Annotated in this window: 219 protein-coding genes (1 of these 219 only partly in view); 125 read left to right on the top strand and 94 right to left on the bottom strand. The window is 59.7% G+C overall.

Annotated elements, in window-relative coordinates:
- The first annotated feature begins 30 nt into the window (after positions 1 to 30).
- Together J9788_RS11690 and J9788_RS11685 are read left to right on the top strand one after the other, a co-directional pair.
- Positions 31 to 936, top strand: coding sequence for an EamA family transporter (locus J9788_RS11690; RefSeq protein ID WP_182264915.1), 906 nt, complete (start codon positions 31 to 33; stop codon positions 934 to 936).
- Positions 937 to 1,018: 82 nt separating this feature from the next.
- On the top strand, positions 1,019 to 1,612 hold the full coding sequence (locus J9788_RS11685) for a LysE family translocator (RefSeq protein WP_033642301.1): 594 nt from the start codon (positions 1,019 to 1,021) through the stop codon (positions 1,610 to 1,612).
- On the opposite strand, the gene J9788_RS11680 is transcribed toward J9788_RS11685, so the two are convergent.
- Entirely contained in the window at positions 1,588 to 2,415 is an 828-nt protein-coding gene (locus J9788_RS11680) for an AraC family transcriptional regulator (RefSeq protein WP_182264914.1), read from the bottom strand. The two genes, J9788_RS11685 and J9788_RS11680, sit on opposite strands and share 25 nt — an antisense overlap.
- A gap of 69 nt (positions 2,416 to 2,484) precedes the next feature.
- Here J9788_RS11680 and J9788_RS11675 point away from each other — a divergent pair, with 69 nt between their 5' ends.
- Positions 2,485 to 2,703 (top strand): hypothetical protein, encoded by a 219-nt coding sequence (locus J9788_RS11675; protein WP_033642303.1) that lies wholly within the window; start codon positions 2,485 to 2,487, stop codon positions 2,701 to 2,703.
- Between the two features lie 8 nt (positions 2,704 to 2,711).
- On the opposite strand, the gene J9788_RS11670 is transcribed toward J9788_RS11675, so the two are convergent.
- The 5 genes from J9788_RS11670 to J9788_RS11650 form a co-directional block, all read right to left on the bottom strand.
- A complete protein-coding gene (locus tag J9788_RS11670) occupies positions 2,712 to 3,560 on the bottom strand; it encodes a PA4780 family RIO1-like protein kinase (RefSeq protein ID WP_033642304.1) in 849 nt (282 codons plus the stop codon).
- Between the two features lie 120 nt (positions 3,561 to 3,680).
- Positions 3,681 to 5,171, bottom strand: coding sequence for an alpha-amylase (gene amyA / locus J9788_RS11665; protein ID WP_046896867.1), 1,491 nt, complete (start codon positions 5,169 to 5,171; stop codon positions 3,681 to 3,683).
- Between the two features lie 112 nt (positions 5,172 to 5,283).
- Complete coding sequence (locus J9788_RS11660; protein ID WP_046896868.1) at positions 5,284 to 5,940, bottom strand: DUF799 domain-containing protein; 657 nt, start codon at positions 5,938 to 5,940, stop codon at positions 5,284 to 5,286.
- Positions 5,937 to 6,293: a DUF4810 domain-containing protein gene (locus tag J9788_RS11655; protein WP_046896869.1), complete on the bottom strand. Its 357-nt coding sequence runs from the start codon at positions 6,291 to 6,293 to the stop codon at positions 5,937 to 5,939. Before J9788_RS11655 ends, J9788_RS11660 begins: the two co-directional genes overlap by 4 nt.
- Positions 6,294 to 6,311: 18 nt before the next feature.
- Positions 6,312 to 6,983, bottom strand: coding sequence for a CsgG/HfaB family protein (locus J9788_RS11650; RefSeq protein WP_046896870.1), 672 nt, complete (start codon positions 6,981 to 6,983; stop codon positions 6,312 to 6,314).
- A gap of 481 nt (positions 6,984 to 7,464) precedes the next feature.
- Here J9788_RS11650 and J9788_RS11645 point away from each other — a divergent pair, with 481 nt between their 5' ends.
- The gene (locus J9788_RS11645; RefSeq protein WP_080350167.1) at positions 7,465 to 8,370 is read left to right on the top strand and encodes a helix-turn-helix domain-containing GNAT family N-acetyltransferase; all 906 of its coding nucleotides are present in this window, start codon (positions 7,465 to 7,467) and stop codon (positions 8,368 to 8,370) included.
- Positions 8,371 to 8,455: 85 nt separating this feature from the next.
- Positions 8,456 to 9,754, top strand: a complete 1,299-nt coding sequence (locus J9788_RS11640; RefSeq protein WP_182074543.1) for an SLC13 family permease — start codon at positions 8,456 to 8,458, stop codon at positions 9,752 to 9,754.
- Here the strand turns inward: J9788_RS11640 and dapF are convergent.
- The 3 genes from dapF to J9788_RS11625 form a co-directional block, all read right to left on the bottom strand.
- Positions 9,729 to 10,604, bottom strand: a complete 876-nt coding sequence (gene dapF / locus J9788_RS11635) for a diaminopimelate epimerase (RefSeq protein WP_069100137.1) — start codon at positions 10,602 to 10,604, stop codon at positions 9,729 to 9,731. The two genes, J9788_RS11640 and dapF, sit on opposite strands and share 26 nt — an antisense overlap.
- Before the next feature lie 113 nt (positions 10,605 to 10,717).
- Entirely contained in the window at positions 10,718 to 10,975 is a 258-nt protein-coding gene (locus tag J9788_RS11630) for a YdgH/BhsA/McbA-like domain containing protein (RefSeq protein ID WP_046896874.1), read from the bottom strand.
- 194 nt (positions 10,976 to 11,169) lie between these two features.
- Complete coding sequence (locus J9788_RS11625) at positions 11,170 to 11,427, bottom strand: DUF1471 domain-containing protein (RefSeq protein ID WP_033642312.1); 258 nt, start codon at positions 11,425 to 11,427, stop codon at positions 11,170 to 11,172.
- A 175-nt stretch (positions 11,428 to 11,602) separates the two neighbouring features.
- On the opposite strand from J9788_RS11625, the gene J9788_RS11620 reads away from it, so the two are divergent.
- A complete protein-coding gene (locus J9788_RS11620) occupies positions 11,603 to 12,247 on the top strand; it encodes a TetR/AcrR family transcriptional regulator (RefSeq protein WP_033642313.1) in 645 nt (214 codons plus the stop codon).
- 737 nt (positions 12,248 to 12,984) lie between these two features.
- Here J9788_RS11620 and J9788_RS11615 read toward each other — a convergent pair.
- From J9788_RS11615 to J9788_RS11600, 4 genes are all read right to left on the bottom strand, one after another.
- Complete coding sequence (locus J9788_RS11615; RefSeq protein ID WP_033652662.1) at positions 12,985 to 13,803, bottom strand: MetQ/NlpA family ABC transporter substrate-binding protein; 819 nt, start codon at positions 13,801 to 13,803, stop codon at positions 12,985 to 12,987.
- 19 nt (positions 13,804 to 13,822) lie between these two features.
- A complete protein-coding gene (locus J9788_RS11610) occupies positions 13,823 to 14,491 on the bottom strand; it encodes a methionine ABC transporter permease (RefSeq protein WP_033642316.1) in 669 nt (222 codons plus the stop codon).
- A complete protein-coding gene (locus tag J9788_RS11605; protein WP_033642317.1) occupies positions 14,484 to 15,509 on the bottom strand; it encodes a methionine ABC transporter ATP-binding protein in 1,026 nt (341 codons plus the stop codon). Before J9788_RS11605 ends, J9788_RS11610 begins: the two co-directional genes overlap by 8 nt.
- A 265-nt stretch (positions 15,510 to 15,774) precedes the next feature.
- Complete coding sequence (locus J9788_RS11600; RefSeq protein ID WP_033642318.1) at positions 15,775 to 16,218, bottom strand: acetyltransferase; 444 nt, start codon at positions 16,216 to 16,218, stop codon at positions 15,775 to 15,777.
- 242 nt (positions 16,219 to 16,460) lie between these two features.
- On the opposite strand from J9788_RS11600, the gene J9788_RS11595 reads away from it, so the two are divergent.
- The 3 genes from J9788_RS11595 to J9788_RS11585 all read left to right on the top strand — a co-directional run bounded on the left by J9788_RS11595 (position 16,461) and on the right by J9788_RS11585 (position 19,157).
- The gene (locus J9788_RS11595) at positions 16,461 to 17,333 is read left to right on the top strand and encodes an oxygenase MpaB family protein (protein WP_182264913.1); all 873 of its coding nucleotides are present in this window, start codon (positions 16,461 to 16,463) and stop codon (positions 17,331 to 17,333) included.
- A gap of 163 nt (positions 17,334 to 17,496) precedes the next feature.
- Positions 17,497 to 18,600 carry a suppressor of fused domain protein gene (locus J9788_RS11590; RefSeq protein WP_033652667.1) on the top strand — a complete coding sequence of 368 codons (1,104 nt, stop codon included), beginning with the start codon at positions 17,497 to 17,499 and terminating at the stop codon, positions 18,598 to 18,600.
- Between the two features lie 29 nt (positions 18,601 to 18,629).
- A complete protein-coding gene (locus J9788_RS11585; RefSeq protein ID WP_182264912.1) occupies positions 18,630 to 19,157 on the top strand; it encodes a cysteine hydrolase family protein in 528 nt (175 codons plus the stop codon).
- Between the two features lie 32 nt (positions 19,158 to 19,189).
- Here J9788_RS11585 and J9788_RS11580 read toward each other — a convergent pair whose 3' ends face one another.
- Entirely contained in the window at positions 19,190 to 20,065 is an 876-nt protein-coding gene (locus J9788_RS11580; RefSeq protein WP_046896878.1) for an NAD(P)-dependent oxidoreductase, read from the bottom strand.
- Between the two features lie 290 nt (positions 20,066 to 20,355).
- Between J9788_RS11580 and trpS the strand changes: the two genes are divergently transcribed.
- From trpS to urtE, 15 genes are all read left to right on the top strand, one after another.
- Positions 20,356 to 21,363 (top strand): tryptophan--tRNA ligase, encoded by a 1,008-nt coding sequence (gene trpS, locus J9788_RS11575; protein WP_182264911.1) that lies wholly within the window; start codon positions 20,356 to 20,358, stop codon positions 21,361 to 21,363.
- A gap of 117 nt (positions 21,364 to 21,480) precedes the next feature.
- Positions 21,481 to 22,314 carry a phosphonate ABC transporter ATP-binding protein gene (phnC, locus tag J9788_RS11570; protein WP_019454697.1) on the top strand — a complete coding sequence of 278 codons (834 nt, stop codon included), beginning with the start codon at positions 21,481 to 21,483 and terminating at the stop codon, positions 22,312 to 22,314.
- Between the two features lie 41 nt (positions 22,315 to 22,355).
- Entirely contained in the window at positions 22,356 to 23,288 is a 933-nt protein-coding gene (phnD, locus tag J9788_RS11565) for a phosphonate ABC transporter substrate-binding protein (protein ID WP_004939482.1), read from the top strand.
- Between the two features lie 79 nt (positions 23,289 to 23,367).
- A complete protein-coding gene (gene phnE, locus J9788_RS11560; RefSeq protein ID WP_016928590.1) occupies positions 23,368 to 24,231 on the top strand; it encodes a phosphonate ABC transporter, permease protein PhnE in 864 nt (287 codons plus the stop codon).
- A complete protein-coding gene (gene phnE, locus J9788_RS11555) occupies positions 24,228 to 25,127 on the top strand; it encodes a phosphonate ABC transporter, permease protein PhnE (RefSeq protein ID WP_046896879.1) in 900 nt (299 codons plus the stop codon). Before phnE (J9788_RS11560) ends, phnE (J9788_RS11555) begins: the two co-directional genes overlap by 4 nt.
- A 108-nt stretch (positions 25,128 to 25,235) precedes the next feature.
- On the top strand, positions 25,236 to 25,700 hold the full coding sequence (locus tag J9788_RS11550; protein WP_016928588.1) for a DUF1456 family protein: 465 nt from the start codon (positions 25,236 to 25,238) through the stop codon (positions 25,698 to 25,700).
- 193 nt (positions 25,701 to 25,893) lie between these two features.
- Positions 25,894 to 29,037, top strand: a complete 3,144-nt coding sequence (locus tag J9788_RS11545) for a right-handed parallel beta-helix repeat-containing protein (RefSeq protein ID WP_182264910.1) — start codon at positions 25,894 to 25,896, stop codon at positions 29,035 to 29,037.
- A gap of 254 nt (positions 29,038 to 29,291) precedes the next feature.
- Positions 29,292 to 31,121: an allophanate hydrolase gene (gene atzF, locus J9788_RS11540; protein WP_182264909.1), complete on the top strand. Its 1,830-nt coding sequence runs from the start codon at positions 29,292 to 29,294 to the stop codon at positions 31,119 to 31,121.
- A gap of 2 nt (positions 31,122 to 31,123) precedes the next feature.
- Positions 31,124 to 34,744: an urea carboxylase gene (gene uca / locus J9788_RS11535; RefSeq protein ID WP_182264908.1), complete on the top strand. Its 3,621-nt coding sequence runs from the start codon at positions 31,124 to 31,126 to the stop codon at positions 34,742 to 34,744.
- Positions 34,745 to 34,758: 14 nt separating this feature from the next.
- Entirely contained in the window at positions 34,759 to 35,469 is a 711-nt protein-coding gene (locus J9788_RS11530; RefSeq protein ID WP_046897112.1) for a GntR family transcriptional regulator, read from the top strand.
- 35 nt (positions 35,470 to 35,504) lie between these two features.
- Positions 35,505 to 36,773, top strand: coding sequence for an urea ABC transporter substrate-binding protein (gene urtA, locus J9788_RS11525; protein WP_025302020.1), 1,269 nt, complete (start codon positions 35,505 to 35,507; stop codon positions 36,771 to 36,773).
- 56 nt (positions 36,774 to 36,829) lie between these two features.
- Positions 36,830 to 38,410: an urea ABC transporter permease subunit UrtB gene (urtB, locus tag J9788_RS11520; RefSeq protein WP_182264907.1), complete on the top strand. Its 1,581-nt coding sequence runs from the start codon at positions 36,830 to 36,832 to the stop codon at positions 38,408 to 38,410.
- Complete coding sequence (urtC, locus tag J9788_RS11515; RefSeq protein ID WP_046896883.1) at positions 38,410 to 39,486, top strand: urea ABC transporter permease subunit UrtC; 1,077 nt, start codon at positions 38,410 to 38,412, stop codon at positions 39,484 to 39,486. Before urtB ends, urtC begins: the two co-directional genes overlap by 1 nt.
- On the top strand, positions 39,483 to 40,289 hold the full coding sequence (gene urtD, locus J9788_RS11510; RefSeq protein WP_015377102.1) for an urea ABC transporter ATP-binding protein UrtD: 807 nt from the start codon (positions 39,483 to 39,485) through the stop codon (positions 40,287 to 40,289). Before urtC ends, urtD begins: the two co-directional genes overlap by 4 nt.
- A 12-nt stretch (positions 40,290 to 40,301) precedes the next feature.
- Complete coding sequence (urtE, locus tag J9788_RS11505; protein WP_182264906.1) at positions 40,302 to 41,000, top strand: urea ABC transporter ATP-binding subunit UrtE; 699 nt, start codon at positions 40,302 to 40,304, stop codon at positions 40,998 to 41,000.
- A gap of 7 nt (positions 41,001 to 41,007) precedes the next feature.
- Here urtE and J9788_RS11500 read toward each other — a convergent pair whose 3' ends face one another.
- Positions 41,008 to 41,307, bottom strand: coding sequence for a type II toxin-antitoxin system RelE/ParE family toxin (locus J9788_RS11500; protein ID WP_182264905.1), 300 nt, complete (start codon positions 41,305 to 41,307; stop codon positions 41,008 to 41,010).
- Positions 41,292 to 41,555 (bottom strand): type II toxin-antitoxin system ParD family antitoxin, encoded by a 264-nt coding sequence (locus J9788_RS11495; protein ID WP_004939442.1) that lies wholly within the window; start codon positions 41,553 to 41,555, stop codon positions 41,292 to 41,294. The genes J9788_RS11500 and J9788_RS11495 overlap by 16 nt, the downstream gene beginning before the upstream one ends.
- 134 nt (positions 41,556 to 41,689) lie before the next feature.
- On the opposite strand from J9788_RS11495, the gene J9788_RS11490 reads away from it, so the two are divergent.
- Positions 41,690 to 42,202, top strand: coding sequence for a DUF2165 family protein (locus J9788_RS11490; protein ID WP_046896886.1), 513 nt, complete (start codon positions 41,690 to 41,692; stop codon positions 42,200 to 42,202).
- Between the two features lie 20 nt (positions 42,203 to 42,222).
- Here the strand turns inward: J9788_RS11490 and J9788_RS11485 are convergent, their stop codons facing one another.
- The 4 genes from J9788_RS11485 to J9788_RS11470 all read right to left on the bottom strand — a co-directional run bounded on the left by J9788_RS11485 (position 42,223) and on the right by J9788_RS11470 (position 44,631).
- Positions 42,223 to 42,735, bottom strand: a complete 513-nt coding sequence (locus J9788_RS11485) for a GNAT family N-acetyltransferase (RefSeq protein WP_046896887.1) — start codon at positions 42,733 to 42,735, stop codon at positions 42,223 to 42,225.
- A gap of 24 nt (positions 42,736 to 42,759) precedes the next feature.
- Positions 42,760 to 43,080, bottom strand: a complete 321-nt coding sequence (locus tag J9788_RS11480; RefSeq protein ID WP_227414552.1) for a type II toxin-antitoxin system RelE/ParE family toxin — start codon at positions 43,078 to 43,080, stop codon at positions 42,760 to 42,762.
- Complete coding sequence (locus J9788_RS11475; protein WP_046896889.1) at positions 43,067 to 43,327, bottom strand: type II toxin-antitoxin system Phd/YefM family antitoxin; 261 nt, start codon at positions 43,325 to 43,327, stop codon at positions 43,067 to 43,069. The genes J9788_RS11480 and J9788_RS11475 overlap by 14 nt, the downstream gene beginning before the upstream one ends.
- A gap of 68 nt (positions 43,328 to 43,395) precedes the next feature.
- The gene (locus J9788_RS11470) at positions 43,396 to 44,631 is read right to left on the bottom strand and encodes an FAD-dependent oxidoreductase (protein WP_046896890.1); all 1,236 of its coding nucleotides are present in this window, start codon (positions 44,629 to 44,631) and stop codon (positions 43,396 to 43,398) included.
- 280 nt (positions 44,632 to 44,911) lie between these two features.
- On the opposite strand from J9788_RS11470, the gene J9788_RS11465 reads away from it, so the two are divergent.
- Complete coding sequence (locus J9788_RS11465) at positions 44,912 to 45,781, top strand: LysR substrate-binding domain-containing protein (RefSeq protein ID WP_182264903.1); 870 nt, start codon at positions 44,912 to 44,914, stop codon at positions 45,779 to 45,781.
- Here the strand turns inward: J9788_RS11465 and sseA are convergent.
- Positions 45,778 to 46,623 (bottom strand): 3-mercaptopyruvate sulfurtransferase, encoded by an 846-nt coding sequence (gene sseA / locus J9788_RS11460; protein WP_046897113.1) that lies wholly within the window; start codon positions 46,621 to 46,623, stop codon positions 45,778 to 45,780. The genes J9788_RS11465 and sseA overlap by 4 nt on opposite strands.
- Positions 46,624 to 46,729: 106 nt before the next feature.
- Here sseA and J9788_RS11455 point away from each other — a divergent pair, with 106 nt between their 5' ends.
- On the top strand, positions 46,730 to 47,152 hold the full coding sequence (locus J9788_RS11455) for an NUDIX hydrolase (protein ID WP_046896892.1): 423 nt from the start codon (positions 46,730 to 46,732) through the stop codon (positions 47,150 to 47,152).
- A gap of 9 nt (positions 47,153 to 47,161) precedes the next feature.
- Here J9788_RS11455 and J9788_RS11450 read toward each other — a convergent pair whose 3' ends face one another.
- From J9788_RS11450 to J9788_RS11435, 4 genes are all read right to left on the bottom strand, one after another.
- Entirely contained in the window at positions 47,162 to 47,827 is a 666-nt protein-coding gene (locus J9788_RS11450) for an epimerase (RefSeq protein WP_182264902.1), read from the bottom strand.
- Complete coding sequence (locus J9788_RS11445) at positions 47,824 to 48,849, bottom strand: AraC family transcriptional regulator (protein ID WP_182264901.1); 1,026 nt, start codon at positions 48,847 to 48,849, stop codon at positions 47,824 to 47,826. Before J9788_RS11445 ends, J9788_RS11450 begins: the two co-directional genes overlap by 4 nt.
- A gap of 10 nt (positions 48,850 to 48,859) precedes the next feature.
- The gene (locus J9788_RS11440) at positions 48,860 to 49,747 is read right to left on the bottom strand and encodes an oxidoreductase (protein WP_227414551.1); all 888 of its coding nucleotides are present in this window, start codon (positions 49,745 to 49,747) and stop codon (positions 48,860 to 48,862) included.
- A gap of 78 nt (positions 49,748 to 49,825) precedes the next feature.
- Positions 49,826 to 51,262: a PLP-dependent aminotransferase family protein gene (locus J9788_RS11435; RefSeq protein ID WP_182264900.1), complete on the bottom strand. Its 1,437-nt coding sequence runs from the start codon at positions 51,260 to 51,262 to the stop codon at positions 49,826 to 49,828.
- 180 nt (positions 51,263 to 51,442) lie between these two features.
- Between J9788_RS11435 and J9788_RS11430 the strand changes: the two genes are divergently transcribed.
- From J9788_RS11430 to J9788_RS11420, 3 genes are all read left to right on the top strand, one after another.
- Positions 51,443 to 51,625, top strand: coding sequence for a DUF1127 domain-containing protein (locus J9788_RS11430; RefSeq protein WP_072056013.1), 183 nt, complete (start codon positions 51,443 to 51,445; stop codon positions 51,623 to 51,625).
- A gap of 9 nt (positions 51,626 to 51,634) precedes the next feature.
- Positions 51,635 to 52,258 (top strand): glutathione S-transferase family protein, encoded by a 624-nt coding sequence (locus tag J9788_RS11425; protein WP_046896897.1) that lies wholly within the window; start codon positions 51,635 to 51,637, stop codon positions 52,256 to 52,258.
- 228 nt (positions 52,259 to 52,486) lie between these two features.
- Positions 52,487 to 53,617 carry a Gfo/Idh/MocA family protein gene (locus J9788_RS11420; protein ID WP_182264899.1) on the top strand — a complete coding sequence of 377 codons (1,131 nt, stop codon included), beginning with the start codon at positions 52,487 to 52,489 and terminating at the stop codon, positions 53,615 to 53,617.
- Positions 53,618 to 53,718: 101 nt separating this feature from the next.
- On the opposite strand, the gene J9788_RS11415 is transcribed toward J9788_RS11420, so the two are convergent.
- Genes J9788_RS11415 through J9788_RS11405 form a run of 3 tightly spaced genes read right to left on the bottom strand, consistent with a single transcriptional unit; the run spans position 53,719 to position 56,850 of the window.
- Positions 53,719 to 55,590 carry an amidohydrolase gene (locus J9788_RS11415; RefSeq protein ID WP_046896898.1) on the bottom strand — a complete coding sequence of 624 codons (1,872 nt, stop codon included), beginning with the start codon at positions 55,588 to 55,590 and terminating at the stop codon, positions 53,719 to 53,721.
- 21 nt (positions 55,591 to 55,611) lie between these two features.
- Complete coding sequence (locus tag J9788_RS11410; protein ID WP_046896899.1) at positions 55,612 to 56,157, bottom strand: antibiotic biosynthesis monooxygenase; 546 nt, start codon at positions 56,155 to 56,157, stop codon at positions 55,612 to 55,614.
- 48 nt (positions 56,158 to 56,205) lie between these two features.
- Positions 56,206 to 56,850, bottom strand: coding sequence for a hydrolase (locus J9788_RS11405; protein WP_004939390.1), 645 nt, complete (start codon positions 56,848 to 56,850; stop codon positions 56,206 to 56,208).
- 140 nt (positions 56,851 to 56,990) lie between these two features.
- Here J9788_RS11405 and J9788_RS11400 point away from each other — a divergent pair, with 140 nt between their 5' ends.
- From J9788_RS11400 to J9788_RS11360, 9 genes are all read left to right on the top strand, one after another.
- Positions 56,991 to 57,902 carry a LysR substrate-binding domain-containing protein gene (locus J9788_RS11400; protein WP_042783950.1) on the top strand — a complete coding sequence of 304 codons (912 nt, stop codon included), beginning with the start codon at positions 56,991 to 56,993 and terminating at the stop codon, positions 57,900 to 57,902.
- 41 nt (positions 57,903 to 57,943) lie between these two features.
- Positions 57,944 to 58,318, top strand: a complete 375-nt coding sequence (locus J9788_RS11395) for a cell envelope integrity TolA C-terminal domain-containing protein (protein WP_046896901.1) — start codon at positions 57,944 to 57,946, stop codon at positions 58,316 to 58,318.
- A gap of 140 nt (positions 58,319 to 58,458) precedes the next feature.
- Positions 58,459 to 58,935, top strand: coding sequence for an OsmC family protein (locus tag J9788_RS11390; RefSeq protein WP_182264898.1), 477 nt, complete (start codon positions 58,459 to 58,461; stop codon positions 58,933 to 58,935).
- An 89-nt stretch (positions 58,936 to 59,024) separates the two neighbouring features.
- Positions 59,025 to 60,083: a fatty acid desaturase gene (locus J9788_RS11385; protein ID WP_046896903.1), complete on the top strand. Its 1,059-nt coding sequence runs from the start codon at positions 59,025 to 59,027 to the stop codon at positions 60,081 to 60,083.
- A gap of 13 nt (positions 60,084 to 60,096) precedes the next feature.
- Positions 60,097 to 61,026: an ABC transporter substrate-binding protein gene (locus J9788_RS11380; RefSeq protein ID WP_089196769.1), complete on the top strand. Its 930-nt coding sequence runs from the start codon at positions 60,097 to 60,099 to the stop codon at positions 61,024 to 61,026.
- 61 nt (positions 61,027 to 61,087) lie between these two features.
- Positions 61,088 to 62,248, top strand: a complete 1,161-nt coding sequence (locus J9788_RS11375; RefSeq protein ID WP_072628081.1) for an ABC transporter permease — start codon at positions 61,088 to 61,090, stop codon at positions 62,246 to 62,248.
- On the top strand, positions 62,245 to 63,180 hold the full coding sequence (locus J9788_RS11370; protein ID WP_046896906.1) for an ABC transporter ATP-binding protein: 936 nt from the start codon (positions 62,245 to 62,247) through the stop codon (positions 63,178 to 63,180). The genes J9788_RS11375 and J9788_RS11370 overlap by 4 nt, the downstream gene beginning before the upstream one ends.
- Complete coding sequence (locus tag J9788_RS11365) at positions 63,177 to 63,950, top strand: ABC transporter permease (protein ID WP_046896907.1); 774 nt, start codon at positions 63,177 to 63,179, stop codon at positions 63,948 to 63,950. Before J9788_RS11370 ends, J9788_RS11365 begins: the two co-directional genes overlap by 4 nt.
- A gap of 28 nt (positions 63,951 to 63,978) precedes the next feature.
- Complete coding sequence (locus J9788_RS11360) at positions 63,979 to 64,740, top strand: phosphate/phosphite/phosphonate ABC transporter substrate-binding protein (protein WP_182265125.1); 762 nt, start codon at positions 63,979 to 63,981, stop codon at positions 64,738 to 64,740.
- A gap of 6 nt (positions 64,741 to 64,746) precedes the next feature.
- On the opposite strand, the gene J9788_RS11355 is transcribed toward J9788_RS11360, so the two are convergent.
- On the bottom strand, positions 64,747 to 65,466 hold the full coding sequence (locus J9788_RS11355) for an SDR family oxidoreductase (RefSeq protein ID WP_182264897.1): 720 nt from the start codon (positions 65,464 to 65,466) through the stop codon (positions 64,747 to 64,749).
- 134 nt (positions 65,467 to 65,600) lie between these two features.
- Here J9788_RS11355 and J9788_RS11350 point away from each other — a divergent pair, with 134 nt between their 5' ends.
- Positions 65,601 to 66,512, top strand: coding sequence for a LysR family transcriptional regulator (locus J9788_RS11350; RefSeq protein ID WP_033637627.1), 912 nt, complete (start codon positions 65,601 to 65,603; stop codon positions 66,510 to 66,512).
- Here J9788_RS11350 and J9788_RS11345 read toward each other — a convergent pair.
- The 4 genes from J9788_RS11345 to J9788_RS11330 form a co-directional block, all read right to left on the bottom strand.
- Positions 66,500 to 66,676, bottom strand: a complete 177-nt coding sequence (locus J9788_RS11345) for a hypothetical protein (protein WP_004939348.1) — start codon at positions 66,674 to 66,676, stop codon at positions 66,500 to 66,502. The two genes, J9788_RS11350 and J9788_RS11345, sit on opposite strands and share 13 nt — an antisense overlap.
- Positions 66,677 to 66,779: 103 nt before the next feature.
- Positions 66,780 to 67,703 (bottom strand): drug/metabolite exporter YedA, encoded by a 924-nt coding sequence (yedA, locus tag J9788_RS11340; RefSeq protein WP_182264896.1) that lies wholly within the window; start codon positions 67,701 to 67,703, stop codon positions 66,780 to 66,782.
- 108 nt (positions 67,704 to 67,811) lie between these two features.
- Positions 67,812 to 68,306 carry a DUF2878 domain-containing protein gene (locus tag J9788_RS11335; RefSeq protein WP_046896911.1) on the bottom strand — a complete coding sequence of 165 codons (495 nt, stop codon included), beginning with the start codon at positions 68,304 to 68,306 and terminating at the stop codon, positions 67,812 to 67,814.
- Between the two features lie 179 nt (positions 68,307 to 68,485).
- Positions 68,486 to 69,139, bottom strand: coding sequence for a metalloregulator ArsR/SmtB family transcription factor (locus J9788_RS11330; protein ID WP_046896912.1), 654 nt, complete (start codon positions 69,137 to 69,139; stop codon positions 68,486 to 68,488).
- A 103-nt stretch (positions 69,140 to 69,242) separates the two neighbouring features.
- Here J9788_RS11330 and J9788_RS11325 point away from each other — a divergent pair, with 103 nt between their 5' ends.
- From J9788_RS11325 to J9788_RS11315, 3 genes are all read left to right on the top strand, one after another.
- Positions 69,243 to 70,697: an MFS transporter gene (locus J9788_RS11325; protein ID WP_182264895.1), complete on the top strand. Its 1,455-nt coding sequence runs from the start codon at positions 69,243 to 69,245 to the stop codon at positions 70,695 to 70,697.
- 134 nt (positions 70,698 to 70,831) lie between these two features.
- On the top strand, positions 70,832 to 71,401 hold the full coding sequence (locus J9788_RS11320; protein ID WP_182264894.1) for a helix-turn-helix domain-containing protein: 570 nt from the start codon (positions 70,832 to 70,834) through the stop codon (positions 71,399 to 71,401).
- A 2-nt stretch (positions 71,402 to 71,403) separates the two neighbouring features.
- Positions 71,404 to 71,922, top strand: coding sequence for a GNAT family N-acetyltransferase (locus J9788_RS11315; protein WP_182264893.1), 519 nt, complete (start codon positions 71,404 to 71,406; stop codon positions 71,920 to 71,922).
- Between the two features lie 3 nt (positions 71,923 to 71,925).
- Here J9788_RS11315 and J9788_RS11310 read toward each other — a convergent pair whose 3' ends face one another.
- The 3 genes from J9788_RS11310 to ompC form a co-directional block, all read right to left on the bottom strand.
- Entirely contained in the window at positions 71,926 to 72,756 is an 831-nt protein-coding gene (locus J9788_RS11310) for a 5'-nucleotidase, lipoprotein e(P4) family (RefSeq protein WP_182264892.1), read from the bottom strand.
- 15 nt (positions 72,757 to 72,771) lie between these two features.
- Positions 72,772 to 73,620 (bottom strand): GNAT family N-acetyltransferase, encoded by an 849-nt coding sequence (locus J9788_RS11305; RefSeq protein ID WP_046896917.1) that lies wholly within the window; start codon positions 73,618 to 73,620, stop codon positions 72,772 to 72,774.
- Between the two features lie 179 nt (positions 73,621 to 73,799).
- Positions 73,800 to 74,897 (bottom strand): porin OmpC, encoded by a 1,098-nt coding sequence (gene ompC, locus J9788_RS11300; RefSeq protein ID WP_046896918.1) that lies wholly within the window; start codon positions 74,895 to 74,897, stop codon positions 73,800 to 73,802.
- A gap of 240 nt (positions 74,898 to 75,137) precedes the next feature.
- Between ompC and J9788_RS11295 the strand changes: the two genes are divergently transcribed.
- From J9788_RS11295 to dinG, 4 genes are all read left to right on the top strand, one after another.
- Positions 75,138 to 75,794 carry a glutathione S-transferase family protein gene (locus J9788_RS11295; RefSeq protein WP_182264891.1) on the top strand — a complete coding sequence of 219 codons (657 nt, stop codon included), beginning with the start codon at positions 75,138 to 75,140 and terminating at the stop codon, positions 75,792 to 75,794.
- Between the two features lie 123 nt (positions 75,795 to 75,917).
- Entirely contained in the window at positions 75,918 to 76,250 is a 333-nt protein-coding gene (locus J9788_RS11290; RefSeq protein WP_182264890.1) for a carboxymuconolactone decarboxylase family protein, read from the top strand.
- Positions 76,240 to 76,632, top strand: coding sequence for a tautomerase family protein (locus J9788_RS11285; RefSeq protein ID WP_046896921.1), 393 nt, complete (start codon positions 76,240 to 76,242; stop codon positions 76,630 to 76,632). The genes J9788_RS11290 and J9788_RS11285 overlap by 11 nt, the downstream gene beginning before the upstream one ends.
- 66 nt (positions 76,633 to 76,698) lie before the next feature.
- Positions 76,699 to 78,897: an ATP-dependent DNA helicase DinG gene (gene dinG, locus J9788_RS11280; protein ID WP_046896922.1), complete on the top strand. Its 2,199-nt coding sequence runs from the start codon at positions 76,699 to 76,701 to the stop codon at positions 78,895 to 78,897.
- Here dinG and J9788_RS11275 read toward each other — a convergent pair whose 3' ends face one another.
- Positions 78,898 to 79,332, bottom strand: coding sequence for an Lrp/AsnC family transcriptional regulator (locus J9788_RS11275; RefSeq protein ID WP_042783967.1), 435 nt, complete (start codon positions 79,330 to 79,332; stop codon positions 78,898 to 78,900).
- A 136-nt stretch (positions 79,333 to 79,468) separates the two neighbouring features.
- Here J9788_RS11275 and J9788_RS11270 point away from each other — a divergent pair, with 136 nt between their 5' ends.
- The gene (locus J9788_RS11270; protein WP_046896923.1) at positions 79,469 to 80,377 is read left to right on the top strand and encodes a DMT family transporter; all 909 of its coding nucleotides are present in this window, start codon (positions 79,469 to 79,471) and stop codon (positions 80,375 to 80,377) included.
- A gap of 3 nt (positions 80,378 to 80,380) precedes the next feature.
- Here the strand turns inward: J9788_RS11270 and prpR are convergent, their stop codons facing one another.
- On the bottom strand, positions 80,381 to 81,982 hold the full coding sequence (prpR, locus tag J9788_RS11265; RefSeq protein WP_182264889.1) for a propionate catabolism operon regulatory protein PrpR: 1,602 nt from the start codon (positions 81,980 to 81,982) through the stop codon (positions 80,381 to 80,383).
- A 244-nt stretch (positions 81,983 to 82,226) separates the two neighbouring features.
- Here prpR and prpB point away from each other — a divergent pair, with 244 nt between their 5' ends.
- The 4 genes from prpB (at position 82,227) to J9788_RS11245 (ending at position 86,525) form a co-directional block, all read left to right on the top strand.
- Entirely contained in the window at positions 82,227 to 83,117 is an 891-nt protein-coding gene (gene prpB, locus J9788_RS11260; protein WP_182264888.1) for a methylisocitrate lyase, read from the top strand.
- A gap of 33 nt (positions 83,118 to 83,150) precedes the next feature.
- Complete coding sequence (prpC, locus tag J9788_RS11255) at positions 83,151 to 84,314, top strand: 2-methylcitrate synthase (RefSeq protein ID WP_015377141.1); 1,164 nt, start codon at positions 83,151 to 83,153, stop codon at positions 84,312 to 84,314.
- A 50-nt stretch (positions 84,315 to 84,364) separates the two neighbouring features.
- Entirely contained in the window at positions 84,365 to 85,816 is a 1,452-nt protein-coding gene (locus tag J9788_RS11250) for a bifunctional 2-methylcitrate dehydratase/aconitate hydratase (RefSeq protein WP_182265124.1), read from the top strand.
- Positions 85,817 to 85,895: 79 nt separating this feature from the next.
- Positions 85,896 to 86,525 (top strand): LysE family translocator, encoded by a 630-nt coding sequence (locus tag J9788_RS11245; RefSeq protein WP_046896927.1) that lies wholly within the window; start codon positions 85,896 to 85,898, stop codon positions 86,523 to 86,525.
- Here the strand turns inward: J9788_RS11245 and J9788_RS11240 are convergent.
- Positions 86,522 to 87,361, bottom strand: a complete 840-nt coding sequence (locus tag J9788_RS11240; protein WP_046896928.1) for a helix-turn-helix transcriptional regulator — start codon at positions 87,359 to 87,361, stop codon at positions 86,522 to 86,524. The two genes, J9788_RS11245 and J9788_RS11240, sit on opposite strands and share 4 nt — an antisense overlap.
- A 99-nt stretch (positions 87,362 to 87,460) precedes the next feature.
- Between J9788_RS11240 and J9788_RS11235 the strand changes: the two genes are divergently transcribed.
- From J9788_RS11235 to J9788_RS11220, 4 genes are read left to right on the top strand one after another with little or no spacing between them, the layout of a single operon-like run.
- Complete coding sequence (locus J9788_RS11235; protein WP_182264887.1) at positions 87,461 to 88,885, top strand: MFS transporter; 1,425 nt, start codon at positions 87,461 to 87,463, stop codon at positions 88,883 to 88,885.
- Between the two features lie 56 nt (positions 88,886 to 88,941).
- Positions 88,942 to 89,571, top strand: coding sequence for an FMN-binding negative transcriptional regulator (locus J9788_RS11230; protein ID WP_182264886.1), 630 nt, complete (start codon positions 88,942 to 88,944; stop codon positions 89,569 to 89,571).
- Positions 89,572 to 89,608: 37 nt separating this feature from the next.
- Positions 89,609 to 90,568, top strand: a complete 960-nt coding sequence (gene ybiB / locus J9788_RS11225; RefSeq protein WP_182264885.1) for a DNA-binding protein YbiB — start codon at positions 89,609 to 89,611, stop codon at positions 90,566 to 90,568.
- A 46-nt stretch (positions 90,569 to 90,614) separates the two neighbouring features.
- Positions 90,615 to 92,471, top strand: coding sequence for a M3 family metallopeptidase (locus J9788_RS11220; RefSeq protein ID WP_182264884.1), 1,857 nt, complete (start codon positions 90,615 to 90,617; stop codon positions 92,469 to 92,471).
- A gap of 62 nt (positions 92,472 to 92,533) precedes the next feature.
- On the opposite strand, the gene J9788_RS11215 is transcribed toward J9788_RS11220, so the two are convergent.
- From J9788_RS11215 to J9788_RS11205, 3 genes are all read right to left on the bottom strand, one after another.
- Positions 92,534 to 93,169: a carbonic anhydrase gene (locus tag J9788_RS11215; RefSeq protein WP_033633764.1), complete on the bottom strand. Its 636-nt coding sequence runs from the start codon at positions 93,167 to 93,169 to the stop codon at positions 92,534 to 92,536.
- A gap of 276 nt (positions 93,170 to 93,445) precedes the next feature.
- Entirely contained in the window at positions 93,446 to 93,706 is a 261-nt protein-coding gene (locus tag J9788_RS11210; protein WP_015377148.1) for a YdgH/BhsA/McbA-like domain containing protein, read from the bottom strand.
- Between the two features lie 167 nt (positions 93,707 to 93,873).
- Positions 93,874 to 94,503, bottom strand: a complete 630-nt coding sequence (locus J9788_RS11205) for a flavin reductase family protein (RefSeq protein ID WP_033633763.1) — start codon at positions 94,501 to 94,503, stop codon at positions 93,874 to 93,876.
- Positions 94,504 to 94,621: 118 nt separating this feature from the next.
- Here J9788_RS11205 and rlmF point away from each other — a divergent pair, with 118 nt between their 5' ends.
- From rlmF to J9788_RS11180, 5 genes are all read left to right on the top strand, one after another.
- A complete protein-coding gene (gene rlmF, locus J9788_RS11200) occupies positions 94,622 to 95,587 on the top strand; it encodes a 23S rRNA (adenine(1618)-N(6))-methyltransferase RlmF (protein ID WP_167333741.1) in 966 nt (321 codons plus the stop codon).
- 295 nt (positions 95,588 to 95,882) lie between these two features.
- A complete protein-coding gene (locus J9788_RS11195) occupies positions 95,883 to 97,187 on the top strand; it encodes a PAS domain-containing methyl-accepting chemotaxis protein (protein WP_033633761.1) in 1,305 nt (434 codons plus the stop codon).
- Between the two features lie 177 nt (positions 97,188 to 97,364).
- Positions 97,365 to 97,934: a TetR/AcrR family transcriptional regulator gene (locus tag J9788_RS11190; RefSeq protein WP_033633760.1), complete on the top strand. Its 570-nt coding sequence runs from the start codon at positions 97,365 to 97,367 to the stop codon at positions 97,932 to 97,934.
- A gap of 11 nt (positions 97,935 to 97,945) precedes the next feature.
- Positions 97,946 to 98,584, top strand: coding sequence for an N-acetyltransferase (locus J9788_RS11185; protein WP_033633759.1), 639 nt, complete (start codon positions 97,946 to 97,948; stop codon positions 98,582 to 98,584).
- Positions 98,572 to 99,582: a S9 family peptidase gene (locus J9788_RS11180; RefSeq protein ID WP_182264883.1), complete on the top strand. Its 1,011-nt coding sequence runs from the start codon at positions 98,572 to 98,574 to the stop codon at positions 99,580 to 99,582. The genes J9788_RS11185 and J9788_RS11180 overlap by 13 nt, the downstream gene beginning before the upstream one ends.
- 2 nt (positions 99,583 to 99,584) lie before the next feature.
- On the opposite strand, the gene ybiO is transcribed toward J9788_RS11180, so the two are convergent.
- The 6 genes from ybiO to dps form a co-directional block, all read right to left on the bottom strand.
- Complete coding sequence (gene ybiO, locus J9788_RS11175) at positions 99,585 to 101,804, bottom strand: mechanosensitive channel protein (RefSeq protein WP_182264882.1); 2,220 nt, start codon at positions 101,802 to 101,804, stop codon at positions 99,585 to 99,587.
- A 154-nt stretch (positions 101,805 to 101,958) separates the two neighbouring features.
- Positions 101,959 to 102,681, bottom strand: a complete 723-nt coding sequence (gene glnQ, locus J9788_RS11170; RefSeq protein ID WP_004939230.1) for a glutamine ABC transporter ATP-binding protein GlnQ — start codon at positions 102,679 to 102,681, stop codon at positions 101,959 to 101,961.
- Positions 102,678 to 103,337 carry a glutamine ABC transporter permease GlnP gene (gene glnP, locus J9788_RS11165; protein WP_182264881.1) on the bottom strand — a complete coding sequence of 220 codons (660 nt, stop codon included), beginning with the start codon at positions 103,335 to 103,337 and terminating at the stop codon, positions 102,678 to 102,680. The genes glnQ and glnP overlap by 4 nt, the downstream gene beginning before the upstream one ends.
- Positions 103,338 to 103,440: 103 nt before the next feature.
- Positions 103,441 to 104,184, bottom strand: a complete 744-nt coding sequence (gene glnH / locus J9788_RS11160; protein WP_016928516.1) for a glutamine ABC transporter substrate-binding protein GlnH — start codon at positions 104,182 to 104,184, stop codon at positions 103,441 to 103,443.
- 341 nt (positions 104,185 to 104,525) lie between these two features.
- The gene (locus tag J9788_RS11155; protein ID WP_033633755.1) at positions 104,526 to 104,792 is read right to left on the bottom strand and encodes a DksA/TraR family C4-type zinc finger protein; all 267 of its coding nucleotides are present in this window, start codon (positions 104,790 to 104,792) and stop codon (positions 104,526 to 104,528) included.
- Positions 104,793 to 104,934: 142 nt separating this feature from the next.
- Complete coding sequence (gene dps, locus J9788_RS11150) at positions 104,935 to 105,438, bottom strand: DNA starvation/stationary phase protection protein Dps (RefSeq protein WP_016928514.1); 504 nt, start codon at positions 105,436 to 105,438, stop codon at positions 104,935 to 104,937.
- 358 nt (positions 105,439 to 105,796) lie between these two features.
- On the opposite strand from dps, the gene J9788_RS11145 reads away from it, so the two are divergent.
- Positions 105,797 to 106,348 carry a shikimate kinase gene (locus J9788_RS11145; protein ID WP_033633754.1) on the top strand — a complete coding sequence of 184 codons (552 nt, stop codon included), beginning with the start codon at positions 105,797 to 105,799 and terminating at the stop codon, positions 106,346 to 106,348.
- On the opposite strand, the gene nanQ is transcribed toward J9788_RS11145, so the two are convergent.
- Together nanQ and rhtA are read right to left on the bottom strand one after the other, a co-directional pair.
- Complete coding sequence (nanQ, locus tag J9788_RS11140; protein WP_033633753.1) at positions 106,330 to 106,797, bottom strand: N-acetylneuraminate anomerase; 468 nt, start codon at positions 106,795 to 106,797, stop codon at positions 106,330 to 106,332. The genes J9788_RS11145 and nanQ overlap by 19 nt on opposite strands.
- Before the next feature lie 132 nt (positions 106,798 to 106,929).
- Positions 106,930 to 107,817 carry a threonine/homoserine exporter RhtA gene (gene rhtA, locus J9788_RS11135; RefSeq protein WP_046896937.1) on the bottom strand — a complete coding sequence of 296 codons (888 nt, stop codon included), beginning with the start codon at positions 107,815 to 107,817 and terminating at the stop codon, positions 106,930 to 106,932.
- A gap of 400 nt (positions 107,818 to 108,217) precedes the next feature.
- On the opposite strand from rhtA, the gene ompX reads away from it, so the two are divergent.
- On the top strand, positions 108,218 to 108,736 hold the full coding sequence (gene ompX, locus J9788_RS11130; protein ID WP_019454480.1) for an outer membrane protein OmpX: 519 nt from the start codon (positions 108,218 to 108,220) through the stop codon (positions 108,734 to 108,736).
- Between the two features lie 86 nt (positions 108,737 to 108,822).
- Here the strand turns inward: ompX and J9788_RS11125 are convergent, their stop codons facing one another.
- The gene (locus J9788_RS11125; protein ID WP_094144128.1) at positions 108,823 to 109,806 is read right to left on the bottom strand and encodes a nitrilase family protein; all 984 of its coding nucleotides are present in this window, start codon (positions 109,804 to 109,806) and stop codon (positions 108,823 to 108,825) included.
- 91 nt (positions 109,807 to 109,897) lie between these two features.
- On the opposite strand from J9788_RS11125, the gene J9788_RS11120 reads away from it, so the two are divergent.
- A complete protein-coding gene (locus J9788_RS11120; protein ID WP_182264880.1) occupies positions 109,898 to 110,770 on the top strand; it encodes a LysR family transcriptional regulator in 873 nt (290 codons plus the stop codon).
- A gap of 4 nt (positions 110,771 to 110,774) precedes the next feature.
- On the opposite strand, the gene J9788_RS11115 is transcribed toward J9788_RS11120, so the two are convergent.
- The 6 genes from J9788_RS11115 to ltnD form a co-directional block, all read right to left on the bottom strand.
- Complete coding sequence (locus tag J9788_RS11115; protein WP_182264879.1) at positions 110,775 to 111,305, bottom strand: GNAT family N-acetyltransferase; 531 nt, start codon at positions 111,303 to 111,305, stop codon at positions 110,775 to 110,777.
- Positions 111,306 to 111,368: 63 nt separating this feature from the next.
- Entirely contained in the window at positions 111,369 to 112,739 is a 1,371-nt protein-coding gene (locus tag J9788_RS11110) for a GntP family transporter (protein ID WP_046896941.1), read from the bottom strand.
- A 106-nt stretch (positions 112,740 to 112,845) separates the two neighbouring features.
- Positions 112,846 to 113,622, bottom strand: coding sequence for a 2-oxo-tetronate isomerase (otnI, locus tag J9788_RS11105; protein ID WP_182264878.1), 777 nt, complete (start codon positions 113,620 to 113,622; stop codon positions 112,846 to 112,848).
- Between the two features lie 3 nt (positions 113,623 to 113,625).
- Positions 113,626 to 114,258 (bottom strand): aldolase, encoded by a 633-nt coding sequence (locus tag J9788_RS11100; RefSeq protein WP_089191378.1) that lies wholly within the window; start codon positions 114,256 to 114,258, stop codon positions 113,626 to 113,628.
- On the bottom strand, positions 114,255 to 115,514 hold the full coding sequence (gene otnK, locus J9788_RS11095; protein ID WP_288443557.1) for a 3-oxo-tetronate kinase: 1,260 nt from the start codon (positions 115,512 to 115,514) through the stop codon (positions 114,255 to 114,257). The genes J9788_RS11100 and otnK overlap by 4 nt, the downstream gene beginning before the upstream one ends.
- The gene (ltnD, locus tag J9788_RS11090; protein WP_046896944.1) at positions 115,514 to 116,428 is read right to left on the bottom strand and encodes an L-threonate dehydrogenase; all 915 of its coding nucleotides are present in this window, start codon (positions 116,426 to 116,428) and stop codon (positions 115,514 to 115,516) included. Before ltnD ends, otnK begins: the two co-directional genes overlap by 1 nt.
- A 283-nt stretch (positions 116,429 to 116,711) precedes the next feature.
- Between ltnD and ygbI the strand changes: the two genes are divergently transcribed.
- On the top strand, positions 116,712 to 117,482 hold the full coding sequence (ygbI, locus tag J9788_RS11085; RefSeq protein ID WP_182264877.1) for a DNA-binding transcriptional repressor YgbI: 771 nt from the start codon (positions 116,712 to 116,714) through the stop codon (positions 117,480 to 117,482).
- Between the two features lie 149 nt (positions 117,483 to 117,631).
- Here the strand turns inward: ygbI and J9788_RS11080 are convergent, their stop codons facing one another.
- The 4 genes from J9788_RS11080 to J9788_RS11065 form a co-directional block, all read right to left on the bottom strand.
- Positions 117,632 to 118,159 carry a hypothetical protein gene (locus J9788_RS11080; RefSeq protein ID WP_046896946.1) on the bottom strand — a complete coding sequence of 176 codons (528 nt, stop codon included), beginning with the start codon at positions 118,157 to 118,159 and terminating at the stop codon, positions 117,632 to 117,634.
- A gap of 122 nt (positions 118,160 to 118,281) precedes the next feature.
- A complete protein-coding gene (locus J9788_RS11075; protein WP_033650565.1) occupies positions 118,282 to 119,049 on the bottom strand; it encodes a molybdopterin-dependent oxidoreductase in 768 nt (255 codons plus the stop codon).
- A complete protein-coding gene (locus tag J9788_RS11070; protein WP_033650566.1) occupies positions 119,042 to 119,647 on the bottom strand; it encodes a cytochrome b/b6 domain-containing protein in 606 nt (201 codons plus the stop codon). The genes J9788_RS11075 and J9788_RS11070 overlap by 8 nt, the downstream gene beginning before the upstream one ends.
- Before the next feature lie 13 nt (positions 119,648 to 119,660).
- Entirely contained in the window at positions 119,661 to 120,287 is a 627-nt protein-coding gene (locus J9788_RS11065) for a hypothetical protein (protein ID WP_046896948.1), read from the bottom strand.
- 140 nt (positions 120,288 to 120,427) lie between these two features.
- On the opposite strand from J9788_RS11065, the gene J9788_RS11060 reads away from it, so the two are divergent.
- The 9 genes from J9788_RS11060 (at position 120,428) to J9788_RS11020 (ending at position 131,345) form a co-directional block, all read left to right on the top strand.
- Complete coding sequence (locus J9788_RS11060; RefSeq protein ID WP_033650568.1) at positions 120,428 to 121,099, top strand: heavy metal response regulator transcription factor; 672 nt, start codon at positions 120,428 to 120,430, stop codon at positions 121,097 to 121,099.
- Complete coding sequence (locus J9788_RS11055; RefSeq protein WP_046896949.1) at positions 121,096 to 122,517, top strand: heavy metal sensor histidine kinase; 1,422 nt, start codon at positions 121,096 to 121,098, stop codon at positions 122,515 to 122,517. Before J9788_RS11060 ends, J9788_RS11055 begins: the two co-directional genes overlap by 4 nt.
- A gap of 527 nt (positions 122,518 to 123,044) precedes the next feature.
- Complete coding sequence (locus J9788_RS11050) at positions 123,045 to 123,884, top strand: winged helix-turn-helix domain-containing protein (RefSeq protein ID WP_046897116.1); 840 nt, start codon at positions 123,045 to 123,047, stop codon at positions 123,882 to 123,884.
- 187 nt (positions 123,885 to 124,071) lie between these two features.
- A complete protein-coding gene (locus tag J9788_RS11045; RefSeq protein WP_046896950.1) occupies positions 124,072 to 124,701 on the top strand; it encodes a LuxR C-terminal-related transcriptional regulator in 630 nt (209 codons plus the stop codon).
- A 436-nt stretch (positions 124,702 to 125,137) separates the two neighbouring features.
- Positions 125,138 to 125,725 (top strand): common pilus major fimbrillin subunit EcpA, encoded by a 588-nt coding sequence (locus J9788_RS11040; RefSeq protein ID WP_004939148.1) that lies wholly within the window; start codon positions 125,138 to 125,140, stop codon positions 125,723 to 125,725.
- Between the two features lie 76 nt (positions 125,726 to 125,801).
- The gene (locus J9788_RS11035; RefSeq protein ID WP_063919028.1) at positions 125,802 to 126,470 is read left to right on the top strand and encodes a hypothetical protein; all 669 of its coding nucleotides are present in this window, start codon (positions 125,802 to 125,804) and stop codon (positions 126,468 to 126,470) included.
- 50 nt (positions 126,471 to 126,520) lie between these two features.
- On the top strand, positions 126,521 to 129,040 hold the full coding sequence (locus J9788_RS11030) for a CS1-pili formation C-terminal domain-containing protein (protein WP_046896952.1): 2,520 nt from the start codon (positions 126,521 to 126,523) through the stop codon (positions 129,038 to 129,040).
- Positions 129,030 to 130,667: a hypothetical protein gene (locus J9788_RS11025; protein WP_046896953.1), complete on the top strand. Its 1,638-nt coding sequence runs from the start codon at positions 129,030 to 129,032 to the stop codon at positions 130,665 to 130,667. The genes J9788_RS11030 and J9788_RS11025 overlap by 11 nt, the downstream gene beginning before the upstream one ends.
- Before the next feature lie 24 nt (positions 130,668 to 130,691).
- Positions 130,692 to 131,345, top strand: coding sequence for a fimbria/pilus periplasmic chaperone (locus J9788_RS11020; protein ID WP_182265122.1), 654 nt, complete (start codon positions 130,692 to 130,694; stop codon positions 131,343 to 131,345).
- Here J9788_RS11020 and J9788_RS11015 read toward each other — a convergent pair.
- Both J9788_RS11015 and J9788_RS11010 read right to left on the bottom strand, forming a co-directional pair.
- Positions 131,342 to 132,808: an ATP-binding protein gene (locus J9788_RS11015; RefSeq protein WP_046896955.1), complete on the bottom strand. Its 1,467-nt coding sequence runs from the start codon at positions 132,806 to 132,808 to the stop codon at positions 131,342 to 131,344. The genes J9788_RS11020 and J9788_RS11015 overlap by 4 nt on opposite strands.
- Before the next feature lie 3 nt (positions 132,809 to 132,811).
- Positions 132,812 to 133,525, bottom strand: coding sequence for a response regulator transcription factor (locus J9788_RS11010; protein ID WP_016928494.1), 714 nt, complete (start codon positions 133,523 to 133,525; stop codon positions 132,812 to 132,814).
- Between the two features lie 151 nt (positions 133,526 to 133,676).
- Here J9788_RS11010 and J9788_RS11005 point away from each other — a divergent pair, with 151 nt between their 5' ends.
- The 4 genes from J9788_RS11005 to J9788_RS10990 all read left to right on the top strand — a co-directional run bounded on the left by J9788_RS11005 (position 133,677) and on the right by J9788_RS10990 (position 135,960).
- A complete protein-coding gene (locus J9788_RS11005; protein ID WP_046896957.1) occupies positions 133,677 to 134,288 on the top strand; it encodes a cytochrome b/b6 domain-containing protein in 612 nt (203 codons plus the stop codon).
- A 10-nt stretch (positions 134,289 to 134,298) separates the two neighbouring features.
- Positions 134,299 to 135,075 carry a molybdopterin-dependent oxidoreductase gene (locus J9788_RS11000; RefSeq protein WP_046896958.1) on the top strand — a complete coding sequence of 259 codons (777 nt, stop codon included), beginning with the start codon at positions 134,299 to 134,301 and terminating at the stop codon, positions 135,073 to 135,075.
- Positions 135,076 to 135,134: 59 nt separating this feature from the next.
- Positions 135,135 to 135,425 carry a pentapeptide MXKDX repeat protein gene (locus J9788_RS10995; protein WP_046896959.1) on the top strand — a complete coding sequence of 97 codons (291 nt, stop codon included), beginning with the start codon at positions 135,135 to 135,137 and terminating at the stop codon, positions 135,423 to 135,425.
- 64 nt (positions 135,426 to 135,489) lie between these two features.
- Positions 135,490 to 135,960 carry a YkgB family protein gene (locus tag J9788_RS10990; protein WP_004939115.1) on the top strand — a complete coding sequence of 157 codons (471 nt, stop codon included), beginning with the start codon at positions 135,490 to 135,492 and terminating at the stop codon, positions 135,958 to 135,960.
- Positions 135,961 to 136,004: 44 nt separating this feature from the next.
- On the opposite strand, the gene J9788_RS10985 is transcribed toward J9788_RS10990, so the two are convergent.
- On the bottom strand, positions 136,005 to 138,044 hold the full coding sequence (locus J9788_RS10985) for a choline transporter (protein WP_004939112.1): 2,040 nt from the start codon (positions 138,042 to 138,044) through the stop codon (positions 136,005 to 136,007).
- A 400-nt stretch (positions 138,045 to 138,444) separates the two neighbouring features.
- Here J9788_RS10985 and betI point away from each other — a divergent pair, with 400 nt between their 5' ends.
- The 3 genes from betI (at position 138,445) to betA (ending at position 142,339) form a co-directional block, all read left to right on the top strand.
- Positions 138,445 to 139,047: a transcriptional regulator BetI gene (betI, locus tag J9788_RS10980; protein ID WP_033642409.1), complete on the top strand. Its 603-nt coding sequence runs from the start codon at positions 138,445 to 138,447 to the stop codon at positions 139,045 to 139,047.
- Positions 139,048 to 139,061: 14 nt separating this feature from the next.
- A complete protein-coding gene (betB, locus tag J9788_RS10975) occupies positions 139,062 to 140,534 on the top strand; it encodes a betaine-aldehyde dehydrogenase (RefSeq protein WP_046896960.1) in 1,473 nt (490 codons plus the stop codon).
- A 137-nt stretch (positions 140,535 to 140,671) separates the two neighbouring features.
- On the top strand, positions 140,672 to 142,339 hold the full coding sequence (betA, locus tag J9788_RS10970) for a choline dehydrogenase (RefSeq protein WP_046896961.1): 1,668 nt from the start codon (positions 140,672 to 140,674) through the stop codon (positions 142,337 to 142,339).
- Between the two features lie 109 nt (positions 142,340 to 142,448).
- Here the strand turns inward: betA and J9788_RS10965 are convergent, their stop codons facing one another.
- The 3 genes from J9788_RS10965 to J9788_RS10955 form a co-directional block, all read right to left on the bottom strand.
- Entirely contained in the window at positions 142,449 to 144,074 is a 1,626-nt protein-coding gene (locus tag J9788_RS10965) for an FMN-binding glutamate synthase family protein (protein WP_182264876.1), read from the bottom strand.
- A 182-nt stretch (positions 144,075 to 144,256) separates the two neighbouring features.
- A complete protein-coding gene (locus J9788_RS10960; protein ID WP_004939094.1) occupies positions 144,257 to 144,847 on the bottom strand; it encodes a LuxR family transcriptional regulator in 591 nt (196 codons plus the stop codon).
- A gap of 21 nt (positions 144,848 to 144,868) precedes the next feature.
- Positions 144,869 to 145,585 carry an EAL domain-containing protein gene (locus J9788_RS10955; protein ID WP_016928483.1) on the bottom strand — a complete coding sequence of 239 codons (717 nt, stop codon included), beginning with the start codon at positions 145,583 to 145,585 and terminating at the stop codon, positions 144,869 to 144,871.
- 514 nt (positions 145,586 to 146,099) lie between these two features.
- Here J9788_RS10955 and J9788_RS10950 point away from each other — a divergent pair.
- From J9788_RS10950 to J9788_RS10935, 4 genes are read left to right on the top strand one after another with little or no spacing between them, the layout of a single operon-like run.
- Positions 146,100 to 146,642 (top strand): fimbrial protein, encoded by a 543-nt coding sequence (locus tag J9788_RS10950; protein WP_033647475.1) that lies wholly within the window; start codon positions 146,100 to 146,102, stop codon positions 146,640 to 146,642.
- A gap of 48 nt (positions 146,643 to 146,690) precedes the next feature.
- Positions 146,691 to 147,377 carry a molecular chaperone gene (locus J9788_RS10945; protein WP_033650575.1) on the top strand — a complete coding sequence of 229 codons (687 nt, stop codon included), beginning with the start codon at positions 146,691 to 146,693 and terminating at the stop codon, positions 147,375 to 147,377.
- 12 nt (positions 147,378 to 147,389) lie between these two features.
- The gene (locus J9788_RS10940) at positions 147,390 to 149,984 is read left to right on the top strand and encodes a fimbria/pilus outer membrane usher protein (protein WP_043137171.1); all 2,595 of its coding nucleotides are present in this window, start codon (positions 147,390 to 147,392) and stop codon (positions 149,982 to 149,984) included.
- A 14-nt stretch (positions 149,985 to 149,998) separates the two neighbouring features.
- Positions 149,999 to 151,066, top strand: coding sequence for a fimbrial protein (locus tag J9788_RS10935; protein WP_370571162.1), 1,068 nt, complete (start codon positions 149,999 to 150,001; stop codon positions 151,064 to 151,066).
- Positions 151,067 to 151,141: 75 nt separating this feature from the next.
- On the opposite strand, the gene J9788_RS10930 is transcribed toward J9788_RS10935, so the two are convergent.
- The 5 genes from J9788_RS10930 to J9788_RS10910 form a co-directional block, all read right to left on the bottom strand.
- Complete coding sequence (locus J9788_RS10930; RefSeq protein ID WP_046896967.1) at positions 151,142 to 151,591, bottom strand: helix-turn-helix domain-containing protein; 450 nt, start codon at positions 151,589 to 151,591, stop codon at positions 151,142 to 151,144.
- A gap of 205 nt (positions 151,592 to 151,796) precedes the next feature.
- Positions 151,797 to 153,377 (bottom strand): malate dehydrogenase (quinone), encoded by a 1,581-nt coding sequence (gene mqo / locus J9788_RS10925; protein WP_046896968.1) that lies wholly within the window; start codon positions 153,375 to 153,377, stop codon positions 151,797 to 151,799.
- A gap of 460 nt (positions 153,378 to 153,837) precedes the next feature.
- Positions 153,838 to 155,265, bottom strand: coding sequence for an alkaline phosphatase (gene phoA / locus J9788_RS10920; RefSeq protein ID WP_182264875.1), 1,428 nt, complete (start codon positions 155,263 to 155,265; stop codon positions 153,838 to 153,840).
- Between the two features lie 131 nt (positions 155,266 to 155,396).
- Positions 155,397 to 156,104, bottom strand: a complete 708-nt coding sequence (locus tag J9788_RS10915) for a glutathione S-transferase N-terminal domain-containing protein (RefSeq protein WP_033642416.1) — start codon at positions 156,102 to 156,104, stop codon at positions 155,397 to 155,399.
- Between the two features lie 74 nt (positions 156,105 to 156,178).
- A complete protein-coding gene (locus J9788_RS10910; RefSeq protein ID WP_182264874.1) occupies positions 156,179 to 156,862 on the bottom strand; it encodes a helix-turn-helix transcriptional regulator in 684 nt (227 codons plus the stop codon).
- 175 nt (positions 156,863 to 157,037) lie between these two features.
- Here J9788_RS10910 and J9788_RS10905 point away from each other — a divergent pair, with 175 nt between their 5' ends.
- Positions 157,038 to 157,409: an antibiotic biosynthesis monooxygenase gene (locus J9788_RS10905; protein WP_182264873.1), complete on the top strand. Its 372-nt coding sequence runs from the start codon at positions 157,038 to 157,040 to the stop codon at positions 157,407 to 157,409.
- Positions 157,410 to 157,577: 168 nt separating this feature from the next.
- Positions 157,578 to 158,075: an ATP-binding protein gene (locus tag J9788_RS10900; RefSeq protein WP_182264872.1), complete on the top strand. Its 498-nt coding sequence runs from the start codon at positions 157,578 to 157,580 to the stop codon at positions 158,073 to 158,075.
- Between the two features lie 32 nt (positions 158,076 to 158,107).
- Here J9788_RS10900 and J9788_RS10895 read toward each other — a convergent pair whose 3' ends face one another.
- From J9788_RS10895 to J9788_RS10880, 4 genes are all read right to left on the bottom strand, one after another.
- Entirely contained in the window at positions 158,108 to 158,614 is a 507-nt protein-coding gene (locus J9788_RS10895; RefSeq protein ID WP_046896973.1) for a GNAT family N-acetyltransferase, read from the bottom strand.
- A gap of 62 nt (positions 158,615 to 158,676) precedes the next feature.
- Complete coding sequence (locus J9788_RS10890; RefSeq protein WP_004939031.1) at positions 158,677 to 158,934, bottom strand: YjhX family toxin; 258 nt, start codon at positions 158,932 to 158,934, stop codon at positions 158,677 to 158,679.
- A gap of 233 nt (positions 158,935 to 159,167) precedes the next feature.
- Complete coding sequence (gene cynS / locus J9788_RS10885; RefSeq protein ID WP_182264871.1) at positions 159,168 to 159,638, bottom strand: cyanase; 471 nt, start codon at positions 159,636 to 159,638, stop codon at positions 159,168 to 159,170.
- A gap of 19 nt (positions 159,639 to 159,657) precedes the next feature.
- Positions 159,658 to 160,311, bottom strand: a complete 654-nt coding sequence (locus J9788_RS10880) for a carbonic anhydrase (RefSeq protein WP_044031615.1) — start codon at positions 160,309 to 160,311, stop codon at positions 159,658 to 159,660.
- A 110-nt stretch (positions 160,312 to 160,421) separates the two neighbouring features.
- On the opposite strand from J9788_RS10880, the gene cynR reads away from it, so the two are divergent.
- Entirely contained in the window at positions 160,422 to 161,372 is a 951-nt protein-coding gene (gene cynR, locus J9788_RS10875) for a transcriptional regulator CynR (RefSeq protein ID WP_182264870.1), read from the top strand.
- Here the strand turns inward: cynR and J9788_RS10870 are convergent.
- Both J9788_RS10870 and J9788_RS10865 read right to left on the bottom strand, forming a co-directional pair.
- Positions 161,296 to 161,727, bottom strand: coding sequence for a hypothetical protein (locus J9788_RS10870; protein WP_033640893.1), 432 nt, complete (start codon positions 161,725 to 161,727; stop codon positions 161,296 to 161,298). The two genes, cynR and J9788_RS10870, sit on opposite strands and share 77 nt — an antisense overlap.
- A gap of 58 nt (positions 161,728 to 161,785) precedes the next feature.
- Positions 161,786 to 162,253 carry a helix-turn-helix domain-containing protein gene (locus tag J9788_RS10865; protein ID WP_182264869.1) on the bottom strand — a complete coding sequence of 156 codons (468 nt, stop codon included), beginning with the start codon at positions 162,251 to 162,253 and terminating at the stop codon, positions 161,786 to 161,788.
- A 63-nt stretch (positions 162,254 to 162,316) separates the two neighbouring features.
- On the opposite strand from J9788_RS10865, the gene J9788_RS10860 reads away from it, so the two are divergent.
- Both J9788_RS10860 and J9788_RS10855 read left to right on the top strand, forming a co-directional pair.
- The gene (locus J9788_RS10860; protein WP_182264868.1) at positions 162,317 to 162,544 is read left to right on the top strand and encodes a tautomerase family protein; all 228 of its coding nucleotides are present in this window, start codon (positions 162,317 to 162,319) and stop codon (positions 162,542 to 162,544) included.
- Positions 162,545 to 162,683: 139 nt separating this feature from the next.
- Positions 162,684 to 164,276, top strand: a complete 1,593-nt coding sequence (locus J9788_RS10855) for an ABC-F family ATPase (RefSeq protein WP_004939011.1) — start codon at positions 162,684 to 162,686, stop codon at positions 164,274 to 164,276.
- Between the two features lie 51 nt (positions 164,277 to 164,327).
- Here J9788_RS10855 and moeB read toward each other — a convergent pair whose 3' ends face one another.
- On the bottom strand, positions 164,328 to 165,083 hold the full coding sequence (moeB, locus tag J9788_RS10850) for a molybdopterin-synthase adenylyltransferase MoeB (RefSeq protein ID WP_046896975.1): 756 nt from the start codon (positions 165,081 to 165,083) through the stop codon (positions 164,328 to 164,330).
- Between the two features lie 2 nt (positions 165,084 to 165,085).
- Positions 165,086 to 166,324 (bottom strand): molybdopterin molybdotransferase MoeA, encoded by a 1,239-nt coding sequence (gene moeA, locus J9788_RS10845; RefSeq protein WP_182264867.1) that lies wholly within the window; start codon positions 166,322 to 166,324, stop codon positions 165,086 to 165,088.
- A 157-nt stretch (positions 166,325 to 166,481) separates the two neighbouring features.
- Between moeA and J9788_RS10840 the strand changes: the two genes are divergently transcribed.
- From J9788_RS10840 to J9788_RS10805, 8 genes are all read left to right on the top strand, one after another.
- On the top strand, positions 166,482 to 167,018 hold the full coding sequence (locus J9788_RS10840) for a DUF924 family protein (protein ID WP_033650589.1): 537 nt from the start codon (positions 166,482 to 166,484) through the stop codon (positions 167,016 to 167,018).
- Positions 167,019 to 167,376: 358 nt separating this feature from the next.
- Positions 167,377 to 168,333 carry an isoaspartyl peptidase/L-asparaginase family protein gene (locus J9788_RS10835; RefSeq protein WP_033633719.1) on the top strand — a complete coding sequence of 319 codons (957 nt, stop codon included), beginning with the start codon at positions 167,377 to 167,379 and terminating at the stop codon, positions 168,331 to 168,333.
- Between the two features lie 19 nt (positions 168,334 to 168,352).
- On the top strand, positions 168,353 to 170,227 hold the full coding sequence (locus tag J9788_RS10830) for a dipeptide ABC transporter ATP-binding protein (RefSeq protein WP_182264866.1): 1,875 nt from the start codon (positions 168,353 to 168,355) through the stop codon (positions 170,225 to 170,227).
- Positions 170,228 to 170,250: 23 nt separating this feature from the next.
- Complete coding sequence (gene gsiB / locus J9788_RS10825; protein ID WP_182264865.1) at positions 170,251 to 171,786, top strand: glutathione ABC transporter substrate-binding protein GsiB; 1,536 nt, start codon at positions 170,251 to 170,253, stop codon at positions 171,784 to 171,786.
- Positions 171,787 to 171,838: 52 nt separating this feature from the next.
- Positions 171,839 to 172,759 (top strand): glutathione ABC transporter permease GsiC, encoded by a 921-nt coding sequence (gene gsiC / locus J9788_RS10820; protein ID WP_046896979.1) that lies wholly within the window; start codon positions 171,839 to 171,841, stop codon positions 172,757 to 172,759.
- Positions 172,760 to 172,768: 9 nt separating this feature from the next.
- A complete protein-coding gene (gene gsiD / locus J9788_RS10815) occupies positions 172,769 to 173,677 on the top strand; it encodes a glutathione ABC transporter permease GsiD (RefSeq protein ID WP_182264864.1) in 909 nt (302 codons plus the stop codon).
- Between the two features lie 107 nt (positions 173,678 to 173,784).
- Entirely contained in the window at positions 173,785 to 174,021 is a 237-nt protein-coding gene (locus tag J9788_RS10810; RefSeq protein ID WP_029988820.1) for a type II toxin-antitoxin system CcdA family antitoxin, read from the top strand.
- Between the two features lie 2 nt (positions 174,022 to 174,023).
- Positions 174,024 to 174,338: a CcdB family protein gene (locus tag J9788_RS10805; protein ID WP_046896980.1), complete on the top strand. Its 315-nt coding sequence runs from the start codon at positions 174,024 to 174,026 to the stop codon at positions 174,336 to 174,338.
- 36 nt (positions 174,339 to 174,374) lie between these two features.
- Here J9788_RS10805 and fghA read toward each other — a convergent pair whose 3' ends face one another.
- Genes fghA through J9788_RS10790 form a run of 3 tightly spaced genes read right to left on the bottom strand, consistent with a single transcriptional unit; the run spans position 174,375 to position 177,307 of the window.
- Entirely contained in the window at positions 174,375 to 175,217 is an 843-nt protein-coding gene (gene fghA, locus J9788_RS10800; RefSeq protein WP_182264863.1) for an S-formylglutathione hydrolase, read from the bottom strand.
- 14 nt (positions 175,218 to 175,231) lie between these two features.
- The gene (locus J9788_RS10795; protein ID WP_160880177.1) at positions 175,232 to 176,356 is read right to left on the bottom strand and encodes an S-(hydroxymethyl)glutathione dehydrogenase/class III alcohol dehydrogenase; all 1,125 of its coding nucleotides are present in this window, start codon (positions 176,354 to 176,356) and stop codon (positions 175,232 to 175,234) included.
- A 30-nt stretch (positions 176,357 to 176,386) separates the two neighbouring features.
- The gene (locus J9788_RS10790; protein ID WP_046896982.1) at positions 176,387 to 177,307 is read right to left on the bottom strand and encodes a LysR family transcriptional regulator; all 921 of its coding nucleotides are present in this window, start codon (positions 177,305 to 177,307) and stop codon (positions 176,387 to 176,389) included.
- 105 nt (positions 177,308 to 177,412) lie between these two features.
- On the opposite strand from J9788_RS10790, the gene J9788_RS10785 reads away from it, so the two are divergent.
- From J9788_RS10785 to mglC, 7 genes are all read left to right on the top strand, one after another.
- Positions 177,413 to 178,570 carry a YbfB/YjiJ family MFS transporter gene (locus J9788_RS10785; RefSeq protein ID WP_182264862.1) on the top strand — a complete coding sequence of 386 codons (1,158 nt, stop codon included), beginning with the start codon at positions 177,413 to 177,415 and terminating at the stop codon, positions 178,568 to 178,570.
- A gap of 244 nt (positions 178,571 to 178,814) precedes the next feature.
- Positions 178,815 to 179,480 (top strand): GTP cyclohydrolase I FolE, encoded by a 666-nt coding sequence (gene folE / locus J9788_RS10780; RefSeq protein ID WP_004938969.1) that lies wholly within the window; start codon positions 178,815 to 178,817, stop codon positions 179,478 to 179,480.
- A 79-nt stretch (positions 179,481 to 179,559) separates the two neighbouring features.
- Positions 179,560 to 180,732 (top strand): DUF418 domain-containing protein YeiB, encoded by a 1,173-nt coding sequence (gene yeiB / locus J9788_RS10775; protein ID WP_304621813.1) that lies wholly within the window; start codon positions 179,560 to 179,562, stop codon positions 180,730 to 180,732.
- 127 nt (positions 180,733 to 180,859) lie between these two features.
- Complete coding sequence (gene galS, locus J9788_RS10770; RefSeq protein ID WP_182264861.1) at positions 180,860 to 181,897, top strand: HTH-type transcriptional regulator GalS; 1,038 nt, start codon at positions 180,860 to 180,862, stop codon at positions 181,895 to 181,897.
- A gap of 265 nt (positions 181,898 to 182,162) precedes the next feature.
- Complete coding sequence (gene mglB, locus J9788_RS10765; protein ID WP_033650594.1) at positions 182,163 to 183,155, top strand: galactose/glucose ABC transporter substrate-binding protein MglB; 993 nt, start codon at positions 182,163 to 182,165, stop codon at positions 183,153 to 183,155.
- A 99-nt stretch (positions 183,156 to 183,254) separates the two neighbouring features.
- A complete protein-coding gene (mglA, locus tag J9788_RS10760) occupies positions 183,255 to 184,763 on the top strand; it encodes a galactose/methyl galactoside ABC transporter ATP-binding protein MglA (protein ID WP_182264860.1) in 1,509 nt (502 codons plus the stop codon).
- A gap of 11 nt (positions 184,764 to 184,774) precedes the next feature.
- Positions 184,775 to 185,785, top strand: coding sequence for a galactose/methyl galactoside ABC transporter permease MglC (gene mglC / locus J9788_RS10755; protein WP_182264859.1), 1,011 nt, complete (start codon positions 184,775 to 184,777; stop codon positions 185,783 to 185,785).
- A gap of 850 nt (positions 185,786 to 186,635) precedes the next feature.
- Here mglC and sanA read toward each other — a convergent pair.
- The 8 genes from sanA to metG all read right to left on the bottom strand — a co-directional run bounded on the left by sanA (position 186,636) and on the right by metG (position 196,390).
- Positions 186,636 to 187,379, bottom strand: a complete 744-nt coding sequence (gene sanA, locus J9788_RS10750) for an outer membrane permeability protein SanA (RefSeq protein WP_004938948.1) — start codon at positions 187,377 to 187,379, stop codon at positions 186,636 to 186,638.
- A gap of 169 nt (positions 187,380 to 187,548) precedes the next feature.
- The gene (locus J9788_RS10745) at positions 187,549 to 189,246 is read right to left on the bottom strand and encodes an NAD-dependent malic enzyme (RefSeq protein WP_182264858.1); all 1,698 of its coding nucleotides are present in this window, start codon (positions 189,244 to 189,246) and stop codon (positions 187,549 to 187,551) included.
- Between the two features lie 221 nt (positions 189,247 to 189,467).
- The gene (gene cdd, locus J9788_RS10740; RefSeq protein ID WP_182264857.1) at positions 189,468 to 190,352 is read right to left on the bottom strand and encodes a cytidine deaminase; all 885 of its coding nucleotides are present in this window, start codon (positions 190,350 to 190,352) and stop codon (positions 189,468 to 189,470) included.
- A gap of 137 nt (positions 190,353 to 190,489) precedes the next feature.
- Positions 190,490 to 191,185: a CidB/LrgB family autolysis modulator gene (locus tag J9788_RS10735; RefSeq protein WP_033642447.1), complete on the bottom strand. Its 696-nt coding sequence runs from the start codon at positions 191,183 to 191,185 to the stop codon at positions 190,490 to 190,492.
- Positions 191,182 to 191,589, bottom strand: a complete 408-nt coding sequence (locus tag J9788_RS10730) for a CidA/LrgA family protein (RefSeq protein ID WP_033642448.1) — start codon at positions 191,587 to 191,589, stop codon at positions 191,182 to 191,184. The genes J9788_RS10735 and J9788_RS10730 overlap by 4 nt, the downstream gene beginning before the upstream one ends.
- Before the next feature lie 138 nt (positions 191,590 to 191,727).
- Positions 191,728 to 192,939, bottom strand: a complete 1,212-nt coding sequence (locus J9788_RS10725) for an MFS transporter (protein WP_182264856.1) — start codon at positions 192,937 to 192,939, stop codon at positions 191,728 to 191,730.
- 131 nt (positions 192,940 to 193,070) lie between these two features.
- Positions 193,071 to 194,138 carry a sugar ABC transporter substrate-binding protein gene (locus J9788_RS10720; RefSeq protein WP_182264855.1) on the bottom strand — a complete coding sequence of 356 codons (1,068 nt, stop codon included), beginning with the start codon at positions 194,136 to 194,138 and terminating at the stop codon, positions 193,071 to 193,073.
- Between the two features lie 224 nt (positions 194,139 to 194,362).
- A complete protein-coding gene (metG, locus tag J9788_RS10715) occupies positions 194,363 to 196,390 on the bottom strand; it encodes a methionine--tRNA ligase (protein WP_046896990.1) in 2,028 nt (675 codons plus the stop codon).
- Between the two features lie 159 nt (positions 196,391 to 196,549).
- Between metG and apbC the strand changes: the two genes are divergently transcribed.
- The gene (gene apbC, locus J9788_RS10710; protein WP_033650602.1) at positions 196,550 to 197,662 is read left to right on the top strand and encodes an iron-sulfur cluster carrier protein ApbC; all 1,113 of its coding nucleotides are present in this window, start codon (positions 196,550 to 196,552) and stop codon (positions 197,660 to 197,662) included.
- A gap of 45 nt (positions 197,663 to 197,707) precedes the next feature.
- Here the strand turns inward: apbC and J9788_RS10705 are convergent, their stop codons facing one another.
- On the bottom strand, positions 197,708 to 198,337 hold the full coding sequence (locus J9788_RS10705; RefSeq protein ID WP_182264854.1) for a phosphatase PAP2 family protein: 630 nt from the start codon (positions 198,335 to 198,337) through the stop codon (positions 197,708 to 197,710).
- 232 nt (positions 198,338 to 198,569) lie between these two features.
- On the opposite strand from J9788_RS10705, the gene udk reads away from it, so the two are divergent.
- The 3 genes from udk to asmA all read left to right on the top strand — a co-directional run bounded on the left by udk (position 198,570) and on the right by asmA (position 201,795).
- The gene (udk, locus tag J9788_RS10700; protein ID WP_033642454.1) at positions 198,570 to 199,211 is read left to right on the top strand and encodes a uridine kinase; all 642 of its coding nucleotides are present in this window, start codon (positions 198,570 to 198,572) and stop codon (positions 199,209 to 199,211) included.
- A gap of 125 nt (positions 199,212 to 199,336) precedes the next feature.
- Positions 199,337 to 199,918: a dCTP deaminase gene (dcd, locus tag J9788_RS10695; RefSeq protein ID WP_019454407.1), complete on the top strand. Its 582-nt coding sequence runs from the start codon at positions 199,337 to 199,339 to the stop codon at positions 199,916 to 199,918.
- A gap of 44 nt (positions 199,919 to 199,962) precedes the next feature.
- The gene (asmA, locus tag J9788_RS10690; RefSeq protein ID WP_182264853.1) at positions 199,963 to 201,795 is read left to right on the top strand and encodes an outer membrane assembly protein AsmA; all 1,833 of its coding nucleotides are present in this window, start codon (positions 199,963 to 199,965) and stop codon (positions 201,793 to 201,795) included.
- A gap of 45 nt (positions 201,796 to 201,840) precedes the next feature.
- Here asmA and J9788_RS10685 read toward each other — a convergent pair whose 3' ends face one another.
- Positions 201,841 to 203,634 carry a hypothetical protein gene (locus J9788_RS10685; protein WP_182264852.1) on the bottom strand — a complete coding sequence of 598 codons (1,794 nt, stop codon included), beginning with the start codon at positions 203,632 to 203,634 and terminating at the stop codon, positions 201,841 to 201,843.
- 277 nt (positions 203,635 to 203,911) lie between these two features.
- Here J9788_RS10685 and dcuC point away from each other — a divergent pair, with 277 nt between their 5' ends.
- Entirely contained in the window at positions 203,912 to 205,264 is a 1,353-nt protein-coding gene (dcuC, locus tag J9788_RS10680) for an anaerobic C4-dicarboxylate transporter DcuC (protein ID WP_182264851.1), read from the top strand.
- Positions 205,265 to 205,295: 31 nt separating this feature from the next.
- Here the strand turns inward: dcuC and J9788_RS10675 are convergent, their stop codons facing one another.
- Positions 205,296 to 206,879: a TerC family protein gene (locus J9788_RS10675; RefSeq protein ID WP_033642457.1), complete on the bottom strand. Its 1,584-nt coding sequence runs from the start codon at positions 206,877 to 206,879 to the stop codon at positions 205,296 to 205,298.
- 618 nt (positions 206,880 to 207,497) lie between these two features.
- Between J9788_RS10675 and galU (J9788_RS10670) the strand changes: the two genes are divergently transcribed.
- The 15 genes from galU (J9788_RS10670) to J9788_RS10600 all read left to right on the top strand — a co-directional run.
- The gene (gene galU, locus J9788_RS10670) at positions 207,498 to 208,394 is read left to right on the top strand and encodes a UTP--glucose-1-phosphate uridylyltransferase GalU (protein WP_182265120.1); all 897 of its coding nucleotides are present in this window, start codon (positions 207,498 to 207,500) and stop codon (positions 208,392 to 208,394) included.
- A gap of 53 nt (positions 208,395 to 208,447) precedes the next feature.
- Complete coding sequence (gene galU / locus J9788_RS10665) at positions 208,448 to 209,341, top strand: UTP--glucose-1-phosphate uridylyltransferase GalU (protein ID WP_182264850.1); 894 nt, start codon at positions 208,448 to 208,450, stop codon at positions 209,339 to 209,341.
- A gap of 436 nt (positions 209,342 to 209,777) precedes the next feature.
- On the top strand, positions 209,778 to 210,914 hold the full coding sequence (locus J9788_RS10660) for a polysaccharide export protein (protein ID WP_182265119.1): 1,137 nt from the start codon (positions 209,778 to 209,780) through the stop codon (positions 210,912 to 210,914).
- 10 nt (positions 210,915 to 210,924) lie between these two features.
- Positions 210,925 to 211,359, top strand: a complete 435-nt coding sequence (locus J9788_RS10655; RefSeq protein ID WP_182264849.1) for a protein tyrosine phosphatase — start codon at positions 210,925 to 210,927, stop codon at positions 211,357 to 211,359.
- Between the two features lie 12 nt (positions 211,360 to 211,371).
- Positions 211,372 to 213,549, top strand: coding sequence for a tyrosine-protein kinase Wzc (gene wzc / locus J9788_RS10650; RefSeq protein WP_182264848.1), 2,178 nt, complete (start codon positions 211,372 to 211,374; stop codon positions 213,547 to 213,549).
- A gap of 104 nt (positions 213,550 to 213,653) precedes the next feature.
- Entirely contained in the window at positions 213,654 to 214,790 is a 1,137-nt protein-coding gene (locus J9788_RS10645) for a glycosyltransferase family 4 protein (RefSeq protein ID WP_182264847.1), read from the top strand.
- Between the two features lies 1 nt (position 214,791).
- Positions 214,792 to 216,114, top strand: a complete 1,323-nt coding sequence (locus J9788_RS10640) for a hypothetical protein (RefSeq protein WP_182264846.1) — start codon at positions 214,792 to 214,794, stop codon at positions 216,112 to 216,114.
- A gap of 37 nt (positions 216,115 to 216,151) precedes the next feature.
- Positions 216,152 to 217,216, top strand: a complete 1,065-nt coding sequence (locus tag J9788_RS10635; protein WP_182264845.1) for a glycosyltransferase family 1 protein — start codon at positions 216,152 to 216,154, stop codon at positions 217,214 to 217,216.
- A gap of 173 nt (positions 217,217 to 217,389) precedes the next feature.
- Entirely contained in the window at positions 217,390 to 218,550 is a 1,161-nt protein-coding gene (locus J9788_RS10630) for a glycosyltransferase family 4 protein (RefSeq protein WP_033650610.1), read from the top strand.
- A 15-nt stretch (positions 218,551 to 218,565) separates the two neighbouring features.
- Positions 218,566 to 219,981, top strand: coding sequence for a mannose-1-phosphate guanylyltransferase/mannose-6-phosphate isomerase (locus tag J9788_RS10625; protein ID WP_182264844.1), 1,416 nt, complete (start codon positions 218,566 to 218,568; stop codon positions 219,979 to 219,981).
- A 58-nt stretch (positions 219,982 to 220,039) separates the two neighbouring features.
- Positions 220,040 to 221,413 carry a phosphomannomutase CpsG gene (gene cpsG, locus J9788_RS10620; RefSeq protein WP_033650612.1) on the top strand — a complete coding sequence of 458 codons (1,374 nt, stop codon included), beginning with the start codon at positions 220,040 to 220,042 and terminating at the stop codon, positions 221,411 to 221,413.
- 119 nt (positions 221,414 to 221,532) lie between these two features.
- On the top strand, positions 221,533 to 222,927 hold the full coding sequence (gene wcaJ / locus J9788_RS10615; protein ID WP_033650763.1) for an undecaprenyl-phosphate glucose phosphotransferase: 1,395 nt from the start codon (positions 221,533 to 221,535) through the stop codon (positions 222,925 to 222,927).
- 71 nt (positions 222,928 to 222,998) lie between these two features.
- Positions 222,999 to 224,345 (top strand): cellulase family glycosylhydrolase, encoded by a 1,347-nt coding sequence (locus tag J9788_RS10610; protein WP_227414548.1) that lies wholly within the window; start codon positions 222,999 to 223,001, stop codon positions 224,343 to 224,345.
- A 79-nt stretch (positions 224,346 to 224,424) separates the two neighbouring features.
- On the top strand, positions 224,425 to 225,495 hold the full coding sequence (locus J9788_RS10605; RefSeq protein WP_182264842.1) for an acyltransferase: 1,071 nt from the start codon (positions 224,425 to 224,427) through the stop codon (positions 225,493 to 225,495).
- Positions 225,496 to 226,142: 647 nt separating this feature from the next.
- Positions 226,143 to 227,270, top strand: partial view of a DUF4214 domain-containing protein gene (locus J9788_RS10600; protein WP_182264841.1) — the start only. Its footprint extends 1,866 nt past the window's final position; 1,128 of the gene's 2,994 nt are visible here — the first part of the coding sequence; its start codon is at positions 226,143 to 226,145; the stop codon falls past the right edge of the window.

The following is a 227,270-nucleotide window of genomic DNA, read 5'->3' as shown; positions in this document are numbered from 1 at the left end:
CGAATTTTCAATGGGATAAGCGGGGCGAGGATGACATTGCGCGATCGGCTGTTGGCGCTGTTGGTGGTGGTGATCTGGGGCGTGAATTTCGTGGTAATCAAGTTCGGCCTGCAGGGGATGCCGCCGTTCCTGTTGGCCGGGATGCGTTTTTTACTGGTGGCGTTGCCGGCGATCTTCTTTATCCCGCGCCCGACCATCCCGTGGAAATGGCTGTTGCTCTACGGCATGACCATGAGCTTCGCGCAGTTTGCCTTTCTGTTTGTCGCCATCAAGGTGGGCATGCCGGCGGGGTTGGCCTCGCTGGTGTTGCAGGCGCAGGTGTTCTTCACCCTGCTGTTGGGTGTCGTGCTGATGGGCGAAAAGCTGCGCGTCAATCATTTCGTCGGCATCGCTATCGCCAGCGGCGGCATGCTGGCGCTGGCGCAGGCCAGCTTGCATAAGCCGGGCAGCGGCGCGGTCCCCCTGGCGGGCCTGCTGCTGACCCTGGCGGCGGCGTTCTCCTGGGCGCTGGGCAACCTGACCAACAAGAAGATCCTGGTCGGTTTCCCGCAGCGCAACATTTTGTCGCTGGTGGTGTGGAGCGCGCCGATCCCGGTACTGCCGTTCCTGATTTGCAGCTGGCTGTTCGACGGCCCGCAGGCGGTGCTGGCCAGCCTGAGCCATGTGCAGGTCGGCACCTGGCTGGCGGTTGCCTATCTGGCGTTCGCCGCCACGCTGTTCGGTTATTCGGTGTGGGGCAGCCTGCTGGGGCGCTACGAAACCTGGCGCGTCGCGCCGCTGACGCTGCTGGTGCCGCTGGTCGGGCTGTTCGCCGCCTGGCTGCTGCTGGACGAAGCGCTGTCACCGGCGCAGTTCGGCGGCGCGTTGCTGGTGCTGGCCGGTATGGCGGTCAATACCTTCGGGTTGCCGCGCCGACGGGCCGTCGCGGTGCGCTAAACCTAACAGGGCAATTCTGTTCAATACGTTGTCGGCGTGGCCCGGCATTCTGGCGCTTGTGAATTTTTCCTCAGGTGCCCTCATGAATAATATCTACCTTTCCATGGCCGCATTTGCGCTGGCGGCCTCCATCACGCCCGGCCCGGTCAACATCGTTGCATTGAGCGCCGGGGCGCAGTTCGGCTTTGGCGCGACCCAGCGTCACGTGTTCGGCGCCACGCTGGGGTTTACCCTGTTGCTGGTGCTGCTGGGTTTGGGTATGCACCAACTGCTGATCCTGTGGCCGGCGTTGACCCGCTTGATCCAATGGGCCGGCGTGGCCTTCCTGCTGTTTATGGCCTACCGGCTGGCGTTTGACGACGGCAGGCTGGGCAACGGCGAGGCGCAGGCGCCTTCCTGTTGGTACGGCGCGCTGATGCAATGGCTGAACCCCAAGGCGTGGCTGGCGTCGGTGGCCAGCCTCGGGGCGTTTGTCGGCGACGGCGACATCCGGCTGCTGTGGCAGTTCGCCGGGCTCTACTTCGTGATTTGCTATGCTTCGGTGGCCTGCTGGGCTTACGTTGGCGCGATGTTGCGCGGCCTGCTCAGGCAGGCGCGCAACGTACAGCGTTTCAATCGTGCGATGGCGGCGTTGCTGGCGGCCAGCGCCTGCTATCTGTTGGCGGAGGGTTTTTGATACTGGCCGGGCGTGGCGGCCAGCAGCTGTTTGAAGGTGCGCTGGAAGTGCGCCTGATCGGCAAAGCCGCTTTCGCTGGCAGCCGCGGCGATCGGCAGACCGCTTTTCAACAGCCGATGGCCGTGCTGCACGCGGCGATTGACCAGATAGGCGTGCGGCGTCATGCCGTAGCGCTGGCGGAAGGCGCGGATCAGGTAGGAGGGCGAGAGCGCGGCGGCGCGGCAAATGTCTTCCAGCGTCAGCGACTGAGTGCAGTGCGCGTCGATAAACGCCGCCGCCGCTTCCAGTCGGGGGTGCGGCGGCGTCTCCGGCTGGCTGCCGCTGCCCAGCGCGAGCTGCAGGGCGCTGAAATACTCCACCAGGGCGATCTGTTTTTCCAGCGCGCCGCACTGCGCGTTCGTCAGCAGCGCATACAGTTGGTTCAGCCCGTTGAACAGCGCCGGATCGCGGCTGAGCGGCCGGCTGAAGGGGACAAAGCGGTCGCCGTCGCCGCCCATCATTTCCTGCTGCAGCGCGCCGAGCCAGGCGAGATCGAGATAGAACATGATGTATGACCAACGGCGGTCGGCGATCGGGTTGCAGGCATGCGCCTGCTGCGGATTGATGACAACCACATCGCCGGCGCCGACCTGCATGCGCCGCTCGCCGTTGATATAGGTGCTGACGCCGCCGGTGATGGCGCCGATGGAAAAGAATTCGTGGCTGTGCAGGCTGTAGCACACTTTGCGGCCATCATTGATGGCGCGCGCTTCGACAAAAGGCAACTGCGGGTCGCGCCAGAACTGGGGCGTTTTTTCACTCATGCGCTTTCCTTTTCACTGCGGCGGCATCACAGTGTTATAGCCTGAAAGCGACGAAAAGGGGAATGGCGGATGATGATTTTTAACGTGTTCGGCCGCCTGGTAGGCGTGAAGCGTATCGGGGACGAATGGCGGCTGTTCCGCGTGACGCTGCCGGAGCGCAAATATGCCCCCAGCTACGATATCGTGTTGCCGGCGGATCTGCGCGAAGAGGAGATCGCCGGCTATCTGGGGGATATCTATCACGAAGCCGCGACCCCGCAGCGGCCGGACGTGTTTCGCGTCGAGTAGCGCGGGCGTTACTCTTCCGCGTTGCGCGCCATGAGGCGGCGCTGATGTTCCTCGCTGGCGGCCTGGATCTCTTCCAGCACCGAGCCGACGTCGGCGCGCTTCTGAATTTCGCTGAATCGGCCGCTGAGGACGCTGTCCGGCGTCAGCGTGCCTTCCTGATACAGCGCCCAGATCTCTTTGGCATATTGGCTGTCGCGCAGCTCCGGGGCAAATTGGCCGTAATATTCCGCCAGATTGTCGATATCGCGCTCGAACATGCTTTTGGCGTGGTTGTTGGCGGCGGCGTCCACCACCTGCGGCAGATCGATGATCACCGGCCCGTCTTTATCCATCAGCACGTTGAATTCCGACAGATCGCCGTGCACCAAGCCGGCGCACAGCATGCGCACCGCGTAGTTCATCATCAAAGCATGATCGGCGCGCGCCTGTTCCGGCGTCAGGATGACATCGCTCAGACGCGGCGCCACCAGGCCTTCCTCGTCGGTGATCAGCTCCATCAGCAGCACGCCGTCCAGGCAGATGTCCGGCTGCGGCACCCGCACCCCGGCCCTGGCCAGCAGATACAGCGCGTCCACTTCGGTGTTCTGCCAGGCTTCTTCCTGTTGCTGACGGCCGAATTTGGAGCCTTTGCTCATGGCGCGCGCGTCGCGGCTGTTGCGCACCTTGCGCCCTTCCTGGTAGTGCACGGCCTGCTTGAAGTTGCGCTTCTCGGCTTCTTTGTACACTTTGGCGCAGCGGATCTCATCGCCGCAGCGCACGATAAACACGTCGGCTTCTTTGCCGCTTTTCAAACGGCGGATGACTTCGTCGATTAACCCGTCATCCACCAGCGGCTGGAGTCGTTTTGGAATTTTCATGCAGCCTTGTACCCTATTTAGGCTCCGGTGTGAATGGCTTGCGCAGTTGATAGCGTAAGTTAGACCCGAAAGGCAAACATTAGTTTTGCCGCCGCGGCATCATTGCGCGGCGGCGGGCGTTCACAGGCTGCCTGTCGGCACCCAGACGCTGACGCTGCCGGCGTTGACCGGGAAATGGGCGCTGCCCTGGTCGTCGGTGGTGATTTCCTCCTGGCGGTTACCGAGGAAATCGCGCCAGGCGGTGCGCGCCAGATCGGCGCCGAGCGCGACCGTCTTGCCGCTTTCGCCGCCGTTGGTCAACACCACCACGCAGCCGGGGGCGTCGGCGGTGCCGGCGCGGCTGAAGGCCACGCAGTGGCTGTCGTCGAAGTAGTCGGTTTGCGGGCCGTTGGCGAAGCGCTGGCGGGCGGCGATCAGCTTCTCCAGCTCCGGGATCGCCGGCATGTCGATCGGGTATTCGCCGCCGTCGCGCCCTTTATCGCGGTAACTGGCGCCATAAAGGTCGGGGTAAAACACGCAGGGCACGCCCTGTTCACGCAGCAGGATCAGCGCGTAGGCCAGCGGTTTGAACCAGGGTTCCACCGGCGCCTCCAGCGATTGCAGCGGCTGGGTATCGTGGTTGGCCACCAGCGTCACCGCGTGGGCCGGATCGGCGGCGGTCAGGGTATCGGTGAAGATCTGCGCCATGTCGAAGCCGTCGCCCTGTTTCGACGCCTGATGAAACTTCAGGTGCAGCGCCACGTCGAACAGCATCACTTTGCCGTCCACCAACTCGATGTATTGTTGCAGCGCGCTGAGATCGTGCGACCAGTATTCGGCGACGATAAACAGATCGCGCTGCGCGCTGTCGCGCACGTGATCCGCCCACTCTTTGAAAAACCAGGCGGGAATGTGTTTGGCGGCGTCCAGGCGGAAGCCGTCGCACGGCAGCGTGTCCAGCAGCCAGCGCGCCCAGTATTTGAGCTCCTCCGTCACGGCAGCGTTGCGGAACTCCACGTCGGCGCCCATCAGGTAGTCGTAGTTGCCTTTCTCGTCGTCGACCTGATCGTTCCAGCCGTCGTCGCCGTAGTCGTTGGCGATTTTAAACACCCCTTTATCGTCCGGCTGCTCAACGTAATCGACGCCGCTGAAGCATTTGTAATCCCAGATAAACTCGGAATGCGCGCCCTGGCGGCCGGGGAAGGTGAAGCGGGTATAGGCCAGCGCGTCGAAGCCCTGGTCGTCAATGTCGTTGCGGTTGTTGGCGTCCACTTTGAACACGTGTACCCGTTCTTTTTCGTCCGCGCCGAGCTTGTGGTTGAACACCACGTCGTAAATCACCCCCACGCCGTGTTCGCGCAGCGCAGTGGCGGCGTGTTCGAGCGCCGCCTTGTCGCCGTATTTGGTGGCCACGCTGCCTTTCTGGTCAAACTCGCCCAGATCGAACAGATCGTAGGTGTCGTAACCGACGGAGTAACCGCCGGAAGCGCCTTTGTAGGCGGGCGGTAGCCACAGATCGGTAATGCCCAGTTCGGCGAGGTGCGGGGCGCGTTCTGCGGCCTCCTGCCACAGTTTGCCGCCGTCGGGGTAGTACCAGTGGAAGAATTGCAGCAGGGTGGTTTTTTTCGTCATGAGCCAGCGTCCCGGTTAGCCAGAAGGAAAGGAGCAGTTAAAGCATGGGCTACTTTTGGCAAAAGGGACAAGTTTGGCATAGGCGGCCCGAGAAGGCCGCCCGAGAGACTGCTTAACGCTGGCTGGCGTAATGAGGCGAGCGCGGGCCATAAAGAATGGCGCCGTTCTGACCTGTTGCCGACAGGAGGCGAGTGTTGGCGATGGCGCCAATGTCGAACCCTTTGTCGCTGATGGTATCCGCGATTTGTGAAATCGCGGCGCTGATCACCATGCCCAGCAGGCCACCGGAATTGTTGTTGCCTTCGTTGCTGGATGCGGTGGCGGTGCCGGCCCACAGCTGTTTGCCGTTGCGCAGGTCAACCAGGCGAGCGGCTACGGTAACGCGAGTTTCGCTGCTGATCACCATGTAGCTGGTACCGTATTGCGTGACATCCAGGTACAGCACGGTGTCGGCGCCGAAAATCTGGTGCAGTTTTTTCGGACTGACGGCGCGGATGTCGTTGGCGTTGGTTAGACCGTTTTGCAGGAAGGTTTCCTCCACTACAGCGACCGGCAGCACATAGTAACCGGCCTCGGCCAGCGGTAAGGTTGTACTGGCGAGCACGCTGTGGCTGGCTTTGACATCCGGCGACTGATTAACCGGCGGCAAGACCAGGATCGACTTCGGCTTGCTCTCATGGAATGCCGCATAGTCATAAGGCGTTTGCTTGGCACAGCCGCTCAGCAACAGGATGGCGGTAACGCTGAGGAAAGTGAGTACACGCTTCATTTAAAGCTCCCCTTATCCTTGGCCATCAGGAAATTCATAAACGGTGCCGATTCCGGGAACAGCGTTTTTTCCGTGTTGAATTCATTCATGGCTTGTCCGTCGTTGCCGGTTTTGCTGTACAGCAGACCCAGTTGCGCATGCAGCCCCGGCGGTACGGCTTTATCCTTGGCGCGGGATTTCTCGACGATCTCTTTCAGCGTAGCGATCTGCTGCTCAGGGCTTTGCCCATCCTGCTGGTAGTATTGATAAAGAGAAGTTTGGTAGCCATCCCAATTGTAAAGCGTTTTCGGCGCGGCGCAGCCGGCCAACAGGGTCGCTGCAAACAGCGCCCCGCCCATTTTTTTAGTTATCATCTTTCTGCTTCTAGTCCGTTAGTGAGCAGGGCGCCATGCGCCGTTTTCGATACCGGTAACCAGGTTATTGACGGCTTCACGCACGGCCAGATCCAGCACCTTGCCGTTAAGGGTGGAGTCGTAGCTGGCGGTGCCCCCGAAACCGATGATTTCGCGATTGGACAGTTCGTATTCACCGGCGCCCTGAGAGGAATAGACGACTTCTGAGGTCTGTACGTTCACGACGTTCAGATTAACTTTGGCGTAAGCGACCTGTGATTTACCACGGCCCAAAATGCCCCACAGCTGATGATCGCCGACTTCTTTGCGGCCGAATTCGGTGACATCGCCGGTAATCACATAGTTGGCGCCTTTCAGCGTTTGTGCTTTCCCTTTAATGCCGGCTTCAGTTTTCAACTCTTCCATGTTGGCGCGATCCAGCACGTTGAAACGGCCAGTCTGCTGCAAATGCGTGATCAGGATAGTCTTGGACTGATTGCCCAGCCGATCGACGCCATCGGAGAAGATGCCATTCATGTAGCTGGAGCGGTTGTCGAATTTGCCGACGGCGATAGGGCTGCGTGGGCCCTGATAAGAGGTGTTGTAGGAAGCCACTTTCGGCACTTCCAAAGAGCGGGAGGATTCGGTCGCGCAGCCCGCCAGTAAAGTGACGGAAAGGGCGACGGAACAGACGGCGAGTGATTTTTTCATTGGCATGCGATCTCTCCATGAGCATAAAACGGCGCGGGAGCAACCCGCGCCCGATGTTTCCATCACGAGCGTTGTCGCCGTTATGGAAGCGTCGCGATCCTGCCATGAATATGTAACAAATTACAACAAGATATCGGCATTAATGCCGCTATTAACATTATTGTAACCTATTGTAATGCAATGGATTGATATCGATTTCTGCTCTTATTCGCAGATTCTTTCACGATTGTATGGTTTTTAACTGGTTTATTGTTTTATCAAAACTAAATTAATGAATTTTTATTCTGATTTTTTTGAATTAATTAGTTTAATATATTGGGTGATGTAACGTTTTGCATCAGCTCCTCTGTTATACCGGGGTTCATGGCGGTTTGATGATCCGTTAAGGTATTGAGAATTAGGTAACACTATCAACTAAATCTCATTTTTTATCGGTAGCTGATTGGGGATATCAATTGTGAACATCAGGGATTTCAGAGCATTGGCGCGCAATTTGGTCAGAGAATTCGGCATGTTGAACAAGCAGAGCAACGGCTCGCGCTTTTCGCCGCTGCAGATCCATCTGATGATCGAAGTTAGCGAGCAGCCGCTGGGCGTCACCGAGCTGGCGGCCCGGCTGTGCATCGACAAGGCCAGCGCCAGCCGGGCGCTGCGCAGCCTGGTGGCCGCCGGCGTGATAGAAACGGTGGATCATCCGGATGACAGGCGGCACAACCTGCATCGGCTGAGTAAACAGGGCGGCAAGACGCTGGCCGGCATCGAGAACGACGCCGACGGCTTTATGCAGGCGGCGCTGGCGCAGTTGGATGACGATGAGCTGGCGAGCACCACTGCGGCGATGAAAAAGATGACCGCGGCGCTGCGCAGCGCGCGCAAACAGCGCGACGCCAATCTGCGGGTGCGGCCGATCGCCGCGCGCGACGATGCGGCGATGGCGGCGATCATTCGCGAGGTGTTTCGCGAGTACGGCATGGACAAGATGGAAGGGGTCAGCCTGCACGATCCGGATCTCGATCGGCTGACCGGCCTGTATCATGACAACGGCGGCCGCTACTGGGTGCTGGAGCGGGACGGGCAGGTGGTGGGGGGCGTCGGCATGGCGCCGCTGGCCGGCGAAGAGCCCGGCTATTGCGAACTACAAAAACTGTTCTTCAAACCCGGTGCGCGCGGGCTGGGCATGGCGCGCTATATGGTGGTGCAGGCGCTGAAGGCGGCGCGGGCGGCGGGGTACCGCTACTGCTACCTGGAAACCACCGAACAGTTGAAAGAGGCGATCGGGTTGTATTACGCGCTGGGTTTCACGCTGCTGACGGAACGGCGCGGCAATACCGGCCACCACGGCTGCAATGTGTGCATGCTGAAAAATCTGCAGAACGACGATATGTGAGCGGTTTCAAGGTTAACGCCCGCGCCTTGTGTCACCCTGTTAACCGTTTGATAACAATCACAACGTTTTATCAGGGAGGAGAATTATGTTGGGGGATCCGATGGCGCTGTCCGCGCTGGTCACGCTGGTGGTCATCGCGCTATGGGCCAGCGCCCGTTTGCCGGAGTATTTGGTCGCGCTGCTGTTCTTTGCGGCGGTGATGGTATTGCAGCTGGCACCCGCCGCGGTGACCTTTTCCGGTTTCGCGTCTTCCGCATTCTGGTTGGTGCTCAGCGGTTTCGTGTTGGGCACCGCCATCCGCAGCACCGGCTTGGCGGATCGCCTTGCCAACCGACTCTTGCCGCATCTGGCCGGTTCCTGGCCGCGCCTGGTGGGCGGCGTGGTGGCGATAAGCTACGCGTTGGCGTTTGTCATGCCCTCCAATATGGGGCGCATTACGCTGCTGATGCCGATCGTCATGGCGTTGGCCGAGCGCGCCGGCCTGGCGGAAGGCTCGCGCGGCCGCATCGGTTTGGCGCTGGCGGTGGGGTTCGGCACCTTCCAGCTTTCCGCCAGCATCCTGCCGGCCAACGTGCCTAACCTGGTGATGAGCGGTGCGGCGGAAAGCGCCTACGGCAGCCACTTCGCTTATCTCTCTTATCTGCTGTTGCACGCTCCGGTGCTCGGGTTGGCCAAAGGCGCGCTGCTGACGCTGTGCATCTGCGGCCTGTTCCGTGCCCGGCCGCAGCCAGTGGCGGCCGAGGCGGGGCAAACGCCGCTCAGCGCCGCCGAGTGGCGACTGATCGCGCTGTTGGGCATTACGGTGCTGCTGTGGATGACCGACAGCTGGCACGGCATCGCCCCCGCCTGGATCGGGTTGGCGGCGGCCTGCTTCTGCCTGTTGCCGCGCATCGGTTTTCTCAACGGCGAGCAGTTCGCCGCCGGGGTCAACGTGCGCACCTGTATTTACGTGGCAGGGATCCTGGGGCTGACCGCATTGGTCAGCCACTCGGGGCTCGGCGATCGGTTGGGTGGCGCGCTGCTGGCGATGATGCCGGATCTGCACGGCAAGCCGTTTACCGCATTCGGTTCGCTGGTGGGGATCACCGCGCTGTTGAATTTCGTGGTGACCGCCAACGGCGTGCCGGCGCTGTTTACCCCGCTGGCGCAGGCGTTGTCCGCAGGCAGCGGCTTGCCGCTGCTGACGGTGCTGATGACCCAGGTGATCGGTTACGCCACGCCGCTGTTGCCGTATCAGGCCTCACCGATCGTGGTGGCGATGGGGATGGGCAAAGTGCCGGCGCGCGAAGGGCTAAAGCTGTGCCTGCTGTTGGCCGCGCTCAGCTTCGCACTGCTGGTGCCGTTGGACTATCTGTGGTTCAGGCTGCTGGGGTGGATCCCGTAAACAGCCCCGCGCCGCCGGCAAAGCAGTCTTCGTCCAGCGTCAGGGTGGCGATTTTATGCACCGGTCCGCGCATGCTGACCTGAAAATCGCCGCTGAAGGCGATCTGCAGTTCGCCGCCCGGCATCCGCACACTAACCCGATCGCCGACTCGTCCCAACTTGCGCATCACGCTGGCGGCGGCGCAGCTGCTGCTGCCGGAGGCGAGGGTAAAACCGGCGCCGCGCTCCCAGATGCCGATACGCAGCGTCTGGCGATCGACCACTTCCACCAGTTGTACATTGGTGCGTTTCGGGAACAGCGGATGGCGCTCAATCTGCGGTCCGAGCCGATGCACCTGCGCCAGATCCAGTTTTTCCACCGGCACCACGCAGTGCGGGTTGCCCATCGACACCAGCGAAACGCTTAACGTCTCCTCCTTCAGGGGCAGCGGATAGTTCAGCGCCTCCGGCAGATCGATCAAGGCCGGCAGCGCCGCCGGGCTGAAATTGGCGCGCCCCATCTCCACGGTTATCTGATGCGCGTCTTCCGCCACCTGGCAACGCACGTCGCCGCCGGCGGTGTGCACCAGAAATGGCTGATGCGCCACGCGCTTGCTGTCGAACAGATACCGCGCGTAGATACGCAAGCCGTTGCCGCTTTTCTCCGCTTCGGAGCCGTCCGGGTTGATGATGCGCAGGGTGGGATTGACGGCGTCGCCGCTGTCGATCAGCAGGCCGTCGGAACCGATGCCGTAATGCGGGTGGCACAGCAGGCGGATCTGTTCCTGGCTCAGGCGATCGGCGACCGAACGATGGCATACCAGGTAGTCGTTGCCCAGACCGTGATATTTGTGAAACAGCAGGGGAGTCATGACGTTGCTCGGCTCAGCGGGAAGAGGTCGCTACAGCTTACAACAGAACGTTGGCGTTAAAGCAAACAAAAGGCGGCCTGAGCCGCCCTTTTGCACGATTGCCGATCCGGCCATTAATTGTAGATGATCGCGGTGCCGTGCAGTTTGTTGTCACCGGTAGTGGCGATGATCTGGAAGGATTTGGCGCCCGCCGCGTCGGCTTTGGCCGCCAGTTTGTTTTCCAGGCTGCTCAGGTCGGACGCGCCGCTGACGGTAACGACGCCGGCTTTTTGCAGGTCGGCGGGTTGCGCGTTCACCAGTTCGGCGGCGAAGCTGCCGAAGGAGGCGGAAGTCAGTGCGATGGCTGCGATGGTCATTTTCAGGTTTTTCATGGTCTTATTTCCTATCAGTGTTCTTTACGATGTTTGTTTTGTAAGGTCGTTAAATTAATTAACGATCGATAATTTAATGCTAGATGCCGGTTTGACGGATTGCAAGTATTTTTTTAATGCTCGTTAATTAATTTTTTTTTACGCCCTGGCATTGTGAGCAATAAGGGTATGCAGTCCACAGGCTTAATGCTTTGTTATTGATAGATTTCTGCAGTGCCATGCAGCTGGTTGTTGCCGCCGGCGCTGGTGATGCGGAAGGATTTGGCGCCGGCCTGATCGGCTTTGGCGGCCAGGCTGTTTTCCAGCGAGGTCAAATCGGACGCGCCGCTGACGGTGATGACGCCCACTTTTTGCTGGTCGGCCGGTTGGCTAGTGACCAAATCGGCGGCGAAGCTGCCGAAGGAAACGCTGGCCAGAGTGAGGGCGGCTAAGGTTAGTTTTAAGCTTTTCATGATGTTAATTCCTTTTCGATAACGGTCAATAGAGGGTTTAATCCGGTTCGCTAATTTTTATTAACGATCGATAACTAAATGCTAATCGGTTCTCGACGAGGGCGCAATATTTTTTTATAATGATCGTTAAGTTATTTGTGCTAAGCCTGCTGTGGAGCGGGATAGGAGAGGAACGATGAGCATCAATGAAGCGGTTTGCGGCAAGAAAAGCCGTGGCAGACCCAAACAATTTGATCGCGACCGGGCGTTGGAAAGCGCACTCGATCTGTTCTGGCGGCACGGGTATGAAGCCACCTCGCTGGCCGATCTGGTGGAAGTGACCGGCGCCAAGGCGCCGACGCTGTATGCCGAGTTCGGCAACAAAGAGGGGATGTTCCGCGCGGCGGTGGAGCGCTATCTGCAGAAATACACCACCTGCACCAACCAGCTGTTGGAACAGGATGTGCCGGTGGCCGAGATCGTCGAGGCTTACGTGCGTTCTTCGGTTCAGGTCTTCACCGATCCTGATACCCCCTCCGGCTGCTTTATGGTGTGCGCCTCCGCTGCGCTGTCGTCCGCGTCCGACGACGTCGCCCAGATGCTGCGCAAAAAGCATCATGCGCAGGAAGCGGCGCTGAAGGCCTGCTTCGATCGCAAGGTGCAGCAGGGCGAGCTGCTGGCGAAAACCGATACCGCGCTGCTGGCGAAATACGTGATTTGCACCATTGAAGGCATGTCGGTGCAGGCGCGAGAAGGGGCAAGCCGGGACGATCTGTTGCGGTTGCTGGAGGCGCTGATGCTGGTGTGGCCGCGTCTCAGCCAGATTGGCAATAAGGTGTAGAAACAGGCCCGGCTTTTACCGCAATGCTGATCAGTTAGCGTTTTTCTGCAGGCGTTCGTGACATTTTCGGTCGATAAAAGTGAGATGCCCCATGTGGCTCACGCACCTCGACCGAGCCAGGGGCCGAAGGCGCGGCCCCTGGCAACCCGCGCCTTTGCCCTATCAGACGGTTGGCTTTGCCAACTGCCCTCTCTCCGCCATAGCGCATTGAGGCCGGTTGCGACAGGCGTCCCTGCCTGTCTCACCTGAAACCGCCGTCCATGGCGGTTTCGCCTAATGCGCTATGCCTGCGTTCGGCGTCTTCAAGGGCGCCCAACACCGCGCTCATCTCCAACTTCTCTACCAGAACCTCATAAGCGACAGATTTCCCGGTAGCAGCCAGCTCAGGTGTTGACCTTGGGCGCGCATCACCGGCTGCCGAGCAAGACGGCGTTGTCAGGGTCAATCGGCCAGGGAAGGCCGGTTGAGGCGAGACTAACAGGGACGTTTGTCGCAGCCGACCCGCCCGACAACGCTGACGCGGCGAGGGTATCCGCGTAGCGGACAGATGGTGTTAAGCGAAGGCGCGGGTGGAGGGGCCGCGCCATCGGCCCCTCCAATTGCCGTTCATATTGGCCACAGAGAAATGCGGACATTTACGGCAATTCCCCTGCACAGAACGCCCAGAGGCTGGATAAAAAAATGCCACTCAGGCTTAAGTGAGCGGCATTGCGGCTTTTACCGGGCCGTTTAACCCATTACTGATTGACCGGGATCACCGCGCCCTGGTACTTCTCGCGGATAAAGTCTTGAATCGGCTTGGAGTGCAACACTTTCACCAGCGCCACGATCTCCGGCTTGTTCACGTCGGCTTTGTGCACGGTGATGATGTTGGCGTACGGGTTGTTTTCGCCGCTTTCGACCGCGATTGGATCCTTGGTCGGATTCAGCCCGGCGTCGATGGCGTAGTTGGCGTTGATCACCACGGCGTCACCTTCGTTGTTGTTGTACATCTGCGGCAGCAGCGCGCCTTCAACGTTAGCCTGGAACTTCAGGTGTTTCGGGTTTTCCACCACGTCGGCGATGCGCGCATCCACCTTGCTCACCCCTGGCTTCAGCTTGATCACGCCTTCCCGTTCAAAGATTGACAGAATGCGGCCTTCTTCCGCCACCGCGTCGCGCATGATGATTTTGCCGTTTTCCGGCAGATCTTTCAGGCTCTTGTACTTCTTCGAGTAGATGCCGATAGGCTCAATATGGATCGCGCCGGCGCTGACGAAGTCGTAGCTCTTGTCGTCGGCGTGGTCTTTCAGCACCGAGTTCAGGTAAGGCACGTGCTGGAAGTAGTTGGCGTCGATGTCGTGGCTGGCCAGCGCGGTGTTCGGCAGGATGTAGTCCTGGAAGCGCTTGATCTGCAGATCGATGCCTTCCTTCGCCAGTATCGGTTTGGCCTGTTCGAGGATCTCGGCGTGCGGCACGTTGGAGGCGCCAACCACCAGCTTGGTCGCCGCGGCGGCGCCGTAAGAGGCGAGGGTGGCGACAGAGGCGAAAGCCAACATCAGTAGGTGCTTTTTCATCATCGTTTTCCTTGGTTAATTAACGTTTATCGAGCGTTCTTGTCAGGGTGTCGCCAATGAACTGAATGACGAAAACGATCAGCAGGATCGTCAGCGTTGCCACCAGCGTCACGTCACTGTGGTTGCGTTGGAAGCCTTCCAGATAGGCCAGGTTGCCCAGGCCGCCGGCGCCGATCACTCCGGCCATCGCGGTGTAGCTCACCAGCGCGATCAGGGTGACGGTGATGCCGGAAACCAGCGCCGGCGAGCTCTCCGGCAGCAAGACGCGGAAAATCAGGGTGCGGTTTTTGGCGCCCATCGAGCGCGCCGCTTCGATTACCCCTTTGTCGACCTCGCGCAGCGCGATCTCCACCAGTCGGGCGTAGAACGGCGCGGCGCCGACGATCAGCGCCGGCAGGGCGGCGTCCGCGCCGAGAATGGTGCCGATCAGCGACTTGGTGAACGGGATCAGCAGCACGATCAGAATGATGAACGGAATGGAGCGGAAGACGTTGACCAGCACGGAGATCAGGGTGTAGACCGTGCGGTTTTGCAGCAACTGCCCCTTCGAGGTTAAAAACAGCAGCACGCCGAGCACGATGCCCAGCACCAGCGTGGCCAAACCGGCGATGCCGGTCATGTACAGCGTTTCCCAGGTGGCGTCCCACAGTTGGTCCAGACGCAGGTGGGGGAACAGGGATTCAATCATGTTGGATAACCTCGACGGCGATGTCTCTTTCGTTCAGCAGGCTGAGCATGTCGGCGACGTGTTGTTCGTTGCCTTCGGCGTGGATGTACAGTTCGCCGAACGAACCGTTGAGGGTGTGGCTGATCTTGCCGTGCAGAATGTTGACGGTGAGCGGGTAGCGCCGAATCACCTCGGCGATCACCGCCTGATGCGTTTGTTCGCCGACGAAGGTCAGCTTGAAGATCGCCCCCGGCAGGTGGGCGGTGAGCTGCGGGTTGAAGCTCTCAGCCGTGTCCGCATACTGCGACACCTGTTTGACGAACTGCCGGGTGATCGGCTGCTGTGGCCGGGTGAACACCTCGAGCACTGGCCCCTCTTCGACGATGCGGCCGTTTTCCATTACCGCCACGCGGTGGCAGATTTTGCGCACCACGTGCATTTCGTGGGTGATCAGCACGATGGTCAATTTCAGCTGGCGATTGATGGCCAGCAGCAGGTCGAGAATGGCGTCGGTGGTTTGCGGATCGAGCGCTGAGGTGGCCTCGTCGCACAGCAGCACGCTCGGGTTATTGGCCAGCGCGCGGGCGATGCCGACGCGCTGTTTCTGGCCGCCGCTGAGCTGCGACGGGTAGGCGTTTTCGCGCCCCTGCAGGCCAACCAGCGCGATCAGTTCTGCCACGCGCGGGGCAATCTGCGCCTTGGGGACGCCGGCTATCTGCATGGAAAAAGCGATGTTTTGGCTGACGGTGCGCGACCACAGCAGGTTGAAGTGTTGGAACACCATGCTGATTTTCAGCCGCGCCTGGCGCAGGTGGCTGCCTTTGGCGCGGGCGATATCGAATCCGCCCACGTCAATGCGGCCGCTGGTGGGCTTTTCCAGGCCGTTGAGCAGGCGGATCAGCGTGCTTTTGCCGGCGCCGCTGTAGCCGATGATGCCGTAAATTTGCCCGGCTTCTATCGCCAGGCTGACGTCGTCAACCGCCACGACGCGGCCCTGTGCGCTGTCAAAAGTTTTGCAAACGTTCGAAAGAACGATCATAGCGAAGCGGATCCTTATCGATACATCACAGCATTCCGTCCGGGGCGCGTCGCGCCGGACAAGGATCGTTCGGCTTTTCGGCGGGGCACAACCCGGCGGGAAGTGACGGACGGAACCTCTGTTGCGGGTGAATACCGGGCAATCCTACCGAGGGTTTATAGTGACAGGAAGAATGTAAAATCTATTACTTATTCTGATTTGATATATTAGCGGCGAGCGAGATAAGGGGGAGAAAACCGGCCGCAGGGCGGCCGGCGGAGGCGGACTAGCGTTTTTCCAGCTTCATGTGCAGCAGCGGGAACGGGTTGCCCTGGCCGTCGAGCGGTGAGCGGCCGGTGATGACAAAACCGTAGTGGCGGTAGAAGCCGCTGGCCTGCGGATTTTGCTCGTTCACGTCCAGCTGCAGCTCATCGTGCAGCGTTTCCGCGTGGGTCAGCAGCGCTTTGCCCACGCCTTTGCCGCGCTGATCGGCATCGATAAACAGCATCTCCACCTTGTTGCCGTTCAGACCGATAAAGCCGCAGGGATGCCCCGGCTGCTCTTCGGCCACCCAAACGTTGACCGCCGGCAGGTAGTCGTTCAGCACCAGCGGGAACAGCTGTGCGATGTTGTCTTCGGTTAAAAAGTGGTGAGTGGCGCGCACCGAACGCAGCCAGATATCTGCCAATTGCGCGTTGTCTTCCGCCGCGCGTGCTCTGATGGTAATCATCGAACTCTCTGCTATCTAAGTTGAAGGAAAAGAAACTAGATAGAGGTTTTGTGGGGTTAGTGCCGAATTAACGTGGGTTAACGCCCTGCAAAGCGCCTCTGCAGTGGATCGAATAGGCCCGCCTGGTTGCAAGCGGTATAACAACTGTAATTCAGTAAGTTAAAGCTTTCAACCGCCGCAGGGCGCAATGAGGCGCTCGCCGCGTGATACACTGGCCGCTGAATGAGCAAGAGGGCGGCAGGATGGAAGCGGTACGCGCAGCGATAGAAAAACAGGTGCTCAGCCTGACCGGGCTGGCGCTCGGCGGCGTCGATTTTGAGAATCCGCCCGGCGATCCGGGGCTGTTCGGCCCGCAGTCGGTCATCTGGCAGGTACATCGCGACTTCACCCCGATGCTGTGCGGCGGCGTCAGCGCCTTGTTGTTGCAAATGCTGCACCCGTTGGCGCTGGCCGGCGTATGGGATCACTCCAACTTCCGCGACGATATGATCGGCCGCCTGCGCCGCACTAGCCAGTTCGTGTCGGTCACCACCTTCGGCCCGACCGCCGAGGCGGAGCGGCTGATCGCCAAAGTCAAAGCCATCCACCTGCGAGTGGCCGGCGTCGGCAGCGACGGCACGCCCTATGCCGCCAGCGATCCGGCGCTGCTGACCTGGGTGCACGTGGCGGAGAGCAGCCGTTTTCTGGCCAGCCACCTGCGCTACCGCAACCCGCATCTTTCCCGCGATTTGCAGGATCAATACTATCGCGAAGCGGCGCGCGTGGCCGCCGCGCTGGGGGCGACCACCATCCCTCAGTCCTGCGCGGAAGTAGACGACTATCTGCAGGCGATGCGGCCGCAGCTGGTGTGCGATGAACGCACGCAAGAGGTGGCGCGCATTCTGCTGAAGGCGCCGGCGCCGAGCGCATTGGCGCGCCCCCTCGGCGGGGTGGTGATGCAGGCGGGCATCGATCTGTTACCCGATTGGGCGCAGCGGCAGTTCGGTTTTCATCCGGGCGCGCTGCGGCGGCGGCTGGTGCGAACGGGCGCCGCCGGTTTGGGCAAGGTGCTGGGCGCGTCGATGCGCAACGGTTCCTATCAGCGTGCGGTGCGGCGCATCACTCAGCCGTCATGAGCCGCAGCCGCTATAATTAGCCTTTGTTTATCTTCGTTTACGGCCGTTTTTGAGACTTTTACGGGTGATCCGGCCAGTAATGCGTTTTACACTTGGGGGCAAAGCCACATTCCATTTTTTGCGCGCAGCCGATTCTGCCGCGCCCTGACCCTATTGAGGTGATATGAACGAGTCATACGTACTTGCTGAAGTCAGCAATGAGAACCAGACGCTGGTCGCGGTGGTTCAGCAAGGGAGCAGGGCAGCCTATTTTTACATTTATCCCGCCGAAGCCTACAGCGATCGCTATCAGGTGCGCGCCTGCTGGCTGCGCAATCTGGCCGCCGCGCCGCTGCAGGAAGATCGCGCCGCGCTGGAGCAGGGGCAACCGCCGATGCTGGCGGCGGAATTTTGCCGCAACCTGGAAGGGGAAGCGCCGCTGAACCCGGAAGGGCTGATGGTGGTGTGGAGCGAAAGCGACGACGGCGCGGCCCTGTGGTATTACGGCCAACTGCTGGCGGTGATCCCCGGCTGGAGCCTGTATATCGACCATTCGGTGTGCTATTCCGCCAGCTGCATCAAGGAGAGCCCGTTGGCCTATCCGCTCGGTTCGGCCTCAACCAACACGCAATATGCGCAGGCGGAGAGCACCCGCCAATTCTGGCGCAGCTGGCAGCGTGAAGAGGGCAATCCGTGGCCGAAGATGCAGCGCGATTTTCAGGCGCGCTATGAGCAGCATTTCGGCCCTTCGGTAAAATACTACGCCATCGATCAGGGCAAGTGGCCTCCGATGGCCATCACCCAGCATGAACGCGACGGCATCTATTACTTCCTCACCATGGGCGTTAGCATTCGGCCGATGCCGTGGGTGGAGATCCTGTTCAACGATGAGGCTTCGCGCTATCGCCGCATGGAGATGGCGATCGCCATCGACAGCCAATACATGACCGAAGACAACGCGGTGCAGATGGCCAGCGCGCTGGCCGGTTTCGCTCACGCGCCTTGGGCGCGGCTGACCTGGATCGGCGAAGGGCATACGCTGGAGTCCGACGTGGCGCCGTTGGGCTATGAAGGCTATATTTTATCGTCGTCCTTCTACCCGCATCACGCGCACCTGACGTTGCCGCAGCAGTACGGCGATCCGGTGAACCTGTTCTGGGCCAGCCCGGTGTTTACCGCCGAGCGCCAGCTGGCGCACGCCACGCCGAACGGCGGGCACGATCTGGTGCACAGGCTGCGCGAGCAGGGCGTCGACCATATTTTCCGCCCGCGCCAGCCGGTGTGCTGACGCGACTTGTCTTCTCTTCGGGAGCCGCCATGACCAGCGCGCTGTTGATTATCGATGTGCAGGAAGGGTTGTTTACGCCGCCGCCGGCGGATGCCGCGGGCACCGTTGCGCGCATCAACCAACTGAGCGAGCGCGCCCGCCGGGCGGGCGTGCCGGTTGTCGTGATTCAGCACCATACGCCGGACGACGAACTGCCGCATGGCAGCGCCGCCTGGCAACTGCTTGCGGCGCTGAAGGTGGCGCCGGGCGACCATCGGGTGGATAAAACCACGCCGGACTCGTTCCTGCGCACTTCGCTCGGCGCGTTACTGATCGCCAACGGCGTATCGCAGCTGGTGGTTTGCGGCTACTCCACGCCGTTTTGCATCGATACCACGGTGCGCAGCGCGGCGGCGCACGGCTATCCGGTGACGCTGGCGGCGGATGCCCACACCTGCCACGACAAATCCTATGCCGACGGTTTGCTGATCCGTACCCACCATAACGAGACGCTGTCGAACATCGACAGCTTCGGCGTGCCGATCCGCGCCATACCCGCGGCGGACATCGTGTTCTGAGTATGGAAAACGGGGGCCAACGCCCCCGTTCGTTATTTCAGGCCCGCTCGTCGCGCCGCCACCTTGGCCAGCGCCGCCCAGTCCAGATCCGCATCCCCCTGCGCCATCGCGTCGAGGAAATTGTCTTTCAGCACCCCGGCGAACGGCATCGGCGTATGGCTGTCGGCGCCGGCGGCCAGCGCAAGCCCGACGTCCTTCAGCCCCAGCGCCAGCCGGAATCCGGCGGGGGAATACTTCTCGGCGGCGATCAGCGCGCCATAGCCCTGATAGGCCGGGGCGGCGAAGACGGTGCCGCTCAGCATCTGCAGATAGTCGGCGCCGGAAACGCCGTAGTTGCGCACCAGCGCGCTGCCTTCCGCCATCGCTTCAATGGCGCTGGCCAGCGTAAAGTTGGTGGCGATTTTGACCACGTTGGCCTGCGCCGGATCGGCGCCGAAGTGCCAGGTTTTCTGGCCGAGGGCATCGAACAGCGGCTGCGCTTGCTTCAGCCGCTCGCTATCGCCGGCCGCCAGAATATTCAGCTTGCCGGCGGCGGCCACGTCGACCCGGCCCAGCACCGGCGCGGCGATATAGCCGATGCCGTGTTCCGCATGCAGCGTCGTCAGGCGTTTGGCGAGTTCGACCGAGATAGTCGCCATATTGATATGCAGCGCGCCCGGTTTCATCCGCTGCAGCAATCCGCTGTCCACCACCACCTGTTGCGTCGCGGCATCGTCGGCCAGCATGGTGATCAGCACGTCGGCATCGGCCAACTGTTCCGGCCGTTCGGCCTGCCGCGCGCCGGCGCTCACCAGCGGCTGCGCCGCCTGCGGCGAACGGTTCCATACCGTCAACGCAAATCCCGCCTTCACCAGGTTAGCCGCCATGGCGCTGCCCATCCCACCCAGTCCGGCAAATCCGATCTTCATCATGCGCTCCTTTTTCAGGTTGAAGGTTTTACCCTAGCGCGCCGGGCCAGGAACGCAAATGCCGGAGTGTAACGCCGTCTTACGCGCCGGCGGCGGGCTATTGACGCATTGCCGCTGCGGGTATACCTTGATGGCATGAATATATCGATGCACTCCACCCACAATCAGTCATGGTGGCGCCTCTTCTGAGGCGGCACGAGTATTCACATCTCTTTTTAATGCCGCCGGTTTGGCGGCATTATCTTTTGTGGCGTTGATCCGGCGGTCTACAGACCTTCAGGAGCACTGTCATGAGTTACACCATTCTTACCGGCGATCGCGCCACCGGCCCACTGCATTTAGGTCACTTCGTCGGCTCGCTGCGCCAGCGCGTCGAACTGCAGCACCAGCATAACCAAACGGTGATGGTGGCGGATTTGCAGGGCCTGACCGACAACGGCAACAACCCGCAAAAAATCAGTGCCAACGTGCTCAACGTGGTGGCCGACTATCTGGCGGTCGGCATCGCTCCGCACAAGACCACCATTTGCCTGCAGTCGGCGCTGCCGGCGTTGGCCGAGCTGACGATGTACTACCTCAACCTGGTCAGCGTGGCGCGGCTGGAACGCAACCCGACGGTGAAAAGCGAAATCGCCGAGAAGGATTTCGCCCGCAGCCTGCCGGCCGGTTTTCTGATCTATCCGGTCAGCCAGGCGGCGGACATCACCGCCTTCGGCGCCACCCACGTGCCGGTCGGCGAGGATCAGCTGCCGATGCTGGAGCAAACCAACGAGATCGTTCGGCGCTTCAACCACATCGTCGGCCAACCGGTACTGACGGAGTGCCAGCCGCTGCTGAGCAACGTCGGGCGTCTGCCGGGGCTGGACGGGCAGGGCAAAATGTCGAAATCGCGCGGCAACGCCATCCCGCTTGGCGCCGGCGCCGACGAGGTGCACAAGGCGGTGATGAGCATGTTCACCGACCCCGGCCATCTCAACGTCAGCGATCCCGGCCGGGTGGAGGGTAACATGGTGTTCACCTATCTGGACGCCTTCTGCGAAGACGCCGCGCTGGTGGCGGAGCTGAAGGCGCACTACCGGCGCGGCGGGTTGGGGGACGTGAAAATCAAACGGCTGCTGGAGGATTGCCTGCAGAGCCTGCTCGAACCGATCCGTACCCGCCGCGCCGAATTCATCGCCGATAAAGGCGAGCTGACGCGCATCCTGCAGCACGGCACCCGCCGCGCGCATCAGGTCAGCCAGCAGACGCTGCAGCAAGTCAAGGCGGCGCTGGGGCTGGACTTCTTTAGCCTGGAATGATGCGCACGCCGGGGCGTCACGCGTCACGCCCCGGCCATAAAACCATCATCCCACTGTCATAAACTTATCCGTTAATAGGTGCCCATAATGATTAGCCACTGAAACCAGAGAAATCATATGGCTCAGGCACTGTTAAAATTGGCGCAGCACGACTTTCCAGGGCAGCACGCCGCCGCATCCCGCAAAGTGTTATCGGTAAAGGGGCTCGGCAAGGCCTACAAAGCGCAGCAGCGCGTGCTGGATGACATCAATTTCGATCTGCACGCCGGCGAATTCGTGGCGGTGATCGGCCGCTCCGGCGCAGGCAAGTCCACGCTGCTGCATACCCTCAACGGCACCATTCCTTCCAGCTGCGGCGAGATGCTGCACTTCGAAGACGATGGCGTGGCGCAGGATATCGCCCAGCTTGCCGGCCGCCAGATGCGCCAATGGCGCGCGCGCTGCGGCATGATCTTCCAGGACTTCTGCCTGGTGCCGCGGCTGGACGTGATGACCAACGTGCTGCTGGGGCGCCTGAGCCACACCTCCACTCTGAAATCCTTCTTCAAACTGTTCGATGACGCCGACCGCGCTCGCGCCATCGAGCTGTTGCAGTGGCTCAACATGCTGCCGCACGCGCTGCAGCGCGCCGAGCACCTCTCCGGCGGCCAGATGCAGCGCGTCGCCATCTGCCGCGCGCTGATGCAAAACCCGCAAATCCTGCTGGCCGATGAGCCGGTGGCGTCGCTCGATCCGAAAAACACCCGCCGCATCATGGACGCGCTGCAGAAAATCAGCGAAGACGGCATCGCGGTGATGGTGAACCTGCACTCGGTCGAACTGGTGAAAGAGTATTGCTCGCGGGTGATCGGCATCGCCCACGGGAAGATCGTGTTTGACGGGCATCCTTCGCAACTGAACGAACGGATCCTGCACCAACTGTATGGCGAGGAAGCCAATCAGATCCATTGAAGCACTTTTGACCTTTACCCTTTACACACAAGGCACACCTAATGAAAAAAGTATTGAGTCTGACCACCCTGATGGCCGGCGCGATGATGGTATTTAATGCTGCCGCAGCGGATGCGCCGAAAGAGCTGAACCTGGGCATTCTCGGCGGCCAGAACGCCACCCAGCAGATCGGCGATAACCAGTGCGTGAAGCAGTTCCTGGATAAAGAGTTGAACGTCGATACCAAGCTGCGCAATTCGTCCGACTATTCCGGCGTGATCCAGGGCCTGCTGGGCGGCAAGATTGACCTGGTGCTCAGCATGTCGCCGTCGTCGTTCGCTTCGGTTTACATCAAGGATCCGAAAGCGGTGGACATCGTCGGCATCGCGGTTGACGACGTCGACCAGTCGCGCGGCTACCACTCGGTGGTGGTAGTGAAGGCCGGCAGCCCGTACCAGAAACTGGAAGACCTGAAGGGCAAGGCCATCGGCTTCGCCGATCCGGATTCCACCTCCGGCTTCCTGATCCCGAACCAGGCGTTTAAAAAGCTGTTCGGCGGCACGGTCGACAACAAATACAACAACACCTTCTCCAGCGTCACCTTCTCCGGCGGCCACGAGCAGGACATCCTCGGCGTGCTGAACGGCCAGTTCGAAGGCGCAGTGACCTGGGCGTCGATGATCGGCGACTACAACACCGGCTATACCAGCGGCGCGTTCACCCGCATGATCCGCATGGATCATCCGGACCTGATGAAACAGATCCGCATCATCTGGCAGTCGCCGCTGATCCCGAACGGCCCGATCCTGGTGAGCAACTCGCTGCCGGCCGACTTCAAGGCCAAAGTGGTCACCGCCATCAAGAAGCTGGATAAAGACGATCACGCGTGCTTTATCAAAGCGATGGGCGGCAAACAGCACATCGGCGACACCACCCTGGCGGAATACCAGACCATCATCGATATGAAGCGCGAGCTGACCAAAGGCGACCGTTGATTCCCGGCTGCCTCGGCCGCCCGAATGAAGGGGGTTCAGCATGCTGAACCCCTTGTTCCATAACGATGGAAGACCTGTTTTGAATACCGATTTCGCACACTATTACCAACGGATCCGCAGCAAGCAAAAGCGCGAAGCGCTGCTGTGGTCGCTCGGGCTGGTGGTGCTGTACCTGGGCGCCGGCAACCTCGCCGAGTTCAACCTGCACACCGTCTGGGTGTCTATTCCGCACTTCTTCGACTATCTGGCCGAAACCGTGCCGACGCTGCACTGGAACCTGCTGTTCGCCGATGGGCGTACCGAAGGCTCGCTGGCCTACTGGGGCTATCGCCTGAACATTCAGCTGCCGCTGATCTGGGAGACCCTGCAGCTGGCGCTGGCGGCGACCATATTCTCGGTGCTGGTGGCGACCGTGCTGGCGTTTCTGGCGGCCGGCAATACCTATACTCCGGCCTCGGTGCGGCTGGCGATCCGCACGCTGGTGGCGTTTCTGCGCACCATGCCGGAGCTGGCGTGGGCGGTGATGTTCGTGATGGCGTTCGGCATCGGCGCCATTCCCGGCTTCCTGGCGCTGGCGCTGCACACCATAGGCAGCCTGACCAAGCTGTTCTACGAATCGATCGAAACCGCCTCCAACAAACCGGTACGCGGGCTGGCGGCCTGCGGCGCCACGCCGCTGCAGCGCATGCGCTTTGGCCTGTGGCCGCAGGTGAAGCCGGTGTTTCTCTCCTACAGCTTCATGCGGCTGGAGATCAACTTTCGCCAGTCGACCATTTTGGGGCTGGTGGGGGCGGGCGGCATCGGCCAGGAGCTGATGACCAACATTAAACTCGACCGTTACGATCAGGTCAGCATGACGCTGCTGCTGATCATCGTGGTGGTTTCCGTGCTCGACTACGTGTCGGGCGAGCTGCGCAAGCGCGTGGTGGAGGGGGCAAAATGACAGCGGGCACTCCGGCATCGGCGGAAACGCTACGCCAGTTGAAACAGCAGCATCCGGCGATCTTCGCGCAGCAGGGGCGTTACCTGCGCACCGTCGGCCTGATCGCCTTGGCGATCGTGCTGTACTACGTGTTCTTCTTCCTGGTCTTCGGCATTAGCTGGCCGCAGTTTATCAACGGCTGCCAGCAGCTGGGGCGCTATTTCCTGCGCATGTTCGTCTGGCATGACTTCGCCAACTGGCCGTTCATGTACTACTTCCAGCAGATCGGCATCACCATCGCCATCGTGTTCGCCGGCACCATCACCGCGTCGCTGATCGCGCTGCCGCTGTCGTTCTTCGCCGCGCGCAACGTGATGTCGACGCCGCTGCTGCGGCCAGTTTCGGTGCTGGTGCGCCGCTTGCTGGACGTGCTGCGCGGCATCGACATGGCGATCTGGGGGCTGATCTTCGTGCGCGCCGTCGGCATGGGGCCGCTGGCCGGGGTGTTGGCTATCGTGATGCAGGATGTCGGGCTGCTGGGCAAACTGTACGCCGAAGGGCACGAGGCGGTGGACAAGTCCCCGAGCCGCGGCCTGACGGCGGTAGGCGCCAACGGGTTGCAGAAGCACCGCTACGGCATCTTCACCCAGTCGTTCCCCACCTTCCTGGCGCTCAGCCTGTACCAGATCGAATCCAACACCCGCTCTGCGGCGGTGCTGGGCTTCGTCGGCGCCGGCGGCATCGGCCTGGTGTACGCGGAGAACATGCGGCTGTGGAACTGGGACGTGGTGATGTTCATCACCCTGATCCTGGTGGTGGTGGTGATGATCATGGACAAGGTCTCGTCGCTGCTGCGCAACAAGTACATCATCGGTGAAGACATCCCGCTGTATCAGCAAAAAAGCCAAATCGATTGAGAAACCCCTTGCCGATCCCTATACTGCCGCACATTCAAGGTGTGTGGCAGTCATTTCGTTTCGCAATGTGCGCACGTCCCCGTTAGACAAATAAGGCAATGCAATCCCATGATGAACAACGACGTGCTGCGCAGCGTGCGCTATATGCTGAGCATTAACAACGCCAAAATGGTCGAGATTATCAAACTGGACGATTTCGAGGTGGCGGTGTCGGCGATGGACGCTTACGTGATCAAAGAAGGCGAGCCGGGCTACGAGAAGTGCCCGGACGAAGTGATGGCGCACTTCCTCAACGGCCTGGTGTTCTTCAAACGCGGCAAGGACGACAAGTTCCCGGCGCCGGCGGTTGAGCTGCCAATCACCAACAACCTGGTGCTGAAAAAGCTGCGCGTGGCGTTCGAGCTGAAAGACACCGACATGCACCAGATTTTCACCGCGGTGGATTTCCGCATCTCCAAGCCGGAGCTGAGCGCGCTGTTCCGCAAAGAGGGCACCAAGAACTACCGCCCGTGCGGCGATCAGATGCTGCGCTACTTCCTCAAAGGGCTGGCGCAGCGCATTCGCGGCGAGTAACGCGCAGCGTTCACCGAACATCAGGCGCAATCGCAAGGTTGCGCCTTTTTTATTGCCGCTCTCCCCCCCGCCGTTGTTGTACAGGCCCTCAGCCATCCGTCATCGATGGAGGGCGTGCCGCCTATCCGGTTACTTTTTTAGGGTTCGTTCAATTCAATGTCGATTGAAACGTAAAATCCAGAGGAGTAATTCAATGGCTCAAATGTCAAAAGAAGATCTGCTGTTCAACGCAAAAAATGCCGCCGCTGAGACCAATGACGGCGGTGAATTTGCTGAATATACCCCCGAACAGTTCGGCGCCGTGGGCGATGGCCTGGCCGATGATCGAGAGGCTGTCAGCGCCATGTTCGCCAAAGTGGCTATTGATGCCGCTAAATCGATAAAAAAACGCCAGGTCAGAATGGCGAATGTCTATCGGTTGACGTTGGGTCCGGCTTGGCAACCTCTGCAGATCCCCAGCAACTGCCATATTTATGGCGGTGGCGAAATTCATCTGGATGACGATACGCCTCAAATCAACATTTTTAATACCGTTGAACAGTCGAATTTCCTCGTGGAGGATCTCAGGATTACGAGAAAGGCGACACAGAAAGATGCCGATCCTATTTGGTGGTATGCCACTCGCGCGTGTACCGGCATGGCTTTCACCCGTTGTGAAAACTTCACCGTGAGAAATTGCGTCATCAGCATGCATACCGATGCTTTGGGCCTTTCTGACTGTACGTCCGTTACTCTTGAGAACAATTTGCTTAAGGATCTGGGAGAAGAACCTATCGCCGTTCGTGGCGGACGCCATATTACGATCCAGAATAACGAACTGACGAATCACCAGGGTGACGGGATCCTGCTGAAAACGGGCGTGAACAGAGAGGCTTATGACATCTTAATCGTGAACAATCATATTCACGATGGGCACAAGCCTGAGAAACCGGCAGGGGCCGGGCATACGCAAAGAGGGGGCGGGGTGACATTGAATAATGAAGTGACCGGTACGCCTCATTCATTCACTAACCTGACCGTTGCCAATAACCATATTGTTAATACCAGCTATGGCATCTCGCTGGGTGGAATCAGTGACATTAATATCTCTAATAACTACATCAAAACGATCGAAAGGTTCGGCATTCAGATCGACTATTCCTTAGTAAATAACCCCACTAAAATCCCTACGAATAATTCCCGAATTATCGGGAATCACGTTGAGGATACCGTTGAAAATGGCATCGATTATCACGGTAACAACGATATTTCTGTCGCTGAGTCTGTTATCGCAGATAACTTTTTAAACTTCTGTGGTACTTCCACGGCATCGGCCTTCAATGGCATTGCCGCAACGGAGGCGACCCTTTCAGGCAATATTATCAATAACTGCAAGGTTGCCCTGTTCGCTAATAGCTGCGTGATGACCGGCAATAAGATAACCAACTCCGGATGGGGCGCCAGTCAGGTATGGATCAAGCTGTATGGCGACCGTACTGTGTTTTCCGGCAATCGGGTGACGGACGCTGGGTTTGGTTATATCCGTTTCTTGAATGGGAAAAACGCCATTATTGAAGGGAATGTGATTAAACTTGCTTCTCCCGCTCGGGCGCTGGAGTTAGGCGGGGAATTTGACGAAACGACCCTCATTGGCAAGAACGCCTGGGATTGCGCTTTTAAACCTATTCTCTCTACGATTGCTGGGGTGACGGGCAATCAACTTATTCAGTATTCCTTCCCGAATGAAGGCGTGGCCCACATTACCCCGCAGATGTTCGGCGCGAAGGGCGATTGGAATGATACCGCTGGCGTTGGTACGGATGATACGCAGGCGTTTAAACAGGCTATCGCTTATGCGATTAGCCAAGGTTGCAAGAAGCTCTATGTGCCTGCCGGCAACTATTACATTACGGATACGTTAAATTTAGGGGGGGAAAACTACACCGGAGATAAAGGCATTGCGATAGAGGGTGAAAATTGGATTAGTACGAAATTCTTCTTTAAGCCGACGTCTAATGATCATGCGTGTTTTGAGTCGAAAGGCGGTTCCGGGATCCATACCAACAAATATATCAGCGACGTGACGATTACGCCGGCCAAGGGCGCGTTATATACGGGCACCGGCTATCGGATTAATGGTTCCTGCTTCATGCGGCATGAAAGATTGCTGATTATGAAGTTTTTTGTGAACCTACATCTGTTGAACGGCTATGCCGGTGCGTTTACAGAGTTCGTCAGTTTTCACTCTTGCCGGTTCCACCGTGGCTTGTCGAACATCTTGATGGAAAGCAATGGTGGAGATAGCTCCTTCCACGGCGTGGGGTTCCATGAAATTCAATGTCAGATCAAAGTTTCCGGCAATCCGGGCGATGGCGGCACAAATATGGATGCCGGCGTGGGGCTGGAGCTGAGAGGAAACGCCAACAGAGCAACCTGGTACAACGGTTTCTGCTACATCCACCTGTTCGGCGGCGTCGGCGCAACGGCGATCAAACTCACCCGGACCAACACCGATAACATCCTGGGGCAGTTTACTTGCGAAGGTGAAACCATTCTTCAGAGTGATGGAAGCACTTTTGAATGTCGAGGCGGTTTCTATAACGTGAGTACTACCACTTACAATGTGGCGGCAGAGCCGGTAAACGGCATTGCGGCGGCATTTGTGTTTGATAACATGATGAGCAATACGACAAGATTCGCCAACGCGGCAATCGCTGATATGACCCCGAGGCAGCTTCCGTGGTCCTTGGCGGACAGGGCCAGTAATGGCGCTTATCCGGCGATTTTCCATGGCATCAAGGGCGACTCCGATAACCTGTTCTATGCCGCCAAAGGGGGAAGTACCAACTATCATTACTTTGGCGGTATTTCTCCAGGCAATAACCTTCAGGGGTTTGAACCGGGCGTCAGGTTGGCTCAGGACGGGGCTTCTTTAATTAGTTTTTCACCTAAGTTTACGCTTGGCGCTAATAACAATACGACCAGCAGCGGCGTATCCATCTCCCCGGCGGATTTTTCGCCGCAGAAGGATATCGCGACCGCCTTAGGGCAACCTTCATTCAAATGGAGCGGGTTGTACACCAAGCAGTTAACGGTTGCGGATAATGGCATCTATCCGGCCGGTAACGGCGCTTATCCTATTGGTGGGCCGAATAACCAATTCTCCTCCGGCCACATAAAAGTGTTGAATATTTATGATTCAGCGAACGTGAACGGAGATCCTGTAGGTGTCAGAGTTGCTGTCCCCGCTTCGGCCGTTGCGCCCGGTAAAATAGGCCAATGGTCGGCAGACTCCGCATTCTTTTATGTTTGCACGGCGGCCAATACCTGGAGAAGGGTGGCGCTCACCACATGGTAGGTACTGAACTTGCGGCTGATGGCTGACCTATCCATATCATCCTTCCGGGGCGGCGAGTGTCGCCGCCCCGTTTTTTCCTCTGCGTCATCCCGCCATTGCACTCTTTTTGTTCTCCCGCTGCGCGCCGCTGGTGCAGCCCGTTTGCTGCCATCGTCATAAGTTTTAATTATAATTTATTGAAATCATGAGATTAAAAATTGGCACGCCGGTTGCTCTGTTGGATCCCATCTTGTGTACCAGATGGAATTCAGTCGATGAGCGAATCTGTTGTAGCGTGCGGTTTTACCCTCAGTGAATGGCAGCACCATTATCAAACCCGTCCGGCGGGCGAGCGCCTCGCCTGCGTCAGTGCGACGATCGAAACGCTGGTCGCCGGGCTGAACCCAGACGATAACGCCTGGCTGTATCTCGCTACGCCGGCGCAGCGCGAGCAGCAGTATCGGCAGCTGGCGCAGAGGCTCGAGGTGGTCGCAGGCGATCTCAGCCGCCTGCCGCTGTTCGGCGTGCCCTTCGCCATCAAAGACAATATCGACGTCGGCGGCTGGCCGACCAGCGCCGCCTGCCCGGCGTTCACTTATCAGGCCGCGGCGGACGCCACCGTGGTCGCCCACCTGCGCGCCGCCGGGGCGATCGCCCTCGGTAAAACCAACCTCGACCAGTTCGCTACCGGGTTGGTGGGCACCCGCTCACCTTACGGCGCGGTGGTCAACAGCTTCGACAGCCGCTACGTCAGCGGCGGTTCCAGCTCCGGCTCCGCTTCGGTGGTGGCGCGCGGCCTGGTGCCGTTCGCGCTCGGCACCGATACCGCCGGTTCGGGGCGCGTGCCCGCCGGGTTCAACAACATCGTCGGGCTGAAGCCGACCAAAGGGCGATTGTCCAACCGCGGCGTGGTGCCGGCCTGCCGGTTGAACGATACGGTGTCGGTCTTCGCGTTGACGGTGGCCGATGCCGCGCAGGTGGCGGAGCTGGCGAGCGGCTTTGACGCGGCAGACCCGTATTCCCGCCCCGATCTGTATACCGCGCCGGCGGATATCCCCGCCGCGCCGCGTTTCGCCGTTCCCGCCCAGCTGGAGTTTTTCGGCGACGTGCAGGCCGAGCGGGCGTTTCACCGAGCGCTGGCGCAGCTGCAGGCGGGCGGCGCCACGCTGGAACCCCTCGATTTCGCGCCGTTTCGCACTCTGGCGGAACAGCTGTATTACGGCCCCTGGGTAGCGGAGCGCACGGTAGCGATTGAGCAGGTGCTGGAAGCGAACCCGCAGGCTATCGATCCGGTGGTGCGCGGCATCGTTGGTAACGGCCTGGGCTACAGCGCCTGCGACGCCTACAAAGCAGAATACCTGCGCGCCGAATTGGCGCGGCAGATCGCCCAGCGGCTGGCGCCGTTCGACGCGCTGGTGGTGCCGACCGCGCCCACTATCCGCACCCTGGCGGAGATGGCGCAAGAGCCGGTGCTGTTCAATTCGCAATTCGGCACTTACACCAATTTCACCAACCTGGCCGATCTGAGCGCGCTGGCGCTGCCGGGGCCGCTGCGCGAAGACGGGCTGCCGGCGGGCATCACCCTGATTGCGCCCGCCTGGCATGACCGGGCGCTGGCGGCGTTTGGCCTGCGTTGGCAACGGCAAAGCGCCTTGCCGCTCGGGGCCATCGGCCGGGCATTGCCGCCGCAGCCTGCGCCGGCGCCGTCCAAAGGGCACGTGCGTCTGGCGGTAGTGGGCGCTCACCTTAGCGGTATGCCGCTCAACGTCCAGCTGACGCAGCGTGACGCGGTGCAGGTGGAGCAAACCGTCACCGCCCCCTGTTATCGCCTCTACGCGCTGGCCGATACCGATCCGCCGAAGCCAGGGTTGGCGCGCGTGGCGCAGGGCGCGGCGATCCGCGTTGAGCTGTGGGACATCCCGCTGGCGCGTTTCGGCGAGTTTGTGGCGGAAATTCCGGCGCCATTGGGCATCGGCACGCTGCTGCTGGCGGACGGCCGGCGGGTGAAGGGGTTTATCTGCGAAGCCTGGGCGCTGGAAGACGCGACGGATATCACTGAGTTTGGCGGCTGGCGCGACTATCTCGCCAGCGTTAAGGGGGCATGAACATGTTTACTACCGTACTTATCGCTAACCGCGGCGAAATCGCCTGCCGCGCCATTCGCACCCTGAAACGCCTGGGCGTCACCAGCGTGGCGGTCTACTCCGACGCCGACCGCAATGCGCCGCACGTCACCGAGGCCGACAGGGCGGTGGCGCTCGGCGGCGACAAGGCCGCCGACAGTTACCTGCGCATCGACAAGATCCTCGCGGCCGCAGCGGCCACCGGCGCGCAGGCGATCTACCCCGGCTACGGCTTTTTGTCCGAGAGCGCCGAGTTTGCCGACGCCTGCGAGGCGGCGGGCATCGCCTTTATCGGCCCGACGGCGGCGCAGATGCGCGAGTTCGGCCTCAAGCACCGGGCGCGCGAGCTGGCGGCGTTGGCCGGGGTGCCGATGACGCCGGGCACCGGCTTGCTGGAGAGCGTTGAGCAGGCGGTTGCCGCCGCCGCGCGCATCGGCTACCCGGTGATGCTGAAAAGCACCGCCGGCGGCGGCGGCATCGGCCTGACGCGCTGTGACGACGAGGCGGCGCTGCGCGACGCGTACGACAGCGTCAAACGGCTGGGAGAGCAGTTCTTCCGCGACGCCGGCGCCTTTATCGAACGCTTCGTCGATCGGGCGCGCCACGTCGAGGTGCAGATTTTCGGCGACGGCCAGGGGCGGGTGGCGGCGCTCGGCGAGCGCGACTGTTCGCTGCAGCGGCGTAACCAAAAGGTGGTGGAGGAAACCCCGGCGCCGCATCTGCCGGCGGCGACCCGCCAGGCGCTGCACCGGGCGGCGGTGGCGCTGGGCGAGTCGGTGAATTACCGCAGCGCCGGCACCGTAGAGTTTATCTATGACGCCGCGCGCGACGAGTTTTATTTCCTGGAAGTGAACACCCGCTTACAGGTCGAGCACCCGGTCACCGAAATGGTCACCGGCCTGGATCTGATCGCATGCATGCTGCAGGTGGCGGCGGGCGACGCGCTGGATTGGGCGACGTTGCAACGCGCGCCGCAGGGCGCGGCGATCGAAGTGCGCCTCTACGCCGAAGATCCGCTGAAAAACTTCCAGCCCAGCCCCGGCGTACTGACCGAGGTGCATTTCCCTGACGACGTGCGCCTCGACGGTTGGGTGGCGACCGGCAGCGAAGTGTCGGCGTTTTACGATCCGATGATCGCCAAGCTGATCGTGCACGGCGCCGATCGGGCGCAGGCGCTGGAAAAATTGCGCGCGGCGCTGGCGGCGACCCGTTTGCACGGCATCGCCACCAACCTCGACTATCTGCGGCAGGTGATCGCCACGCCGCAATTTCAGCGCGGCGACGTCTGGACGCGCCTGCTGGACGATGTGCGTTTCCAGTCGCACTGCCTCGAAGTGCTGCAACCCGGCACCTACAGCAGCGTGCAGGATTATCCCGGCCGCCTCGGCTATTGGGACATCGGCGTGCCGCCGTCCGGCCCGATGGACGACTTCGCGTTTCGGCTGGCCAACCGCATCGTCGGCAACCACCCGGCGGCGGCCGGGCTGGAGTTTACCCTGCAGGGGCCGACGCTGCGCTTTCACTGCGACGCCACCATCGCGCTGACGGGCGCCAGCTGCCCGGCCGATCTGGACGGCGAGGCGGTTGCGTATTGGCGGCCGATCGCGGTGCGGGCCGGGCAGGTATTGACGCTGGGCCGTGCTACGCAAGGTTGCCGCACCTATCTGGCGGTACGTAACGGCTTCGACGTGCCGGTATATCTCGGCAGCCGCTCCACCTTCGCGCTGGGCCAGTTCGGCGGCCACGCCGGGCGCACCTTGCGGGTGGCGGACATGTTGGCGATCGCCCAACCGGCGCTGGCGGCCAGCACCACCCCGGCGCCGATCGCCGCGCCGCAGGCGATGGACGACAGCCTGATCCCGCACTACGGCGACCAGTGGCACATCGGCGTGCTGTACGGGCCGCACGGCGCGCCGGACTTTTTCACCGCTGAATCGATAGAGGCCTTTTTCGCCACCGACTGGCAGGTGCATTACAACTCCAACCGCCTCGGGGTGCGCCTGGCGGGGCCGAAGCCCGAGTGGGCGCGGGAGGACGGCGGCGAGGCCGGTTTGCATCCTTCCAACGTGCACGATTGCGAGTACGCCATCGGCGCCATCAACTTCACCGGCGACTTCCCGGTGATCCTGACCCGCGACGGGCCGAGCCTCGGCGGCTTCGTCTGTCCGGTGACCATCGCCAAGGCCGAACTGTGGAAAGTGGGGCAGGTGAAGCCGGGCGACCGCATCCGTTTCCATCCGATCGGCTTCCGGCAGGCGCAGTCGCTGGAGCAGGCGCAGCTCGGCAGCATCGAAGCGCTGGCGGCGGTGAAGGCCATCACCCTGCCGCCGCCGGATCTGGCCCCGGCGGAGACCGTTTCCGCCGCGGTGCTGGCGGCGCTGCCGGCGGCGGAAGGGCGCCCGGCGGTGGCGTATCGCCAGGCGGGGGACGGCTACATCCTGATGGAGTACGGCGACAACGTGCTCGATCTGGCGCTGCGGCTGCGCATTCATCTGCTGATGCAGTCGCTGCGTGAGGAGGCGATACCGGGCGTGGCGGAGCTGGCGCCGGGCGTGCGTTCGCTGCAGATCCGCTACGACAGCCGGCAGATTGGCCAGGCCGACCTGCTGCAGCGCCTGCTGGCGCGCGAACGGGCGCTGGGGGACGTCAGCCGCCTGAAGGTGCCGACGCGCACCGTGTGGCTGCCGATGGCGTTTGAGGATTCGGCCACGCTGGGGGCGGTGGATCGCTATCAACAGACGGTGCGCGCCTCGGCGCCCTGGCTGCCGAACAACGTCGATTTCATTCAGCGCATCAATGGCCTGAGCCGACGCGAGCAGGTGCGCGACATTCTGTTCGACGCCAGCTACCTGATCCTCGGGCTGGGCGACGTCTACCTCGGCGCGCCCTGCGCGGTGCCGCTCGATCCGCGCCATCGCCTGCTGAGCTCCAAATACAACCCGGCGCGCACCCATACCGCCGAAGGGACGGTCGGCATCGGCGGCATGTACATGTGCATCTACGGCATGGACTCGCCGGGCGGTTACCAGCTGGTGGGGCGCACGCTGCCGATCTGGAACAAGTTTCTCAAAAACCCGCAGTTCACCGCCGGTGAGCCCTGGCTGCTGCGCTTCTTCGATCAGGTGCGCTTCTACCCGGTCAGCGAGCAAGAGTTGGACGAGCAGCGCGAAGCGTTCCGTGAAGGGCGCATGCAGGTGCGCATCGAAGAGAGCGAGTTCGACTTCGCCGCCTACACCCGTTTCCTGGCCGACAACGCCGAGGCGATCGCCGACTTCCAGCATCGCCAGCAGCAGGCGTTCAGCGCCGAAGTGGCGCGCTGGCGCAGCGATGACGACGAGGCCGAGGCGCAGCTGTTGCCGCCGGAGGAAGAAGACGCCATCGACGGCGATCTGGTCAGCGCCGATCTGAACGGCAGCGTGTGGAAGATCCTGGTGGAACCGGGGCAGGCGGTGGCGGCCGGGCAGCCGCTGATCGTGGTCGAGGCGATGAAAATGGAGCTGGCGGTCACCGCGCCGCGCGCCGGGATCGTTAAACGCATCAGCTGCCGGCAGGGGCGGCCGGTCGGGCCGGGCGACGCCCTGCTGTGGCTGGAAAAGGCGGTCTGAACGGAGGAGCGATGATGCAAATCACCAACGGAGAGCACAAGGCGCGCCCGGAGGGGCTGGCGGAGCGCATTTATCTGCAGCTCAAGGCCGACATCTTCGAGTTTCGCCTGCTGCCGGGCGATCGCTTCAGCGAAAGCGACGTGGCGCAGCGCATGGCGGCCAGCCGCACGCCGGTGCGTCAGGCGCTGTTTCGGCTGGAGCGCGAAGGCTATGTCGAGGTGCTGTTTCGCAGCGGCTGGCAGGTGCGGCCGTTCGATTTCGCCTACTTCGAGGAGCTGTACGACCTGCGCATCGTGCTGGAACAAGAGGCGGTGAAACGGCTGTGCGAACGCCCGGCCGGGAAAACGCCGGACGCGCTGGCGGCGCTGAGCCGTTTTTGGACCGAAGCGCCGCGTCTGGCGGACGGCAAGGCGGTGTCGCAGCACGATGAGCAGTTTCATCAGGCGTTGGTGGCCGCGGCGGGCAACGGCGAAATGGCGCGCATTCACCGTGAGCTGACCGAAAAGATCCGCATCATTCGCCGGCTGGATTTCACCCAGCAGGCGCGGGTGGACGCCACCTACCGTGAGCACGCCGCCATTTTGCAGGCGATCCTGCGGCGGCAAAGCGGGGCGGCGCAAACGCTGCTTAGCGAGCATATCGCCGTCAGCAAGGCAGAGGTACGAAAAATAACGCTGCACATGTTGCACCAGGCGCGGGCTCAGCAGCCTGCGCGCTCGGCGTAACGATTTTGATTTCACACACATCAGGAGTTTGAACTATGCAACGTCGTCGTTTTATCAAAGCTTTTGCGCTGTCCGCCGCCGCTGTCGGCCTGGGCCTGGCCTGGAGCGCGCAGGCCGCCGACACCATCAAGGTCGGCATTCTGAGTTCGCTCTCCGGCACCATGGCGATTTCCGAGACGCCGCTGAAGGATGTGGCGCTGATGACCATCGACGAGATCAACGCCAAAGGTGGGGTGCTCGGCAAAAAGCTGGAGCCGGTGGTGGTGGATCCGGCCTCCAACTGGCCGCTGTTCGCCGAAAAGGCGCGCCAGCTGCTGAGCCAGGACAAGGTGGCGGCGGTGTTTGGCTGCTGGACTTCGGTGTCGCGCAAGTCGGTGCTGCCGGTGTTTGAGGAGCTGAACGGACTGTTGTTCTATCCGGTGCAATACGAAGGCGAAGAGATGTCGCCGAACGTGTTCTACACCGGCGCGGCGCCGAACCAGCAGGCGATCCCGGCGGTGGAATACCTGCTGAGCGAGGACGGTGGCGGCGCTAAGCGCTTCTTCCTGTTGGGCACCGATTACGTCTATCCGCGCACCACCAACAAGATCCTGCGCGCCTTCCTGCACAGCAAAGGCGTGCAGGACAAGGATATCGAAGAAGTCTATACGCCGTTCGGCTATAGCGATTACCAGACCATCGTCGCCAACATCAAGAAGTTCGCCGCCGGCGGCAACACCGCGGTGATCTCCACCATCAACGGCGATTCCAACGTGCCGTTCTACAAAGAACTCGCCAACCAGGGCGTCAAGGCCACCGACGTGCCGGTGATCGCCTTCTCGGTCGGCGAGGAGGAGCTGCGCGGCATCGACACCAAGCCGCTGGTGGGCAATCTGGCGGCCTGGAACTACTTCGAATCGCTGGATAACCCGACCAACAAACAGTTTGTCAGTCAGTGGAAGGCCTACGCCAAGGCGCATAATCTGCCGAATTACGCCACTGCGGTCACCAACGATCCCATGGAGGCCACCTACGTCGGCCTCCACATGTGGGCGCAGGCGGTGGAAAAGGCCGGCACCACTGACGTCGATAAGGTGCGCGCGGCGATGGCCGGGCAAACCTTCGCCGCGCCGTCGGGCTTCACGCTGACCATGGACAAGACCAATCACCACCTGCACAAGCCGGTGATGATCGGCGAGATCGAGGGCAACGGCCAGTTCAACGTAGTGTGGCAGACCGAGGCGCCGGTGCGCGCGCAGCCGTGGAGTCCGTATATCGCCGGCAACGACAAAAAACCGGATTACCCGGTGAAAGGCGGCAAGTAACGTCACTCAGCGCCGGCGCGGCTCGACGCGCGCCGGCCCAACAGAAGAGGCAGCTGATGCAATCTCCGTTTTTATCCTCTCTGCGCGCCGGGCTGTGGCTGTTGTGCGCCTGGCCCTTGCTGGCGCAGGCCGGGCCGGCCGATGAGTTCGCGGCGGCCACTCGCGCGCAGCAGGCCAAACTGCTGCAGGCGTGGGCGGCCGAGCCGGATCCTGCGCGTCTGCCGTTGCTGCAGGGGCTGCAGCAGGAAACCGTGGCGATCGACGAGGCGAAACGCGCCTTTATCCGCCAGGGTGACCGCTATCTGCCGCTTGAAGGTGAGGCGGCCCCGGTTGGCGAGCCGAAGAAGGTGTGGCTGAACAACCGGCTGCGCATTCTAATCGCCAACGCGTTGTCGGCGCAGCGGTTGGTCAGTGCGGACGCGGCGGTGCGGCTGCAGGCGGCGACCGCGCTGCAGCGCGAGGCGCAGGGCGAGCAGTTGCCGCTGTTGACCCGGCGGCTGGCGCAGGAGAAAGACCCGCAGGTACGCGACGCGCTGAGCATTGCGCTGGCGAACCTGCAATTGACCGACGCCAGCCCGCAGGTGCGCTTCAATGCGGTGCGGCTGCTGGGGGAATCGGGCGAGCCGGAAACCCGCGCGCGGCTGCAAGCCTTGATCGACGCGGCCAATGAGCCGGACGCCGCGGTGCGCGCCGAGGCGCAGCGCAGCCTGCAGCGCGTGCAGCACCGCCTGATGATCGGCGATCTGCTCGGCCAGGCGTTCAGCGGCCTGTCACTCGGCTCGATCTTGCTGCTGGCGGCGCTTGGCCTGGCGATCACCTACGGCCTGCTCGGCGTCATCAATATGGCGCACGGAGAAATGCTGATGCTCGGCGCCTATTCCGCCTATCTGGTGCAGGGGCTGTTTCAACAGTTTGCGCCGCAGTGGCTGGCGCTATATCCGCTGGCGGCGCTGCCGGTGGCGTTCGCCATCACCGCCGGGATTGGCATGACGCTTGAGCGTACGGTGATCCGCCACCTGTACGGCCGGCCGCTGGAAACCCTGCTGGCCACCTGGGGCATCAGCCTGGTGCTGATCCAACTGGTGCGGGTGCTGTTCGGCGCGCAGAACGTCGAGGTCGCCAACCCGGCGTGGCTGTCGGGTGGCGTGCAGCTGTTGCCGAATCTGGTGTTGCCGTGGAACCGCATCGCGGTGATCGCGTTCGTGCTGCTGGTGCTGGCGTTGACCTGGCTGTTGCTGAACAAGACCCGGCTCGGCATGAACGTGCGCGCGGTGACGCAAAACCGCGCGATGGCCGCCTGCTGCGGCGTGCCCACCGGCCGGGTGGACATGCTGGCCTTCGGGCTGGGATCCGGCATCGCCGGGCTCGGCGGGGTGGCGCTGTCGCAGTTGGGCAACGTCGGGCCGGAGCTGGGGCAAGGTTACATTATCGACTCGTTCCTGGTGGTGGTGCTCGGCGGCGTCGGCCAGCTGGCGGGGACGGTGGCGGCGGCCTTTGGCCTCGGCATCGTCAATAAGATCCTCGAGCCGCAGATCGGCGCCGTGCTGGGCAAGATCCTGATCCTGGTGCTGATCGTTCTGTTTATTCAAAAGCGTCCGCAGGGGCTGTTCGCCCTCAAGGGCAGGGTGATTGACTGATGAGCCAACCATTGACCGTAACCGGCGTGCAGAAAGCGCCCCGGCTGGCGTTGAGCATCGGCGCGCTGGCGTTGCTGGCGCTGTTGGTGATGCCGTTCTTGACGCTGTTGCCGGCGGATCATCCGCTGGCGGTGTCCACCTATACCCTGACGCTGGCGGGCAAGATCCTGTGCTACGCGGTGGTGGCGGTGGCGCTCGATCTGGTGTGGGGCTATGCCGGGCTGCTGTCGCTCGGCCACGGGCTATTCTTCGCGCTTGGCGGCTACGCCATGGGCATGTACCTGATGCGGCAGGCGGCGGGCGACGGGCTGCCGGCATTTATGGCGTTCCTCTCCTGGAATGAGCTGCCGTGGTTCTGGAGCGGCACCCAGCATTTCGCCTGGGCGCTGTGCCTGATCGTGCTGGTGCCGGGCCTGCTGGCCTTCCTGTTCGGCTACTTCGCCTTTCGCTCGAAAATCAAAGGGGTGTACTTCTCGATCATGACCCAGGCGCTGACCTATGCCGGCATGCTGCTGTTCTTTCGCAACGAGACCGGTTTCGGCGGCAATAACGGCTTTACCGGTTTCACCACGCTGCTCGGCTTTCCCATCACCGCCGCCGGCACGCGGGTGGCGCTGTTCCTGGCGACGGTGCTGCTGCTGGCCGCCAGCCTGGCCATCGGCTTTGCGCTGGCGCGCAGCAAATTCGGCCGGGTGCTGACCGCGGTGCGCGATGCGGAAAACCGCCTGACCTTCTGCGGCTACGATCCGAAAGGCTTCAAGCTGTTCGTCTGGACGCTGTCGGCGGTGCTGTGCGGGCTGGCCGGCGCGCTCTATGTGCCGCAGGTCGGCATCATCAACCCCGGCGAAATGTCGCCGACCAACTCGATCGAGGCCGCCATTTGGGTCGCCCTCGGCGGGCGCGGCACGCTGGTGGGGCCGCTGCTCGGCGCCGGCATCGTCAACGGCGCCAAGAGCTGGTTCACCATGGCCATTCCCGAATACTGGCAGTTTTTCCTCGGCCTGATGTTTATTGTCGTCACGCTGTTTCTCCCGAAAGGAGTGATTGGCCTGCTGCGCCGGAGGAAAAACTCATGAAGGCGATGCAAGTGACCGACGAACTGTTTACCCATCCGCTGCCGGCGGACAAATACCGGCAGCAAACCGATCCGGTGCTGCAGCTCGACAATGTCAACGTCAGCTTCGACGGTTTTCGTGCGCTGACCGATCTGTCGCTGCGCATTGGCGTCGGCGAACTGCGCTGCGTGATCGGCCCCAACGGCGCCGGCAAGACCACGCTGATGGATGTGATCACCGGCAAAACCCGGCCGGACAGCGGCAGGGTGTTTTACGACCAGACCGTCGATCTGACCCGGCTGGCGCCGATGCAGATCGCCCATGCCGGCATCGGCCGCAAGTTTCAAAAACCGACGGTGTTCGAGGCGCTGACGGTGTTCGAAAATCTGGAGATCGCCCAGAAAACCCGCAAGTCGGTATGGGCCTGCCTGCGCGCCCGTTTAAGCAGCGAACAGCGCGACCGCATCGACGAGATGCTGAAGACCCTGCGGCTGGGGCATGAGCGCCACCGGCCCGCCGGGCTGCTGTCCCACGGGCAGAAACAGTTTCTCGAGATCGGCATGCTGCTGGTGCAGGAACCGCATCTGCTGCTGCTCGACGAGCCGGCGGCCGGCATGACCGACGCTGAAACCGACTACACCGCCGAACTGTTCCGCGAGCTGGCGGGCAAGCATTCGCTGATGGTGGTGGAGCACGACATGGGGTTTGTGGAAACCATCGCCGATCGCGTGACGGTGCTGCATCAGGGGCAGGTGCTGGCGGAAGGATCGCTGGCGCAGGTGCAGGCCGATGAACGGGTGATTGAGGTATATCTGGGGCGCTGAGGAGGCGTAATCATGCTGCAGGTAGAAGAATTGAATCAGTATTACGGCGGCAGCCACATTTTGCGCGGCCTGTCGTTCGAGGCGCGCATCGGCGAAGTGACCTGCCTGCTGGGGCGCAACGGCGTGGGCAAGACCACGCTGCTGAAATGCCTGATGGGGCTGATCCCGGCACGCAGCGGCAGCGTTTGTTGGCGGGGCGAAACCATTACCGGCAAAAAGCCGCATCAGCGGGTGCAGGCGGGCATCGCCTATGTGCCGCAGGGGCGGGAGATTTTTCCGCGCCTGACGGTGGAGGAAAATCTGCTGATGGGGCTGGCGCGTTTTTCCGGCGCCGACGCGCGCGCGGTGCCGGATCCGATCTATGACCTGTTTCCGGTGCTGCGGCAAATGAAGGATCGGCGCGGCGGCGATCTTTCCGGCGGGCAGCAACAGCAGCTGGCGATCGGCCGGGCGCTGGCCTGCCGACCGCAGCTGTTGATCCTCGACGAACCGACGGAAGGGATCCAACCTTCGGTGATCAAGGAGATCGGCGCGGTGATCAAACAGCTGGCGGCGCGGGGCGATATGGCAATCCTGCTGGTGGAGCAGTTCTATGATTTTGCCGCCGATCTGGCGGACAGCTATCTGGTGATGTCGCGCGGCAGCATCGTGCAGCGCGGCGCCGGCAGCGCTATGGAACAGGACGGCGTCCGCGCGCTGGTGGCGATTTAACGTTGGGTCAGCTGAAAAAGGATTGGCTGAGTGGATCGCGGGAATGATGCAGCACTCTGATGATATTCACCTCCCGCTTGTGCTGTCGAAAATAAATCAGGTGGTCGGTGACGGGCAATACCCATAGGCCGGGGCCGATTGCATCGATGTTTTTGCCGAGTTGGTGGTGGCCAAGGTTATCGAAAGCCTGATGCAGGCGGCGCAGATAATCTTCCGCCACCTGCAAGCCAAAGTGCGCCAACTCGTAAAAATAGATCTCTTCCATATCGTCCAACGCTTTTGGACGAACGGTTACTCTCCTGCGCATCCTTTTGCTTTGCTCCGTATTCTTTCCATGAACACATCACGATCCCATTCGACGGCTTCGCCGCTGTTCTCTCCTTCGGCGATCAAGCGCCTAAGCTCTTCCAGTTTTGAGGCGGCGGTACGTTCGCGCAAAGTGCGCACGGATTCGCGGATGACTTCGCTGGGCGTGCGGTAATCGCCGCTGGCCACCAGGTCTTCGACGAAGCTACGCAGTTCGTCACCCAGATCTACCGTTAGTGTTCTGCCCATTGTTCCTCCTCACTTTCGGCTATGCTGCGTCATTGTAAGATTAGTTCTTACATTGTGCACGTCAAACTATCAGGATCTCAATAGCGGTCCCGTCATGAGGACGGGAGCCACCCGTTTATTCATTAAGGATAACCATGAACGAAATCACTGTGTCACGCCTCGGTTGTATCGTCCTGTCCCTGTTTCCGGCCCTGTGGGGGCTGTTTAGCCTGTTGAACAATACGGCGGATTTCGCCGGCACCGCGCGCAATGCGGTGGGGCCGCTGCTCGCCATGCAGGATACTTATCAAACGCCGGGGCTGATGTGGCGCGCGATCAGCGCCGACTGGGCCTGCATGTTGGGGTTGGCGGTCATCACCGCGCTGGAAACGCTGGCCGGCCTATTCGCGGCGGCGGGCGTGGCGCTGATGATCGGGCGATTGAAAGGCCCTTACGCCGCCTTCGCCAAGGGCAAAGCCTGGGCGATGCTGGGGGCGCTTTGCGCGATAACGGTGTGGGGCGTCGGCTTTATGGTGGTCGCCGGCGACTGGTTTATGGCCTGGCAGGCCAAAGAGAACCCGCTGGCGGTGCAGCTGGGGGCGCTGATCTACCTGGTGCCCAATGCGTTTGCCTTGCTGTTTCTGATGCTGCAGCGGGAGCCGCGCTAACGACGGCGAGTGGGGCGCGGTTACAGCGCCTTGCTCATATACCAGATGCCTATCGAGCCCTGGGCGCTGGTGTAGCAGGTCTCGCCACACATGCTCAATCCTTGACGCTGATAAAAACGTTGGGCGCGGGTGTTGCGTTGCAGCACTTCCAGCCACAGCGTTTTTTGCCGACGGTCGATAGCCCGCTGCTGCACCTGTTCGAACAGGCGCTGGCCATAGCCGTTGCCGGCATGGCCCGGCAGGAAATAGATTTTCTGCAGCTCTGCGCCGATTTGTTCGGTTGGTGCCAGCAGGCTGTCGAAGTTCACCCGCGCATAGCCGACGAGGGCGTCATCCTCATGGGCCAACAGCCAGCATACGTCGGGATCGCGCAGCGTCCGTTCCAGCGCGGAGACGGAAAAATCCTCCGCCAGAAAGGCCTCCAGCTCGTGCGGGTAGCGCCACAGCTCACCGAAGTGGGCGCGATAGGTGCGGATGCCGATATCGCGCACCTGGGTTAAATCTTCTACCAATGCCTGACGGACGGTGAACATCTGTGCCCCTTTGAGTAAGAAGAATTACAGCCGTTGTTCCAGATGCCGGTGGGGCACCATCGCCTGATGCAGAATGGCGAGAACGGTGATGCCGGCAGGGCGGCTGCGGTAGTAGATCCTATGGCTGGCGTAAGGAAAACTGCGTATCGCTTCGCCCAGATCGTGGAAGTGAGCTTTACCCGCTTCCGGCATATCTGCCAAATGATGCATGACCTCTCTCAACTGCTCAAGATAGCGGCGAGATTGCGCTTGGCCCCAGTGTTCGATGGTGAAATGACGAATAGCCAGCAGATCTTGTTGGGCCTGCGGGGTGAGGCGAAACGCGGGCATCTCAGTCTGTTTCATCGGTGAGCATACGGTTGAAGAAGGCATCGCCGTCTACCGCCTTACCGGCGTCTTCCTCGGCGGTGGCCTGCGCGATTTTTTGCTGCAGTGCGCGTAATTTGAGATCTTCCAGCGCCTGGTAATCTTCTACCGACATGACGACGGCGACCGGTTTGCCGTTGCGATTGATTTGCACCGGTTCACGCTGCGCCTTGAGCAGCAAATCGCCGAATTGGGTTTTGGCCTCGTTCGCGCTGAGTGCGTACATTTAATCGCTCCAGTTAATTAAATCGTTCGATTTAATCATTATACGGCGCGATGAAAAAATCACCAATGTTATTCCGGCGGGCAGGTTTCGTTGGACAGATGCCGCGGCGTTTCACGGCGAAAACCCAGGCCGATGATGCGGCCGAACAGGCGCGGCAGCCAGCGGCTGTTGCCGACGCGGGCGATCAGGCGCGAACCGCCAGCGGCGCGGCGCTGACCCGGCTTGCGCTGGCTCATTTTGATCTGCAAAAACTGGATGGCGCGAGTGGGGAATTCGCGCCGGCGCTGCACGCTCAGCAGATGCTTCAGCTGCAGCCGATGCTGGCGCAGCGGCGGGATCAGGGCGTTGGCGGCGGCCACCGCGTCCTGAATCGCCAGGTTGACGCCCACGCCGCCGATCGGCGACATGGCGTGCGCGGCGTCGCCGATGCACAGCACCCCCGGTTTGGCCCAGCGATCCAGACGATCGATGCGAATGCTCAGCAGTTTTACCTGATCCCACTCGACGATCTCCTGCAGGCGATCGTCCTGGAACGGCGCCACCTCGGCGAGGTGCAGCAAAAATTTCTCCAGCCCGCTGCGGCGGATCGCATCGAAGCTGCCTTTGTCGATCGAGTAACCGCACTGCCAGTAGTCGCCGCGATCGATCATGATGAAGTTCTGTTTCGGCCCGGTATGGCCCATCGACCAGGCCGGATCGCCCGGCTGCTTGCTGAGCTTCATCCACAATACGTCGCGCGGCGCGCCGAAGGAGCGGCTGCTGAGCGCCGCCTGTTCGCGCACCACCGAGTTGCGGCCGTCGGTGCCGATCACCAACTGGCTGCGCACGCGGATCGGGCCTTCCGGCGTGTCGGCCAGCACGCCGCACACCTGGCCGCGGTCGTACAGCAGCTGGTGAACCTGCGTTGAGGTCAGCAGCCTGAAGTTGGGGAAGCCGGCGGCCTGCTGGGCCAAAAAGTTGAGGAACTCCCACTGCGGCATAAAGGCGATAAATTTGCAGCGCGTCGGCAGGCGGGTGAAATCCGCTAGCTTGATGTCGCGCCCGGCGACTTCGGCATGCAGAGATTCCGCGCGCTGATGCGGCAGCGTCAGCAGTTCGTCGAGCAGGCCCAGTTGATGCATGACTTCCAGCGTCGACGGGTGAATGGTGTCACCGCGAAAATCGCGCAGGAAATCGGCGTGCTTCTCCAGCACCGTCACGTCGATCCCCGCCCGCGCCAGCAGATAGCCGAGCATCAGCCCGGCGGGGCCGCCTCCCACGATGCAGCAGGTGGTGGCGTAAGGTGTGATTGGTGATGACGACATGACGGTTGACCCCGGAGACCGGCCCGCATCCCGCGAGCCGCAAATGAATATGCAATATTGATAATGATTATCAATATCACATTGAGCTGTCAACCCGCGGCGCAGTGTGGTCAAAGGGAGCGGACAGAGGGGCGGAACCGGCGGGCAGGGTAGAACGGTATTGCATCGCGAGTATAAGGATTCTCCGGAAAGACATTGACCCTGAGCGCGTGACACGCCATCTTTATCAGTAAAATCGGTATTATTTTGATTGATGGTTCAGAAAATCAGGATGGTCAGCATGGGGCGAATAACGTTCGATCTCGAGGATTTGCGCAGCTTCGTCACCGGCGTCGAGTTGGGCAGCTTCGCCAAGGCGGCTGAACGGCTGGGGCGTTCGACGTCGGCGGTCAGCGCCCACCTGAAAAAGCTGGAACAGCAGGTTGGCGCGCCGATCCTGCGCAAGGCCGGGCGCGGCATGGTGATGACCGAGACGGGGGAGACCATGCTCGGTTACGCGCGCCGCCTGCTGGAGCTGAATGACGAAGCCGCCGCCGCGGTGCGCGGGCTGGATCTGCAGGGCACGGTGCGGCTGGGGCTGCAGGAGGATTTCGGCGAGACGTTTCTGCCGCAGGTGTTGGGCAGCTTCGCGCGCGCCAATCCAAAGGTGAGGATCGAGGCGCGCATCGCGCGTAATGCCGAGCTGATCGACTGGGTGCTGAAAGGCCAGCTGGATCTGTCGCTGGCGTGGGATGGCGGTCTGAGCACGCCGTTTCATCAGGCGCTGGGGCAGCGGCAGTTGCACTGGATTGCGTCGCCCGGCTTCGCGCTGGCGCCCTGGCGAGAAGGGGATGAGCCGCTGCCGTTGGTGATGTTCGACGCGCCCTGTCTGATGCGCAGCGCGGCGACGCAGGCGCTGGATCGCGCCGGCATACCCTGGCGCATCGCCTTTAGCAGCCGCAGCCTGAACGGCGTGTGGGCGGCGGTGAGCGCCGGGTTGGGCGTTACGGTGCGCACGGCGGCGGGCTTGCCGCCCGGCCTGTCGCCGCTGGCCCCCGATCTGCTGCCCGCTCTCGGCCAACTCGGCGTGGTGCTGCACCGCGCCGAGGATCAGCCTTCGGCCGCCGTGCAGCGGCTGGCGCAGATCGTGGTCGAGCGGATCGAAACTTAATCTTGGGCGATAGGCTGCTTGCCGCTCAGCTGGCCCCATTCGCTCCAGGCGCCGTCATACAACTTGACCTGCGGCGCGCCGAGCGACAGCAGGCCAAACGCCAGCACCGCCGCCGTCACGCCGGAGCCGCAGCTGGTGATGATTGGGCCGTTGATGTCCACCCCCTTGTCGCTGAAGGTTTGGCGCAGCGCTTCCAACGATTTGAAGCGGCCGTTTTCCAGCAGCTCGCCGTACGGAATGTTGATGCTGCCGGGAATATGGCCGCGGTGCAGGCCGGGGCGCGGCTCTGGCGCTTCGGCATAAAAGCGCGGCGCGGCGCGCGCGTCGAGAATTTGCACCGGCGTGCCTAACGCTTGCTCCACTTGCCGCATATCCACCACCGCGTCGGCGTTGAACCGGGCGTTAAACGTCTGCGGGGCAGGCTGCGCCGGGCCGGTTTCCAGCGCTTGCCCCAGCGCGGTCCAGCCGTTCAGCCCTTCATCCAGCACATAAACGCGCTCGGCGCCGAAATTGCGGAAAGTCCACCAGCCGCGCGGTGCGGAGAACTGGTTGCCCTCATCGTAAATCACCAGGGTATCGCGCTCGCTGATGCCCAATTGGCCCGCCGCCGCGGCGAATTCCGCCGCCGTCGGCAACATGTGCGGCAGCGCGGTGTTTTTGTCCGCCACGTCGTCGATGTCAAAATAGACCGCGCCGGGGATATGGCCGCGTTCGAACTCGGCAAGCATGTCTTTTTTCGGCGTCAGCCCGACCGGCGACATCCGCACGTCGAGAACGACCAGATTTTCATCGTTGATATGTTGCGCAAGCCATTGGGGAGTCACCAGAAACGGAGAGTTCATCGTCATTGTTCGCCTGTTGTGAAAACGGATTTTCACTATACACCAGGCCGCGCGGGGATGAAGTATGATGTTCAGTCAAAGGCGATGGGCCGGGAGCGGAGAAATCATGACGGACGAGGCGTTTGGCGGGGCCAAGATCGCGCTGCTGTGCGACGGTCTCTTGCTGGTTTACCAACGGGACGACAAGCCGGGCATTCCGTGGCCCGGTCAGTGGGATCTGCCCGGCGGCGGGCGGGAAAACGGCGAAACGCCGCTGCAGTGCGTGCAGCGGGAAACGCGGGAAGAGTTCGGCGTGGCGATCGCCGAACGTCAGGTTGTCTGGCGGCGGCGCTACGCCGGCATTTTGCCCGGCTATCCGCCGACCTGGTTCATGGCCGGGATGATCACTCCGGCGCAGATCGCCGCCATACGTTTCGGCGACGAGGGGCAGCGTTGGCGGATGATGCCGGTGGAGCAGTTTATTCACCATCCGCAGGGTATCGAACACCTGCGCCGCCGGGTGGCGGAGTATTGGCGGCAGGGCGGTTAACTCTGTTGTTCAGGATGCCGCCAGCCGGTTGATCTGCGCCGGTTCGATGATGCGCAGCGCGCTTTCCCGTCGCGCCACCGCCAGCATCGCCCGCCCGATTCGTTCGGTGCTGCTTACCCGGGCGGGAAACAGCCGCAATGCGCCGAGCCACAGCGGCTTGAACAGCCGATAGGCCAGATCGTAGAGGCGGGTTTTGGAGCGAATGCCGTGCAGCGGCACAATGGCGCCGGGACGGAACATCACCGCGTGGAACGGCAGCGCCAGCAAGGCGTTCTCGGTGGCGCCCTTGACCCTGGCCCACATGCTGCGGCCGCGTTCGCTGCTGTCGGTGCCGAGGCCGGAGACGTAGACGAAGACCATCGACGGATTCAGCGTCGCCAACGGGCGGGCGGCGGCCAGCGTCAGATCGTAAGTCACCGCGCGATATTCAGCTTCACTCAGGCCGGAGGACGAAATCCCCAGGCAGAAGAAGCAGGCGTCGTAGCCGGCGAGCTGCGGCTCCAGCGCCGACAGATCACGCAGATCGGGCACAGAAAGCTGGCGCAGTTTGGCGTGGTTCTGGGCCAACGGGTTTCGGCCGATGCTGAGCACTTCGCTGACGCGCGGATCGTGCAGGCATTCCCGCAACGCGCCCTGACCCACCATGCCGCTGGCGCCGAAAATAATCACTTTCATGCTCTGTTCTCCCACTGGCCGGCGGCGCGCTGCGTGCGCCAGCGGCTGGGCGTCAGCGTTTCCCACTGAATAAAGGCGCGGCTGAACGAATTCAGCTCTTCGAATCCCAGCACAAAGGCGATTTCGCCTGGCTCAAGATCGGTGTCCGCCAACAAGCGGCAGGCGGTGCGGTGGCGGGTTTTGTCCAACAATTGCTGGTAGCTGTAGCCGTGCTGTTGCAAGCGGCGCTGCAGCGTGCGCGGGCTGAGATAGAGTTCAGCGGCCACGCTGTTGACGCTGGGGCGCTGGCCGCGCATGCTGCGGCTGAGGATCGCCATCACCTGCGTGGGCAGATCGTGCGCCGACTGAGATTTGGCCAGCTCCGCCTCCAGCCCCGGCAGCAATACGGCCAGCATGTCCTGATTGTAAGTGATGAACGGTTGGTCTATCAGCGCGCGGTCAAACACCAGCACGTCCTGCGGGGCGCGGAATTTCACCGGGCAGCCGAAATAGCGCGCCAGCGGCGAGGCGGCGTCCGGCCGCCGGGTCAATTCGATCGCCTGCGGCTGCAGGGGCAAGCCGGTGCCGCGCCGACACAGGGCCGTGATGGCGGCGAACATGGCGTCGATCAGCAGCGCCGGCGCAGGGGCTTCGCTCATGGTCCAGCGCGTATGCAAGCGGATGCTGTCGCCGTCTTCTTCCAGCATCAGCTCTTCCGGGCAAACCAGCCGTTTATAGCGCGCCACTTTTTGCAACGCTTCGCCCAGCGTGGCGGAATGCAACGCGGCGACCAACGCAATGTCATAGTGTTCCGGCGGGACCTCGCCGCCCAGGCGCAGGCCGAAGGCGGGATCGTCAGTCAGCTGTGGCAGACTGCGCCAAAGAGAGAAGAATTGTTGCGTGGTGAGTTTAATCTTGTCGCGCCGCGCGCCGAACAGGCTGGCAGGTAGCCCGGCCAGGTGGCCGAGCTGCTCGATATCGACGCCCTGCGCCGCCAGGTGTACCGCCAGCGCGCCGGAAACCGGGATTTGATCGCTGCTCAATGCGGGCTCCTTAGGGTTTTCCCGTCACGACTGCCGCGATGGCGGCGTGATCCGGCGAGCTGTCGTCGTGGTCGGTGCTGAGACTGAGGGCGCGAAACGCGGCGTCCTCCGCCTGGCGTTCTGCCAACACCTGCGCCGCCATATGCACCGCGTCGCTGCCGAGCAGCAGGCGTAGCGGAGGGGCTTCCAGCGCCGCCAACTGCAGGATCGCCTGCGCCGCCTTGGCCGGATCGCCGGTTTGGCTGCCGTTATGCTGCTGCAGGAAGGCCAGCATCGGCCCCAGCGTCGGCTGATAGGCTTCGCCGATCGGCGCAATGGTCATTGAAGAACCGGCCCAGTCGGTGCGGAAGCCGCCGGGTTCGACCATCGTCACCTTGACGCCGAAGGGGGCCATCTCTTTGGCCAATGATTCGGAGAACCCTTCGACCGCCCACTTGGCGGTATGGTAGGCGCTGAGGCCGGCAATGCCGAGGCGAGCGCCGATGGTGGCGATCTGGATGATATGGCCGCTGCCCTGCCGGCGTAATATCGGCAGCGCCGCGCGGGTGACGTTGAACACGCCGAAGAAGTTGGTTTCGAGCTGCGCGCGAAAATCGGCTTCATCGGCTTCCTCCACCGGCGCGATATTGCCGTAGCCGGCGTTGTTGACCAGCACGTCCAGCCGACCAAAGCGTTCAATCGCCGTGCGCACCGCGCGTTCGGCGGCGGCGGCGTCGGTGACGTCGAGCGCGATCGTGGCGACCCGATCGCCGTAGCGTTCCACCAGCGGCTGCAGCTGTTGCGGCTGACGGGCGGTGGCGACCAGACGGTGCCCGGCGGCCAACACCGCCTGCGCCAGCTGTTGGCCCAGGCCGCGGGAACTGCCGGTGATTAACCATACCTGTGACTGAGACATCATGACCTTCCTGATTGCGAGTGGGTGTGATGCCACTTTAGAGCGACGGGCAGCGCAGCGATAATCCGATCGCGTCAAGATTTAATCCGATTGCGCCAAACTGTCGGCCGGCATCAGCCGCTGGATGGTGGCGCCGACCCGCTGTACCGCCTGCTCGATCTCCGGCGTCAGCGCCGGCGCATAGTTGATGCGCAGGCAGTTGCGGTATTTGCCGGCGGCGGAAAAGATGCTGCCGACGGCGATCTGCACGCCCTGCTGCTCGAGATGACGGTTGAGGCGCAGGGTGTCGAACGCTTCATCCAGCTCTATCCACAGCATAAAACCGCCGCGCGGCCGGCTGACGCGGGTGCCTGCCGGGAAGTATTTCAGGATCAGATCGGTCATGCGGTCGCGGTTTTGCTGGTAGCGGGCGCGCATGCGCCGCAGGTGCTTCAGATAGTGCCCGCCGCGAATGAATTCGGCGATCGCCAGCTGCGGCTGGGTGGCGGTGGCGCCGGAGCCGATGAACTTCATGTGCAGCACCCGCTCCAGATAGCGGCCGGGCGCGATCCAGCCCACGCGCAGCCCCGGCGCCAGCGTTTTAGAAAACGAGCTGCACAGCAGCACGCGGCCATCTTCGTCGAACGATTTGATGGTGCGAGGCCGCGGGTAGTGGTAGGCGATGTCGCCGTAAACATCGTCTTCGATGATCGCCGCATCATGGCGCTGCGCCAGCGTCAGCAGCCGCTGTTTATGGGCGTCGGGCATGATGTAGCCCAGCGGGTTGTTGCAGTTGGGCGTCAGCAGGACGGCCTTGACCGGCCACTGTTCCAGCGCCATCTCCAGCGCCGCCAGGCTCACGCCGGTCAGCGGAACGGTGGGGATTTCCAGCGCTTTGATGCCCAATCCCTTCAGCGTTTGCATGGTGCCGTGGAAGCAGGGGGAATCGACCGCCACGATATCGCCGGGTTGGCAAACGGCGCGCAGCCCGGCGGAGATCGCTTCCTGACAGCCGGTGGTGATCAGCAACTGATCGGCGCCGATTTGGCAGCCGGAATCCAGCAGCAGGCGCGCGACCTGTTCGCGCAGCGCCGCCACGCCCTGAATGCTGTCGTAATACAGGCTGCGCAAATCGCCGTGGCGGGCGGCGTTTCTCAAGGCGACGATCAGCGGTTTCATCGTCGGCTCGGCGATGTTTGGCATGCCGCGCCCCAGTTGGATCAGGCCCTCGCGCGGCCGGCTGCGCACCAGTTCCAGCACCTGTTCCCATTGCGAAATGTCCACCGGCCGCTGCACCGGCGCCGTCATGGCGGGCAGCTCGGCCTGCGTGCGCTGCGCATGCACGAAGTAGCCCGATTTCGGCCGCGCTTCCACCAGGCGCTGTTCTTCCAGCAGGCGGTAGGCTTGTTGCACCGTGCTGATGCTGACGCCGTGTTCCAGGCTCAGCGCACGCACCGAAGGCAAGCGGTCGCCGGCCGGATACAGTCCTTGCTGGATGCGCTGGCTAAGAATGGCGGCCAGGGCGGCATAGCGTGTCATACAGATGCCTCTCGTTGAGTTGAATGCCGTAAAAACCGGTACAGATGCCTCAAAAGTAAACCATTCAGCGCATTTTGGTATGCAGCTGTATGAAAAAAATAGCGCTAACGTGCATCTGTATTGTTTTTTGCCCGGCGCGCATCATCACAACAAGGCGAAAACATCAGGGGGAATAATAAGATGGCTCTGTTTGATGGCATGACGACGTGGCGACGGATAGGCTGGTCACGCTGGCGTTGGTATTTGTTGCGTCGCAGAACGCGCAGAGAATTACTGCTGCTGAACGACAGGCAACTGGCGGATATCGGCCTGACGCGAGCGGATGCGCGCCGCGAAGGGGATAAGCCTTTCTGGAGAGGGTGAGGAAAGCGAATGCTGAAATTATTGGGTAAGGCTTCATCGATCAACGTGCGCAAGGTGTTGTGGACCTGCCATGAGCTGGCGCTGCCGCTGGAACGGGAGGACTGGGGCAGCGGCTTTCGCTCCACGCAGGTACCCGAGTTTTTGGCGCTCAATCCCAACGGCCTGGTGCCGGTGCTGATCGACGGCGCGCGGGTGCTGTGGGAGTCGAACACCATTTGCCGCTATCTGGCGGGGCGGGAAGGGCGGCAAGATCTGCTGCCGCAGGCGCCCGGCGCGCGGGCGGCGGTAGAGATGTGGATGGACTGGCAGGCCACCGATCTGAACGGCGCCTGGCGCTATGTATTCATGTCGCGGGTGCGCGGGCATGCGGATTATCAGGATGCCGCCAGCCTGGCCGCCGCCGAGCGCGAATGGAACCGGCTGATGGGCTTGTTGGACGCACATCTGGCGCAGCGCGGCCCTTACGCCGCCGGCGCTGCCTTCACGCTGGCGGACGTGGTGCTGGGGTTGTCGCTGAACCGTTGGTTGATGACGCCGTTCGAGCGGCCGCATTATGCGGCGCTGGCGGACTATCAGCAGCGCCTGCTGCAACGTCCCGGCTACGTGCGGCACGGCGCCAACGGTTTACCGTGATATGAAATAAATGGTTCATTTTATCTCGTCCGGATACGACCCGCCGTGTCCGGGATTTCTTCGTTGCATCATCCCGTCAAGGTTTCATGAACGACATCACGAATCCGAACTTTCTTTTTCCGTGCGCTTGTTATTGAAATTTATATTCCATATAAACCCGTTATCAACCGGGGCGTTTCATTGAGTGGCGCCTGGTTCTACGCAGGATTTCGGTCACGGGAGAGAATGATGAAACAGGTACGCGTTGGGTTAATCGGCACCGGCTATATCGGGCGTTGTCACGCTATCGCCTATGCGCAGGCCGCCACGGTATTCCCCCTCAAGGGGGAACTGGTGCTGGAGATGCTGGCGGAGGTGACGCCCGAGCTAGCGGCGCAGCGCGCCGCCGAATTCGGTTTTGCGCGCTCGACCGGCGACTGGCGGCAGCTGGTGGCCGATCCGGCGATCGACGTGGTGGACATCTGCGCCCCCAATTTCTTGCACAAAGAGATGGCGCTGGCGGCGATCCGCCACGGCAAGCACGTGTATTCGGAAAAGCCGCTGGCGCTGGATGCCGCCGACGCGGCGGAGATGGTGCAGGCCGCACGCGCCAAGGGGGTGAAAACGCTGGTCGGTTTTAACTACATGAAAAACCCCACCAGCCAACTGGCGCGTGAAATTATCGCCAACGGCGAAATCGGCGAGGTGGTGCATTTTTACGGCACCCACAATGAGGATTATCTGGCCGATCCGCGCACGCCGATCGACTGGCACTGCCGCCGCGCCAGCGCCGGGTTAGGCGCGCTCGGGGATCTGGCGGCACACATCGTCAATATGGCGCACTACCTGGTGGGCGATATCGTGGCGGTTTCCGGCGATATGCAGACCGTGATCAAACAGCGGCCGGATCCGCAAGACCCGTCGCGTATGCATCCGGTGGAAAACGAAGATCAGGCCAGTGCGCTGCTGCGTTTCGCCGGCGGGGCGATGGGCACTATCGAAACGTCGCGCATCGCCTGCGGGCGCAAGATGGGGCTGACCTATGTGGTTACCGGCACCAAAGGTACGTTGAGCTATACCCAGGAGCGGATGGCGGAGCTGAAGCTGTATCGGCACGATGAACCGGCGGAGCGGCAGGGGTTCAAGACGCTGCTGGTGGGGCCGAGGCACCCGGACTACGCGGCGTTTTGCATCAGCGCCGGGCACGGCATCGGTTTTAACGATCAGAAGACGGTGGAGATCCGCGATCTGGTCAACGGCATCGCCGCAGGCGACCGCATGTGGCCGGACTTTGAAGAGGGCTGGAAGGTGTCGTGCGTGCTGGATGCGATAGCCGCCTCCGCCGAACAGCGGCGCTGGCTGGAGATCAACCGCGATTGAAAAGGAAATGGCGCTCTCCGCGGACAGCGCCATTAATTTATTATGTTGCTAGCTTAATACCTTATTAAGTTAATTTTATAATAAGTCATTGGCTTGATAACTTAGAACGAGAAGCACGAACAGCCGAACGCGCCCCAGAAGGCATTCTCGTCCGACACCGGGATGCTGGAGCGGCGCGCGATGTCATGCTGGTGCGCATGCACGCCGCACGGGCCGCAGCATTGGTGCGCCTGGCTCACTACCCCGACGCGGGTCGCCGCCGACGGCGGCGCGGAGCGGTAATGGCCCGGCACCTGGGTGACCGGCGACCACTCTGGCAACACCGGCAGCGGCGGCGGCGCCAGCGGTGAGAAGCTGCCGGCGGCGTAGACCACTTTGCCGTCCACCACCGTCATCACCGACTCGATGCCTTTGATCTGCTCTTCCGGCACGCTGAAGTAGTCCTGCGACAGCACCGCCAAATCCGCCAGTTGGCCGACCTTGATCTGGCCTTTCTTGCCCTGCTCGGTGGAGAACCAGGCGCTGCCCTGGGTCCACAGCATCAGCGCCGTTTCGCGATCCAGCCGGGCGCTGTCGTCGTACATCGCCATGCCGCCGACGGTGCGGCCGGAGACCAGCCAGTACAGCGCCGTCCACGGGTTGTAGCTGGCGACGCGGGTGGCGTCGGTGCCCAGCCCGACCGGCAGCTCGGCCGCCAGCATTTTCGCCACCGGCGGCGTATGTTTGGTGGCTTCGATGCCGTAGCGGTCGGCGAAATATTCCCCCTGGAACGCCATGCGGTGCTGCACCGCAATGCCGCCGCCCAGCGCCTTGACCCGCTCGATATTGCGTTCGGTAATGGTCTCGGCGTGATCGAACAGCCAGTGCAGGCCGTTGAACGGAATATCGCGGTTCACCTTCTCGAACACGTCCAGCATGCGGCTGATGGATTCGTCATAGGTGGCGTGCAGGCGGAACGGCCAGCGGTGCTCGACCAGATGACGCACCACCCGCTCCAGCTCGTCTTCGGTGCCCGGCGGCAGATCCGGGCGCGGCTGCAGGAAGTCTTCGAAGTCGGCGGCGGAAAACACCAGCATCTCGCCGGCGCCGTTGTGGCGATAGAAGTCGGTGCCCTGGCCCGGTTTGAGCATGTCGGTCCACAGCTCGAAGTCTTCCAGCTCCTGTTTAGGCCGCTGGGTGAACAGGTTATAGGCGATGCGGATGGTCAGCTGCTTTTTCTCGTGCAGCTCGGCGATCACCTGATAATCCTCCGGGTAGTTCTGGAAGCCGCCGCCGGCGTCGATGGCGCTGGTGAGGCCGAGACGGTTCAGCTCACGCATGAACTGGCGGGTGGAGTTGACCTGCTGCTCCAGCGGCAGCTTCGGCCCTTTCGCCAGCGTGGCGTACAGGATCATGGCGTTGGGTTTGGCGATCAGCATGCCGGTCGGATTGCCGTTGGCGTCGCGTTGGATCTCGCCGCCCGGCGGGTTCGGCGTGTCTTTGGTGTAGCCGACCACCTTCAGCGCCGCGCGGTTGAGCAGCGCGCGATCGTATAAATGCAGAATAAATACCGGCGTGTCCGGCGCCGCCTGGTTGATTTCGTCCAGCGTCGGCATGCGGCGTTCGGCGAACTGGAATTCGGTCCAGCCGCCGACCACCCGCACCCATTGCGGGCTCGGGGTGCGCAGCGCCTGTTCTTTCAACATGCGCAGCGCGTCGGCCAGCGAGGGCACGCCTTCCCAGCGCAGCTCCAGGTTATAGTTCAGGCCGCCGCGGATCAGGTGCAGGTGCGAGTCGTTCAGGCCAGGAATGGCGGTGTGGCCGTGCAGATCGATCACCTGGGTTTCCGGCCCGGCGTGCTGCATGACTTCGCTTTCGCTGCCGACCGCCAGAAACTTGCCGTCGCGGATGGCGACCGCCTGTGCGGTAGGATTTTGGCGATCGACGGTGTGAAACTTGCCGTTGGTGATGATCAATGAAGCGTGGTGGTTCATAACATTCTCCCGGTGAACCGCCTAGCGGCGGATCAGCCATTGATGAAAAACGCGAGTCACGATGGGCATCCACAGGTACACCACCAGGGCGACCACGGTGGCGTCATTGAGAAAATGGCCGAGCAGCGTGCCGTTCAACTGCGGCAGCGCCAGCCCCCAAAACCAGGGCACCAGATTGGTGGAAGGGAAGATCACCAGCAGGGTGATGATGAACTGCTTCCACTGGGGCGGCTGGCGCACGCTGGGGTTGGGCGGGGTAAACCAGAACTCCGCGCCGGGGCGGATCTCGATATGGTCGTTCTCCAGCAACAGCGGAGTGACTTCTTCGATGTATTGCTTGCGCAGCGGCGAGTTGAGCCAGCGGTAGAGATTATCGACATTGTCGAAGCGGACCAGCACCGTATAGGCCTGTTCGCTGTCGGATGGGCGGATGACGTTGACGCCCAGATGGCCGGTGAAGCCCGCGGCGTCGGGCATGATGCGGTTCAGCCAGGCCTCATAGGCCTGCTCGTTCCCCGGCGCCAAACGGTGGGTGATCACCAGCGTGACATGCTGCGGATGGGCCATAAAACCGACTCCTGAAAATACCCCGGCGCGGGGCCGGGGCAGGGGGAATTATTTCACCGTGCGGGCCGGTGCGTGGTGCACCATGGTGTAAGCGTAGTCGACGCCCATGCCGTACGCGCCGCTGTGTTCGCGCACCAGCGCCATCACCGCGTCGTAGGTGTCTTTGCGCGCCCAGTCGCGTTGGTACTCCAGCAGCACCTGCTGCCAGGTCACCGGTACGGCGCCGGCCTGCACCATGCGATCGATAGAGCGCTCGTGCGCATCGACGGAGGTGCCGCCGGAGGTGTCGGTCACCACATACACTTCATAGCCGGCTTCCAGCGCCATCAGCGCCGGGAAAGTCAGGCACACCTCGGTCCACAGCGCGGAGATCACCAGCTTTTTACGGCCGGTGGCTTCCACGGCTTTAACGAAGGCCGCGTCTTCCCAGGAGTTCATCGAGGTGCGTTCAATCGGGGTGATTTCAGGGTGTACCGCCAGCAGTTCCGGCCAGATATAGCCGCTGAAGCTTTCGGTTTCGACCGAGGTGAAAAGGGTGGGAACGTTGAAAATCTTGCCTGCCTTCGCCAAACCAACAACGTTGTTTTTCAGTTGCTGACGATCAATATTAGCCACGCCGAAGGCCATTTGCGGTTGATGATCGATAAAAATCAGTGCGGAGTTGTCTTTATCAAGCAGTTGAAACTTGGACATAATTTACCTTCCCAGTGATATTTCGGTTGAACATCTGATGAGTGTAACGCCGATAAAACCCATGGTAGGCAGAGGGCGATTTCAAAGATACCGCAGAATTTTTGCCGACTTGTTGAGTTTTTTTATACACGGGAGAAAACATGAGATTAAACCTGGAAGCGCTGCTGATTTTGGACGCGCTGGACCGGCACGGATCTTTCGCCGCCGCGGCCGCCGCACTGTTTAAAACCCCTTCGGCACTGAGCTATATGGTGCAAAAGCTCGAGAACGATCTCGATATCACTCTGCTCGATCGCTCCGGCCACCGGGCGAAGTTCACCGATACCGGCAAGCTGATGCTGGAAAAGGGGCGGGTGCTGCTGCGCGCGGCGCAGGATCTGGAACAGCAGGCGCGTTATGTCGAAAACGGCTGGGAAAGCGAGATCACGCTCGGGATTGACGCCTCTTTCCCGTTTGCCCGCCTGTTGCCGCTGATAGAAGAGTTCTACCGGCAGCATCACCATACCCGGCTGCGCTTCAGCCACGAGGTGCTGGCCGGCTCCTGGGAGTCGCTGGTTTACGGCTGTGCCGACATTATCATCGGCGCCATCTGCGAACCGCCGTCGCGGGTGGGTTATGCGTTCAGCCGCCTGGGGCAGCTGGACTACGTGTTCGCCGTCGCGCCGCAGCATCCGCTGGCGGCATTGCCGGAACCGTTGCCGAAGGATGAGATCCGTCAGCACCGGGCGGTGGTGGTGCGCGATACCTCGCGCGTCAACGCGCCGCAGAGCCTGAATCTGCTGGAAGAGCAAGACACGCTGACGGTCTTCGGCTTCGACGCCAAGCTGCAGGCGCAGCTGGCCGGGCTGGGCTGTGGCTATCTGCCGCGCGCCTTGGCGGAACCTTACCTGAACAGCGGCGAACTGGTGGCGAAACGCGTCGAATCGGAACGTTGCAGCGACATCGCCTACTTCGGCTGGCGGGAAAGCGCCAGCGGCCTGGCGGCCAAGTGGTGGCGCGAGCGGCTGCAGCGTTACGCGGATGACGGTGAGGCTTACCCAGCGGCGCAGTAAGGGCGCTCGATAAAGATTAATCCCCAATAAGGACATAGGGAATGAAAAAGACACTAAGCCTGTTGGCGCTGTTACTGTTGAACGGCTGCGGCGCGGGCGCCGGGCGTCAGGCCGGCACCCCCTTGCCGTCGCCGCAGGCCGAGGCGCCGGTAGCGGCGCCGCTCAGCTATCCGGTGCGGGTGCATAACGCGGTGAGCCGCGAGCTGCGTTTGCCGGAGCACGCGCGCGGCCAACGCTGCACCATCAGCATCCGTCTGCGGCCGGACGGGAAACTGGCGAGCAGCAAGATCGTAAGAGGCGATGCGCCCCTGTGCGCGGCGGCCAACGCGGCGGTGCAGCGCGCGCAGTTTCCGCCGATGGCCAGCGCCACTGAATACGCATTGTTCAACGCCGTGGTGCTCGATTTCGTTCCCTGAAGGGATATGACCGACGGGCCGTCTGCGCGGCCCGTTTTTTCTCGTTTCGCCGTTTGCGTATTCACGCTTTTCCGCCAATAGTGTTCTGCAGGCATGCACCCAGACAATTTTTCATTGGCCGGGCAACGGGAGCAAAAGACATGAAAGGCGGGCATCATTATCAGGTCTCGGTGACCTGGCAGGGGAATCTGGGCGCAGGCACGGAAGATTATCGCGCTTATGGACGCGATCACCTGATCGGCGCCGTGGGCAAGGCAGACATCGCCGGCTCAGCCGATCCGGCCTTTCGCGGTGACGCGACGCGCTGGAATCCGGAGGATTTGCTGGTGGCATCGCTCAGCGCTTGTCACAAATTATGGTACCTGCATCTGTGCGCCACCTCGGGGATTTCGGTGCTGGCCTATCAGGACGATGCCGTGGGCGTGATGCGCGAAGACGCCGCGCGCGGCGGCTTTTTCACCTCGGTGACGCTGCGGCCGCAGGTCACGGTGCGCGACGGCGACGATCTGCAACTGGCGCAACAGCTGCATGAGAAGGCGCATCACCTGTGCTTTATCGCCAATTCGGTGAATTTCCCGGTGGCGTGCGAACCGCAGGCCGCGCACGCAACCCGCTGAATTTTCACTTAGCTTTGCCATTTTCGTTATTTTGAACGTCACTGCGGCTCACGGATACTGGGAGAAAATCCCCAACCGCGAGCCGCAGCATGTCCTACGCCCACTATTTGCACCCCGAACAACGCGACCGCATCCGGCGGCTTCATCGGCGCTGGCACTGGCGGCTGGAACTGCCCACCTGGGGGATCATGGCGGCGGTGTACGGCGGCTGGTTTGGCGTGGCGCATTATTGGCAGGCGCTGGGCCCGTGGCTTGGCGCGCCGCTGCTGATCCTGCTGACCACCGGGTATATGTCGCTGCAGCATGAGCTGATCCACGGCCATCCGACGCGCCGGCCGCGCGTCAATCAGCTGTTCGGCCTGTTGCCGCTGGCGGTGTGGTATCCCTATGGACTGTATCGCGATTCGCATCTGCGCCACCATCGCAATGAACACCTGACCGATCCGCACGAAGATCCCGAAAGCTACTACTTCAGCGCCGCGCAGTGGCGGCGTTATCCCCGCCTGTTGCCGCGGCTGGCCGCGGTGCGCAATACGCTGATCGGCCGGGTGCTCCTCGGCCCGGCGCTGGATATCGTCGCCACGCTGTTCGGCGCCGTGAAGACGCTTGCGGCGGGCGATCTGCGCGCCTGGGCGATGTGGCTGACGCATCTGTCGCTGTTGGCGGCGCTGCTGCACTGGCTGCAGGCGCAGGGTATCGGTACGGCGTTTTACCTGTTGGCCATCAGCTATCCGGCGCTGGCGCTGACCAAGGTAAGATCGTTTTTTGAGCATCGCGCCGTGGACGCACCGCAGGCACGTTCTATTATTAATGAGGCGGGCTGGCCGTGGCGGCTGTTGTTTCTCAATTTGAACTACCATTTAGTGCATCACGATCTGCCCGGCCTGCCCTGGTATGGCCTGCGCGAAGTCTATCTGGCGGAGCGCGAGGCGTATCAGCGCCGCAGCCAGGGATTTGTCGCGCAAGGCTACGGCGAGTGGCTGCGCGATTACGCGCTGACGCCGATCGACGTCGGCGTGCATCCGCTGAGCGCCGGCGAACGGCGGGAGGAACGCGGTGCCCGGCCGAAGAAAAACTTTATTGCGCGCTGGAAGCGCGTTTCTCAGGATTTTCCAACCGAACTGGCCCATGAGCCGGAAAACATATAACCAGAGGAAAAGTATGGCAATCACCTTATCACGCGGACGTTCCTTTGCCGTCGCGCTGGCCCTGCTGGCCACCGGCGGCCTGGCGCAGGCGGCCGACTCGGTACGCGTCGGCTCCAAGATCGATACCGAAGGTTCGCTGCTCGGCAACATCATCGTGCAGGTGCTGGAAGCCAACGGCATCAAGACCACCAACAAGCTGCAGCTCGGCACCACCAAGGTGTTGCGCGGCGCCATCACCTCCGGCGAGATCGACATTTACCCGGAGTACACCGGCAACGGCGCGTTTTTCTTCTCCGATGAGAAAGATCCGGCATGGAAGAACGCCCAGGCCGGTTTCGAGAAGGTGAAGCAGCTCGACTACGACAAAAACAAAATCGTCTGGTTGGACGCGGCGCCGGCCAACAATACCTGGACTATCGCCATTCGGCAGGACGTGGCGGACGCCAACCATCTCAAAACGCTGGCGGATCTCGGCAAGTGGATCAACGGCGGCGGCAAGTTCAAGCTGGCGGCCTCGGCGGAGTTTATCGAGCGGCCGGATGCGCTGCCGGCGTTCCAGAACGCCTACGGTTTCAAGCTGAATCAGGATCAACTGCTGTCTCTGGCCGGCGGCGACACGGCGGTGACCATCAAGGCCGCAGCGGAGCAGACCTCCGGCGTCAACGCGGCGATGGCCTACGGCACCGATGGCCCGGTGGCGGCGCTGGGGCTGCAGACGCTGGCGGACCCGAAAGGCGTACAGCCCATCTACGCGCCGGCGCCGATCGTGCGCGAAGCGGCGCTGAAAGCGCACGCCAATCTGCCTGAACTGCTGAAACCGGTGTTCGCCTCGCTGGATGGGCCGACGCTGCAAAAGCTCAACGCGCAGATCGCCGTGGAAGGCCAGGACGCCAAACAGGTGGCGGCCGCTTACCTGAAAGAGAAAGGATTTGTTAAGGGATAACGCCGAGGTGCCCCCTCTTGTTACGGGAGAGGGGGAAAACCGATGGCGCCGGAGAGTTTCTTTGACTATTGCCGTAAAACATCGCGTGTTGTTAACGCTGTTCGTGTTGTTGCTGCTGGCCGCCTTCGGCCTGCCGTTCCTCAGTTATGCCCCCAATCGTCTGCTGTCGGGTAAAAGCCTGTCTTTATTCTCCCTGCTGCACGGCCCGGCGCTGTGGCTGCTGTTGCCGCTGGCGGCGTTGGCGATCCTCAGCCTGTTGCCGCCGACGCGGGGGCGTGCGCTGTTGACGGCGCTGGCCGCCTGCGGGGTGCTGACGCTGGTCTTTTGGATCGGCGGACAGGCCGCCGAACGCCTGGCGCAGGAGGGATCGCGCCTGGCACGCACCTCTTGGGGCAGCGGTGCCTGGCTGACGATGGCGCTGAGCCTGCTGATCGCCGCCGACGCCATGACGCGCCTCACCGCGTCGCACCTGCGGCGGATGCTCGGCAACGCGCTGGTGCTGGTGCCGCCGGCGCTGCTGCTGTTCGGCCATCAGCTCGATCAGCTGTCGCTGCTGAAGGAGTACCACAATCGGCAGGAGGTGTTTGACGCCGCGCTGCTGCAGCACCTGACCATTCTGCTGGCGACGATGGCGCCGGCGCTGGCGATCGGCGTGCCGCTCGGGGTGCTGTGTTTTCGCTCCGAGCGCTGGCAGCGGCCGATCTTCTCCGCGCTGAACATTATCCAGACCGTGCCTTCCATCGCGCTGTTCGGCCTGCTGATCGCGCCGCTGGCGGGGCTGGCGGCGGCAGTGCCCTGGCTGGCGGAACACGGCGTCAGCGGTATCGGCATGGCGCCGGCGATCGTGGCGCTGGTGCTGTACGCGCTGTTGCCGCTGGTGCGCAGCGTGGTGGCGGGGCTGCAAAGCGTGCCGGCCGGCGTGATTGAGTCCGCTACCGGCATGGGGCTGACGCGCGGGCAGATCTTCCTGCGCGTGCAACTGCCGTTGGCGCTGCCGCTGTTCCTGACCGGTGTGCGTATTCTGGCGGTGCAAACCGTCGGCATGGCGGTGGTGGCGGCGCTGATCGGCGCCGGCGGCTTTGGCGCCATCGTGTTTCAGGGGCTGCTCAGCAGCGCGCTGGATCTGGTTCTGCTGGGGGTGATCCCGGTGGTCATGATGGCGGTCATCGTCGATTCGCTGTTTAAATTTTGGGTTTCAATCCTGGACGTATCGCGCCGATGATTCACTTTGAGCAAGTCAGCAAAATTTTTCAGGGCAAGCCGGCGGTGGACGATCTCACGCTGCACATCGCCGAGGGCGAATTCACCGTGTTGATCGGCACCTCGGGTTCCGGCAAGTCCACGACATTAAAAATGATCAACCGCCTGATCGAACACGATCGGGGCAAGATTCTCTTTGCCGGCGAAGAGATCCAGTCGTTTAAACCGCAGGATCTGCGGCGGCGCATGGGTTATGCGATCCAATCGATCGGCCTGTTTCCACATTGGACGGTGGAGGAGAACATCGCCACCGTGCCGCAGCTGCTGAAATGGCCGCGCGCGCGCATTCGCGATCGGGTTACCGAGTTGCTGGAGCTGCTGCACCTGGAACCGGATCTGTTTCGTCGCCGCTACCCGCACCAGCTTTCCGGCGGGCAGCAGCAGCGGGTTGGCGTGGCGCGCGCGCTCGCCGCCGATCCCGAGGTGTTGTTGATGGACGAACCGTTCGGCGCGTTGGATCCGGTCACCCGCACGGCGCTGCAGGCGGAGATCGCCCGCATTCATCAGATCTCGGGCCGCACCATTGTGCTGGTGACGCACGACATCGACGAGGCGTTGGGCCTGGCGGATCGCCTGGTACTGCTCGATCAGGGGCGGGTGGTGCAACAGGGCACGCCGCTGACGCTGTTGACCGCCCCGGCCAACGACTTCGTGCGTGACTTCTTCGGGCGCAGCGATCGCGGCATCAAGCTGCTGTCGCTGGGGACGGTGGCGGAGCGGGTGCGGCCCGGTGTTGCCGGGGGCGAACCGATCGCCGCCGCCATGAGCCTGCGCGAGGCGCTGTCGGTGTTCGTGGCGCGCGGCAGCGACTGCCTGCCGGTGGTGGATGAACGGGGCGAAGCGTTGGGGGTTCTGCACTTCCACGATCTGATCGCCGGGCAGGCGCTGTCATGAGCGGGCGTCTCTGGCGCCTGCTGCGCGATCCGCTGCCCTGGACGCTGGCGCTGCTGTTGGCGCTGGTGTTCGGCATGGATCATCTGCGCGGCCTGTTCGCCGCCTGGTTCCCCGATCTGGACCGGCCCATTTATCAGCAGGACAGCTTTATCGCGCTGGTGGGGGCGCACCTGTCGTTGGTGGCGATCTCCAGCCTGATTGCGGTGGCTCTCGGCGTGGCGGCGGGCGTCGCCGTGACCCGACGTGGCGGCCGGGAGTTTCGTTCGCTGCTGGAAACGGTGGTGGCGGTGGGGCAGACCTTCCCGCCGGTGGCGGTGTTGGCGGTGGCGGTGCCGGTGATGGGGTTCAGCGAGCAGCCGGCGATCATCGCGCTGGTGCTGTACGGCTTGCTGCCGATCCTGCAGGGCACGCTGGCGGGCATCGAATCGGTGCCGCCCGCCACGCGCGAGATCGCCCGCGGCGTGGGGATGAGCGCCTGGCAAATACTGTGGCGGGTTGAACTGCCGCTGGCGGCGCCGGTGATTGTCGCCGGGATCCGCACGTCGGTGATCATTAACATCGGCACGGCGGCCATCGCTTCCACCGTCGGTACCAAAACGCTCGGTTCGCCGATCATCATCGGCCTGACCGGGTTTAACACCGCCTATGTGATCCAGGGCGCGGCGGTTGTGGCGTTGTTGGCTATTATCACCGATATGCTGTTCGAACGTTGGGTGCGTTATCTCACCGCCTGGCGTCAGCAGACGCTGGCGGCCACTCCGGCGGGGTAAGGGGGAAATGATGCAGGTGTCTCTACCGATGTACGGCGTTGGCCGGGAGCAGGCCGACGCTTTCTGGCAGGTCTTGCGCGGCAAGCTGCTGCGGCTGGGGCTGCCGGCGGCGCCGGAACGGCTCAGCTGGCCGGACGATTTGGCGCGGCATTGGCGGCGCGAGGATCTCTTGCTCAGCCAAACCTGTGGTTATCCGTTGGTCAGCAGCCTGCCGCAGGTGCAGCTGATTGGAACCTATCATTATCGGGTGGAAGGGTGCGACGGGCCTAATTACCGCAGCTGGCTGGTGGTGCGCGCAGGCGACTCCGGGGAACGGCTGGCGGATTTTCGCGGCCGGACGGTGGCGTATAACAGCACCGATTCCCAGTCCGGCTACAACGGCTTGCGCGCGCTGATCGCACCGCTGGCGCAGGACGGGAAATTCTTCGGTGCGGCTATCGCCTCCGGGGCGCATTATCAGTCGCTGAAACTGATCCGCAGCGGGCAGGCGGATATCGCCGCCATCGATTCCATCAGCATGGAACTGCTGCGCCGCGCGCAGCCGCAGGCGCTGGAGGGGCTGAAAATCATCGGCCGCACGGCGGCGGTGCCGGGTTTGCCGCTGATCACCGCAGCCGGCACGCCGCCGGAACAGGTGGACATCCTGCGCGCCGGCGCCCGAGCGATGCTGGATGAGGCGGTCAGCGACCGCCTGCTAATCGGCGATTTCAGCCTGGTGCCGCGCTCGGCCTACCAGATTATCACCGTGCTGGAGCAGCAGGCCGCCGCACAGGGCGTAACAGCGCTCTAGCCGCCGTTACAGCAGGCCGCCGCCATCGATGTCGATCACGCTGCCGGTGACGAAACCGTTCTCCATCGCCAGCAGGTAACCCGCTGCGACGTCGGCCGTCTGGCCGATCCGGCCGACCGGTAGACTGACGCTCACGCGCTCGAACAGCGCCTGACGCTGCGCGGCGCCCATGCCGTCGTAGGCTTCGGTGGCGGTGATGCCGGGGCTGACCACGTTCACCCGCCGCGGCGCCAGTTCCTTCGCCAGCTGTTTGCCGACCGCTTCCAGCGCGGCGTTGATGCCGGTTTTGATCAACTGACCGCCGAGGTATTTGCGCGACAGCTGGCCGGAGGTCAGGGTGATGGAGCCCTGCGGTGCCAGCGTCGGCAGCGCGGCCTGCACCGCGCGCAAGCTGCCCCAGAATTTGACGTTGAAGTCGGCCTGCGCCTGCTCAAAATCAGTCTCCGCCAGCGGTTTCGCCTGCACCAGCGGCCCGGCGGTGATCACCAGATGGTCGAAAGCGCCGACGGCGGCAAACAGCGCATGCAGCGACGCTTCATCGGTCAGATCGGCCTGCATCAGATGCAGCGCGTCGTTTTTCTCCCCGGCGTGGGGAAGGCGGCGCGAAGCCAGCACCACTTCAGCGCCGCGCGCCGCCGCTGCGTAGGCCACCGCGGCGCCAATGCCGCTGGTGCCGCCCAGGATCACCAGCTTTTGTCGTTTCAGGGGGGAGTCAGGAATCGTCATGTTAAGGCCTCTTTTTAGGTAAGTTTCAACGGGATCTATCTTTCCTGATTGAAAATGAGGAAAAAAGCCCGCCTAATAGCAAACACTTGTAAATTAATATTAATAATTGATTGGGCTAAAAAGAGGGGGAGCAGATGACCTCATTTGTCGATCTCGAGGTGTTTGTCCGCACGGTGGACGGTGGCAGTTTTTCCGCCGCGGCGCGCGCGCTGGACATGACGCCGGCGGCGGCCAGCATTGCGGTGAAAAGGCTGGAGCAGCAGTTGGGCGCGCGGCTGCTGGTGCGTTCCACCCGCAGCCTGAGGTTAACGGAGGAGGGGGCTCGCTATCTCGACAGCGCGCGCCTGGCGCTGGGCGCGTTAGCCGAAGGAGAGCAGGCGATCCGCGAGAAGCATCAGGGGCTGTCCGGGGTGCTGCAGATTTCCGCGCCGTCGGATTTTGGCCGCAATTTGCTGCTCTGCTGGCTGGATGAGTTCCGCCTGCAGCATCCGCATATTCAGCTGCAGCTTCTGATCAACGATCGGCAGGCCGACCTGTTCCGCGAACCGGTGGACGTGGCGTTGCGCTTCGGGCCGCTGGCCGACTCTTCGCTGGTGGCGCTGCCGATCTTGCCGCAGCATCGGCGGTTGATCTGCGCCAGCCCGGATTACCTGCGGCGTCACGGCGCGCCGCAAACGCCGGCCGATCTGGCCCGGCACAGCATTCTGGTGTATCAGCCCAGCGGCAAACGGCAGGTGGAATGGCGGCTGTGGCGCGGTGAGGAGGGGGTCGAAGTGCCGCTGAACGGCAGCTATTTTACCGATGACGGCGAGGTGGCGCGGCGCTGGGCGCTGGCGGGGCACGGCGTGGTGCGCAAGTCGGCGATCGACGTGGCGGCCGACATTCACGCCGGGCGGCTGGTGCAACTGTTGCCGGAATGGCGCAGCGACGCGGTGCCGATCAATCTGGTCTGCCCGCATCGTTCGCAGGTGTCGGAGCGCGTCAGGCAACTGCAGCGCTTTTTACAGCAGCGCTGCCAGCGCTGGATGGACGATCACTTGGCCTGAAGGGTTTCGGTTTGCGCCGGCGTAGCGGCGGTATCACCGGCAGGCGCGCTTTCTTCGTGCGGGGTGGTGGAACGGGTGTAGATGTTCAGCCCGGCGAGGAATACGCCGCCCAGAGAACCGAAGGCGCACAGGGCGATGACGATGACGAACGCTTTTTTCAGCATAGGAATAATTTCGCAGGTTGCTTGGAACAGCGGGAATTATAGCCCCTTCGCCGGGTGAAACAAGAATCGTTTTTAACGGCGGCCCGCAGACCGCCCTTTGTGATCATCGCCGTTCGCAGTCGATGGCCTGTACGTTGGCCGGGCGGGCGAACAGGTATTTTCCCAGCGTCACCAGCACCACCGCCGCCACGATGATCACCAGCGCCAGCCACTCGCGCGGCGCCAGCGATTCACCGGCAAAACCGATGCCGAGCAGCACCGCCACCACCGGGTTGACGTAGGCATAGCTGGTGGCGACCGCCGGGCGCACGTTCTTCAACAAGAACATATAGGCGCTGATCGCCAGCATCGAACCGAAGACGATCAGATAGCCCAGCGCCAGAAAGCCGGCGGTGCTCGGCATCTGAACGAGGCGCTCGCCGCTCAGCTGGCTGGCTGCCAATAACACCACGCCGGCGACCAGCATCTCCGCCGCGCCGGCCATCGGCCCGGCCGGCAGCGAGATGCGCGATCCCAACACCGATCCGAAGGCCCAGCTGGCCGACGCCAGCAAAATCAGCAGCGCGCCGGTCGGATTGCCCACCAGGTTGTTGCCGGTATTAAGCAGCACGATGCCCACCAACCCGAGCGCGATGCCGGCCCATTCCAGCTTGGTGTTGCGCATGCCCCACAGCAGGCTGAAGCAGAGGGTGAACAGCGGCACCGTCGCCACCATCACCGCGGCAATGCCGGAGGGCACATGTTGGTGTTCCGCCACCGTCACCAGGCCGTTGCCCACCGCCAGCAGCAGAATGCCGATGGCGCCGGCGGCCAGCCACTGCTTCGGCGTCGGCAGCGCGTGGCCGCGCCAGGCCAGGAAACTGAACAGCACGATGCCGGCTAGCAGAAAGCGAATCCCGGCCATCATCAGCGGCGGCCACTGTTCGACGCCCAGACGAATGACGAAATAGGTGGAACCCCAAACGATATATAACGTGAACAACGCCCCGATCAACGGCAGGACGCTACGGCTTTGTTGGCTAAGCATAGGATTGTATTTTGCGGGAATGATTATTATTAGAACGCTCAGTAAACCCGATCGGGCAACCGATAAGCAATGGCCTGCGGCATTATTTTTCCGGCGGCCGAAAGCCGTTCAATGGCCTTGCTGTTTCCACTGCAGCCAACTGACGGCCGGCAGATAAATCGACCAGCCGATGGCCAGCAGCAGCAGCATGAACTCCGGCGGCACGCCGGGCAGCAGGGCGTCCAGTTTCCAGGAGACGGCGTAGGCGAAAGGGCCGAGGGCGGCGCCCAATACCGCCAGCGGCCAGGGCGCCGCTCTGACCACGTCCAACAGCCAATACCACCAGCAGCCGAAGCCGATCCACAGCGCGATGGTCCAGAGCGGCAGGCCGTGTTGCCCGCTGTAATGCAGCACGCCGCTGTAGCTCCACAGACCATCCATGCCGATGCCGCCCAAGGCGGCCAGGGCGGCGCCCTTGCGGCGGGCGGCGGGGGTAAAGATCAGCGCCAGCGCCGCACCGGCCAGCAGTATGCCGTTGAGCCGATCGCGAGTCAGCAGCGCCAGCAGCCAGCAGACGCCCAGCCCCAGCGTCGCCAGCCAGAATCCGGCATGCGGCTTCTTCATCGTTCAACTCCCGTGGGGTTACTCTGCCGCCGCGCGCGCAGCGCGCCGACGGAGGTGTCAGAACGGGCGCGGGGCCCGTTGTTTGCCTGAATATTCGATAATTCAACCTTAGAAGGGAAGGTGCGGGGTGCACAAGCAGAATAATCTGTACCGGTTGAAAACGCGGGCAAAAACCGGTGTTACAAGAGAGAAATCCGGTAGGCGCAGCGGCGTGAGCCGGCCAGAATGTGTTCGGCGCGCTCCACCTGCGCCTGCAGCACTTCGGTGAAGATGCTCAGCTCAGCGCGGCAGAAGCCCTGGCAGACGGTGGCGGCGGCGCAGATCGGGCAGTGGTTTTCCACCAGCAGATAGGCGCCGTCTTCCTCCTGACGCCATTCGGCCATATACCCTTCGCGGCAGCGGATCTCGGTGAGGCGCGCCACGCGTTCGCGCAGATCGGTGGCGCCGATCATCGCCTGCTTGTAGTTGATGCGGTTTTCCTGCTCACGGGTCTCGATCAGCAGGTCGATCGCCTGTTCACCCAGTTTGTCACGCACGGTGCGCAGCAGCTGCACCGTCAGATCCGCATGGGTGTCAGGAAAGCGTGCGTTACCGGCGGCAGTCAAATGCCACAGCTGCACCGGGCGGCCCACGCCGCGCGTTTCCGCTACCGCTTCGACCAGCCCCTCTTTCGCCAGCTTGACGAACTGCTGCCGGGCCGCTTCACCGGTGGTGCCGAGCACTTTTCCTGCGTCTGAGGCTTGCTGCGGGCCGCGGGTCTTCAATAGCGTCAGCAAGCGGTCACTGACCGATTGTGCGGTGCTGCCGCCATTTTCCAAGTTTATTCTTGACATATTTCTCCGCCTCGCCCTAACTTATTCCAAGATAACCCTTGTTAAATTTAACGCAATCTCATGACCAACTCAATGCCATTCCTCTGAAAACAGGACAACAACCGTGATAACCCATGATGATAGCCGCTGGAGTGACCTTTTCTCCGGCAAAAATGCGGCCAGTGCGATCGCGCTCTCGCTTGGCGTGGCGCTGCATGCCATCAATATTCTGGTCGCCACCACCATTCTGCCCTCGGTGGTGCAGGATATCGGCGGTCTGGATCTCTATGCCTGGAACACCACCCTGTTCGTGGTGGCGTCGATCCTCGGCTCCGCGCTGTCGGCCCGCTTGCTCAGTGGCTACGGCGCGCGCAGCGCCTATCTGGTCGCTTCGCTGTTCTTCCTCGCCGGGGCGGCGCTGTGCGCGCTGGCGCCGAGCATGCCGGTGATGCTGATCGGCCGCACGGTGCAGGGGTTCGGCGGCGGGCTGATCTTTGCGCTCTCCTACGCGATGATCAATCTGGTGTTCGAGCAGCGATTGTGGCCGCGCGCCATGGCGCTTATCTCGGCGATGTGGGGCATCGCCACGCTGGTCGGCCCGGCGGTAGGCGGCATTTTTGCCGAGTTGCACGCCTGGCGTTGGGCTTTCGGCATTCTGCTGCCGATCATGGCGCTGTACGCCGCGTTTACCTTCCTCATCCTGCCCAAGGGCCAGACGCAGCAGGCGGCCGCGCCGCTGCCGACCGCGCAGCTGCTGTTGCTGACCGTGGCGGTGCTGGTGGTATCCGCCGGCAGCCTGGCGCACAGCGTCTGGATCAACCTGGCGGGCATCGCGCTTTCGCTGGCGCTGATGGCCTGGCTGATGAAGCGCGAGGCGCGCGCGCGCGCGCGCCTGTTGCCGCACGGCGCGCTGCGGCGCGGCTCATCGCTGGCGGCGCTCTATATTACGGTGTCGTTGCTAGTGATCGGCATGACCAGCGAAATCTTCGTGCCCTATTTCCTGCAGTTGCTGCACGGCCAGTCGCCGCTGATCTCCGGCTATATCGCCGCGACCATGGCCGCCGGCTGGACGTTGTCCGAAATCCTCAGCTCCGGCTGGCGCGGGGCGGGCATTCGCCGGGCGATCGTCAGCGGGCCGCTGTTCGTGCTGGTGGGCCTGCTGGCGCTGGCGATCCTGATGCCGACGCCCTCCGGCGGTCACTGGCAGGCGCTGACCCCGATCGTCATCGCGTTGTCGCTGGTGGGTTTCGGCATCGGCTTCGGCTGGCCGCATCTGCTGACGCGCATTTTGCAGGTGGCGCCTGAAGCGGACAAAGACATCGCCGGCGCCTCGATCACCACGGTGCAGCTGTTCGCCACCGCATTCGGCGCGGCGCTGGCGGGGATGACCGCCAACCTGGCGGGGCTGAACGATCCGGGCGGCGCGGCGGGCGCGACATCGGCGGCGCGTTGGCTGTTCCTGGCGTTCGCGCTGGCGCCGCTGCTGGCGGTATTCAGCGCCTGGCGCTGCGCCGCGATCGCGCCGCCGGCCGCCGAGACGGGCAATTTTGTACCCAACCCGTCCTCGCGCGAGTGCTAGAACGCTTCTCCTCATTCGGCGATGTTTGCGGTGATCCTGGCGTTATTCCTGCGCGACATTGTTAAAATCCGCTTGCTATATCTCTAATTTGAGATTATTTCTCTTATATGGGATTTTCAAGCGGAGTGTGAGCGATGGATAACGGTCTGGACAATGCCGACCTGAGGTTGGCGCAGCGGCTGGCGGATTTGCGCCGGCAACGGGCGTGGTCGCTGGAGGAGCTGGCGCAGTGCACCGATCTTAGCCGGGCGACGCTCTCGCGGGTGGAGCGCGCCGAGACCAGCCCGACGGCGTCGTTGCTGAACCGGCTGTGCGCCGCCTATGGGTTGACCATGTCGCGCCTGCTGAGCGAGATCGAAGACGAGCCGCCGGAGCTGTTGCGGCCGCAGCAGCAACCGGTGTGGGTCGATCGCGCCAGCGGTTTTCACCGTCGCTCCGTTTCTCCCCCTGCTGCGTTGTATAAGGCCGAATTTATCGAAGCCCGGCTCGATGCCGGCGCGCAGATCGATTACGACCTGCCGTCGATTCCGGCGCTGGAGCACCATCTCTGGCTGCTGTCCGGGCAGCTGGAGTTGACGCTGGAAGGGCGCGTTTTCCGGTTATCATCCGGCGACTGCCTGCGCTACCGCCTGTTCGGCGCCTCCCGTTTCCATGTCCCCGGCGATGAGCCGGCCCATTACACCCTCGTTATTTGCAGGCCATAGCCATGATCGAATTGCAACAGTGGGACGCCGGCGCGGCGCAAAGCGCCATTGCCGAATTGGCCGAAATGCTGCACGCCAGCGTGGCGCACGGCGCCAGCATCGGTTTTGTCATGCCCTTTACGCTGACGCAGGCGCAGGCGTTTTGGCAGGGGTTGCTGCCGGCCATCGCGCGGGGAGAGCGTGCGATGCTGGTGGCGCTCGCGAACGGCCGGCCGGTCGGCACCGTGCAGCTGTTACTGGCGATGCCGGACAACGGCCGCCACCGGGCGGAAGTGGTCAAGCTGATGGTGCACCCGCAGGCTCGGCGGCAGGGCGTCGCCCGGCTGCTGATGCAGGAAGTGCAGGCGCTGGCGGCGCGTCATCAGCGCAGCCTGTTGGTGCTGGATACCCTGAGCGGCAGCGCGGCGCAGGAGCTGTACCGTCAATTGGGGTTCGAGTCGGCGGGCGATATCCCGCAATACGCCCGCGCCAGCGACGGCGGGGCGTTGGAGGCCACCTGCTATATGTATAAACTGCTGTGAGGGTTAGCGCCCGCGCCAGGCGTTGATCGCCTGCTGGCGAACCTGCAGCTTTTGCTGCGGCGTCAGCTTGTTGTAGTCGCGGGCCAGGCCGCTTTCCCAATCGCCGTACATCGGGTTGGGCAGCACGATGAATTCGGTGCCGAACTTAGCCTGGTTGTCGCTGACGAACGCCCGGCGCTGCGCATTATCCTGGTGATAAGTCGCGGCGCCGAAGTCGTTCAGGTTGTCGCCCGCGTACACCACGATGTCATAACCGGCTTGTTTGATGGCGTCGAAGCGCGCCTGCTTATTGGCGGTGTCGGTGCTGAGCAGCACGGTTTTTTCCGACAGGCCGGTGAAACCGAGCTTCTGCATGTTGGCCACCGTGGCGGCGTAGTCGCTCTGTTTGCGGTTCGATACGTAGAACATCGTCCCCTGATGGCCGTTGACGTAGCGGGCGAACGCCACTGCGCCCGGCACTGCGGCGGCCTGTTCGGCCTGCGTCCATTTGGCCCAAGTCGCGCCGTCGTACGGTCGGCCTTGCTGCGCCTGCCAGCCGGAGTAGGCGCTGTTATCCAGCATGGTTTCATCCAGATCGACCACCACCGCCTTTTTACGGCCTGGCGCGGCCCTGGCCTGATCGAAGGCGCGCTGCGCGCTGTTGAACGCCTGATGCGCCAGCGCCTGGTATTCGCCGGACTGTTGGAACCAGTTGACCGCCAGCACCGATTGATCCGCCAGCCGCTGCTGGGCCTGCGCATCGGTGTGCGGCGGCTGCGCGCAACCGGTCAAGGTCAGCAGCGCGACGCCCATCGCCGCGCCGAGGGTGAGTGTGCGTACCTGTTTTCCTGCCATTGTTATCTCTCTTTTTTATTGTGGGCTGTCCAGCAGCATATCCATCTCGAACTGACGCAGGGGATCCTGCCGCCAGCCAAGATGCGTAAAGAAGGGGGCGGCCACCTCGGGCACAAAGACGTTGGCGGTCAGCGGCAAAGGGGCGAACTGCGCTTGCAGCGCGGCCAGCAAGGCGCGGGCATGCCCCTGGCCGCGGTGCTGCGGCGGCACGTAGATCAGACGCAGCCAGCAATGCTCGGCACCGGGCATCACCACGGCGTAAACCTGACGATTGAGCGTATAGGCTTGCGGTTTGCCCGGCAGCTTGAACAACGATTCAGGGGCGATCAGCCAGGGCAGGTCGGTGGCGCCTTCCGCCGTCAGGCGATGGCTGACGGTCAGCGGGTCGACCGCCTGCAGCACCGCCTTGCCTGGCGGCACGGCCGCCGGCGCCTGATGGCCGGTCAGGGTGCGCACGATACGCAGCCCGGCGCGGTGGTACAGCGCCAGCGCGGCGTCGTTGCCTTCGATCACTTCCAGCGACAGCCGATGGTCGCCGCGCTGACGGGCATCCGCCACCACGCGCTGCATCAGCGCCTTGCCCAGCCCCTGGCCGCGCATCTCCGGGCGCACGGAAAAGGCCGCCACCCGGCTGTGCCGGCCGCGGCGAGCGATCAGCACCACCGCCACCGGTTCATTGCGATGGGTGACGATCAGGCTGTCGTTCAGGCTGAGATCTTCGGCGCCGAAGCGGGCGGCGAAGGTCGGCCCGTCGAGGACGAAACGCACGATGTAGTTTTCAAAACAGTGGTTGAGGATGTTCGCCAGTTCGTCGCTGCTGTAGCGCACGGCGTTGTGATAGTTAAACCGACCGTCGTTATGCATGGCTGATTCCGCTCGGAGGAAAGCTATACATGTAGACCCGTTTGTTTGGCAAGGCAAGCGGGGGCATTCGCCGGCGGGGAAAATAAAAACAAAAAAGCCGGACGCAGCCGCCCGGCGAAATAAAACTCTGGGTATCAAGTGACGCTAAAGTTTGCAGTGGTGGTTATTCATTCATCACATCAGAACTGATAGGTCAGGGCGACGGCAATCACGTTGTCGTCTTTCAGACCCAGCTTGTTATTGCTGTCGAGCTGGTTGATTTTATAATCCACATAGGTCGACATGTTCTTGTTGAAATAGTAGTACGCGCCGACGTCGATATATTTCACCAGGTCGGCATCGCCGATGCCTTCAATATCTTTGCCCTTCTGCTGAACGTAGCCCAGCGATGGACGCAGACCGAAGTCGAACTGATATTGCGCAACCAGTTCCAGGCCTTCGGCTTTATTGGCGAAGCCGCTGACGGAAGTGGAGCGGTTATTGATGGTGGCGGTGCCGGAAATTGGCGCGATGTTGCGGCTTTCCGAGTAGGTCGCGGCCAGGTAGACATCGTTGTTGTCATACTTCAGACCGGCGGCCCAGATATCGGCCTTGTCGCCTTTACCGAAGGTGCCCGCTTTCTGACTGGCGGTGCGGTTGGAAGAGGCATAGGCGGCGCCCACGCTCAGGCCGTCGATGATTTCATAGCTGGAGGAAAGACCCCAGCCGTCGCCGTTCGCCTTGCTGGCGGAGCGGCTGTCGTTTTCGTTCTTGCCCTGATACTGGACGGCGAATTTCAGGCCGTCGACCAGACCGAAGAAGTTGTTGTTACGGTAGGTAGCGACGCCGTTGGTGCGGCCGTTCATGAAGTTGTCGGTTTTGACGTACGCGTCGTCGCCGAATTCAGGCAGCATATCCGTCCAGGCGCCGACGTCGTAAATAATGCCGTAATTGCGACCGTAGTCGAAAGAACCGAGGTCTTTATATTTCAGGCCGGCGAAGCCCAGACGCGTTTTAGTGTCTTTGGTGCCGTCGGATTCAGAATGGTTAGCGGCGATCTGATATTCCCACTGGCCGTAACCGGTCAGCATGTCATTAATCTGGGTGGCGCCTTTAAAGCCGATACGGACGTAGGTTTTATCGCCATCGTTGCCGGCATCATCGGAGAAATAATGCAGGGCTTTCACACGACCGTAAAAATCGAGTTTGTTGCCGTCTTTATTGTAGATTTCTGCTGCCTGTGCCGCTTGCGCAAGTAAAAGTGCCGGAATAATAACGGCCAGAAGATTACGTTTCATGGGTTACCCTGCTTTATTCGATTAAAAGACGCTATCATCAGTTGCATTGCTGCTTTACTGTGCCGTCCGGTTGTTGGCGGCGGAGAATTTTTACCGTAGTAATGTGATCTATTTATGACAAAAAATTCATTTTCATGTCGAACGATTAAAAAAGTCGCGCAAAGGGTGAATTTTTTCTGCAACCGACGGTCGGCGGCTGGTCTACAGTTACCGATAGCCTGATCGGTTTCCGGAGGAATCATGCACGATACTTATACATTGTTCGGTACGCAGGGGTGTGGCTCGACCATCGTGGCCGCCGCGTTGGTGCTGACCGCGTTCCCCTGGGGCTACGAGGAAGTGGATTACACTCAGGACGGCCCGGAGCGGGATCGCCTGTTGGCGTTGAACCCGCTCGGCCAGGTCCCCACTCTGGTGCTGCCTGATGACGAAGTGATGACGGAGAGCGCGGCGATTATCCTGCTGCTGCACGATCGCGCGCCGCACGCTGAATTGGCGCCGCCCGGCGGCTCGCCGCTGTTGCCGCGCTTTTTACGCTGGCTGTTGTTCATCAACGCGGAGATTTATCCCACTTTCACCTACGCCGACCATCCGCAGCGCTGGCAGCCGAAAACGGAAGGGGCGGAACAGCTGAAAAACGCAGTGATGAGCTATCGCGAGCGTTTATTGCGGCAGTTGAACGCCGCCGCCGGCGCCGCCGGCCCGTGGTTTCTCGGCAAGAGCTTCAGCGCGCTGGATCTGTACGTGGCGGTGATGTGCAACTGGCGGCCGGGGCGCGCGTGGTTCCGGCAACACTGCCCGCGGCTTTACGCCATCGCCGCACGGGTGGAGCAGCGGCCGGAGCTGAATGCGCTGCTGAGCGCCCATTTCGACGGCGTTGCGCCGCTGGAATCGTGACATCTCCCCGCCGTCGGCGGGGAACCCTCCCGTTTTTCTGAACCGAGACTGCCGAAAATCCCGATTTTCACTCGCCTCGTCGGCGGGTAGCGTAAGGCTATCCGCAACTGACAGGAGAGTGTGATGCCATCAGAATCCCGGGCCGGACAACAGGCGTTCGGCGATATCGCCCCCAAGCTGGCGCAGCTCAGCGACAGCGTGTTGTTTGACGATGTCTGGCAGCGGCCAGAGCTGAGCCCGCGCGAGCGCAGCCTGATCACCGTCGCCGCGCTGGTGGCGCTCAACCGCCTGGAGCAACTGCCGTTTCATCTGCAGCTGGCGCAGCGCAACGGCGTCGATCGCCCGCAATTGGTGGAGCTCATCACCCACCTGGCGTTTTACGCCGGCTGGCCCGCGGCGGCGTCGGCCGTGGCGCGCTTGCGCGAGCTTGAACCGGAGGCGCCCCATGCCGTTTAGCCGCATCTCCCTGCATCAGGGCAAATCCGCCGACTATCTGCAAACCTTGTCCGACAGCCTGCATCAGGCGCTGGTAGAGGCGTTCGAGGTGCCGCCGGCGGACAAATTTCAGGTGATCGATCAATACCGCCCCGGTGAGCTTATCTACGATCGCGACTATCTCGGCGGGCCGCGCAGTGCGGATTTCGTGCTGTTCTACATCACCGCCGGGCGGCCGCGCGACAGCGACACCAAGCGGCGTTTTTACCGGCGGTTGGCGACGCTGCTGGCGGAAAACCTGCGGCTGAACCCCGAGGATGTGATGGTGGTGATCGCCACCACCCGGTTGGACGAATGGTCGTTCGGCGCCGGGCGCGCCTCGATGATCGATCCGCAGACGTAACTCGGGCTGACGCCGCCGGCGGTCTGTGGGACAATAGCGCCATCATTTCGTTTAGATAAGAGTTGAATGGCGCTCTCCTCCGCAGTTAAAGATCAGATTGGCCAGTGGTACAAAGCCCTGCAGCAGCAAATACCGGATTTCATTTCCCGCGCGCCCCAGCGTCAGATGATCGCCGAGGTGGCGAAGACGCTGGCCGGCGACTACCCGCGCCATCTGGCGATTGAGGCGCCGACCGGCGTCGGCAAAACGCTGTCTTACCTGATACCGGGCATCGCCGTCGGGCGGGCGGAGAGCAAACCGCTGGTGGTCAGCACCGCCAACGTGGCGCTGCAGGATCAGATCTACAGCAAGGATTTGCCGCTGCTGAAGAAGATTATTCCCGATCTGAAATTTACCGGTGCCTTTGGCCGCGGGCGTTACGTCTGCCCGCGCAACCTGGCGGCGATGAGCACCGACGTTAGCCAACAGGGCGATCTGACGCTGTTTCTCGACGACGAGCTGGCACCGTCCAGCGGTGAAGAGCAGGCGCTGTGTCAGAAGCTGACCAAGGCGCTGGCCCGCTTTGAGTGGGACGGGCTGCGCGATCACTATCAGCAGAGCATCGACGATCCGCTGTGGGCCAAGCTGAGCACCGACAAGGCCAACTGTCTGGGGCGCAACTGTCACTACATTCGCGAATGCCCGTTCTATATCGCCCGCAAAGAGATCGAGAGCGCCGACGTGGTGGTGGCCAACCACGCGCTGGTGATGGCGGCGCTGGAGACGGAATCGGTGCTGCCGAACCCGAAAGAGCTGCTGCTGGTGCTGGACGAAGGCCACCATTTGCCGGAGGTGGCGCGCGACGCGCTGGAGATCGACGGGGAAATCACCGCGCTGTCGACCAACCTGCAGCTGGACATGATCGTGCGCCAGGTCGAGCAGTGCATGACGCAGTACCGGCCGAAGAATCCGCCGGGGCTGGCCAACAGCGAACGGCTGAAAAACCATTGCGAGGAGCTGCGCGAGCTGGTGCAGATCTTCGAGCATCAGGTCAGCGCCTATCTGCCCGGCGATAGCGTGGCGGCCGAGCACCGTTTTGAAATGGGCGAGCTGCCCGCGGAGATGGTGGAGAGCTGCGCACGGCTGTTCAAACTGACCGATGCGCTGCGCGGGCTGGCGGAGTTCGTGCTTAACGATCTGACCGAACAGACCGGCAAGCACGACATCATGCGTCTGCACCGCTCGATCATTCAGATGAGCCGCACGCTGGGCTATCTGGAGGCGATGAGCAAGCTGTGGCGGCTGGCGGCGCTCGACAAGTCGTCCAACGCGCCGATCTCCAAATGGGTCACGCGCGAACTGCGCGATAACGTCACCCATCTGTATTTGCACTGCGTCGGCATTCGCGTCAGCGATCAGCTGGAAAAGCTGCTGTGGCGCAAGGTGCCGCACGTGGTGGTCACCTCGGCCACGCTGCGTTCACTGAACAGCTTCGCGCGTTTGCAAGAGATGAGCGGGCTGAGCGAGAAGGCCGGCGATCGCTTCGAAACGCTCTCATCGCCGTTCAATCACGTCGAACAGGGCAAGATTGTCATTCCGCAGATGCGCTATGAACCGGCGCTAGCCAACGAGGCGGAGCACCTTGAGGAAATGGCGCGGTTTTTCCGCGCCGAGCAGGCGAGCGGCAAGCACAAAGGCATGCTGATCCTGTTCAGCAGCCACCGGGCGATGCAGACTTTCCTCAGCTACGTGACCGATCTGCGGCTGATGCTGCTGGTGCAGGGCGACCAGCCGCGCTACCGGCTGGTGGAAGAGCACCGCAAGCGGGTGGAGAAGGGCGTCGCCAGCGTGCTGGTGGGGCTGCAATCGTTCGCCGAAGGGCTGGATCTGAAAGGCGAACTGCTGACCCAGGTGCATATTCACAAAATCGCGTTCCCGCCGATCGACAGCCCGGTGATCATCACCGAAGGCGAGTGGCTGAAATCGCTGAAGCGTTATCCGTTCGAAGTGCAGAGCCTGCCGAGCGCCTCGTTCAACCTGATCCAGCAGGTCGGCCGCCTGATCCGCAGCAACCAATGTTATGGCGAGATCGTGATCTACGATCGCCGGCTGTTGACCAAAAACTACGGTTCGCGGCTGTTGGCGTCGTTGCCGGTGTTCCCGATTGAGCAGCGCGCGGTGCCGGAGGCCGACAAGGCGCATCTGGCGGCGCTGAAATCCGCCGCCGACGCGACTAAAAAAGAGAAGAAGCGCGGCAACCCGTTCGCCCGCAAACGGCGGCGTTGATCAGAGCAGCGGCGGCAGGCGGCGCTTGACCGGCGTGGTTTTCACGATCGAGGTGTTGCTCTGCGCGTGCTCGGCCAGCCGATCCAGGGTGTGGTCGAGCTGTTCCATCGAGTGCGCCACCAGCCGCACGATAAAGCAGTCTTCACCGGTCACCTTATCGCATTCGACCACTTCCGGGATCGCCTGAATCAGCTGTTCGACCTTCTTCAGCATGCCCGGCAGCGGCTTGATGCGCACCAGCGACTGAAAGGCGTAACCCACCGCCTGCAGATTGACGTTCAGGGTATAGCCCTGGATCACGCCGCTTTCCTCCAGCCGCCGCAGTCTTTCCGACGTGCTCGGCGACGACAGGCCCACCTGCGCGCTCAGCGTTTTCAACGATGCGCGCGCATCTTCCGCCAGAATGGTCAGGATTTGGCGATCGATATCATCCATAACGCCTCCGTTAGGTGTTTTCTTGATTGTAGCTGCGAGAAAAAGGCAGTTAAGCATATCTGCCTTTTTTATGCTATGGAAAGCCGCCCTGCGAAGCCGCAAGCTATGTCTCTGGGCAAGCTTTGAGGAACGCAGAATGAATACAGAGATAAAATGCGGCTCGCTGGAGATGGCGGCGGCGATGCTGATTTCCGGCTCCATCGGCTGGTTTGTGCTGATGTCCGGCCAGCCGGTGGTCAACGTGGTGTTTTGGCGCTGCGCGGTGGGGGCGCTGGTGCTGCTGGCGGTGTGCGGCGCGCTGGGCCAGCTGCGCCGCGATGCGCTGACGCGCGCCACGCTGCTGCTGGCGATCGCCGGCGGCGTCGCGCTGGTGATCAACTGGCTGCTGCTGTTCGCCGCCTATTCCTATGCCTCTATCTCCATCGCCACCGCGGTGTACAACACCCAGCCATTTATGCTGGTGGGGCTGGGGGCGCTGTTTTTGGGGGAACGGCTGACCGCCCGCAAGCTGCTGTGGCTGGGGCTGGCGTTCGGCGGCATGATGCTGGTGGTGCTGGCGCAGCCGCGGCAGGCGGGGGAGCAGAGCCATTATCTGGCGGGCATCGCGCTGGCGCTCGGCGCGGCTTTTTTTTACGCCCTGATGGCGCTGGCGGCCAAGCGGCTTAAAGGCACGCCGCCGCATCTTATTGCGCTGATTCAGGTGACGGTGGGGGCGGTGATGCTGCTGCCGCTGGTGGATTTTCATGCGTCGGCCAGCGTTGGCCAGTGGGGGATGCTGGCGACGCTCGGCGTGTTGCATACCGGCCTGATGTACGTGCTGATGTACGGCGCGTTGCAGAAGCTGCCGACCCACCTGATCGGCTCGCTGTCGTTCATCTACCCGATCGCCGCCATGCTGGTGGATCGCCTGGCGTTTGGCCATCGGCTGTCGGCATGGCAACTGCTGGGGACGGCGATCATCCTGCTGGCGGCGGCGGGCATGAACCTGCTGGGCGATCGGCGAGCGCGACTGCTGCCGGCCTCGGACGGCCGGCGCGCCGGCTGATGCTCAGTTCGGTTTTTTCAGCCGACGCCATAAAGTGGTGCGACTGATCCCGAGCAACCGGGCGGCGGCGGCGTGGTCGCCTCCACACCGCGCCAGGGCTTCGTGGGCGGAGACGGGCGCCGCCTGCGTCTCGGGCGGCGAGACCGTCGCCAGCTCCGGCAGCAGCCACTGCAGGGTCTCGCCGCTCGGCGCGACGCCGGTGCTCAGCATCAGCGCCACCCGCTCCATCATGTTGCGCAGCTCGCGCAGGTTGCCGGGCCAGGCGTAATGACCCAGCGCGGCGTAACACCCGGCCAGGGCGGCGCGCAGCGGCTCCGTCAGCGGCACGTCGAGCGCCGCCAGCGACTGTTTCAGAAAGTGTTCCGCCAGCATCGCGATATCGTCGCCGCGCGCCCGCAATGGCGGCAGCTGCAGCCGCAGGGCGCTCAGGCGGTAAAACAGATCGGCGCGAAAATCGCCCTGTTGAATCGCTTGCTCCAGGCGGGTGTGGGTGGCGCTGATAACGCGAAAATCGACCGCCACCGGCTGTTGCCCGCCGACCCGGGTGATGGTTTTCTCTTCCAGCGCCCGCAGCAGCCGGGTTTGCAGGTGCAGCGGCATTTCGCCGATCTCATCCAGAAACAGGGTGCCGCCGTTGGCGGTTTCCAGCAGCCCGCGTCGGCCGCCGCGCCGTGAACCGGTGAAGGCGCCTTCTTCATAGCCGAACAGCTCCGCCTCCAGCAGCGATTCGGCGATGGCGCCGCAGTTGATGGCGACGAACGGCGGCGTCGCGCCCCTGGACGGCGCGCCGCGCCGGGAAAAGTATTCGCGGTGGATCGCCTGCGCCGCCAGCTCTTTGCCGGTGCCGGTTTCGCCTTCGATCAACACCGCCGCCGGCGAGCGGGCGTACAGCATGATGGTGCGCCGGGTCTGCTCCATCTGCGGGGAGTCGCCCTGCAAATCGCCCAGCCCATAGCGTGGCTGCAGGGTATCGCGCGCGGCGTAATCGCCGCCGCGCTTGGCGCCGCCCAGCATCAGGCGCGTTACGTCCAGCGCATCGCTGAAAGCGGCGCGCAGGGTGGCGGCGGAATAGAGAAAAATGGCGGTGAGCCCGGCTTCTTCCGCCAGATCGCTGATGAGGCCTGCGCCGACCACGGCCTGAATACCGGCGGCTTTCAGCTCGGCGATCTGTCCGCGCGCGTCCTCTTCGGTGACGTAACTGCGCTGCTCCAGCGGCAGATCGAAGGTTTGCTGGAACTCCATCAGCGCGGGCAGGGGCGTTTTATAGGTGATGACGCCGATCCGGTCGGCGGTTCTGCGCGCCTGGCTCAGCGCCTGCAGCAGGTCGAAGCCGCCGGGCTTGACCAAAATGACCGGCACCGACAGGCGGCTTTTCAGGTAGGCACCGTTGGAGCCGGCGGCGATGATGGCGTCGCAAGGCTCAGTCGCCAGGCGATCGCGAATATGCTGCACCGCCTCTTCGAAGCCGAGACGGATCGGGGTGATGGTCGCCAGATGGTCGAACTCGAGACTGATATCTCGGAACAAATCGAACAGGCGGGTGATGGAGACGGTCCAGATCACCGGTTTGTCAGGCGTGCGGGACGGCGTGATGTGATCGCTCATGGTAGGTTACCGAATGAAAGTGGCTGCATTAGGTGTAGCCCGGTTTCAACCTTGTTTCAAATGAGCTGTGTGAAACATCGATTGAAACGTTAACTGAAACGTTTTTTATCCCTTAGCCTGGCGATAGGCGCAGCAGTTTTTGTAACATCTTTATTTTTATCGCTTTTAATTTTTTCCTCGCCAAAGTGCAACCTGGCCCGCCTCTTGCTATGTCTGTTTCATCTAGCTAATCGGAGAGAACGTCATGACGCTGCGCTCACCCGGGCTCGCCTTTCGTCAGGCCCTGAGTAAAGAGAAACCCCTGCAAATCGCCGGCGCGATCAACGCCAACCATGCCCTGCTGGCCCAGCAGGCGGGGTTCCAGGCCATCTATCTTTCCGGCGGCGGCGTGGCGGCCGGTTCGCTGGGGCTGCCGGACCTGGGCATTTCGACGCTGGACGATGTGTTGACCGATATTCGCCGCATCACCGATGTCTGCCCGCTGCCGCTGCTGGTGGATGTCGACAGCGGTTTCGGCGCATCGGCGTTCAACGTCGCCCGCACGGTGCGCTCGGTGAGCAAGGCCGGGGCGGCGGCGCTGCATATCGAAGATCAGGTCGGCGCCAAGCGCTGCGGCCATCGGCCCAATAAGGCCATCGTCTCCACCGAAGAGATGGTGGATCGCATCAAGGCGGCGGTAGATGCGCGCAGCGATCCGGACTTCGTGATCATGGCGCGCACCGATGCGCTGGCGGTGGAGGGGCTGGAGGCGGCCATCGAGCGCGCTCAGGCTTACGTGGCGGCCGGGGCCGACATGCTGTTTCCGGAGGCGATCACCGAGCTGGGCATGTACCGCCGCTTCGCCGAAGCGACGCAGGTGCCGATCCTCGCCAACATCACCGAATTCGGCGCGACGCCGCTGTTCACTACCGAGGAGCTGCGCAGCGCCCGGGTGGATATGGCGCTGTATCCGCTGTCGGCCTTCCGGGCGATGAATCGGGCGGCGGAGCGGGTGTACCGCGCCCTGCGCGAAGAGGGCACGCAGAAAAACGTCATCGACACCATGCAGACCCGCAACGAGCTGTATGAAAGCATCAACTACTATTTGTTCGAAGAGAAACTCGACGCTCTGTTCGCTCGCCAACGCGACGAATAAGCGCCATTCACGCAGAAGCCAAATGAGGACAGTATGAGCCAAGCGATCCCCCCGCAAAGCCCGACTGGCGTTAAGCCGAAAAAATCCGTGGCGTTATCCGGCGTGCCCGCCGGGAATACCGCGCTGTGTTCCGTAGGGCGCAGCGGCAACGATCTGCACTACCGCGGTTACGACATTCTCGACCTCGCGCGCCACTGCGAGTTTGAAGAGGTCGCCCATCTGCTTATCCACGGCAAGTTGCCCAACCGCGACGAACTTCATGCCTACAAGCAGCGGCTCAAGGCGCTGCGCGGCCTACCCGCCAGCGTGCGCACGGTGCTGGAGGCGCTGCCGGCGGCATCTCACCCGATGGACGTGATGCGCACCGGCGTTTCGGCCCTCGGCTGCACGCTGCCGGAAAAAGAGCAGCACGGCGCGGCCGGCGCGCGCGACATCGCCGACCGCCTGCTGGCGTCGTTGGGATCGATGCTGCTCTACTGGTATCACTACAGCCACAACGGCGAGCGCATTCAGCCGGAGACCGACGACGATTCCATCGGCGGCCACTTCCTGCACCTGCTGCACGGCGCAGCGCCTTCCGCCAGCTGGGAGCAGGCGATGCACGCGTCATTGATCCTGTACGCCGAGCATGAATTCAACGCCTCGACCTTCGCCGGCCGGGTGATCGCCGGCACCGGATCCGATGTCTATTCGGCGATCGTCGGCGCCATTGGCGCGCTGCGCGGGCCGAAGCACGGCGGCGCCAACGAGGTGTCGCTGGAGATCCAGCAACGCTATGAAACGCCGGACGAAGCGGAAGCCGACATTCGCCGCCGCATCGACAACAAAGAGGTGGTGATCGGCTTTGGGCACCCGGTGTATACCGTCTCCGATCCGCGCCATCAGGTGATCAAAGAGATCGCGCTGCGCCTGTCGCAGGAAGCGGGCGCGATGAAGCTGTATGACATCGCTGACCGGCTGGAAAGCGTGATGCGCGACACCAAAAACATGTTCCCCAACCTCGACTGGTTCTCGGCGGTGTCTTACCACCAGCTGGGGGTGCCCACCGAAATGTTCACGCCGCTGTTCGTCATGGCACGGGTGAGCGGCTGGTCGGCGCACATCATCGAGCAACGGCAGGACAACAAAATCATTCGCCCGTCCGCCAACTATACCGGGCCGGAAGCGCGAGCCTTCGTACCGCTGGATCAGCGCTGAGCGCCGATCGTTATCGTGTCGTTTTCACTCTGGAGCCTTTGGGAATCATGATGCTTGAGTCTGCCAACACCGGCCGTCCGCCGTTCGATCGCGAAATGGTCGATATCGTCGATTATGTGATGAAAGAGGCCGTCGATACCCCGGCGGCGTACCGCACCGCCCATTATTGCCTGCTCGATACCCTCGGCTGCGGGCTGGAGGCGCTGAGCTACCCGGCCTGCAAGAAACTGATGGGGCCGGTGGTGCCGGGCGCCGAGGTGCTGAACGGCAGCCGGGTGCCCGGCACCCGTTTCCAGCTGGATCCGGTGCAGGCGGCGTTCAATATCGGCGCCATGATCCGCTGGCTCGACTTTAACGACACCTGGCTGGCGGCGGAGTGGGGCCACCCGTCGGACAACCTGGGCGGGATCCTGGCGGTGGCCGATTGGCTCTCTCGCCAGGCGGTGGCGGCGGGCAAAGCGCCGCTAACCATGCGGCAGGTGCTGATCGCCATGATCAAGGCGCATGAGATCCAGGGCTGCCTGGCGCTGGAAAACGCCTTCAACCGGGTAGGGTTGGATCACGTGCTGCTGGTGAAGGTGGCGTCCACCGCGGTGGTGGCGCAGCTGCTCGGCCTGAGCCGCGAGGCGATCCTGAACGCGGTGTCGCTGGCGTGGGTGGACGGGCAGTCGCTGCGCACCTACCGCCACGCGCCTAACGCCGGCACCCGCAAATCCTGGGCGGCGGGGGATGCGACCGCCCGCGCGGTGAGGCTGGCGCTGATGGCCGCCACCGGTGAGATGGGCTATCCCTCGGCGCTCACGGCGCCGACCTGGGGATTCTACGACGTCTCGTTCAACGGCAAACCTTTCCGCTTCCAGCGGCCGTACGGCGCGTATGTGATGGAGAACGTGCTGTTTAAAATTTCGTTCCCGGCGGAGTTCCATGCCCAGACCGCCGTGGAGGCGGCCATGACGCTGCATCGTCAGATGCAGGCCGCCGGAAAAACCGCCGCCGACATCGCCGCAGTGAGCATCCGCACTCATGAGGCCTGCCTGCGCATTATCGACAAGCAGGGGCCGCTGGATAACCCGGCGGATCGCGATCACTGCATTCAGTATATGGTGGCGATCCCGCTGCTGTTCGGCCGGCTGACGGCGGCGGATTACGAGGACCGGGTGGCCGAAGATCCGCGCATCGACGCATTGCGTAGCAAGATCCGCTGCCATGAAGATCCCGCCTTCACGCGCGATTATCACGATCCGGAAAAACGCTCGATCGCCAATGCGCTGACGGTGGAGTTCGCCGACGGCAGCCGTTTGGATGAGGTGGCGGTGGAGTATCCTATCGGCCATGCGCGGCGGCGCGAAGAGGGCATCCCGCTGCTGATCGAGAAGTTCAAAATCAACCTGGCGCGCCAGTTCCCGGCCCTGCAGCAGCAGCGCATTCTCGAGGTGTCGCTGGATCGGCAGCGGCTGGCGCAGATGCCGGTCAACGAGTATCTCGATTTGTGGGTGATCTGATGTGAGCGGCGCTGACAAGCCACGTCGGCGTCGCTATGATGGACGCTCCATCCCCGTCCGTCTTCTTATCAGGTGATTCATGATTGATGCCGCAACGCTGTTGTTGTTTTCCGGCGCCTGCGTGGCGCTGGCGCTGACTCCCGGCCCGGATATGCTGCTGATCGCTTCGCGCAGCGTCAGCCAGGGGCGGCGGGCCGGTTTCGCTTCGCTGGCGGGCATTCAGCTCGGCACTTACTGCCATGCGCTGGCGGCGGCGCTGGGGTTGTCGCAACTGTTCGTCGCGGTGCCGCTGGCTTACGACGCGGTGAGAATGTTGGGCGCGGCCTATCTGCTCTATTTGGCGTGGAAAACGCTGCGATCAGGCAGCAGTCTGCAGGCTTCTGCCGGGTTGCAGGCGGTGCCGACGGCGCGCATTTTCCGTCAGGGGCTGCTGACCAACATCCTCAACCCGAAAATGGCGCTGTTCGTGCTGGCGCTGTTCCCGCAGTTTATCGATCCGCGCGCCGGCTCGGTGGTGGTGCAGATGCTGGCGCTGGCGACGGTGCTGAATCTGGTCGGCTTGCTGATTAACGGCGGGGTGATCCTGGCGGTCAGCGGCATGAAAAGCCGTTTCGCCGGCCGCCGTTTCAGCGCCCGCTGGCCGAACTACCTGCTGAGCGGCGTATTCGCCGGGCTGGCCTGCAAACTCATTTTCGACAGCCGTCGTTAATCCTCGCGCAGCAGCGCTTCAAACGCCGCGCTGGCCGGTTCGTTCGGCAGCGCGCTGTACATCACCAGCCGCAGATGGTTCTCTTCGTCGACGATGAAAGAGGCGTGGTCAAAGGTGACCGGGCCGATCTCCGGGACGACGAAGCTGCGCCGCCCCTGACAGCGTCCGTGAATGTCATGCTGCCGCCAGAGCCGGCGGAACGGCGGCGACACCCGCTCCAGCGCCTGCACCCGTTGGCGCATCACCTCATCCTCCGGCGCGCGGGCGTAGTCGCGGCGGAAGCTGGCCAGGATTTGCGGCGCCTGCGCCTGCCACTCCAGCAGGCGCTCATTGAGCTGCGGATCGGCAAACAGCATCCACAACATGTTGCGCTCTTGCGCCGGGCGCTCGCCGATGGCGAACAGCCGCTGCGCCGCCGGATTCCAGGCGATGATGTCCCAACTCAGGTTCATGACGTAGGCCGGCCGCAGCGCTAAATCGTCCAGCAGACGCCGCACCAACGGCGAAACCTGGCACCACTGATGCCCAACCGGCACCGGCGGGCGCTGATGCGCCAATAAGAACAGGTGGTAGCGGCCAGCGGCGTCGAGCTGCAGCACCCGCGCCAGATTTTCCAAAAACGTCACCGATGCATTGATTTCCCTGCCTTGCTCCAGCCAGGTGTACCAGGTGAGGCCGACGCCGGCCAGCGCCGCCACCTCCTCGCGCCGCAAGCCCGGCGTGCGGCGGCGGCTGCCGCTCGGCAAGCCGACCGCCTCTGGTGACAGTTGTTCTCGCTTTTGCCGCAGAAAATCTCCCAGTTCGTGGCGGGTGCGTTCGAGGGTGCGTGGGGGCATGTCGGCCGTCCTGTTGCTGTCAGTAATAGTATAAGTGGCTATATAGTAACAGTTTAAACCTTGTTCCATACTGCGGCCATCATAATCTCTGGAGGTGGTATGGAACATTCATTATCTCGTGAGCGGCGAGGGCTGCCCGGCCTGCCGGTGCTGCTGTTGGGCGGTTTTGTCACGGTGTTCGATCTGTTCGTGGTCAACGTGGCGGCGCCGGTGATCCAGCGGCAGTTCGCCGCCGATTTCGCCGGGGTCGGTTTGATCGTCGCCGGTTACGAGCTGGCGTTTGGGGTGCTGTTGATCGCCGGTGGGCGTCTGGGCGATCGCTTCGGGCGTCGGCGTCTGTTCAGCCTCGGCATGCTGGGATTCACGTTGAGCTCCCTGCTGTGCGGGCTGGCGGGATCGCTCAGCCTGCTGATCGCCGCGCGTATTCTGCAGGGGGCGACGGCGGCGCTGTTGTTCCCGCAAATTTACGCCTTGATGCGGGTGCTGTACGCGCCGCAACAGCGGCGGCGCGCCTTCGCCTGGCTGGGCATGACGTTGGGGTTGGCGGCGATATTCGGCCAGATCCTCGGCGGATTTATCATCGAGGCCAACCTGTTCGGCAGCGGTTGGCGCATGATCTTTTTGATCAATTTGCCGATCGGCGCACTGGCGCTGTGGGCGGCGCGGCGCATTCCCGAATCACGGGTGGCGCAGGCGCAGCGGCTGGACGGCGTTGGTCTGTGGCTGGCGGCGACCGGCCTGTCGCTGTTGCTGCTGCCGCTGCTGGAGGGGCCGGCGCGCGGCTGTCCGTGGTGGATAGCGCCTATGTTGGCGTTGGCGATGCTGACGTTGTGGGGCTTCCTGCGTTGGGAGCGCCGTCTGGCGCAGCGCGGTGACGATGCGGTGCTCGATCCGGCGCTGTTCCGCCAGGCGGGTTTCGCGCCGGGTATGGCGGTGGTGCTGGCGATTTATGCCACCGCCTCCTCGTTTTTCTTGTGTTTCGCGCTGCTGCTGCAGGCGGGGGCGGGGCTGACGCCTTTTCAGGCGGGCAGCCTGTTCGCCCCGGCCAGCGCGGCCTTTATGTTGGCCTCGATGCTGGCGCCCCGGCTGGCGCAGCGCTGGGGCAACGGTGTGCTGAGCGTGGGCGTGGCGATTTACGCCGCCGGGTTGGCGCTATTGATGGCGCAGGTGCTGTGGGGTGAGGCGCTGACGCATCCGCTGCGGCTGCTGCCGGGGTTGGTGGTGCTGGGGTTCGGTCAGGCGCTGAGCATGACGCCGCTGCTGAATCTGGTGCTGGGTTTGGCGCAGGAGCGGCAGGCGGGGATGGCGGCGGGTCTGGTCGCCACCGTGCAGCAGGTGGGAGGCGCGTTGGGCATCGTGGTCAGCGGCGTCGGTTTTGTGCCGCTGTTGGCGAGCGGCGGCACGGCGGAGCGCTATGCCCAGGCCTTTGCCGGTGCCATGGTATTTAATCTGTTGGCGATGGGCGTGGCCCTGCTGTTGTTAAACCGGATCACTCGAAATAGCCAGAAAGCGGATCTTAAGTAGGCCGCCGGCGGGTGCTTTACTGTCGTCATCATGAGAGAGCGATAAGGAGCCCACTGATGTTTCAACCCGCCGCATTTCGCGAAGACGATCTCGATACCCAACTGGCGCTGGTGCGCGCCCATCCGCTCGGGCTGCTGGTCAGCCACGGCGAACAGGGATTGACGGCCGATCCGCTGCCGTTTGTGGCCGATGTCGAGCAAGGGCAGCTCCGGCTGCGGGGGCACCTGTCGCGCGCCAACGAACACTGGCGGCGGTTGCAACAGGTGGCCGAATGTCTGGTGATCTTTCAGGGCGTGGAGGGCTATGTGTCGCCCGGCTGGTACCCGAGCAAGCGCCAGAGCGGCAAGGTGGTGCCGACCTGGAACTACAGCGTCGTGCAGCTGTATGGCGTGCCGACGGTGACGGACGATCCGGCCTGGCTGCGCCGCCAACTGATCGATCTGACCGCGCAGCAGGAAGGGCGGCGTCCTGAACCCTGGCGACTCGACGATGCGCCGGCCAACTACATCGCCGCGCAGCTTAAAGGCATCGTCGGCATCGAGATCGCCGTCACCCGGCGCGAAGGCAAATGGAAGATGAGCCAAAACCGCAGCGCCGACGACGCCGGCGGGGTCATCGCCGGGCTGCGCGAGGGCGATGACGCGCAGCTGCGGCTGGCGGCGGAGGTTGAGCGGCGGCGCGGATAGGGTATGCTAACTGAAGGGCAGCCAGGGGAACCTTCGGATGGATTACACCAAAATTATCAAAGAAATAGGCCGCGGCAAAAACCATGCGCGCGACCTGGATCAACAGACCGCTTTTCAGCTGTATCAGGCGATGCTGGCCGGGGAGGTCCCCGAACTTGAGCTGGGCGGCATTCTGATCGCGCTGCGCATCAAGGGCGAAGCCGAAGAGGAGATGCTGGGGTTCTATCAGGCGATGCAGCAGCAGGTATTGTCGCTGCAGGCGCCGCAAGGGCGCCCGCTGCCGGTAGTGCTGCCGAGCTACAACGGCGCGCGCAAGCAGGCCAACCTGACGCCGCTGCTGGCGCTGCTGCTGGCGAAAGTGGGCCTGCCGGTGGTGGTGCACGGTGTGCTGGACGACAGCACCCGCGTGACCAGCGCCGAGATTTTCCGCGCGCTTGGGCTGCCGTGGTCGGAACAGGCTGCTCACGCCCAGCGGCGTCTCGATAACGGCGAGGCGGTATTCATGCCGGTTTCCACGCTGTCGGCACCGTTGGCGCGGCAGCTCGGATTGCGTTGGCGCATGGGGGTGCGCAACAGCGCTCATACGCTGGCCAAGCTGGCGACGCCGTTTGGCGAGCAGGATGCGTTGCGTCTCGCCAGCGTCTCACATCCGGAGTATGTTGGCCGGGTGGCGTCGTTTTTCCGCCAGATTGGCGCCCGCGGGTTGCTGATGCACGGCACGGAAGGCGAGGCCTATGCCAACCCGCTGCGCTGTCCGCAGATTCACCACATCGTCGGCGGCGAACAGCAGGTGCTGCTGGAGCGTACCTTGCCGGATGAAACGCCGGCATTGCCGGCGGCGAAAGACGCGGCAACCACCGCACGCTGGACTGAACGCTGTCTGGCGGGCGAGGTGGCGATACCGCAGGCCATCCAGCGGCAGGTCGCCTGTTGCCTGGTGGCCGCCGGCGAGAGCGAGACGCTGGAGCAGGGGCTGCAGCGCCTGCGTCAGGCCTAAGCGCGACTATACTGGGATATTTCCTCATCGGCTGAGAAGGACGGTTATGCAACAGGCTCTCGATTACTTCAATCAATTGAACCAGGATTACCTCGACGTTCACCGCGCCAAAGAAGAGCTGTTCTGGCAAAACTACATGGGCACCGGCGATGAAGACGTCTCGGCGCGCTTTTCCGCCGCGGAAAGCGCCTATAAGCGCTTCCTCGCCGAACCGCGCCGGCTGGCCGAGATCCGCAGCCTGCTTGCCGGGCTGGAAGTGTTGCCGCAGGAGGCGCAGCGCGATGCGCTGATCCATGGTCTGCAAGGTTGGCTGCGTTTCTTCGACTGCAACGCCATTGAAGACTCGCAGGCGCAGGCGCTGTTGGAGCAAATCATCCACGCCGAGTCCGATCTCTACTCGCGCCGCAAGGGCTATCAGGTTACGCACCTGAACGCCGACGGGCGGCCGGTGGCGGCCTCGCTCGGCGAGCTGCTGACCAACCAGGCGACCAACCCGAACGAAGACTCTCGCCGCAGCTCGCAGCAGGCGCTGCGCGATCTGGAGCAATGGCTGCTGCATAACGGCCTGCCGGAGCTGATCGGCCTGCGCAACCGCTTTGCGCGCCAGATGGGCTATCGCAACTACTTCGATTACAAGGTGAACAAAACCGAGCGCATGACGCCGGAGCAGCTGTTCGCCATTCTGGATCGCTTCGAGCGGGAAACCCGCACGGCCAACGCGCGCAGTCTGCGGCAGTTGGCGGCCGACAAGGGCGACCAGGCGCTGGAGCCGTGGAACGTACGCTTCGCCAGCGCCGGCGACGTTACCCGTCAACTGGATCCTTACTTCCCGTTTTCTCGTTCGCTGGAACGCTGGGTCGACAGCTTCAAACGCCTGCACATCGGTTTTGGCGGCGCCGAGATGAATCTCGATCTGCTGGTGCGCAAAGGCAAGTTTGAGAACGGCTTCATGCACGGCCCGGTGCCGCCGTTTGTGCGCCAGGGGGAATGGGTGCCGGCGCGCATCAACTTCACCAGCCTGGCGCAGCCGGGGCAGGTGGGCAGTGGCGCTTACGGGCTCAACACTCTGTTCCACGAGGGCGGCCATGCGGCGCACTTCGCCAACATCCGCCAGAACGCGCCGTGCTTCTCGCAGGAGTTCCCGCCGACCTCGATGGCCTATGCCGAAACCCAGTCGATGTTCTGCGACAGCCTGCTGGACGATGCCGACTGGTTGAAGCGCTATGCGAAAAACGCCGCCGGCGAAGCGGTGCCCGATGCGCTGATTGAGGCCGGCATCGCGGCGCGCCAGCCGATGCGCGCGTTCAACGAACGCCATATCCTGCTGGTGCCGTACTTCGAGTGGGCGTTGTATCAGTGGGATGACGAGCAGCGCACGCCGGAAGCCATCACCGCGCTGGCGCGTGAGATCGAGCAAAAGATCCTCGGCATCAGCGGCAGCCCGCGCCCGACGTTGGCGATCCCGCACCTGCTGTCGCTGGAGTCCGCTTGTTCCTACCAGGGCTATCTGCTGGCGATGATGGCGGTGGAGCAAACCCGTCACTTCTTCCTGCAGCGCGACGGTTACCTGACGGACAACCCGGCCATCGGCCCGGATCTGGCGCAACACTACTGGCTGCCGGGCAACAGCGTCAGCCATGACGATACGCTGCGCAGCCTGACCGGCGAAGGGTTTAATCCTGACTATCTGGCGCAGGCCTGCAACCAGACGGTGGCGCAGGCGTGGCACGAGGCGCAGCAGACGATGGCCGCCGCGGCCAAGCGTCCGCAGCCGCCGGCAGATTTCGATTTGCAGGCGCACATCCGGGTGGTGGATGGCGAGACGGTATTGGCGGACAACGCCGAGGGTGACGAACGGATGTGCCGCGACTTCGCTGCGGCGATAGAGGCGCGCCTGGCTTAAGGCGGATAATAAAATCCACGCCGCGGCGTGGATTTTATTTAATGGCTAAACCGGGCGCTATTTTATTCGAAATAGACGTCGGGATTATCCGCCAAAGACACGAAGCTCTTGGTGTTTCTATCCAGCGTGCGAATTTCGCCGCTTTCGATGTCGTACACCCAGCCGTGCAGGCGCAGCCCGCTGTTGCGCAGACCCACCGCCACAGAAGGGTGGGTTTTGATATTATTTAGCTGAGCTATAACGTTCTCTTCCACCATAGCGTTAACTTTGTCTGTTTCGCTATGCCACGTTTTCTTCTCGACCACCGCTTTTGCCGCATCGGCATAGTGCAGCCAGTGAGCTACCGCAGGCATGGGGTCGAGGCACTGGCAGGACGCGATAGCCTTCATGGCGCCGCAGTTCGAGTGGCCACAAATCACGATATCGGTAACTCCCAACGCCACCACTGCATACTCGATGGTGGCAGAGACGCCGCCCGGCTCCGGGCCGAAGGAAGGGACGATGTTGCCGGCGTTACGGATAACGAAAAGCTGCCCAGGTTCTTGCTGTGTGACCAGCTCGGGCACTAAACGGCTGTCAGAGCATGAGATAAACAGCGCTTTGGGATTTTGGCTGGAGGCAAGGCTGCGGAACAGTTCCTTGCGCTGCGGGAAAATCTCTTTCTGGAAACTGAGGAAACCTTCAATGATATGTTGCATACAACGCTCTCTGCATCTGTAGTCTGCGTAACATGATAATCATCCTCTCCCGTTAGTCCAGCTATGGGCAGGTAAAAAAATGTGTGTGCAAACCCCACTGAATACAGGGGTTCTGCCTGTTGGTGACAGAATTTTCCGGCTCGTTTACGCGTGGGGTGCGGACAAAGCGGACGGCAAAAAACTCGCTGTCGTACCCATTCAGCGCTGACGCACGCGAACATAAAAAAAGCCCGCCGGGGTGATAGCCGGCGGGCTTTTTGACGTCTGGGGCGGCGATTATTTGTAGATAACCGCGGTGGCGTGCATCAGGTTATTGCCGCTGGTGGAGGTGATGGTGAAAGCCTTGGCGCCCGCCGCATCGGCTTTGGCGGCCAACTGGGATTTCAAGCTGCTCAGGTCGGTCGCGCCGCTGGCGACGATCACGCCGGCTTTTTCGAATTGGGCGGCATCCTGCGCGCTGACGTGTTCAGCGGCGAAAGTGGTGAAAGAAACGGTAGCTAGGGCGATAGCGGCAGCAAAAGTTTTGATGGTTTTCATGTTGGTCATTCCTGTCAAAGTGAATTAGGGAGAAAGGGTGTTGCCTTTCGATGGGAAGATTATTGCGCAGTGACAGGCGGGATGAAATCGGAGAGTGTTGATAGTTTTGTTCAGATTTTTTGATTGTTAATCCCCCGTTTACATCCGAGATAAACGGGGGGAGACGATCAGCGCGTCGGGCGCGTCAGGTCGAACCGGTGCTGTTCCGAAATGCCGTAGTAGGCGCTCGGGCCGCCGGCGCGCAGGATCGGTTCGGCGGCGGCGGTCTGGTAAACGCCGTGTTCATCCAGCAGCGCCGGATCGAGATGCACCGCCACCACTTCGCCCAACACTAGCCAGGTCTCCACCTGTTCCCCTGCGGCGGTTTGCAGCTGAATGCATTGGGTCAGGCGGCATTCGAAGTTCACCGGGCTTTCGGCCACGCGCTCGGCTTTGACCCGGCGCCCGGGCAGCGGCGTGACGCCGGCGAAGGCGAATTCGTCCTCACCGCGCGGCAGGTTGATGGAACTGTTGTTCATCGCTTCCGCCAACGGGCGCGTCGCCAGGTTCCAGACGAACTCGCCGGTTTCCACGATATTCGCCACGCTGTCTTTCCAGCCGGTGCTGGCGAAACCGATGATTGGCGGGCGGTAGTTGAAGCAGTTGAAAAAGCTGTAGGGCGCCAGATTACGCAAGCCGGCGGTGCTGCGGGAAGAGATCCAGCCGATGGGGCGCGGGCCGACGATGGCGTTCAGCGGATCGTGCGGCAGGCCGTGGCCGGCGGCGGGTTCATAATAATAACGAGATTCACGGCTCATGGGGGCCCCTGTGGCAATCGATGAAGCTTTCATTGTGCCGGGTTTCCCGCCGCTGCGCCATTCCGGGCCGGATGTGTTATCTTACGCGCCGGAAATACCTTCAAGAGAGCCCGTCACGGTGGAAAAAAAGAAAACCTTCCCGCAGCAGAAAAGCGGCCTGCATCCGCGCAACCGTCATCGTTCGCGCTACGACTTCCCGGCGCTGATCGCCAGCTGCCCGGCGTTGGCGCCGTTCGTAAAACCGAACGCCTGGGGCGATGTCTCGGTGGACTTCGCCGATCCGGCGGCGGTGAAAATGCTCAACCGTGCGTTGCTGCAACACTTTTACGGCATCGAACACTGGGATATTCCGGCTGATTACCTGTGCCCGCCGATCCCCGGCCGCGCCGACTATCTGCACCACCTGGCGGATCTGCTGGCGACCAGCAACGGCGGCGAGATCCCGCGCGGCAAGGGCGTGGCGATCCTCGACGTCGGCGTCGGCGCCAACTGCATTTACCCGATCGTCGGCCTGCGCGAATACGGCTGGCGTTTCACCGGCTCCGAAATCGATCCGGTGTCGCTCAACGCAGCCAAAATGATCGTCGAGATGAACCCGACGCTGCGCAACAGCGTGCGTCTGCGGCTGCAAAAACAGCCTGAGCTGATTTTTAGCGGCATCATCGGCGCGGCCGAGAAATTCGACGCCACCTTGTGCAACCCGCCGTTCCACGCGTCCGAGCAGGAAGCGCGCGCCAGCACCCGCCGCAAGCTGCATAAACTGGGCAAAGGGGAAGTGGCCGACAAGCCGGTGCAAAACTTCGGCGGCAAGAACAACGAGCTGTGGTGCGAAGGCGGCGAAGAAGCCTTTGTGCGCAAGATGGTGGAAGAGAGTGTCAGCAAGGCCAACAACTGCCTGTGGTTCACCTCGCTCATCTCGAAAAATACCACGTTGCCGGCCATCTACCATGCGCTGAAAGTGGCGGGGGCGGCCGAGGTGCGCACCGTCGAGATGGCGCAAGGGCAGAAGATCAGCCGCTTCGTCGCCTGGACCTTCCATGACGCCGAGCAACAGGCCGCCTGGGCGGCCGAACGCTGGCGTTAATCTTCCCGGCGCCGGTTATCCTGCCGGCGCCGACAAAAATCCGCATTTTACCTTTCAATTTTCATCACTTACGTTATTCTCAATACAGTTATTCATAATAAAAATCTTAGGTTGTTGGTTTATTTAAATTCGAATAATTACTTTACTGAATAAATAAATTTAATCCGGTTAAGAGCAATAACCAGAAGGCGCGGCGCTGCCCGCGCCTTCCGCGATGGCACGTCTGCGTGTGGGCGCGGCATGTGGCCAGACAAAATAAGAAAAGCGCCATCATCTGCCACAAGGACTACACCCTATGCTGTTACGATTCAGTCAGTTAACTACCCACAAAGGCGCCGAACTGAGCGCGATAGAACACGCCGTTCCCATGATTGTATTCTCGCCCGACGGCACGGTATTGCGCGCCAACGATCTCTTTCTCAGCACGCTCGGATTTCAACGCGATGACGTGATAGGCCGGCATCACCGTATTTTCTGCGATCCTAATTATGTCGCCAGCCCGTTATATCGCGAACATTGGGAGACGCTGAATAAAGGGCAACCCATCACGGACACGATAAAGCGCATCGCGAAAAACGGCGAGGCGGTGTGGCTGCAGGGCACCTATGCGCCGGTGCTGAATAAACAGGGTAAGGTGGTGGAAATCGTCAAGATCGCCAGCGAAGTGACCGAGCGAGTGACCCAGGCGCAGGAACACCGCAGCCTGCTGGCGGCGCTGAATCGCTCGATGGCGATGATTTCTTTCACGCCGCAGGGCGACATTGTCAGCGCCAACGACAATATGCTGGCGCTGATGGGCTATCGGCTGGATGAGGCGTGCGGGCAGTCGCATGCGGTGCTGTGCCCGCCGGCGTTCGCCGCTTCCGACGACTATCGGCGGCACTGGCAGCGCCTGGCGCGCGGCGAGTTCATCACCGGGCGTTTTGAGCGCGTCAACCGGCGCGGCGAACGGGTCTGGCTGGAGGCCAGCTATAACCCGATCCTCGACAACGACGGCCAGGTGGTGAAAGTGGTGAAGATCGCCCAGGACATCACCCGGTTGATGCAACAGCAGCAGCACGAAGAAGAGATGGTGCGCAACGCGCATCATCTGTCGCTCGATACCGACCGGCAGGCGGCGCAGGGCGCGGTCATCGTGCAGCAGGCGGTGAAGGGCATGCAGCAGGTCGAAGCGGCGGCGCGCGAAACGTCGGACGTGGTCACCGAGCTTGGCAAGTGCTCTCAGCAGATCGGCACCATCGTCGAAGCCATTCGTAAAATTGCCTCGCAAACCAATCTGCTGGCGATTAACGCCTCCATTGAAGCCGCCCATGCCGGTGAGCACGGGCGCGGTTTTGCGGTGGTGGCCAACGAGGTGCGCACGCTGGCGGAACAGTCGCGCAAGGCGGCGACCGAGATCGAACGCATGACCAAGTCTATCCAGCAAGGCGTGGCGGCGGCGATCGCCGGTATGGCGACCTGCGTGGAACAGGCCGGCGGCGGTGTGGCATTGACCCATGACGCCGGAGAAGTGATCAACCAGGTCAACATCGGCATGCATGACGTCGTGAAACTGATGCAGGCGTTTACGTCGGTGAAGCAGGGCGACGCGCTGCACTGAGTTTGCCGGGCACCGCCCCTGAAAGCGGGGCGGCGTTTGTCTCTTCCCACCGATCTCTGCGCCGTTGAGCCGCGGTTCAATTTTACCGGCCTATGCTATTCTTAAATATGAACGAACGTTCGTTCATATTTATTCGATGGCGCCAGGCGCCCCCCTTCACCGTTTCGGGAGCTGCCGATGGGAAACCGAGAAAAGATTGTCGACGCTGCGCTGCACAGCTTTACCCATAAGGGATTTCACCAGACCAGCATGCGGGATATCGCCCAGGCGGCGGGCGTCAGCGTGGGCAACCTCTATAACCATTTTTCCGGCAAGGAGGCGCTGATCGGCGAGATCGCGCTGCTGGAAAACGGCGTATTCGCCGAGTTCGCCGCCGCATTGCTGGCCGAGAAAAAGCGGCCGAAACAGGCGCTGTCGGCTTTTTTCACCGCCTATCACGCTTTTGTCGCCGAACCGGACAATGTGCAACTGTCGGCGGAAATTGTGGCTGAAGTGGCGCGCAACCCGGCATTGGCCGAGCCGTTCAGCGCCAACCAGCGGCAGTTGATTGAGGCGCTGGCGACGACGATCGCCGAGGCTCAGCAAATCGGCGAGATCGCGCCGGCGATAGCGCCCTTGCCGCTCGCGCAGCTGGTGCTGGACGTGATCGAAAGCCAGGCCTGGCGGCAGGCTATCTTCGCGTCGCCTTCGCCGGAGGCGATCACGCCGGTGCGGCTGTTGGAGCAACTGCTCTACCGCCAACTCTAGTCGAGGTTGATATGTTGCACATTGAGCCTTATCGCGACGCTGACCGTCTGCAAACGGCGGCGTTGATCTACGCCGCGTTCTGCGACAAATTCCAGCGCGCGCGCCATCTGAGCGCCCGCCTTCAGTGGCGTCTGTTCTATCGGCTGTGGAGTTGGAAGCAAAGCGGCAGCCGGGAGCGCAGCTTCGTGGTGAAACAGGATGAACAGGTGGTGGCGGCCTTTGCCCTGAATGCCATCGATGGCGAGAACCGCGCCGGGCTGCGTCCGCGCGCCTTGCCGATTTGGCGGCTGTGTCGCCGCTATGGCTGGCTGAACGTTTGGCGCATGTATCTGCAAATTGCGGTGTTGCAGCACACCCCGGCGGCCGATGAGCTGTATCTTTCCTACCTGGCGGTGGCCGAGAGTCAGCGCGGCAAAGGGGTGGGCAGGCGACTGCTGCAGTGGATGAATGACTACGCCGCCGAACAAGGCGCAGGCCGGCGCCTGAGCCTGCACGTCAGCCGGCGCAACGTCGATGCGCAGCGTCTGTATCAGCGCTGCGGTTTTCAGGTGCGGCGCGAAGAACATTACGCCTCGCTGGGCTTGCTGTTCGGCCAGGCCGACTGGGTGTTGATGGAGAAACGCAGCGGGGAGGCGACGTGCGCAGAATAGGGCTGTTCATCGTGGCGCTGCTCCTGCCGGCGCTCGGCTGGGTGATTTACGTCAACGACTTTCGCTTTGTCACCGAACCGGTGGTGGTGACCGCCGGCGGCAATCGGCTGACCGGCACGCTGGTGCTGCCGGAGCATGCGCCGGTGAAGCCCGGCGTGGTGGTGTTCGTGCACGGCGATGGGCCGGCCAACGCCAGCCGCGACGAAGGCTATTACGGCATTTGGGAGACGATGGCGCAGCAGGGCTATGCGGTTTTAGCCTTCGATAAGCCGGGCGTGGGCGGCTCCGGCGGCAACTGGCTGCATCAGACCATGGCGGATCGCGCGCGGGAAACCGCCGATATCATCGACTGGGCCCGGCAGGACGGGCGCTTCGATGCGCGCTGCGTGGGGCTGTGGGGCACCAGCCAGGCGGGGTGGGTGATGCCGGAGGTGGCGCGTTTGCGCCCCGACATCGCGTTTACGCTGGCGGTGGCGCCGGCGATCAACTGGCTGCGGCAGGGGCGCTACAACACCCGGGCGGCGATGGCGGCGGCAGGGGACGATGAAGCGTCGATCGCCGCGCGCGAGGCGCACTGGCGCCACATCCAAACGCTGCTCGAACAGCCGGACGGCTACGAACAGTACCGCCGTGAGTTTGGCGCCGCCGCTGCATTGAGCGCCGACCGCTGGCGCTTTATTCGCGCCAACATGGCCAGCGACGCGACGGCGGGATTGCGGTATTTCGTCACGCCGGTACACCTGATCCTGGGTGGGCGCGACGTCAACGTGGACGCGGACGAAACCGAGCGCGTGTATCGGCAAACGATCCCGGCCTCGCTGCTGACGGTGACGCGCATCGACGAGGCCGATCATGTGATGGTCAAGCCGCTGTACGCGCGCCATCCGTGGCTGATCAACGTGGTGGGCCTGTTTGCCCCGCGCTCGGTGCAATACGATGCCTACCGGCAGGACGTGGCGGCCTTCCTGGCCGCTCAGCCCTGCGGGCGCGGGCGCTAACCTCAGATCGCCGCGGGCGGCGCCTGCTCGTCATGCGACTGCGGCGCGCGGGAAATCTGCATCGCCTGCTGCGGCATGCCGATGCCGGCCCGATCGAAATGGATTTTCACCAGCCGGTCGAGGGCGTATTGCACCACCCACTGTTTCAGCGCCTGCGTGCGCACCGTCACGCGGGTGGTGAACGAGCGATCGCCCAGCGCCACCACGCCGTTGAAGACCGGCTCGCCAATCAGGAAATGCTTCACCTGTTCATCCTGCTTCAGCGCCTCGATGGCCTGATGCAGCACCTCATTGACCCGATCGATGTCCTCGTCGCGGCTGACGGTGTAATTGGCGCGGTATACCCCGAACTCACGCGCATAGTTGGCCAGCGTGGTGATCGAAGAGTACGGCACGATGTGATAGACGCCGTAGTCGTCGCGCAGGCCGATCGAGCGGATGGTCATGCGCTCCACGGTGCCGGTAATGCCGCTGACGGTCACGTATTCGCCAGTGTTCATGCCGTTTTCAAACTGGATGAACACGCCGGTGATCACGTCTTTCACCAGCGTCTGGGCACCGAAGCTGATGGCCAGCCCCAGCGCGCCGGCGCCCGCCAGCAGCGGCGCGATGTTCAGCCCGACCTGCGACAGCACGATCATCACGGTGATGGTGCTGATAACGATAGCCAACACGTTGCGAAACAGCGTCAGCAGCGTGCGTTCGCGCGCGCTCGGCCGCACGCCGTTGCTCAGCTCCAGCGCCAGGCGGTGCTCGATGATGCTGGCCATCAGCGTCCAGCTGAACACGGCGATCAACAGGATCAGCAGAATATGCACCAGCCCGCCGAGCGTCCGCTGGCCATTTTCGCTGCCCGCCCATTGATACAGGTTGATCAGATGCCAGGCATCGAGCAGAAACAGGGTCACTGCCAGCACCACCATTACCCGCAGTATCTTCAACCCGTTGGGGATGTAGGAGTTGATGCGCCGTTCAAGCATCGGATAGCGCAGATTGACGTCGGTCGGCAGCGAAATGCGACGGAAAATCCAGCGGGTCAGCATGCCGGACAGCAGAGCGCCGACACCGACCACCAGCAGGCTTTTTACCGTGGCGCTCATCATAAAGCGCAGGCTGTTGCCGATGTCGAACTGGGACAGCACGAACAACACCAGAAAATAGGCGATCGCCAACAGATGCCAGACATGCCCCAGCCCGCGCAGGATCACGCTGAAAAACGCCATCGACCGTTCGGCCAGCAGGTTGATCTGTTGCTGTATCGGTTTGCGGTTGTGCAGGATCAGCCAAATGGCGTACAGCGTCAGCGCCAGCATCACCACCAGGTTGACGGCGGCGGCGGCCGAATAGCTGATCTGGACCGCCACCACCGGCACCACCACCATCAGGCCATAGCCGATCAGGCCGCTGAGCCAGGCGAGGCGGGTGTTCCAATAGCGCGCGCTCCGATCGCTGAAGGGGAATGGGCGCAGATAGTCGAAGCGGGGGGCGAAAATCAGCCGCAGCACCGCCTTGAAAAATTCAATCACCGCGAAGGCGCTGAGAAACAGGGTCTGCAGCCGCAGGATGGTGGCGCTGTCGGCGTGGACGTGGCGGGCAAACAGGTTGCCTGCCGCCAGCGCCAGCAGCAGCACTAGCAGATCGATGGCGAAAGCGCCGAGAATGGCGGCGGGGCGCTTATACCACGGGCCGCGCTGCAGCCTGGCGTTGTGCCCCCAACTGCCCATGCGCTTGTACAGCGGCGCGATCAGCCGCCGGATCAGGTGGAACAGCGCAAAGGTGACCGCCACCGTCAGCAGAAAGTAGCCCAGCGCGCGGAAAAAGCCGGCGGGATTGAAAACGCGCTTCGGGCCGGAATCGATCAGCTTTTGCAGCGCGCCGAGCTTCTGGTTAAAGGTGCCGATGCCTTCCTGCGCCAGCGAGTTCAGGCTGTCGCTCAGCGTAGCGGGCGTCGATGCCTCCGGCGTTGCCGGCGCGGCGGCGGGGGCGTCGCCGGCGGTCTGTTTCAGGTGGTTAATGAGTTCCGCGCGCGCTTTGTCGTCTTGCAGCAGCTCAGCCAGCGCGGCGTAGGCGGCTTTCTGCTGCTCGCTCTTGTCGGCGGGCGCGGGCGGCGCATTTTGCGCCAGCGCCGGTGGTGCGAAGACGTTCAGGGTCAACAGCAGCAGCAGGAAAAGCAGGTGTTCTCGCAGATGAGAACCTCGTCGGGAGTCTGCGTTTGGCGGCATGGTTCCTCTCTTTGGCGTTCTGTGATCGGCGGATGTAAAAGCAATACGATGAAAAACAATCAATATAGTAGGAAAGGTGGCGCGACGGGGCGTGGGAGAGCGTGCGGAATGAAAGCGGCGGGCGCGTGGTGCGCCCGCCGTTAAACCGCCAGGATCAGGACACGTGCTGCAGGAACTCCTGCAGACGCGGGCTTGGCGGATGGTTGATCAGATCGTGCGGGTTGCCGTCTTCGGCAATCCGGCCCTTATCGATAAAGATCAGGCGCGACGCCACTTTTTCGGCAAAGCCGACTTCATGGGTAACGATGACCATCGTCATGCCTTCCTCGGCCAGATCTTGCATCACCTTAAGCACTTCGTGGCGCAGCTCCGGATCGAGCGCGGAGGTCGGCTCGTCGAACAGCATCATTTTCGGCTTCACCGCCAGCGCGCGCGCAATGGCCACGCGCTGCTGCTGGCCACCCGACAGTTCGGACGGATAGTGGTGGGCACGTTCCGCCAGACCGACCTTGGCCAGCAGCTCGCGCGCCAGCTTTTCCGCATCGGACTTCTTCGCGCCGCGCACGCGGATCGGGCCGAAGGCGACGTTTTCCAGCGCCGTCAGGTGCGGGAACAGGTAGAACTGCTGGAATACCATACCGGCTTCCTGGCGGATCAACCGATCGTCCACTTTCGGATCGTTGGCTTTCAGGCCATCGACGATCAGATCGCCGCTGGTCACCTCTTCCAGCTTGTTGATGCAGCGCAGCAGGGTGGATTTGCCGGAGCCGGACGGCCCGATGATCACCACCACTTCGCCTTTGTCGATCTTCAAATCGATGTTGTGCAGCACCTGGGTTTGGCCAAAATGCTTGGAGACGTTTTTAAATTCAATCACAGGATTTTCATCCTTCTTTCCAGACGACGCAGCACGAAGCTCAGCACCAGAGTAATAATCAGGTAGATAACCGCCACGGCGCTCCAGATTTCCAGCGCGCGGAAGTTACCGGCAATAATTTCCTGACCCTGACGGGTCAGCTCCGCCACGCCGATCACGATGAACAGCGAGGTATCTTTGATGCTGATGATCCACTGGTTGCCCAGCGGCGGCAGCATGCGGCGCAGCGCCAGCGGCATAATGACGTAGCGGATGGTTTCGCGGCGCGACAGGCCGAGCGCCAGCCCGGCTTCGCGGAAACCGTTATGGATAGACAGCACCGCGCCGCGGGTGATTTCCGCGATGTAGGCGCCGGAGTTGATCATGATGGTCACCACCGCCGCGGTGAACGGATCGATGCGCAAATCGGTGAACGCCATCGGCAGGGCGAAGTAGATGAACATCACCTGCACCACGATCGGCGTGCCGCGGATCACTTCGATAAACACCAACGCGATGTGGTTGGCGATCCATCCGCCGTAGGTGCGGGCAAAGCCGGCGACGAGGCCGATGATCAGGCCGCCAATCAGACCGAGGACCGAAATCAACAGGGTCATTTTGGCGCCCTCTAACAAGATAGGAATGGCGGGCCAGATGGCGCTCCAGTCGAACTGCATGATATTTCTCCCGGTGATCCCAAACGTGGGTATCAGATACAACGAAGCGCAGGGGGTTAAGCGACCCCCTGTGCTTAAGTTAATAGCGTGCCAAGTTCACCGCTTACTTAGGTTCGGTGCCGAACCACTTCTTGTAGATTTCGTTATAGGTGCCGTTCTCGCGCAGGGTTTTCAGCGCGCCGTTCACCTTCTCGCGCAGCGCATCGCTGCCTTTAGGGAAGGCGATGCCATACTGCTGCGCTTCCAGCGAATCGCCGACGGTTTTGAACTTGCCGGCGCCGGCCGTCTTGATGAAGTATAAGATGTTTGGCGTGTCGTGCAGCACCGCGTCGGCGCGCTTGGTGCCCAGTTCCATATAAGCGTTGTCAATGTTCGGGAACTGACGCAGATCCTTGGTTTTGATGTGCTGCTTGGCGTAATCCACCGAGCCGGTGCCGCTCTTCACCGCCACCACTTTACCATTCAGATCGTCGATGCCTTTCACGCTGTTGTTGTCGGCATTGACCATGACCAGCAGGCCGCTCTTGTAGTAACCGTCCGAGAAGTCGATGGCTTTCTTGCGCTCATCGGTGATGGTTATGCCGGCCAGCGCCAGATCGACGTTTTTGGTCTGCAGCGCCGGAATGATGCCGCCGAAGTCCATCGGTTTCAGGGTGTAGTCCAGCTTCAGTTCTTTGGCGACGGCGGCCCACAGGTCGATGTCGAAGCCGACATATTTGTCGCCTTGCTTGAACTCAAAAGGAACGAAAGCGGTGTCGGTGGCGACCACCAGTTTGTCTGCTGCGTGGGAACTTACGGCAAAGGCCAGGGAGAGTGCGGCCAGGGAGACTTTAAAAATCGACTTCATGAGAGGAATTCCTGTACAGGTTGCGGATTACCCATTTTTTATATTGCAGTTGGTGCCATGAAAAAATCGTGCCATGTTTTCAACTACTATAAAAACAAAGAGTTACTGTGTGATGTTGTGCCGTGACGGCGAATAGTTATGGTTGTGCACCACAATGAGGCACCGAAATGGTGCGTAAGAATTATCTTGGTGCACGAGGCTATCATTAACCAAATTTTGGCTGTGAAACAACCGTTCTTTAACGTTTTTGCTTCAATATTGATAACTAACTCTAACTTTCATGATGCACTGACGGTGCAAGCGTGACTGCGAGAGGGGAAAAAGGGGAGCAGATGATAATGCTAGCGCAACTGGCTGTCTTTGCTGCCGCGCCGGTTGTACAGGCTGGTGGCCGCGTGTTTTTTGTCTTGTTCGGCCTGGCAGGCGACGCAAAAACGCACCCCCTTCAGCGCCTGGCGGCGCGCCTCGGGGATCGGTTCTCCGCATTCCTGGCAATAGCGTTCGCTCTCGCCATGCCCGAGCGCATCACGCGCGCGCTGCACCGCATCGTCGACGGTGGAATCAATTTGATCTTGTACGGCGCCGTCCGCCGCCCAGCCGCTGGCCATCATCACCTCCTGACAAGGGAAACCTACCGTTTAATATGGGCCGTTTTTTGCACAATTCAACGGCCGCACAAAAGAAAACAGGCCGGGCGAAGCCCAGCCTGTTCTGCCCGGCACGACGGGCGGTCTGCAACGCGTTGCGGCGTTATTCGATGTTGGATTCGATGAACCACAGGAACTTGTCCAGATCGCGCGAGGCGGCGGTGAACATATCGGCGGTGTCTTCGTCTTCCACTTCGGTAATGGCTTTACGGATGTCGTTCGCTACCGCGCCATAGCGATCGGCCAGCGCTTTCAGGTGTTCTTGCACGCTGTGGATATTGGTCGGATAGCTTTTCAGCGGCGTGCGATCGTTCACCACCTGTACGGTGCCCAGCGCCACGCCGCCCAGCTGCACCACGCGCTCGGCGAAGGTGTCCTGGTGCTCGATGATGGCGGTGCGGAAGCCGTCCAGCATTTCATGAACCGCGATAAAGTTCGCGCCACGCATGTTCCAGTGCGCCTGTTTGGTGATCAACGAAAGATCGATGAATTGCACGACCTGGTGGTTCAGCGCCTTGATGGCGGCCAGTTTGATTTTTTCGTCCAGATCGTTACGGGTATACAGCAGATCAGAAGATTTCGTTTTCACCAGTTTAGCGGTACTCATATCAGATATCCTCTTGATTAGTCGTTGTCCTATTTCGTTACGGGATCAATTATAGCAGGGCTGTTTATTTTTGCCGGACGAAAATGGCTATTGTACAAATAGGGTTAGCCTACGGATAATGGGTCTGGTTGAATTTTTATTTAATGCAATAGCATGAAAAATATAATTATTTGTCATTTACTGATTTGTTATTTATGGCTGTGAAAATTTACCTTGGTTATTTTATTTTTTCGCCTGCGGGTTTCGGCTAAATATCCGCTTTGTTATCGTGGTGTTAATTTCTCATCCATTCATATTGATAGCGGTAATTGATGCCGCTACAGTAGGGTAATTATCCTCTCTCTTTATAGGGCGAATAATGAAAATTAACGTCGTCGGCACCAGCGGCAGCGGTAAAAGCACCCTGGCGCGTCAACTGGCGGAACGGCTTGGCGTGCCCTATATCGAGATGGACAGGCTGTATTGGCGGCCTGAATGGCAGGGAACGCCCGATGATGAGTTCCTGGCGCGGCTTGAACAGACGCTGGCCGAAGCGGGGGATGGCTGGGTGCTGGACGGCAATTACAGCCGCACGCAGCCGGTCAAGTGGCGCGAGGTCGATTATATTCTGTGGCTGGACTATGGTTTCGGCCGCACGTTGTGGCAGGCCGTGCGCCGCGCGTGCCGACGCGCGGCCGGCAAAAGCGAGCTGTGGCCGGGCACCGGCAATCGGGAAAGCTTCCGCCGTTCTTTCTTCAGCCGCGAGTCGATCGTGCTTTGGACGATCCGCACTTACTCGAAGAACCGGCGAAAATACCTGGCGGAGATGGCTCGTCCCGACGCCGGGCGCCGTTTCGTGCGCCTGCGTTCACCCCGCCAGGCCGCCGATTTTCTACGGGCGCTGCTGCAGGTTCACAGCAGCAGACGGTGATGGATCCTCACCACCGCTTTCTTGATGTGCTGCGGCCGCTGCCACACGCAGCCGGTCTTGTGCGGTTCCATCTGGAAAAAGAGGGCGAACATGCCGTGCGTCATGTGCAGCGTTTGCGGGTGGCGTTTGATGTCCAGCAGCAGCAGATCGCTATTCTCCGTGTGGGGTTGTTCGCGATGCCCATTGCCCGCCAGGCCGTATTCGATGCGCTCTTCACCGCTGATCAGCAGATGCAGCGCGATGTATTCCTGATGCATTTCGGCGCGCTTTTCCGCCGCCGGCGCGGTGGTCAGCGTCATCACGTCCATAAAGATGTTGTCGCCGTCGATCGGGTGATGCCCCAGCGCCAGTTCTGGCAGGTCGCATCGGCGCAATTCGGTCAGGGTTGAAACCAGCGCCGGCGCGAGTCCGCGGCCGAAGCGTGGGTTGAACAGGCTGTTGTGAATCACTGTTATTCTCCATGTGAGCGAAAGTCCAAAGAGCCTGCGATACAGGCTAAGGGGAAGTATGCCGACTTGTCACGAGGAAAACAGTTAACCCGCCTGCATTCCGACGTTGCGGTCTGCAGGCGAGTCGGGTCATCAGGAAAGGCTTTCGAGGCGAGGTTTGGGGCGAATGGTGAGGGCGGAGCCCATGGAGGCGGCGATGATCGCCGCCAGCGCCAGCCATTGCACGCCGCTCAGGTGTTCGCCGAGGAACAGCATGCCGGATAACGCCGCCATCGCCGGTTCCAGGCTCATCAAGGTGCCGAAGGTGCGCGCCGGAATTTTGGGCAGCGCGATGATCTCCAGCGAATAAGGCAGCGCGGTGGAGAGGATCGCCACCGCCAGCGCTATCGGCAGAATCTCAACGTTGAACAGCACGCTGCCGGTTTGCCAGGCGCCGATCGGGCAGAACACCAACGCGGCGATCAGCGAGCCGAGCGCCACCGTGCCGGGGCCGTGATCGCCGCCGGCCTTCTGGCCGAAGATGATATACACCGCCCAGCAGGCGCCGGCGCCGAGTGCGCAGGCGGCACCCAACGGGTCGATTCCGCCTACGTCGTGACCAAGCGGCAGCAGGAACCACAGCCCGGCGATCGCCAACGCCACCCAAAGGAAGTCAATCGGCCGCCGCGACGAGAACATGGCCACCGCCAGCGGGCCGGTAAACTCCAGCGCCACGGCGATGCCGAGCGGCACGGTGCGCAACGACAGGTAGAACAGGTAGTTCATCGCGCCGAGCGACAGGCCGTAAATCAACAGCGGCAAGCGGCTGCCGGCGGCGATGCGCATGCGCCACGGGCGGAAGATGATGAACAGAATCAGGGTGCCGATGAAAAGACGCAGCGTCGTGATGCCTTCCGCGCCCACGATCGGGAACAGGCTTTTGGCCAACGAAGCGCCGCTCTGGATCGACACCATGGCGATGATTAACAGACAAATGGGCAGCAGCGCGGAGGGCGCTCTGCCGGCAGTAGATAACGACATCCTTAATGGGCCTTTTATGCGCCGTTCTTCAGCCTTGAGAAAACGGTCAAAACAGGGATGCGAGCAGTGTAAATGAAATGACGAAAATCTGTCTGAGAAAAGCGCGCATCGCGGTGAAATCCGCCGATCCTCGGATGAGATGTGGCGGATTTGGTCAAAAAATGCGCTTTTTCTTAAGAATTATCTGGATATTAAATAGGTGATTTTTGTCACAGAAAGTCGTAGAATACGGCCGAAAATAGAGCGAAAAGAAGAAGATACACTGTTCTTGAAATCTTCTGTTACACGATATAAAGCATTAGACACTCATTTCAAGGCAGAGTTTCACGCTAATTTTTGTTATATTTTCAAAGCATGAACAAATGGATGTACTTAATAATAAAACGCGTTTGAGGTGGTTATGAAAAAAATTGCATGTCTTTCCGCAGTAGCAGCTTGCGTATTAGCAGTTAGCGCAGGTACCGCATTCGCTGGTCAGAGCACCGTATCCGCTGGCTATGCGCAGGGTGATTTCCAAGGCGTTGCTAACAAAGCCGACGGTTTCAACCTGAAATACCGTTACGAGTTCGACAACAACCCACTGGGCGTAATCGGTTCCTTTACCCACCTGGAAAAGGACGGTTCTCAGGACGGTTTCTATAACAAAGCTCAGTACAACTCTATCTCTGCCGGTCCAGCATACCGCATCAATGACTGGGCGAGCATCTACGGTCTGGTTGGCCTGGGTTACGGTAAATTCACTACCAACGCTCAGAACGGCACTTCTCGTCACGACACCGCTGACTACGGCTTCACCTACGGCGCCGGTCTGCAGTTCAACCCAATCGAGAACGTTGCCCTGGATGTCGGTTACGAGCAGAACCGCATTCGCAGCGTTGACGTTGGCACCTGGAACGTTGGCGTAGGCTACCGCTTCTAAGTGTGTTCGTGCCTGCGGGCATGAACCTGCGGCCTTGTTTGCCGCACCCATAAAAAATCCGCCTCCGGGCGGATTTTTTTTATCTGTCATTCACCGCCGCGCCCCGTCGGCTGCGTCGAAAAGCGCGCGCTGCGGGCATCGCGCTCATAGCCTTGCGGCTCGGTCAACAACCCGTACAGCTCGGGGCGCCGCCCGTAGATCCAGCGGCGACCGGTGCTGAGCGGGATCAGCGTCAGATCGAGCTCGGCGCTGACCATCCGGTCTTCCGCCGCCCAGGTCTCCGCCACGATCCGGCCGTAAGGATCGAGGATCATCGCGTTGCCGGTGCGTATTTCATCGTCATCTCGGCCCACGCCGTTGCTGAACAGCAAGAACAGCCCGTTGTCGTGAGCGCGCGACGGCAGCCAGCGCATCAGCCAGCCGCGGCCGTGTTCGCCGCGAAAGGCGGCTTCTATCGCCTGCGGATCTTCCGCGCGCCGCTGCCACAGCGCCTGCGGGATCGGCTTCATGCCGTGCGGGCTGCGCGAATGGGTGCCGCCGGTCTGGTGCGGGGCGATCAGCACCTCCGCGCCCAGCAGCGCCGTTGCGCGCACATTCTCCACCAGATTATTGTCCCAGCAGATCAAGACGCCCACGCGTACGCCCCAGGGGGTATCGAACACCGTATAGCGGTCGCCGCTGGCGATAGCCGGGTGCTCGAAGGCGTGCAGTTTGCGGTGCACATGCAGTTCGCCGTCCGGCAGACAAACGGCATAGGCGTTGTAACATCGGCCGTCATCGCCCAGCTCGATCAGCCCGACGCCAATCGCCATGTTGTAACGCTCAGCCAGCGGGCGAATGCGCGCCAGCGAAGGGCTGCTCACGATCGGCTCCGCCAGCGCCCGCACTTCGGCGTCGGACAGATGGCGCACGTGCCAATAGCCGGTAACGCACATTTCCGGGAAGGCCAACAGTTGTATCTGTTGTTCGGCCGCTTCCGCGATAAAGCGTTCCATGGTCGACAGGTTGTAATTCTTGTCATTGGCGCGATGCTGAAATTGCACCGTGGCGGCGCGTAATGAGGTGGTCATGGGATTTCTCCGGTTGGGGTCTGCATTGATTACAGCAGGCGAATTGATTACTGTATAATCAATTAAATTCCTTATTTGATAACCTAACGGAATGGATATAAAACAACTGCGCGCCCTGGTGGCGCTGGCGGAGCAGGGCAACTATCGGCAGGCGGCGAGCCTGCTGTGCATCAGCCAACCGGCGCTGAGCAAGCAAATTCAGGCGCTGGAAGCCCAGCTTGACGTTCGGCTGTTCGAGCGCGGCCGACAAGGGGCGGTGCTCACTGCCGGCGGGCGGCGGCTTTACCCGGAGGCGCAGGCGCTGGTGGAGCAGTATCAGCAGTTTCAGCGGCGCGCGCGGCGGGTGGCGCTCGGGGAAGCGGGGCGGCTGGCGCTGGGGTTTGGCCTGTCCAGTTTTCATCTGGCGCCGCAGTTGGTGGCCGCCTTTCGCCAACGGTTTCCCGAGGTGGCGATTGGTCTCGAAGATCTGCCGTCGGAGCGGCAGTATCAGCTGTTGCTGCAGGGAGAGTTGCAGGCGGGGTTCGTGCGCTTGCCGGTCAATACGCCACTGTGCGGCGTCGCGTTGTTGAGCGATCGGTTGGTGCTGGCTGCGCCGGGCGCGCTGGCGCTGCGCGCCGACGATTTGATGACGCGTTTCAATCAGTTGCCGCTGTTGCAATTGACCCCTAAACGCGGGCGCGGGCTGAGCGATCAGTCGCTGCGGTTTATCGCCGCTCACCGGTTGACGCCGAACGTAGTGCAGCAGGCCGGCGACATCCAGACGCTGTTGGCGCTGGTCGCCGCCGGCGTCGGCGTCGCGCTGTTGCCGCACAGCATCACGCATATCGCGCCGGCCGGCATCGACATTTTACCGCTGAGCGGCGAGGAGACGGAGTGGCAGGTCGGTATCGCCTGGGCTCCGCAGCGCGCCGACGCGCTGCGGGACAACTTCATTCAGACGGCGTTGGCGGTGCAACGCGCTTAGGCATTCAAAGCGGGCAGTGCATCACCACGATCGGGTTTTGATGGTACTCGCTGCGGTGGCTTTCGCTGAAGCCGACCTTTTTCGCCAACGCCAGCGAAGCCTGGTTTTCAGGCGAGATGATGCAGATGGTTTTTTCCCCCGGCAGGTGCGTTTTCCCCCAGGCCAGCGCCGCCCGCAGCGCCTCGGTGGCATAGCCTTTGCCGTGCGCCGAACTCACCAGCGTCCAGCCCATCTCCGGCGCATCGAGCGGCGGGGTGATGTCGCGCAGGAAGTTGGAGAAGCCGATGCTGCCGAGATACTCGCCGCTCTGCTTGTCACGCACCGCCCAATACCCGTATCCCAACAGCGCCCAGTGGCCAACGTAGCGCATCAGGCGTCCCCAGGAGTCTTCCCGGTCGCGCGGGGTGCCGCCGATATAGCGCACCACCAGCGGGTCGGCCCACAGCGCGGCCAGCGAGTCGAAGTCGTCCAGCGTGTGCGCGTCCAGCCGCAGGCGTTCGGTGATAAGCGTTGGCGCGGTGTTGATTACGGTCATGTTGCTGCTCCTGCACAGGGGGAAAGGCGATGAAAAACAACGGCGTTCAGTATGCCAGAGAAATCACGCCGCCAGCCACAACAGCCAGGTGAACAGGAAGCCGCTCAGGCCGAGCAGGGTGGTCAGCACCGTCCAGGTCTTCAGGCCATCGGCCACCGACAGCCCCAGATAGCGCGTGACGATCCAAAAACCGGAGTCGTTGACGTGCGAAAGCCCGAGCCCGCCGAAACAGGTCGCCAGCGTTACCAGCACCAGCTGCAGCTGGTTCAAGCCGCTGACCGCTTCCGACAACAGGCCGCCGGTGGTCAGGATCGCCACGGTGGCGGAACCCTGCGAGGCGCGCAGCGCCAGCGAAATGATAAAGGCGGCGGGCACCAGCGGCAGGCCGATGGTCGTCAGCACCTCCGCCAGCGCCTTGCCGACGCCGGATTCCACCAGCACCTTGCCGAACACGCCGCCCGCGCCGGTCACCAGGATCACCACCGCGGCGGTCGGCAGCGCTGCCCCCATCACGTCGCCGGCATGCTGCAGGCTCCAGCCGCGGCGCAGCGCCAGGAAGTAGAAGGCCAGCAGCAGGGCGATCATCAGCGCCACCGCCGGCGAGCCCAGCAGCGACAGCGCATCGCGCAGCGCCGAGCCGGCCGGCAGCAGGGTGGCGGAGACGGTGCCGAGCATGATGATGGCGATCGGGATGACGATCAGCGCCGCCACCAGGCCAGCGCCGGGCGGGTTGATGCGATCGCTGAGCGGCGCGTGATCTTCCGGACGCGGTTCCGGCGCCGCCAGCTGCAGCTGTTCCAGCACCTCTATCGATAACGGATAGGTTTTGCGGTTGAGGTAGTTGGCGGCGAAATAGCCGATAACGCCGACCGGAATACAGATCGCGAGGCCGATAATGGTCAGCCAGCCGATGTCGGCGTTGAGCAAGCCGGCGGCGGCGACCGGGCCGGGGTGCGGCGGCAGCGCGACGTGTACCGTCAACATCACGCCGGCCATCGGCAGGCCGAACTTGAGCGGCGACACTTTGGCGACCTTGGCGAAGCCATAGATAATCGGCGCCAGAATGATAAAGCCGACGTCGAAGAACACCGGAATGCCGAGAATAAACGCGGCGAGGGTCAGCGCCGCGACGGTATGTTTCGGCCCCAGACCCTGGCTGAAACGCTGCGCCAGCGACTCGGCGCCGCCCGATTGTTCGATCATGCGACCGAGCATCGCCCCCAGACCGATGATGATGGTCACCGAGCCGAGCACGCCGCCCATTCCGGCGGTCATCACTTTCATCACTTCACCGGTCGGAATGCCGCTGGCCAGCGCCACCAGCAAACTGACCACCAACAGCGCGACGAAGGGCTGCACCTTCGCCTTAATCACCATCAATAACAGCAGCACCACGCCGAGTACGGCAATCAGCAACAGCAGAGAGGTAGACATGAAAAAAGCCTTTCGTTGGGTAAGCGTTGGGCACCGCGATCGCCGCGTGGCGATACGGGTGCGTTTCATTGTTATAAAATCGATTTCCTGGTGTCGGCGTGCGGCTTTAGCGGTAAGGCTTCAGCCAGCCGAGCCCGGCGGCGGTGTCGCCGCGCGGGCGGTATTCGCAACCGATCCAGCCCTGATAGCCGAGCGCATCCAGCTTGTCGAACAGCCACGGATAATTCAGTTCGCCCTCGTCGGGCTCATGGCGATCCGGCACCGAGGCTATCTGGATATGCGCGTAGCGCCCGGCCAGCGTCTCCAGCAGCCCGCTGATATTGCCGTCCACCAACTGCGCGTGGAAAAAATCGAACTGGATGAACACGTTCGGTCTCTCGATCGCCGCCACCGCTTCCGCCGCCTGATGCTGACTGGCGAACAGGTAGTCGGGTTTGACCGGCGGGCTGAGCGCCTCGATCAGCACCTTGACGCCGTGCGGCGCAAAAGCGTCGGCGGCATAGCGCGCATTGGCGATAAAGGTGTCGAGATAACGCCGTCGATCCGCGCCCGCGGGCAGCACGCCGGCCATCAGGTGCACGCAGGGGCAGGAAAGGGCGATGGCGTAGGCCAGCGCGCGATCGATATCGGCGCGCGCATCCCGCTCGCGGCCCGGCAGCGCCGCCAGCCCCCATTCGCCGGCGGCGGCATCGCCGGGCGCGGTGTTGAACAGTACCTGTTGCAGGCCATTTTCGCGCAGTTTTTCGGCCAACAGATCGGCGGGATACTCGTAAGGGAACAGGAATTCCACCGCGCTGAAGCCCTGTGCGGCAGCGGCGGCAAAGCGATCGAGGAACGGCACCTCGGTAAACATCATCGACAAATTGGCGGCAAATTTAGGCATGGTTCAGCTCCGTAATTCGGCAATTTCATCAGCGGTCAAATAGCGGATCGGACGATCGCCGAGGGTGAAGATCAGCCGCGCCGCATCTTCCATCTCTTCGGTATTGTCCGCTGCCGCTCGCAGGTCTTTACCCGTCACCACCGGGCCGTGGTTGGCCAGTAAAAAGGCGCGGTGGGTCGGCGCCAGGCGGGCCAGATCCTGCGCCAGCCTTTCGTCGCCGGGGCGATAGTAGGGCACCACCGGCACCTTGCCGACGCGCATCACCACATAGGGGGTGAACGGTTTGATGGCGTTGTCGGCGTCCAGCCCTTGCAGGCAAGAGAGCGCCGTGAGGTAGGTGCAATGCAAGTGCACTACCGCTTTGCATTCCGGGTTGTTCAGATAGAGCGCCCGATGAAAGCTGATCTCTTTCGACGGTTTGTCGCCGGAGAGCCAGTCGCCGTTCAGGCTCACTTTAGACAGGCGATCGGCCTGCAGCTCGCCGAGACAGGAGCCGGTCGGCGTCGCCAGCAGCGCGCCGTCCGGCAGCAACAGCGAGAGGTTGCCGGCGGAGCCGGTGGCGTAGCCGCGTTGGAAAAACGAGGCGCCCAGGCGCACCATTTCTTCACGCGCTTGCTGTTCAATCGTCATGCTCATACCGGGAACTCCGTTTGCGCGCGCACGAAGAAGGCTTCATCGCCAAAATTGCCCGATTTCAGCGCCAGGGAAATCGCCCGATCGCTGGCGCGCACCCAGGGAACGCCGGGGGAAATGCTGGGGCCGATATGGAAGCCGCGAATGCCCAGCGCCTGTGTGACCACGCCGGAGGTTTCGCCGCCGGCGACGATAAAGCGATTGAACCCCAACTGATGCAGTTGCATCACCAGTTCGGCGAACAAGGCTTCCACCGCTTCGCTGGCGGCGGCGCCATGCCGTTGTTGCGTTTGCTGCAACGACTCCGGCGATGCAGTGGCGTAGATCAGCGGGGCTAGCGCTTCTCTTGCATGGCGCTGCGCCCAGTGCGCCAACTCGACGGCGTAGGCGGCGCGCGTCTGGGGATCGAAGCAACGGTCGATATCGATGGCCTGCGCCGCCGCGCGTTCGCGATAGTGCGCCACCTGCCGGTTAGTCATGACGGAGCAGGAGCCAGACAGTACCGCCGCCTTTTCCCCCTGCGGCGCGCCGGCCGCTTCTGCCGTGCGATCGCCGTTCTGCGCCCATTGCCGCGCCAGGCCGATCGCCAGGCCCGAACCGCCGGTCACCAGCTTCATCGTTTTCAACGCTTCACCCTGGGTAAGCAGATGCCGTTCGTTGAGCGTGTCCAGCACCGCGTAGCGCACGCCTTCCTGCGCCAATTGCTGCAGTTTCTCGCTGACTGCCTCGGCGCCGCGATCCATTTCCGCCGCCGTCACCAGCCCACAGCGCCCGGCGGCCTGGGACTCCATCAGGCGAAGCAGGTTGCTGTCGGTCATTGGCGTGACCGGGTGATGACGCATGCCGGACTCAGACAGCAGCTGCTCCCCGACGAACAGGTAGCCCTGATAGACCGTGCGGCCGTTTACCGGAAGCGCCGGGGAAACAACCGTGAAATTTTCCCCCAGGGCGGCGAGCAGGGCGTCGGTCACCGGGCCGATATTGCCTTGTGCGGTGCTGTCGAAGGTGGAGCAGTATTTGAAGTAGAACTGGCGGCAGCCCTGTTTTTGCAGCCAGGCCAGCGCTTGCAACGCCTGTTCGACCGCCTGCTCTGCCGGGCAGGAGCGCGATTTCAGGCTGATGACGACCGCCTGAGCACCGACCGGCGTTTCGTCTTGCGGCACGCCGTTCAACTGCACCGTCGGCAGGCCGTTTTGCACCAAAAAACTGGCGATGTCGGTCGCGCCGGTAAAATCATCCGCGATTACGCCGAGCTGCATCAGAGCGTCTCCTTTTTCTGCGGCAGATCGATGCCGGCAAAGATTTTGATTACCGCGCTGTCATCTTCTTTACCGTAGCCGGCGTTGCTGGCGGCGGTAAACATGGTGAAGGCGGTGGAGGCCAGCGGCAGCGGGAAATGCAGCGCCTTGGCGGTATCCGCCACCAGCCCCAGATCCTTGACGAAGATATCCACCGCCGATTTGGGCGTATAGTCGCCGTCGACCACGTGGCGCATGCGATTTTCGAACATCCAGGAGTTGCCGGCGGCGTGGGTGACGACGTCATACATGACGTCCAGCGGGATGTTGGCGCGGGCGGCCAGCGCCATGGCTTCCGCCCCGGCGGCGATGTGCACCCCGGCCAACAGCTGGTGGATGATTTTTACCGTCGCGCCCAGGCCGATGGTTTCGCCGATGCGGTAAACCTTGCCGGCGATGGCGTCCAGCACGGGTTGCAGGCGCGTGAAGGTGGCGTCGGCGCCGGCGGCCATCACCGTCATCTGGCCTTCTTCCGCCTTGGCCGCCCCGCCGGAAACCGGCGCATCCAGCATCGCCAGGCCGTAGTCCAGCAGCCGTTGCTCGATCTGTTTGGCGTCATCGGCGGAAATGGTCGAAGACACCATCACCGCCGTGCCCGGCTTGAGCTGCGGCGCCAGGCCTTGCTCGCCGAACAGGATTTGCTTCACCTGTGCGGCGTTCACCACCAGCAGCAACACGGCGTCCAGCTCGGCGGCGAAGTCGCAGGCGCTGGGGGCCGTTTGTTTCGCGCCGGCCTGTTGCAGCGCCGCCAGCGCCTGCGGATTGAGATCGGCGCCGTAGGTGGTCAATCCGGCGCGGAGGCATGAACGCGCGGCGCCCATGCCCATCGCCCCCAGCCCGATGACGCAAACGGCATAATTCCCTGGGTGTGTCATACTGCACTCCTGTTAATTTTAGTGATAATTTGTTTTGTTGTGTTAAATGTAAGCGCTTGTCGGCCGATTATCCGCGATCGTTATCACAATAATTAACAATGTGTGAAACGGATTTTTCGTGCGATTTCTGGCCTGAAGCAACATTACTATTATGTTTTTAAATAAGTTTATGTTTTGCCAGCCTAACTGCGCTCGCCGTCACGCCGCGAGAAATTAGGGCTATCGGCGAACGAAAATTGACGTAAAATCACAATTATTATCACCGCAGCAACGAGAGGGAACCGTGATACCTGTAGAACGCCATCAACAAATTCTTGCGCTGGTATCCGAACGCGGCGTCGTCAGCATCGCCGAGCTGACCGAACGGCTGGGGGTGTCGCATATGACGATCCGCCGTGACGTGCAAAAACTGGAAGAACAGGGGGCGGTGCAGTCGGTCTCGGGCGGCGTGCAGGCGCCGGAACGGGTGGCGAGCGAACCTTCTCACCAGACCAAAGAGGGGATGTTCGGCCGGCAGAAAATCGCCATCGGCCGGCTGGCGGCGCGGCAAATTCCCGCCAATAGCTGTATCTATCTGGATGCCGGCACCACCACGCTGGCGCTGGCGAAACAGATCGGAGAACGTGACGATTTGACGGTGGTGACCAACGACTTTGTCATCGCCGGGTTCCTGATAGAGCATAGCCAGTGCCGAATCATCCACACCGGCGGCACTGTGTGCCGGGAAAACCGTTCCTGCGTCGGCGAGGCGGCGGCGCAGGCGCTGCGCGGTCTGTTTATCGATCTGGCGTTCATCTCCGCCTCTTCGTGGAGCATGCGCGGCCTGTCGACGCCGAACGAAGATAAGGTGATGGTGAAGAAGGCCATCGTCGAGGCCAGCCGCCGCCGCATTCTGCTCAGCGATACGTCCAAATACGGCAAAGTCGCCACCTATCTGGCGCTGCCGATCGCCGCCTTTGACGCCATCATTACCGATGAGGGGTTGCCCGCCGCCGCGCGGGAGGCCATTGAGCAAGCGGGGATTGCATTGCTGACGGCGGAAGAAGAAGAATAAGAACGAACCGGAATCAGGATGGAAGTTCGGTATCGATGCTACGTGCGGGCGGTTCACTGGTTTCAACGCCGCCGCGTTCACGCCATTCGCGGCGCCTTTGTTCCCACCACTCTTCGTGGAAGGCTTGCATCTCTTTCAGGCGCTGTTCCTTAACGTGCTGTTGGTAAGTATGGGATGCTATGGGGGCTACGTGGGATTTCGATGACATAGAGGCCGTCCTTTATAAACTCTATTTTGTATAAATAATGCCCTTTGTGCGCGTATTTTTTCAACAAAAAATCATAAATTTTAGCTAATGCTGGCCTTAACGGTGCACTTAAGATGATCCTGGCATGATACTGATAGGCAAACTTGAGAAGAGTTTCCCCGATGCCAACAACGAATAAGCGTTCGCGTTGGAGAAGGGTATAATGCATTGCGGTATAGGTATCGAAAGCTGAGCGCCGATGCCTGTTTACGTCGCTCAACGCCTTAACATCATAAAACTCCAGAGAGAAAGCATTATTGAGGAGAGCAGTGTCCACATACACTGGGGCAAACCAATGGTGCATGTTTTGCCCAATTCTCTTGAAATCCAAATGATAGATGGCCGATTTACCATCACCTTTTCTGACAGCAATCTGATATCTGTATGTGTCTGCTATTCCAGTGTGTGACTCCCTCACATCAATATCCATGATAAAATCCTTTTTACTATTATTTTTCCTATAGTTATCCCCTTTGTGACGAACAGATTATTAACCGCGGCGGAGACGATCCTCCAGCCGCCGATGAAGGTTGTGCGCAGCGCCGCGCAAAACTAAATGCCGCTGAACCAGTTGTAGCCCTGATCTTCCCAATACCCGCCTGGATTGACGTCGCTGACGAAGATGGCGGCGATATGTTTGGCATTTTTGAACCCCAGCTTGGTCGGCACGCGCAGCCGCAGCGGGTAGCCGTAGTCCGCCGGCAGCGCCTTGCCGCCGAAATCCAGCGCCAGGATGGTCTGCGGGTGCAGCGCGGTGGCCATGTCGAGGCTGGCGTAGTAACGATCGGCGCATTTGAAGCCGACGTAACCGGCATTCAGATCCGCGCCGACGTGCTGCAGAAAGGTGCGCAGCGGCACGCCGCCCCATTGGCCAATGGCGCTCCAGCCCTCAATACAGATCAGGCGCGTGATCTGGCTTTGCTGTGGCAGCCGCTGCAGCTGTTCCAGCGTCCAGGGCGCTTTTTTCTCCACTTTCCCCGCGACCTCAAGCCGGTAGCCGGCGAGATCGATCTCGGGGACGTTGTATTCCGGGTAAAATGCGTTAAAGGGGAAAGGGTGGGTGATCTGATCCGGCCGGTAAGTTTGCGCCAACCGCTGGCCGCTGAACAGCCAGGCCTGCACCCGGTCGTTCCAGCGCGACATGGCCCACAGCACCTTATCCACCCGATCGCCGTCTTGCAGATTACACCCGGTCAGCATGGCGATGCCGCCCAGCGTCAGCCCGGAGCGCAACATCAGCCGGCGTTGCAGATTGACCAGCTGCTTTTTTTGGTCCGGTTCCAGCGTCGGCGCGGTTGCCCGCTGTTTTTTCTCATTCATGTTTGCCACCCGTTATCATCGCCCACAGGGTTTTGGGCACGACAGCCACCATAAAGACGTGGATCGCCACAAACAGGCCGATGCCGGCCATGGCGAAGAAATGCACGTAGCGCGCGAAGTCGAAGCCGCCAAACAGCGCGACCAATCCCTGCAGCTGAACCGGTTTCCAAATCGCCAGGCCGGAGAGCACCAGTAATAGGCCGAGCGCCAGTACGCCGAGGTACATCAGTTTCTGAATGGCGTTGTAGCGGCCATGCCGGTGGCGCAGGCGCAGCGTCATCGCCAGCCAGATATCCTGCCGCAGCGCGTCGGCGCGAAGCGGCAACAGATCGCGGCGAAAATGGCCGCTGAACAGGCTCCACAGCAGATAGCAGACGGCGTTGAGCGCCAATAGCCACATCACCGCCAAATGCCAACCAATCGCGCCGCCCAGCCACCCGCCCAGCGTCATCTGCGGCGGAAAGCGGAAGTCGAACAGCGGCGAGGCGTTGTAGATTTCCCAACCGCTCATGAACATGCACACCATGGCGAACAGGTTGATCCAATGAGTGATGCGAACCGGCCAGCGATGCACCGGCGGCGACGCGTTGGTCTTCATGGCATTCCTCCGGTTACATCGGCGGCACGGTGCCGTCTTTGCCGGCGGAAATGCGCGTGGCGACGCGCTGACCCTTATCGTCGGCGGCGGAGAACAGCACGATGTGCACGCCCGGTTTAAGCAGGCTCAGATCGCCCGGATCCAGCGTCACGATCGGCACGTCTTCCGGCACGACGACGGTTTTCTGCTGGTTACCGTAAGTAACGGTCAGGGTGCGGCCGTTGGATTTCACCAGTTTGCCGACGGTGCCGTTGGTCATGGTGTCTACTTTGCCGTCGGCGGATTCCCAGGCCGAATGTCCTTCGCCTGTGCCGCGCAGGCTGGCGGCGAACACGTGCACTTCCAGTGCCTTGAGCGTGCCGTCCGGCTGCGGCACGGCGGCGGTGCCGATAAAGCTGTCCGGTTTGATATCGTCCAGCGTGGCTTTGGAAACGCTGAGCACTTTAGTTTGATCGTTCAGCTTGACGCTGAGTGTCTCGCCCTTGCGGTCGGTCAGCTGCAGATTGCCGTCGGCAACCTGCGTGATGGTGCCGCGCAGCGGCGCAATCACCTTGCCCGGCGGTTGGGCGGCGGCGGCCAATCCGCTGGAAAGCAGTAACGTGGACAACAGTAAACCGGCTATACGATGACGGGTAATCATAACGTTCTCCTGAAATGAGTTTGCCGGTTAAGCATGGTTGACCTACTGGGTCAGCGCCATGGCCGTTTGATGACATTAATGTCATCAAGTTTGTCCGCCGAAGCTGCTAGTATTTTTGCAGACGTAACGAGGTGGCGAGCATGCGAATACTGGTAGTTGAAGACGATATCGGCACAGGGGATTACCTGAAGAAAGGGCTGGGGGAAGCGGGCTATGGCGTCGATTTGGCGCGCAACGGCACCGACGGGCTGTTTCGCGCGTTGGAGCAGGACTACGATGCGATCGTGCTCGATGTCATGCTGCCGGGGCTGGATGGCTGGCAGATCATCGAGGTATTGCGCAAGAAAAGCGACGTGCCGATCCTGTTTCTCACCGCCCGCGATGGCGTGCAGGATCGCATCCACGGTCTGGAGCTGGGCGCGGACGACTATCTTATCAAACCGTTTTCCTTTACCGAGTTGGTGCTGCGTTTGCGCACCTTGCTGCGCCGCGGGCCGGCGCGCGAAGCCGATCATTACGCCATCGCCGATCTGCAGTTGGACGTGTTGCGCCGCCGGGCGGTGCGCCAGGATCAGGTGATCCCGTTGACCAATAAAGAATTCATGCTGCTGCATCTGCTGGTGCGGCGTGAAGGCGAAGTGCTGTCGCGCACGCAGATAGCCTCTCAGGTGTGGGACATGAATTTCGACAGCGACACCAATGTGGTTGACGTGGCCATCAAACGCCTGCGCGCCAAAATCGACCGGCCGTTCGACGTCAAGCTGATCCACAGCGTGCGCGGCATCGGCTATGTTTGCGAGCCGCGCTCGTGAACGCCCGCGCTTCACGTCGGCCGGTGTCGCTGACGCTGCGTACCGCCATGCTGTTCGCGCTGGTGGCCGCCTGCGTGGTGAGCGGGGCGGGCTGGTATCTGTTCGGCGCGATGCGCCAGGAAATGACGCTCCGCAGCGACCTGCAGGTGACCGGGCGCGTAGAGTATTTCCGCCATTTACTGGGGCAGCGCTTTCCTTTGGCGCGCCTGACCGCCAATAACGGCCTGTTCGAAAACATGCTGGGCAATGAACAGGACGTGCTGATTTTCCAAATGCCGGGGCAAAAACCGCTCATCAATGTGAATCCGGCCAGGGTGGCCCTGCCGCCAATCGCGCCGACGCCGCCCGAACAGGCGCAGACGCTGGCCGCCGTGCGCGGCGGGGAAACGGCGCAGGGGGTGCCGCTGCGCGCGGCATCGGCGATGGTGCGTCTGGAAGACGGCAGTTTGCTGCAGATCTCCGCTGCGCACGTCATGGTCAACGAGCAGAAGATGCTGGCGCGTTACCTGTGGCGCATTGTCGCGGCGGTCATTGTGGCTTTCCTGCTGATTGCGCTGCTGGGCTATGGGGTCATGCGCCGGGGATTGAAGCCGCTATGGCGCATGGCGGCGCAGGCGTCGCAGATTGCGCCCAATACATTGTCCACTCGCCTCAGCGAACAGGGGGCGCCGAAGGAGTTGCAGCAGCTGACCCGGTCGTTCAATGCGATGCTCGATCGGTTGAATGAAGGCTATCAGCGGCTGACGCAGTTTTCCGCCGATCTGGCCCATGAGATCCGCACGCCGGTGGGCGCGTTGATGGGCCAGTGTCAGGTGGCGCTGTATCAACCCCGCAGCGTGGAGGAGTACGAAATCCTATTGTCGAACAATATGGATGAGCTGGAGCGTATTTCGCGCATGGTGGAAAACATCCTGTTTCTGGCGCGCGCCGGTGAGGCGCAGTCTGCGCTGAACTACAGTCATCTGGAGGTGGCGACCGAGCTGCGGCGGGTGGCGGATTACTTCGAAGGGCTGGCGGAAGAACGCGGCATCGCGCTGAGCTGCGAAGGGGAAGGCGAGCTGAAGGCGGACGCGATGTTGTTCCAGCGGGCGCTGAGCAACCTGGTAGCCAACGCGGTGCGCTATGCTGATGAAAACAGCCTGATCGCGTTGCGCGCTGAGCGGCGCGCCGATGCCTGGTGGGTGCAGGTCATCAATCAGGGGCCGCCGATCGCGCCGGCGCATCTGGAAAAGCTGTTCGATCGTTTCTACCGCGCCGATCCCGCGCGCAGCGCCGGCAGCCACGCCAGCGGCCTCGGGCTGTCCATCGTGCGCGCCATCATGACGTTGCACGGTGGTGAGGTGCGCGCGCAGTGTACCGATGATGGTCGTACGGCTTGTTTGACCTTTAGTCTGATATTCCCGTCATCAGCTCAGTGAGCCGCAGCGAATGCATTCGCTCACTGCGGATAACGCGATAGGCGTCATTTGTAATTTTTTCCTTTCATTCCTATTTCCCATCACCTTAGCCAGATCTAAATTTTAACATTTACATTGCTGTAAGCGCCTTAATTCATCCGGCTAATGCTGTTGCTGGCGGTATGTGATTATGCTCAACATTCACGTTTTATTATCTTGTTATTAAAATTTAGTCTGATGACCTTTTATTAGGCCGATTTCCCTTAAAGTTGATAATTTGCGATATAAAAAACTAACTTTATGGTTTTTGGTGTGTCAATGTATCAATGAGTGTGGTGATTGGTTAACCTTTGGTTATGGTTTACTAGAAAAATCCTATATAAACGATGGTGAGGTGAAAAAGCGTATTTCGTGGCGTTAATTGAGAGGTTTTTCTTGCCTGTGCTTAGGTTTTTTTGCTAATTAACCTGATTAAATATTTTTTAATATTTCATTAACATTTAACGCCAAACTATAAATTATCGCTATAGTGAAAACATGTGAATAAAATGAAATATAGATTTAATGACCATATTCTCTTTGACGCAGACACCAGAACCCTTAGTCCAATAGATTTTTCTGACGATCCTATATCCATATCCAGTCCTTCTAAACGGCTGTTGCTGCTGTTGATTGCCCATCACGGTGAGGCTGTGGGGCGTGAATTGATATTCAAGAAAGTCTGGGACGATTACGGCATGGTTTCCAGCAATAATAATCTTAATCAGTGCGTCAGCAAATTACGCCGGGTGATTAAAAATCTTGGCGTCGAGGATGAGGTCATTGCTACGGTTCCTAAAGTAGGTTTTATGCTGCGTGATGAGATTACTATCGAGTGTTGTGAGGACGTGGAAGATATTCCCGACGAAGAACCTGCCAGCCCCTTGCCGAAGCCTGCATCTGAAGAGAGCGCAAATCCGCTGTCGGACAGCGTCATCTACGGAGCCACTGCTCGCCTCGGTTATTTCCGCCGCTGGTGGCTGAAAATCAGCGCGTTGGTTTTGGGGGGGATCCTCATGGCTACTGCTATCACCGCCTATTTTAGCGGTTCAGGGGCCCGGCAAGAGAGCTACCTGGGCAAGTCGGGCAATTGCAAGGTTTTCATGTCGCTACCTGATGGCTCCGCTTCGGTCAACGCCAGTTTGAATCGGGACATTTTGGCTTACGCGGCTCACCAAACGGGAGAGTGCAGTGGCGATGAGTTTTTGCTGGTGGTGCGCAGCAATCAGGTGCGGGCTTACATTTCCGGCATTTCCCGCTTATTCCTGTTGCGTTGCAAGATCTTGCGCGAGCATAAAATGGAGATTTGTTCAGGTTTGGAAAGCGATAGTGCTGAGTTTATCAATTAATATTGAAAACCTCCTTTTTAAGGTGATTGAGAACGGAAATCGGACGGAAATATTAGGGTTTTGAGGTTGGCTGCATGGTTTTAATTTGGCGGGTTGTCGTATGGCGATTATTTATGAATGGCCTTTGTAGGCAATGAGAGGCATTCTCCTTTCTGCGCCATTTCCGATATAATTATGGTGAGTGTGTATGGTTAACGCTGATTTTGGCGATGCGCTGCTATTCTTTGAGCCCAGCTTTTGGGTGAGAAAGGGAATGGATGCGTTTCTCATTACCAGGTCAAATCGAAGATATTCTATCGATACGCTGCGGGGATTAGAGGCGGTGTTGAAAGAGGGGAATCCTCAAGCGGTCGTTATGGAGTTATATCATCAGGGCGAATATTTGTATGATGTATTACGGTTCGTTACAAGGGCGAAAAATGTCTGGCCAGAAACGCCATTGGTGATTTTCACTGCCATCGAACATCCCGGAATATTAGCGTTGCTGGCGATGAATGCGCGTATAGCGATAGTGGCGAAGGATGACCCTTTGCATTGTCTGAAAGATGCTATTGCCGCCGCAGGTGACTTTTCCGGCTATCGTTCGCCGCATATTCGCGCCCGGTTGGCGCATTCGCCAGCCGCCTTATCCGACAGTGAATGGCGAATCCTGAGTATGATGGTTGCCGGTGCGTCTCCACGAAGCATTGCCAACATGACCCGACGAAGTTACAAAACCATAAGCTCCCATAAACTTAACATTATGCGCAAATTGGGCCTCAACCAGGCCGGTTTTCTGCGGCTTATTCTAGCCCTGAAAACACGATTTCCCTCTTGAAACGTGGCGATGAGCCACATTCCTCTCCACAGCGGCCGATCTTAATTGGCCGCTGCTCCGATGTGTAAATCAAACCCAATATCGCGCCCTAAATAGTCACGCTGACGCTGAAATTCTGAATGGGTATGAAGGCAAGAAAACGGCTGCTTCGTGGCCACGTAATCACCGCTTTGATGAGCTTAAAAGCCAATGAGATTGTGCTTTTATCAAAGGCTTGATTAGATTTTTAATGTTACTTTCAGAGGTTAAAAATATTAATTTTGAAATTTAAAACTAAACATTTGAACTTTGGTGGTTAATGATTCTTTTTTGATTGTTCGGGGATATTGTAGTGGCGTCAAGCAGACTGGCTAAACGCAATGATGCAAAAGGCAGGCTGAGAATGGACGAAATAAAGAGAACATATTTAACAATGAAGAATGAAGGGAGTTATACCATGAAGAAAATGACACTGGCTCTGGCGATCGTTTCCGCCTTTGCAGCGGTCAGCACTGCACAAGCCGCCGACGTTACCGCTCAGGCGCTGGCAACCTGGTCTGCAACCGCCAAGAAAGATACCACCAGCAAACTGGTCGTGACGCCGATTGGCAGTCTGGCCTTCAACTATGCAGAAGGCATTAAGGGTTTCAACAGCCAGAAAGGCCTGTTTGACGTCACCGTGGAAGGCGATACCACGGCAACCGCTTTCAAACTGACCTCAAAACTGGTCTCCAATACCCTGACTCAGCTGGATACTTCCGGTTCTACTTTGGAAGTCGGGGTGAACTATAACGGTGCGGTGGTCGGGAAAACGGCTGAAACCACCATGATCGACACCACCGCCGGTATTTTGGGCGGCAATCTGAGCGCCTTGTCCAACGCCTACAACCAGGCCGGCCGCACCAGCGCGCAGGATCAGTTCACCTTCAGCATCATCGGCGCGACGTCAAACGGCACCACCGCCGTCACGGATTTCAGTACGCTGCCGGAAGGTATCTGGAGCGGCGATGTCAGCGTCGAATTCAACGCGACCTGGACTTCTTAACCCTCGAACACTCTTTATCTGGCAGGGGGGAGACCTCCTGCTATTTATCGCCCATCAACGCCAGTGGAATACCGCAATGACACGCTTTTCTCTCGCCGTCACCCTGATGTTAATGCTGCTGCAGCCGGCTTTGGCTCTCGATGTGGGTGAGATCAGCTCCTTCATGCCGGGCGACAGCGCGCGTCTGAGTAAGGAAATCAAAAACACCACCGACAGCGGCCGGCTGGTCAACGTCAGCATCGAACGCATTTCCAGCCCCCTGGCCTCCGGTACGGTGATCCCGATGAGCAGCCGGGATGAAATGCTGCTGTCGCCCGCCAGCCTGATCTTGCCGGCCAACGCCAGCGATGTGATCCGCTTTTACTACAAAGGGCCGAATGACGCTCAGGAGCGCTACTACCGCATCGTTTGGTTTGATCAGGCGCTGAGCGAGGCGGGGCAAAATTCGGCTCGGCGCAATGCCGTGGCCACCACGTCGGCGCGCATCGGCACCATTTTGGTGGTGGCGCCCCGGCAGGATCGCTTCGCCTATCAGTTCGCCAATGGGCGGATCAAAAACACCGGCAATGCCACGTTCAAAGTGGTGGCCTACGGCAATTGCAGGAACAAGCAGGACGGCAGCGACTGCAAGGAAAACTATTTCGTGATGCCGGGGAAGGATCGCGCCTTCAGCAAGGTTGACGTCAACGATAAAAAAGGGCGTGTCGCGCTGTGGCACGGCGAACAGTTTATCCCGGTGAAGTAATGCGCGCGTTATCCACGATGGAAGCAAAACAATCACGCAAGGAGTGGCAAGTGAACGCTGTGCTGTTGAAAACGCTTTTGGCTGCCGGTGCGCTGGCGCTTCCGACGCTGTTGCCCGGCCGTATGGCGGTGGCGGCCGGTTTGACGCAGATTAACGGCGTGCTGATCCCGCAAACCTTTAGCCTGGCGTTGCGTGAGGGGATGAGTATTCCGCTGTTGTTGCATTATGAAAAGAGCGATGGCGTCAAAGATGACAGCCGCATCGGCCATGCCTTTCTCTATTTGGATCGGGACAGGCTAAAGATTCGTCGGGTGACGCTGGAAGATAACGATGACGGCGCTCGGTTGACGGCGGCGATTGCCGGCCAGTTGCAAGCTTTACAGGATGCTCAATTCGATCGTCGGCAGCAAATCCGGTTAGCGGACGACGCCTGGCTGGCGTTGGATTTCAGGCAGCTCAACCTGCAGTTGGTGGTGAAGGAATCCGCCTTGGGAACGGTACTGCGCAGCCGCTCCAGCGATATCGGCGCGTCTAGCGTGGATGCCGTAAGCAGCACGCTGGATTATAACCTGGGGGTCTACGACAACCGAACCCGCGCCAGCGAAGGCAATACCTCCAGTTATTTATCGCTCAACAGCGTCACGGCGTTGCGTGAACACCACGTGGAGTTGAACGGTTCAGTCTACGGTATCGGCAGCGGCGATGAGAACGCCACGCTGTACAAAGCGATGTACGAACGCGATTTCGCCGGCCGTCGTTTCGCCGCCGGCATGCTGGACAGCTGGAACCTGCAGTCACTGGGGCCGGTCACGACCATCAACTCGAGCAAGATTTACGGTCTGTCATACGGCAACCGCGCCAATTCGACGGTGTTCGATAATACCCAAGCACTGACGCCGATCGTGGTGTTTTTTCCCTCGGCCGGTGAGGTGCACCTGTCGCGTGATGGGCGTCTGCTCAGCGTACAAAATTTCGCGATGGGCAACCATGAAGTGGACACCACCAGTCTGCCCTACGGCATGTATGACGTAGAGGTGGAGGTCGTGGTCAACGGCAAAGTCGTGGATAAACGCATGCAGCGAGTGAATAAACTGTTCAGCCCCAATCGCGGCGCCAATGCGCCGCTGGCCTGGCAATTCTGGGGCGGGATGCTGCGCATGGACGACTGGCGCGGCGAGCGAGAGCGCCACCGTCCGGCAAAGGATTCTTATTTGCTTGGCGCTTCGGCTACCGGCAATCTGCAAACGCTCAATTGGGCGCTGTCCGGCTATACGTTTGACGGCAATGCGGTCGGTGAGAGCCGCCTCAGTCTGCCTGTGACCGAGTCGATTCAGTTCAACCTGCAAAATATGGCGGCCTCCGATCGTTCCTGGAGCTTGATCAACAGCGTTAGCGCCGCGTTGCCCGGCGGCTTCAGCAGTCTGTGGGTCAATCAGGAGAAAACGCAGATTGGCGAGCGCCTGTTGCAGAATGATGCCTATAACCGCGCCGTTGGCGGCAGCCTTAATCTGGGCGCGCTGTGGTCCCCGCTGGGCACTCTGAGCGTCAGCTATAACGACGATAAAAAGAACGACAGTCACTATTACAATGCCGATTATTACCAGAACATCTTTACCGGCCGTTTCGGCACGCTGGGCGTACGTGCGGGCGTGCAACGCTATAACAACGGCAGCAGCAGCGCCAATACCGGCAAGTATATCGCGCTCGATTTTTCACTGCCGATGGGCAATTGGCTCAGCGCAGGCGTTTCCAACCAAAACGGCTACACCACCGCCAACCTGGCGGCGCGCAAAGATATCAAGGATGGCCCAATCCGCACATTGGGCGCCAACCTGTCGCGGGCAATCGCCGGTGATACCCGTGGCGACAACCGCTTCAACGGTGGCGGCTATGCGCGCTTCGACACCAAATATTCCGCCGGCACGCTCAATGTCAGCAGCTCCGCCGACGGCTACGTCAACAGCAGCCTGACCGCGAGCGGCAGCGTAGGCTGGCAAGGGCGTGATATCGCCATCAGCGGCCGCAACGAAGGCAACGCCGGGATCATCTTCAACACCGGCATCGAAAATGACGGTCTGCTGACCGCGCGGGTTGACGGCCGGATGGTGAAACTGAGCGGCAATAAGAACTACCTGCCGTTGTCGCCTTACGGCCAGTACGACGTTGAGCTGATGAACAACAAAAATTCGGCGGAGAGCTTCGACATCGTGACCAAACGCAAGAGCAAGCTCACCTTGTATCCGGGCAACGTGGCGGTGATCTCGCCGGAGATCAAACAGATGGTGACGGTATTCGGCCGCATCAAGGCGGAGGACGGCACGCTGCTGGCCAACGCCTATATCAAGAACCATATCGGCCGCACCCGCACCGATGAGAAAGGCGAATTTATCATGGACGTCGACAAGAAATTCCCGGTTATCGATTTTACCCACAGCGGCAATCAGACATGCGAAGTGGATTTGGATCTGAGCAAGGCGCAAGGCGCAGTGTGGGTCGGTGATGTGATCTGCACCGGGCTGAAAACCTATGCGGGCACTGTTTCATCCGGGGAGTTTGACCATGAGAGCTAACGTTGCGCTGTTGTTATTGCTGGCGCTGATGGCCCCTGCGCTGCAGGCTGCGGTCAGCCAGACCAACTGGCCGGATGCGGCGGTAATGAAATTTGTCTTCGTGGAAAACAACGCCGACGACAACTTTTTCGTCACGCCAGCCGGCGGCCTGGATCCGCGTATGACCGGTGCCAATAAGTGGACCGGGCTGAAATACGGCGGTTCCGGCACTATCTATCAGCAAAGCCTGGGGTACGTGGATAATGGCTACAACACGGGGTTGAATGCCAACTGGCGCTATGACATGTGGGTGGAAAATGCGCCGATAAAGAACCCATTTCTTGGCTTGCGCTGCATCAACTGGTATGCCGGGTGTAATATGGACACCAGTCTGATTCTGCCGCAGACCACCGACGAGAAGGGATTTTACGGCGCCGTGGTCACGCCCGGCGGCGCAAAATGGATGCACGGCATGATGTCGCCGAGTTTCTATCAGTATCTGAAGCAGATGGCGACGGGCGAAGCTTTCAGCATGCAGATCAACGGCTGCCAAACGTCGGTAGCTTATGACGCTTCAGCCGGTGGCCGCTGTCGGGATCAGGCCAGCGGCAGTTGGTACAAGCGCACCGTCACGCACAGCAAGGCGGCGCACCTGCGTTTTATCAATACCAATGCCGTATCGGAGGTGTTCGTCAACAGCGATGGGGTGCCGATCATCGGCGAGGGCAATGCCGATTGCAAAAACCAAACTATCGGCGCCCGCTCAGGCATCATGTGCAAGATGGTCAGCTACGATTTGCAGACCGACGGCAGCGTCAGCAATACTTCGATTCATATTTTCCCGGCGATTAACCATGCGGCGCTGTCTTCAGCGGTGAATGCCGCCGATCTGCAGTTCAGTCTGAACGGCAATACCTGGAAAAACACGTCGGGCACCGGCAGCTACTATACCTTTAACGAGCTGAAGAGCAGCAATGCCGTCTATGTGTTCTTCTCCAGTAACTTCTTCAAGCAGATGGTTGCGCTGGGGATTTCCGACAGCGGCACCCGTGATCTGATCAATTTCCGTTTTCAGAACACCACTTCGCCGGAGTCGGGATGGTATGAATTTTCCACCTCAAACCAGCTGATTATCAAGCCGCGCGATTTCAGCATCAGCATTATTTCCGATGATTACGACAACAGCCCGCACCGTGAAGGGTATGTCGGCCCGACAGAGCCGGCGCTGGAGTTCGGCTACATCGTGACCACCAGCGGTAAAACCGCCGCTGATGAGGTGAGGGTGATGGCGACCGGGCCCACCCGGGCGATCAACGGGGTGAACTACTGTCTCTTTTCCTCTGCGGATAACAGTACCCAGGTGCCGTTCCCCGCCATCCTCAGCATCACCACCAGCACCAACGGTCAGCAGAGCTTCGCCGCCGGCTGTGACGGACAGTGGCACGACATGACGAACGCGCTTTGGAGCAGCACCCCGTGGAATGATATCTCCGGCGAAGTGGGTGTCCTGAACAAGACCCGCGTGACCTTTAGCATTCCGATGAATAACCCGATATCGCTGAGAACCGTCGACGGCAACGGTTGGTATGGCGACGTCAGCGCCGCCGGTGAAATTCATGTCGAAGCCACCTGGCGCAACATCAATTGAGGAACGGCCGTGAAACGTGTGCTGATGGGGTTGCTATGTTTGTCCTTCACGTTGACAGCCGCCGCGATCAATGTCGGCACCCTGACGTTTGCCATGGATCAGGACAGCGCACTCACCGCCAAGCGGGTGTTGAATAACAACCGCAGTGCGCGTCTGTATCAGGTGAGCATTCGCGCCATCGATCGGCCGGGAGAGCGTGAGGTGCGCAGCCGGCCGGCGGATGGCGAACTGCTGTTCGCACCGCGCCAGTTGATGCTGCAGGCCGGGCAGGCGGAGTACTACAAATTTTTCTATCATGGGCCGCAGGATAATCGTGAGCGTTATTACCGGGTGTCATTTCGCGAAGTGCCGACCCGATTGTTCGAGCCGGGGCTGCGTCAGGGCGCCGGCGTCAATCTGGAGCCGATTGTGGTGATGGACACCATATTGGTGGTGCGTCCACGCCAGGTAAACTTTGCCTATCGGCTCGATGCACAACGGGGAACGCTCACCAACACCGGCAATACCTACTTCAAGTTCTTGCTCAAGCCGGGCTGCAACAGCACGGATGAAGAGGGCGTTACCGAGTACCTGCGCCCCGGTGATACGCTGACTCACGCCGGCATTCGGCTTAAGGGGCAAAAATTCATTATCTATAACGACAAATTTATCAGCGTCGATCGCAGCTGCCTCGATTAACGCGGCGGAATGGCAAAGCGGAAGCAGGCGCCGCTTTGCGGTTGTTCGATCAGCTGAATGTCGCTGTCGTGCAGCTGCAGAATGCGCCGCACGATCATTAACCCCAGCCCGCCGGCGGGGCGTCGAGCGCCGCTCAGGACAGACGGCCGCACGAACAGATCGGCGCGCAGCGTCTGCGGAATGCCGGGGCCGCTGTCGCTGACCTGCACCATCACCTGGTCTTCCTGCCGCCACAGCCGCACGCCGATGTCGCCGCCGGGCGGCGTATGGCGAATGGCGTTGTCCAGCAGATTGGTCAGCACCCGCTCAATCATGCTGAGATCGGCGAACACCGGCGGCACGCCGGGGGCGATGTCGGCGTGCAGCCGCTGGTTGCGCGCCTCCGCCGCCAGCTCGAACTTCTGGAACACGTCCTGCAGCAGTTCGCTGAGGGAGAAGGGCTCTTTTTGTGGTTTCACCACGCCATATTCCAGCCGCGCCAGCTCGAACAGCTCCTGCGCCAGCTTGCCCACCTTGCGGCTCTGCGCCAGCGCGATCTCCAGATAGCGCCGCCGATCGGTGTCGCTCAGGGTGGCGGCCTTGACCGACAGCGTTTCCAGATAGCCGTGCAGCGAGGTGAGCGGGGTGCGCAGATCGTGCGAGACGTTGGCGATGAATTCGCGCCGCAGCCGATCCTGCTGCGCCAGCGTTTGCCACTGTTCGGCGAGGCGCTGCGCCATGCGGTGGAAGGCCTGTTGCAGCTGGCTCACCTCGTCGCGCCCGGCCGGCACCGCCGGTAGCGCCGCGTAGGCCTGCACCGCCTCAATGCCGCCGCTGTCCAGCGCATTGACCTGACGGGTCAGGCGCCGGATGGGGCGAGTGACCCAGTAGAACGCGAAACCGCCGGCCAGCAGGCTGAACAGCACCATCATCCCGGAGGTCCACAGCGCCATGCTGACCGCCGAGTTGAACTGGGCGTTGCTGGCCAGCGCCGTGTACTCTTCACCGAGCAAGACCACATACAGATAGCCCTCGACCCGGCCGTCGACCTTCAGCGGCGCAACGCTGAACACCTTGCGCCCGTCCGCGCTGCGCGGATCGTCGCCGTACACCGGCATCTGCGCGCCATCGAGCAGCGCCTGCAGCGGCGCCAGCGCGACCCGCTGCCGCTTCAGATGCCCGGCCGGCGCGGCGTTGCCAATGATTGCGCCCTGTTTGTCGAGCAGATAAACCTCAACGCTGGGGTTCACCGCCATCAGCTGGTCGAACAGGGTATGCACCGCCTGCGGATCCGGCCCGTTCACCCCCAGCAGCGGATTGCTGTCGGCGATATGCTGCGCCAGGTTGCCGGACAGGCGCTGGATCACCGCCTGGCTGTACTGGGTATTGCTGCGCACCTGCATCCAGCCGGAAAAGGCGCAGCCGATGACGATCAGCAGCGCGAAGATAATCGTGAGGCGTTGCGCTAACGTAAGGTTTTTCATGGCTCACTCTTGCGGCGCGGCCGCGAATTTATAGCCCATGCCCCACACCGTGAGGATGCGCTCGGGTTCCGCCGGGTTGCGCTCGATCTTGATGCGCAGCCGGTTGATATGGGTGTTGACGGTGTGCTCATACCCCTCGTGCTGATAGCCCCAGACCTGATTCAACAGGCTGAGGCGCGAGAACACCTGGCCCGGGTGGCGGGCGAAAAAGTACAGCAGGTCGAATTCGCGCGGCGTCAGCTCGATCGGCTGTTGGTGCAGGCGCACTTCGCGGGCGATGGGATCGATGGTCAGATCGTTGAAGCTGAGCGCGCCGGCGTCCATGCGCAGGTTGCGGCTCATCGCCTCCTGGCGGCGAAACAGCGCCTTGACCCGCGCCACCAGCTCCAGCATGGAAAAGGGTTTGGCCAGATAGTCGTCGGCGCCCAGCTCCAGCCCCAGCACGCGGTGCACCTCGCTGGAGCGCGCGCTGGTGATGATGATCGGCGTGTAGCGCGTCATGGTGCGCGCCCGGCGGCAAATCTCCAATCCGTCTACGCCCGGCAGCATCAGATCGAGGATCAAGGCGTCCCAGCCGCCCTGTTCCAGCATCGCCATGCCCTGATTGCCGTCGGCGGCGTGGCTGATGGCGTAACCCTCGTCACGCAGATGCAACTGCAGCAGCTCGGCGATGTCGCCGTCGTCCTCGACGATCAAAATTCGTTTTGGCTTGTCCATTCTCATTACCGCTGATTAGCCCGATTCTCTCTGAAGTCTACACAACCGCCACCGGCGGAGTTATCACATTTTATTTAACTTTGCGTGAGGTCTTGGGGAACAAATCCGGGGAATACTCGGTTCATCGCATCGTTAGCTGGCAGGAATCGTTATGAGCCTCACTCTCACCCCGGAACAACGACAGACCGTACATCCGCTGTGGCTGCGGTTAACGCATTGGCTGAATGCGCTGGCGATGCTGATCATGGTGACCAGCGGCTGGCGTATCTACAACGCTTCGCCGCTGTTCAACTTCAGCTTCTTCAACGAGCTGACGCTCGGCGGCTGGCTGGGCGGCGCGCTGCAGTGGCACTTCGCCGGCATGTGGCTGTTTGGCGTCAACGGGCTGTGTTACCTGCTGTTGAACCTCGCCAGCGGGCGCTTCAAACGCAAATATTGGCCGCTCAGCCCGAAGCAGTTTCTCGCCGATGTCGGCGCGGCGCTGCGCGGCAGGCTGCAGCACGCCGACCTGCGCCACTACAACATGGTGCAGCGCGTGGCCTATCTGTCGGTGATGCTCCTCGGCGTGATAAGCGCGCTGTCCGGACTGGTGCTGTGGAAATCGGTGCAGTTTCCGCTGCTGCGCACGCTGCTCGGCGGCTATGAGGCGGCGCGCTATATCCACTTTTTCGCCATGTCGGCGCTGGTGGCCTTCGTCGCGATCCATTTGGTGATGGTGGCGCTGGTGCCCCGCACGCTGCTGGCCATGCTGCGCGGACGTTAAGGAGTTCACGATGAAAAAGGATAAACCGATCATGACGATCGTTGAAGGGCAGGCGATCGTCAAAGAAGCGCAGCGCTTGTTGACCGCGTCGTCCCGCCGCCGCTTTCTGCGCAACGGCCTGACGCTGGGCGGTATCGCTATGCTTACCGGCTGCGATCTCAGCGGCAACGCCAACGTCGAGCAGGCGCTGAGCCGCATTTCGCGCCTCAACGATCGGGTGCAGGGCTGGCTGTTCAACGGCGATCGCCTGGCACCGGTCTACCCGGAGTCGATGATCACCCGGCCATTCCCGTTCAACGCCTTTTACGCCGAGGAGGAGGCGCCCGACATCAACGGCGACGACTATCGGCTGGAAGTGGCGGGGTTGGTGCAGGACAAGCGCGCCTGGAGCCTGCCGCAGCTGCATCGGATGGCGCAGGTTAGCCAGGTGACGCGTCATATTTGCGTCGAGGGTTGGAGCGCCATCGGCAAGTGGGGCGGCGTGCCGTTTGCCAACTTTCTAAAGGTAATCGGCGCGGATCTGAGCGCCCGCTACGTCAGCTTCAAATGCGCCGACGACTACTACACCAGTATCGACATGGCCACCGCGCTGCATCCGCAGACGATTATCGCGCTGACCTACGACGGCCAGATCTTGCCGCGCAAGTACGGCTATCCGATGAAGCTGCGCATGCCGACCAAGCTGGGCTACAAGAATCCGAAGCACATTCAGGTGATCGAGGTCACCAACCGCTTCCCGGGCGGTTACTGGGAAGACCAGGGTTACAACTGGTTTGGCGGCAGCTGAGGCGGCCGCCGACCATTCTCCGGCACTCCGGTGCCTTTGACATGACGGAAGGAAATACCATGAAAAAGTTATTCGCAATGATGATGTGCAGCGCGCTGATGCTGGGCGTAGCCGGCGCCAACGCCGCGGACGGCATGGGCAAAGACGCGATGAAAAAGGACGGCATGAGCCAGATGTCGCACGACGGCATGGCGAAAGACGGCATGAAAAAAGAGTGCATGGGCAAGGACTGCATGAAGAAAGACAAAATGGGCAAAGACGCCATGAAAAAGGATGGCATGGCGAAAGACAGTATGGCCAAAGACGGCATGAAGAAAGACGAGATGAAAAAGGACGCGATGGGGCACTAAGCCGCCTCACCCCGCGGCCGCAAGCGGCAAACCGCGGCGGCTGCGGGCAACATAAGGAGAGAGGATGATGTTGGCGACATGGCTGCGGCGCTTTCGGCGCTCGAACGGGGACGTTATCTTTATGCGCGCGGCGCTGGTGGTGATCTTTGCCGCCTTCGGTTACGCCAAATGGTTTGATTACGAGGCGCAGGGGCTGGTGCCGCTGATCGGCAACAGCCCGCTGCTGAGCTGGATGCATCAGGCGTTCGGCATTCGCGGCGCCAGTTATGCATTGGGCGTCGCCGAATGGAGCTTCGGTTTGCTGCTGCTGGCGGGGTTCTGGTCGCGGCGTCTGGGTTTGCTGGGGGCGATCGGATCGACGGTGACCTACCTGACCACGTTGACGCTGATCTTTTCCACGCCGGGCGCCTGGGAGCCATCCGCCGGCGGTTTTCCCGCCATGGCCGGCGCCACCAGCTTTTTAATCAAGGATCTGGTGTTGCTGGCCGGCTCCCTGGTGCTGCTGAAGGCCGATTTGCCGGCCGAGCAGGCATAAAAAAGGGCGTAGCCTGGCTACGCCCTCTGGTTATTTCTCGGCCGTCACATATCCGGGAAGGTCAGGGTGCCCCCCGGCGCTTCGCGATGAATGTGCAGGAAGTTCAGGTGCTTCTCGTACTGGTCGAGAATATCGCCAATCACCTGTTCCTTGCTGTAGTCCATCAGGTCGTTGCCCTGGGTGCCTTCCATCAGGAAGGTTTCCAGCCGGTAGTAGTGCGACTTGCCGGAGCGGGCGCGGTAGGTGAAGCCCGGCACCGAGTAGCGCATCGGCCAGATCTGATAGATGAAGTTCTGTTCCTCGCCCAGGTGCACCAGCAGCTCCAGGTGGTTCAGGCGTTCGTCCTCGGTCGGCGGCACTTCGCTGAACTCCACCTTCGCGCCGCGCAACTCCAGCTCGCGCGCCACGTCCTGCATCGCCGGGCGGCAAACCTTATCCAACATTTTCTGCGTGTACTGCGTGCCCGGGTAGTTCATCACCCGCGACAGACGCTGTTTCCAGTTGAGCACGTCGTGGCTGGAGACTGGCACCGGCGCCAGGGTGCTGAGCGCGCTGGCCTTGCGGTAGTCCTCCACCCGCAGCGATTTGTACAGCCCGGCCATCACGAAGAAGATCACGAAGCTGAACGGCAGGCCCATGATCACCGTGGTTTTCTGCAACGCCGGCACGCCGTCGGTCATCAGCATGCCGATGGTCAGCAGGCCGATGGCCACCGACCAGAAAATCCGCAGCCAGTTCGGCGCATCATTATTGATGTCGGCCAGGCGCGAGGTGAAGTTACCCAGCACCAGCGAGCCGGAGTCCGCCGAGGTGACGTAGAACAGCAGGCCGGTGATGGTGGCCACCGAGGCGCTGAAGGTGAAGCCGGGGTATTGCGCCAGCAGGCTGTAGAAGCCGCGCTCCGGGAACTGCATCACTTCCTGCGCGAATTCCGCGTTGCCGTGAATGATCTGATACAGCGCGCTGTTGCCGAAGATAGACAGCCACAGCAGGGTGAACACGAACGGAATGATCAGCGTGCCGACCACGAACTGGCGAATGGTGCGCCCGCGCGAGATGCGCGCCAGGAACAGACCGACGAACGGCGACCACGCCACCCACCAGGCCCAGAAGAACAGCGTCCAGTTGTTCATCCACTCCACCGGCCGATCGAACGCGAAGCTGTTGAGCGTCATGCCCATAAAGCGGTTGACGTAATCGCCGACGTTAAGCACCAGCGCGTTGAGCAGGAACTCGGTGTCGCCGAAGAACAGCACGAACAGGATCAGGCCCAGCGCCAGCAGCACGTTCAGCTCGGACAGGATGCGGATGCCCTTGTTGACCCCCGAGGTGACCGAGATGGTGGCCATGATCACCGACAGCAGGATCAGCGAGCCCTGCACCGTCAGGTTTTCCGGGATCTCGAACAGCACCTTGAGGCCGTAGTTGAGCTGCACCACACCAATGCCCAGCGTGGTGGCGATGCCGAAGATGGTGCCGAGCACCGCGGCGATGTCCACGCTGTGGCCGATCGGGCCGTTGATGCGTTTACCGAAGATCGGGTACAGCGCCGAGCGGATGGTCAGCGGCAGATTGTAGCGATAGCTGAAGTAGCCGAGGGCGATGCCCATCAGCGCGTACATCGACCAGCCGGTCAGGCCGTAGTGGAACAGTGTCCAGACCATCGCCTGGCGGGCGGCCTCCAGCGTTTGCGCGTCGCCTTCCGGCGGCATCATGTACTGGGTCACCGGCTCGGCGACCGAGAAGAACATCAAATCGATGCCGATGCCGGCGGCGAACAGCATCGCCGCCCAACTCATCAGGCTGAACTCCGGTTTGGACTGTTCCGGCCCGAGCTTGATGGAACCGAAGCGCGAGGCGGCGATAAACACCACGAACACGATGTACAGCGTCGCCGCCAGCAGGTAGTACCAACCGAAGGTGGTCGACACCCAATTCAGCGTGCGGGTGATCCACTGCCCGGAGAAGTCGGTAAAAAAGATGGTCATCAGCGAGAAGGCCAGGATCAGCCCCGCCGAGGTGAAGAAAACCACAGGGTTGAGGCGGTCCTGCTGCGGTTTGGAGGAGGTTTCGCGTGTTGTCATCGTCATCCTCTGAACTGAGTAAAATCGTGCCGCTCCGCATTCTGGGGCGCGTTGGCGCATCCGGAAAACGGGCGAATGAAGGCGGCGGCCATCCCCACGGGAATGGCCTGAACGATGCCGCTTTCGCCTGCTTATGAAGCACCGGAGCGCTTCGCGGCGGGAACCGCTTACAGCCACTGATTTTGGTCAGATTCGTTAATTACCTCACAAAAATCAGCCAGTTCCACAACCAGAAAATACATTTTTTTAACCAGGCGGCAATAAAATATATGCAATTTTTATTGAACGTTCAATCAAAAAAAAGTTTAATAGTCCTCATGATGACCTGAATCACGGGCGAAACGGCAGTGAAATTTGCCCGCTGAGATAAGGCCGAAGTCGGTTTTGTGAGAGTCGAAATATGCCAAAGGTAGGAATGCAGCCAATCAGAAGGCAGCAGTTGATTGATGCCACGCTCGCCGCGGTAAACGAAGTGGGAATGCATGACGCCACCATCGCGCAGATTGCGCGGCGGGCCGGCGTTTCCAACGGCATCATCAGCCATTATTTCAAGGATAAGAACGGCCTGCTGGAAGCCACGATGCGCTATCTAATCAGCCATCTGGGCGAGGCGGTGAAGCTGCGGCTGCAGGCGCTGACCGACAACAGCCCGGCGGCGCGGCTGCAGGCGATCGTCGCCGGCAACTTCGACGACAGCCAGATCAACAGCGCGGCGATGAAGACCTGGCTGGCCTTTTGGGCCAGCAGTCTGTACCAGCCGCAGCTCAACCGCTTGCAACAGGTGAACGGCCGTCGGCTCTATTCCAACCTGTGCGCCGAGTTTCGCCGCGTTATGCCGCAGCCGCAGGCGCGGTTGGCGGCCAAGGGGCTGGCGGCGCTGATCGATGGGCTGTGGCTGCGCAGCGCGCTGCGCGGCTCCGCGTTCAATCAGGCGCAGGCGCTGGCGCTCACGACCGAATACATCACGTTCCAACTCCGGGGGCAAACGCCGCCCGGAGGATAACTCAAGGAGATCCTATGTCCCGTTTTGGCTTGCAGAAGCTCTATATTCATGGCGCCTATGTAGACAGCACCGCTGGAAAAACCTTCAACGCCATTAACCCGGCGAACGGCGAGGTTCTGGCTGAAGTCCAGTCCGCCGGCGCTGAAGACGTCGATCGTGCGGTGGCCAGTGCGGCCAGCGGGCAGAAGGTGTGGGCGGCGATGACGGCGATGGCGCGCTCGCGCATCCTGCGTCGCGCGGTGGATATTCTGCGCGAGCGCAACGATGAACTGGCGGCGCTGGAAACGCTGGATACCGGCAAAGCGATGTCGGAAACCACCGCGGTGGATATCGTCACCGGCGCTGACGTGCTGGAGTACTACGCCGGCCTGATCCCGGCCATTGAAGGCGAGCAGATCCCGCTGCGCGATACCTCGTTCGTCTACACCCGCCGCGAGCCGCTGGGCGTGGTGGCCGGCATCGGCGCCTGGAACTACCCGATTCAAATCGCGCTGTGGAAGTCCGCGCCGGCGCTGGCGGCGGGCAACGCGATGATCTTCAAGCCGAGTGAAGTCACGTCATTGACGGCGCTGAAGCTGGCGGAAATCTACACCGAAGCCGGCCTGCCGGACGGCGTGTTCAACGTGGTGACAGGCAGCGGGGCGGAAGTGGGGCAGTACCTGACCGACCATCCGGGCATCGCCAAAGTGTCCTTCACCGGCGGGGTGAAAACCGGCAAGAAGGTGATGGCCAACGCGTCGGGTTCGACGCTGAAGGAAGTCACCATGGAGTTGGGCGGCAAATCGCCGCTGATTATCTTCGACGACGCCGATCTGGATCGCGCCGCCGATATCGCCATGATGGCCAACTTCTACAGTTCCGGCCAGGTGTGCACCAACGGCACCCGCGTCTTCGTGCCGGCGGCGCTGCAGGCGCAGTTTGAGGCGAAAATCCTCGAGCGCGTGAAGCGCATTCGCCTCGGTGACCCGACCGATCCGCAAACCAACTTCGGGCCGCTGGTCAGCTTCGCGCACATGGAGTCGGTGCTGCGCTTTATCGAGAGCGGCAAAAACAGCGGCGCGCGCCTGCTGTGCGGCGGCGAACGCGTCACCCATGGCGAATTCGGCAAGGGCGCTTATGTGGCGCCGACGGTGTTCAGCGACTGCCGTGACGATATGGAAATCGTGCGCGAGGAGATCTTCGGGCCGGTGATGAGCATCCTTAGCTACCAGAACGAAGAGGAAGTGGTGCGCCGCGCCAACGACACCACCTTCGGCCTGGCCGCGGGCGTGGTGACCAACGATCTGGCCCGCGCGCACCGCGTGATCCACCAGCTGGAAGCCGGCATTTGCTGGATCAACACCTGGGGCGAGTCGGCGGCGGAAATGCCGGTCGGCGGCTACAAGCAGTCCGGCGTTGGCCGCGAGAACGGCCTGACGACGCTGGAACACTACACCCAGATCAAATCGGTGCAGGTCGAGCTGGGCGAATACGCCTCGGTATTCTGATCTTCCCGTCGTCTTTCGAGCCGCAGCCGCGTTGGCTGCGGCCGACAATCTCTAGAGCGCCCAAATACACAGCCTGTTGCCGAGCCGCGCTTCGCGTCTTTGCCTGACCAGGCCTCTATAAAGTAAGGAGATAATGAATGGAATTTGACTACATCATTATCGGTGCCGGTTCAGCCGGCAACGTGTTAGCCACCCGATTGACCGAGGACGCCGACGTCAGCGTCCTGCTGCTGGAAGCCGGCGGCCCGGATTACCGGATGGATTTCCGTACCCAGATGCCGGCCGCGCTGGCGTTTCCGCTGCAGGGCCGCCGCTATAACTGGGCGTATGAAACCGATCCTGAGCCGCACATGAATAACCGCCGGATGGAATGCGGCCGCGGCAAAGGGCTGGGCGGTTCGTCCCTGATCAACGGCATGTGTTACATTCGCGGCAACGCGATGGACTTCGACAACTGGGCCAAGGCGCCGGGTCTGGAAGACTGGACCTATCTGGACTGTCTGCCGTATTTCCGCAAGGCGGAAACGCGCGATATCGGCCCGAACGATTACCACGGCGGCGATGGCCCGGTGAGCGTCACCACGCCGAAGGCCGGTAACAACGAACTTTTCCACGCCATGGTGGAAGCCGGCGTGCAGGCGGGCTATCCGCGCACCGACGATCTGAACGGCTATCAGCAGGAAGGGTTCGGCCCGATGGACCGCACCGTGACGCCGAAAGGGCGCCGCGCCAGCACCGCCCGTGGTTATCTGGATCAGGCCCGTTCGCGGCCGAACCTGACGATCGTCACCCATGCGCTGACCGACCACATCGTGTTCGACGGCAAGCGTGCAGTGGGCGTTAACTATCTGCAGGGCGACAGCAATCAGCTGACCCATGCCAAAGCGCGCCGCGAAGTGCTGCTGTGCGCCGGCGCCATCGCCTCGCCGCAAATTCTGCAGCGTTCGGGCGTCGGCCCGGCGGCGCTGCTGAAAAGTCTGGACATCAACGTGGTGCACGATCTGCCGGGCGTCGGAGAGAACCTGCAGGACCACCTGGAGATGTATCTGCAGTACGCCTGTAAGAAACCAGTGTCGCTGTACCCGGCGTTGCAATGGTTCAATCAGCCGAAGATCGGCGCGGAATGGCTATTCAACGGCACCGGCGTCGGCGCCAGCAACCAGTTCGAGGCCGGCGGTTTCATCCGCAGCCGCGCAGAGTTCGCCTGGCCGAACATTCAGTATCACTTCCTGCCGGTGGCGATTAACTATAACGGCAGCAACGCGGTGAAAGAGCATGGCTTCCAGGCCCACGTCGGTTCGATGCGCTCGCCGAGCCGCGGCCGGGTGCAGGTGAAGTCGAAGGATCCGCGCCAGCACCCGAGCATTTTGTTCAACTACATGTCGACCGAACAGGATTGGCAGGAGTTCCGCGACGCTATCCGCATCACGCGCGAAATCATGGCGCAGCCTGCCCTGGACGAATACCGCGGCCGCGAGATCAGCCCAGGGCCGGAGGTGCAGACCGACGAGCAGCTGGACGCCTTCGTGCGCGAGCACGCCGAAACCGCCTTCCACCCGTCCTGCTCGTGCAAGATGGGCGAAGACGAGATGGCGGTGGTCGACGGCCAGGGCCGGGTGCACGGCATGGAAGGATTGCGGGTGGTGGATGCGTCAATCATGCCGCTGATCATTACCGGCAACCTGAACGCCACCACCATCATGATCGCCGAAAAGATCGCCGACCGCATTCGCCAGCGCGCGCCGCTGCCGCGCAGCACCGCCGACTACTACGTCGCCGGCGATGCGCCGGTGCGCAAGCAGTAACCGACACGCCCTCTCGCCGTTGAGGGGGAGGGCCGCCGTAGCAAGCAACCCCTCTCCATATGCTCTTCCCCAAGGCGAGGGGGCAACTCTCTTTTTATTCCTTATCCCATCATGCCACCGGCAGCGAGATCGCCTGATCGAAACTGTTGGGCGTCGCCATGCGCCACATGCGGGCGTAGAACTCGCTTTTGATCTCCGGCTGCAGCAGCGCGCCCGGCTCCAGGTAGTAATAGATATCGGCGTACACCTTGATCTCGGTCGGCCTGATGCGGCGCAGCATATGGTGCGAGGTCAGCTGCTCCGGGCGGCTGACGCCGGCCGCCGCCAGCATATCCGCCAGCGCTTTCATCGTATTTTGATGGAAGTGATAGACGCGCTCCGCCTTGTTCGGCACCACCAACGCCTTCTGACGCAGCGGATCTTGCGTCGCGACGCCGGTCGGGCAGTGGTTGGTGTGGCAGCTTTGCGACTGGATGCAGCCGACGGCGAACATAAAGCCGCGCGCCGAATTCACCCAGTCGGCGCCGAGCACCAGCACGCTGGCGATGTCAAAGGCGCTGATGATCTTGCCGCTGGCACCAATCTTGATTTGGTCGCGCAGGCCGCAGCCCACCAGCGTGTTATGCACGAACAGCAGCCCTTCGCGCAGCGGCATGCCCATATAGTTGGAGAGTTCGAGCGGGGCGGCGCCGGTGCCGCCTTCCTTGCCGTCCACCACGATGAAGTCCGGCAGAATGCGGGTGTGCAGCATCGCCTTGACGATGGCGACGAACTCCCACGGGTGGCCGATGCACAGCTTGAAACCGACCGGTTTGCCGCCTGACAGCTCGCGCAGCTGTTGGATGAACTGCATCATTTCCAGCGGGGTGGTAAAGGCGCTGTGCGAGGCCGGCGAGATGCAATCCACGCCTTCCGGCACGCCGCGGGTGGCGGCGATTTCCGCATCCACTTTTTTCGCCGGCAGAATGCCGCCGTGGCCCGGTTTGGCGCCCTGGCTGAGCTTGATTTCAATCATTTTCACCTGCGGGCTTTGCGCCTGTTCGGCAAAGCGGCGCGGATCGAAATGGCCGTCGGCGGTGCGGCAGCCGAAATAGCCGCTGCCCAGTTCCCACACCAAATCACCGTTGTTTTCGCGGTGATAGCGGCTGATGCTGCCCTCGCCGGTGTCGTGGTAGAAATTGCCTTTGGCCGCGCCGAGGTTGAGTGCACGAATGGCGTTGGCGGAGAGCGCGCCGAAGCTCATCGCCGAAATGTTGAAGATTGACGCGGAGTAGGGCTGGCGGCAGTCAGCGCCGCCGATGGTGATACGAAAACTGGTGGGATCGGCGGCTTCCACTGGCCGCATGGAGTGGCCGATGCACTCATAGCCGGTTTGATACACGTCCAGCAGGGTGCCGAACGGTTTGTCGCCCATCTCGTTTTTCGCCCGGCGATACACCAGCGTGCGCTGGGTGCGGGAGAACGGGATCTCTTCATTATCCTGCTCGAGGAAATACTGGCGCAGTTCCGGGCGGATGAACTCGAAGAAGAAGCGCAGGCGGCCGATGATCGGGTAGTTGCGGCAAATGGCGTGGCGCTGCTGCGTGAGATCGTAGATACCCAACACCATCAGGCAACCGCAAGCCAGGGCCGGCAGCCAGAACCACGGATGGTTGTGCATCATGATCAAGAAAACCAGGGTGAGCAAGATGCTCAGCACAAAGCAGGTATAGCGGCTGAATAAGGACGACTTCATAACATCTCCTGATGTTTATTTTTAATCCACACGACATGACTCACGGATAATCCGTGTGCAAATCGTAGCCAACAGGAGAGGATGTTGTGTGTCTGTTGCTGCTTTGTCGCCGGTTGTTACATTAATTTAACTCGGCGAGGGGGGATTGCCGCGCGGCGTACCGCGCAACAAACCAGGACGTGTTATTTGCCGGCGACGAAGATGGTGCTCATGCTGCGCAGCCGCAGCTTTTTCATCGCGCTGTATTTCTGCGAGAAGATGGTTTTCGGGTGCGTGCCGCGTTTTTCCGCGATATGCAGCAGGCTGTCGCCGCGCAGCAGATTGAAGATCACGTCGCTTTCCGCCGGGCTGAGCTCGCGGGTTTTCTGCACCCGGATACCGCCCGGCTCTTTGCTTTCCAGCAGCCGCTGGATTTTTTCCTGCAGCGAATAAAGCGGAATGCGGGTGGAGACCAACTCGACTGAAATCCCCAGGATCGACAGCAGTTTCACCACGCGCTCGTCGTCATAGAACACCAACAGGCGCGTTTTGCTGTTGTACTGCTGGTGCAGGGACACCAGGCTTTCGATCACGTTGACGCTCTGTTCCAGGTTTTGCGAGGTGAAAATCAGTGCGATATCGTGCTTGGTGATCTTTTCCGCTTTGGCGCCGCCGTGCATGAAATCGGAAAACAGGCGGATATCGTACGCGCCGTAGTGTTTCTTCAGCAGCACCGACAGGCCAACATAGCTGTACTTACACTCACTAATCACAAGAACGTTGTTTTTAGACATAGGGCAAACACCAATACCGAGTTAAAAGTATTCAGCTGTAAGAAGCGAGTTCAAATCCTTGATGCTGGATTCCTTCCACAGCTTTCCCTGCAGTGCGTAATATGGCATTTCATCCAGCCATTTCTTGTGTTCGGGAGTTTCAACTCCTTCGATAATTACCTTGTAATGATTAAGGTAAAAGAAGCGCAGTAACGCGCGCATCAAGCCCTCGCCGCCGGACTTTTTCATAAAGTCCCAAAGCAGAAAACGATCGAGCTTAACGAAGCGGAACTGGCTGTTGTACAACGCGGAAAAACCCGCATAGCCAGAACCAAAATCATCGAGCCAAAATGAATAACTATTCAATGACGGATCGCCGTGCACGCGATCTTTCACCAGCCGGGTTGAATTCTCGCTGATCTCAAAATGAATACAGCGCAGGGCATTAATTCTTTCGGCAAAGTGAGTATTCGCCAGCGATTGCAGGGAATAATCGTCAACATTCAAAGTGGCTATCACTTGGTTTTCATGAAACCAGTGTTTGTATTTATCGATCAGATTGATCTGATCCATCAAAATCTCAATCCGGGTAGCGCTGTCGGCATGGCGAAAGAACTGTTCAGGAGAAAAATGGGCATATTCGCTATTAAACGTAAAGCGAGACAGGCATTCAACGGCCAGCAATTGTCCCGATTTCGCGAACATTGGCTGGAAAACATAATTAATGCCGTTATTTTTCTCTCTGAAAGAACCGCTCATTTCCCAATCCTTGGATTGATATTTAACTTGTTGATTTTAAATGGTTAAAAAGAAAGTTACTCCGTATTTATTGGTAAATTTCTTATTTAAAGCGTCAGGATGGCCGAAACGTGTCGACAGACCATTTAACGCGGAATTCGTGCCAAAGTCCAAACGTCGCAATCTGTTACTAAATGTAAATATTCGGGATAATATTCTGATTTTCAGGCCTTAACGCAAAATGTTGAACTCTGCAGCTTTCCCAAACACAGATTATTCCTATTCATATGAATCGTCAACATCGATCGATAGGTATCCGCCGATAGTTTATTCCTATCAAGAGGGGGCTTATGAATGTTTTAAACGATTTAACATTAAGAATATGCTTAGTCTATATTTCGTCCGGCAATGAGTTCATCGAGGCAACGCTCCTTTTCAGCAAGGGAGTGCTATCGCTGAGTGTATGCTCAGTGGCGGCAATATATATATAAGCCCGCCACTGAATCGATTATTTTATTGTTCTATGGAGCTGGAAATGAAAAAAGTATTATTGCCTTTGGCTGCCCTGGTATTGTCTGCAACTGCTTCCAACGCAATGGCAGCAAACGGCACTGTTAAATTCACCGGTGAAATCAAACAGTCTACCTGCCAGGTAACTAGCGATACTCAAAATAAAGAAGTTTACCTGGGTACTTACCCAACTTCTGCTTTCCCAACCGTGGGTTCTAAATCCGCTTCTAAAGCTTTCCAGATCTCTCTGGAAAAATGTGATGCCGGCGATTACAGCCTGCGCTTCGACGGTAACACCGTTGCCGGCAACCCAGACCTGCTGTCCGTAAGCAACGTTGGCGGCACCGGCGCTGCAGCTACCGGCGTGGGTATCGAAATCACCGATAACAACGGCAAGCCATTCGCTATCGGCGACGGTTCCAACATCAACGACGATGTAGCGAAAGTCACCATCGCTGCTGACGGTAAAGCGACCTTCAACCTGCAGGCTCGTTACCGTTCATTCGATAGCAACGTAACTGCAGGTCTGGCTAACGCCACCAGCCCGTTCACTATCGAATACAAATAATCGTCTTTCAGGACACATACGGCCAAGGATGGCCCATAGAGGAAACCGATGAAAAAGTTCTTTGCTGCTCTGCTGATGCTGGGCACCTTTAACAGCTACGCCGGTATCCAGGTAGATGCCACTCGCGTGATCTATAAAGGCGATGACAAATCCGCCTCTCTGCCAATTCATAACGATGCTTCAGAAGCTTATATGGTGCAGACCTGGCTGGACACCGGCGATAGAAACCAAGTGCCGAAAAATCTGCCTGTCGTTGTCGTTCCACCGATTCTGAAATTGGACGCTGCCAAAACCGCGGTTTTGCGCTTTATCTATTCCGGTAATGGCTTACCTCAGGATAAAGAAACCCTGCTGTGGATTAACGTGCAGGAAATTCCACCGGCGCCGAAGCAAGAAAACGTGCTGCAGGTTGCGGTGCGTACCCGAATCAAACTTTTTTACCGGCCGGTGGCGTTGAAAACGACGCTGGACGAGCAAGTACAAAACTTGCGTTGGCAGCGTGAAGGTTCACGCCTGCAAGTGATTAACGATGGCCCGCTGCATATTACCTTTGGGGCGCTGCATTTGAAAAACAGCGCGGGCAAGACCGTGGATGTGGACGCCAACATGGTGAGCCCGAAAGATCGCTTATCGATCAACATCCCGGCGGGCGTCAGCGTCGGCAACAAGATTGCTTTCAGTTATATCAACGATTTTGGCGGTAGAACGGAAGTCAAGGACGTTCCAGTACAATAAGAGAGACAGGGAATGGCAAATCAACGAAAAGTAGCAGGCGGAACGACGCGGCTGACGCAGCTGATCCGTATTGCAATCATTGCCGCCAGCGCGCCAATGTTATGGAGTGAAACGGCGCTGGCAGAGTTTAACATGTCGTTTATTCACGGCGATGAAAACCTGAGTAACGCGGAAGCGGTCGCTCAGGGCGATGCTTTGCAACCGGGCGTTTACCCATTCGACATCTACGTCAACCTGACTCAGGTCGATCACAAAGATGTTACTTTTCGTCAGGTTAAAGGCCAGACCGCGTCTCAACCTTGCCTGAAAGTTGAAGACCTGCGCAACTACGGCATCAAACTGCCGGAAACGCTGCAGGCCGGCAGCTGCGTTGATCTGCCTGCGTTGGTTAAAGACGCCACCGTCAGCTATGACGCGGCGGTGCAGCAGATCAACATCTCCGTACCGCAGACCATGATGGATCTGAGCGCCATTGGCGCGATCCCGCCAAGCATGTACGATGAAGGCATCAACGCGCTGTTCGCCAACTATAACTTCAACTACAACAAGAACAGCTATCGCCGAGATGACGCCGACGACAGCGAGTACATGTTCCTCGCGTTGAACAGTGGCCTCAACCTGGGCAGATGGCGCCTGCGCAACAACTCCACCTGGGACAAACAGAGTGGCAGCAGCAGCAACTGGACCAACGTCTCTTCCTGGGCCGAGACCGACATCGTGCCATGGCGCAGCCGTTTGGTGATGGGGCAGGCGAGCACCAACAACAGCGTGTTCAACAGCTTCCAGTTCCGCGGGGTACAACTCTCTAGCGTTGACGACATGCTGCCGGACAGCCTGCGCGGTTATGCGCCGGTAGTGCGCGGCGTGGCGGCGACCAACGCCCGCGTCGAGATCCGCCAGAACGGTTACGTCATCTATAGCACCAACGTCGCGCCGGGTCCGTTCGAGATCCACGACGTCTATCCGCATACCAATAACGGTGACCTGCAGGTGACCGTGAACGAGGCCGACGGTTCGCATAAAACGTTCAGCGTTGCCTACTCCTCCGTGGCCAACATGCTGCGCGAAGGTATTTGGAACTTCCAGCTGACCGCCGGTAAATACCACAACGGTAACGGCGGCTATCAGCCGAAGCTGATTCAGGGCACGGCGGCATACGGCATGAACTATGGCCTGACGCCGTTCGGTGGCGCCATCATCGCCGAGCACTACCGTTCCGCTGCCGTGGGTATCGGTAAGAGTCTGGGCTCATGGGGCGCCATCTCCGTAGACGGTTCGATCTCCGATACCGAGCTGGCGAACGGCGATCGCAAACAGGGACAGAGCTTCCGTTTCCTGTACTCCAAGTCGCTCAACCAGATGGGCACCAACTTCCAGTTGGCGGGCTATCGCTATGCGACGTCCGGTTACTATGATCTCAGCGATGCGGTCCAGGAACGCAACAGCTGGCGCAACGGCATTTATGCCAATGATTACTGGGATCCGAACGATCTGCAGCCGGGCCAGCCTTCCTGGAGCAACAACCAGAAACGCACCCGATACACCGCGCGCTACGGCAACAAGCGCGAACGCGTCGAGCTGTCGCTCAGCCAGCAGCTGTGGGCGGGCGCGAGCCTGTACGCCAACGTCAGCCACCAGAACTACTGGGGCGTGTCCGGTAACGATCGCACGATTCAACTGGGTTACAACGACGGCTTCAAACGTATTTCCTACGGCGTGTATCTGCAGGATACGCGCGGCCAGTACGGCTATTCCGATCGCAGCGTGAACTTCACGATGTCGATCCCGTTGGATTGGGGCCAGAGCAACAACTCGACCACCGCCAACTTCAGCGCGGCGCACAGCAAACAGAGCGGCGACAGCTACTCGACCGGCATCAGCGGCACCATGCTGGATGACCGTCGCATGAACTACTCGGTTTCCACCGGGCATACGCAGTCCTCCGGTCAGAGCAGCAACCTGAACCTGGGCTACAGCAGCAGCATCGGTAACATCGACGGTAGCTATGCCTACAGTTCGAAATACCGCCAGGAAGGGCTGGGCCTCTCCGGTGGTCTGCTGGTGCACTCCGGCGGCGCGACTCTGACTCAGCCGTTGCAGAACACTATCTTGCTGGTGGAAGCGAAAGACGCCAAAGGCGTGCGTCTGGAAAACCAGCCGGGCGTGACCATCGATCGCTTCGGTTATGCGGTGGTGCCGTCGGCCAACCCGTACCGCTACAACTATGTGGCGCTGCGCACCGAAGATTTTGGCCCGGGCCTGGATGTGCCGGTGGCCAGTAAGCAAGTGGTGCCGACCGAGAAATCGGTGGTGAAGGTGAGCTTCGATACCTTCAAGGGCGTCAGCCTGCTGATTCACGCTCGTCTGGGTGATAACGGTTATCCGGCCATCGGCGCCGGCGTGTTCAACGAGTCCGGCCGCAACAGCGGCACCGTGGGCCTGGAGGGCGCAACCTATGTTTCCGGCGTGAAAGCGGGTGAAAAACTGACGATCAAATGGGGCCCGAAAGCCGATCAGCAATGCGTACTGCCGATTCCGGCGGACGTGGGCGACAAACAAGCGGCCATGGGATATCAGGAACTGACCCTGCAATGCCAAAAACTGTAAGGTACACCATGAACTTGAGCAAATTAGCACGTAACACACTTCTGTCGGTGGTGGGGCTGGCGGGGTTGGCGATGGCGCAACAGGCGGCGGCGATGCAATGCCGCTTCGGCAACTCGACCGGCAGTAGCAGACCAACCGGCAGCGTGACGCAGGATATCGACGTCGGCCGTCCAATCGTGCTGGCCGCCAGCGACTTTGTGGCGGGCAACCTGATTTGGCGTTCGCAGAACTTTACCTCCACCTTTACGTGCTGGGATACCGATAAATTCCCACAGGGGGAACACGCTTATATTTACTGGAACCCGCAGAACTCGTTCGGCGCGTTAGATAAATCATTGGCTATCGGTGTGTCGATCAACGGTGTTGATTATGATGCGATCAACCTTAAGCAGAGCTCCAACAGCCCGACCGGCCCGGATTTGGGGCCAGGCACAATACGTACCAACGGTAGAAACCCGGCGGCGCCGCAGGCGGTGACTGCCACCTATTCGGTGTATATCAAAGCCACCGGGGTGAAACCGCCGGCGGGTAACTTCCCGCCGCTGGCACGCGCATCGCTGTTCCAAATCGATGGCGTGAAGGGTCTGAACGCTACCAAAGACAGTAACTTTAACGCCTACATCAAGGGGCTGGACAAGATCCGCGTGATCCAGTGCAACCCGCAGATCACCGTGTTGGCCAACAACGGCGCCAGCGTCGATTTCGGCGTGCTAACCAGCTCCAGCGCCAAAATCGGTACTATCGCCAAGCAGGTGCCGTTTGATATCAAGGCTACCTTGAGCGGCGGCGAATGTGCCGGCCAATCTCTGCAGGCCAGTTTCAGCAGCACCAACGCCGATCCGTCAGACAACACGCAGATCCTGCCAACCACCCAACCGGGCGTGGCGATCTTCCTGACGCAGCAGCGCGACACCAGTAAAAAACCGATCCCACTGCAAACCAACGTGGATTTCGGCGGTGTGCTGCAGGATAAGCAGAACGAAGTGAAAGAGACCTTTATCGCGAACCTGAAGTGGTTGACCAATACGCCGAAGACCGGGGTGTTCAACGCCACTGCCAACGTCGACGTCACCTTCAAATAATTCGGTGTCTCGTCAATAAAGAAAGGGTTCAGTTCTCGCGAACTGAACCCTTTTTTGTGCCTTATACCGCACTGATTAACGCAGCCCCATCCAGCTGGTGCATACGCCTTCCGGCAGTTTGCCGGCAAACCAGCGCGGTAAGGCGGGGGCGTCGCGGTGTTGCTCAGCCTGCGGCTGCGCCGGCCATTCGGCGACGTCCCAGCGGGTGGTGCGGCGATACACCGCCGGGGTCTTGCCGAACTGTTTCTTGAAGGCACGCGAGAACGAAGGCTGAGAGTCGAAATGGTATTGCAGGGCGATATCCAGGATCGGGCGTGGGGTGGAGCGCAGCGCCTGCGCCGCCTGCGACAGGCGCCGCTCGCGGATATAGCTGCCGAGCGCGTGGCCGGTGGTGCTGCGGAACATGCGCTGCAGGTGCCATTTGGAGTAGCCCGACTTGGCGGCGACGTTGTCCAGCAGCAGCGGCTGATCCAGATGAGTTTCAATCCAGTCTAGTAAATCGTGAATGATATTGACGCGATCCATGGTTTTAGTTCTCCCGCAAAAACGACATTCAGGTCACAGTGACTTAGCTTAATTATCCAAGAATATACTTTGATAATAGGCGTGACTACGCCGTTACGCAAGGGTAAACCGGGGGTAAATAGGTGGCCAAAAATGCTCTTTGAGCGGCAGGGGTATAGAAAAAAGGCCGCATAAAGCGGCCTTGTCAGCAGGAAACCACGGGGAATCAGTTAGTTTCCGGTTTCACTTCAATGTAGTTCAGACCCAGCACGCTGCTGGTGTAGCCGCGGATCTTGTTGGTCATCTCGATATCGCCGTTCAGCTTGTGGCCGTAAGACGGGATGATCTCTTTCAGCTTGCTCTGCCATTCCGGCGTCGCCACTTTGTCTTTGAACACGGTTTCCATCAGATGCAGCATGATCGGTGCAGCGGTGGAAGCGCCCGGCGAAGCGCCCAGCAGAGCGGCGATGCTGCCGTCTTCAGCGCTGACGACCTCGGTGCCGAACTGCAGCACGCCGCCTTTATCCGCGTCTTTCTTGATGATCTGCACGCGTTGGCCCGCGGTCCACAGCTTCCAGTCTTCCTGTTTGGCGTCCGGGAAGTACTCTTTCAGCGCGGCGAAGCGGTCGTCGTCGTTCATCATCAGCTGGCCGACCAGGTATTTCACCAGATCGAAGTTATCCAGACCGACGTGGGTCATCGGCATCAGGTTCGAGGTGCTTAGCGAGTGCAGCAGATCGAACAGCGAGCCGTTCTTCAGGAACTTGCTGGAGAAGGTGGCGAACGGCCCGAACAGCAGCACGCGCTTGCCGTCCAGCATGCGGGTATCCAGGTGCGGCACGGACATCGGCGGCGAACCTACGCTGGCCAGGCCATACACTTTGGCCAGGTGCTGGTTGGCGATCTCCGGATTGGTGGTGACCAGGAACTGGCCGCCGACCGGGAAGCCGCCGTAGCCGTCGGCTTCAGGGATGCCGGATTTCTGCAGCAGGGTCAGGGATGCGCCGCCTGCGCCGATGAACACGAACTTGGCGTTAACGGTGGTTTCTTTGCCGTCGCGGTTCAGATCGGCAACGGTCACGCTCCAGGTCTGGTCGGCGTTGCGCTTGATGTCGCGCACTTCGTGGCTCAGGTTCAGCTTGAACTTGTCGCTGGCGCTCAGCGCGTCAACCAGCTGGTGGGTGATCACGCCGAAGTTGACGTCGGTACCCAGCGGCATGCGGGTCGCGGCGATTTTCTGCGCCGGATCGCGGCCGTTCATCACCAGTGGCGCCCACTGTTTGATCTGCGCAGGATCTTCGGAGTATTCCATGCCGCGGAACAGGGTGCTGTGCTGCAGCGCCGCATAGCGTTTACGCAGGAAGTTGACATTGTCGTCGCCCCACACGAAGCTCATGTGCGGCACGCTGTTAATGAAGGATTTCGGATCTTTCAGGACATTGTTTTTCACCTGATAAGACCAGAACTGGCGAGAGATTTCGAAAGACTCGTTGACCTTCACCGCCTTGCTGATGTCGATGGTGCCATCGGCTTTTTCCGGCGTGTAGTTCATTTCGCTGAAGGCGGAGTGCCCGGTACCGGCGTTGTTCCAGCCGTTGGAGCTCTCTTCCGCTACGCCGTTCATGCGCTCGTACATGTCGATGGTCCAGGTCGGCTCCAGCTCATGCAGATAGGTACCCAAGGTGGCGCTCATGATGCCGCCGCCGATCAGAACCACGTCGACGGTTTTATTCTTCTCTTCAGCCGCCGCCTGTTGCGTAACGCCAAACAGGCTGAGACTGAAAATCAGGACGAGTAATTTTCTCATTGAATTAAATCTCTTGTGTGTAAATTCTACTCATTGCAGGTGAAAGAATTTAGCGGGAGTTACCCTGGAAATAATGAAGCCGACCGCCCGGCGAAAGCCGATAGGCAGCAATAATGCCTTTTTGTTAATAGGGTTTTTAACGAAAAGTGAACTATTGCAGGCCGTCCGGATGCAAATTGATCGGTTCACGTTACTGGCGGGGTATTATTGTTTGCGAGAATGTTAAAAACTACTTTTGTAACTAAAAAAAACGAATATAAGCAAAAATAGGCCGGTTGCTGTCGCAGGAATAAACAGAGAGGAGCGAAAGACAATATAACCGCGTTATTTTCATGGGTTAATTGCCGCGTAATTAGACGTTATTTCGTTATCACACAATAATTGCGGATTAATTGCAAATGCGCATCGGTAACCAATAATAAATGGCCGCCGTCGCGGGCGGCCATCGTTCAGGGGGCGGTTACTTGATACCCATCGCATCGCGCATGGTGAAGAACAGATCGGTCTGATCGGTCAGGCCCACTACGTTGGCGGCGTGCGGGCCGTAGGACGCGACGCGCAGTTGGGTGCCGGTGTGCCCCTGCGACTCCTCTTCCGAGTTGCCGTAGCTGAGGGTCATCGGCGCGCCGTCCTTGGTGGTCAGCTTTTGGGTCAGGCCCGGCGCTTTGGCGTCGGCGGAGACGATCTGGCTGGAATGTGCGTGGTCGGCGGTGACGATCACCAGCGTGTTGCCGTCGGCGCGGGCGAAGGCCAGCGCTTTTTGCACCGCTTCGTCCAGATCGACGGTTTCGCCAATCTGCCCGCACGGGTTGGCGGCGTGATCCTGCTTATCGATCGACGCGCCCTCCACCTGCAGGAAGAAGCCGTTCGGGTTGTCTTTCAGCAGCGCGATCGCTTTTTCGGTCATCGCCGCCAGCGTTGGCGTGGCGGCGGTGCGCGCCGGGTTGTTTTCGCAGGTTACCGCCGGTTTGTCGAGGTTGCCGTGGTAGCTGGCTTTCGGCCCCAGCCAACGCACCGGCATATTGCCGTCGGCGAACAGCCCCAGCAGCGGTTTTTGCTGGTTGGCGAGGGTAACGGCCTGCAGTTCGTCGGCGTTGCTCACCCACTGATAACCCTGCGCCGCCGCCTGCTCCTTCAGCGATTTTCCTTGCCATTCGCCGCTTTTCGCCAGCTGGTTGAACGATTTCGCGCCGCCGCCCAGCGTGACGTCGGCGCGGGTTTTCAGCAGTTGTTCGGTGATGGAGCCGCGGCCGCCGTTTTCCAGCGCGTTAGCGGCGCATTTCTCGCTGGTTTCCTCCGGGCCATAGCACTTGCGTGAGATGACGTGCGAGACCAGCGCTGCCGGCGTGGCGTCTTGCAACTCGGCGGTGGAGACGTTGCCGGTGGCCTTGCCGGCGGCCTTGGCGATCTCCAGCAGCGTCGGTTGATCCTTGCCGTTCACGTCCACGCCGAGCGCGCCGTTATAGGTTTTCACCCCGGTGGCCCAGGCGGTGGCGGAGGCGGCGGAGTCGGTCACGTAGTCCGGCTTGTGGGTTTTCCTGTCCAGCGAGTAATGGGTGTATTGCCCGGTCAGCGGCAGGGCGTCGATGCCCTTGAAGTAACCGCCTGCGCCTTCGGCGTAGTTGCGCGCGGCGGTGATCTCGGAATCCCCCATGCCATCGCCAATCAGCAGGATCACGTTTTTCGCCGTTTTGTCCGACAGCGACGCCTTCAGCGCGGCGGTCTGATCGCCGGCCAGACGGCGGGCGCCGCCCGGTTCGACGAGGTTGCCGCGCGCGGCGCGATCGGTCAGGCCATTGGCATTGGCCGAGGTTTCCGCCGCGATGGCGGAGGAACAGAGCAGGGCGGACAGTACGGCGCCGGCGATCAGGGATACAGCAGGTTGCATGGGGTAAGCTCCTTGTCGTAATACAACAATGTAAATAACATCAAATTGTTACGAAAGGAGAGTAGAGCAGAGGGATGACAATTTTATGACAGTGGAAGGCGGGATGGCCCGGCGGCCACCCCGTTTGACGATCAGGCCGCGCGCGCCGGGATAGCGAGCCCACGCTGCACCGCCGGGCGCGCCAGACCGCGCTCCAGCCACTGCGCGACGCGAGGGAAACTGTCGAACTCCACCAGTTCGCGCGCCTCATAGAAGCCGATCAGGTTGCGCACCCAACCCAGCAGCGAGATATCGGCGATGGTGTACTCCGCGCCCATGATCCAGTCGCGGCCTTCAAGGCGTGTTTCCAGCACGCCGAGCAGGCGTTTCGATTCGTTTTTGTAGCGCTCCAGCGGCCGCTTGTCTTCATATTCGCGCCCGGCGAATTTATGGAAGAAACCGAGCTGGCCGAACATCGGGCCGACGGCGGCCATCTGGAAGAACACCCATTGAATGGTTTCGTAACGCTGCGCCGGGTCCTGTGGCAGGAAACGGCCGCTCTTTTCCGCCAGGTAGAGCAGAATGGCACCGGATTCGAACAGCGGCAGCGGCCGGCCGCCGGGGCCGTCGGGATCGATGATCGCCGGGATCTTGCCGTTCGGGTTCAGCGCCAGGAATTCCGGCGTCCAGGTTTCGTTGTTGCCGATGTCGATCAGGTGCGCTTCATAAGGCAGGCCGATCTCTTCGAGCATGATGGACACTTTGACGCCGTTCGGCGTCGGCAGAGAGTAGAGCTGCAGCCGTTCCGGATGCTGAGCCGGCCAGCGTTTGACGATCGGGAATTGGGTGGAATCGAGCATGGAAACTCCTCGGGTTGGCGGGGTCGCTTAAGCGTACCCCTAGAGTATTGCAGTAAAACTACCCTGCCGCCGGGTTACACCGTGAGGTCAAAATGTGCGGCCAGCGCTTTTTTACCGGCGTCGGTCAGCTGCAGCTCGCGGCTGTCGAGTTGGCGCAGCATCCAGCCGCGTTGGATAAAGGCGTTCAGCAGCGCAGCGCCCAGCGCGCCGCCGAGGTGAGATCGGCGTTCGCTCCAGTCCAGGCAACCGCAGGCGAAACGGCGGCGGGTGGGAGCGGGGGAACAATCGACGCTCAGCCGCGCCAGGGCCGCCTGGCCGGCGTCGCTTAAGCGGTAGTCTTCCTCGCCGCTCAACCAGTTCAGCGCATGCAGCCGATCGTGCAGCTTTACCGCTACCTCGCCCGCCATATGGTCGTAGCAGGTGCGGGCATATTGCAGCGAGGTCGGCGTGCTGCTCTTCACCGACGGGCGCGGCACGCCGGTCAACGCCATCAGACCTTCCAGCGCGGCGGCCACCGGTTGCCCGGCCAGCCGGAAATAGCGATAGCGCCCCTGTTTGACGCAGGCAATCAACTGCTGTTCCAGCAGTTTCGCCAGATGCGCGCTGGCGGTGGACGGGGCGACCTCGACCGCCGCGCTGAGCTCGGTAGCGGTGTAGGCGCGCCCGTCCATCAACAGGCACAGCATGCGCGCCCGGGTGCGGTCGGCGATGGCGGCGCTCAGCGCCGCTAAACGATCTTCTATCTCGATGTTATGCATACTTCGAGGTTAGACGAAGTATGGCTGTGCGTCCATTGCTAGCCTGTAGTCATCGCACTTTGCTGCTGTGCGGCCGTATTCGCTGGATATTGATGAGCGGGCGTTGAAATCGGTGCAGTGGCGCCGTTCGCTGAATGCGCGCGTGCCGGAATTTTACCGTTGAGAGGAGACGAGGATGATTGCCGTGATTTTTGAACTGCAGGCCGCCGATGGGCAGCGCGATACCTATCTGGCGCTGGCGGCGGCGCTGAAGCCGCTGCTGGCGCAGATCGACGGATTCATCTCTATCGAGCGCTTCCAAAGCCTGGCGGATCCTGCGCGCCTGCTGTCGCTCTCTTTCTGGCGCGACGAGGCGGCGGTGCAGCAGTGGCGCAATCTCGAACAGCACCGGGCGGCGCAGACGCGCGGCCGTGGCGAAGTGTTGGCGCAGTATCGGCTGCGGGTGGCGGAGGTGGTGCGGGACTACGGGCTGGAGAGACGCGACCAGGCGCCACAGGATAGCCGTTGTTATCACGCACAGAGCAAGCCTGCGTCGGAAGCGAATTGACAACGCTGCACGGTTGTCATATTCATTAGCTATGAAAAAATCCTACCGCCCATTCGCGAAAATTATTATCACCCTTCTCCAGAGGGTGGGATAGCGCGTGTGTCGCCAATAAAAACCCGCCGGCAGGCGGGTTTTTTTATCCCCTTCCGGCAACGACCGGAGAACGTCATGAAAACCTACCCTGGAGTTTTACACCTGATGTGCGGCAAGGCCGGCGCAGGCAAATCGACGTTGGCGCAGCGTTTGGCCCAGCAGCCGCAAACGCTGTTGCTGAGCGAAGATGCATGGCTGGCGACGCTGTATGAACAGGATATGGCCAGCCTGCAAGACTACGCGCGCTGCTCCGACCGGTTGCGGCGGGCGCTGGGCGGGCACCTTGTTCAGCTGCTGCGCGGCGGTTGGTCCGTGGCGCTCGATTTCCCGATGAATACGCCGGACAGGCGGCGCTGGGCCAAAGCCTTGGCGGAGGAGGCCGGCGTCGCGCACTGCCTGCACTTTCTCGACGTCAGCCATGCGCAGTGCCTGAACCGGATAACGCTGAGAAATGCGCGCGGCGAACACCCGTTTACACTGAGCGAGGCGGAGTTTGAGCACCTGGCGCAGTATTTTGTTCCCCCGGTGGAAGAGGAAGGGATGACTATCTTGCGTTATGGCGAGCGGGACTGAAAACCGGCGCCATGACGGCGCCGGCAACAGGGTTAGGCTTCGGCGTTAAACGCGTTGTGGAAGGTGACCTCCGCGCACGGCAGCGCGCCCTGGAAGGCGACGGCGCGGAAGTAGTCTTGCGGCACGCCCGGCAGGGTCAGCGCGCTCTGCGCCTGGAAGCCGAAACGGCCGTAATAGCTCGGATCGCCCAGCACCACGCAGCCTGCGGCGCCACGCTCCTGCAGCTCGGCCAGCAGCCGGCGGATAAGCATGCTGCCGATCCCCTGGCCCTGACAGGCCGGCAGCACCGACACCGGCGCCAGCCCGTACCACCCGGCGGCGCCGTTGCTGAGTGCGACCGGCGAGACGGACGCGTGCCCGATCGGTGTGCCATTGCGTTCGGCGACCAGCGACAGGGTGAGGGCTCCCGCCGCGCGCAGCGCATTGACGATAAACTGCTCGGTGTGGCTGCTGTGCTCGGCATGCAAGAATGCGGCGGCGGTGAGGGTGGCGATGGCGCCGACGTCGGCCGGCGTTTCGTGGCGTAACGTGATGTTCATGGTTGTATCCTGATTAAATAAGACTGTGCCGACCGGGCTACCTGCCCGGCCGGTATCGATGATTAACGGTTATCCAGCTGCGCCCGCACGGCCTTGAGCCCGGCGAAGGTGACGCGATAAGGGCGCCCCTGGCGAGAGAGGATCAGGCGTTTGGTTTTGAGCTTGGTGAAAACGGCCAGCGAGCAGTCGGCCAAGCCGAGCCCTTCGCGGGTGTAGCATTCAACGTGGGTGACGCGACCGGCGTCGTTGCGGGTGAAGGCGATATAGCCGCCTTTGGCCAACACGTGCAGCACGCGTTGTTCCGCTTTGGAAATGTTCATGTTGGGAGATCCTGTAATAACCCCAGATACGCGCATCCCCGCGCAAACGCGCGTCGGATACGTCAGAGTCCCTCGCCATGCGGCAAGGAAGCGACTATCGGGTGGTTACAATCTCCAACATACAGGCCTCGGGCAGTGAAAAACGCCAGAGCGGCGTTTCAGCGCAGTTAATGTAGCCAATGGCCGGTTGGCTGTCAATTTGCCGGCGACGTGGGCCGCCGGCGCAAGGCCAATCAGAAAGGCTTGGTCGGCAGGTATTTGCCGTCCAGGGTGATCACCGCGCGTTCGCCGCCGTCCGGATCGGCGACCTTCTTGATATCCAGCTTGAAGTTGATGGCGCTGATGATGCCGTCGCCAAACTGCTCGTGCACCAGCGCTTTCAGCGTGGAGCCGTAGACCTGCAGCATTTCATAGAAACGATAAATGGTCGGGTCGGTCGGCACGCCGCCGGGGATGCTGCCGCGCAGCGGGATGGTTTGCAGCAGCTGTACCGCCTCTTCATCCAGCCCCAGCTTGACCGCCACGGTGCGCGCCGCCGCTTCCGGCAGCGCATGCTGCCCCAGCAGCGCGGCGGTGACGAACGCCAGGCTGAGACCGGTGCCCTCGGCCAGCGCTTCGAACGTCAGGTTATGGCGGATCTTGGCGGCCATGATGGTGTCGGTGAGCGCTTCGCGCGGGGCGGCGTTGTGCAGAGAGTGTGTCATGTTGGCTCCTTTTGTGGGCTTAAAAACGGGCGATCGCCGGCGTGGCGGTCACCTCGGGATGGGTGGCGAGCGGCACGAAGCGGCGGGTTTCGCCGTCCAGCGCCTCGATAGCGCCGCTGGCGATGTCATAGACCCAGCCGTGCAGCGTCAGGCGGCCCTGTTCCAGCGCCAGGGCGACGGAAGGGTGCGTTTTGATGTTGTTGAGCTGGGCGATGACGTTTTCGCGCACCATCGACGCGACCCGCGCTTCGTCGCAGGCGTGCGGATAAGCCTGATTGACCGCCTTGGCGGAATCGGCGTAACGCAGCCAGCCGGCGACCGTTGGCAGGTGATCCAGACACTGGCAGGTGGCGATGGCGGTCATCGCGCCGCAGTCGGAATGGCCGCAGATCACGATATCTTCCACGCCCAGCGCGGCGACGGCGTACTCGACCGAGGCGGTCACCCCGCCGGGTTCGGGGCCGAAAGAAGGCACGATGTTGCCGGCATTGCGGATAACGAACAGATCGCCCGGCTCGCGCTGGGTGACCAGCTCCGGCACCAGGCGGCTGTCGGAACACGAGATAAACAGCGTGCGCGGATTTTGGCGGGTGGCCAGCCGCTGAAACAGCGCCGTGCGTTCAACAAAGGCTTCGCGCTGGAACTTCAGGAAGCCCTCAATTACCTCTTTCATTGTTTTTCTCCCAGGGGGTAAGCGATGGAGGCATCATGAACGCTTCTGGCTATAGGGTCTAAGACCCATTTATAATACTGGCTATAGGTTTTACTAATAGTTGGGGCGCTATGCTGCTGCGACATATCCGTTATTTTCTGGCCGTGGCCGAACAGGGCAATTTCACCCGCGCCGCCGAAGCGCTGCACGTCTCGCAACCGACCTTGTCGCAGCAGATCAAACAGCTGGAGGATGCACTGGGAGCGCCGCTGTTCGATCGCAGCGGCAGAAGGGTGCAGCTGACCGACGCCGGTGAGGCCTGGATGCGCTATGCGCGCCTGGCGCTGCAGGATCTGGACGCCGGCGCGCGGGCGATCCATGACGTGGCGACGCTGGCGCGCGGCCATCTGCGGCTGGCGATGACCCCGACCTTCACCGCCTATCTGGTGGGGCCGACGATCGATGCGTTCTACCGCCGCTACCCGGGGATTACGCTGAGCATTGAGGAGATGGCGCAAGAGCGGATTGAGGCGCTGCTGGCGCAGGATCGGCTGGATCTGGGGATTGCCTTTGAGATGGCGCAGTCGGCGGAGGTGGAAGCGATGCCGTTGTTCAGTGAGACGCTGGAGCTGATGGTCGGCGCCGATCATCCCCTGGCGGCGCGGCGTCGGCCGCTGGCGCTGGCGGAGTGGCGAACTCTGCCGCTGGCCTTGCTGAGCGGCGACTTCGCCACGCGTCAGTTTATCGATCGCTACTGCACGCAGCTCGGTTTCCGGCCGCAGGTGGCGGTGGAGGCCAATGCGCTGGCCGCCATCCTTGAGATCGTGCGGCGCGGGCAGCTCGCCACGCTGTTGCCGGCCGCCATTGCGCGCGAGAACCGGCAGTTGAAAAAAGTGGCGTTGGCCAACGCCATGCCGGCCCGTCAGGCGGTATTGCTGCAGCGCCAAGGCGCTTACCGCAGCGCCGCCGCGCAGGCGTTTATCGCCGTTTTGCGGCAACAGGGCGTTACGCCAACGCCCCCCAGCGCTGCGTCATCCCCAGCAGATGCACCAGCCCGAAGCCGAGGCAAATCAGCGAGCTGACGACGATGAAGCGTTGGCTGCGGCCGGTATCGCGCAGGGCGAAAGGGCCGGCGACGCCGCGCAGCAGGTAGATAAAGGTGATGATAAACAGCGCGGGCCGCAGCAGTGGCAGCGGCGCGATCAGGCCCGCGCCGGACAGCGCGTAAAGCGCCCAAATAAACAACACCAGCGCGATGCCGGCGGTAACGACGGCAGGGAACTTTTTACCTGCTTCCGCCGCCTTAATGAAGCGATCGCCGGCGCCGCACAGCCGATAGCCGCGCGGCCCGGCGGCGATCACCCAAATATGCAGCAGGGCGGCGATGGCGCTCAGCGCAGCGCCGATCAGCAGCGCGGTGTTATAGAGGTGTGGCATGGTTCAGCATCCTTGTCCTAAATCAGTCTGGTATCAAGCGTAGACCAGAATGGGTAAGTCAGGCCGGGGGGAGCTCAACGGCCGACATTTGCAGCGCGTCTTCAGGCACTACGTGCGCCTGCGCATCGATAAATGCCAACTGCACCGGCAGCCCGCTGCTTTTATCCACCAGTTGAACGTGGGGGTTGTCATGCAGAATATGCCGGTGGCCCCACGCCATCAGCGCAACCAGGATGGGCCCCAGGCTGCGCCCCTTGTCCGTCAAGACATATTCATGTCGTTCGCGCTCGCCCGGCTCCCGGTAAGCGCGTTTGGCCAACAGTTCTTGTTCTACCATGGCATTCAGACGGTTGCTCAACGCCTGGCGTGAAGCGCCGATATTCTCGCGCAGCTCTTCAAAACGGCGGACGCCGTAGAATGACTCGCGCAGGATCAGTAATGTCCAGCGATCGCCAAGCAGATCCGCGGCCTGCGCCAGCCCGCACAGGGCAAGAGAAACGGTAGGGAGATCGGGAGATTTTGACATGGGCATTTTCCTTGGCTAATCTAAGTCTTGTTTTTAGACTTAACTATATTCAAGGAGAGTATAATGCCATTTGTTAATGTGCAAACGGTGAAAGGCATGCTGGATGAACGGCAAAAAAGCGAAATGCTGTCCCGCATTACCGAACTGCTGGTAGAGATAGAAGGGCGAGGGGATCCGGCGTTCAGGCAGTCGGTTTGGGTCCGAATCGATGAACATGCGCCCGAACAATGGAGCCTGGGCGGCGTGCAGCCGACGGCGGCGATGATTGCCGCGAAGTTCCCGCCGCGTTAGTTCAGCTATGCCGCCTGCGAAAAGGATCGGATGCCGCAGGCGCCGCTCAAAATGTCACCGAAACTTCCCGCGATCTCTGCACCCCGTTGTGGCATAATGCGCGCCAAATCACATTCCCTATGTATAAAGAGCGAGCGCTGTGTTAAGCACTAACAACATCACCATGCAGTTCGGCAGTAAGCCGCTGTTTGAAAACATCTCTGTCAAATTCGGCGGCGGCAACCGTTACGGCCTGATCGGCGCCAACGGCTGCGGCAAGTCCACCTTTATGAAAATCCTCGGCGGCGATCTGGCACCGAGCGGCGGCAACGTGTTCCTCGATCCGAACGAGCGCCTGGGTAAACTGCGTCAGGATCAGTTCGCCTTTGAGCAGTACAGCGTGCTGGATACCGTGATCATGGGCCACACCGAACTGTGGGCGGTGAAGGAAGAGCGCGACCGCATCTACGCATTGGCGGAGATGAGCGAAGAAGACGGCTATAAAGTGGCCGATCTGGAAGTGGCCTACGGCGAAATGGACGGCTACAGCGCCGAAGCGCGCGCCGGCGAACTGTTGCTCGGCGTGGGCATTCCGGTTGAGCAGCACTATGGCCCGATGAGCGAAATCGCGCCGGGCTGGAAGCTGCGCGTGTTGCTGGCGCAGGCGCTGTTCTCCGATCCGGAAATCCTGCTGCTCGACGAACCGACCAACAACCTGGACATCGACACCATCCGCTGGCTGGAAAACGTGCTCAACGAGCGCAACAGCACCATGATCATCATCTCGCACGACCGTCACTTCCTGAACATGGTCTGCACCCACATGGCGGATCTGGACTACGGCGAACTGCGCGTTTACCCGGGCAACTACGACGAATACATGACCGCCGCCACCCAGGCGCGCGAGCGTCTGCTGGCGGACAACGCCAAGAAGAAGGCGCAGATCAATGAGCTGCAATCGTTCGTCAGCCGCTTCAGCGCCAACGCCTCCAAATCCAAGCAGGCCACCTCGCGCGCTCGTCAGATCGACAAGATCCAACTGGAAGAGGTGAAAGCTTCCAGCCGCCAGAACCCGTTCATCCGCTTCGAGCAGGACAAGAAGCTGTTCCGTAACGCGCTGGAAGTGGAAGCGCTCACCAAGGGCTTCGACGAAGGCCCGTTGTTCAGCAAGCTGAACCTGATGGTGGAAGTGGGCGAGAAGGTCGCGGTGCTGGGCGCCAACGGCATCGGTAAAACCACCCTGCTGAAAACGCTGGTGGGCGACGCGCAGCCGGACAGCGGCACCGTGAAATGGTCGGAAAACGCCCGTATCGGTTACTACGCGCAGGATCACGAATACGAGTTCGACGACACCCTGAGCGTGTTCGACTGGATGAGCCAGTGGAAGCAGGAAAAAGACGACGAGCAGGCGGTGCGCAGCGTGCTGGGCCGTCTGCTGTTCAGCCAGGACGACATCAAGAAGAAAGTGAAGGTGCTGTCCGGTGGTGAGAAGGGCCGCATGCTGTTCGGCAAGCTGATGATGCAGCGCCCGAATATTCTGGTGATGGACGAACCGACCAACCACCTGGATATGGAATCCATCGAATCGCTGAACATGGCGCTGGAGATGTACGAAGGCACGCTGATCTTCGTCTCCCACGACCGTGAGTTCGTCAGCTCGCTGGCGACCCGGATTCTGGAAATCACCCCGAACAAGGTGATCGACTTTACCGGCAACTACGAAGACTATCTGCGCAGCCAGGGCATCGTGTAACCCTCGCGGCAACGCATCAGGGCGGGAATTATCCCGCCCTTTTTTTATCCGTCATTCCCCGCCGCACACCTCGCAGTGCGGATCCTTCGGCAGTTTCATCTCGCGGAACTGCATGCTCATCGCATCGAACATCAACAGCTTGCCGCGCAGCGGCTGACCATAGTCGGCCAACAGCTTGATGGCTTCCATCGCCTGCAGGGTGCCGATAGTGCCGACCAGCGGCGCCATCACGCCGGCTTCTACGCAGGTGAGGGCGCTGTCGCCGAACAGCCGGCTCAGGCAGCGGTAGCAGGGCTCGCCCGGCTGATAGGTGAACACGCTGAGCTGGCCCTCCATGCGGATCGCCGCGCCGGAAACCAGCGGTTTGCGCTGCGCGTGGCACAGGCGGTTCAGCGCGTCGCGCGCCGCCACGTTGTCGGTGCAGTCCAGCACCAGATCGCTGGCGGCGATCTCTGCCGCAACTGCATCGTCTTCCAGACGGCCGTCGATGGCGTCGATGCGGATATGCGGATTGATGGCGCTCAGTTCCTGCCTGGCGGAGGCGACTTTGCTCTGGCCGATGCGATCGTCGCGGTGCAGGATTTGGCGCTGCAGATTGGAGAGCGAGACGGTGTCGAAATCCACCAGCACCAGATGGCCGACCCCGGCCGCCGCCAGATAAGGCGCGGCGGCGCAGCCCAGCCCGCCCAGCCCGGCGATTAGCACGCGGGCGGCCTTCAGCTTCTCCTGGCCGTCGAAGTCAAAGCCGCGCAGCACGATCTGGCGGTTGTAGCGCAGAGCTTCGGCGTCGGTCAATTCCGGCAACATGTTCAGCTCCTCAGCAGGGCGTTGAACGGTTCGATCTCTACCGTTTCACCCGCCGCCACCGAACCGCGTTCGCGCTCCAGCACGATGAAACAGTTGCCCTGGCTGTAGGAGCTGAAGACGTGTGAGCCCTGGTGGCCGGTGGTGCTGACCTCCAGTTCGCCCGCGGCGTTGCTGCTGAACACGCCGCGCTGAAAATCGAGGCGGCCCGGCGATTTCTTCAGCGGCGTCAGCGCCCGCGCGCGCAGGCGCGGCGGCAGGCGCCAGTCGCTGTGGCCGGCCAACTTCGCCAGCAGCGGTTGCACCAGCTGGTAGAAGGTCAGGGCGGCGGAAACCGGGTTGCCCGGCAGGCCGCAGAACCAGGCGTGGCCCAGTTTGCCGAAGGCGAACGGTTTGCCGGGTTTGATCGCCAGCTTCCAGAAGCTGACCTGGCCCAGCTCGTCGAGCATCTGTTTGGTGTAGTCGGCTTCGCCGACCGAGACACCGCCGCTGCTGATCACCACGTCGGCCTGGCTGTCCGCTTGTTCGAAGGCGGCGCGCAGCGCATCGCGATCGTCGCGGATAATGCCGAGATCGAGCACGTCGCAGCCCAGCTGCTCCAGCATCAGGCGCACCGCGAAGCGGTTGGTGTCATAGATCTGGCCCGCCTGCAGCGGCTGGCCGACCGGCTGCAGTTCGTCGCCGGTGGAAAACACCGCGACCTTCAGCTTACGCATCACTTGCACTTCGGCGACCCCGAGCGAAGCCAGCAGCGGCAGCTGCGCGGCGCCCAGCTTCACGCCGGCCGGCAGCACGCTGGCGCCTTGGCGAATGTCTTCACCCGCCAAACGGATATTCTGGCCGGCTTCTGCCGGGGCGGTAAAACGCACGCCCAGGTTGCTCACTTCAGCCTGCTCCTGCATGACAACCGCGTCCGCCCCGGCCGGGATCGGCGCGCCGGTCATGATGCGCACGCAGCTGTTGGCCGGCCATTGGCCGTCGAACGGTGCGCCGGCGAAGGCCTTACCGGCGACCGGCAGCGGCACGCCGGCCTGTAAATCGGCGAGGCGCACCGCATAGCCGTCCATCGCCGAGTTGGCGAACGGCGGCACGTCGAGCGGTGAGACCACCGGCGCGGCGGTGATGCGGCCGGCGGCGGCGGTCAGGGCGATGGATTCGGTCTGCTGCAGCGGGGCGATCTGCCCGAGCATTTTTTCCAGCGCTTGCTCCAGGGAGATGAGATCGGAAGTATGGCAATGATCCATAAGGGGAACTCCGTAATCAGGGTGCGCATTGATAGCGACAAAGTGCGGGTATTATGGCAGAGAACGCCGGGGGGGAGAACGGGTTATGCCCGCCATCTTTCGCACTGCGCCGGAAGTGCGAACGGGTATAAACTGCGTAAAACAGAGGAGAATCATGATGCATAAACAGGTTATCGAATTCTGGTTCGACGAGATCGAACCGGTGATGTGGTTCAAAAAGGACGATGATTTCGATCGCTTGCTGCACAGCCGCTTCGGCGAAATCTGGCGGGCGGCGGCGGCGGGGGAGCTGGCGCACTGGCGCGACACCATCGAAGGGCGGCTGGCGGAGGTGATCGTGCTCGATCAGTTCAGCCGCAACCTGTTCCGCGGCACGCCGCAGTCGTTCGCCTGCGACGGCATGGCGTTGATTCTGGCGCAGGAGGCGATCCGCAGCGGCGAGTGCGAACGGCTGAGCCGCGAGCAGCGCGGCTTCCTTTATCTGCCGTTCATGCATTCGGAATCGCCGCTGATTCACCAACAGGCGCTGGTGTTGTATACCGAGCTCAATAACGGCGATCAGCTGGAATTCGAACTGCGTCATAAGGCGATCATCGATCGTTTCGGCCGTTACCCGCATCGCAATGCGATATTGGGGCGCATCAGCACGCCGGAAGAAGAGGCCTTTTTACAGCAACCCGGTTCCGGTTTTTAATCGCGGATTATCTTCGCCCGGCCGGGAAAAAAACGGCAGGCCGGGCGTCGAAATAATGATTATTCAGCGTGAACGCTTATTTCATTACCCCATGCCGCTATTTCCTCTCGCGAAATTACCAATAATCCCAGCCGCACTATCAGCGGTTTGCTGCTTTTTATAACCTGCTGTTTTTATTCCAATAAGCTATTTCAAGGTGCGAAACGGTCTAAGCGGACTACGCTAAAAGTGGGGCGTGGACGTTATGCTGTACTTCCACAGTCGGGCTAAATAGCATCGAAAAAAGACTGAATAATAATGATACCGCGCTCAGCTTATTCGCTGTGCTACGGCGGGATTAACACAGGGTGTCAGGCAAATGAGCAAACCAGTGATTGCCATTCATGGCGGCGCGGGCGCAATTACCCGGGCGGCGCTGAGTGCGGAAAAGGAACGGCAGTATATTCAGGCGCTGTCCGAGATCGTGGCCGCCGGGCAGGCGATATTGGCACAGGGCGGCAGCGCGCTGGACGCGGTGACCGAAGCGGTGCGGCTGCTCGAAGAGTGCCCGCTGTTCAACGCCGGTAAAGGCTCGGTGTTTACCCATCAGGGCACCCACGAGCTGGATGCCTGCGTGATGGACGGCCGCACCTGTGATGCCGGCGCCGTCGCCGGCGTCAGCCGCATCCGCAACCCGGTGCTGGCGGCGCGCGCGGTGCTGGAAAACAGCGAACACGTGCTGTTTACCGCCGAAGGCGCCGAGAAGTTTGCCGCCGCCCACGGCTTGGAAATGGTCGCCCCCGACTTCTTCTTTACTCAGGAACGCTTTGATCAGTTGCACCGCGCCCAGGCGGAGCAGGGGCGGGTATTGCTCGATCACGACGGCGCGGCGCAGGCCGCCGATCCGCTCGATCCCGATCGCAAATTCGGCACCGTCGGCGCGGTGGCGCTGGATGCGCTGGGCAACCTCGCCGCCGCCACTTCCACCGGCGGCATGACCAACAAGCAGGCCGGGCGGGTGGGCGACACGCCGATCATCGGCGCCGGTTGCTATGCCAATAACGCCACCGTGGCGGTCTCCAGCACCGGCACCGGCGAAATCTTCTTGCGCGGCGTGGCGGCCTATGACGTCTCCGCCCTGATCGAATACGGCGGGCTCAGCCTGCAAGAAGCCAGCGATCGGGTGGTGATGGAGAAGCTGCCGGCGCTGGGCGGCAGCGGCGGCATGATCGCCGTCGATCGCCACGGCAATATCGCGCTGCCGTTCAACAGCGAGGGGATGTATCGCGGTTTTGGCTATGTCGGCGATGCGCCGTCCGTCGGGATTTATCGCTAAGCGTTCACCGGGAGGGTGTATGACCGACGTTTCATTCCGGCCCGCCGGCGACGGGCTGCCATTGCCGCCGCAGCGGGTGCTGACGGTGCGCGATCTGAGCATCAGCTTTCCTCAAGCGGACGGCGCCGTAGAAGCGGTGCGCAACCTGTCGTTCGATCTCGATCGCGGCGAGACGCTGGCGATCGTCGGCGAGTCCGGCTCCGGCAAATCGGTCACTTCACTGGGGCTGATGCGTCTGGTGGAGCAGGGCGGCGGGCGCATCGTCGGCGGCGCCATGACGCTGCGCCGGCGCGACGGCGCGTTGCTCGATCTGGCGCGCGCCTCGCAGCACACGCTACGCACGGTGCGTGGCGCCGACATGGCAATGATCTTCCAGGAGCCGATGACCTCGCTCAACCCGGTATTTCCAGTCGGCGAGCAGATCGCCGAATCGCTGCGTTTGCATCAGGGCATGGACCACCGCAGCGCGCGCCAAGAGGCGCTGCGCATGCTCGATCTGGTGCGTATTCCGGAGGCTAAAGAGGTGTTGGGGCGCTACCCGCATCAGCTTTCCGGCGGTATGCGCCAGCGGGTGATGATCGCCATGGCGCTCTCCTGCAAGCCAGCGCTGTTGATCGCCGATGAGCCCACCACCGCCCTCGACGTCACCATTCAGGCGCAGATCCTGCAGCTGATCCGCGTGCTGCAACAGGAGATGCAGATGGGGGTGATCTTCATCACTCACGACATGGGCGTGGTGGCGGAGATCGCCGATCGGGTGTTGGTGATGCGCCGCGGTGAGCAGGTGGAACAAAATCGGGTGCGCGAGCTGTTCGCCGCACCGCAACAGGCCTATACCCGGGCGCTGCTGGCGGCGGTGCCGAAGCTGGGGGCGATGGCCGATCGGCCGCTGCCGGCGAAGTTTCCGCTGCCGGATGGCGAGGGCGATGCCGCGCCGCAGGATACCGTGCCGCCAGACGCCGCGCCGATCCTGCGGGTGGAGCATCTGGTCACGCGTTTTGATCTGCGCGGCGGGCTGTTCAATCGGGTCACTCGCCGGGTGCACGCGGTGGAAAACGTCAGTTTCGATCTTTATCCCGGCGAGACGCTGGGGCTGGTGGGCGAGTCCGGCTGCGGCAAGTCCACCACCGGGCGTTCTTTGCTGAAACTGGTGGACAGCCAGAGCGGCACCATCACCTTCGCCGGGCGGCGAATCGATCGGTTGAAGGGGCCGGCGCTGCAGCACCTGCGGCGCGATATTCAGTTCATCTTTCAAGATCCTTACGCCTCGCTCGATCCGCGCCTGACGGTCGGTTTTTCCATCATGGAGCCGCTGCTGGTGCACAACGTGATGCGCGGCCGGGAGGCGGAAAGGCGGGTGGCCTGGCTGTTGGAACGCGTCGGCCTGTTGCCGGAACACGCGCGCCGCTACCCGCACGAATTTTCCGGCGGCCAGCGCCAGCGTATCTGCATCGCGCGCGCGTTGGCGTTGAACCCGAAAGTGGTGATCGCCGACGAGGCGGTTTCGGCGCTGGACGTGTCGATTCAGGCGCAGATCGTCAATCTGCTGCTCGATCTGCAGCGCGAGTTCGGCATCGCTTTTCTGTTCATTTCACACGACATGGCGGTGGTGGAGCGCATCAGCCACCGGGTGGCGGTGATGTACCTCGGGCAGATCGTGGAAATCGGCCCGCGGCAGGCGGTGTTCGACAACCCGCAGCACCCCTACACCCGCAAGCTGATGGCGGCGGTGCCGGTGGCCGATCCCGCTCACGCCCACAAACGGCAGCCGCTGCCGGCCGATGAGATCCCGAGCCCGGTGCGCGCGCTGGGCGATGAACCCGTTACCGCACCGCTGGTGCAGGTTGGCGCCGGACACTTTGTCGCCCGCCACCCGATCGCCGGTGCTTTTTAAACACCTCAGGAGAGACAAGCGACATGAAGCACTCATTCAAACGCAATGCGCTGTTGGCCGCCGTACTGCTGGCTGCGGGAACCGGCCCGGTCTGGGCGGCGAAGGACGCGGTGATCGCCGTGGCGTCCAACTTCACCACCCTCGATCCCTACGACGCCAACGACACGCTGTCGCAGGCGGTGGCCAAGTCTTTCTATCAGGGGCTGTTCGGCTTCGACAAGGACATGAAGCTGGTGAACGTGCTGGCGGACAGCTATGAGGTCAGCAAAGACGGCCTGACCTACACCGTCAAACTGCGCCAGGGCATTAAATTCCACGACGGCACCGCGTTCAACGCCGAGGCGGTGAAGATCAACCTCGATCGCGCCAGCAACCCGGACAGCCACCTCAAGCGCTACAACCTGTTCAAGATGATCGACAAAACCGAAGCGGTGGACGCCAATACGGTGAAAATCGTGCTGAAGGCGCCGTTCTCGGCGTTCGTCAACAATCTGGCGCACCCGGCGGCGGCGATCATCTCCCCGGCGGCGCTGAAGCAATACGGCAAGGAGATCGGTTTCCATCCGGTCGGCACCGGGCCGTATCAGTTCGTGACCTGGAACCAGACCGATTTCGTCAAGGTGAAGAAGTTCGACGGCTACTGGCAGCCGGGGCTGCCGAAGCTCGACAGCATCACCTGGCGCCCGGTGGTGGATAACAACACCCGCGCGGCGATGCTGCAGACCGGCGAGGCGACCTTCGCCTTCCCGATCCCTTACGAGCAGGCCAAAGTGCTGGAAGGCAACGCCAAGCTGGACGTGGTGGCCGCGCCGTCGATCCTGCAGCGTTACATCAGCATGAACGTTACCCAAAAGCCGTTCGACAACCCGAAGGTGCGCCAGGCGCTGAACTACGCGATTAACAAGGACGCGCTGATCAAGGTGGCGTTCGCCGGTTACGCGGTGCCGGCGGAAGGGCCGGTGCCGCCGGCGATCGATTTCGCCGCGCGCTATAAGCCGTGGCCGTACGATCCGGCCAAGGCGCGCGAGCTGTTGAAAGAGGCCGGTTACCCGAACGGCTTCACCACCACGCTGTGGTCGTCCCACAACCACAGCACCGCGCAGAAGGTGCTGCAGTTCACCCAACAGCAGCTGGCGCAGGTGGGGGTGAAAGTGACGGTGACGGCGATGGATGCCGGGCAGCGCGCGGCGCAGGTGGAGAGCGTCGGGGTGAAAGACACCGGCGTGCGGCTGTTCTACACCGGCTGGTCGGCCTCGACCGGGGAAGCGGACTGGGCGCTGTCGCCGCTGTTCTCCACCCAGGCGGCGCCGCCGAAGCAGTTCAACACCGCGTTCTACAGCAATCCGCAGGTGGACAAGGATCTGACCGACGCGCTGGCAACCACCGATCGCGCCGAGAAGCAGAAACTGTATCAGGACGCGCAGGATCGCATCTGGGCCGACGCGCCCTGGATCTTCCTGGCGACCGAACGCTTGCTGTCGGCCAACAGCAAACAGCTGAGCGGTTTCTACGTGATGCCGGATACCTCGTTCAACTTTGATAACGCCGATCTGAAATAAGGCGCCCATCCCCGCCTGCGGCCACGCGGCTGCGGGTGGGGGAAGGAATGAGATGCTCAATTATTTTCTGAAACGACTGCTGGGCCTGATCCCGACGCTGCTGATCGTAGCGGTGCTGGTGTTCCTGTTCGTCCACCTGCTGCCGGGCGATCCGGCGCGGCTGGCGGCGGGGCCGGAGGCCGACGAGGCGGTGGTGCAGCTGGTGCGCAAGGATTTGGGGCTGGATAAGCCGCTGCCGCAGCAGTTCGCGCACTTTTTCGTCAACGCGCTGCGGGGCGACTTCGGCATCTCGATGGTGTCCAAGCGCCCGGTGAGTGAAGAGATCGCCTCGCGCTTTCTGCCGACCTTCTGGCTGACCGTCACCAGCATGCTGTGGGCGGTGGCGTTCGGCCTGGCGATCGGCGTGGTGTCGGCGGTGTGGCGTAACCGTTGGCCGGATCGCCTCGGCATGACGCTGGCGGTGTCGGGGATCTCGTTCCCGGCCTTTGCGCTCGGCATGCTGTTGATGCAGGTGTTCTCGGTCGAGCTGGGGTGGCTGCCGACGGTGGGCGCCGACAGCTGGCGGCACTACATTCTGCCTTCGATCACTTTGGGGGCGGCGGTGGCGGCGGTGATGGCGCGTTTCACCCGCGCTTCGTTCGTCGAGGTGTTGCAGGAAGACTACATGCGCACCGCGCGCGCCAAGGGCGTGAGAGAAAGCGTGGTGGTGATGAAACACGGCCTGCGCAATGCGATGATCCCGGTGGTGACCATGATGGGGCTGCAGTTCGGCTTCCTGCTCGGCGGTTCGATCGTGGTGGAGAAGGTGTTCAACTGGCCGGGGCTGGGGCGCTTGCTGGTGGACTCGGTGGAGATGCGCGATTACCCGGTGATCCAGGCCGAGGTGCTGCTGTTCTCGCTGGAGTTCATCCTGATCAACCTGCTGGTGGATATGCTGTACGCGGCGATCAATCCGGCGATTCGTTACCAATGAGGATGCGGCATGATTAAGCATTGGCGGCGCAGCGCCGCACTGAAGGCGATGCCGCTTATTGACCCCAACGCGGTGCGCACGCCGTGGGGCGAATTTTGGCGGCGTTTTCGCCGCCAGCGGGCGGCGCTGGTCGCCGGTCTGTTGGTGCTGCTGCTGATTGCGGCGGCGCTGCTGGCGCCTTATCTGGCGCCGTTCGATGCGGAAAACTATTTCGATTACGACCGGCTGAACGAAGGGCCTTCGCTGCTGCACTGGCTGGGGGTGGATTCCCTCGGACGCGATATTTTCAGCCGCATCCTGATGGGCGCGCGCATTTCGCTGGCGGCCGGGGTGTTCTCGGTGCTGGCGGGCGGGGCGATCGGCACCCTGCTGGGGCTGCTGGCCGGTTACTATGAAGGCTGGTGGGATCGCCTCACCATGCGCGTCTGCGACGTGCTGTTCGCGTTTCCCGGCATTTTGCTGGCGATCGGCGTGGTGGCGATCATGGGCAGCGGCATGGCCAACGTGATCGTCGCGGTGGCGATCTTCAGCATTCCGGCCTTCGCCCGCCTGGTGCGCGGCAATACGCTGGTGCTGAAGCACCTGACCTATATCGAGTCGGCGCGCAGCATCGGCGCCTCGGACTGGACCATCATCCTGCGGCACATCCTGCCGGGCACGTTGTCGTCGATCGTAGTCTATTTCACCCTGCGCATCGGCACCTCGATCATCTCCGCCGCCAGCCTGTCGTTTTTGGGGCTGGGCGCCCAGCCGCCGACGCCGGAGTGGGGAGCGATGCTCAACGAAGCGCGCGCCGATATGGTGATCGCGCCGCACGTGGCGATCTTCCCCAGCCTGGCGATATTTATCACCGTGCTGGCGTTCAACCTGTTAGGCGACGGATTGCGCGACGCGCTCGATCCGAAGCTGAAGGGGTGATGCTTTAACGTATGGCGCACATTTGAACGGGCTCACATGACGTCTCAGTGCTATTATCCGTTCAATAAGCCGTGTTGTTTGCACGAAAATGAGTGAGAGAGGTGCCGATGCCAGTAAAACAACGAACGACGCAAAGTGTGACTATGACGCTGGAACGCAGTTTGTTGAGCCGTGCGCGTGAGGCGGGGATTAATCTCAGCGCGACGCTGACTGCTGCTTTAGATGCTGAGTTGCGTCAGCATGAGAGGATAAAATGGCAGGAAGAAAACCGAGAGGCGCTTGAAGCGCTTAACCGATTTAATGATGAGCATGGTTGCTTTAGCGACGAATACAGGACGTTTTAGCGATGCAATTTACGGTGTATGCGAATAGCGGGAACAGCGCGATTTACCCCCTGCTGCTTGATGTGACGAGCGATATCATTGGGCAATTAAATCGTCGAGTTGTGATCCCTTTGTTGCCCGTTGAAAAATACCCGGGGAGTCCGCGACCGGAGCGCTTGATCCCGTTGATCAAATTGATTGATGACAACGAGTACGCCGTGATGACATATGAAATGGCCAGCATCCCGGTTCGGGCTTTGGGGGCCGAATTTTGTGATGTTTCCCAGTATCGGAGCAGGATAAAAGCCGCCATCGACTTTCTTCTTGACGGTATTTGAAGAAATCCGGGCGGTTTAACCGCCCGGATTTTTTTATCAGCGGAACAGGTGCTCGGCGTGGAAGCGCAGGTGATCTTCCACGAAGGTGGCGATGGTGAAGTAGCTGTGATCGTACCCCGGCTGAATGCGCAGCGTCAGCGGCCAGTCGCGCTGGCGCGCCAGCTCCGCCAACCGCGCCGGCTGCAGCTGATCGGCCAGGAACTGGTCGTCGTCGCCCTGATCGATAAGGACCGGCATTTTCTCCGCGCCGCTGGCCAGCAGATGGCAGCTGTCATACTGCAGCCACTGGCTTTCGTCGCTGCCCAGATAGGCGGTGAACGCCTTGCGGCCCCACGGCACCTGGCACGGGTTGACGATCGGCGCAAAGGCCGATACCGAGCGGAAGCGCTGCGGGTTGCGAAACGCCATCATCAGCGCACCGTGGCCGCCCATCGAGTGGCCGAAGATCGACTGACGATCGCTGACGCTGAAGTGTTGTTCGATCAGCGCCGGCAGTTCGGCGCTGATGTAGTCGTACATGCGGAAGTGACGATCCCACGGCGCCTGGGTGGCGTTCAGGTAGAACCCGGCGCCCTGGCCCAGGTCGTAGCCTTCGTCGTTCGGCACTTCGTCGCCGCGCGGGCTGGTGTCCGGCATCACCAGCACCAGGCCCTGCTCGGCGGCGATGCGCTGCGCGCCGGCTTTCAACGTAAAGTTCTCGTCGTTGCAGGTCAGCCCCGACAGCCAGTACAGCACCGGCGGCGGGTTGTCATCGCGCGGCGGCGGCAGGTAGATGCTGAATGTCATGTTGCAATTCAGGCTCTGCGCCGCGTGGCGATAACGCTGTTGCCAGCCGCCGAACATGCGGTGCTCTTCGAGAAGTTCCAATGACAACGTCATCTCTGCCTCCTGGCTTATTTGTCGAAGTGGATGACGGAACGGATCGATTTGCCTTCGTGCATCAAATCGAACGCTTCGTTGATCTGCTCCAGCCCCATGGTGTGGGTGATAAAGTCGTTCAGCGCGAATTCGCCGTCCAGATAACGCTCGACGATGCCCGGCAGCTGCGAACGGCCCTTGACGCCGCCGAATGCCGAGCCGCGCCAGACGCGGCCGGTGACCAGCTGGAATGGCCGGGTTGAGATCTCTTCGCCAGCGCCCGCGACGCCGATGATCACCGATTCCCCCCAGCCCTTGTGGCAGCATTCCAGCGCGGAACGCATCACGTTGACGTTGCCGATGCACTCGAAGGAGAAGTCGACACCGCCGTCGGTCAGCTCGACGATCACCTCCTGAATCGGTTTGTCATAGTCTTTCGGGTTGATCAGATCGGTAGCGCCCAGCTTGCGCGCCAGATCGAACTTGCTGGTGTTGATGTCGATGCCGATGATGCGGCCCGCACCGGCCATCTGCGCGCCGATGATCGCCGACAGGCCGATGCCGCCCAGGCCGAAGATCGCCACGGTGTCGCCCGGTTGCACTTTGGCGGTGTTCATCACCGCGCCCATGCCGGTAGTGACGCCGCAGCCCAGCAGGCACACTTCCTCCAACGGCGCTTCCTTGTTGATTTTCGCCAGTGAAATTTCCGGCACCACGGTGTATTCGGAGAAGGTGGAGGTGCCCATGTAGTGGAAGATCGGCTTGCCGTCCTTGAAGAAGCGGGTGGTGCCGTCCGGCATCAGGCCTTTGCCCTGAGTGGAGCGGATCGCCTGGCACAGGTTGGTCTTGCCGGATTTACAGAATTTGCACTCGCCGCACTCCGGGGTGTAGAGCGGGATCACGTGATCGCCGACCGCCACGCTGGTGACGCCTTCACCGACCGCTTCCACCACGCCGCCGCCCTCGTGGCCGAGGATCGCCGGGAACACGCCTTCCGGATCTTTGCCGGACAGGGTGTAGGCGTCGGTGTGACAAACGCCGGTGGCGACGATTCGCACCAGCACTTCGCCTTTTTGCGGTGGCATCAGCTCGACTTCTTCGATCTTCAGCGGCTGGTTCGGGCCCCAGGCAACGGCGGCGCGGGTTTTGATCATCTCCATCATAGTCTCCTCAGTGGTTTTCTTTTTAAATCAGGCGATATCGACAACGTCTGATAAATCGTTGGGGGTGCTTTCATCAACAGCGGCGGTTTCCGTCTGTTCAATAATCAATTCTTTCAGCGCGCGCACGTTCGGCCCGAACGCGTCGCGGCGCCACAGCAGCCAGGTGGCGGTGTCGGCCACGTCCGGCGGCAGGGTGTGAACCCGAACCCGTTCATGGCCCGGCAGCAGGCTGAGCACCGAATGCGGGATCATCGCCAGCCCGGCGCCGCTGGCGACGCAGGCCAGCATGGCGTGATAGGACTGGATCTCCATGATCTGCCCCGGCCGCACGCCTTCGCGCTTGAACCAGGCCTCCAGCCGCAGGCGGTAGGAACAGCTGGCGCGAAAGGCGAACAGCGTTTCGCCGTTGGCGTCTTTGGCGCTGTGGATCGGCGCGTGATCGAGACAGGAGATCACCACCATATGTTCAGGATAGGCGATACAGCCGTTCAGCTCGTCATAGGGCACCGGGCCGTCGACCAGCGCTGCCGCCAGCGTGCCGGCGCGCACCCGATCGGCGATTTCGCCGGAGGTGCCGGTAGTCAGCGACAGAGACACCTGCGAGAAACGCTGGTGGTAAGCCGCCAGCAGCGAGGGCAGGCGGGTGGCGGCAGTGCTCTCCATCGAGCCGAGAGCGAAGTTGCCCGCCGGTTCGCCGGCATGGGTGATGCTCATTGCCTCGTCGCTCAGCGCCAGGATGCGATTGGCGTAGCACAGAAAGTTATGGCCCATCGGCGACAGGCGCAGGCGCTGTTTTTCGCGGATAAACAGATCGGCGCCCAGCTCTTGCTCGAGCTGGCGCAGCCGGGTGGTCAGATTCGACGGCACGCGGTGCAGCTGCTCGGCGGCGCGGGCGACCGAGCCGGTTTCCGCTACGCAGCAGAACATGCGAAGCTGGGTCAGATCCATAATGTTCTCGTTTTGTGATGAACTTGATGACTATTATTCAGTTTTTGTGAGTTTAATACTGCGGCATGATACTGGCAACTTTCTTTTAACCTTTTGGATACCGGTATGGCTTTACGTATTGCCTTGAGCGGGTTTGCCGCGCTGATCGTGGCGATGGGCATTGGCCGCTTCGCTTTCACCCCTCAGGTGCCGCTGATGATCGCTGACCACCAGTTCAGCCTGACCGGTGCCGGGCTGGTGGCGGCGATCAACTATTTGGGCTACCTGTGCGGCGCCTACGACGCGATGCGCGCCACGCGCCACGTCGAGCGGCGCCTGTGGCTGGGCGTATGGGGCGCGATGGTGCTGACGCTGCTGTCGGCGTTGGCGCAGGATGAATGGACCCACGGCGCGCTGCGCTTCGCCATCGGCTGGGCCAGCGGCTGGGCGATGGTGCTGGTGGCGGCCTGGACCAACGAGCGGTTGGCGCACTACGGCCGGCCGGCGCTGAGCGCGGCGGTGTTCGCCGGGCCGGGCGCCGGCATCTTCCTCAGCGGCATGCTGGCGGTGGGCATCAACGCGCTGGGGCTGACGGCGGCGCAGGCCTGGCTGGTGTATGGCGGGCTGGCGCTGGTGCTGGTCGGGGGGATTAGCGCCTTTCTGCCGCGCAGCGGCGAGCTGCATCGCCCGGAAGTGGCTCCGGAGCCGCTGCTGCTGACGCCGGCGCTCAAGCGTCTGGTGTGGAGCTACAGCCTGGCCGGCTTCGGCTATATCCTGCCGGCGACCTTCTTGTCGCAGATGGCGGCGGCGCGTTTTCCCGACAGCCTGTTCGCACAGTTCGTCTGGCCGGTGTTCGGCGGCGCGGCGGTGCTGGGGATCGTTATCGGCATTGTGACCCGCCATCGGCTGACCACCCAAACCCGGTTGGCGATCACGCTGTGGGTACAGGCGCTCGGCGTGCTGAGCGCCGAAGTGGTGCCGGGCGTGGCCGGCCTGGCGCTCGGGGCGTTGCTGACCGGCGGCGGTTTCCTCTGTGTGGTACAGCTCGCCCTTCAGCACGGCCGTGAACTGGCGCCGCGCCATGCGCGTTACATGGCCGGATTGCTGACCACCGGTTATGCGATCGGCCAGCTGGTCGGGCCGATGCTGTCGGCGCTGTCGACCGCCTTGACCCATCGGCTGGAACCGGCGCTGTATGTGGCGGTGATAGCGCTGTTGGTGGCCGGAGGGCTGGCGGTGAATACCCCGGCGCGGCGGTTGGCGCAAAAAACGGCGACTCGGTGATTAAAAACCATACAAAAAGCGTGGAGACCCGCAGCCGGCCTGATTGTGCTAAATGCGAAGATTTCACCTCTGGATGAAGTACTATCACTGGATAATCGCCGCGCTCTCATCTACAGTGGGGGCAAAATCTTGACCGGGTTCACGTTATCCACCACGAAAACTCTGCCGTCACGAGAGCAAGCAATTCGCCGGCCGCACGCCCTATCAGGCCGCCGGCGGGTTCCGTCCGCAGGAGAACAAATACATGACATCATTAAGTAAAGAAGCCGCGCTGGTGCATGCGGCACTGGAAGAGCGTGGTCTGGAGACACCGCTGCGCGGGGAAGTGCTGGATCGCGAAACGCGCAAGCGTCGCATCAAAGAGCACATGACCGAAATCATGCAGCTGCTGAATCTCGATCTGTCTGACGACAGCCTGGCGGAAACGCCGCATCGCATCGCCAAAATGTATGTCGACGAGATCTTCTCCGGTCTGGACTACGCCAACTTCCCGAAAATCACCGTCATCGAGAACAAAATGAAGGTGGATGAGATGGTGACGGTGCGCGATATCACGCTGACCAGCACCTGTGAACACCATTTCGTCACCATCGACGGCAAGGCCACCGTGGCCTATATCCCGAAAGACTCGGTGATCGGTCTGTCGAAGATCAACCGCATCGTGCAGTTCTTCTCCCAGCGTCCGCAGGTGCAAGAGCGCCTGACCCAGCAGATCCTGGTCGCGCTGCAGACCCTGCTCGGCACCAATAACGTGGCGGTATCGATCGATGCGGTCCATTATTGTGTCAAGGCGCGCGGCATTCGCGACGCGACCAGCGCCACCACCACCACCTCGTTGGGGGGGCTGTTCAAGTCCAGCCAAAATACCCGCCAGGAGTTCCTGCGCGCGGTGCGCCATCACCAGGGGTGATGGCGTTGCGGGGCGACTCGCAAAACGACAACAGGCGCCTGCGGGCGCCTTTTTCATGAGCGGAAGACAGCGATAAAAAATGAACAGTCATCCTCTGCCGCGCATCGCCACGCTGGACTGCGTGCGCGGCATCGCCATCCTCGGCATCTTATTGCTGAACATCAGCGCCTTCGGCTTGCCGAAGGCCGCCTACCTCAATCCGGCCTATCTGGGGATGCCGTCATCGCGCGACGCCTGGACCTGGGCGCTGCTGGATCTCTTCGCCCAGGCCAAGTTCCTGGCGATGTTCGCGCTGCTGTTCGGCGCCGGGCTGCAAATGCTGCTGCGGCGCGGCAAAAGCTGGATCCGCGCGCGGCTGGCGTGGCTGGTGCTGTTCGGCCTCGCGCACGCCATCTTCCTGTGGGACGGCGATATTCTGCTGGCCTACGGGCTGATCGGCCTGGTGTGCTGGCGCATGATCCGCGAAGCCAAAGACACATTCCAGCTGCTGAAAACCGGCGTGGTGCTCTACCTGATCGGCGTGGCGGTGCTGCTGCTGCTCGGTTTTGTCTCGCACGGTGAACCGGGCAGCTTCTGGCAACCGGGCGTGGCGGAGTTGCAGTACGAGAAGTTCTGGAAGCTGCAGGGCGGTTTCGAAGCCTGGCGCAGCCGCGCCGATCTGCTCTCGTCCAGCCTGCTGGCCATCGGCGCGCAGTATGGCTGGGAGCTGGCGGGGCTGATGCTGTTCGGCGCCGGGCTAATGCGCAGCGGCTGGCTGCGCGGCAGCTATTCCTCCGGCTATTACCTGCGGCAGGCGGCGTGGCTGTTGCCGCTGTCCGTGCTGATCCAACTGCCGGCGGTGGCGCTGCAATGGCAGGTGCACTGGGACTATCGCTGGAGCGGTTTCCTGCTGCAGGTGCCGCGCGAGCTGGGCGCGCCGCTGCAGGCGCTGGGCTATCTGGCGCTGTGTTACGGTTTCTGGCCCGCGCTGTCGCGCCTGCGCATCGCCCACTGGCTGAGCCAGGTGGGGCGCATGGCGCTGAGCAACTACCTGTTGCAAACGCTGATCTGCACTACGCTGTTTTATCGCTTTGGCCTCTATGAGCAGTTCGACCGGCTTCAACTGTTGGCGTTGGTGCCGCTGGTCTGGTTGATCAACCTGGCGTTTTCCGCACTGTGGCTGCGTTACTTCGAACAGGGGCCGATGGAATGGCTGTGGCGCAAATTGACGCAGATGGCCGCCGGTGGAACGGAATCCAAAGCGCTGAAGTGAGCGCCCATCGGCAGGTTAAAAAAATGTATGTAAACGTTTTCTTTCCTGTGACGTAATTCACGCAGAGCTGCGGGTCAATCGGGGTAGGATAGCGCCACCGGCCACTACCCCGATTTCAGGATCCCGCATGCCTCCAGTTCATCCGATCACTATTCGCGACGTGGCGAAACGCGCCGGCGTCTCCGTGGCGACCGTGTCTCGCGTGCTCAATCACAGCGCGCTGACCAGCAAAGAGACGCGCGAACAGGTGCTGCAGGCGGTGGCGGAACTGGGTTACCGCCCCAACGCCAATGCCCAGGCGCTGGCGACCCAAAGCAGCGATACGCTGGGCGTAGTGGTGATGGACGTGTCCGATCCGTTCTTCGGCGCGCTGGTGAAAGCGGTAGACACGGTGGCGCAGAAACATCACAAGTATCTGCTGATCGGCAACAGCTATCATCAGGCGGACAAAGAGCGCCATGCGATCGAAGTGCTGATCCGTCAGCGCTGTAATGCCCTGATTGTTCACGCCAAAGCCCTGAGCGACACCGAACTGATCGGCTTTCTGGAGCAGGTGCCGGGCATGGTGCTGATCAATCGGATTATCCCCGGCTATGAGTCGCGCTGCGTTGGGCTGGACAACGTCAGTGGCGCTGACATGGCGATGCGTCTTCTGCTCTCGCAGGGCCATCGTCGCATCGGTTATCTGGGCTCCAATCACCCGATCGAGGACGGGCCGCTGCGTCAGCAAGGTTATGTTCAGGCGATGGCCGCCGCCGGGCTGGCGACGCCCGACAGCTGGCGCGCGTACGGTTCGCCGGATCTGCAGGGCGGCGAGGCGGCGATGGTCGAGCTGCTGGGGCGCAACTTACAGCTGAGCGCGGTGTTCGCCTACAACGACGCCATGGCCGCCGGCGCCATGGCGGTGCTGAAAGAAAACGGTATCACGGTGCCGCAGCATTTCTCGCTGATCGGCTTCGACGACATTCCCATCGCGCGCTACACCAGCCCCAAACTCACCACGGTGCGTTACCCGATCGTTTCGATGGCCACGTTGGCGACCGAGCTGGCATTACAGGGCGCAGCGGGCCTGGTGGAGCCGCAGGCCAGCCATCTGTTCATGCCGACGCTGGTGCGGCGCCATTCTGTCGCCCCCTGGCAAAGTGAGGCGATGGTCACTCTCTGACGATTTAATCTTGTGTAACCGTTTTCAATCTGTGAGAAAATTCACAGAATATTAACATCACGCCGTCTATGCTCTAGGCGTTTTCAGGCGCAAAGGCCCTTGCCGCTGTAACCGTTTATCTCGCGCTGACACAGCATTTCTCGGAAATAACAAGATCCACGGACGACAGGTGTTGAGTGGAAATCGCCTGGCCTGGGGTGTGCGCACTGCCGGTGACCATTGGCTCAAAGACGAGTAATACCCTACACAGAACCGGAGATTGACAATGAATAAGAAGGTTTTCACCCTGGCCGCCATGGCCGCTGCCATGATGTTTGGCGCCGCAGCCCATGCTGATACCCGTATTGGCGTTACGATTTACAAATACGACGACAACTTCATGTCGGTGGTGCGCAAAGCGATCGAGAAAGACGCCAAGGCTTCACCGGACGTTACCCTGTTGATGAATGACTCGCAGAACGACCAGTCCAAACAGAACGATCAGATCGACGTGCTGCTGGCCAAGGGCGTGAAAGCGCTGGCGATCAACCTGGTCGACCCGGCCGCGGCGCCGGTGGTTATCGATAAGGCGCGCGCAAACGATATCCCGGTGGTGTTCTACAACAAAGAACCTTCCCGCAAAGCGCTGGACAGCTATGACAAGGCGTATTACGTCGGCACCGATTCCAAAGAGTCCGGCGTGATCCAGGGCGAACTGATCGCCAAACACTGGAAAGCCAACCCGGCCTGGGATCTGAACAAAGACGGCCAGATCCAATTCGTGCTGCTGAAGGGCGAGCCGGGCCATCCGGATGCCGAAGCGCGCACCACCTACGTGGTGAAAACGCTGAACGAGAAAGGCATCAAGACCCAACAGCTGCAGTTGGATACCGCGATGTGGGATACCGCGCAGGCGAAAGACAAGATGGACGCCTGGCTCTCCGGCCCGAACGCCAATAAGATCGAAGTGGTGATCGCCAACAACGACGCCATGGCGATGGGCGCGGTGGAAGCGCTGAAAGCACACAACAAGACCAGTATTCCGGTGTTCGGCGTGGATGCGCTGCCTGAAGCGTTGGCGCTGGTTAAATCCGGCGCGATGGCGGGGACGGTGCTGAATGACGCCGACAATCAGGCGAAGGCCACCTTCGAGCTGGCGAAAAACCTGGCGGCGGGCAAACCGGCCACCGAAGGCACCCAATATAAAATCGAAAATAAAGTCGTGCGTATCCCTTACGTCGGCGTAGATAAAGACAACCTGTCTCAGTTCATTAAATAAGAATTGAGATCCCGCTAAGACCCCGCCTGCGGCGCCAACACCAGGGATACCGCCGGCGGGGATGTTTACGACTGCAAGATCGTTAAGCCAGGTGTATTTATGGCCGATAGCTCACGCGAATTTTTGCTGGAAATGACGGATATTTGTAAGTCATTTCCCGGCGTCAAAGCCTTGGACAATGTCAATTTACGCGTCCGTCCACACTCCATTCACGCCCTGATGGGGGAGAACGGCGCGGGGAAATCGACGTTGTTGAAATGCCTGTTCGGCATTTACAAAAAAGACAGCGGCAGCATTGTATTTCAGGGCCGGGAAATCGACTTCAAGAGCTCGAAGGAAGCGCTGGAGCACGGCGTTTCCATGGTGCATCAGGAGCTGAACCTGGTGCTGCAACGCACCGTGATGGACAACATGTGGCTGGGACGCTACCCGACCAAAGGCCTGTTCGTCGATCAGGACAAGATGTTCAAAGACACTCAGGCGATCTTCGACGAGCTGGATATCGACATCAACCCGCGCGAAAAGGTGGGCAACCTGTCGGTGTCGCAGATGCAGATGATCGAGATCGCCAAAGCGTTTTCCTATGACGCCAAGATCGTCATCATGGACGAACCGACCTCTTCGTTGACGGAGAAGGAGGTCAATCACCTGTTCACCATCATCCGCAAGCTGAAAGAGCGCGGCTGCGGCATCGTCTATATCTCGCACAAGATGGAAGAGATCTTCCAGCTGTGCGACGAGATAACGGTGCTGCGCGACGGCCAGTGGATCGCCACCCAGCCGCTGGAAGGGCTGGATATGGACAAGATCATCGCCATGATGGTCGGCCGCTCGCTGAGCCAGCGTTTCCCCGACAGGCAGAACACGCCGGGTGAGGTGATCCTCGAGGTGAAGAACCTGACGTCGCTGCGCCAGCCTTCGATCCGCGATGTGTCCTTCGATCTGCACCAGGGCGAGATCCTCGGCATCGCCGGGCTGGTGGGCGCCAAACGCACCGACATCGTCGAGACGCTGTTCGGCATTCGCGAGAAGGTGGCGGGCACTATCAAGCTGCACGGCAAGGCGATCGGCAACCACAGCGCCAACGAAGCGATTAACCACGGTTTCGCGCTGGTGACCGAAGAGCGCCGATCCACCGGGATTTACGCCTACCTCGACGTGGGTTTCAACTCGCTGATCTCCAACATCCGCAATTATAAAAACAAGCTCGGCCTGCTGGACAACGCGCGGATGAAGAGCGACACCCAGTGGGTGATCGACGCCATGCGGGTGAAAACGCCGGGGCATCACACCCATATCGGCTCGCTGTCCGGCGGCAACCAGCAGAAGGTGATCATCGGCCGCTGGCTGCTGACGCAGCCGGAGATCCTGATGCTGGATGAACCGACGCGCGGCATCGACGTGGGCGCCAAGTTCGAGATCTATCAGCTGATGACCGAACTGGCGAAGAAGGGCAAGGGGATCATTATCGTCTCGTCCGAAATGCCGGAGCTTTTGGGGATCACCGACCGCATTTTGGTGATGAGCAACGGCCAGGTTGCGGGCATCGTTAACACCAAGCAGACCTCGCAAAATGAAATCTTACGTCTCGCCTCCCTGCACCTTTAAGGATTCGAATTATGAACGCGCTAAATAAAAAAACCTTATTTACCTATTTCAAGGAAGGCGGCATTTACGTGGTGTTGCTGGTGCTGTTGGCCGTCATCATCATTCAGGATCCTACCTTCCTCAGCCTGATGAACTTGAGCAACATCCTGACGCAGTCTTCGGTGCGCATCATCATCGCGCTGGGCGTGGCGGGGCTGATCGTTACCCAGGGCACCGACCTGTCCGCGGGGCGGCAGGTGGGGCTGGCGGCGGTGGTGGCGGCCACGCTGCTGCAGTCGATGGATAACGTCAACAAAGTGTTCCCGCACATGGAAACCTGGTCGATTCCCGTGGTCATCCTGCTGGTGTGTGCGGTCGGCGCGGTGATCGGCCTGGTTAACGGCCTGATTATCGCCTACCTCAACGTGACGCCGTTCATCACCACGTTGGGCACCATGATCATCGTCTACGGCATCAACTCGCTGTATTACGATTCGGTCGGTGCGTCGCCGGTCGCCGGCTTCGATCCGAAGTTCTCCACCTTTGCCCAAGGCTTCTTGCGCTTCGGCGACTTTAAGCTGTCGTACATCACCTTCTATGCGCTGATTGCCATCATTTTCGTCTGGATCCTGTGGACCAAGACCCGTTTCGGCAAGAACATCTTCGCCATCGGCGGCAACCCGGAAGCGGCCAAGGTCTCCGGCGTCAACGTGCCGCTGAACCTGATCATGATCTATGCGCTGTCCGGCGTGTTCTATGCCTTCGGCGGCTTGCTGGAAGCGGGGCGCATCGGCAGCGCCACCAACAACCTCGGCTTTATGTATGAGCTGGACGCCATCGCCGCCTGCGTGGTGGGGGGCGTCTCGTTTGCCGGCGGGGTGGGTACGGTGTGGGGCGTGGTGACCGGGGTGATCATCTTTACCGTCATCAACTACGGCCTGACCTATATCGGCATCAACCCGTACTGGCAGTACATCATCAAGGGCAGCATCATCATCTTCGCCGTGGCGCTGGACTCGTTGAAATACGCCAAGAAGAAGTAGGTTTACCGCAGCAGAGACGACAAGGCCGGCCTATTTTGCCTAATGCTGGTCAGTTAGCGTTTTTTTGAAGTACTCGGGTCATTTTCGGTCGATAAATGAGAGGTGCATCATGAGGCTCCAGCACCTCGACCGAGCCAGGGGCCGAAGGCGCGGCCCCTGGCAACCCGCGCCTTTGCCCTATCAGACGGTTGGCTTTGCCAACGTTACTCAGCCCATCCCTGGGCCTCGCCCCTTCGGGGCCGCTGCAAGCAGCGTTCAAATCTGCTCCAGGCAGATTTGTCCTCCCTCCGCCATAGCGCATTGAGGCCGGTTGCGACAGGCGTCCCTGCCTGTCTCACCTGAAACCGCCGTCCATGGCGGTTTCGCCTAATGCGCTATGCCTGCGTTCGGCGTCTTCAAGGGCGTCCAATACCGTGCTCATCTCCGATTTCTCTTCTCTGCCATAACCTCATAAGGGACAGGTTGCCCGGTAGCTGCCAGCTCGGGTGTTGACCTTAGGCGCGCATCACCGGCTGCCGAGCAAGACGGCATTGTCAGGGGCAACCGGCCAGGGAAGGCCGGTTGAGGCGAGACTAACAGGGACGTTTGTCGCAGCCGACCCGCCCGACAATGCAGACGCGGCGAGGGCATCCGCATAGCGGGCAGACGGTGTTAAGCAAGGGCGCGGGTGGAGGGGCCGCGCCTTCGGCCCCTCCAATTGCCGTTCATTGTAGTAACAGAGAAATTCGGGGGATTTACGGCAATTCATCCTGCACGTCACGTAAAGAGACTGGATAAAAAATACCAGTCAGGCTTAAGTGACCGGCATTAGGCCTATTTTGCCGGCCTTTCTTTTTGGGCGTTTGCCGCATCAGGGCTGTTTGGCTTTCTGCTTCTCTTCTTTCAGCTTGTGCTCCAGCTCCACCAACTGTTCCGGCGAGACGGCGGGATAACCCTGGGCGTCTTCCGGCACGGTGTGCATGGCGGAGATCGGGATCAGCGGGCCGAGGAAACGCGGCTCGCGCTTGAGGATGTACAGATCGGTCAGCGCGCCCAGACGGGCGAAGATCTCGCGGGCGCGCACCGTCATCATGTCTTTCGGCGACGGCACCGCGTAGCACTGCGCCTGAATGCCCATGTGCAGGGCGATAAACAGCGCGCGCTCGCAGTGGAAGCGCTGGGTGATGATGATGAAATCGTTGGTGTCGAACACCTTGCGGGTGCGCACGATGGAATCCAGGGTGCGGAAGCCGGCGTAATCCAGCACGATATCGCTCGGCGCCACGCCGGCGGCGATTAGATCGCGGCGCATGGTCATCGGTTCGTTATAGCTTTGCTGGGCATTGTCGCCGCTCAGCAGCAGGTATTTCACCTTGCCGCTGTTATAGGCGTTGATCGCTCCCTGAATGCGGTAACGGTAGTACTGGTTGATCACGCCGGTGCGATAATACTTGGCGGTGCCGAGCACTACGCCGACCTGGCGATGCGGCAATTCCTGCAGTTCGTCGTAGACGTAAGGCGCGGTTTTCCAGCTGATCCAGCGATCGAGCGCAATAGCCGAGCCCATCAACACCGCAATGATGATGAACAGGCTGATTATCAGGCGTTTCCACATGTTGTTGCCTTACGCGCGCCGGGCTGAAAAAGATGGATCAAGGCTACTTTACCTGACCGACCGACGCAAGACGCGAACCGCCTGAAGCACGCGCGTCGCCGCATTTTTCGGCGGTTTTGCCGCACAAAAAAGCCCGGCGGAGCCGGGCTGGGTCATTTCAGCGCGTCAATCAGAACGAAGTGCGCTTGTAGCTGCGGTACTGCGGCCGCCAGAAGTTGTGCTCGATGGCTTTCGACAGTGCGTCTTCGGAGGTGACGATCGCCACACCCTGCAGCTGCGCCGCTTTGCCCACTTCCATGGCGATGCACTTGGATACGCCCTGAATATCGTCGATATTCGGCAGCAGCGCGCCGTGGCCGTCGGTCGCCAGCGGCGAACAATCCGCCAGCGCCCGGCTGGCGGCCATCAGCATGGCGTCGGTGACGCGGGTGGCGCCGGAGGCCAGCACGCCCAAACCGATGCCCGGGAAGATGTAGGAGTTGTTGCACTGAGCAATCGGGTACAGCTGCTCTTTGTAGCTTACCGGCGCGAACGGGCTGCCGGTCGCGACCAGGGCGGCGCCGTCGGTCCAGTTGATGATGTCTTCCGGACGGGCTTCCACGCGCGAGGTCGGGTTGGACAGTGGCATCACGATAGGGCGTTCGCAGTGCTTGTGCATCTCGCGGATCAGCTCTTCGGTAAACAGCCCCGGCTGGCCGGAAACGCCGATCAGAATGGTCGGCTTGGCGTTGCGCACCACGTCCAGCAGCGAGATGGCGTCGCTGGCGGTTTCCCAACCGGACAGGTTGTCGCTCTTCTGCACCAGCTTGCTCTGGAAGTCGAGCAGGTTCGGCAGTTTGTCGGTCAGCAGGCCGAAACGGTCAACCATGAATACGCGGGCGCGCGCTTCGTCTTCGCTCAACCCCTCGGACTTCATCTGCGCGATGATCTGCTCGGCGATGCCGCAGCCGGCGGAACCGGCGCCGAGGAAGGTGACGGTTTGATCGCGCAGCTGGCTGCCGGCGGCGCGGCTGGCGGCGATCAGGCTGCCGAGGGTGACCGCGGCGGTGCCCTGAATGTCGTCGTTAAAGCAGCAGATCTCGTCGCGGTAGCGGTTCAGCAACGGGGTGGCGTTGTTCTGCGCGAAGTCTTCAAACTGCAGCAGCACGTTCGGCCAGCGGCGTTTGACCGCCTGAATAAACTCTTCGACAAAGGCGTGGTATTCCTCGCCGGAGATGCGCGGATGGCGCCAGCCCATGTACAGCGGATCGTTGAGGCGCTGCGGGTTGTTGGTGCCGACGTCCAGCACCACCGGCAGGGTGTAGGCCGGGCTGATGCCGCCGCAGGCGGTATACAGCGAAAGCTTGCCGATTGGAATGCCCATGCCGCCGATGCCCTGGTCGCCCAGGCCGAGAATGCGTTCGCCGTCGGTCACCACGATCACCTTGACGTTCTGCTTGGTGGCGTTTTGCAGCATGTCATCGATGCGATCGCGGTTCGGGTAGGAGATGAACAGCCCGCGCGCGCGGCGGTAGATATCGGAGAAGTGCTCACAGGCCTCGCCGACGGTCGGGGTGTAGATGATTGGCATCATCTCGCTCAAGTGCGAGTCCAGCAGGCGATAGAACAGGGTTTCGTTGGTGTCCTGGATGTTGCGCAGGTAGATGTGCTTATCGTTATCGTTCTTGAAATCCTGATACTGACGGTAGGCGCGTTCCACCTGTTCTTCGATGGTCTCCACCGCTTCCGGCAGCAGGCCGTGCAGGTTGAAGTGGCTACGTTCTTCCTCGGTGAAAGCGCTGCCTTTGTTCAGCAGCGGAAATTCCAGCAGAATCGGGCCGGCGTAAGGGATGTAGAGCGGGCGTTTGCTTTCGTATTCTAGTTCCATCAGTTTTACTCTTCACGTATCAGATAACTGTATTGCCGACGATCCTAAAAGATAAAGAGAAGATGTACAGCATTTGTTGCCCGATGATGAACCAGGTTGGCGTAATTATCGACAATCAAATGATTTTTTAACTAAAGAAAGTGTCTCTGGCGGCGTCGGGGCATTGTATTTGGCGGGCGGTACTGTTAACGGCGGAACCGGATGGCCCCGCCGTGGTGCGCTTAGAAGGCGGCGCGGCTGACGTTTTGGCAACCCAGCGCCGCCAGAGTGACGCGGGTGGCATCCCACTGGCTGATGCTCGCGTCCTGCGGTTCGGCCAGCACAGCGCGGCGAATGTTCTGGCAGTCGCCGCCGGAGAGGTTCAGCAGGATCAGCGCGGCCTGCAGCGGCGGCAGGCTCGGGTTGAAGGCGGCGTTTTCCGCATAGCGGCCGGCGTAGATATTGCCGTCTGCCGTTTCCAGCGCCACGCCGCTGTGGGCGTTGCTGTACGGCGCGTGGCTCCGGTTGGCCGCCGCCAGCGCCGCTTGCGTCAGCGCATCGTTCAGCAGCAGTTGATGCCCGTGATCGACCTCGTCCATCAGCAGTGAAGCGACATCCAGATCTTTCGGGCCGAAGGCATCCGGCAGATAGTCCGCCAGCGTGGCCGGCGCGCGGCCAGGCAAACGGATTTGCAGCTCGCCGCCGCTGTTCAGCTCATTCATAAACTGGCGGCAGTGGCCGCACGGCGTGTAGTTGACGGTGACCGAAGCCAGCGCTTTTTCGCCGCGCAGCCAGGCGTGAGTCACTGCGCTTTGTTCCGCATGTACGGATTGCTGCAGCGGCGCGCCGCTGAATTCCATATTGGCGCCGAAATAGAGATTGCCGCTTTGCCCGCGCGCGATGGCGCCGACGTGGAAATGCGATATCGGGGTTAACGAGCAGGCCGCCGCCAGCGGCAGCAGCGCGAATGCCAGCGCGTCATCGTCCAACCCGCAGCCTGAGCGGATCGCCGCCGCTTGCTCGGCCGTGAACATCGCCGGAAAGTCGGACGCGTTCAGATAAGGCTGCAGGGCGGATTGCAGTGTCGCGGGCAGTGCGCTGAAAGCGGTGTGAAAACGCGGATGCATGGAAGGTCTCTCTACAGGTTAACGGGATCACATTCTAGGCAGGCCAGAGACATTAAAGTGTGATCAATATCTCTTAAATGATGAAATCAATGCAATAAAAGGCATAAATGCGAGATGTATCGCAAGTTTCATCCTGATCAACCGAATAGATGCAACAGCACCGGAAACACAAACGGCGCCAGCAGCGAGGTGATGATGCCGCAGATCACCAGCGCCAGCGAGCCGAAGGCGCCCTCCTGATAGTCCATCTCCGCGCAGCGCGCGGTGCCCAGCGCGTGGGAAGCCGTGCCCATTGCCAGGCCACGCGCCGAGGGGGTCGTGATTTTCAACAGGTTGAACAGCGTGTGGCCGAACACGGCGCCGAGGATGCCGACGAAAATAACGCAAACCGCGCTGATCGCCGGAATGCCGCCGAGCGAGTCCGCGACGGCCATCGCGATCGGCGTAGTGACCGATTTCGGCAAGATAGAGGCGGCGATTTCCGGCGTGGCGCCCAACCACAGGGCGATGGCGCCGCCGCTGATCATGGCGGTCAGGCTGCCGATGAAGCACACCGTGATAATTGACTTCCAGCGTGCGCGGATTTGGTGCAACTGCTCATACAGCGGGAAGGCCAGCGCGACGACCGCCGGCTGCAGCAAATCGTTGAGGATCCTGCTGCCCTGGAAGTAGCGCTCATAGGAAATGCCGCTGAGCAGCAGCAGCGGGATGATCACCGCCATGGACACCAGCAGCGGATTGAGCAGCGGCATGTTCAACTTGCGCGCCAGCCAGCGCGCGGCGAAATAGACCGCCAGCGTCAGCGGCAGCGACCACCAGATTTCATGGATCATGAGTTGCCCTCCGTGTCGTCGGGCTTGCCGGCAATGCGGCGCTCGCGGTGAAAATAGTGTGAGGTATAGCCGACCACCACCAGCACCATCAGCGTGCTGATCAGGCAAGAAATGACCAGCGGGCCCAGATGCGCAACGATCTGGTCATAATATTTCATCACGCCGACGCCGATCGGCACGAACAGCAGCACCATGTAGCGGATCAGCAAATGACAGCCGGGTTTAACCCATTTGGCCGGCAGGATCTGGGTCGAGAGCAGCGCGAACAGCAAGAGCATGCCGATGATGCTGCCGGGAATGGCGAACGGCAGCAGCGCCGCCACTGCGTTGCCGACGAACAGACACAGGTAGATGAGGAGCAGGGCCCTGAGGTATTTCCAGCACAGTGTGAGCACGTTGGCCATTGTCTTTTCCCGTTTAACTGATGCATTCATCATACAATTAAACTGTGAGCCATGCCACAGATCGCACCATGAATTCTCGCTATGCCTGCCATGCGCGATCGGCGGGTTGACATCCTGCTTTGAGAGTTGCAGGCAGGGTCAGCGCGCGTCCTCGGCCGTTGCCGCAGAACGTTCCGCCAAACGATGGCCGAGGAAGAAAAACAGCAGGCTGAGCAGCGCGGCGACGATCAGCATCACGAACATCAACGGCGGCGCGGCGTAGCTGAGCAGCACCCCGCACAGCACTGGGTTGATGGCGCCGCCCAGCGCGCTGAGGTTCTGTACCCCATAGTAGCTGCCTTTTAGGTGCGGCGGCGCGATAAAGTCGATGAACATGTATTCCACCGGGATAACGATGATTTCGCCGAGGGTAAACACCGCCATCGCCGCCAGCCACAGCCAGACCGCCTCGCCGGCGACCATAAAGCCGAGCAGCCCGACGATGAAAAACAGCGTGCCCAGCGCCAGCCAGCGCAGCATGTTTTCCTGGCGCATGCCGCGGCTAAGCAGGTATTGCAGGGCGATGACGATGCTGGCGTTGACGATCATCACCAGCCCGATGATTTTGTAGGCGAATTCGGCGCTGGAAACGGTGATCAGGTACTGCGACAGATAGCCGGTGAACTGTCCGAACACCACCGCGCCCAGGGTGCTGCCGAGGGTGAAGTAGATAAGCCGGCGATCGCTGCGCAAGATGGTCAGCGTCTGGCGGAAGTTGGGCAGTGAGGCTGATGCGGCTATAGGGGCTGCGTGCTGTTCCCGCCCGCGCAAGCGCTGGCTCAGCGCCGCCACCGTCGCCAGCGCCAACCCGCCCGACAGGTAAAACGGCAGCAGCGGGTTGAGGCCGGCCACCAGTACGCCGAGTGCCGAGCCGATCGCCCAGCCGACGTTGACCAGCGTGTAGTTGATTGAGAAAGCCTTGATGCGCTGCTCGACCGGCAGCCAATCGGCGAAACAGGCCTTAATGGTGATGCTCAGCACCGAATAACAGGTGTGCAGGATCGCCAGCACCACGATCACGCCGCCGGGGCGCGGGATCCAGGGAATGGCGAAGAAGCTGAGCGCAAACAATAAAATCGACAGCAGGATCAGGCGATTTTTGCTGAATTTGTCCACCAGATAGCCGCCGTACAGGCTGGCGATGATGCCGAGGGTGAGGCTGACGCCCAGGATCACGCCCACGCTCTTCGGCAACAGGTGGAAATGCTCGGTAAGGTAGATGGTGATGAACGGCAGCGTGACGCCGCGGCCGATGGTCAACACCAGCGAACTGGCCAGCAGCACGTTAATCTGCGAGGGGAATCCCTTCATTTGAAACCTGTTTATGCATACAGTTATTGGGCGATGCAGATAACATAGCGCATTTTGGCGGGGACGGAAGGGGGCTGCCGATATTTATCTGAAAAACAGAGGCTGCGTCGGCAGCCTCGTGAAAAACAGCATTATTTACCGTGTTCGGCCTGCAGCGTGGCGAACCACTGCTGAACGAAATCGCTGCTGCTGCCCCAGCCGGGGATGATCTTCGCCAGGCCGGCGACGTTGACCGGCCCCGGTTGCGCCAGCAGCAGCGCCTGTGGAATGACCGCCGCTTTGAACTGATAGTTGTCCGGCGTGCTTTCCCCGGCGATCTTGTTGGCCACCAGGCGCAGGTTGACCGCGCCGATCAGCTTCGGATCCACCGCCACGCTGACCTGCCACGGGCTGCCGGCCTCACGCATCAGCTGTAAATCCTGATTGGAGATATCGATGCTGTACAGCTTGATTTCGGTGCGGCCGTTCTCTTTCAGCGCCTTGTAAGCCCCTTGGGTAAAGGCGTCCCACGTGCCCCAGATGGCGTCGATCTTGCCTTTCGGGTATTTCGCCAGCACCGCGCCCACCTTGTTGGCGGTATCGCCCTGTACGTCGGATGAGACCGCGCCGATCGATTCCAGCTCATGAATGCCCGGATGCTGTTTCAGCAACTGCTGATAAGCGGCCTGACGGCGCTCCATCGGCGGGAAGCCGGCCACCCACAGCTTGACAATATTGGCCTGGCCGTTGAAATCCTTCACCAGTTGGCCGAAGGAGGCATTGGCCAGTGAAGCGTCGTCCTGCTGCGAGACGGTGATGCCGGGAACGCTGCCGCTGACGTCGGTATCGAAAGCCGCGACGGCGATGCCGGCCGCCGCGATGCGCTTGACCAGGTCGGTGGAATAGGGGGCTCGCCCCTGCGAGAGAATGATGCCGTCATATTTCTGGCTGATAGCCTGATTGACGAAGTCCTGAAAGCGCGCGTCGTCGCCGTTGCTGAGGAAGGTATCCACCTTGAAGCCCAGCTTGCGCCCTTCCTGAATGGCACCCGCCAAAAATTGCGTGGTGTTGTCGTCGGATCCGAGGTTGCGGATCACCGCGATGCGCACCGGCCCCTGATGCTGAGCGATGGCGGCGGGTACGGCGGCGTTTTCCGCCGCCTGCAGCGGCAGGGCGGACAACAGACTGAGGGCGAGCAGCGAAGTCTTGAGGTTTTTCATTATTATAGGCTCCAAAAAAGCAGGGAAACGATCCCGGTAAAGGTCTGTTATAGCAGTCTTTCTGTCTGGACGTCTATTTTGGGTTTCTGAGCATCATAGCCGGATGCGGCGGGCAGGGGAATCAGGGCGGTTATGACTTTTTCTTCATGCTTATAACGTGGGGGTTGGGGCAATAAAAAAGGGCCGAGCAAGCTCGACCCTCCCTACGCCGCGCATCTGCGCGATTACTTGACCTGCATGCCAGGCTGCGCGCCGCTGTCCGGGCTCAGCAGGAAGATCTCTTTCCCGCCTGGGCCCGCCGCCATCACCATGCCTTCTGACACGCCGAAGCGCATTTTACGCGGCGCCAGGTTGGCGACCATGATGGTCAGACGGCCTTCCAGCGCTTTCGGGTCCGGGTAAGCGGAGCGAATGCCGGAGAAGATTTGGCGCGATTCGCCGCCCAGATCCAGCTGCAGCTTCAGCAGCTTGTCGGAGCCCTCGACAAAGTCGGCGCTCTTGATCAGGGCGATGCGCATGTCGACCTTGGCGAAGTCGTCGAAGGTGATGGTTTCCTGAATGGGATCATCGGCCAATGGACCGGTCACCGGCTTGGCGGCGGCCATGTCTTCCTTCGAGGCGTTGACCATCTCGTTGACCTTGTCCAGATCGATGCGGTTGAATAGCGCTTTGAACGCGTTCACCTGATGGCCCAGCAGCGGCTGCGGGATCGCGTCCCAGCTCAGTTCGGCGTTGAGGAACGCTTCGGCGCGTTCGGTCAGCGAAGGCAGCACCGGCTTAAGGTAAGTCATCAGCACGCGGAACAGGTTGATGCCCATCGAGCAGATGGCCTGCAGATCGGCGTCGCGGCCTTCTTCCTTCGCCACTACCCACGGCGCCTGCTCATCCACGTAACGGTTGGCCAGATCGGCCAGCGCCATGATTTCGCGGATCGCGCGGCTGAACTCGCGGCCGGCGTAGGCTTCGGCGATGCTCTGCGCCGCATCAACGAAGGTCTGGTACAGCGCCGGATCGGCCAGGCTGTCGGCCAGCTTGCCGCCGAAGCGCTTGTTGATAAAGCCGGCGTTGCGTGACGCCAGGTTCACCACCTTGTTGACGATGTCGGCGTTGACGCGCTGCACGAAGTCTTCCAGATTGAGATCGATGTCATCAATGCGTGAAGAGAGCTTGGCGGCGTAGTAATAACGCAGGCAGTCGGCATCCAGATGCTGCAGGTAGGTGCCGGCCTTGATGAAGGTGCCGCGCGACTTGGACATCTTGGCGCCGTTCACCGTCACGTAACCGTGCACGAACAGATTGCTCGGTTTGCGGAACTGGCTGCCTTCCAGCATCGCCGGCCAGAACAGGCTGTGGAAGTAGACGATGTCCTTGCCGATAAAGTGGTACAGCTCGGTGGTGGAGTCTTTGCGCCAAAACTCGTCGAAGTCCAGATCGCCGCGCTTGTCGCACAGGTTCTTGAAGGAGCCCATGTAGCCGATCGGCGCGTCCAGCCAGACGTAGAAGTATTTGCCCGGCGCATCCGGGATTTCGAAGCCGAAGTAAGGCGCATCGCGGGAGATGTCCCACTGCTGCAGGCCGGATTCGAACCACTCCTGCATCTTGTTCGCTACCTGCTCCTGCAGCGCGCCAGAGCGCGTCCACGCCTGCAGCATTTCGCTGAAGGCCGGCAGGTCGAAGAAGAAGTGCTCGGAGTCGCGCATCACCGGCGTCGCGCCGGAAACCACGGACTTCGGATCGATCAGTTCCGTCGGGCTGTAGGTGGCGCCGCACACTTCGCAGTTGTCGCCGTACTGGTCCGGCGATTTGCATTTCGGGCAGGTGCCTTTCACGAAACGGTCCGGCAGGAACATGCCTTTCTCCGGATCGTACAGCTGAGAAATGGTACGGTTCTTGATAAAACCGTTTTCTTTCAAGCGGCTGTAAATCAGGGTGGACAGCTCACGGTTTTCATCGCTATGGGTCGAATGATAGTTGTCATAGCTGATGCCAAAGCCGGCGAAATCCTGTTGGTGCTCCTGGCTCATCTCCGCGATCATTTCTTCCGGTTTAACGCCCAGTTGCTGCGCTTTCAGCATGATCGGCGTGCCGTGCGCGTCGTCCGCGCAGATGAAATGCACTTCGTGGCCGCGCATTCGTTGGTAACGCACCCAGATATCCGCCTGGATGTGCTCGAGCATGTGGCCGAGATGGATGGAACCATTTGCGTACGGTAGCGCGCACGTCACCAATAATTTTTTCGCGACTTGAGCCATAGTGAGAACTTGCTTTCTGTAATGAATAAAAGGGCCTTCGATGTTAACCGATCGCGCCCTTCGCTGCTAGGGCGGTTTCTTACAGGTTATACGCGCCAGCCGCCGCGCAGTTCTGGTATGCTTAGCCGGAAGCTACCCATTCAAAATCAAGGAGCCGGGATGAACGCAAAATCCCCTGAGCAGACCAACCCCGAAGTTCTGCGCGCCCTGGTGACCGGTGTACTGGCCGCCTTTGAACACCCGACGTTGAAAAACAACCTGACCGCATTGAAGGCTATCCATCACTGCGCGTTGCTGGACGATGTACTGCATATCGAACTGACGATGCCCTTTGCCTGGCAGAGCGGTTTTGAAGCGCTGCAGGCGAGCGTCGGCCCCGAACTGCTGCGCGTGACCGGCGCCGGCGCCATCGATTGGAAGCTGAAACACGATATCACGACGCTGAAGCGCGCCAACGCGCAGGCCGGGATCAAAGGCGTGCGCAACATCATCGCCGTCAGCTCCGGCAAAGGCGGAGTGGGGAAATCCAGCACCGCCGTCAACCTGGCGCTGGCGCTGGCCGCCGAAGGGGCCAAGGTCGGCATTCTGGACGCCGACATTTACGGCCCGTCGATCCCCAACATGCTGGGCACCGAACATGAGCGGCCGACCTCGCCGGACGGGCAGCATATGGCACCGATCATGGCGCACGGGCTGGCGACCAACTCCATCGGTTATCTGGTGACCGACGACAACGCCATGGTGTGGCGCGGCCCGATGGCCAGCAAGGCGTTGATGCAGCTGCTGCAGGATACGCTGTGGCCGGATCTGGATTACCTGGTGCTGGACATGCCGCCGGGCACCGGTGACATCCAACTGACGCTGTCGCAGAACATTCCGGTTACCGGCGCGCTGGTGGTCACCACGCCGCAGGATATCGCCTTGCTGGATGCCGCCAAAGGCATCGTAATGTTCGAGAAAGTGCATGTGCCGGTACTGGGCATTGTCGAGAACATGAGCGTGCATATCTGCAGCAACTGCGGCCACCATGAGCCGATCTTCGGCACCGGCGGCGCCGAGAAGCTGGTGCAGAAATATAACAGCCGTCTGCTGGGGCAGATGCCGCTGCATATCTCGCTGCGTGAAGATCTGGATCGCGGTACGCCGACGGTGATCAGCCGCCCGGACAGCGAATTCGCCGACATGTATCGTCAATTGGCCGGCCGCGTGGCTGCGCAGATGTATTGGCAGGGCGAGGCGATCCCGACGGAGATTGCGTTCCGCGCGCTGTAATCAGCCTATCGCAATGCAAGAACCCGGCTTAAACGCCGGGTTTTTTTATGGGGTAGGGGTCGGCTTGTGTAGGTCGGCACGGGTATAAGGGCGTTCGATCTGCGCCAGCGTTTTGGCGATATGTTCCAGCAATCCCTGAGTGGGGGCCGGCTGCCGCTGCCCCATCAGCGCCAACGGCAAGGCCAGCGCGATGGCCAAATGCGGCCAGGCAAGCTGTGGTCGCGCTTTCCCTCGCTGCAGCCATAAAAACAGCGCGCTAGCCAGGTAGCCTAAAATCAGCCCGCTGATCACCTCGGATACCGAATGCACGCGGATCTCCAAGCGCGACACGCCGACGGTGAAAGGCAATATCCACCCGGTCAACAACGCGATGCTGCGCACCGGATGGGAAAATCGACCGGTTAAAGCCCAAAGCAGCGGCGGCCAGATGCTCGCGGCGAGGGCCGAATGGCCGCTGAATCCGGTGAAGTCATAACTTGCGCTACCAATGCCCCAGCCCATAAAGGCCAACTTGGACAGGCAGACCAGCCCGCCGGTGAAACCGAAAATCAGCGCCCATTGCCAGCCTGCCGCGCGAGTGGCGGGCGATGTGAGCAGCAATAAAAAAAGAATCAGCGCGCAGGGCAGCAGCAGCATGCTGTCGCCGAAAAAAGTCAAAAAATACCAATCCAGCACATCATTCTCCGATGAAAGACTACGGGGTCCCTAAGTCAGCGCAGGAGTGTAACCTGTTGCGGAGCATTGCCCTAGCCGTGAGATTCTTAAAATGTCATATCGCCGGTACGGCGCGATAGCCTGAATTCGCCCGCCGTCGCGCAATATACAGTGGCGCAAACCCCGACGACTCCCTATAATTGTCGCGTTTTAGTTCCCTCCCTTCACATTACGAAATCAGGTCTTTAATTTTATGACTGACAATCCGCATCAGTGCGTCATTATTGGTATAGCTGGCGCATCTGCCTCCGGAAAAAGCCTTATTGCCAGCACGTTGTACCGCGAACTCCGCGAGCAGGTCGGCGATGAGCACATCGGCGTTATTCCAGAAGACAGTTACTATAAAGACCAGAGTCACCTGACCATGGAAGAACGGGTCAAAACCAACTATGACCACCCGAGCGCCATGGATCACAACCTGCTGTTCCAGCATTTGCAGATGCTGAAGGCCGGCAAAGCGATCGAACTGCCGCTGTACAGCTACACCGAGCACACGCGCAAGAAAGAAACCGTTCACCTGAAACCTAAAAAAGTCATTATTCTGGAAGGGATCTTGCTGCTGACGGATATCCGCTTGCGCCAGGAGATGAATTTCTCGATCTTCGTCGACACGCCGCTGGATATCTGCCTGATGCGCCGCATGAAGCGCGATGTCAACGAGCGTGGCCGCTCAATGGATTCGGTGATGGCGCAATACCAGAAGACCGTGCGCCCGATGTTCCTGCAGTTTATCGAACCTTCCAAACAATACGCCGATATCATCGTCCCGCGCGGCGGCAAAAACCGCATCGCGATCGATATTCTGAAAGCCAAAATCAGCCAATTCTTTGAATAATGCCGCTTAATGGCCGGGAATGTGTATTTCCGGCCGGCGGCCAACTATTTGCACCCCGGCGTAGACCTTTCGCCCGTTGTGTGGCAATTTTTGTTTAGTTACGCGTTTTGATGGAGAAGAGAGACATGAGACTGTGCGACCGCGATATAGAAGCCTGGCTGGATAGCGAGAAACTGGTGATTTCCCCGCGCCCGCCGCTCGAACGCATCAACGGGGCCACAGTAGATGTCCGTTTGGGCAACCAGTTCCGCGTATTCAGCGGCCATACCGCGCCTTTTATCGATCTCAGCGGGCCGAAAGACGAAGTCAGCGCTGCGTTGGATCGCGTGATGAGCGACGAGATTGTCCTGCCGGAAGGCGAGGCGTTTTTCCTTCATCCCGGCGAGCTGGCCCTGGCGGTGACGTTCGAATCCGTGACGCTGCCGGACGATCTGGTGGGCTGGCTCGACGGCCGTTCTTCTCTGGCGCGCCTGGGGTTGATGGTGCACGTCACTGCGCACCGTATCGATCCGGGCTGGCACGGACGCATCGTGCTGGAATTTTACAACTCCGGCAAGCTGCCGCTGGCGCTGCGGCCGGGCATGCTGATCGGGGCCTTGAGCTTTGAACCGTTGTCCGGCCCGGCGGCCCGGCCATACAACAGCCGGCAGGACGCGAAGTATCGCGATCAGCAGGGCGCAGTAGCCAGTCGAATCGACAAGGACTAACGGCGCGGGATGCACCGTCGGTGTGGCGCTGACAAGAGGGTGGCATGAGAAGATTACTGACGACATTGGCGATTTTACTGGTGGTCGTGGTGGCGGGGATGTCCGCGCTGGTACTGCTGGTCAATCCGAATGATTTTCGCGGTTACATGATCAAAAAGGTCGAGCAGAAGAGCGGCTATCAGCTGACGCTCGAAGGCGACCTGCGCTGGCATATCTGGCCGCAGCTCAGCATTTTGGCCGGGCGCATGACGCTGACCGCGCCGGGCGCGAAAGCGCCGGTGGTGAGCGCGGAAAATATGCGCCTCGATGTCAAACTGTTGCCTCTGCTGTCGCATCAGCTGTTTGTGAAACAGGTGATGCTGAAAAACGCCATCATTCGCCTTACGCCCGATAGCGAAGAGCATTCGCAGATGGATGCCCCGATCGCGCCGGCCGGCACTGGCACAGACGCGACAGACGTGGCCTGGAAGTTCGATATCGATAATCTGCGGGTTGTGGACAGTCTGCTGATTTGGCAGCGCGCCGACAATGAGCAAATTAATGTCCGGGATATCAATCTCACCCTGCAACAAACGCAGACCCGACAGGCGCAGCTGGAACTTTCCAGCCGGGTCAACCGCGATCAGCGCGACCTGACCTTCAGCATGGCGGCCGATGTCGACTTGCAGCAGTTCCCCCGCCAGATTGGCGCCAAAGTCACCCAGTTCAATTATCAACTGGCGGGTGCGGATATTCCGAACGGCGGTATTCAGGGAGAGGGCAATGCGCAGGTGGTCTATCAGCAGACGCCGGCGCAGATTGCCGTCAGCCAGCTGAGCGTCAGTGCCAATAACAGCCAATTGACCGGCGATATCAGCGCCACGCTGGGGGCGGTGCCCGGCTATGTGGTGAACCTCAATTCGGCTAACCTCGATCTCGATGCGCTCTCCGGCTGGCAATCCAGCACCAATACCGCCGAACAACCCGCCGTGACTTCCGCGCCGGTGATCGCCAGCCAGGTTGACGATCGGCAGCAGAATTTAGAGGCGCTGCGCGATTTCAATGCGCAGTTGAATCTGCAGGCCGCGCAGTTGACCTATCGCGGTATGAACGTCACTCAGTTGGCCGTCGTGGCGGACAACCAACGCGGACTGCTGACGCTGCATAAACTCGCCGGACAATTGGCCGGCGGTGATTTCTCCTTGCCGGGCGCGCTGGACGCGCGCGGCAATAAACCGGTGATCAGCGTGCAGCCGGCGCTGAACCAGGTTGAACTGGGCACGGTGCTCAAAGCCTTCGACATGCCGCAGATGTTGACCGGCAAATTCAGCATGAAAGGGGATTTGACCGGCGATCGCCTCTCTTCACAGTCATTTGAGCGCCGCTGGCGCGGTACGGCGCAGCTGGCGATGCAGGATGCGCAGCTGCATGGCCTGAACATTCAGCAGCTGATCCAGCAGGCTGTGGCGCGCAACGATAACAGCGTGCGCGGGCAAGACAGCTATCAGCGTTATACCGAGGTCAAAAACGTCTCGGCGCAGGCTAGTCTGAATCAAGGCACGATCAAGCTCAGCGGTCTGACGGCGGATTCTCCTTTGCTGGCGCTGACCGGCGTCGGCAGCATCGATATGCCGGGCAAACAGTGCGATATGGCGCTTAACGTGCGCGTCACCGGCGGATGGCAAGGGCGCGGCGAGCTGATCGAGCAACTGCAAAAAACGCCGATCCCGCTGCGGGTCTATGGGCCGTGGCAACAGCTCAACTATCAACTGCAGGTCGATCAGGTGTTGCGTAAAACGCTGCAGGATCGGGCTAAAGATGCGCTGAACAAATGGGCTGAAAAGAACAAGGATTCGCGCGAAGGTCAGGATCTGAAAAAGCTGCTCGACAAACTTTGAATCACATCAAGGGGGCTTTGCCCCCTTGATCTAACATGGCTGGAATTAATCGGCGATTTTTCCGTAACCTTTCCATACGCCGGGCGTACCCGCTGCCACACATCGCCAACCATCCCAGCCCCCTGCGGCAGGAGCGCTGTTGATCACTCTGTCACCTTGACTATAGGTGCCGGAAGTGGGAGCCGCAGTGCCATACATTGTGCGTACATTGCCTGGAATAGCGATGCGGAGCCGTTTGCCTAGTATCTCATTGCCTGCAATGCTGTTCGCGTAATACACGCCGTTTATACAGTTAAATGCCATATTGCCTAACACGGTGCTATTGATGAATGAGTGGGAAAGCTGAGGCGTATCCTTAGGGTCGGAGAACGTGACATCTTGGGTTACCAGGACGCCATCAAAATGCGCGCCTAAAGCGGGGTTCACCGAACCTTCGACGACGAGAGCGTTCATCGAACCGCCAAACCACCTCAAAGAGCCTGCGGTATTCTTTAAGACGACATTTGCGGCAACCACATTGGAAAACTGGTGATTGCCGTTGTACGCGGAGAGATTTATGTTGCCGACCAAGCAATTTGATAATGCCAACGTGCCTCTTTTTCCTTCGGCACGGACAGTAAGATCGCCGCCTAAGCCTCGGCCGCCGGAAATCGTCGTTCTGCCATAGCCGTTAATAAGCACCGCATTTCTAAAACGAGAACCCGCATGTTCAGATATCTGTACATCTGCGTTGGCGATTTCCATGAAATCTCTTTTCCCCCACATCGCTTTGTCTCTTATTTCAGCGTGGGTCTGATTAAACATCAATCCGATGCCGCTGATGATACGAATGTAAGGGCTGCATTTGTTGTTTTCAATTTGACAATTATTAAATCTGATCATGTTGCACGCATCATTTTTTATCGTGCTGGTCAGTAATAACGCAGGGTGAGTGGTCTTCGTATTATCAGAAGGATCGCCACTTGAATAACCGCCGTCTTGAATATTGGTGGCTTCAAAGACGGAGTCTTGCACTTTGTCCAACCAAAGATTACAACCATTGAATGAATATATTTGAAGGTTGTTAGTATATACGTAGCCGACATTTGCCAGTCGAATAGCACTCAGTGTATAGTTCATGCCGTCAAACGACAGGTTTTCGATACGCAGCCCCCAGCTGAATTTCTTCTCTGTATTATATTCTATTAAAATTATATTGGGGTCGTCAGGGTTTTCGCTCGGCCGAATAATGCAATTACGTGTATTACTGCCGCGAAGTACACCCGCCCAATTTCCGGGGATCTTGACCACTCCTGGTTGCAGGTAGGTCATGCCGCTTGGGAAGACAAGTTCGACACGATAGTTGTTGACGATGGACTCCTGTAAAATTTTGGCATTCAGTGCGCCATATTGTGGTGAGCCTATTCGTATTCCCAACCATTCCAGAGGCCAAATGTTGGTAGAGACGGATTCAAGTCTGATCCAACACCAATCTTCATTGACACGAACGACGATGCCGTTTTTCTCTTTAAGATCGGTCGATTTAACCGCATAAAACTCTCCTCCGCCGGAGGATTTTAAGGTGTCTGTCGCATAGAAACTGACGACATCGATTTTTTGATTGGGAAATTGCGGTATTACTTTCCTTAAAGTGTTGATGTCTGGACAGCGACCAATGTATTTCGCGCCGTCATATTCCGCTAGTTTTAAAGACATTGCAGAGAGCGTATTGGTTGACTGCAAGTCTTTTTCTTTCTCAGGGGGAATAATGCTGCGAATATTATCCGTTGCGTACGTTTTTCCGACTAAAATACCCGATGTTCCGGCTATTATTGTTTTTACAAGATTACGCCTATTCATGTAAATGACCTCTTTGATAGCGGTAGGGCCAGAACCCTCAACTATACTAACAGCGAAGTGTGAATGAACAAATTTAAGTTGTTAAATGTGATTTCTTAACCTCGCTTCTTGTTTATTCCTGTAGAGCCTGAAAGGTGGGTTTCGGCCGTGTATCTGCTAGAGGTGCGCCGGAGATTACCAAAAAATAGTTTACTGAATTGATTTGTATCACTTGTCGTGGCTGAGGATTTCACTACTATGCCAGAAAAATTTATCTTCTCTGCTTTTTGAGGTTCATATGGTTGAGCTCCTTATTGGCGCCGCAGTCGCGGCGGGCGTGGGCCGTTACATTATCAAGGGATATTCCGCTACCGGCGTCTTGTTGGTGGGGGGGCTGCTGCTGCTCGGCATCAGCGCCCTGATGGGGAAAACGCTGTTGCCGTCCGGCGCCGCCTCAACCGGCTGGCGCGCGACCGACATGATCGAATACGTCAAGATTTTGCTGATGAGCCGCGGCGGCGATCTCGGCATGATGATCATGATGCTGTGCGGCTTTGCCGCCTACATGACGCATATCGGCGCCAACGACGTGGTCGTCAAGCTGGCTTCGCGTCCGCTGCAGATGATCAATTCGCCTTATCTGCTGATGGTGGCGGCGTATTTTGTCGCTTGCCTGATGTCGCTGGCGGTCTCTTCCGCCACTGGCCTCGGCGTGCTGCTGATGGCGACACTGTTCCCGTTGATGGTGAACGTGGGCATCAGCCGCGGCGCGGCGGCTGCCATTTGCGCTTCGCCGGCGGCGATTATTCTGGCGCCGACGTCCGGCGACGTGGTGCTGGCGGCCAAAGCGGCGGAAATGCCGCTGGTGGACTTCGCGTTCAAGACCACGTTGCCTATCTCGATTGCCGCCATTGTCTGCATGGCTGTGGCGCATTTTTTCTGGCAGCGTTATCTCGACAGAAAGAGCAATGAACAGCATCACATCATGGACGTCAGCGAAATCAAAACCCATGCGCCGGGATTTTACGCGATATTGCCGTTTACACCGATCCTCGGCGTGCTGATTTTCGACGGCAAATGGGGACCGGAGCTGCACATCATTACCGTGCTGGTGGGTTGCATACTGTTGGCGGCATTGATTGAGTTCGTGCGCAGTTTCAGCGCGAAACAGGTATTCAGCGGCCTGGAAGTGGCTTATCGCGGCATGGCGGACGCATTCGCCAGCGTGGTCATGCTGTTGGTGGCCGCCGGGGTCTTCGCGCAAGGGTTGAGCACCGTCGGCTTTATCAGCGGGTTGATCGGGCTGGCGCAGTCGTTCGGCACCGGCGGTTTGATCATGATGTTGGTGCTGGTGGTGATCACCATGCTGGCAGCCATGACCACCGGCTCCGGTAATGCGCCGTTCTATGCGTTTGTCGAACTGATCCCGAAACTGGCGGCGCAAATGGGCGTTAATCCGGCTTATCTGGTGATCCCGATGCTGCAGGCGTCTAACCTCGGCCGCACGCTGTCGCCGGTCTCCGGCGTGGTGGTGGCGGTCTCCGGCATGGCGAAAATCTCACCGTTCGACGTGGTGAAGCGCACTTCGGTGCCGGTGATTGTCGGGCTGGTGGTGGTGATCGTGGCGACGGAGTTGCTGGTTCCCCAGTAAAACCAAGGCCGGGCAATGCCCGGCCTCAATGTTAAACCTCGTAGTCCTCCGGTGGGGGAGGCGGGGTGATCTTCACTTTCAGGATACGGTGGCTGTTGACCTCCAACGGCTCGAACAGGTAGTCACCGATCGTGATTTGTTCGCCTTCTTGCGGCACGCGCTGGCTGTGTTCCATCAGCAGTCCCGCCAGCGTGTGGTATTCGCGCTTTTCTTCCAGCGGCATCGGCAGGTACAACACCAGATCTTCCAGCGGCATATAGCCGTTGGCGGTCCAACTGCCGTCCTCGTTTTGCTGAATGTCGTGGCGTGCGTCCACCTCTTCGCCGGCCTCCGGCAGGTTGCCGGCGATGGTTTCCATCACGTCCGTCAGGGTGACGATGCCTTCGACGGAACCGAACTCATCGACCACAAAGGCAAAGTGCGTCTGTGCCTGGCGGAATTGCTCAAGGGCGCTCAACAGCGTGAGCTGCTCCGGGAAGATCAACGGTTGGCGTATCAGCGCGCGCAGATCCAGCGGCGCCTGCGCCAACTGCTGTTTGAGGACGTCGATAGTGTGGATCACACCCAGCGGTTCGTCGCTGGCGCTGCTTTCTACCACCACGATGCGCGTGTGTTGATTGCGCTCCAGCAATTGCGTCAGCTTCTCCTGCGGATCGTTCAGCTCAAGGTATTCGACGTCGTGACGCGAGGTCATGATGCTGCTGACCGTGCGCTGCGCCATGCCCAACACGCGTTCGATCATGCGCCGCTCTTGCTGATTGAAGATCTCGCCGTTTTCGCTGTCGCTGTCGGCCAGCAGATTGGCGGAATGACTGTCGACCTCGGCTTCTTCATGTTTGCCGCTCAGCATGCGCAGCACCGCCTCGGCGGTACGTTCGCGCAGCGGCCGCACCTTTGACAGGAAGCGGCGGCGGTTGAACTGCGCCAGTTGGTTCAAGGCTTCGATCATCACCGAGAAGCCGATCGCCGCGTAGAGGTAGCCTTTCGGAATGTGATAGCCGAAGCCCTCCGCCACCAGGCTGAAGCCGATCATCAGCAGGAAGCTCAGGCACAGGATGACGATAGTCGGGTGAGCGTTGACGAAGCGCGTCAACGGTTTGCTGGCCAGCAGCATCAGGCCGATGGCGATACAGACCGCGATCATCATCACCGCCAGGTGGTCGACCATGCCGACCGCGGTGATCACCGAGTCGAGTGAGAAGACGGCGTCCAGCACCACGATCTGCGCCACCACCGGCCAGAAACGCGCGCCTTTGCGTGTGCCGTGCTGCTCTTCATCCTTGCCTTCCAGCCGCTCGTTCAGCTCCATGGTGGCTTTGAACAGCAGGAATATCCCACCGACCAGCATGATCAGATCGCGGCCGCTGAAGGGGTGCTCCGCAACGATGAACATCGGCTTGGTCAGCGTCGCCAGCCACGAGATGGAGGCGAGCAACGCCAGACGCATCACCAGCGCCAGCAACAGACCGACGACACGAGCCTTATCTCTTTGTTGTTTTGGTAGTTTATCCGCCAGAATGGCGATGAAGACAAGGTTGTCTATACCCAGAACGATTTCCAGCACGACCAATGTGGCCAGGCCGGCCCAAATTGTTGGATCAGCGATCCATTCCATACGCCCAATTTCACCTGTAAGTTCTACGGCTTATGCCGCACGGGAATGATGGGCGCTGAGGCGGCAAAATTCAACTTTAATCCGGGACATGTCGACAAAAACGGGCGTTGCAAGACTTGGCGCAACAAATATTGCTCGCCGATACTGGGCATGAAAGCGGCGGGCGGTATCAGGCTGTTTTTGCCGGGATACGCCTCGCTCATAAAAAGAACGTCTCTATAAATCTATTTAAATCAAAATATTAAAATCTCTCTCCGCGTCAGGGACTCGTTACGGTATGTGGCATGAGTAGTCTTATTCTGAAAACGGCTGGCTGGGGGGATCTAAGGCTTGTATCACTTGGACATTAGTATAAGAATCCTAGCCATATAAACGTCAGTAACTAACATTGTTTGGTTATAAAGGCTCCAGTTTTTTTATTGTTTTGTGAGCGGTGCGGCAATCCAGATTAAGAGCAAATGCCGCTTTACAAAAAGTGATTTGGCTCACGGGGTGACGTGAGTGAAAACGTCAATAACAGTACTTTGGTAGCTGCAAGCCAAGGGCGGTAGCATGCTTGATGAATGTTCCCTTTTTACTTGCCGTGGGGATGCAGCGCCACGATGAATTGGAATGAAAATGCAGAAAAGACTCAAGGCAGTGATCCCTGTAGCGGGCCTGGGAACCCGAATGTTGCCGGCAACCAAAGCCATCCCTAAAGAAATGTTGCCGGTGGTCGATAAGCCCTTAATTCAGTACATCGTCAGTGAGTGCGTAGCGGCTGGCATCAAAGACATCGTTTTGGTTACCCATTCATCAAAAAATGCGATTGAAAACCACTTCGACACTTCTTTTGAACTGGAAGCGATGCTCGAAGCGCGCGTAAAGCGCCAGTTGCTGGCTGAAGTGCAAAGTATTTGCCCGCCGGATGTGACCGTGATGCAAGTGCGCCAGGGCCAGGCGAAAGGGTTGGGACATGCCGTATTGTGCGCCAAGCCGATGGTAGGCGATTCTCCTTTTGTGGTGCTGCTTCCGGATGTTTTGCTGGATGATGCAACCGCGGATCTGCGCACAGATAATCTGGCCAGAATGCTCCAGCGTTTCGACGAGACGGGATTCAGTCAGATTATGGTTGAACCGGTGCCGGAACAGGATGTGTCTAAATACGGCGTAGTTGACTGCGCGGGCGCGACGCTCGCTGCGGGTGAAAGTGCGCCGATGACGGCCGTGGTAGAGAAGCCGGCTCGCGAGGATGCGCCTTCCAATCTGGCGGTTGTTGGTCGTTATGTGCTTGCCGCCGATATTTGGCCGTTGCTTGAAAAGACCCCACCCGGCGCGGGCGATGAGATCCAACTGACCGATGCGATCGCGATGTTGATGGAGGAACAAACGGTGGAAGCGTTCCATATGAGCGGTAAATCCCATGATTGTGGTGACAAGCTTGGCTACATGAAGGCATTTGTGCAGTATGGATTGCGTCACGGTTCCGAAGGCGAAAACTTCAGCCGCTGGTTGAAGCAGACGTTGAATAAGTAACAGGCTGTCGCCACTGCGGCTGAAAGCGATCACCAGATTGAATGAGGGCTACTATGACGAAGTTGAAAGCGGTTATTCCTGTGGCAGGGCTGGGTATGCGTATGCTTCCGGCGACCAAGGCGATTCCGAAAGAAATGTTGCCGATCGTAGATAAACCGCTGATTCAATACATTGTCAATGAATGTGTTGCTGCCGGGATCAAAGAGATCATCTTGGTGACGCATTCTTCTAAGAACGCCATCGAAAACCATTTTGATACCTCATTCGAATTGGAGGCGATGCTGGAGGCTCGTGTGAAACGGCAACTGTTGGATGAGGTGCAGTCGATAACGCCAAAAGGCGTCACGCTGATGCATATCCGGCAGGGGCAGCCAAAGGGGTTGGGCCACGCGGTGCTCTGTGCCAAACCTTTGGTCGGTGATTCGCCGTTTGTCGTTCTGTTGCCGGATATCTTGCTGGATGACGCAAAAGCCGATTTGAAGAAAGACAATCTGTCACACATGATTGCGCGCTTTGAACAAACCGGTCTGAGCCAGGTGTTGGTTCAGACGGCGGATGAACACGTCCTGCATGACTATTCTGTGGTGCACTGTGAAGCCAGCAGCCTGGCTCCCGGCGAAAGCGCTCGTATCACGTCGATTATCGAAAAACCGGCGCCGGAAACCAAGTTGGAATCCAACTATTCGGCGGTGGGACGTTATGTGTTGTCAGCGGATATTTGGCCTCTTCTGGAGACGACCAAACCGGGGGCCTGGGGCCGTATTCAACTGACCGATGCGATTGCCGAATTGTTGAAACACAAACCGGTAGAGGCAACAGAGTTGGTTGGGGAGTCGTTCAACTGTGGTGAAAAACTGGGGTACTTGCGGGCTTTTGTCACCTACGGTTTGCGTCATCCTACTCAGGGCAAGGCTTTCCGGGAATGGGCTGAACAGCTGGCGTTTTGAACTAGACTGGATGGTTTCCCATCGGCCAGATCACTGTAAGGAAATCAGGAGAGTGGTTGAATTTTGGGGAATTTCACTGTCTCAATTTTTATATTAGTATACATTCAATAGCGGGTTGTTGAGTTGCCTTGGCGAGTGATTTTTGCACGAACTTGCCAGGCTACTCTGCAATATACTGTTATTAATACAAATTAAAGCCCGAATCGGCCCCGGCATCGATTTTCGCCAATGAGAGGCTTCTCAGCTTATTTATCTTGCCAATAATAGCTTTGCTCTTATCAACGGCAGATAAACGTTTTTGAAAATTGCAACAGGGCGCTTATTGAGAGACGGCGCAGCAAGTGTCAGGCATTTTGATAAGGTTACAGCGACGCAGCCACGGTTGGCTAGCATTGTAGCTTTGCAGATACATTTACTTGAAAGTGATGATAATTTGATGGCAAAACGACAATTGAAAGTGATATCGCTATTGATATCAATCAGCGTAATTAGTGGATGCACGGTGTTTCCTGGAACCCATTTATCGACCAGTGGAAAAGAAGTCGTAAAACAAGAAGATGCTGACTTCGACATTGATAAGCTGGTTAATATTTACCCTATGACGCCTAAGCTGCTGGATTCGTTGCGTCCTGCGAAAGTGATCGCCCAGTCCAATGCGCAATTGGATGCGTCGCTGAGCAAATATGAATACCGGATTGGGGTGGGTGACGTTATTAACGTGACGGTCTGGGATCACCCTGAGTTGACAACGCCGGCTGGTCAATACCGCAGCGCCAGTGACACCGGTAACTGGGTGCATGCCGACGGTTCAATTTTCTACCCTTATATCGGCAAGGTGAGCGTGGTAGGCAAAACGGTCACCGAGATCCGCGATCAAATCGCCAGGAGACTGGCGCAATATATAGAAAGCCCACAGGTTGACGTCAATATCGCCGCTTTCCGTTCTCAGAAAGCGTATGTGACGGGGGAAGTCGCCAAGTCGGGGCAACAACCGATTACTAACGTGCCATTGACGGTGATGGATGCCATCAATGCCGCCGGCGGGCTGACCGAAAATGCAGACTGGCGCAATATTATTCTCACGCACAATGGCAAAGAGTCGAATCTGTCTCTGCAAAAGCTGATGCAGAATGGCGATCTGACGCAAAACCGCCTGCTCTATCCTGGCGATATTCTGTATATCCCGCGTAATGACGACCTGAAAGTATTTGTGATGGGGGAAGTCAGAACGCCGGCCACGCTTAAGATGGATCGCAGCGGTATGACGTTGACGGAAGCGTTGGGAGCAAGCCAAGGGATAGCGCAGTCCAGTGCTGATGCGACAGGCATTTTCGTTATTCGACCTCTGCATGGCACTCAGGGCAATAAACTGGCGAACATCTATCAGTTGAATATGTCGGATGCGACAGCCATGGTGATGGGGGCGGAGTTCCACCTTCAGCCTTATGACATTGTCTATGTCACTGCGGCGCCGGTCGCTCGTTGGAATCGTCTGGTTACGCAGTTGGTGCCAACCATTGACGGCTTCAACAACCTGACGGAAGGTACGCTGCGTATTCGTAACTGGCCGTAGAGGATACGCTATGTTTGATTCTGTTTTGGTTGTCTGTGTTGGAAATATCTGCCGTTCTCCGACGGGGGAGCGGCTGTTGAAAAAACATCTGCCACAAAAAAAAATCGCGTCGGCCGGTATCGGCGCACTCGTCGGTAAGCCGGCGGATGAGGCTGCGGTGGCGGTGGCGGAAGAGCATGGTCTTTCTTTGGATAACCATGTTGCACAGCAGTTGACCAAGGAAATGTGTCGTGAATATTCGCTGATACTGGTGATGGAAAAAAGTCACATTGAGGCCGTTTGCCGTTTAGCCCCCGAAGTCAGGGGGAAAACCATGCTGTTCGCTCACTGGCTGGGGCAGGCCGAAGTTCCTGATCCGTATAAGAAGAGTCACGAAGCGTTTGAGTTTGTATATAACCTTCTGGCTGAAGCTGCGCAGAAATGGGCAAAAGCATTAAATCGTTAACCAGAGATGACAATGATTGATAATAGCAAACTGGGTCCGGCTGCGGGCGCAAGTAATGATGAGATTGATTTAGGTCGGTTGCTGGGAACGCTGCTGGATCATCGGTGGCTGATTATAGGGATTACGACATTCTTTGCCGTGATCGGCATCGTCTATTCTCTGTTCGCTACGCCTGTGTACCAGTCGGATGCATTGATTCAAGTTGAACAAAGTTCGGGTAACTCGATCCTCAACAACCTTTCCGAAATGTTGCCTACGGCACAGCCTGGCTCTGCGGCGGAGATTGAGTTGATCAAATCCCGCATGGTGCTCGGCAAAACCGTCGCAGATTTGAATCTGAATACGGTCGTCGAACAAAAATACTTCCCGATTTTTGGGCAGGGTTGGAATCGTTTGATGGGGAACGAACCCGGCAAGATAGCCTTGTCGCGTTTGTCTATTCCTTATTCATGGAATGAGAAAGACCTTGAGCTGGAAGTGATTGATAAAAACAGTTTCGCTCTCAGCGTTGATGGTGATGAATTCCTCAAAGGCAAAACGGGTGAGCTGGTCAATCAAAAAGGCGTGACCATGCTGGTCAGCGAAATTGACGCGGCGCCTGGTACGGTCTTCAAAGTGACCAAGCGCAGCGATCTGATGGCTATTAACGCGTTGCTCGCGGCGTTGACGGTTGAAGATAAAGCCAAGGACACCGGCGTGTTGGCGTTGACCTTGCAAGGGGAAGATCCTGAGCTGGTGGGTAAAACGCTCGACAGCATTTCGAAAAATTATTTGCTGCAGAACGTTGAGCGTAAGTCGGAAGAAGCGGCCAAGAGCCTCGAATTCCTGAAAGAGCAACTGCCGCAGGTGAGAACCTCGCTGGACATCGCTGAAGATAAGCTGAATAAGTTCCGTCAGGACAATGACTCCGTCGATCTGTCGCTCGAAGCCAAGTCTATGCTGGACAGCGTGGTTTCTGTCGAGGCACAACTGAATGAGTTGACCTTCAAAGAAGCTGAGATATCGAAGCTGTACACTAAAGAGCACCCGGCATATCGTGCTTTGATGGAGAAGCGTGGGACCCTGGAAGGGGAACGCGCGAAGCTGAACAAACGTATTAGCGTAATGCCTAAGACGCAGCAGGAAATCTTGCGGCTAACCCGAGATGTTGATGCGGGTAAAGAAATCTACATGCAGCTGCTGAATAAGCAACAAGAGCTTGGGATCACCAAAGCCAGTACCGTGGGTAATGTGCGTATTGTCGATCCGGCGGTGACTCAGCCAAAACCGGTTCAGCCACGTAAGACTTTGATTGTTCTGCTGTGTGTGGTATTGGGCGGGATGTTATCCATCGGCATCGTGGTGCTTAAAACCATGCTGCACCATGGAATCGAGAGCCCTGACGAGTTGGAGCAGCGGGGAATCAACGTCTACGCCAGCATTCCATTGTCTGAATGGCAGCAGAAAAAAGACCGTGAAGTCTTGCTGCGCACTCATCGCAAGTCCAATACGCGCGCCAACTCGTTGCTTGCCGTCGGTAACCCGGCTGACCTTGCCATCGAAGCCGTTCGCAGTCTGCGCACCAGCCTGCATTTTGCGATGATGGAAGCGAAGAATAATGTGTTGATGATTTCCGGCGCCAGTCCAAACATCGGTAAAACGTTTGTCAGTATCAACCTGGCGGCGGTTATCGCTCAGGCAGGGCAGCGTGTGCTGGTTATCGACGCCGATATGCGAAAAGGGTATTCACACACACTGCTGGATGCCAATTGGCAGAATGGTTTATCTGATATTTTGTCAGGCAAAATCGATGCTGCCAGCGCGGTTCGTCCTACGCAAATCAACGGAATGGACTTTATTCCTCGCGGTCAGATTCCACCGAATCCTTCTGAGTTGCTGATGCACAGCCGTTTTGCCGATTTGGTCGAATGGGCGGACAAGCATTATGATCTGGTTCTGATCGATACCCCGCCTATCCTGGCTGTCACCGATGCGGCAATTATTGGCCACCATGTCGGTACGGCGCTGATGATCGCGCGCTTCGGTATGAACACGGTTAAAGAACTCGAGATCAGCGTGCGTAGATTCGATCAAAACGGTATCGAGATCAAAGGTATTATTCTGAACGCCGTTGAACGTCGCGCAAGCAGCTACTATGGCAACTACGGTTACTACCAGTACGAATACAAATCTGGCAGTAAAGACGCGTAAGAAAGCAAATCTCCCTTCAAGAGGTTATAAGTGTCTTTATAACCTCGCTTTATCTAAAGCGCTTCGTCTTACGGCGCCGAAATACCTGATAAAAACCGGCTATTATGAATATATTAATTGTTAATACATTATATGCACCATTCAAGGTTGGCGGCGCGGAAGTGTCTGTGCAACTTTTGGCGGAAGAGCTGGTTTCAAAAGGCGATAGAGTTCGCGTAGTTTGTTTACACGATGAAAAGTTCAGAAAGCAGACGGAAATAAATGGCGTCGAGGTGGTTTATTTACCGCTGAAAAATCTGTACTGGCCTTTCAGTAATGAGCAAAAAGGGAAGTTGTCAAAAGTCGTCTGGCATTTGGTTGACAATTTCAATCCAATGATGGGAAAGTCTTTCTCCAGAGAGTTGGATGATTTTAATCCCGATGTGGTACATACCAATAACATCAGTGGCTTTTCTGTTGCGATTTGGGGCTGTGTCAAAAAAAGGAATATAAAACTCGTCCATACGGCTCGTGACTATTATCTCTTTCACCATAACTGTACGCTGTTTCAACATGGGGAAAATATGGATGTAGGTTCTGCAGCGGTCCAGTTGACATCTATGGTGAAAAAGCGAAAAAGCAAGAATGTCGATAGGTTTGTCGGCATCAGCAAGTACATCTCTGCATTGCATCAAGATAATGGTTTTGCCATTAATGCCCGACATAGTCACATCTACAATCCGATAAAAAAAAGTCATGTTGCCGACCAATCGTCGTCGGTTATCCGGATTGGCTTTATTGGCCGTTTGACCGCAGATAAAGGGTTCAAGGCGTTCTGCGCCAAAGCGTTGGAAATGACGATATCTGGTGAGGTGGAGTTTTACGCTGCCGGGCGTTTTTCCTCCTCGGATGAAGGCCGCGCCTTGCAACTTAGGGCGGAGGAGGCGGGTGTCCATCTGTTGGGGTTTGTGCCGGTAGAATCCTTCCTGGCTCAGATTGATATGGTTTATTTGCCTACACTCTGGAATGAACCGTTTGGGCGAGCAGTAGCGGAAACGGCTGCTGCCGGCAAGCACGTCTTCACTTCTTTCGCCGGTGGCGTTGCTGAAATCGCTGAACATTACCCCAATGTATATCAGCTGAGTGAATTTACGTTGGAAAAACTGCGAATCTTAAAAAATGAGCGCGTCGAGTTTGTTGATGTGAATCCCTTTGACGCCGGGCGGTTGGCTGCGGGTTATCAAGAGGTTTATAAGAGCTGATATGGGATTCTCATCGAAAAAATTCGCAGACTATTTTGTTATCACCTATCTGGTAGTAATTTCAATCAGTGGGGTTATCAATATCGTCGCTCACAATACGACGCGCCTGATACTGCTTTATAAAGATGTCTATTCTTTGGCATTACCGGCATTTTTACTGCTTTATCTGGTGGCAAGTAAGAGTAGAACCGGCCCCGGTTTTAGAAGCTACCTACTGCTTTTTATTGGCATGGTTGTGCTTTCCCTGTCATATGTTCTGATTTCTATTCTTAACAGCAATTTTAAAATTGGTAACGTCGTTACGCAGTTCCGCTTCGAGTTGTTTACCTATTCATCGTTGTTGGTTGCCGCTCTCTTGGTGTGTCTTGAACCTGAACATCGCATGAAGTTGCTGATAAGGTTGATTAAAGTTTACGTCATAGTTACCGTTGTTAATGCTATTTTCGCCATACTGGAAAGCGTGTTTTCAGGTTTGCTTTATGCGCTAACCGGGGTGACTCCTGGATTACAGTTTACGCAAGTGGGAAAAGATAATGGGATAATCTTACGCACCGCAAGCGGATTCTTTAGGGCGATAGGTCTTTTTAGTAGTCCTTTTACATTATCTGAATTTTTATTCTTCGGTCTGATATTAAGCACATTTGTTAGTAAGAAAAATCGCCTGAGATATATGCTCATTGTCTCGGCCGGTATTGTCTGTTCCACATCGAAAACCGCCATGATTATGGCCAGTATCTATTTTGGTTATCTTTTTATTCGCCGCTTCCTATCGTTGAAAGCCAGTTTAGCCAGTGTGGTGCTTGTATGCGTGGCATTGTCATCATTCTTCTACGCAACCATGACGGACATGGGGATCTATAAATCTATCTATTCAAGCGATAATAATTATGCAGAGCAAAGTATTCTGGAAAGGATCTTACTGATTGAAGAAGTGAGAAATAGTGACACCTATTCAATTTTTACCGGAGCAGGTTATGGCGTTAACGGTAATGCCGCGGTCGGTGATGATGCTGCGCTGCCGTTGGACAGTATCTATATCTTCTTGCTTTCCAACTATGGCGGAGTGGGAATTTTCATCTTCTTACTTGCTGCGTCAATTATTTTGCTGAAACTGTATAATAAAGTCCGCTATGGACAGTTCTATACGGGCGTATTCCTGTATTGGATGATTTCGCTATCTATCAACTTAGTTTATAACAACCCGATTACTAATTATCCAGGGTATGTTTTCTCGATTATTATTTCTGCTTTGCTTTTGTCATTTAGACAAGATGAGTTTTCTAAGATGGCTGATGCCCAAAGGCTCCAAGCGCAGACACGATAAGCTTGAATTGTATAGTGGCGTCGTCATAGAGGTATATATGATTGTTGTTAATGCACGATTTCTCACACAAGAGTTAACAGGGGTGCAGCGCTTTGCCGAACAGATTAGCCTGGCGCTACGGGAACTACGCGACGATATCTTTTTTGTTTCACCTGGTGATATAAAGAATACGAAAGCTGCTGAGTTGCTCAATGTAAAGGTGGTTGGACATCGAACCGGGCATCAATGGGAACAACGTGACCTGCCAAAATATCTGAAAGCCAATGGCAATCCATTGTTGATCAATTTAGGGAATACTGCGCCGCTGTGGTATAAGAATAAGGTCGTGACTCATCATGACGTGACTTATAAGAAATTCCCGCAGAGCTATTCTAGAAAGTTTCGGTTGATGTATAACCTGCTGATTCCCATCATGCTAAAAAACAGCCGTGCACTATTGACCGTTAGTGAATTTTCTAAAAAAGAAATTACGACGACTTATGGTTACAATCCGAAAAATACCTTTGTGATCGCCAATGCCGTATCCGATCTTTTTTCTCGCAGAAGTGTCGAGAGTGCCAGCAATACTGATGAGCGTTTTCTGCTGGCGGTTTCGTCGCCTAACTATCATAAGAATTTTCATGGTTTACTGGCCGCTTTTTCTGCCGCATGTCAAAATTCGGATGTTAAACTTAAGATTATCGGTGGAAAGAATAAAAATTTTTCAGGCATGGATTTCTCTGGCAATGATGAGAACGCCATGAAGAATGTTGAATTCTTAGGGCGAGTCACCGATGAAGAGTTGGTGGCGATTTACCAACGCGCTTTAGCGTTTGTTTTTCCTTCGTTCTATGAAGGCTTTGGTATTCCTCCATTGGAAGCCCAGGCTTGCGGATGTCCCGTCGTTTCGTCGAACCAGGCCTCCTTACCCGAAGTATTGGCGGATAGTGCCCTGTATTTTAACCCGTATAAGCATCAGGAAATGGTTGATGCACTGAATAGAATTATCAACGATGAATCGTTGCGCGAACAGCTCAAAGAGAAAGGCTACAACAACATCGGTCATTATTCCTGGCTTGAATCGGCCAGGAAGTTGGAAAATATTATCACTCAGTTGAGATAGCGCTAGAATATTAGGCATTCGGTAATTGTAGAACGTTATTATGAAATTGCGGATGCCTGGCATATCTGAAGAGACGTTGAGAAGATATCATTCAGCGATTCAGAAAAGCCGAATCATTAGTGAAGAGTATTCTTGTATTGGGATTTCAAATTTAAGGTGAGTTGGGGAGAGGTATGTCTGAACAGAAGTCGTTAAATGTCGGGGTCGTAGCCGATTGGTTGGTGACCTACGCAGGGGCTGAGCGCGTAATAAAAGAGTTTATTGACATATATCCCGATTCTACTCTCTATTCCGTGGTCGATTTTTTGTCGGATGCCGCTCGACAACAGATTCACAACAAGCATGCCACAACCACATTCATACAAAATCTACCGAAAGCCAAGACCAGCTACCAAAAGTATTTGCCTCTGATGCCGTTGGCTATTGAGCAGCTTGATGTCTCCTCTCATGATGTCGTGCTATCCAGCAGTCATGCTGTGGCCAAAGGCGTTCTGACTGGACCCGATCAGCTGCATATCAGCTATGTGCATTCGCCCATCCGTTATGCCTGGGATCTGCAGCATCAATACCTGCGCGAAGCTAACTTGATGAAGGGCATGAAAGGGCGGTTGGCTAAATGGTTGCTGCACAAAATTCGCATGTGGGACTATCGTACCGCTAACGGCGTCGACCATTTTATCGCTAATTCACAGTTTATTGCGCGTCGTATTAAGAAAGTGTATGGCCGTGAAGCCGACGTTATTTATCCACCTGTTGATGTGGATCGATTCTTACTTAATGAAAACAAGGATGATTTCTATTTTACGGCGTCGCGAATGGTCCCTTATAAGCGCATGGACTTGATCGTTGAAGCTTTCAGTGCGATGCCTGACAAGAAGCTGATCGTGATAGGCGACGGCTCGGAGATGGCGAAGATCAAAGCCAAAGCGGGCAAAAACGTTGAGATCCTGGGGTACCAGAGCAATGAGGTATTGCAGGATCACATGTCCAGAGCCAAAGCGTTTGTTTTCGCTGCTGAAGAAGACTTCGGCATTACGCCGGTAGAGGCGCAGGCATGCGGAACACCCGTTATCACCTTCGGTAAAGGTGGCGCGTTGGAAACCGTGCGTCCGTTTGGCGTCAGTAATCCTACCGGGCTTTTCTTCTCGGAACAAACGGTCCCTTCGTTGGTCGCTGCCGTAGAGCAATTTGAGAAAATACAGGACCAAATCAGCCCTGTTGACTGTCGTACTCAAGCCTGCAAATTCTCTGCGGAACGTTTTCGCAGTGAGCTGACCGAATACATTAATGCCAAATGGCATGAGTTCAATACCGCGAAAACCATAAAATACTGATCGGTGAGATTTATTATGAGTAATATTTATCCTGTAATTATGGCTGGCGGTACCGGAAGCCGTTTATGGCCTCTCTCAAGAGAATTATTTCCGAAACAGTTTTTAGCGTTGTGCAGTGAATTTTCCATGTTGCAAACCACGGTCAACAGACTTGATGGGTTGGAGATATCAAATCCGCTGGTGATCTGCAATGAAGAGCACCGTTTTATTGTTGCAGAACAGTTGCGACAGATTACTCGTTTATCCCACAACATTATTTTGGAGCCGGTTGGGCGCAATACGGCACCGGCCATTGCACTGGCCGCGTTGCAGGCGACCGCTGGCGGCGAAGATCCCTTATTGCTGGTTTTGGCAGCAGATCATGTTATCCAGAATGAGGAAGCATTCCGTACGGCTGTATTGCAAGCGGTGCCTTATGCTGAAGCAGGAAAACTGGCGACCTTCGGGATTGTGCCGACCGGTCCGGAAACAGGGTATGGTTATATCCATAAAGGTGAAAGTATTGATGGGGCGCATGCCTCTCGGGTGTCCCGCTTTGTTGAAAAACCGAATCTGTCGACGGCTAAAGAGTATCTTGCCAGCGGAGAATACTTATGGAACAGCGGGATGTTCCTGTTTAAAGCCAGCCGTTATCTCGAGGAGTTGAATAAATTTCGTCCGGATATTTTGGCTGCGTGTCGGCAGGCCTTGCTGCATACGGCGCCGGATCTGGATTTTGTCCGTGTCGATCGCGAAGCCTTCATTCTTTGCCCGGATGAGTCCATAGACTATGCGGTGATGGAGCAGACAGCGGATGCCATCGTGGTGCCGTTGGATGCGGGGTGGAGCGATGTCGGTTCCTGGTCGGCGCTTTGGGACATCAGTGCGAAAGATGCAAACGGCAACAGCACCTTTGGTGATGTGTTGCAACATGATTGTTCAAATAACTATATTCGTGCCGAACATAAATTGGTCGCAACGGTAGGTGTAGATAACTTGGTTATCGTTGAAACCAAAGATGCTGTGTTGATCTCGAATAAAGATAAAGTGCAAGACGTTAAAGAGATCGTCAATCATCTGAAACGTGGACAGCGTTCGGAATGCAAGCAGCATCGTGAGGTCTACCGCCCATGGGGCAAGCATGACGCCATTGCGCAAGGCGAGCGTTTTCAGGTACGTAAGATAACGGTTAAACCTGGCGAGAAACTCTCATTGCAGATGCACCATCACCGTTCAGAGCATTGGGTGGTCGTTTCTGGTACCGCCAAAGTTATAAAAGGCGGTGAGACAAAGTTTGTAACTGAAAACGAATCTATTTATATTCCATTAGGTACTGAACACTCATTAGAGAACCCAGGAAAAATTGCATTGGATTTGATTGAAATTCAATCCGGCTCTTATTTGGGTGAAGACGATATTATTCGCATTGATGATAATGGAAAATACAAATAACGGTGATGTGTCTTAAGCGTGACATGTTTTCGTGAATTTTTTTGGTAAGGATTTTTGGATGACTCAAACTTTAACTTGTTTCAAAGCATACGACATTCGTGGCCGGTTAGGTGAGGAGTTAAATACGGATATTGCCTATCGTATCGGTCGGGCTTACGGTGAGTTTTTGCAACCACGCGAAGTTGTGGTTGGTGGCGATGTTCGTTTGACCAGTGAAGAGCTAAAACTGGCGCTGGCTGAAGGTTTGCGTGATGCCGGCGTTGACGTACTGGATATCGGGCTCAGCGGTACCGAGGAGATTTATTTCGCGACTTTCCATTTGGGTATTGATGGTGGCATTGAAGTGACCGCCAGCCACAATCCTATGGATTACAATGGCATGAAGCTGGTGAGAAGCCAGGCCAAACCGATCAGCGGTGATACCGGCTTACGCGATATTCAGCGATTGGCCGAAGGGAACGAGTTTGCCGAAGTGGATCCCTCTGCGCGTGGCAGCTACCGTAAGATTTCCGTAGAGGATGCCTATATTGAGCACCTGCTAGGCTATATCGATGTCAAAAATCTGAAGCCGCTTAAACTGGTGGTCAATTCCGGCAATGGTGCAGCAGGGCATGTGATCGATGCCATTGAAGCACGTTTCAAGCAACTGCAAGTTCCGGTCGAATTTATCAAGGTTCACCATCAGCCGGATGGTAATTTCCCTAACGGTATTCCTAATCCTCTGTTGCCTGAGTGTCGTGAAGATACGGCGCAAGCGGTTCGCGCGCATGGTGCCGATATGGGCATTGCGTTTGATGGCGACTTCGATCGTTGCTTCCTGTTTGACGAGAAGGGCGGCTTTATTGAAGGTTACTATATTGTTGGCCTTCTGGCTGCGGCGTTTCTGGAGAAAGAAACCGGTGCCAAAATCATTCACGATCCGCGCTTAAGCTGGAACACGATTGATGTGGTCAACGCCAGCGGTGGCGTGCCTGTCATGTCGAAAACCGGCCATGCCTTTATCAAGGAACGCATGCGTAAGGAAGATGCTGTCTATGGCGGTGAGATGAGTGCTCACCACTATTTCCGCGAGTTTTCTTATTGCGATAGCGGCATGATCCCATGGCTCTTGGTTGCCGAATTGCTTTGTCTGAAGAATATGTCCCTCGGACAATTGGTGGCTGATCGCATGGCTGCCTACCCGGCTTCCGGGGAGATTAACAGCCATCTGCAAGATCCTCAGGCATCGATTGATAAAGTCCTGGAATGCTATCGGTCTGATGCGCTGCTGTTCGATCACACCGATGGTATCAGTTTGGAGTTTTCTGACTGGCGATTCAACTTACGCAGCTCGAACACGGAGCCGGTGGTTCGCTTAAACGTTGAGTCGCGGGCGAATCCGTCATTGATGCAGCAGAAAACAGAGGAAATTCTTGCCTTGCTCCGCAGTTAAACTCTGCACTTACGCTATATTGGAAGTTCGGGGCTGTATTGCCCCGGCTTTAGGAATATAGGTACCAGAGAAAACTAACAAAAGGCATCTATACTATGCTAGCGAATAGGCCGTTATCTATGAATGGTTTCCGTCGTGGGAGTTTGCATACCAATGCGTCCCTGACATCAATGTTGCAACGATTTTCCGATATTTTTATCGTTTTTTGCGGGCTCTACTTATCCTGTCTGATTTCAGGAACGCGCTTCGCCATACAACACTGGGTTATGGTATTAACGTCGATTGTGATATTTCAAATGATCGGCGGCATTACGGATTTTTATCGTTCCTGGCGCGGTGTGCGAGCAGGGTTAGAGATTCGGCTTATTATCCAAAACTGGACGATAAGCTTGGTGATGACTTCGGGCGCTGTTGCATTTGTCAATGATTTTAATAATGAATATATAGTATATATTCAATGGTACTTATTTGTTTGCTGCGGTTTAGTCATTACACGCAGCACTATCCGTTTGATGCTGGGATATATGCGGAATTTAGGATTTAACACCCGTAATATCGCCATCATGGGATCGATGCCGGTTGGTATTCGGCTCGCGGAAACGTTGAGTGATGCGCATTGGATGGGATTCCGGGTACTGGGTATCTATGATGACAGTGCAGAGCCATTGGACAGTGTGATCGAACGCCGTGGCGATTTAGCGCAACTAATTGAGGACGCTAAGTGTGGTCGAATTGATCGGATTTATATCGCGATGCCTATGGAGCAAGAAAAGCTGATCAAGGATACGGTGACTGAACTTTCCGATACCACGTGTTCCGTGATGCTGATTCCAGACATATTCACCTTTAATATGTTGCAGTCGCGCTCGGAAGAAATTAACGGCGTATCCGTTGTCTCGTTGTTTGATACACCAATGAGTGGTATTAACCAGGTGATAAAGCGGGTGGAAGATATTGTTCTCTCCATTTTTATCCTGCTCTTTATTTCACCGGTACTGGTGTTGATTTCAGCCGCAGTGAAGTTTACTTCTCCTGGCCCGGTGATTTTCAAACAGCGCCGATACGGCATGGATGGCAAGGCGATTGAAGTGTGGAAGTTCCGCTCCATGAAGGTAATGGAGAATGGCGATAAAGTCGTTCAGGCGACAAAGGGCGATTCGCGGGTGACACCGGTGGGGGCATTTCTGCGCCGTACTTCACTCGATGAGCTGCCTCAATTTATCAATGTGCTGAAAGGCGACATGTCGATTGTAGGGCCACGCCCTCACGCCGTTGCGCATAATGAGCAGTATCGTAAGTTGATCAAGGGTTATATGCTGCGGCATAAAATGAAGCCTGGCATCACAGGTTGGGCCCAGATAAATGGCTGGCGGGGTGAAACCGACACACTGGATAAAATGGAAAAGCGTGTTGAATTTGACCTTGATTACATTCGGAACTGGAGCGTTTGGTTGGATGTAAAGATTGTTTTCTTGACGATATTTAAAGGGTTCGTCAGTAAAACAGCTTATTAATTACTCTGATGGTAAATTGCCTCATCGGGCTTCCTGTCCAACAGGTTGCCTGGGGCGTGCGGGAGGTCGCGTTGAAAATCCAGCCTGGTACCACACGTAGCCCCGTAAAAGGCTATGCGAGAATAGTAAAAGCATGCGCGGTTGCGGGCGCGTTATTGTTCGGTTTATACGGAAACGCGAATGCGTTTGAAGTGGGTGTGAACGTTCATTTACGTCACTACCCCAAACTTACAGACAGCTATCTGTCTTTAATCAAAGAGTATGGCTTTACTTCTTTCCGAGCCGGATATTTATGGGCGGCGGTGGAGCAAACGTCTGGCGTGATGAACGTCACCGGCCCATTGACCAAGGAAGATGATGCTTATCAATACGGCCTCTCTCAGTATGGGTTGAATTCTTTACTTATTCTTGCCTACGGCAATACCGCCTATAACGCACCAGACTACCCCACCACGCCTGCGGCTATCGATGGATTTGCCAATTATGCATACTGGACCGCAAAGCGCTTTAAAGGAAAGGTAAAATATTACGAAGTTTGGAATGAGTGGACTGTAGGGACGGGCACGAGCAAGAAGACAGCTGTTCCACCGCCGGAGGTGTTTGCTGAACTGGTTAAGAAGACTTCCGCCGCCGTCAAACGGGCTGACCCCGATGCCATCGTTCTCGCCGGTTCGCTTAGTCCGATCGGGCCAGAAGGGTTCAACTGGTTCAAACGACTCATGCAGTTGGGCATCCTGAATAGCATCGATGGTATTTCGGTGCATCCTTATTCTTACCGCTTACCCGATTTAGCCTTAAGAGCACCTGAGGATAATCTTAACGCTATCGACAAATTTGAACAGAAGATAAAAGCCATCGCCCAAAAAACAGTCCCTGTTTATATTACAGAGATGGGGGTGCCGACTTACAATGGCCCCGGCGGGTTGAGTGATGCTGCTGCTGCGCAATACGTTGTTAAGTATACGATGTTGGCTAAATCGCGACCGTATATCAAAGGTATTTGGTGGTATGATCTTATTGATGATGGTGATAATCCGGCAATCAACGAACACCGTTTTGGTCTGTTTAATCGACATGAACAACCAAAAGCCGCTGCACTGGCTTACGAAAAAATTGCCAAGGTAGCGCGCGATTTCACCGTAAGTGACTACAAAGTATCGTCTGACGGTGTGATAAGTATTGCGTTGAAGGGAAGCGGTAATCAGTATGCGATGCTCTATTGGCAAAAACCGCAAGTGGTGCAACCTTCAGCTCAGGCAAATGGTTTGAGAGCATTAATCAGCAGCGCGCCAGTACAGAAGACGAAAGAGTCTGCCGCCCAACCGTTGATTGAGTTAAACAGCCAGAAAACTGTGTTGCAAGGAGATACTCCCGTGTTGATGTTATCCGATAAGCCTATATCATCGCCGACGCGTTAATGTTTTTTTTACTATTTTGGGCTTTTATTTTTCCTGGATTATGACTGATAAATATTTTTCTCAACATCAGGTGGTTTCTATGCAAATAGATAAACAGGCGAAAACCACCGCTGACAATAAAACTCCTGTTCGTTTGGATTATGTAGACTCGATACGAGGGATTGCGGCGATAAGTGTAGTTGTTGCCCATTTTTTGGTGCCGATTTACGGTTACGATAAGTATGTTTTTTCCCATGTTTTTGATGTCGGTAAAATAGGTGTCGTATTATTTTTTATTATCAGCGGGTTTATCATTCCCTTTAGTTTTCGTCGTGAAAACGGCGGTGTTCAAGCTTTCTTTATCTCGCGCTTTTTCAGGCTTTACCCTGGATATTGGTTCTCGTTGTTATTGTATCTTGTTGTTTCTTACTGCTTTGGTGAGCAGTTCCCCTTGCGGAAAATTTTGGCCAACATCACCATGTTTCAAACGGCTTTGCACGTGAAAGATATTGTCGGCGTATATTGGACGCTGTTTATTGAACTGGTCTTTTACATCATGTGTGTATTCGCCTTCATCCTGGGGTTACTCAACAAGGTAAGATTCAATTTTATTTCTGCGCTTGTCATGTTGGCTGTTGCTCTGGCGATGGGAGTTGCCAGACATAAGCTGGATGCTGCATTTCCTGTTGCTCTGCCGCTTGCATTGTCACTCATGATGTTTGGCGGTTTATGGCGTTCATATTTGTTGGAAGGCGATCTATTCGCTAAAAAACAGGCGATTTACTATATCGCGATTTTTGCTTGCGTCATTCCGCTAGTCAGTTTCTATTCCTATGGTTCGGAGCCCGGGCATACGATGAGATATACTTTGACGTATTATCTCAGCATGCTGCTGTTCATCCTGTTGACAACGCGGCTCAAAATTCATAACAAATTCATGGTGCTCATGGGTGTTATTAGTTACTCTATTTATCTGATTCATCCTAGCCTGTTGATTGTATTCGAACATCTGACAGCTAATCTCGACAATGGCGCTCGCTATTTTTGGGGGAGTGTCGGGGCGATTTTAACTTTGCCGGTTTCATATTTGGTATACAAATATATCGAGTTGCCATCGATCCACTTTGGCAGACGAGTTAAGTCCAGCTTGGTCAAAGCGATGCCTCTCTGAGCATGTTTGCTGCGATTACCTGATTCATTTCTATCGGTATTATCTATGGGCATCTTCATCACCATCGATGAAGATGCTTTTTTTATGCCTGTTTCCCGCCTTCATCATCGTGCTCCAACTTTTCAACGTTCATGTAATATCTTTATTCTTCAATGAGATAGTTTTTATCTTTATATCACTTATGCCCCTATCCCCCATCCCTCCGCGGCGACTAACCGGCATTGCACGTCTGAAAAAAATCCTCTCTATTTAGTATGGTTTTTCTCTGTCTAACTTAGGTTTGAGCCATCACTGAAGCGATCTTTATATGAAAATGGCAATATCATTGCCATTTTATTCGAAGTTTAAACAAATTATCTTATTAACCATCGCCTTACCGTTAGATGTGCTGCCTTTAATTGATGTAACAATAATCTCATTGCGTTCCTTGACAGATCCGGTCATCAGATACTTTACTCAGTAAATAACTATGGGCGCGTTTAGGAGAGTTATTTGGCTGGAATTGATTTTATTGCTATTAATTTGATGTTGAGTTTACAGGCAAGACCAAACTTCTTTAAATTCAGCAGCTAAGTTTATGTTGCTGAACATCGAAAGTTGTGTGGAACGTTCTTTTTACCTTATCTCACTTAGATTAGGAGTTTTTTATGGCTTCTCTAGCATCTCAGCAGCAGGCGGCGGCGATCTACTATTCGGTTTTGGGACGTACTCCGTCTCTGACCGAGATCAATACCTATGGGCAGCAGCTCGAAGGTGGCACACAAACCGCAGCGCAACTGGCACAGTTCTTCATCAGCTCTTCCGGCGGGAATGCGCTCTATTCTGGGAAAACCGACTCGGAAATTCTGCAGATTATCTATACTCGTGAGTACGGTTCTGCCGCCACATCTCAACAACTGACTGATTTCCTGAATGGCAACACCCTGAGTTCGGCGGTTTCCAATGTCGTCAGCGGGTTGCTGAACTACAGCGGTAGCGACGCCACGATATTGGCTCAACAGACCGCATTCCAAAACACGGTTAACACGTTGCTATATCCTTCGACGGCCTCCGCTGCCTTAGGGCAGGGTGCATCGGATATTCAAGCTATTTTGCATGTTATCGGTTCGACCGTGACGGCCGATGCCGTCAACTATTTTGGCGCTAAAATCAATGCCGGGATGACGATCACTCAGGCTGCGGCCGCCAACATTGCGGGGCGTTCTTACCTGACTTCGCTGAGTGACGACGCATTTATCGCCCGTCTGTTCCAATTTGGTTACGAGCGTGCGCCATCCTCTGCCGAATCTGCCAGCTTCCTGTCATTGCTGCAGGGGGGCGCGACTCGTGCCGATCTGGTGGTTGATATTATCCAGGCATTGCGTGGCACCGTCGCGGCCGGCGATCTGACGGCGCAGCAACATTTCAATAGCGCTACGACCGTGTACCAACCAGGCCATCTCCCAGGATTGGCGTTCCAGGAACAAATCGCAGCTGTCTACCTGGGCGTTCCGGAACGTGGTGTTGATGCTTCCGGGTTAGACACCTGGAGCAAAGCGTTAGCTGCCGGCATGTCATATAACTCATTGATCGGTAACCTGGTTAGTTCTTCCGAGTTCCAACGTAAGGGCGGGCAGTTAACCGGCACTGATTTTATCCAGCATGTTTTCACCGCAGTGCATGGTGTTGCCGCCACGACGGCCCAACTGGCTATTTACAGTGCATTGGGCTCAGACAAAGGGATCATTACCCAAGCGATTATTAATGATCTGCGCTCTTCGACCGCGACGGATGCG

Origin of the sequence: Serratia sp. X10, assembly GCF_017811775.1 — a bacterium.
Classification (GTDB): Bacteria; Pseudomonadota; Gammaproteobacteria; order Enterobacterales; family Enterobacteriaceae; genus Serratia; species Serratia ureilytica.
Note: the sequence above shows the minus strand (reverse complement) of the source record. Positions and strands in the feature narration are given on the sequence as shown.

Bases quoted from the DNA above. Each gene is read 5' to 3' on its own strand.
- J9788_RS11585 (WP_182264912.1), top strand. From the start codon at position 18,630: ATGACCAGCGCGCTGTTGATTATCGATGTGCAGGAAGGGTTGTTTACG.
- J9788_RS11655 (WP_046896869.1), bottom strand. From the start codon at position 6,293: ATGATAACTAAAAAAATGGGCGGGGCGCTGTTTGCAGCGACCCTGTTG.
- J9788_RS11495 (WP_004939442.1), bottom strand. From the start codon at position 41,555: ATGGGCAGAACACTAACGGTAGATCTGGGTGACGAACTGCGTAGCTTC.
- J9788_RS11285 (WP_046896921.1), top strand. From the start codon at position 76,240: ATGCCGTTTAGCCGCATCTCCCTGCATCAGGGCAAATCCGCCGACTAT.
- ybiB (WP_182264885.1), top strand. From the start codon at position 89,609: ATGGATTACACCAAAATTATCAAAGAAATAGGCCGCGGCAAAAACCAT.
- J9788_RS10805 (WP_046896980.1), top strand. From the start codon at position 174,024: ATGCAATTTACGGTGTATGCGAATAGCGGGAACAGCGCGATTTACCCC.
- J9788_RS10860 (WP_182264868.1), top strand. From the start codon at position 162,317: ATGCCATTTGTTAATGTGCAAACGGTGAAAGGCATGCTGGATGAACGG.
- J9788_RS11215 (WP_033633764.1), bottom strand. From the start codon at position 93,169: ATGCAACATATCATTGAAGGTTTCCTCAGTTTCCAGAAAGAGATTTTC.
- J9788_RS11155 (WP_033633755.1), bottom strand. From the start codon at position 104,792: ATGGCCAGCGGCTGGGCGGCGGACGGCGCCGTACAAGATCAAATTGAT.
- J9788_RS11075 (WP_033650565.1), bottom strand. From the start codon at position 119,049: ATGAATGAGAAAAAACAGCGGGCAACCGCGCCGACGCTGGAACCGGAC.
- J9788_RS11360 (WP_182265125.1), top strand. From the start codon at position 63,979: ATGTACGGCGTTGGCCGGGAGCAGGCCGACGCTTTCTGGCAGGTCTTG.
- J9788_RS11605 (WP_033642317.1), bottom strand. From the start codon at position 15,509: ATGATCGTTCTTTCGAACGTTTGCAAAACTTTTGACAGCGCACAGGGC.
- J9788_RS11450 (WP_182264902.1), bottom strand. From the start codon at position 47,827: ATGAAAGTGATTATTTTCGGCGCCAGCGGCATGGTGGGTCAGGGCGCG.
- J9788_RS11310 (WP_182264892.1), bottom strand. From the start codon at position 72,756: ATGGCAGGAAAACAGGTACGCACACTCACCCTCGGCGCGGCGATGGGC.
- J9788_RS11060 (WP_033650568.1), top strand. From the start codon at position 120,428: ATGCGAATACTGGTAGTTGAAGACGATATCGGCACAGGGGATTACCTG.
- urtB (WP_182264907.1), top strand. From the start codon at position 36,830: ATGCAATCTCCGTTTTTATCCTCTCTGCGCGCCGGGCTGTGGCTGTTG.
- J9788_RS10960 (WP_004939094.1), bottom strand. From the start codon at position 144,847: ATGTCTAAAAACAACGTTCTTGTGATTAGTGAGTGTAAGTACAGCTAT.
- gsiD (WP_182264864.1), top strand. From the start codon at position 172,769: ATGATTAAGCATTGGCGGCGCAGCGCCGCACTGAAGGCGATGCCGCTT.
- J9788_RS11275 (WP_042783967.1), bottom strand. From the start codon at position 79,332: ATGGATGATATCGATCGCCAAATCCTGACCATTCTGGCGGAAGATGCG.
- J9788_RS11005 (WP_046896957.1), top strand. From the start codon at position 133,677: ATGAGCCTCACTCTCACCCCGGAACAACGACAGACCGTACATCCGCTG.
- J9788_RS11580 (WP_046896878.1), bottom strand. From the start codon at position 20,065: ATGAAGATCGGATTTGCCGGACTGGGTGGGATGGGCAGCGCCATGGCG.
- J9788_RS11050 (WP_046897116.1), top strand. From the start codon at position 123,045: ATGAAATATAGATTTAATGACCATATTCTCTTTGACGCAGACACCAGA.
- J9788_RS11015 (WP_046896955.1), bottom strand. From the start codon at position 132,808: ATGAAAAACCTTACGTTAGCGCAACGCCTCACGATTATCTTCGCGCTG.
- dps (WP_016928514.1), bottom strand. From the start codon at position 105,438: ATGAGTACCGCTAAACTGGTGAAAACGAAATCTTCTGATCTGCTGTAT.
- J9788_RS11125 (WP_094144128.1), bottom strand. From the start codon at position 109,806: ATGACCACCTCATTACGCGCCGCCACGGTGCAATTTCAGCATCGCGCC.
- J9788_RS11335 (WP_046896911.1), bottom strand. From the start codon at position 68,306: ATGAAGAAGCCGCATGCCGGATTCTGGCTGGCGACGCTGGGGCTGGGC.
- J9788_RS10730 (WP_033642448.1), bottom strand. From the start codon at position 191,589: ATGGCCAACGTGCTCACACTGTGCTGGAAATACCTCAGGGCCCTGCTC.
- J9788_RS11440 (WP_227414551.1), bottom strand. From the start codon at position 49,747: ATGATGTCTCAGTCACAGGTATGGTTAATCACCGGCAGTTCCCGCGGC.
- trpS (WP_182264911.1), top strand. From the start codon at position 20,356: ATGAGTTACACCATTCTTACCGGCGATCGCGCCACCGGCCCACTGCAT.
- J9788_RS10795 (WP_160880177.1), bottom strand. From the start codon at position 176,356: ATGGAGATGATCAAAACCCGCGCCGCCGTTGCCTGGGGCCCGAACCAG.
- otnI (WP_182264878.1), bottom strand. From the start codon at position 113,622: ATGCCTAAATTTGCCGCCAATTTGTCGATGATGTTTACCGAGGTGCCG.
- J9788_RS10685 (WP_182264852.1), bottom strand. From the start codon at position 203,634: ATGAATAGGCGTAATCTTGTAAAAACAATAATAGCCGGAACATCGGGT.
- J9788_RS10865 (WP_182264869.1), bottom strand. From the start codon at position 162,253: ATGTCAAAATCTCCCGATCTCCCTACCGTTTCTCTTGCCCTGTGCGGG.
- wcaJ (WP_033650763.1), top strand. From the start codon at position 221,533: ATGAATGGTTTCCGTCGTGGGAGTTTGCATACCAATGCGTCCCTGACA.
- atzF (WP_182264909.1), top strand. From the start codon at position 29,292: ATGAGCGAATCTGTTGTAGCGTGCGGTTTTACCCTCAGTGAATGGCAG.
- J9788_RS11545 (WP_182264910.1), top strand. From the start codon at position 25,894: ATGGCTCAAATGTCAAAAGAAGATCTGCTGTTCAACGCAAAAAATGCC.
- betI (WP_033642409.1), top strand. From the start codon at position 138,445: ATGCCAAAGGTAGGAATGCAGCCAATCAGAAGGCAGCAGTTGATTGAT.
- mglA (WP_182264860.1), top strand. From the start codon at position 183,255: ATGGCCGATAGCTCACGCGAATTTTTGCTGGAAATGACGGATATTTGT.
- J9788_RS11410 (WP_046896899.1), bottom strand. From the start codon at position 56,157: ATGGCCCATCCGCAGCATGTCACGCTGGTGATCACCCACCGTTTGGCG.
- J9788_RS10810 (WP_029988820.1), top strand. From the start codon at position 173,785: ATGCCAGTAAAACAACGAACGACGCAAAGTGTGACTATGACGCTGGAA.
- J9788_RS11670 (WP_033642304.1), bottom strand. From the start codon at position 3,560: ATGAAAATTCCAAAACGACTCCAGCCGCTGGTGGATGACGGGTTAATC.
- sanA (WP_004938948.1), bottom strand. From the start codon at position 187,379: ATGTGGAAACGCCTGATAATCAGCCTGTTCATCATCATTGCGGTGTTG.
- J9788_RS10990 (WP_004939115.1), top strand. From the start codon at position 135,490: ATGATGTTGGCGACATGGCTGCGGCGCTTTCGGCGCTCGAACGGGGAC.
- J9788_RS11145 (WP_033633754.1), top strand. From the start codon at position 105,797: ATGAAAATTAACGTCGTCGGCACCAGCGGCAGCGGTAAAAGCACCCTG.
- J9788_RS11040 (WP_004939148.1), top strand. From the start codon at position 125,138: ATGAAGAAAATGACACTGGCTCTGGCGATCGTTTCCGCCTTTGCAGCG.
- moeB (WP_046896975.1), bottom strand. From the start codon at position 165,083: ATGTTGCCGGAATTGACCGACGCCGAAGCTCTGCGCTACAACCGCCAG.
- J9788_RS10880 (WP_044031615.1), bottom strand. From the start codon at position 160,311: ATGAAAGAGGTAATTGAGGGCTTCCTGAAGTTCCAGCGCGAAGCCTTT.
- J9788_RS11205 (WP_033633763.1), bottom strand. From the start codon at position 94,503: ATGAGCCGTGAATCTCGTTATTATTATGAACCCGCCGCCGGCCACGGC.
- dcd (WP_019454407.1), top strand. From the start codon at position 199,337: ATGAGACTGTGCGACCGCGATATAGAAGCCTGGCTGGATAGCGAGAAA.
- J9788_RS11620 (WP_033642313.1), top strand. From the start codon at position 11,603: ATGAGCATCAATGAAGCGGTTTGCGGCAAGAAAAGCCGTGGCAGACCC.
- glnP (WP_182264881.1), bottom strand. From the start codon at position 103,337: ATGCAGTTCGACTGGAGCGCCATCTGGCCCGCCATTCCTATCTTGTTA.
- urtC (WP_046896883.1), top strand. From the start codon at position 38,410: ATGAGCCAACCATTGACCGTAACCGGCGTGCAGAAAGCGCCCCGGCTG.
- J9788_RS11630 (WP_046896874.1), bottom strand. From the start codon at position 10,975: ATGAAAAACCTGAAAATGACCATCGCAGCCATCGCACTGACTTCCGCC.
- J9788_RS11115 (WP_182264879.1), bottom strand. From the start codon at position 111,305: ATGACCGTAATCAACACCGCGCCAACGCTTATCACCGAACGCCTGCGG.
- metG (WP_046896990.1), bottom strand. From the start codon at position 196,390: ATGGCTCAAGTCGCGAAAAAATTATTGGTGACGTGCGCGCTACCGTAC.
- J9788_RS10675 (WP_033642457.1), bottom strand. From the start codon at position 206,879: ATGGAATGGATCGCTGATCCAACAATTTGGGCCGGCCTGGCCACATTG.
- J9788_RS11420 (WP_182264899.1), top strand. From the start codon at position 52,487: ATGAAACAGGTACGCGTTGGGTTAATCGGCACCGGCTATATCGGGCGT.
- J9788_RS11380 (WP_089196769.1), top strand. From the start codon at position 60,097: ATGGCAATCACCTTATCACGCGGACGTTCCTTTGCCGTCGCGCTGGCC.
- J9788_RS10745 (WP_182264858.1), bottom strand. From the start codon at position 189,246: ATGGAACTAGAATACGAAAGCAAACGCCCGCTCTACATCCCTTACGCC.
- J9788_RS11250 (WP_182265124.1), top strand. From the start codon at position 84,365: ATGCTTGAGTCTGCCAACACCGGCCGTCCGCCGTTCGATCGCGAAATG.
- rhtA (WP_046896937.1), bottom strand. From the start codon at position 107,817: ATGTCGTTATCTACTGCCGGCAGAGCGCCCTCCGCGCTGCTGCCCATT.
- J9788_RS11245 (WP_046896927.1), top strand. From the start codon at position 85,896: ATGATTGATGCCGCAACGCTGTTGTTGTTTTCCGGCGCCTGCGTGGCG.
- J9788_RS10895 (WP_046896973.1), bottom strand. From the start codon at position 158,614: ATGAACATCACGTTACGCCACGAAACGCCGGCCGACGTCGGCGCCATC.
- amyA (WP_046896867.1), bottom strand. From the start codon at position 5,171: ATGACGAAAAAAACCACCCTGCTGCAATTCTTCCACTGGTACTACCCC.
- J9788_RS11405 (WP_004939390.1), bottom strand. From the start codon at position 56,850: ATGTCCAAGTTTCAACTGCTTGATAAAGACAACTCCGCACTGATTTTT.
- sseA (WP_046897113.1), bottom strand. From the start codon at position 46,623: ATGAACTCTCCGTTTCTGGTGACTCCCCAATGGCTTGCGCAACATATC.
- J9788_RS11235 (WP_182264887.1), top strand. From the start codon at position 87,461: ATGGAACATTCATTATCTCGTGAGCGGCGAGGGCTGCCCGGCCTGCCG.
- J9788_RS11365 (WP_046896907.1), top strand. From the start codon at position 63,177: ATGAGCGGGCGTCTCTGGCGCCTGCTGCGCGATCCGCTGCCCTGGACG.
- J9788_RS11305 (WP_046896917.1), bottom strand. From the start codon at position 73,620: ATGCATAACGACGGTCGGTTTAACTATCACAACGCCGTGCGCTACAGC.
- J9788_RS11600 (WP_033642318.1), bottom strand. From the start codon at position 16,218: ATGATTACCATCAGAGCACGCGCGGCGGAAGACAACGCGCAATTGGCA.
- uca (WP_182264908.1), top strand. From the start codon at position 31,124: ATGTTTACTACCGTACTTATCGCTAACCGCGGCGAAATCGCCTGCCGC.
- yeiB (WP_304621813.1), top strand. From the start codon at position 179,560: ATGAACAGTCATCCTCTGCCGCGCATCGCCACGCTGGACTGCGTGCGC.
- J9788_RS11490 (WP_046896886.1), top strand. From the start codon at position 41,690: ATGAACGAAATCACTGTGTCACGCCTCGGTTGTATCGTCCTGTCCCTG.
- J9788_RS10870 (WP_033640893.1), bottom strand. From the start codon at position 161,727: ATGCCACACCTCTATAACACCGCGCTGCTGATCGGCGCTGCGCTGAGC.
- ybiO (WP_182264882.1), bottom strand. From the start codon at position 101,804: ATGCCGCCAAACGCAGACTCCCGACGAGGTTCTCATCTGCGAGAACAC.
- J9788_RS10900 (WP_182264872.1), top strand. From the start codon at position 157,578: ATGAAAACCTACCCTGGAGTTTTACACCTGATGTGCGGCAAGGCCGGC.
- J9788_RS11465 (WP_182264903.1), top strand. From the start codon at position 44,912: ATGGGGCGAATAACGTTCGATCTCGAGGATTTGCGCAGCTTCGTCACC.
- J9788_RS11315 (WP_182264893.1), top strand. From the start codon at position 71,404: ATGATCGAATTGCAACAGTGGGACGCCGGCGCGGCGCAAAGCGCCATT.
- J9788_RS11550 (WP_016928588.1), top strand. From the start codon at position 25,236: ATGATGAACAACGACGTGCTGCGCAGCGTGCGCTATATGCTGAGCATT.
- J9788_RS11675 (WP_033642303.1), top strand. From the start codon at position 2,485: ATGATGATTTTTAACGTGTTCGGCCGCCTGGTAGGCGTGAAGCGTATC.
- J9788_RS11270 (WP_046896923.1), top strand. From the start codon at position 79,469: ATGAATACAGAGATAAAATGCGGCTCGCTGGAGATGGCGGCGGCGATG.
- J9788_RS11045 (WP_046896950.1), top strand. From the start codon at position 124,072: ATGGTTAACGCTGATTTTGGCGATGCGCTGCTATTCTTTGAGCCCAGC.
- mglB (WP_033650594.1), top strand. From the start codon at position 182,163: ATGAATAAGAAGGTTTTCACCCTGGCCGCCATGGCCGCTGCCATGATG.
- mglC (WP_182264859.1), top strand. From the start codon at position 184,775: ATGAACGCGCTAAATAAAAAAACCTTATTTACCTATTTCAAGGAAGGC.
- J9788_RS11355 (WP_182264897.1), bottom strand. From the start codon at position 65,466: ATGACGATTCCTGACTCCCCCCTGAAACGACAAAAGCTGGTGATCCTG.
- J9788_RS11400 (WP_042783950.1), top strand. From the start codon at position 56,991: ATGAGATTAAACCTGGAAGCGCTGCTGATTTTGGACGCGCTGGACCGG.
- prpR (WP_182264889.1), bottom strand. From the start codon at position 81,982: ATGAGCGATCACATCACGCCGTCCCGCACGCCTGACAAACCGGTGATC.
- J9788_RS11385 (WP_046896903.1), top strand. From the start codon at position 59,025: ATGTCCTACGCCCACTATTTGCACCCCGAACAACGCGACCGCATCCGG.
- prpB (WP_182264888.1), top strand. From the start codon at position 82,227: ATGACGCTGCGCTCACCCGGGCTCGCCTTTCGTCAGGCCCTGAGTAAA.
- J9788_RS10605 (WP_182264842.1), top strand. From the start codon at position 224,425: ATGCAAATAGATAAACAGGCGAAAACCACCGCTGACAATAAAACTCCT.
- J9788_RS11010 (WP_016928494.1), bottom strand. From the start codon at position 133,525: ATGGACAAGCCAAAACGAATTTTGATCGTCGAGGACGACGGCGACATC.
- wzc (WP_182264848.1), top strand. From the start codon at position 211,372: ATGATTGATAATAGCAAACTGGGTCCGGCTGCGGGCGCAAGTAATGAT.
- J9788_RS11240 (WP_046896928.1), bottom strand. From the start codon at position 87,361: ATGCCCCCACGCACCCTCGAACGCACCCGCCACGAACTGGGAGATTTT.
- J9788_RS11500 (WP_182264905.1), bottom strand. From the start codon at position 41,307: ATGCGCAGGAGAGTAACCGTTCGTCCAAAAGCGTTGGACGATATGGAA.
- J9788_RS11395 (WP_046896901.1), top strand. From the start codon at position 57,944: ATGAAAAAGACACTAAGCCTGTTGGCGCTGTTACTGTTGAACGGCTGC.
- J9788_RS11185 (WP_033633759.1), top strand. From the start codon at position 97,946: ATGTTGCACATTGAGCCTTATCGCGACGCTGACCGTCTGCAAACGGCG.
- J9788_RS10630 (WP_033650610.1), top strand. From the start codon at position 217,390: ATGTCTGAACAGAAGTCGTTAAATGTCGGGGTCGTAGCCGATTGGTTG.
- J9788_RS10785 (WP_182264862.1), top strand. From the start codon at position 177,413: ATGGCTTTACGTATTGCCTTGAGCGGGTTTGCCGCGCTGATCGTGGCG.
- J9788_RS11035 (WP_063919028.1), top strand. From the start codon at position 125,802: ATGACACGCTTTTCTCTCGCCGTCACCCTGATGTTAATGCTGCTGCAG.
- J9788_RS10840 (WP_033650589.1), top strand. From the start codon at position 166,482: ATGCATAAACAGGTTATCGAATTCTGGTTCGACGAGATCGAACCGGTG.
- folE (WP_004938969.1), top strand. From the start codon at position 178,815: ATGACATCATTAAGTAAAGAAGCCGCGCTGGTGCATGCGGCACTGGAA.
- phnC (WP_019454697.1), top strand. From the start codon at position 21,481: ATGGCTCAGGCACTGTTAAAATTGGCGCAGCACGACTTTCCAGGGCAG.
- J9788_RS10905 (WP_182264873.1), top strand. From the start codon at position 157,038: ATGATTGCCGTGATTTTTGAACTGCAGGCCGCCGATGGGCAGCGCGAT.
- J9788_RS10635 (WP_182264845.1), top strand. From the start codon at position 216,152: ATGATTGTTGTTAATGCACGATTTCTCACACAAGAGTTAACAGGGGTG.
- J9788_RS10835 (WP_033633719.1), top strand. From the start codon at position 167,377: ATGAGCAAACCAGTGATTGCCATTCATGGCGGCGCGGGCGCAATTACC.
- J9788_RS10950 (WP_033647475.1), top strand. From the start codon at position 146,100: ATGAAAAAAGTATTATTGCCTTTGGCTGCCCTGGTATTGTCTGCAACT.
- J9788_RS11330 (WP_046896912.1), bottom strand. From the start codon at position 69,139: ATGTCAAGAATAAACTTGGAAAATGGCGGCAGCACCGCACAATCGGTC.
- betA (WP_046896961.1), top strand. From the start codon at position 140,672: ATGGAATTTGACTACATCATTATCGGTGCCGGTTCAGCCGGCAACGTG.
- cdd (WP_182264857.1), bottom strand. From the start codon at position 190,352: ATGCATCCGCGTTTTCACACCGCTTTCAGCGCACTGCCCGCGACACTG.
- J9788_RS11025 (WP_046896953.1), top strand. From the start codon at position 129,030: ATGAGAGCTAACGTTGCGCTGTTGTTATTGCTGGCGCTGATGGCCCCT.
- glnH (WP_016928516.1), bottom strand. From the start codon at position 104,184: ATGAAGTCGATTTTTAAAGTCTCCCTGGCCGCACTCTCCCTGGCCTTT.
- yedA (WP_182264896.1), bottom strand. From the start codon at position 67,703: ATGCTTAGCCAACAAAGCCGTAGCGTCCTGCCGTTGATCGGGGCGTTG.
- ltnD (WP_046896944.1), bottom strand. From the start codon at position 116,428: ATGACACACCCAGGGAATTATGCCGTTTGCGTCATCGGGCTGGGGGCG.
- J9788_RS11470 (WP_046896890.1), bottom strand. From the start codon at position 44,631: ATGTCGTCATCACCAATCACACCTTACGCCACCACCTGCTGCATCGTG.
- J9788_RS11475 (WP_046896889.1), bottom strand. From the start codon at position 43,327: ATGTACGCACTCAGCGCGAACGAGGCCAAAACCCAATTCGGCGATTTG.
- J9788_RS11000 (WP_046896958.1), top strand. From the start codon at position 134,299: ATGAAAAAGGATAAACCGATCATGACGATCGTTGAAGGGCAGGCGATC.
- galU (WP_182265120.1), top strand. From the start codon at position 207,498: ATGCAGAAAAGACTCAAGGCAGTGATCCCTGTAGCGGGCCTGGGAACC.
- betB (WP_046896960.1), top strand. From the start codon at position 139,062: ATGTCCCGTTTTGGCTTGCAGAAGCTCTATATTCATGGCGCCTATGTA.
- J9788_RS10930 (WP_046896967.1), bottom strand. From the start codon at position 151,591: ATGGATCGCGTCAATATCATTCACGATTTACTAGACTGGATTGAAACT.
- J9788_RS11190 (WP_033633760.1), top strand. From the start codon at position 97,365: ATGGGAAACCGAGAAAAGATTGTCGACGCTGCGCTGCACAGCTTTACC.
- J9788_RS11610 (WP_033642316.1), bottom strand. From the start codon at position 14,491: ATGATTGAATCCCTGTTCCCCCACCTGCGTCTGGACCAACTGTGGGAC.
- J9788_RS11220 (WP_182264884.1), top strand. From the start codon at position 90,615: ATGCAACAGGCTCTCGATTACTTCAATCAATTGAACCAGGATTACCTC.
- J9788_RS10735 (WP_033642447.1), bottom strand. From the start codon at position 191,185: ATGATCCATGAAATCTGGTGGTCGCTGCCGCTGACGCTGGCGGTCTAT.
- J9788_RS11070 (WP_033650566.1), bottom strand. From the start codon at position 119,647: ATGAAGACCAACGCGTCGCCGCCGGTGCATCGCTGGCCGGTTCGCATC.
- J9788_RS10830 (WP_182264866.1), top strand. From the start codon at position 168,353: ATGACCGACGTTTCATTCCGGCCCGCCGGCGACGGGCTGCCATTGCCG.
- galS (WP_182264861.1), top strand. From the start codon at position 180,860: ATGCCTCCAGTTCATCCGATCACTATTCGCGACGTGGCGAAACGCGCC.
- phnD (WP_004939482.1), top strand. From the start codon at position 22,356: ATGAAAAAAGTATTGAGTCTGACCACCCTGATGGCCGGCGCGATGATG.
- cynR (WP_182264870.1), top strand. From the start codon at position 160,422: ATGCTGCTGCGACATATCCGTTATTTTCTGGCCGTGGCCGAACAGGGC.
- J9788_RS10655 (WP_182264849.1), top strand. From the start codon at position 210,925: ATGTTTGATTCTGTTTTGGTTGTCTGTGTTGGAAATATCTGCCGTTCT.
- cpsG (WP_033650612.1), top strand. From the start codon at position 220,040: ATGACTCAAACTTTAACTTGTTTCAAAGCATACGACATTCGTGGCCGG.
- dcuC (WP_182264851.1), top strand. From the start codon at position 203,912: ATGGTTGAGCTCCTTATTGGCGCCGCAGTCGCGGCGGGCGTGGGCCGT.
- J9788_RS10790 (WP_046896982.1), bottom strand. From the start codon at position 177,307: ATGGATCTGACCCAGCTTCGCATGTTCTGCTGCGTAGCGGAAACCGGC.
- phoA (WP_182264875.1), bottom strand. From the start codon at position 155,265: ATGCAACCTGCTGTATCCCTGATCGCCGGCGCCGTACTGTCCGCCCTG.
- dinG (WP_046896922.1), top strand. From the start codon at position 76,699: ATGGCGCTCTCCTCCGCAGTTAAAGATCAGATTGGCCAGTGGTACAAA.
- J9788_RS11320 (WP_182264894.1), top strand. From the start codon at position 70,832: ATGGATAACGGTCTGGACAATGCCGACCTGAGGTTGGCGCAGCGGCTG.
- J9788_RS10645 (WP_182264847.1), top strand. From the start codon at position 213,654: ATGAATATATTAATTGTTAATACATTATATGCACCATTCAAGGTTGGC.
- J9788_RS11290 (WP_182264890.1), top strand. From the start codon at position 75,918: ATGCCATCAGAATCCCGGGCCGGACAACAGGCGTTCGGCGATATCGCC.
- J9788_RS11615 (WP_033652662.1), bottom strand. From the start codon at position 13,803: ATGAAAAAGCACCTACTGATGTTGGCTTTCGCCTCTGTCGCCACCCTC.
- J9788_RS11415 (WP_046896898.1), bottom strand. From the start codon at position 55,590: ATGAACCACCACGCTTCATTGATCATCACCAACGGCAAGTTTCACACC.
- asmA (WP_182264853.1), top strand. From the start codon at position 199,963: ATGAGAAGATTACTGACGACATTGGCGATTTTACTGGTGGTCGTGGTG.
- J9788_RS10945 (WP_033650575.1), top strand. From the start codon at position 146,691: ATGAAAAAGTTCTTTGCTGCTCTGCTGATGCTGGGCACCTTTAACAGC.
- J9788_RS11370 (WP_046896906.1), top strand. From the start codon at position 62,245: ATGATTCACTTTGAGCAAGTCAGCAAAATTTTTCAGGGCAAGCCGGCG.
- J9788_RS11080 (WP_046896946.1), bottom strand. From the start codon at position 118,159: ATGGATATTGATGTGAGGGAGTCACACACTGGAATAGCAGACACATAC.
- J9788_RS11425 (WP_046896897.1), top strand. From the start codon at position 51,635: ATGCTGAAATTATTGGGTAAGGCTTCATCGATCAACGTGCGCAAGGTG.
- urtA (WP_025302020.1), top strand. From the start codon at position 35,505: ATGCAACGTCGTCGTTTTATCAAAGCTTTTGCGCTGTCCGCCGCCGCT.
- J9788_RS11350 (WP_033637627.1), top strand. From the start codon at position 65,601: ATGACCTCATTTGTCGATCTCGAGGTGTTTGTCCGCACGGTGGACGGT.
- udk (WP_033642454.1), top strand. From the start codon at position 198,570: ATGACTGACAATCCGCATCAGTGCGTCATTATTGGTATAGCTGGCGCA.
- J9788_RS10890 (WP_004939031.1), bottom strand. From the start codon at position 158,934: ATGAACATTTCCAAAGCGGAACAACGCGTGCTGCACGTGTTGGCCAAA.
- J9788_RS11390 (WP_182264898.1), top strand. From the start codon at position 58,459: ATGAAAGGCGGGCATCATTATCAGGTCTCGGTGACCTGGCAGGGGAAT.
- J9788_RS11065 (WP_046896948.1), bottom strand. From the start codon at position 120,287: ATGATTACCCGTCATCGTATAGCCGGTTTACTGTTGTCCACGTTACTG.
- J9788_RS11345 (WP_004939348.1), bottom strand. From the start codon at position 66,676: ATGCTGAAAAAAGCGTTCGTCATCGTCATCGCCCTGTGCGCCTTCGGT.
- phnE (WP_046896879.1), top strand. From the start codon at position 24,228: ATGACAGCGGGCACTCCGGCATCGGCGGAAACGCTACGCCAGTTGAAA.
- J9788_RS10915 (WP_033642416.1), bottom strand. From the start codon at position 156,104: ATGCTCGATTCCACCCAATTCCCGATCGTCAAACGCTGGCCGGCTCAG.
- J9788_RS10625 (WP_182264844.1), top strand. From the start codon at position 218,566: ATGAGTAATATTTATCCTGTAATTATGGCTGGCGGTACCGGAAGCCGT.
- J9788_RS11625 (WP_033642312.1), bottom strand. From the start codon at position 11,427: ATGAAAAGCTTAAAACTAACCTTAGCCGCCCTCACTCTGGCCAGCGTT.
- J9788_RS10985 (WP_004939112.1), bottom strand. From the start codon at position 138,044: ATGACAACACGCGAAACCTCCTCCAAACCGCAGCAGGACCGCCTCAAC.
- J9788_RS10640 (WP_182264846.1), top strand. From the start codon at position 214,792: ATGGGATTCTCATCGAAAAAATTCGCAGACTATTTTGTTATCACCTAT.
- J9788_RS11110 (WP_046896941.1), bottom strand. From the start codon at position 112,739: ATGTCTACCTCTCTGCTGTTGCTGATTGCCGTACTCGGCGTGGTGCTG.
- J9788_RS11480 (WP_227414552.1), bottom strand. From the start codon at position 43,080: ATGAAACAGACTGAGATGCCCGCGTTTCGCCTCACCCCGCAGGCCCAA.
- moeA (WP_182264867.1), bottom strand. From the start codon at position 166,324: ATGGATCATTGCCATACTTCCGATCTCATCTCCCTGGAGCAAGCGCTG.
- J9788_RS10965 (WP_182264876.1), bottom strand. From the start codon at position 144,074: ATGAAGTCGTCCTTATTCAGCCGCTATACCTGCTTTGTGCTGAGCATC.
- J9788_RS11650 (WP_046896870.1), bottom strand. From the start codon at position 6,983: ATGAAAAAATCACTCGCCGTCTGTTCCGTCGCCCTTTCCGTCACTTTA.
- J9788_RS10995 (WP_046896959.1), top strand. From the start codon at position 135,135: ATGAAAAAGTTATTCGCAATGATGATGTGCAGCGCGCTGATGCTGGGC.
- J9788_RS11430 (WP_072056013.1), top strand. From the start codon at position 51,443: ATGGCTCTGTTTGATGGCATGACGACGTGGCGACGGATAGGCTGGTCA.
- urtD (WP_015377102.1), top strand. From the start codon at position 39,483: ATGAAGGCGATGCAAGTGACCGACGAACTGTTTACCCATCCGCTGCCG.
- apbC (WP_033650602.1), top strand. From the start codon at position 196,550: ATGAACGCAAAATCCCCTGAGCAGACCAACCCCGAAGTTCTGCGCGCC.
- urtE (WP_182264906.1), top strand. From the start codon at position 40,302: ATGCTGCAGGTAGAAGAATTGAATCAGTATTACGGCGGCAGCCACATT.
- ompC (WP_046896918.1), bottom strand. From the start codon at position 74,897: ATGAAACGTAATCTTCTGGCCGTTATTATTCCGGCACTTTTACTTGCG.
- J9788_RS11640 (WP_182074543.1), top strand. From the start codon at position 8,456: ATGTTGGGGGATCCGATGGCGCTGTCCGCGCTGGTCACGCTGGTGGTC.
- J9788_RS10660 (WP_182265119.1), top strand. From the start codon at position 209,778: ATGGCAAAACGACAATTGAAAGTGATATCGCTATTGATATCAATCAGC.
- J9788_RS10720 (WP_182264855.1), bottom strand. From the start codon at position 194,138: ATGAAAAACCTCAAGACTTCGCTGCTCGCCCTCAGTCTGTTGTCCGCC.
- J9788_RS11680 (WP_182264914.1), bottom strand. From the start codon at position 2,415: ATGAGTGAAAAAACGCCCCAGTTCTGGCGCGACCCGCAGTTGCCTTTT.
- J9788_RS11195 (WP_033633761.1), top strand. From the start codon at position 95,883: ATGCTGTTACGATTCAGTCAGTTAACTACCCACAAAGGCGCCGAACTG.
- gsiB (WP_182264865.1), top strand. From the start codon at position 170,251: ATGAAGCACTCATTCAAACGCAATGCGCTGTTGGCCGCCGTACTGCTG.
- J9788_RS11435 (WP_182264900.1), bottom strand. From the start codon at position 51,262: ATGACACGCTATGCCGCCCTGGCCGCCATTCTTAGCCAGCGCATCCAG.
- J9788_RS10955 (WP_016928483.1), bottom strand. From the start codon at position 145,585: ATGAGCGGTTCTTTCAGAGAGAAAAATAACGGCATTAATTATGTTTTC.
- cynS (WP_182264871.1), bottom strand. From the start codon at position 159,638: ATGACACACTCTCTGCACAACGCCGCCCCGCGCGAAGCGCTCACCGAC.
- J9788_RS11120 (WP_182264880.1), top strand. From the start codon at position 109,898: ATGGATATAAAACAACTGCGCGCCCTGGTGGCGCTGGCGGAGCAGGGC.
- dapF (WP_069100137.1), bottom strand. From the start codon at position 10,604: ATGACTCCCCTGCTGTTTCACAAATATCACGGTCTGGGCAACGACTAC.
- J9788_RS11020 (WP_182265122.1), top strand. From the start codon at position 130,692: ATGGGGTTGCTATGTTTGTCCTTCACGTTGACAGCCGCCGCGATCAAT.
- J9788_RS11295 (WP_182264891.1), top strand. From the start codon at position 75,138: ATGCACGATACTTATACATTGTTCGGTACGCAGGGGTGTGGCTCGACC.
- galU (WP_182264850.1), top strand. From the start codon at position 208,448: ATGACGAAGTTGAAAGCGGTTATTCCTGTGGCAGGGCTGGGTATGCGT.
- J9788_RS10940 (WP_043137171.1), top strand. From the start codon at position 147,390: ATGGCAAATCAACGAAAAGTAGCAGGCGGAACGACGCGGCTGACGCAG.
- J9788_RS11485 (WP_046896887.1), bottom strand. From the start codon at position 42,735: ATGTTCACCGTCCGTCAGGCATTGGTAGAAGATTTAACCCAGGTGCGC.
- J9788_RS11660 (WP_046896868.1), bottom strand. From the start codon at position 5,940: ATGAAGCGTGTACTCACTTTCCTCAGCGTTACCGCCATCCTGTTGCTG.
- J9788_RS11690 (WP_182264915.1), top strand. From the start codon at position 31: ATGACATTGCGCGATCGGCTGTTGGCGCTGTTGGTGGTGGTGATCTGG.
- J9788_RS11595 (WP_182264913.1), top strand. From the start codon at position 16,461: ATGGAAGCGGTACGCGCAGCGATAGAAAAACAGGTGCTCAGCCTGACC.
- J9788_RS11210 (WP_015377148.1), bottom strand. From the start codon at position 93,706: ATGAAAACCATCAAAACTTTTGCTGCCGCTATCGCCCTAGCTACCGTT.
- otnK (WP_288443557.1), bottom strand. From the start codon at position 115,514: ATGCAGCTCGGCGTAATCGCGGATGATTTTACCGGCGCGACCGACATC.
- prpC (WP_015377141.1), top strand. From the start codon at position 83,151: ATGAGCCAAGCGATCCCCCCGCAAAGCCCGACTGGCGTTAAGCCGAAA.
- J9788_RS11590 (WP_033652667.1), top strand. From the start codon at position 17,497: ATGAACGAGTCATACGTACTTGCTGAAGTCAGCAATGAGAACCAGACG.
- J9788_RS11685 (WP_033642301.1), top strand. From the start codon at position 1,019: ATGAATAATATCTACCTTTCCATGGCCGCATTTGCGCTGGCGGCCTCC.
- mqo (WP_046896968.1), bottom strand. From the start codon at position 153,377: ATGAGAAAATTACTCGTCCTGATTTTCAGTCTCAGCCTGTTTGGCGTT.
- J9788_RS11100 (WP_089191378.1), bottom strand. From the start codon at position 114,258: ATGAGCATGACGATTGAACAGCAAGCGCGTGAAGAAATGGTGCGCCTG.
- J9788_RS11530 (WP_046897112.1), top strand. From the start codon at position 34,759: ATGCAAATCACCAACGGAGAGCACAAGGCGCGCCCGGAGGGGCTGGCG.
- ompX (WP_019454480.1), top strand. From the start codon at position 108,218: ATGAAAAAAATTGCATGTCTTTCCGCAGTAGCAGCTTGCGTATTAGCA.
- J9788_RS10910 (WP_182264874.1), bottom strand. From the start codon at position 156,862: ATGCATAACATCGAGATAGAAGATCGTTTAGCGGCGCTGAGCGCCGCC.
- fghA (WP_182264863.1), bottom strand. From the start codon at position 175,217: ATGACGTTGTCATTGGAACTTCTCGAAGAGCACCGCATGTTCGGCGGC.
- J9788_RS11455 (WP_046896892.1), top strand. From the start codon at position 46,730: ATGACGGACGAGGCGTTTGGCGGGGCCAAGATCGCGCTGCTGTGCGAC.
- J9788_RS11230 (WP_182264886.1), top strand. From the start codon at position 88,942: ATGTTTCAACCCGCCGCATTTCGCGAAGACGATCTCGATACCCAACTG.
- J9788_RS10725 (WP_182264856.1), bottom strand. From the start codon at position 192,939: ATGAAGGGATTCCCCTCGCAGATTAACGTGCTGCTGGCCAGTTCGCTG.
- gsiC (WP_046896979.1), top strand. From the start codon at position 171,839: ATGCTCAATTATTTTCTGAAACGACTGCTGGGCCTGATCCCGACGCTG.